The 230,686-nt window shown below is 35.5% G+C and carries 233 protein-coding genes, 3 other RNA genes, 3 pseudogenes, 7 riboswitches and 2 other annotated features (1 of these 248 cut by a window edge); of the genes and pseudogenes, 188 read left to right on the top strand and 51 right to left on the bottom strand.

Annotated elements, in window-relative coordinates; all coding sequences use genetic code 11:
* From ilvC to ACUN0F_RS26460, 17 genes are all read left to right on the top strand, one after another.
* A protein-coding gene (gene ilvC, locus ACUN0F_RS26540; RefSeq protein ID WP_095205719.1) for a ketol-acid reductoisomerase crosses the window boundary here: on the top strand, positions 1–124 show its 3' portion. It extends 893 nt beyond the left edge of the window; 124 of the gene's 1,017 nt are visible here — the last part of the coding sequence; the start codon falls outside the window, past its left edge; its stop codon occupies positions 122–124.
* Position 125: 1 nt separating this feature from the next.
* A complete protein-coding gene (leuA, locus tag ACUN0F_RS26535) occupies positions 126–1,646 on the top strand; it encodes a 2-isopropylmalate synthase (RefSeq protein ID WP_046955264.1) in 1,521 nt (506 codons plus the stop codon).
* A gap of 77 nt (positions 1,647–1,723) precedes the next feature.
* Complete coding sequence (gene leuB, locus ACUN0F_RS26530) at positions 1,724–2,788, top strand: 3-isopropylmalate dehydrogenase (protein WP_445540440.1); 1,065 nt, start codon at positions 1,724–1,726, stop codon at positions 2,786–2,788.
* The gene (gene leuC / locus ACUN0F_RS26525; protein ID WP_088608737.1) at positions 2,788–4,182 is read left to right on the top strand and encodes a 3-isopropylmalate dehydratase large subunit; all 1,395 of its coding nucleotides are present in this window, start codon (positions 2,788–2,790) and stop codon (positions 4,180–4,182) included. The genes leuB and leuC overlap by 1 nt, the downstream gene beginning before the upstream one ends.
* Positions 4,160–4,741, top strand: coding sequence for a 3-isopropylmalate dehydratase small subunit (gene leuD / locus ACUN0F_RS26520; RefSeq protein ID WP_088121706.1), 582 nt, complete (start codon positions 4,160–4,162; stop codon positions 4,739–4,741). Before leuC ends, leuD begins: the two co-directional genes overlap by 23 nt.
* Positions 4,742–5,049: 308 nt before the next feature.
* Positions 5,050–6,312, top strand: coding sequence for an ATP phosphoribosyltransferase regulatory subunit (locus tag ACUN0F_RS26515; RefSeq protein ID WP_445540439.1), 1,263 nt, complete (start codon positions 5,050–5,052; stop codon positions 6,310–6,312).
* Positions 6,288–6,923, top strand: a complete 636-nt coding sequence (gene hisG, locus ACUN0F_RS26510) for an ATP phosphoribosyltransferase (RefSeq protein ID WP_001244476.1) — start codon at positions 6,288–6,290, stop codon at positions 6,921–6,923. Before ACUN0F_RS26515 ends, hisG begins: the two co-directional genes overlap by 25 nt.
* Before the next feature lie 11 nt (positions 6,924–6,934).
* Positions 6,935–8,224, top strand: a complete 1,290-nt coding sequence (hisD, locus tag ACUN0F_RS26505) for a histidinol dehydrogenase (protein ID WP_445540438.1) — start codon at positions 6,935–6,937, stop codon at positions 8,222–8,224.
* A complete protein-coding gene (gene hisB, locus ACUN0F_RS26500) occupies positions 8,224–8,808 on the top strand; it encodes an imidazoleglycerol-phosphate dehydratase HisB (RefSeq protein WP_001206365.1) in 585 nt (194 codons plus the stop codon). Before hisD ends, hisB begins: the two co-directional genes overlap by 1 nt.
* Positions 8,809–9,438, top strand: a complete 630-nt coding sequence (hisH, locus tag ACUN0F_RS26495) for an imidazole glycerol phosphate synthase subunit HisH (protein ID WP_445540437.1) — start codon at positions 8,809–8,811, stop codon at positions 9,436–9,438.
* Positions 9,411–10,130, top strand: a complete 720-nt coding sequence (gene hisA / locus ACUN0F_RS26490) for a 1-(5-phosphoribosyl)-5-[(5-phosphoribosylamino)methylideneamino]imidazole-4-carboxamide isomerase (RefSeq protein WP_445540436.1) — start codon at positions 9,411–9,413, stop codon at positions 10,128–10,130. The genes hisH and hisA overlap by 28 nt, the downstream gene beginning before the upstream one ends.
* The gene (gene hisF / locus ACUN0F_RS26485; protein WP_445540435.1) at positions 10,124–10,882 is read left to right on the top strand and encodes an imidazoleglycerol phosphate synthase cyclase subunit; all 759 of its coding nucleotides are present in this window, start codon (positions 10,124–10,126) and stop codon (positions 10,880–10,882) included. Before hisA ends, hisF begins: the two co-directional genes overlap by 7 nt.
* Positions 10,879–11,184 carry a phosphoribosyl-AMP cyclohydrolase gene (hisI, locus tag ACUN0F_RS26480; protein WP_445540434.1) on the top strand — a complete coding sequence of 102 codons (306 nt, stop codon included), beginning with the start codon at positions 10,879–10,881 and terminating at the stop codon, positions 11,182–11,184. Before hisF ends, hisI (ACUN0F_RS26480) begins: the two co-directional genes overlap by 4 nt.
* A 10-nt stretch (positions 11,185–11,194) precedes the next feature.
* Positions 11,195–11,518 carry a phosphoribosyl-ATP pyrophosphatase gene (gene hisI / locus ACUN0F_RS26475; protein WP_000426349.1) on the top strand — a complete coding sequence of 108 codons (324 nt, stop codon included), beginning with the start codon at positions 11,195–11,197 and terminating at the stop codon, positions 11,516–11,518.
* A gap of 13 nt (positions 11,519–11,531) precedes the next feature.
* On the top strand, positions 11,532–12,551 hold the full coding sequence (locus tag ACUN0F_RS26470; protein ID WP_445540433.1) for a histidinol phosphate phosphatase domain-containing protein: 1,020 nt from the start codon (positions 11,532–11,534) through the stop codon (positions 12,549–12,551).
* Between the two features lie 67 nt (positions 12,552–12,618).
* Entirely contained in the window at positions 12,619–12,786 is a 168-nt protein-coding gene (locus ACUN0F_RS26465) for a DUF4025 domain-containing protein (RefSeq protein ID WP_060489524.1), read from the top strand.
* 147 nt (positions 12,787–12,933) lie between these two features.
* On the top strand, positions 12,934–13,905 hold the full coding sequence (locus ACUN0F_RS26460) for an NAD(P)-dependent oxidoreductase (RefSeq protein WP_445540432.1): 972 nt from the start codon (positions 12,934–12,936) through the stop codon (positions 13,903–13,905).
* A 29-nt stretch (positions 13,906–13,934) separates the two neighbouring features.
* Here ACUN0F_RS26460 and pssA read toward each other — a convergent pair whose 3' ends face one another.
* The gene (pssA, locus tag ACUN0F_RS26455; protein ID WP_000285422.1) at positions 13,935–14,636 is read right to left on the bottom strand and encodes a CDP-diacylglycerol--serine O-phosphatidyltransferase; all 702 of its coding nucleotides are present in this window, start codon (positions 14,634–14,636) and stop codon (positions 13,935–13,937) included.
* 182 nt (positions 14,637–14,818) lie between these two features.
* On the bottom strand, positions 14,819–16,705 hold the full coding sequence (locus ACUN0F_RS26450; RefSeq protein ID WP_046955254.1) for an LTA synthase family protein: 1,887 nt from the start codon (positions 16,703–16,705) through the stop codon (positions 14,819–14,821).
* Positions 16,706–16,959: 254 nt separating this feature from the next.
* On the opposite strand from ACUN0F_RS26450, the gene ACUN0F_RS26445 reads away from it, so the two are divergent.
* The 12 genes from ACUN0F_RS26445 (at position 16,960) to ACUN0F_RS26390 (ending at position 28,121) form a co-directional block, all read left to right on the top strand.
* Complete coding sequence (locus tag ACUN0F_RS26445; RefSeq protein ID WP_001228833.1) at positions 16,960–17,355, top strand: DUF3888 domain-containing protein; 396 nt, start codon at positions 16,960–16,962, stop codon at positions 17,353–17,355.
* An 89-nt stretch (positions 17,356–17,444) separates the two neighbouring features.
* Positions 17,445–17,626: riboswitch (Lysine riboswitch) on the top strand.
* A 180-nt stretch (positions 17,627–17,806) separates the two neighbouring features.
* Entirely contained in the window at positions 17,807–19,123 is a 1,317-nt protein-coding gene (lysA, locus tag ACUN0F_RS26440; protein WP_000280662.1) for a diaminopimelate decarboxylase, read from the top strand.
* A gap of 117 nt (positions 19,124–19,240) precedes the next feature.
* Positions 19,241–19,349, top strand: a riboswitch (SAM riboswitch).
* Between the two features lie 72 nt (positions 19,350–19,421).
* Positions 19,422–19,565: a YezD family protein gene (locus ACUN0F_RS26435; protein ID WP_000116163.1), complete on the top strand. Its 144-nt coding sequence runs from the start codon at positions 19,422–19,424 to the stop codon at positions 19,563–19,565.
* Positions 19,566–19,651: 86 nt separating this feature from the next.
* Positions 19,652–20,356 carry a phosphoadenylyl-sulfate reductase gene (locus ACUN0F_RS26430; protein ID WP_075308704.1) on the top strand — a complete coding sequence of 235 codons (705 nt, stop codon included), beginning with the start codon at positions 19,652–19,654 and terminating at the stop codon, positions 20,354–20,356.
* Positions 20,357–20,394: 38 nt separating this feature from the next.
* Positions 20,395–21,531 carry a sulfate adenylyltransferase gene (gene sat / locus ACUN0F_RS26425; RefSeq protein WP_264461866.1) on the top strand — a complete coding sequence of 379 codons (1,137 nt, stop codon included), beginning with the start codon at positions 20,395–20,397 and terminating at the stop codon, positions 21,529–21,531.
* A gap of 12 nt (positions 21,532–21,543) precedes the next feature.
* Entirely contained in the window at positions 21,544–22,152 is a 609-nt protein-coding gene (gene cysC / locus ACUN0F_RS26420) for an adenylyl-sulfate kinase (RefSeq protein WP_445540431.1), read from the top strand.
* A gap of 148 nt (positions 22,153–22,300) precedes the next feature.
* Positions 22,301–23,923, top strand: a complete 1,623-nt coding sequence (locus ACUN0F_RS26415) for a nitrite/sulfite reductase (protein ID WP_353836324.1) — start codon at positions 22,301–22,303, stop codon at positions 23,921–23,923.
* Positions 23,924–23,933: 10 nt separating this feature from the next.
* Positions 23,934–24,134, top strand: coding sequence for a DUF3906 family protein (locus tag ACUN0F_RS26410; RefSeq protein ID WP_264461868.1), 201 nt, complete (start codon positions 23,934–23,936; stop codon positions 24,132–24,134).
* A gap of 85 nt (positions 24,135–24,219) precedes the next feature.
* A complete protein-coding gene (gene cobA, locus ACUN0F_RS26405; RefSeq protein ID WP_445540430.1) occupies positions 24,220–24,996 on the top strand; it encodes a uroporphyrinogen-III C-methyltransferase in 777 nt (258 codons plus the stop codon).
* Between the two features lies 1 nt (position 24,997).
* A complete protein-coding gene (locus tag ACUN0F_RS26400) occupies positions 24,998–25,753 on the top strand; it encodes a sirohydrochlorin chelatase (protein WP_445540429.1) in 756 nt (251 codons plus the stop codon).
* Complete coding sequence (locus ACUN0F_RS26395; protein WP_445540428.1) at positions 25,728–26,345, top strand: NAD(P)-binding protein; 618 nt, start codon at positions 25,728–25,730, stop codon at positions 26,343–26,345. The genes ACUN0F_RS26400 and ACUN0F_RS26395 overlap by 26 nt, the downstream gene beginning before the upstream one ends.
* A 61-nt stretch (positions 26,346–26,406) precedes the next feature.
* Positions 26,407–26,654 (top strand) — a binding site (T-box leader).
* A 111-nt stretch (positions 26,655–26,765) separates the two neighbouring features.
* Entirely contained in the window at positions 26,766–28,121 is a 1,356-nt protein-coding gene (locus ACUN0F_RS26390) for a sodium-dependent transporter (protein WP_445540427.1), read from the top strand.
* Between the two features lie 30 nt (positions 28,122–28,151).
* Here ACUN0F_RS26390 and ACUN0F_RS26385 read toward each other — a convergent pair whose 3' ends face one another.
* Together ACUN0F_RS26385 and ACUN0F_RS26380 are read right to left on the bottom strand one after the other, a co-directional pair.
* Positions 28,152–28,313, bottom strand: coding sequence for a hypothetical protein (locus tag ACUN0F_RS26385; RefSeq protein ID WP_001096004.1), 162 nt, complete (start codon positions 28,311–28,313; stop codon positions 28,152–28,154).
* A gap of 102 nt (positions 28,314–28,415) precedes the next feature.
* Positions 28,416–29,687 carry a murein hydrolase activator EnvC family protein gene (locus tag ACUN0F_RS26380; protein ID WP_060489543.1) on the bottom strand — a complete coding sequence of 424 codons (1,272 nt, stop codon included), beginning with the start codon at positions 29,685–29,687 and terminating at the stop codon, positions 28,416–28,418.
* Positions 29,688–30,180: 493 nt separating this feature from the next.
* Here ACUN0F_RS26380 and gltP point away from each other — a divergent pair, with 493 nt between their 5' ends.
* The 9 genes from gltP to ACUN0F_RS26335 all read left to right on the top strand — a co-directional run bounded on the left by gltP (position 30,181) and on the right by ACUN0F_RS26335 (position 37,906).
* Positions 30,181–31,452 carry a glutamate/aspartate:proton symporter GltP gene (gltP, locus tag ACUN0F_RS26375; RefSeq protein ID WP_264461871.1) on the top strand — a complete coding sequence of 424 codons (1,272 nt, stop codon included), beginning with the start codon at positions 30,181–30,183 and terminating at the stop codon, positions 31,450–31,452.
* A 66-nt stretch (positions 31,453–31,518) separates the two neighbouring features.
* A complete protein-coding gene (locus tag ACUN0F_RS26370) occupies positions 31,519–32,037 on the top strand; it encodes a DUF402 domain-containing protein (protein ID WP_264461872.1) in 519 nt (172 codons plus the stop codon).
* Positions 32,038–32,157: 120 nt separating this feature from the next.
* A riboswitch (SAM riboswitch) is annotated at positions 32,158–32,263 on the top strand.
* Between the two features lie 94 nt (positions 32,264–32,357).
* The gene (locus tag ACUN0F_RS26365) at positions 32,358–33,674 is read left to right on the top strand and encodes a Na+/H+ antiporter NhaC family protein (RefSeq protein ID WP_000665481.1); all 1,317 of its coding nucleotides are present in this window, start codon (positions 32,358–32,360) and stop codon (positions 33,672–33,674) included.
* Between the two features lie 230 nt (positions 33,675–33,904).
* The gene (locus ACUN0F_RS26360; RefSeq protein WP_000808634.1) at positions 33,905–34,261 is read left to right on the top strand and encodes a lmo0954 family membrane protein; all 357 of its coding nucleotides are present in this window, start codon (positions 33,905–33,907) and stop codon (positions 34,259–34,261) included.
* Positions 34,262–34,317: 56 nt separating this feature from the next.
* Positions 34,318–34,980: a PspA/IM30 family protein gene (locus ACUN0F_RS26355; RefSeq protein ID WP_046958185.1), complete on the top strand. Its 663-nt coding sequence runs from the start codon at positions 34,318–34,320 to the stop codon at positions 34,978–34,980.
* Between the two features lie 106 nt (positions 34,981–35,086).
* On the top strand, positions 35,087–35,827 hold the full coding sequence (liaF, locus tag ACUN0F_RS26350; protein WP_000743885.1) for a cell wall-active antibiotics response protein LiaF: 741 nt from the start codon (positions 35,087–35,089) through the stop codon (positions 35,825–35,827).
* Positions 35,827–36,882, top strand: coding sequence for a sensor histidine kinase (locus ACUN0F_RS26345; protein WP_000744323.1), 1,056 nt, complete (start codon positions 35,827–35,829; stop codon positions 36,880–36,882). The genes liaF and ACUN0F_RS26345 overlap by 1 nt, the downstream gene beginning before the upstream one ends.
* A complete protein-coding gene (locus ACUN0F_RS26340) occupies positions 36,879–37,511 on the top strand; it encodes a response regulator (protein WP_000598709.1) in 633 nt (210 codons plus the stop codon). The genes ACUN0F_RS26345 and ACUN0F_RS26340 overlap by 4 nt, the downstream gene beginning before the upstream one ends.
* 98 nt (positions 37,512–37,609) lie before the next feature.
* The gene (locus tag ACUN0F_RS26335; RefSeq protein ID WP_117584447.1) at positions 37,610–37,906 is read left to right on the top strand and encodes a DUF3922 domain-containing protein; all 297 of its coding nucleotides are present in this window, start codon (positions 37,610–37,612) and stop codon (positions 37,904–37,906) included.
* A 22-nt stretch (positions 37,907–37,928) separates the two neighbouring features.
* Here ACUN0F_RS26335 and brnQ3 read toward each other — a convergent pair whose 3' ends face one another.
* Positions 37,929–39,284, bottom strand: coding sequence for a branched-chain amino acid transport system II carrier protein BrnQ3 (brnQ3, locus tag ACUN0F_RS26330; protein WP_264461873.1), 1,356 nt, complete (start codon positions 39,282–39,284; stop codon positions 37,929–37,931).
* Positions 39,285–39,339: 55 nt separating this feature from the next.
* Positions 39,340–39,598: a binding site (T-box leader), on the bottom strand.
* Positions 39,599–39,869: 271 nt separating this feature from the next.
* On the opposite strand from brnQ3, the gene ACUN0F_RS26325 reads away from it, so the two are divergent.
* Entirely contained in the window at positions 39,870–40,079 is a 210-nt protein-coding gene (locus tag ACUN0F_RS26325; protein WP_000880630.1) for a hypothetical protein, read from the top strand.
* A gap of 39 nt (positions 40,080–40,118) precedes the next feature.
* On the opposite strand, the gene ACUN0F_RS26320 is transcribed toward ACUN0F_RS26325, so the two are convergent.
* Positions 40,119–40,895, bottom strand: a complete 777-nt coding sequence (locus ACUN0F_RS26320; protein WP_088121724.1) for a class I SAM-dependent methyltransferase — start codon at positions 40,893–40,895, stop codon at positions 40,119–40,121.
* A 108-nt stretch (positions 40,896–41,003) separates the two neighbouring features.
* Between ACUN0F_RS26320 and ACUN0F_RS26315 the strand changes: the two genes are divergently transcribed.
* The gene (locus ACUN0F_RS26315; RefSeq protein ID WP_445540426.1) at positions 41,004–41,855 is read left to right on the top strand and encodes a hypothetical protein; all 852 of its coding nucleotides are present in this window, start codon (positions 41,004–41,006) and stop codon (positions 41,853–41,855) included.
* Positions 41,856–41,962: 107 nt separating this feature from the next.
* Here ACUN0F_RS26315 and ACUN0F_RS26310 read toward each other — a convergent pair whose 3' ends face one another.
* Positions 41,963–42,160 carry a hypothetical protein gene (locus tag ACUN0F_RS26310; RefSeq protein ID WP_001053356.1) on the bottom strand — a complete coding sequence of 66 codons (198 nt, stop codon included), beginning with the start codon at positions 42,158–42,160 and terminating at the stop codon, positions 41,963–41,965.
* A gap of 156 nt (positions 42,161–42,316) precedes the next feature.
* Between ACUN0F_RS26310 and ACUN0F_RS26305 the strand changes: the two genes are divergently transcribed.
* The 3 genes from ACUN0F_RS26305 to hmpA all read left to right on the top strand — a co-directional run bounded on the left by ACUN0F_RS26305 (position 42,317) and on the right by hmpA (position 45,415).
* Positions 42,317–43,414 (top strand): site-2 protease family protein, encoded by a 1,098-nt coding sequence (locus ACUN0F_RS26305; RefSeq protein WP_046958183.1) that lies wholly within the window; start codon positions 42,317–42,319, stop codon positions 43,412–43,414.
* 114 nt (positions 43,415–43,528) lie between these two features.
* Positions 43,529–44,047 (top strand): hypothetical protein, encoded by a 519-nt coding sequence (locus ACUN0F_RS26300; RefSeq protein WP_264461875.1) that lies wholly within the window; start codon positions 43,529–43,531, stop codon positions 44,045–44,047.
* Positions 44,048–44,206: 159 nt separating this feature from the next.
* Positions 44,207–45,415, top strand: a complete 1,209-nt coding sequence (gene hmpA / locus ACUN0F_RS26295) for an NO-inducible flavohemoprotein (RefSeq protein ID WP_445540425.1) — start codon at positions 44,207–44,209, stop codon at positions 45,413–45,415.
* Positions 45,416–45,446: 31 nt separating this feature from the next.
* Here hmpA and ACUN0F_RS26290 read toward each other — a convergent pair whose 3' ends face one another.
* The gene (locus ACUN0F_RS26290; protein WP_000600574.1) at positions 45,447–45,959 is read right to left on the bottom strand and encodes a Crp/Fnr family transcriptional regulator; all 513 of its coding nucleotides are present in this window, start codon (positions 45,957–45,959) and stop codon (positions 45,447–45,449) included.
* A 169-nt stretch (positions 45,960–46,128) separates the two neighbouring features.
* On the opposite strand from ACUN0F_RS26290, the gene ACUN0F_RS26285 reads away from it, so the two are divergent.
* Complete coding sequence (locus tag ACUN0F_RS26285) at positions 46,129–46,356, top strand: hypothetical protein (protein ID WP_000882907.1); 228 nt, start codon at positions 46,129–46,131, stop codon at positions 46,354–46,356.
* 293 nt (positions 46,357–46,649) lie between these two features.
* Here ACUN0F_RS26285 and ACUN0F_RS26280 read toward each other — a convergent pair whose 3' ends face one another.
* The 3 genes from ACUN0F_RS26280 to ACUN0F_RS26270 all read right to left on the bottom strand — a co-directional run bounded on the left by ACUN0F_RS26280 (position 46,650) and on the right by ACUN0F_RS26270 (position 49,198).
* Entirely contained in the window at positions 46,650–47,450 is an 801-nt protein-coding gene (locus tag ACUN0F_RS26280) for a sulfite exporter TauE/SafE family protein (RefSeq protein WP_000455764.1), read from the bottom strand.
* A gap of 117 nt (positions 47,451–47,567) precedes the next feature.
* The gene (locus ACUN0F_RS26275) at positions 47,568–48,566 is read right to left on the bottom strand and encodes an inorganic phosphate transporter (protein ID WP_000380278.1); all 999 of its coding nucleotides are present in this window, start codon (positions 48,564–48,566) and stop codon (positions 47,568–47,570) included.
* A gap of 11 nt (positions 48,567–48,577) precedes the next feature.
* The gene (locus tag ACUN0F_RS26270) at positions 48,578–49,198 is read right to left on the bottom strand and encodes a DUF47 domain-containing protein (RefSeq protein WP_264461876.1); all 621 of its coding nucleotides are present in this window, start codon (positions 49,196–49,198) and stop codon (positions 48,578–48,580) included.
* Positions 49,199–49,510: 312 nt separating this feature from the next.
* Between ACUN0F_RS26270 and ACUN0F_RS26265 the strand changes: the two genes are divergently transcribed.
* Positions 49,511–51,553, top strand: a complete 2,043-nt coding sequence (locus ACUN0F_RS26265; RefSeq protein ID WP_000769264.1) for a transglycosylase domain-containing protein — start codon at positions 49,511–49,513, stop codon at positions 51,551–51,553.
* Between the two features lie 126 nt (positions 51,554–51,679).
* Here the strand turns inward: ACUN0F_RS26265 and ACUN0F_RS26260 are convergent, their stop codons facing one another.
* The 3 genes from ACUN0F_RS26260 to ACUN0F_RS26250 all read right to left on the bottom strand — a co-directional run bounded on the left by ACUN0F_RS26260 (position 51,680) and on the right by ACUN0F_RS26250 (position 54,848).
* Complete coding sequence (locus ACUN0F_RS26260) at positions 51,680–52,108, bottom strand: hypothetical protein (protein WP_001265573.1); 429 nt, start codon at positions 52,106–52,108, stop codon at positions 51,680–51,682.
* Between the two features lie 203 nt (positions 52,109–52,311).
* A complete protein-coding gene (locus tag ACUN0F_RS26255) occupies positions 52,312–53,334 on the bottom strand; it encodes a Gly-Xaa-Xaa repeat protein (protein WP_445540424.1) in 1,023 nt (340 codons plus the stop codon).
* A gap of 242 nt (positions 53,335–53,576) precedes the next feature.
* Positions 53,577–54,848 (bottom strand): ATP-binding protein, encoded by a 1,272-nt coding sequence (locus ACUN0F_RS26250; RefSeq protein WP_445540423.1) that lies wholly within the window; start codon positions 54,846–54,848, stop codon positions 53,577–53,579.
* A gap of 160 nt (positions 54,849–55,008) precedes the next feature.
* On the opposite strand from ACUN0F_RS26250, the gene ACUN0F_RS26245 reads away from it, so the two are divergent.
* Positions 55,009–55,854: a DUF72 domain-containing protein gene (locus ACUN0F_RS26245; RefSeq protein ID WP_000897337.1), complete on the top strand. Its 846-nt coding sequence runs from the start codon at positions 55,009–55,011 to the stop codon at positions 55,852–55,854.
* A 334-nt stretch (positions 55,855–56,188) separates the two neighbouring features.
* Here ACUN0F_RS26245 and ACUN0F_RS26240 read toward each other — a convergent pair.
* From ACUN0F_RS26240 to deoD, 5 genes are all read right to left on the bottom strand, one after another.
* Positions 56,189–57,543, bottom strand: a protein-coding gene (locus ACUN0F_RS26240; RefSeq protein WP_445540422.1) for an IS3 family transposase whose coding sequence is annotated in 2 segments (ribosomal slippage) — positions 56,189–57,090 and positions 57,090–57,543 — 1,356 coding nt in all. Because the reading frame shifts where the segments join, the coding sequence is not laid out codon by codon here.
* 58 nt (positions 57,544–57,601) lie between these two features.
* Positions 57,602–57,796 (bottom strand): DUF3924 domain-containing protein, encoded by a 195-nt coding sequence (locus ACUN0F_RS26235; RefSeq protein WP_001094854.1) that lies wholly within the window; start codon positions 57,794–57,796, stop codon positions 57,602–57,604.
* A gap of 119 nt (positions 57,797–57,915) precedes the next feature.
* Positions 57,916–58,446, bottom strand: coding sequence for a tyrosine-type recombinase/integrase (locus ACUN0F_RS26230; RefSeq protein WP_000806236.1), 531 nt, complete (start codon positions 58,444–58,446; stop codon positions 57,916–57,918).
* 107 nt (positions 58,447–58,553) lie between these two features.
* On the bottom strand, positions 58,554–60,365 hold the full coding sequence (locus tag ACUN0F_RS26225; RefSeq protein WP_264462439.1) for a sensor histidine kinase: 1,812 nt from the start codon (positions 60,363–60,365) through the stop codon (positions 58,554–58,556).
* Positions 60,366–60,521: 156 nt separating this feature from the next.
* Positions 60,522–61,229: a purine-nucleoside phosphorylase gene (gene deoD / locus ACUN0F_RS26220; RefSeq protein WP_000110707.1), complete on the bottom strand. Its 708-nt coding sequence runs from the start codon at positions 61,227–61,229 to the stop codon at positions 60,522–60,524.
* Between the two features lie 175 nt (positions 61,230–61,404).
* Here deoD and ACUN0F_RS26215 point away from each other — a divergent pair, with 175 nt between their 5' ends.
* Positions 61,405–62,193: a hypothetical protein gene (locus ACUN0F_RS26215; protein ID WP_046955234.1), complete on the top strand. Its 789-nt coding sequence runs from the start codon at positions 61,405–61,407 to the stop codon at positions 62,191–62,193.
* A 4-nt stretch (positions 62,194–62,197) separates the two neighbouring features.
* Here ACUN0F_RS26215 and mprF read toward each other — a convergent pair whose 3' ends face one another.
* Entirely contained in the window at positions 62,198–64,786 is a 2,589-nt protein-coding gene (gene mprF / locus ACUN0F_RS26210; RefSeq protein WP_445540421.1) for a bifunctional lysylphosphatidylglycerol flippase/synthetase MprF, read from the bottom strand.
* 186 nt (positions 64,787–64,972) lie between these two features.
* On the opposite strand from mprF, the gene ACUN0F_RS26205 reads away from it, so the two are divergent.
* The 14 genes from ACUN0F_RS26205 to ACUN0F_RS26140 all read left to right on the top strand — a co-directional run bounded on the left by ACUN0F_RS26205 (position 64,973) and on the right by ACUN0F_RS26140 (position 78,018).
* Positions 64,973–65,362 (top strand): hypothetical protein, encoded by a 390-nt coding sequence (locus ACUN0F_RS26205; RefSeq protein WP_000583790.1) that lies wholly within the window; start codon positions 64,973–64,975, stop codon positions 65,360–65,362.
* A gap of 22 nt (positions 65,363–65,384) precedes the next feature.
* A complete protein-coding gene (locus ACUN0F_RS26200; RefSeq protein ID WP_000067570.1) occupies positions 65,385–65,876 on the top strand; it encodes a YpuI family protein in 492 nt (163 codons plus the stop codon).
* 105 nt (positions 65,877–65,981) lie between these two features.
* Complete coding sequence (locus ACUN0F_RS26195) at positions 65,982–66,896, top strand: superoxide dismutase (protein ID WP_264462441.1); 915 nt, start codon at positions 65,982–65,984, stop codon at positions 66,894–66,896.
* 111 nt (positions 66,897–67,007) lie between these two features.
* A complete protein-coding gene (dacB, locus tag ACUN0F_RS26190) occupies positions 67,008–68,132 on the top strand; it encodes a D-alanyl-D-alanine carboxypeptidase DacB (RefSeq protein ID WP_445540420.1) in 1,125 nt (374 codons plus the stop codon).
* Positions 68,125–68,721: a spore maturation protein SpmA gene (gene spmA, locus ACUN0F_RS26185; RefSeq protein ID WP_000247806.1), complete on the top strand. Its 597-nt coding sequence runs from the start codon at positions 68,125–68,127 to the stop codon at positions 68,719–68,721. Before dacB ends, spmA begins: the two co-directional genes overlap by 8 nt.
* On the top strand, positions 68,718–69,248 hold the full coding sequence (gene spmB, locus ACUN0F_RS26180) for a spore maturation protein SpmB (RefSeq protein ID WP_000029511.1): 531 nt from the start codon (positions 68,718–68,720) through the stop codon (positions 69,246–69,248). The genes spmA and spmB overlap by 4 nt, the downstream gene beginning before the upstream one ends.
* Positions 69,249–69,540: 292 nt before the next feature.
* Entirely contained in the window at positions 69,541–70,269 is a 729-nt protein-coding gene (gene rluB / locus ACUN0F_RS26175) for a 23S rRNA pseudouridine(2605) synthase RluB (RefSeq protein ID WP_000440552.1), read from the top strand.
* Positions 70,270–70,363: 94 nt separating this feature from the next.
* Entirely contained in the window at positions 70,364–70,885 is a 522-nt protein-coding gene (resA, locus tag ACUN0F_RS26170) for a thiol-disulfide oxidoreductase ResA (RefSeq protein WP_000742211.1), read from the top strand.
* A 121-nt stretch (positions 70,886–71,006) separates the two neighbouring features.
* Positions 71,007–72,632: a cytochrome c biogenesis protein ResB gene (resB, locus tag ACUN0F_RS26165; protein ID WP_445540419.1), complete on the top strand. Its 1,626-nt coding sequence runs from the start codon at positions 71,007–71,009 to the stop codon at positions 72,630–72,632.
* Between the two features lie 14 nt (positions 72,633–72,646).
* Positions 72,647–73,804, top strand: coding sequence for a cytochrome c biogenesis protein ResC (gene resC, locus ACUN0F_RS26160; protein WP_264462443.1), 1,158 nt, complete (start codon positions 72,647–72,649; stop codon positions 73,802–73,804).
* A 302-nt stretch (positions 73,805–74,106) separates the two neighbouring features.
* A complete protein-coding gene (gene resD, locus ACUN0F_RS26155) occupies positions 74,107–74,823 on the top strand; it encodes a DNA-binding response regulator ResD (protein ID WP_000426862.1) in 717 nt (238 codons plus the stop codon).
* Positions 74,823–76,598, top strand: a complete 1,776-nt coding sequence (gene resE, locus ACUN0F_RS26150; protein ID WP_088083022.1) for a sensor histidine kinase ResE — start codon at positions 74,823–74,825, stop codon at positions 76,596–76,598. The genes resD and resE overlap by 1 nt, the downstream gene beginning before the upstream one ends.
* Before the next feature lie 137 nt (positions 76,599–76,735).
* Positions 76,736–77,317: a cob(I)yrinic acid a,c-diamide adenosyltransferase gene (locus ACUN0F_RS26145; RefSeq protein ID WP_445540418.1), complete on the top strand. Its 582-nt coding sequence runs from the start codon at positions 76,736–76,738 to the stop codon at positions 77,315–77,317.
* A gap of 86 nt (positions 77,318–77,403) precedes the next feature.
* Positions 77,404–78,018 carry a peptidoglycan DD-metalloendopeptidase family protein gene (locus tag ACUN0F_RS26140; RefSeq protein WP_445540417.1) on the top strand — a complete coding sequence of 205 codons (615 nt, stop codon included), beginning with the start codon at positions 77,404–77,406 and terminating at the stop codon, positions 78,016–78,018.
* Between the two features lie 30 nt (positions 78,019–78,048).
* On the opposite strand, the gene ACUN0F_RS26135 is transcribed toward ACUN0F_RS26140, so the two are convergent.
* The gene (locus ACUN0F_RS26135) at positions 78,049–78,735 is read right to left on the bottom strand and encodes a hypothetical protein (protein ID WP_000711800.1); all 687 of its coding nucleotides are present in this window, start codon (positions 78,733–78,735) and stop codon (positions 78,049–78,051) included.
* Between the two features lie 245 nt (positions 78,736–78,980).
* A riboswitch (FMN riboswitch) is annotated at positions 78,981–79,120 on the top strand.
* A 162-nt stretch (positions 79,121–79,282) separates the two neighbouring features.
* Between ACUN0F_RS26135 and ACUN0F_RS26130 the strand changes: the two genes are divergently transcribed.
* Positions 79,283–79,861, top strand: a complete 579-nt coding sequence (locus ACUN0F_RS26130) for an ECF transporter S component (RefSeq protein ID WP_000810851.1) — start codon at positions 79,283–79,285, stop codon at positions 79,859–79,861.
* A 123-nt stretch (positions 79,862–79,984) separates the two neighbouring features.
* Here ACUN0F_RS26130 and ACUN0F_RS26125 read toward each other — a convergent pair whose 3' ends face one another.
* Entirely contained in the window at positions 79,985–80,233 is a 249-nt protein-coding gene (locus tag ACUN0F_RS26125) for a ferredoxin (protein ID WP_001151994.1), read from the bottom strand.
* 298 nt (positions 80,234–80,531) lie between these two features.
* Here ACUN0F_RS26125 and ACUN0F_RS26120 point away from each other — a divergent pair, with 298 nt between their 5' ends.
* The 12 genes from ACUN0F_RS26120 (at position 80,532) to ACUN0F_RS26065 (ending at position 90,528) form a co-directional block, all read left to right on the top strand.
* On the top strand, positions 80,532–81,593 hold the full coding sequence (locus tag ACUN0F_RS26120) for a helix-turn-helix domain-containing protein (protein ID WP_088083019.1): 1,062 nt from the start codon (positions 80,532–80,534) through the stop codon (positions 81,591–81,593).
* On the top strand, positions 81,583–83,112 hold the full coding sequence (locus tag ACUN0F_RS26115) for a RecQ family ATP-dependent DNA helicase (protein ID WP_046958919.1): 1,530 nt from the start codon (positions 81,583–81,585) through the stop codon (positions 83,110–83,112). Before ACUN0F_RS26120 ends, ACUN0F_RS26115 begins: the two co-directional genes overlap by 11 nt.
* Positions 83,112–83,675: a CPBP family intramembrane glutamic endopeptidase gene (locus ACUN0F_RS26110; protein ID WP_001025770.1), complete on the top strand. Its 564-nt coding sequence runs from the start codon at positions 83,112–83,114 to the stop codon at positions 83,673–83,675. The genes ACUN0F_RS26115 and ACUN0F_RS26110 overlap by 1 nt, the downstream gene beginning before the upstream one ends.
* A gap of 22 nt (positions 83,676–83,697) precedes the next feature.
* Positions 83,698–84,177 carry a LysM peptidoglycan-binding domain-containing protein gene (locus ACUN0F_RS26105; RefSeq protein ID WP_001231547.1) on the top strand — a complete coding sequence of 160 codons (480 nt, stop codon included), beginning with the start codon at positions 83,698–83,700 and terminating at the stop codon, positions 84,175–84,177.
* Between the two features lie 58 nt (positions 84,178–84,235).
* Positions 84,236–85,012 (top strand): metallophosphoesterase, encoded by a 777-nt coding sequence (locus ACUN0F_RS26100; RefSeq protein ID WP_000637808.1) that lies wholly within the window; start codon positions 84,236–84,238, stop codon positions 85,010–85,012.
* Complete coding sequence (locus tag ACUN0F_RS26095; protein ID WP_445540416.1) at positions 85,012–85,887, top strand: MerR family transcriptional regulator; 876 nt, start codon at positions 85,012–85,014, stop codon at positions 85,885–85,887. Before ACUN0F_RS26100 ends, ACUN0F_RS26095 begins: the two co-directional genes overlap by 1 nt.
* 77 nt (positions 85,888–85,964) lie before the next feature.
* Positions 85,965–86,573 carry a genetic competence negative regulator gene (locus ACUN0F_RS26090; RefSeq protein ID WP_001235391.1) on the top strand — a complete coding sequence of 203 codons (609 nt, stop codon included), beginning with the start codon at positions 85,965–85,967 and terminating at the stop codon, positions 86,571–86,573.
* A 351-nt stretch (positions 86,574–86,924) separates the two neighbouring features.
* Entirely contained in the window at positions 86,925–88,211 is a 1,287-nt protein-coding gene (gene gudB, locus ACUN0F_RS26085) for an NAD-specific glutamate dehydrogenase (protein ID WP_000225171.1), read from the top strand.
* A 78-nt stretch (positions 88,212–88,289) separates the two neighbouring features.
* Entirely contained in the window at positions 88,290–88,499 is a 210-nt protein-coding gene (locus ACUN0F_RS26080; protein WP_000426773.1) for a hypothetical protein, read from the top strand.
* A gap of 92 nt (positions 88,500–88,591) precedes the next feature.
* Entirely contained in the window at positions 88,592–88,828 is a 237-nt protein-coding gene (locus ACUN0F_RS26075; protein ID WP_001983018.1) for a DUF3961 domain-containing protein, read from the top strand.
* A 79-nt stretch (positions 88,829–88,907) separates the two neighbouring features.
* Positions 88,908–89,438, top strand: a complete 531-nt coding sequence (locus ACUN0F_RS26070) for a peptidoglycan recognition protein family protein (protein WP_001240648.1) — start codon at positions 88,908–88,910, stop codon at positions 89,436–89,438.
* A 109-nt stretch (positions 89,439–89,547) separates the two neighbouring features.
* Positions 89,548–90,528 (top strand): YpdA family putative bacillithiol disulfide reductase, encoded by a 981-nt coding sequence (locus tag ACUN0F_RS26065; RefSeq protein WP_001168484.1) that lies wholly within the window; start codon positions 89,548–89,550, stop codon positions 90,526–90,528.
* 36 nt (positions 90,529–90,564) lie between these two features.
* Here ACUN0F_RS26065 and ansA read toward each other — a convergent pair whose 3' ends face one another.
* Positions 90,565–91,539 carry an asparaginase gene (ansA, locus tag ACUN0F_RS26060; RefSeq protein WP_000822014.1) on the bottom strand — a complete coding sequence of 325 codons (975 nt, stop codon included), beginning with the start codon at positions 91,537–91,539 and terminating at the stop codon, positions 90,565–90,567.
* A 180-nt stretch (positions 91,540–91,719) separates the two neighbouring features.
* On the opposite strand from ansA, the gene ACUN0F_RS26055 reads away from it, so the two are divergent.
* From ACUN0F_RS26055 to ACUN0F_RS26040, 4 genes are all read left to right on the top strand, one after another.
* The gene (locus ACUN0F_RS26055; protein WP_000738047.1) at positions 91,720–91,893 is read left to right on the top strand and encodes a YpfB family protein; all 174 of its coding nucleotides are present in this window, start codon (positions 91,720–91,722) and stop codon (positions 91,891–91,893) included.
* A 128-nt stretch (positions 91,894–92,021) separates the two neighbouring features.
* Positions 92,022–92,699: a (d)CMP kinase gene (gene cmk, locus ACUN0F_RS26050; protein WP_000361262.1), complete on the top strand. Its 678-nt coding sequence runs from the start codon at positions 92,022–92,024 to the stop codon at positions 92,697–92,699.
* Between the two features lie 334 nt (positions 92,700–93,033).
* A complete protein-coding gene (rpsA, locus tag ACUN0F_RS26045) occupies positions 93,034–94,182 on the top strand; it encodes a 30S ribosomal protein S1 (protein WP_000229549.1) in 1,149 nt (382 codons plus the stop codon).
* A gap of 12 nt (positions 94,183–94,194) precedes the next feature.
* Positions 94,195–95,244, top strand: coding sequence for a type 2 isopentenyl-diphosphate Delta-isomerase (locus tag ACUN0F_RS26040; RefSeq protein ID WP_000251026.1), 1,050 nt, complete (start codon positions 94,195–94,197; stop codon positions 95,242–95,244).
* A gap of 330 nt (positions 95,245–95,574) precedes the next feature.
* On the opposite strand, the gene ACUN0F_RS26035 is transcribed toward ACUN0F_RS26040, so the two are convergent.
* Complete coding sequence (locus ACUN0F_RS26035) at positions 95,575–95,709, bottom strand: YpzI family protein (protein WP_000513900.1); 135 nt, start codon at positions 95,707–95,709, stop codon at positions 95,575–95,577.
* Positions 95,710–95,825: 116 nt separating this feature from the next.
* Between ACUN0F_RS26035 and ACUN0F_RS26030 the strand changes: the two genes are divergently transcribed.
* From ACUN0F_RS26030 to qcrC, 24 genes are all read left to right on the top strand, one after another.
* Complete coding sequence (locus tag ACUN0F_RS26030) at positions 95,826–96,437, top strand: YphA family membrane protein (protein WP_046955225.1); 612 nt, start codon at positions 95,826–95,828, stop codon at positions 96,435–96,437.
* A complete protein-coding gene (locus ACUN0F_RS26025) occupies positions 96,430–97,323 on the top strand; it encodes a YIEGIA family protein (protein WP_000141603.1) in 894 nt (297 codons plus the stop codon). The genes ACUN0F_RS26030 and ACUN0F_RS26025 overlap by 8 nt, the downstream gene beginning before the upstream one ends.
* Positions 97,320–97,505 carry a capping complex subunit for YIEGIA gene (locus ACUN0F_RS26020; RefSeq protein WP_000979052.1) on the top strand — a complete coding sequence of 62 codons (186 nt, stop codon included), beginning with the start codon at positions 97,320–97,322 and terminating at the stop codon, positions 97,503–97,505. Before ACUN0F_RS26025 ends, ACUN0F_RS26020 begins: the two co-directional genes overlap by 4 nt.
* Before the next feature lie 124 nt (positions 97,506–97,629).
* On the top strand, positions 97,630–98,940 hold the full coding sequence (gene der / locus ACUN0F_RS26015) for a ribosome biogenesis GTPase Der (protein ID WP_001125888.1): 1,311 nt from the start codon (positions 97,630–97,632) through the stop codon (positions 98,938–98,940).
* Between the two features lie 18 nt (positions 98,941–98,958).
* Complete coding sequence (locus tag ACUN0F_RS26010) at positions 98,959–99,981, top strand: NAD(P)H-dependent glycerol-3-phosphate dehydrogenase (protein WP_149294105.1); 1,023 nt, start codon at positions 98,959–98,961, stop codon at positions 99,979–99,981.
* A 115-nt stretch (positions 99,982–100,096) separates the two neighbouring features.
* A complete protein-coding gene (locus ACUN0F_RS26005; RefSeq protein ID WP_000369753.1) occupies positions 100,097–100,348 on the top strand; it encodes a stage VI sporulation protein F in 252 nt (83 codons plus the stop codon).
* A gap of 267 nt (positions 100,349–100,615) precedes the next feature.
* Complete coding sequence (locus tag ACUN0F_RS26000; protein ID WP_001288995.1) at positions 100,616–100,819, top strand: DUF2768 domain-containing protein; 204 nt, start codon at positions 100,616–100,618, stop codon at positions 100,817–100,819.
* Between the two features lie 64 nt (positions 100,820–100,883).
* Entirely contained in the window at positions 100,884–101,597 is a 714-nt protein-coding gene (locus ACUN0F_RS25995) for a hypothetical protein (RefSeq protein ID WP_445540415.1), read from the top strand.
* Between the two features lie 242 nt (positions 101,598–101,839).
* Entirely contained in the window at positions 101,840–103,318 is a 1,479-nt protein-coding gene (gene spoIVA, locus ACUN0F_RS25990) for a stage IV sporulation protein A (RefSeq protein ID WP_000416519.1), read from the top strand.
* Between the two features lie 299 nt (positions 103,319–103,617).
* Positions 103,618–103,890 (top strand): HU family DNA-binding protein, encoded by a 273-nt coding sequence (locus ACUN0F_RS25985; RefSeq protein ID WP_001043860.1) that lies wholly within the window; start codon positions 103,618–103,620, stop codon positions 103,888–103,890.
* Positions 103,891–104,010: 120 nt separating this feature from the next.
* The gene (gene folE / locus ACUN0F_RS25980) at positions 104,011–104,580 is read left to right on the top strand and encodes a GTP cyclohydrolase I FolE (protein ID WP_001151478.1); all 570 of its coding nucleotides are present in this window, start codon (positions 104,011–104,013) and stop codon (positions 104,578–104,580) included.
* Positions 104,581–104,792: 212 nt separating this feature from the next.
* Positions 104,793–105,542 (top strand): heptaprenyl diphosphate synthase component 1, encoded by a 750-nt coding sequence (locus ACUN0F_RS25975; RefSeq protein WP_002007280.1) that lies wholly within the window; start codon positions 104,793–104,795, stop codon positions 105,540–105,542.
* A gap of 29 nt (positions 105,543–105,571) precedes the next feature.
* Entirely contained in the window at positions 105,572–106,285 is a 714-nt protein-coding gene (gene menG, locus ACUN0F_RS25970; RefSeq protein WP_001187660.1) for a 2-heptaprenyl-1,4-naphthoquinone methyltransferase, read from the top strand.
* 59 nt (positions 106,286–106,344) lie between these two features.
* The gene (gene hepT, locus ACUN0F_RS25965; RefSeq protein ID WP_000776074.1) at positions 106,345–107,307 is read left to right on the top strand and encodes a heptaprenyl diphosphate synthase component II; all 963 of its coding nucleotides are present in this window, start codon (positions 106,345–106,347) and stop codon (positions 107,305–107,307) included.
* A 124-nt stretch (positions 107,308–107,431) separates the two neighbouring features.
* Positions 107,432–107,878, top strand: coding sequence for a nucleoside-diphosphate kinase (gene ndk, locus ACUN0F_RS25960; RefSeq protein ID WP_000415885.1), 447 nt, complete (start codon positions 107,432–107,434; stop codon positions 107,876–107,878).
* Between the two features lie 273 nt (positions 107,879–108,151).
* On the top strand, positions 108,152–109,324 hold the full coding sequence (aroC, locus tag ACUN0F_RS25955; RefSeq protein WP_001269357.1) for a chorismate synthase: 1,173 nt from the start codon (positions 108,152–108,154) through the stop codon (positions 109,322–109,324).
* On the top strand, positions 109,324–110,409 hold the full coding sequence (aroB, locus tag ACUN0F_RS25950; RefSeq protein WP_064473268.1) for a 3-dehydroquinate synthase: 1,086 nt from the start codon (positions 109,324–109,326) through the stop codon (positions 110,407–110,409). Before aroC ends, aroB begins: the two co-directional genes overlap by 1 nt.
* A 120-nt stretch (positions 110,410–110,529) precedes the next feature.
* Complete coding sequence (gene hisC / locus ACUN0F_RS25945; RefSeq protein ID WP_046958925.1) at positions 110,530–111,642, top strand: histidinol-phosphate transaminase; 1,113 nt, start codon at positions 110,530–110,532, stop codon at positions 111,640–111,642.
* Positions 111,643–111,992: 350 nt separating this feature from the next.
* Positions 111,993–113,255 carry a tetratricopeptide repeat protein gene (locus tag ACUN0F_RS25940; RefSeq protein ID WP_001168667.1) on the top strand — a complete coding sequence of 421 codons (1,263 nt, stop codon included), beginning with the start codon at positions 111,993–111,995 and terminating at the stop codon, positions 113,253–113,255.
* Between the two features lie 73 nt (positions 113,256–113,328).
* Positions 113,329–113,865: a ReoY family proteolytic degradation factor gene (locus ACUN0F_RS25935; protein WP_001095922.1), complete on the top strand. Its 537-nt coding sequence runs from the start codon at positions 113,329–113,331 to the stop codon at positions 113,863–113,865.
* Between the two features lie 154 nt (positions 113,866–114,019).
* Entirely contained in the window at positions 114,020–114,475 is a 456-nt protein-coding gene (locus ACUN0F_RS25930) for a YpiF family protein (protein ID WP_046955220.1), read from the top strand.
* A gap of 143 nt (positions 114,476–114,618) precedes the next feature.
* Positions 114,619–115,131 carry a menaquinol-cytochrome c reductase iron-sulfur subunit gene (qcrA, locus tag ACUN0F_RS25925; protein WP_001290419.1) on the top strand — a complete coding sequence of 171 codons (513 nt, stop codon included), beginning with the start codon at positions 114,619–114,621 and terminating at the stop codon, positions 115,129–115,131.
* Positions 115,132–115,806, top strand: coding sequence for a menaquinol-cytochrome c reductase cytochrome b subunit (qcrB, locus tag ACUN0F_RS25920; RefSeq protein ID WP_000932700.1), 675 nt, complete (start codon positions 115,132–115,134; stop codon positions 115,804–115,806).
* A gap of 43 nt (positions 115,807–115,849) precedes the next feature.
* Positions 115,850–116,617 (top strand): menaquinol-cytochrome c reductase cytochrome b/c subunit, encoded by a 768-nt coding sequence (gene qcrC / locus ACUN0F_RS25915; protein ID WP_000554601.1) that lies wholly within the window; start codon positions 115,850–115,852, stop codon positions 116,615–116,617.
* 60 nt (positions 116,618–116,677) lie between these two features.
* Here the strand turns inward: qcrC and ACUN0F_RS25910 are convergent.
* Together ACUN0F_RS25910 and ACUN0F_RS25905 are read right to left on the bottom strand one after the other, a co-directional pair.
* A pseudogene (locus ACUN0F_RS25910) lies at positions 116,678–116,848 on the bottom strand (IS3 family transposase); the annotation flags it as partial.
* Complete coding sequence (locus ACUN0F_RS25905) at positions 116,826–117,005, bottom strand: hypothetical protein (RefSeq protein WP_445540414.1); 180 nt, start codon at positions 117,003–117,005, stop codon at positions 116,826–116,828. The gene ACUN0F_RS25905 and the pseudogene ACUN0F_RS25910, both read right to left, overlap by 23 nt.
* A gap of 424 nt (positions 117,006–117,429) precedes the next feature.
* Between ACUN0F_RS25905 and ACUN0F_RS25900 the strand changes: the two genes are divergently transcribed.
* Both ACUN0F_RS25900 and ACUN0F_RS25895 read left to right on the top strand, forming a co-directional pair.
* Positions 117,430–118,524, top strand: coding sequence for a response regulator aspartate phosphatase (locus ACUN0F_RS25900; protein ID WP_445540413.1), 1,095 nt, complete (start codon positions 117,430–117,432; stop codon positions 118,522–118,524).
* Positions 118,521–118,664 (top strand): Phr family secreted Rap phosphatase inhibitor, encoded by a 144-nt coding sequence (locus ACUN0F_RS25895; RefSeq protein WP_138322241.1) that lies wholly within the window; start codon positions 118,521–118,523, stop codon positions 118,662–118,664. The genes ACUN0F_RS25900 and ACUN0F_RS25895 overlap by 4 nt, the downstream gene beginning before the upstream one ends.
* A 105-nt stretch (positions 118,665–118,769) precedes the next feature.
* On the opposite strand, the pseudogene ACUN0F_RS25890 reads toward ACUN0F_RS25895, so the two are convergent.
* Positions 118,770–119,147: pseudogene (locus ACUN0F_RS25890) on the bottom strand (IS3 family transposase); the annotation flags it as partial.
* 140 nt (positions 119,148–119,287) lie between these two features.
* On the opposite strand from ACUN0F_RS25890, the gene ACUN0F_RS25885 reads away from it, so the two are divergent.
* The 5 genes from ACUN0F_RS25885 to ACUN0F_RS25865 all read left to right on the top strand — a co-directional run bounded on the left by ACUN0F_RS25885 (position 119,288) and on the right by ACUN0F_RS25865 (position 123,021).
* Positions 119,288–119,878, top strand: a complete 591-nt coding sequence (locus ACUN0F_RS25885) for a DUF1405 domain-containing protein (protein ID WP_445540412.1) — start codon at positions 119,288–119,290, stop codon at positions 119,876–119,878.
* A gap of 25 nt (positions 119,879–119,903) precedes the next feature.
* A complete protein-coding gene (gene lit, locus ACUN0F_RS25880; RefSeq protein WP_264462454.1) occupies positions 119,904–120,590 on the top strand; it encodes a lipoprotein intramolecular transacylase Lit in 687 nt (228 codons plus the stop codon).
* Between the two features lie 107 nt (positions 120,591–120,697).
* Positions 120,698–121,486 (top strand): sporulation protein YpjB, encoded by a 789-nt coding sequence (ypjB, locus tag ACUN0F_RS25875; RefSeq protein WP_000831596.1) that lies wholly within the window; start codon positions 120,698–120,700, stop codon positions 121,484–121,486.
* Positions 121,487–121,595: 109 nt separating this feature from the next.
* Positions 121,596–122,279: a zinc metallopeptidase gene (locus ACUN0F_RS25870; RefSeq protein ID WP_445540411.1), complete on the top strand. Its 684-nt coding sequence runs from the start codon at positions 121,596–121,598 to the stop codon at positions 122,277–122,279.
* A 100-nt stretch (positions 122,280–122,379) separates the two neighbouring features.
* Positions 122,380–123,021 (top strand): uracil-DNA glycosylase, encoded by a 642-nt coding sequence (locus ACUN0F_RS25865; protein ID WP_046955218.1) that lies wholly within the window; start codon positions 122,380–122,382, stop codon positions 123,019–123,021.
* A gap of 28 nt (positions 123,022–123,049) precedes the next feature.
* On the opposite strand, the gene ACUN0F_RS25860 is transcribed toward ACUN0F_RS25865, so the two are convergent.
* A complete protein-coding gene (locus ACUN0F_RS25860) occupies positions 123,050–123,931 on the bottom strand; it encodes a YitT family protein (RefSeq protein ID WP_264462456.1) in 882 nt (293 codons plus the stop codon).
* A 467-nt stretch (positions 123,932–124,398) separates the two neighbouring features.
* On the opposite strand from ACUN0F_RS25860, the gene ACUN0F_RS25855 reads away from it, so the two are divergent.
* The 7 genes from ACUN0F_RS25855 to ACUN0F_RS25825 are packed head-to-tail and all read left to right on the top strand — an operon-like array spanning position 124,399 to position 129,953.
* Entirely contained in the window at positions 124,399–124,740 is a 342-nt protein-coding gene (locus ACUN0F_RS25855) for a nucleotide pyrophosphohydrolase (protein ID WP_001992677.1), read from the top strand.
* Positions 124,740–125,540: a dihydrodipicolinate reductase gene (gene dapB, locus ACUN0F_RS25850; protein WP_000658799.1), complete on the top strand. Its 801-nt coding sequence runs from the start codon at positions 124,740–124,742 to the stop codon at positions 125,538–125,540. The genes ACUN0F_RS25855 and dapB overlap by 1 nt, the downstream gene beginning before the upstream one ends.
* A 14-nt stretch (positions 125,541–125,554) precedes the next feature.
* The gene (mgsA, locus tag ACUN0F_RS25845) at positions 125,555–125,950 is read left to right on the top strand and encodes a methylglyoxal synthase (RefSeq protein WP_046955216.1); all 396 of its coding nucleotides are present in this window, start codon (positions 125,555–125,557) and stop codon (positions 125,948–125,950) included.
* Between the two features lie 11 nt (positions 125,951–125,961).
* Positions 125,962–126,666: a bacillithiol biosynthesis deacetylase BshB1 gene (gene bshB1 / locus ACUN0F_RS25840; RefSeq protein WP_000015668.1), complete on the top strand. Its 705-nt coding sequence runs from the start codon at positions 125,962–125,964 to the stop codon at positions 126,664–126,666.
* Positions 126,663–127,808, top strand: coding sequence for an N-acetyl-alpha-D-glucosaminyl L-malate synthase BshA (gene bshA / locus ACUN0F_RS25835; RefSeq protein WP_046955215.1), 1,146 nt, complete (start codon positions 126,663–126,665; stop codon positions 127,806–127,808). Before bshB1 ends, bshA begins: the two co-directional genes overlap by 4 nt.
* Entirely contained in the window at positions 127,795–128,988 is a 1,194-nt protein-coding gene (locus ACUN0F_RS25830) for a CCA tRNA nucleotidyltransferase (RefSeq protein WP_264462457.1), read from the top strand. The genes bshA and ACUN0F_RS25830 overlap by 14 nt, the downstream gene beginning before the upstream one ends.
* A complete protein-coding gene (locus ACUN0F_RS25825) occupies positions 128,973–129,953 on the top strand; it encodes a biotin--[acetyl-CoA-carboxylase] ligase (protein WP_060489622.1) in 981 nt (326 codons plus the stop codon). The genes ACUN0F_RS25830 and ACUN0F_RS25825 overlap by 16 nt, the downstream gene beginning before the upstream one ends.
* Before the next feature lie 117 nt (positions 129,954–130,070).
* Here the strand turns inward: ACUN0F_RS25825 and ACUN0F_RS25820 are convergent, their stop codons facing one another.
* Positions 130,071–130,460 carry a cupredoxin domain-containing protein gene (locus ACUN0F_RS25820; RefSeq protein ID WP_141475007.1) on the bottom strand — a complete coding sequence of 130 codons (390 nt, stop codon included), beginning with the start codon at positions 130,458–130,460 and terminating at the stop codon, positions 130,071–130,073.
* Between the two features lie 410 nt (positions 130,461–130,870).
* Here ACUN0F_RS25820 and panB point away from each other — a divergent pair, with 410 nt between their 5' ends.
* The 12 genes from panB (at position 130,871) to ACUN0F_RS25760 (ending at position 141,341) form a co-directional block, all read left to right on the top strand.
* Positions 130,871–131,707, top strand: coding sequence for a 3-methyl-2-oxobutanoate hydroxymethyltransferase (gene panB / locus ACUN0F_RS25815; protein WP_445540410.1), 837 nt, complete (start codon positions 130,871–130,873; stop codon positions 131,705–131,707).
* Complete coding sequence (gene panC / locus ACUN0F_RS25810; RefSeq protein ID WP_445540409.1) at positions 131,707–132,555, top strand: pantoate--beta-alanine ligase; 849 nt, start codon at positions 131,707–131,709, stop codon at positions 132,553–132,555. The genes panB and panC overlap by 1 nt, the downstream gene beginning before the upstream one ends.
* A gap of 12 nt (positions 132,556–132,567) precedes the next feature.
* The gene (gene panD, locus ACUN0F_RS25805; protein WP_000490178.1) at positions 132,568–132,951 is read left to right on the top strand and encodes an aspartate 1-decarboxylase; all 384 of its coding nucleotides are present in this window, start codon (positions 132,568–132,570) and stop codon (positions 132,949–132,951) included.
* 93 nt (positions 132,952–133,044) lie between these two features.
* Positions 133,045–133,341: a transposase gene (locus ACUN0F_RS25800; RefSeq protein WP_445539080.1), complete on the top strand. Its 297-nt coding sequence runs from the start codon at positions 133,045–133,047 to the stop codon at positions 133,339–133,341.
* Positions 133,342–133,349: 8 nt separating this feature from the next.
* Positions 133,350–134,231: an IS3 family transposase gene (locus ACUN0F_RS25795; RefSeq protein ID WP_445539081.1), complete on the top strand. Its 882-nt coding sequence runs from the start codon at positions 133,350–133,352 to the stop codon at positions 134,229–134,231.
* Positions 134,232–134,383: 152 nt separating this feature from the next.
* Positions 134,384–137,188 (top strand): ATP-dependent DNA helicase DinG, encoded by a 2,805-nt coding sequence (gene dinG, locus ACUN0F_RS25790; protein ID WP_445540408.1) that lies wholly within the window; start codon positions 134,384–134,386, stop codon positions 137,186–137,188.
* Positions 137,189–137,438: 250 nt separating this feature from the next.
* Positions 137,439–137,609 carry a YpmA family protein gene (locus ACUN0F_RS25785; protein WP_000358351.1) on the top strand — a complete coding sequence of 57 codons (171 nt, stop codon included), beginning with the start codon at positions 137,439–137,441 and terminating at the stop codon, positions 137,607–137,609.
* Between the two features lie 7 nt (positions 137,610–137,616).
* Positions 137,617–138,120, top strand: coding sequence for a cell wall elongation regulator TseB-like domain-containing protein (locus ACUN0F_RS25780; protein WP_046955209.1), 504 nt, complete (start codon positions 137,617–137,619; stop codon positions 138,118–138,120).
* Positions 138,121–138,138: 18 nt separating this feature from the next.
* The gene (gene aspB / locus ACUN0F_RS25775) at positions 138,139–139,326 is read left to right on the top strand and encodes an aspartate transaminase AspB (RefSeq protein ID WP_000761545.1); all 1,188 of its coding nucleotides are present in this window, start codon (positions 138,139–138,141) and stop codon (positions 139,324–139,326) included.
* Between the two features lie 122 nt (positions 139,327–139,448).
* Positions 139,449–140,156: a DNA replication protein DnaD gene (gene dnaD, locus ACUN0F_RS25770; protein WP_000728535.1), complete on the top strand. Its 708-nt coding sequence runs from the start codon at positions 139,449–139,451 to the stop codon at positions 140,154–140,156.
* A gap of 15 nt (positions 140,157–140,171) precedes the next feature.
* Positions 140,172–140,819, top strand: a complete 648-nt coding sequence (gene nth, locus ACUN0F_RS25765) for an endonuclease III (protein ID WP_000933018.1) — start codon at positions 140,172–140,174, stop codon at positions 140,817–140,819.
* Positions 140,820–140,822: 3 nt separating this feature from the next.
* Positions 140,823–141,341, top strand: a complete 519-nt coding sequence (locus ACUN0F_RS25760; protein WP_264462462.1) for a YpoC family protein — start codon at positions 140,823–140,825, stop codon at positions 141,339–141,341.
* A gap of 23 nt (positions 141,342–141,364) precedes the next feature.
* Here ACUN0F_RS25760 and ACUN0F_RS25755 read toward each other — a convergent pair whose 3' ends face one another.
* Positions 141,365–144,058, bottom strand: a complete 2,694-nt coding sequence (locus tag ACUN0F_RS25755) for a PBP1A family penicillin-binding protein (protein WP_264462463.1) — start codon at positions 144,056–144,058, stop codon at positions 141,365–141,367.
* 65 nt (positions 144,059–144,123) lie between these two features.
* Positions 144,124–144,726, bottom strand: coding sequence for a Holliday junction resolvase RecU (recU, locus tag ACUN0F_RS25750; RefSeq protein WP_046958934.1), 603 nt, complete (start codon positions 144,724–144,726; stop codon positions 144,124–144,126).
* 103 nt (positions 144,727–144,829) lie between these two features.
* Here recU and ACUN0F_RS25745 point away from each other — a divergent pair, with 103 nt between their 5' ends.
* Positions 144,830–145,855 (top strand): DUF2515 domain-containing protein, encoded by a 1,026-nt coding sequence (locus tag ACUN0F_RS25745; RefSeq protein ID WP_264462464.1) that lies wholly within the window; start codon positions 144,830–144,832, stop codon positions 145,853–145,855.
* Positions 145,856–146,164: 309 nt separating this feature from the next.
* Here ACUN0F_RS25745 and ACUN0F_RS25740 read toward each other — a convergent pair whose 3' ends face one another.
* Positions 146,165–146,341, bottom strand: coding sequence for a phage portal protein (locus ACUN0F_RS25740; protein ID WP_080345072.1), 177 nt, complete (start codon positions 146,339–146,341; stop codon positions 146,165–146,167).
* 85 nt (positions 146,342–146,426) lie between these two features.
* Here ACUN0F_RS25740 and ACUN0F_RS25735 point away from each other — a divergent pair, with 85 nt between their 5' ends.
* Complete coding sequence (locus tag ACUN0F_RS25735) at positions 146,427–146,669, top strand: hypothetical protein (protein WP_046955206.1); 243 nt, start codon at positions 146,427–146,429, stop codon at positions 146,667–146,669.
* Between the two features lie 15 nt (positions 146,670–146,684).
* Positions 146,685–147,029, top strand: coding sequence for a YppE family protein (locus tag ACUN0F_RS25730; protein WP_445540407.1), 345 nt, complete (start codon positions 146,685–146,687; stop codon positions 147,027–147,029).
* A gap of 26 nt (positions 147,030–147,055) precedes the next feature.
* On the opposite strand, the gene ACUN0F_RS25725 is transcribed toward ACUN0F_RS25730, so the two are convergent.
* The gene (locus ACUN0F_RS25725; RefSeq protein ID WP_000242661.1) at positions 147,056–147,247 is read right to left on the bottom strand and encodes a YppF family protein; all 192 of its coding nucleotides are present in this window, start codon (positions 147,245–147,247) and stop codon (positions 147,056–147,058) included.
* A 177-nt stretch (positions 147,248–147,424) separates the two neighbouring features.
* On the opposite strand from ACUN0F_RS25725, the gene ACUN0F_RS25720 reads away from it, so the two are divergent.
* The 13 genes and pseudogenes from ACUN0F_RS25720 to pbuX all read left to right on the top strand — a co-directional run bounded on the left by ACUN0F_RS25720 (position 147,425) and on the right by pbuX (position 159,027).
* Positions 147,425–148,000, top strand: a complete 576-nt coding sequence (locus ACUN0F_RS25720; RefSeq protein ID WP_088082998.1) for a YppG family protein — start codon at positions 147,425–147,427, stop codon at positions 147,998–148,000.
* 155 nt (positions 148,001–148,155) lie between these two features.
* Positions 148,156–148,584, top strand: coding sequence for a spore coat protein (locus tag ACUN0F_RS25715; RefSeq protein WP_445540406.1), 429 nt, complete (start codon positions 148,156–148,158; stop codon positions 148,582–148,584).
* A 56-nt stretch (positions 148,585–148,640) separates the two neighbouring features.
* Entirely contained in the window at positions 148,641–149,195 is a 555-nt protein-coding gene (locus tag ACUN0F_RS25710) for a DUF1273 domain-containing protein (RefSeq protein WP_000862919.1), read from the top strand.
* Positions 149,196–149,292: 97 nt separating this feature from the next.
* Positions 149,293–149,631 carry a cell division regulator GpsB gene (gene gpsB, locus ACUN0F_RS25705; RefSeq protein WP_000622425.1) on the top strand — a complete coding sequence of 113 codons (339 nt, stop codon included), beginning with the start codon at positions 149,293–149,295 and terminating at the stop codon, positions 149,629–149,631.
* 87 nt (positions 149,632–149,718) lie between these two features.
* An RNA gene (gene rnpB, locus ACUN0F_RS25700) (RNase P RNA component class B) lies at positions 149,719–150,109 on the top strand.
* Between the two features lie 180 nt (positions 150,110–150,289).
* Complete coding sequence (locus tag ACUN0F_RS25695; protein WP_000521230.1) at positions 150,290–151,429, top strand: THUMP domain-containing class I SAM-dependent RNA methyltransferase; 1,140 nt, start codon at positions 150,290–150,292, stop codon at positions 151,427–151,429.
* 61 nt (positions 151,430–151,490) lie between these two features.
* Complete coding sequence (locus ACUN0F_RS25690) at positions 151,491–151,673, top strand: DUF3921 family protein (protein WP_000376888.1); 183 nt, start codon at positions 151,491–151,493, stop codon at positions 151,671–151,673.
* A gap of 138 nt (positions 151,674–151,811) precedes the next feature.
* A complete protein-coding gene (locus tag ACUN0F_RS25685; RefSeq protein ID WP_445540405.1) occupies positions 151,812–153,749 on the top strand; it encodes an ATP-dependent DNA helicase in 1,938 nt (645 codons plus the stop codon).
* A gap of 100 nt (positions 153,750–153,849) precedes the next feature.
* Positions 153,850–155,367 carry a carboxypeptidase gene (ypwA, locus tag ACUN0F_RS25680; RefSeq protein WP_000215108.1) on the top strand — a complete coding sequence of 506 codons (1,518 nt, stop codon included), beginning with the start codon at positions 153,850–153,852 and terminating at the stop codon, positions 155,365–155,367.
* A gap of 47 nt (positions 155,368–155,414) precedes the next feature.
* Positions 155,415–155,887, top strand: a pseudogene (locus ACUN0F_RS25675) (GNAT family N-acetyltransferase).
* A 155-nt stretch (positions 155,888–156,042) separates the two neighbouring features.
* A complete protein-coding gene (locus ACUN0F_RS25670) occupies positions 156,043–156,789 on the top strand; it encodes a type I methionyl aminopeptidase (protein WP_000628434.1) in 747 nt (248 codons plus the stop codon).
* A 116-nt stretch (positions 156,790–156,905) separates the two neighbouring features.
* Positions 156,906–157,007: riboswitch (purine riboswitch) on the top strand.
* Between the two features lie 106 nt (positions 157,008–157,113).
* Complete coding sequence (locus ACUN0F_RS25665; protein ID WP_000866483.1) at positions 157,114–157,707, top strand: xanthine phosphoribosyltransferase; 594 nt, start codon at positions 157,114–157,116, stop codon at positions 157,705–157,707.
* A gap of 3 nt (positions 157,708–157,710) precedes the next feature.
* On the top strand, positions 157,711–159,027 hold the full coding sequence (gene pbuX / locus ACUN0F_RS25660) for a xanthine permease PbuX (RefSeq protein ID WP_264462466.1): 1,317 nt from the start codon (positions 157,711–157,713) through the stop codon (positions 159,025–159,027).
* 15 nt (positions 159,028–159,042) lie between these two features.
* Here the strand turns inward: pbuX and ACUN0F_RS25655 are convergent, their stop codons facing one another.
* Entirely contained in the window at positions 159,043–160,206 is a 1,164-nt protein-coding gene (locus tag ACUN0F_RS25655; protein ID WP_445540404.1) for a DUF418 domain-containing protein, read from the bottom strand.
* 549 nt (positions 160,207–160,755) lie between these two features.
* Between ACUN0F_RS25655 and ACUN0F_RS25650 the strand changes: the two genes are divergently transcribed.
* On the top strand, positions 160,756–164,415 hold the full coding sequence (locus ACUN0F_RS25650; RefSeq protein WP_445540403.1) for a dynamin family protein: 3,660 nt from the start codon (positions 160,756–160,758) through the stop codon (positions 164,413–164,415).
* A 3-nt stretch (positions 164,416–164,418) separates the two neighbouring features.
* Here ACUN0F_RS25650 and ACUN0F_RS25645 read toward each other — a convergent pair whose 3' ends face one another.
* Complete coding sequence (locus ACUN0F_RS25645) at positions 164,419–164,673, bottom strand: DUF3931 domain-containing protein (RefSeq protein ID WP_000369740.1); 255 nt, start codon at positions 164,671–164,673, stop codon at positions 164,419–164,421.
* Between the two features lie 72 nt (positions 164,674–164,745).
* Between ACUN0F_RS25645 and ACUN0F_RS25640 the strand changes: the two genes are divergently transcribed.
* From ACUN0F_RS25640 to ssrS (ACUN0F_RS25620), 5 genes are all read left to right on the top strand, one after another.
* On the top strand, positions 164,746–165,213 hold the full coding sequence (locus ACUN0F_RS25640) for a GNAT family N-acetyltransferase (RefSeq protein ID WP_264462469.1): 468 nt from the start codon (positions 164,746–164,748) through the stop codon (positions 165,211–165,213).
* Between the two features lie 21 nt (positions 165,214–165,234).
* The gene (locus tag ACUN0F_RS25635) at positions 165,235–165,507 is read left to right on the top strand and encodes a YpbS family protein (RefSeq protein ID WP_000451816.1); all 273 of its coding nucleotides are present in this window, start codon (positions 165,235–165,237) and stop codon (positions 165,505–165,507) included.
* Between the two features lie 2 nt (positions 165,508–165,509).
* Positions 165,510–166,343 carry a sulfurtransferase gene (locus ACUN0F_RS25630; protein WP_000637539.1) on the top strand — a complete coding sequence of 278 codons (834 nt, stop codon included), beginning with the start codon at positions 165,510–165,512 and terminating at the stop codon, positions 166,341–166,343.
* A gap of 116 nt (positions 166,344–166,459) precedes the next feature.
* A non-coding RNA gene (ssrS, locus tag ACUN0F_RS25625) (6S RNA) lies at positions 166,460–166,642 on the top strand.
* Positions 166,643–166,663: 21 nt separating this feature from the next.
* Positions 166,664–166,847, top strand: a non-coding RNA gene (gene ssrS / locus ACUN0F_RS25620) — 6S RNA.
* 54 nt (positions 166,848–166,901) lie between these two features.
* Here ssrS (ACUN0F_RS25620) and ACUN0F_RS25615 read toward each other — a convergent pair.
* Entirely contained in the window at positions 166,902–167,351 is a 450-nt protein-coding gene (locus ACUN0F_RS25615) for a hypothetical protein (protein WP_001235541.1), read from the bottom strand.
* A gap of 148 nt (positions 167,352–167,499) precedes the next feature.
* Entirely contained in the window at positions 167,500–168,630 is a 1,131-nt protein-coding gene (locus ACUN0F_RS25610; protein WP_445540402.1) for an RNA-guided endonuclease InsQ/TnpB family protein, read from the bottom strand.
* Between the two features lie 719 nt (positions 168,631–169,349).
* On the opposite strand from ACUN0F_RS25610, the gene ACUN0F_RS25605 reads away from it, so the two are divergent.
* From ACUN0F_RS25605 to ACUN0F_RS25535, 15 genes are all read left to right on the top strand, one after another.
* Positions 169,350–169,661 carry a hypothetical protein gene (locus tag ACUN0F_RS25605; RefSeq protein WP_000169026.1) on the top strand — a complete coding sequence of 104 codons (312 nt, stop codon included), beginning with the start codon at positions 169,350–169,352 and terminating at the stop codon, positions 169,659–169,661.
* A 3-nt stretch (positions 169,662–169,664) separates the two neighbouring features.
* Positions 169,665–170,900, top strand: coding sequence for a glutathionylspermidine synthase family protein (locus tag ACUN0F_RS25600; protein ID WP_445540401.1), 1,236 nt, complete (start codon positions 169,665–169,667; stop codon positions 170,898–170,900).
* Complete coding sequence (locus ACUN0F_RS25595; protein ID WP_000606860.1) at positions 170,897–171,283, top strand: DUF350 domain-containing protein; 387 nt, start codon at positions 170,897–170,899, stop codon at positions 171,281–171,283. Before ACUN0F_RS25600 ends, ACUN0F_RS25595 begins: the two co-directional genes overlap by 4 nt.
* Before the next feature lie 125 nt (positions 171,284–171,408).
* A riboswitch (M-box (ykoK) riboswitch) is annotated at positions 171,409–171,574 on the top strand.
* A 342-nt stretch (positions 171,575–171,916) separates the two neighbouring features.
* Positions 171,917–172,642 carry a P-type ATPase gene (locus ACUN0F_RS25590; RefSeq protein WP_000964966.1) on the top strand — a complete coding sequence of 242 codons (726 nt, stop codon included), beginning with the start codon at positions 171,917–171,919 and terminating at the stop codon, positions 172,640–172,642.
* A 130-nt stretch (positions 172,643–172,772) separates the two neighbouring features.
* Entirely contained in the window at positions 172,773–173,639 is an 867-nt protein-coding gene (locus tag ACUN0F_RS25585; RefSeq protein ID WP_087980021.1) for a 5'-3' exonuclease, read from the top strand.
* 360 nt (positions 173,640–173,999) lie between these two features.
* The gene (locus ACUN0F_RS25580) at positions 174,000–174,140 is read left to right on the top strand and encodes an FbpB family small basic protein (RefSeq protein ID WP_046955196.1); all 141 of its coding nucleotides are present in this window, start codon (positions 174,000–174,002) and stop codon (positions 174,138–174,140) included.
* A gap of 328 nt (positions 174,141–174,468) precedes the next feature.
* Positions 174,469–175,662: an acyltransferase family protein gene (locus ACUN0F_RS25575; RefSeq protein ID WP_264463150.1), complete on the top strand. Its 1,194-nt coding sequence runs from the start codon at positions 174,469–174,471 to the stop codon at positions 175,660–175,662.
* A complete protein-coding gene (locus ACUN0F_RS25570) occupies positions 175,663–176,406 on the top strand; it encodes a YveK family protein (protein ID WP_098146514.1) in 744 nt (247 codons plus the stop codon).
* Positions 176,393–177,013, top strand: a complete 621-nt coding sequence (locus ACUN0F_RS25565) for a CpsD/CapB family tyrosine-protein kinase (protein ID WP_264463152.1) — start codon at positions 176,393–176,395, stop codon at positions 177,011–177,013. Before ACUN0F_RS25570 ends, ACUN0F_RS25565 begins: the two co-directional genes overlap by 14 nt.
* A gap of 18 nt (positions 177,014–177,031) precedes the next feature.
* Positions 177,032–177,670, top strand: coding sequence for a sugar transferase (locus ACUN0F_RS25560; protein ID WP_264463153.1), 639 nt, complete (start codon positions 177,032–177,034; stop codon positions 177,668–177,670).
* A gap of 37 nt (positions 177,671–177,707) precedes the next feature.
* Positions 177,708–179,144, top strand: a complete 1,437-nt coding sequence (locus ACUN0F_RS25555; RefSeq protein WP_445540400.1) for an oligosaccharide flippase family protein — start codon at positions 177,708–177,710, stop codon at positions 179,142–179,144.
* A 3-nt stretch (positions 179,145–179,147) separates the two neighbouring features.
* Positions 179,148–180,362: an O-antigen ligase family protein gene (locus ACUN0F_RS25550; protein ID WP_264463155.1), complete on the top strand. Its 1,215-nt coding sequence runs from the start codon at positions 179,148–179,150 to the stop codon at positions 180,360–180,362.
* Positions 180,337–181,137 (top strand): glycosyltransferase family 2 protein, encoded by an 801-nt coding sequence (locus ACUN0F_RS25545; protein WP_445540399.1) that lies wholly within the window; start codon positions 180,337–180,339, stop codon positions 181,135–181,137. Before ACUN0F_RS25550 ends, ACUN0F_RS25545 begins: the two co-directional genes overlap by 26 nt.
* Positions 181,134–182,186, top strand: coding sequence for a glycosyltransferase family 4 protein (locus ACUN0F_RS25540; protein ID WP_445540398.1), 1,053 nt, complete (start codon positions 181,134–181,136; stop codon positions 182,184–182,186). The genes ACUN0F_RS25545 and ACUN0F_RS25540 overlap by 4 nt, the downstream gene beginning before the upstream one ends.
* Before the next feature lie 92 nt (positions 182,187–182,278).
* Positions 182,279–183,826, top strand: coding sequence for a hypothetical protein (locus ACUN0F_RS25535; protein ID WP_445540397.1), 1,548 nt, complete (start codon positions 182,279–182,281; stop codon positions 183,824–183,826).
* A gap of 111 nt (positions 183,827–183,937) precedes the next feature.
* Here ACUN0F_RS25535 and ACUN0F_RS25530 read toward each other — a convergent pair whose 3' ends face one another.
* Positions 183,938–198,970 carry a DUF7507 domain-containing protein gene (locus tag ACUN0F_RS25530; RefSeq protein ID WP_445540396.1) on the bottom strand — a complete coding sequence of 5,011 codons (15,033 nt, stop codon included), beginning with the start codon at positions 198,968–198,970 and terminating at the stop codon, positions 183,938–183,940.
* Positions 198,971–199,092: 122 nt separating this feature from the next.
* On the opposite strand from ACUN0F_RS25530, the gene ACUN0F_RS25525 reads away from it, so the two are divergent.
* Both ACUN0F_RS25525 and ACUN0F_RS25520 read left to right on the top strand, forming a co-directional pair.
* On the top strand, positions 199,093–199,953 hold the full coding sequence (locus ACUN0F_RS25525) for a GNAT family N-acetyltransferase (RefSeq protein ID WP_000579672.1): 861 nt from the start codon (positions 199,093–199,095) through the stop codon (positions 199,951–199,953).
* A 255-nt stretch (positions 199,954–200,208) separates the two neighbouring features.
* A complete protein-coding gene (locus tag ACUN0F_RS25520) occupies positions 200,209–201,564 on the top strand; it encodes an RNA-guided endonuclease TnpB family protein (protein WP_445540395.1) in 1,356 nt (451 codons plus the stop codon).
* 286 nt (positions 201,565–201,850) lie between these two features.
* On the opposite strand, the gene ACUN0F_RS25515 is transcribed toward ACUN0F_RS25520, so the two are convergent.
* The gene (locus tag ACUN0F_RS25515) at positions 201,851–202,411 is read right to left on the bottom strand and encodes a cysteine hydrolase family protein (RefSeq protein ID WP_046955188.1); all 561 of its coding nucleotides are present in this window, start codon (positions 202,409–202,411) and stop codon (positions 201,851–201,853) included.
* A gap of 182 nt (positions 202,412–202,593) precedes the next feature.
* On the opposite strand from ACUN0F_RS25515, the gene ACUN0F_RS25510 reads away from it, so the two are divergent.
* Positions 202,594–202,854, top strand: a complete 261-nt coding sequence (locus ACUN0F_RS25510) for a DUF6123 family protein (RefSeq protein ID WP_098667215.1) — start codon at positions 202,594–202,596, stop codon at positions 202,852–202,854.
* A gap of 2 nt (positions 202,855–202,856) precedes the next feature.
* Here ACUN0F_RS25510 and ACUN0F_RS25505 read toward each other — a convergent pair whose 3' ends face one another.
* From ACUN0F_RS25505 to ACUN0F_RS25495, 3 genes are all read right to left on the bottom strand, one after another.
* Entirely contained in the window at positions 202,857–203,762 is a 906-nt protein-coding gene (locus ACUN0F_RS25505; RefSeq protein ID WP_142343508.1) for a DMT family transporter, read from the bottom strand.
* A gap of 13 nt (positions 203,763–203,775) precedes the next feature.
* Complete coding sequence (locus tag ACUN0F_RS25500; RefSeq protein WP_000573873.1) at positions 203,776–204,162, bottom strand: reverse transcriptase-like protein; 387 nt, start codon at positions 204,160–204,162, stop codon at positions 203,776–203,778.
* 70 nt (positions 204,163–204,232) lie between these two features.
* Positions 204,233–205,105, bottom strand: a complete 873-nt coding sequence (locus ACUN0F_RS25495) for an aldose 1-epimerase family protein (RefSeq protein WP_264463171.1) — start codon at positions 205,103–205,105, stop codon at positions 204,233–204,235.
* A gap of 132 nt (positions 205,106–205,237) precedes the next feature.
* A riboswitch (PreQ1 riboswitch) is annotated at positions 205,238–205,282 on the top strand.
* A 6-nt stretch (positions 205,283–205,288) separates the two neighbouring features.
* Between ACUN0F_RS25495 and ACUN0F_RS25490 the strand changes: the two genes are divergently transcribed.
* The 3 genes from ACUN0F_RS25490 to ACUN0F_RS25480 all read left to right on the top strand — a co-directional run bounded on the left by ACUN0F_RS25490 (position 205,289) and on the right by ACUN0F_RS25480 (position 206,774).
* Complete coding sequence (locus ACUN0F_RS25490) at positions 205,289–205,777, top strand: QueT transporter family protein (protein WP_001026468.1); 489 nt, start codon at positions 205,289–205,291, stop codon at positions 205,775–205,777.
* A gap of 148 nt (positions 205,778–205,925) precedes the next feature.
* Positions 205,926–206,585, top strand: a complete 660-nt coding sequence (locus tag ACUN0F_RS25485) for a ribonuclease H family protein (protein WP_264463173.1) — start codon at positions 205,926–205,928, stop codon at positions 206,583–206,585.
* A gap of 12 nt (positions 206,586–206,597) precedes the next feature.
* On the top strand, positions 206,598–206,774 hold the full coding sequence (locus tag ACUN0F_RS25480; protein WP_000358801.1) for a zinc-finger domain-containing protein: 177 nt from the start codon (positions 206,598–206,600) through the stop codon (positions 206,772–206,774).
* A gap of 35 nt (positions 206,775–206,809) precedes the next feature.
* Here ACUN0F_RS25480 and ACUN0F_RS25475 read toward each other — a convergent pair whose 3' ends face one another.
* Together ACUN0F_RS25475 and cspB are read right to left on the bottom strand one after the other, a co-directional pair.
* Positions 206,810–207,058, bottom strand: a complete 249-nt coding sequence (locus ACUN0F_RS25475) for a DUF2564 family protein (RefSeq protein ID WP_000534400.1) — start codon at positions 207,056–207,058, stop codon at positions 206,810–206,812.
* Between the two features lie 119 nt (positions 207,059–207,177).
* Complete coding sequence (gene cspB / locus ACUN0F_RS25470; protein ID WP_001161731.1) at positions 207,178–207,375, bottom strand: cold shock-like protein CspB; 198 nt, start codon at positions 207,373–207,375, stop codon at positions 207,178–207,180.
* A 267-nt stretch (positions 207,376–207,642) separates the two neighbouring features.
* Here cspB and ACUN0F_RS25465 point away from each other — a divergent pair, with 267 nt between their 5' ends.
* The 8 genes from ACUN0F_RS25465 to ACUN0F_RS25430 all read left to right on the top strand — a co-directional run bounded on the left by ACUN0F_RS25465 (position 207,643) and on the right by ACUN0F_RS25430 (position 214,227).
* The gene (locus ACUN0F_RS25465) at positions 207,643–208,371 is read left to right on the top strand and encodes a YqcI/YcgG family protein (protein ID WP_264463174.1); all 729 of its coding nucleotides are present in this window, start codon (positions 207,643–207,645) and stop codon (positions 208,369–208,371) included.
* 130 nt (positions 208,372–208,501) lie between these two features.
* Positions 208,502–209,134 (top strand): LysE family transporter, encoded by a 633-nt coding sequence (locus ACUN0F_RS25460; protein WP_078418419.1) that lies wholly within the window; start codon positions 208,502–208,504, stop codon positions 209,132–209,134.
* A gap of 19 nt (positions 209,135–209,153) precedes the next feature.
* Positions 209,154–209,447 (top strand): hypothetical protein, encoded by a 294-nt coding sequence (locus ACUN0F_RS25455; protein WP_000286363.1) that lies wholly within the window; start codon positions 209,154–209,156, stop codon positions 209,445–209,447.
* Between the two features lie 82 nt (positions 209,448–209,529).
* Entirely contained in the window at positions 209,530–210,159 is a 630-nt protein-coding gene (locus ACUN0F_RS25450) for a sterol desaturase family protein (RefSeq protein ID WP_060489687.1), read from the top strand.
* Positions 210,160–210,468: 309 nt separating this feature from the next.
* On the top strand, positions 210,469–210,810 hold the full coding sequence (locus tag ACUN0F_RS25445) for a DUF485 domain-containing protein (protein WP_264463175.1): 342 nt from the start codon (positions 210,469–210,471) through the stop codon (positions 210,808–210,810).
* A gap of 2 nt (positions 210,811–210,812) precedes the next feature.
* Entirely contained in the window at positions 210,813–212,363 is a 1,551-nt protein-coding gene (locus ACUN0F_RS25440; protein ID WP_001103252.1) for a solute symporter family protein, read from the top strand.
* Positions 212,364–212,543: 180 nt separating this feature from the next.
* Positions 212,544–213,893, top strand: a complete 1,350-nt coding sequence (locus ACUN0F_RS25435; protein ID WP_000850952.1) for an aspartate aminotransferase family protein — start codon at positions 212,544–212,546, stop codon at positions 213,891–213,893.
* Between the two features lie 55 nt (positions 213,894–213,948).
* Positions 213,949–214,227: a DUF3986 family protein gene (locus ACUN0F_RS25430; protein ID WP_000759748.1), complete on the top strand. Its 279-nt coding sequence runs from the start codon at positions 213,949–213,951 to the stop codon at positions 214,225–214,227.
* A gap of 63 nt (positions 214,228–214,290) precedes the next feature.
* On the opposite strand, the gene ACUN0F_RS25425 is transcribed toward ACUN0F_RS25430, so the two are convergent.
* On the bottom strand, positions 214,291–215,454 hold the full coding sequence (locus ACUN0F_RS25425) for a cation:proton antiporter (protein ID WP_000393879.1): 1,164 nt from the start codon (positions 215,452–215,454) through the stop codon (positions 214,291–214,293).
* Positions 215,455–215,785: 331 nt separating this feature from the next.
* Here ACUN0F_RS25425 and ACUN0F_RS25420 point away from each other — a divergent pair, with 331 nt between their 5' ends.
* The 3 genes from ACUN0F_RS25420 to ACUN0F_RS25410 all read left to right on the top strand — a co-directional run bounded on the left by ACUN0F_RS25420 (position 215,786) and on the right by ACUN0F_RS25410 (position 219,886).
* Entirely contained in the window at positions 215,786–217,459 is a 1,674-nt protein-coding gene (locus tag ACUN0F_RS25420; protein WP_445540394.1) for a ribonuclease J, read from the top strand.
* Between the two features lie 96 nt (positions 217,460–217,555).
* Positions 217,556–218,401 (top strand): MerR family transcriptional regulator, encoded by an 846-nt coding sequence (locus ACUN0F_RS25415; RefSeq protein WP_000925937.1) that lies wholly within the window; start codon positions 217,556–217,558, stop codon positions 218,399–218,401.
* Between the two features lie 129 nt (positions 218,402–218,530).
* Entirely contained in the window at positions 218,531–219,886 is a 1,356-nt protein-coding gene (locus tag ACUN0F_RS25410) for an MATE family efflux transporter (RefSeq protein ID WP_445540393.1), read from the top strand.
* Positions 219,887–219,922: 36 nt separating this feature from the next.
* On the opposite strand, the gene ACUN0F_RS25405 is transcribed toward ACUN0F_RS25410, so the two are convergent.
* Positions 219,923–220,588, bottom strand: coding sequence for a DUF421 domain-containing protein (locus tag ACUN0F_RS25405; protein ID WP_445540392.1), 666 nt, complete (start codon positions 220,586–220,588; stop codon positions 219,923–219,925).
* A gap of 160 nt (positions 220,589–220,748) precedes the next feature.
* Between ACUN0F_RS25405 and ACUN0F_RS25400 the strand changes: the two genes are divergently transcribed.
* A complete protein-coding gene (locus tag ACUN0F_RS25400) occupies positions 220,749–221,327 on the top strand; it encodes a YdcF family protein (RefSeq protein ID WP_000727383.1) in 579 nt (192 codons plus the stop codon).
* A 148-nt stretch (positions 221,328–221,475) separates the two neighbouring features.
* A complete protein-coding gene (locus tag ACUN0F_RS25395) occupies positions 221,476–221,793 on the top strand; it encodes a DUF4870 domain-containing protein (protein ID WP_000678049.1) in 318 nt (105 codons plus the stop codon).
* 222 nt (positions 221,794–222,015) lie between these two features.
* Here ACUN0F_RS25395 and ACUN0F_RS25390 read toward each other — a convergent pair.
* Positions 222,016–223,370, bottom strand: a protein-coding gene (locus ACUN0F_RS25390; RefSeq protein WP_445539060.1) for an IS3 family transposase whose coding sequence is annotated in 2 segments (ribosomal slippage) — positions 222,016–222,917 and positions 222,917–223,370 — 1,356 coding nt in all. Because the reading frame shifts where the segments join, the coding sequence is not laid out codon by codon here.
* Between the two features lie 146 nt (positions 223,371–223,516).
* Here ACUN0F_RS25390 and nfsA point away from each other — a divergent pair.
* Positions 223,517–224,251: an oxygen-insensitive NADPH nitroreductase gene (nfsA, locus tag ACUN0F_RS25385; RefSeq protein ID WP_001002402.1), complete on the top strand. Its 735-nt coding sequence runs from the start codon at positions 223,517–223,519 to the stop codon at positions 224,249–224,251.
* 133 nt (positions 224,252–224,384) lie between these two features.
* On the opposite strand, the gene ACUN0F_RS25380 is transcribed toward nfsA, so the two are convergent.
* Entirely contained in the window at positions 224,385–225,845 is a 1,461-nt protein-coding gene (locus tag ACUN0F_RS25380) for an IS1182-like element ISBcy1 family transposase (protein ID WP_445539017.1), read from the bottom strand.
* A gap of 186 nt (positions 225,846–226,031) precedes the next feature.
* Between ACUN0F_RS25380 and ACUN0F_RS25375 the strand changes: the two genes are divergently transcribed.
* From ACUN0F_RS25375 to ACUN0F_RS25365, 3 genes are all read left to right on the top strand, one after another.
* Positions 226,032–226,616 carry a type 1 glutamine amidotransferase family protein gene (locus ACUN0F_RS25375; protein ID WP_046955177.1) on the top strand — a complete coding sequence of 195 codons (585 nt, stop codon included), beginning with the start codon at positions 226,032–226,034 and terminating at the stop codon, positions 226,614–226,616.
* A gap of 186 nt (positions 226,617–226,802) precedes the next feature.
* Positions 226,803–227,348, top strand: a complete 546-nt coding sequence (locus ACUN0F_RS25370) for a sigma-70 family RNA polymerase sigma factor (RefSeq protein ID WP_445540391.1) — start codon at positions 226,803–226,805, stop codon at positions 227,346–227,348.
* Position 227,349: 1 nt separating this feature from the next.
* On the top strand, positions 227,350–227,961 hold the full coding sequence (locus tag ACUN0F_RS25365) for a hypothetical protein (protein ID WP_000361344.1): 612 nt from the start codon (positions 227,350–227,352) through the stop codon (positions 227,959–227,961).
* A gap of 150 nt (positions 227,962–228,111) precedes the next feature.
* Here the strand turns inward: ACUN0F_RS25365 and ACUN0F_RS25360 are convergent, their stop codons facing one another.
* The 3 genes from ACUN0F_RS25360 to ACUN0F_RS25350 all read right to left on the bottom strand — a co-directional run bounded on the left by ACUN0F_RS25360 (position 228,112) and on the right by ACUN0F_RS25350 (position 230,654).
* A complete protein-coding gene (locus tag ACUN0F_RS25360) occupies positions 228,112–228,837 on the bottom strand; it encodes a sulfite exporter TauE/SafE family protein (RefSeq protein ID WP_445540390.1) in 726 nt (241 codons plus the stop codon).
* A gap of 127 nt (positions 228,838–228,964) precedes the next feature.
* Complete coding sequence (locus ACUN0F_RS25355) at positions 228,965–230,185, bottom strand: MFS transporter (protein WP_445540389.1); 1,221 nt, start codon at positions 230,183–230,185, stop codon at positions 228,965–228,967.
* Between the two features lie 19 nt (positions 230,186–230,204).
* Positions 230,205–230,654, bottom strand: coding sequence for an ArsR/SmtB family transcription factor (locus tag ACUN0F_RS25350; protein WP_000459087.1), 450 nt, complete (start codon positions 230,652–230,654; stop codon positions 230,205–230,207).
* Between the last annotated feature and the right edge of the window lie 32 nt (positions 230,655–230,686).

Genomic DNA, 230,686 nt, shown 5'->3' with positions numbered 1-230,686 from the left:
AGGAAAACCAAATTTCCATGCGACAAATGAGAAAGAGAATGAACACGAAATTGAAGTAGTTGGACGTAAATTACGTGAAATGATGCCGTTTGTACAGCCGCGAGTAAAGGCAGGGGTCAAATAATATGAAGCAGATTTTGTTCATGGATACAACGCTACGTGATGGCGAACAATCACCAGGAGTAAATTTAAATGAACAAGAGAAATTGCAAATTGCAAGGCAATTAGAGAGACTAGGTATTAATGTCATGGAAGCTGGTTTTGCAGCAGCTTCCGAAGGGGATTTTCAATCGGTAAAACGCATCGCAAATACCATTCAAAATGCTACAGTTATGAGTTTAGCTAGAGCGAAAGAAAGTGATATTCGAAGAGCATATGAAGCGGTGAAAGGTGCTGTATCTCCTCGTCTACACGTATTTTTAGCTACAAGTGATATTCATATGAAATATAAACTTTGTATGTCAAAAGAAGATGTATTAGATAGTATTCACCGCTCGGTTACACTCGGGAAATCATTATTTCCGACAGTACAATTTTCTGCAGAAGATGCGACAAGAACAGCAAGAGATTTTTTAGCTGAAGCAGTTGAAGTTGCGATTCGTGCAGGAGCGAATGTAATTAATATTCCAGATACAGTTGGATATACGAATCCAGAAGAATATTATTCTCTTTTTAAATACTTACAAGAATCCGTTCCTTCATATGAAAAAGCAATTTTCTCTTGTCATTGTCACGATGATCTTGGGATGGCAGTAGCAAATTCATTAGCTGCGGTTGAAGGCGGAGCGTTGCAAGTAGAAGGAACAATTAATGGAATTGGAGAAAGAGCAGGTAATGCGGCGCTAGAAGAGGTCGCAGTTGCTCTTCATATTAGAAAAGATTTCTATAAGGCGGAGTCTTCTATGACGCTAAAAGAAATTAAAGCGACGAGTACATTAGTAAGCAGATTAACAGGTATGGTTGTACCGAAAAATAAAGCGATCGTTGGAGCGAATGCATTTGCTCATGAATCCGGAATTCATCAAGATGGTGTTTTAAAAGAAGTGACAACATATGAAATTATTGAACCAGCGCTAATAGGCGAATCTCAAAATCTATTCGTACTTGGAAAACATTCTGGACGTCACGCGTTTACAGAAAAAATGAAAGAGCTTGGCTATGAATTTACAAAGGAAGAACGAGATGCGGTGTTTGAAGCGTTCAAAAAATTAGCTGATCGTAAGAAGGAAATTACTGAGGAAGATTTACGTGCACTTATGCTTGGTGAAGCAGCATTTGCAGCTCAGCAATATAACATTACGCAACTACAAGTTCATTTCGTATCAAATAGTACACAATGCGCGACAGTTGTACTAAAAGACGAAGAAGGAAATGCATACGAAGATGCAGCCACTGGTTCTGGTAGTATTGAGGCGATCTATAATGCAATCCAAAGAATTTTAGGATTAGAATGTGAATTGGCGGATTATCGCATACAATCTATTACACAAGGTCAAGATGCACTGGCTCATGTTCATGTTGAATTAAAAGAAGGAACGCATCAAGTATCAGGTTTTGGTGTTGCACAAGACGTATTGGAAGCTTCGGCGAGAGCATATGTCCATGCAGCAGGGAAATTGAAATCTTTTATCCAGCTTGTGAAATAAGTGTTTGATAGGTGAGAGAAGCTTTCCTCACCTATCAAAATAAAGTTCTGAAAATTCAGTTAAAAGGAGTGTTGAAATTGGAAAAACGTATCGTTTGTTTAGCTGGTGATGGTGTTGGCCCGGAAGTTATGGAAAGTGCGAAGGAAGTATTGCATATGGTAGAGAGGTTATATGGGCATCATTTTCATTTGCAAGATGAGTATTTTGGCGGGAGTGCTATCGATTTAAATGGGCAACCATTACCACAACGAACGCTTGCCGCTTGTTTAGCAAGTGATGCGGTTTTACTTGGAGCGGTTGGTGGACCAAGGTGGGATAGCGCGAAAGAAAGACCGGAGAAAGGATTATTAGCTCTAAGAAAAGGACTTGGAGTATTTGCAAATGTTCGCCCTGTAACGATAGAAAGCGCAACGGCACATTTATCGCCATTAAAAAAAGCTGATGAAATTGATTTCGTTGTCGTTCGTGAATTAACAGGCGGAATTTATTTTTCTTATCCGAAAGAACGAACGGACGAAGTAGCAACAGATACACTTACGTATCATCGTCATGAAATTGAACGGATCGTTTCTTATGCCTTTCAATTAGCGAGTAAGCGGAAGAAGAAAGTAACATCTATTGATAAGGCGAATGTTTTAGAATCTAGTAAACTATGGAGAACTGTTACGGACGAAGTAGCACTTCGTTATCCAGACGTTGAACTAGAACATATTTTAGTAGATGCAGCTGCGATGGAGTTAATTCGGAATCCAGGACGGTTTGATGTAATTGTAACGGAAAATTTATTTGGGGATATTTTGAGTGACGAGGCTTCAGTATTAGCGGGATCATTAGGAATGCTTCCATCAGCAAGTCACGCGGAAAAGGGGCCTTCATTATACGAGCCTATTCACGGATCAGCACCGGATATTGCCGGGAAAAATAAGGCGAATCCAATTGCAATGATGCGCTCTGTTGCAATGATGCTTGGGCAATCGTTCGGATTAACGAGAGAAGGGTGTGCAATTGAAGAAGCAATTTCAGCAGTTCTTAAATTAGGAAAATGTACAGCAGATATCGGAGGAGATGAGACGACAACTTCATTTACGAAGGCAGTTATACAAGAGATGGAAGAGCAAGCGTTAGTAGGGAGAGGGAGATAATGGGAAAAAGGTTGCTAGATAAACTTTGGGAAAGACACGTAGTTACGACAAACGAAAATGGATTAGATTTATTATATATTGATCTTCATCTTGTTCATGAAGTAACGTCACCGCAAGCCTTTGAAGGCTTGCGGCTTACAAATCGAACGGTTCGCAGATCTGATTTAACATTCGCAACGATGGATCATAATATTCCAACGAAAGATGTTTGGAATATTACCGATCGCATTGCGAAGCAGCAACTGGATACACTCCGGGAAAATTGTAAACAATTTCAGGTGCCGTTAGCGGATATCGGGGATGAAGAGCAAGGGATTGTTCATGTTATTGGACCAGAACTTGGACTTACACAACCAGGAAAAACAATTGTTTGTGGTGATAGTCATACAGCAACGCATGGTGCGTTTGGCGCACTAGCATTTGGCATTGGTACGAGTGAAGTGGAGCATGTATTGGCAACGCAAACGTTATGGCAACGAAAGCCGAAAGCGATGGGTATTGAGTTAAAAGGAAAATTACAGAAAGGTGTTTACGCAAAAGATATTATTTTGCATTTCCTTTCAAAGTACGGTGTAGCAGTTGGAACTGGATATGTAATGGAATTTTACGGAGATACGATTGAGGCTATGGAGATGGAAGAGAGAATGACGCTTTGTAATATGGCAATTGAAGGAGGAGCAAAGGCTGGTATTATAGCACCAGATGAAAAAACATTTGCTTATGTAAAAGGACGTAAATATGCACCGAAAGACTTTGAAACATTCGAGAAGAAATGGTCTGAACTTTATACAGATTCAGATGCAATTTATGATTTGCATATTTCGATAGATGTGACGGATTTAGCACCGTACGTTACATGGGGAACAAACCCGAGTATGGGTGTTCGTATTGATGAAAAATTGCCAGAAAAGCAGGATGCAAATGACGAAAGAGCATTTTCTTATATGGGATTAAGCCCTGGACAAAGCACGTATGACATTCCTGTTCAGCATGTTTTCATTGGATCTTGTACAAATTCCAGGCTTTCTGATTTAGAAATTGCTGCATCTGTTGTGAAAGGGAGAAAGGTAAAAGAAGGTGTGCGAGCGCTCGTTGTGCCTGGATCGAAAAGAGTAAGAGAAGCTGCGATGCAAAAAGGGCTACATCACATATTTGAAGAAGCTGGATTTGAATGGAGAGAACCTGGATGTTCAATGTGTCTTGGAATGAATCCAGATCAAGTACCTGAAGGAGAACATTGTGCTTCGACTTCAAATCGTAATTTTGAAGGAAGACAAGGAAAAGGGGCACGAACACATTTAGTTAGCCCAGCAATGGCGGCAGCAGCTGCGTTATACGGTCATTTTGTTGATACTAGAAAGGAGAGTTATGATGGAGCCATTTCGTATTCATAAAGGTACTGCTGCAGTACTGATGAATAATAACATTGATACAGATCAAATTATTCCGAAGCAATACTTAAAGAGAATTGAAAGGACGGGATTTGGAAAATATTTATTCGATGAATGGCGTTATGATAATAACCGCCATGAAAACCCTAATTTTCCGCTTAATGCACAAAATAGAAAAGGAGCAAGTATATTAATTACAGGTGATAATTTTGGTTGTGGTTCTTCAAGAGAACATGCTCCGTGGGCGCTTGCTGATTATGGTTTTCGCGTTATTATCGCCGGCGGGTTTGCAGATATTTTTTATATGAATTGTATGAAAAATGGTATGTTACCAATTGTAATGGATAAAGAAATGCGAGAACAACTTGCCAAAACGGATGCGAGAGAACAAATAGAAGTAGATTTAGAGAATGAGGTAATTACAACAAGTACGCACAGATTTTATTTTACAATCGAGAAAATGTGGAAAGAGAAATTATTAAATGGTCTAGACGAAATTAGTATTACGATGAAATATGAACAAGAAATTGTAGAGTATGAAAGGAAAGTAGCTTTATATTAAGAAATAACGGAATGTTCAAAAAGTATTTACATTCAGAATTAAGTATTATATACTATGTAAAAATCAGAGGAGAAAGGGAGTAAGTATTATGAATATCATGCAATCTATTAAAATGCTTACACAACTACATCATCATACATAAAGCCCTTGAACCTAGCGTGAAAACGTGTAGGCACAAGGGTTATTCCCGTTGTACCTACACTCTACTAAAGAGCCTTGTAGGTATTTTGTCTACAAGGCTCTTTTTATTTTCGGTTTAGGTGAATGAAATGGGCATACATTAGAAAGGGAAAGGTGTGAGAATTTAGATGACAAAATGGAAACGGGCAAACCCAAATGGAACGAGAGACTATTTATTCGAAGAATGTACGTTAATTGAAGAGGTGGAGCAAAAATTAAGACGTACTTTTTTAGGGCGAGGTTATGAGGAAATAAGGACACCTACAATTGAATTTTATGATGTTTTTGCCTTTCAAAATAGACCGATAGATGAAGAAAAGATGTATAAATTTTTTGATGAAAAGGGACGGATTATCGTGTTACGTCCAGATATGACAATTCCTTTAGCGAGAGTGATGGGAACGCAGAGGTGGGATACGCCGCTTAAACTGACGTATGGCGGGAATGTATTTCGGGCGAATGAGTCCCTTACTGGAAAATATAATGAAATTGTACAAAGTGGTATTGAAATTATAGGTATTGATAATGTAAGAGCTGAAATTGAATGCGTCATAAGCGTCATTCAATCACTTCAAAAGGTGAAGGTACAATCTTTTACAATAGAGATTGGGCAAGTGCAATTATATAAATGTATTGTAAAAAAACTCTCCATTCATGAGGAAGAAGAGAGAGTACTTAGGACATACATTGAAAGTAAAAATTATGCGGCTCTATCAAATTTTATTAGAGAAAAGAAATTAGATCGATGTGATGAAACAGTAAGATTACTTGAGAAGTTACCAAGGCTATTTGGGAACTTAGAAGTGATTGAGGAAGCAGAAAAACTCGCCTCAAGTAATGAAATGAAAATGGCGATTGCAAGAGTGAAAGAAATATATGAAGCAATTGAAAAACTAGGCTATGGATCTTACATATCAATTGATTTAGGTATGATCCAACATTTAGATTACTATACGGGAGTTATTTTCAAAGGGTATATATATGAAATAGGAGAAGAAATTGTTAGTGGCGGAAGATATGATGAGTTAATTGGAAATTTTGGAGAGATGCTGCCAGCTGTTGGACTCGCGGTGCAAGTCAATCAAATTGTGAAGGCGCTGCAAGAGCAACAAGAACCATATGAACGAAAGGGAATAGATATTATTATTCATTATGAGTTAAATAGATTAGCAGAAGCGGAAAGATTACGAAATTCACTTCAAAAGGACGGGAAAAAAGTAGAGCTATCCTTATTCTCTAATGTAAAAGACACCTTTCAATTTGCAAGAAAAAATCAAATAGTAACGGTCGTTGAGGCGAAGAACGAATCATTAGTGGAATATGTATGGAAAGAGAAATGGGTAGTCAAGAAAGAAGGAGAAAATTCATGCGTAACATTCAAATTGCGTTAACGAAAGGAAGATTAGAAAAACATGTGATTCCGCTCTTTGAGCAGATTGGAATTGATTGTTCGGAGCTCAAAAATAAAGGACGAAAGCTTGTCTTTCAAAGTAAAAATACAGATATCTCATTTATTTTAGTGAAAGCAGTAGATGTTGCTACTTATGTAGAACATGGAGTAGCTGATATTGGGGTCGTTGGAAAAGATATTTTAATGGAAAACGAGAAAGATATTTATGAAATGTTAGATTTAGGAGTAGGTGTGTGTAAGTTTTGTGTTGCTTCTATTCCTACTTATAATCCGAAGAGCTACCGGAAGAAACGCATTGCGACGAAATATCCACATATTACTTCTAACTATTTTCATGATAAAGGGGAGGATGTAGAAATTATAAAAATAGAAGGTTCTGTAGAAATCGCTCCTATTCTTGGATTGGCAGATGCGATTGTTGATATTGTGGAAACAGGAAAAACATTACAAGAAAATGGGCTCATTGTATTTGAGGAAATGTGTTCTATATCTGCTCGAATGATTGTAAATAAGGCTGCATTAAAAACTAAAAAAGACGAAATATTCAGTATTGTAAATATGATGGAGCAAGAAATTTTGTCAGGAAAATAGGGGGACTTGTAATGGAGATAGTTTTTGAAGATTTTCAAAAGGCGTTATCGAAAATAAAATTGCTACGAGAAAACGCTAATATAATAGAAGAAACTGTTCAAAGAAGTGTAAGCGAAATCGTTCGAAAGGTAAGGAAGAGTACGGATGAGGCTCTATCTTTTTATACAAAAAAGTTTGATGGTGTGGAGATTAAAGAGTTTCGTGTAAGTGAGGAAGAAATAAAACGAGCGGGTATGTTTGTAGAGAATTCATTTTTAGAAGCGTTACAAGAGGCGAAGAAAAACATTATTTCTTATCACGAAAAGCAAAAAAGGCAATCCATATTCGATTGCACGAGTGAAGGCATTATTAGAGGGCAAATCATTCGGCCGTTAGAAAATATAGGGGTATATGTGCCGGGCGGAACTGCTTCGTATCCTTCGTCAGTATTAATGAATGTATTGCCAGCAAAACTCGCTGGTGTGAAAAAGATTGTAATGGTAACACCACCAAGGCAAGGGGGGATTGATCCACATATTTTAGTTGCTGCAAGCCTTGCAGGGGTAGATGAAATTTATACGATAGGTGGTGCGCAAGCAATTGCTGCTTTAGCATATGGGACGGAATCGATTCCAAAAGTGGATAAAATAGTTGGACCAGGAAATTTGTACGTCGCTCTGGCGAAACGAGAAGTATACGGAATAGTAAATATCGATATGATTGCTGGACCGTCAGAAATTGTAGTTATTGCTGATGAAACCGGTAATGCAAAATATATCGCTGCTGATTTATTATCACAAGCAGAACATGACGAGAGAGCAACAACAATTTGTATTACAACGAATATAGAGTTAGCAAAAGAAGTAGAAAGAGAGATAGAAAGACAGTTAAAAACATTACCAAGAAGCGAAATTGCACGTGAATCGATAAATAGAAATGGAGCTATCTTTATCGTTCCTTCTTTAGATGAGGCGCTACAATTATCGAATGAAATCGCTCCAGAACATTTAGAGTTACATATAAAAGAACCGATGAATGCTCTAGCTTATGTGAAACATGCAGGATCTATCTTTCTTGGTCCATATGCACCGGAGCCGCTCGGTGATTATTTAGCAGGACCGAATCACGTGTTACCGACAAGTGGAACGGCAAGGTTTTTCTCACCGTTATCAGTCGATGATTTCGTGAAAAAATCAAGCTTTCTGTCTTATACGGAGGAAGCGTTAAGAGATGTACAACATCATATTGTAGAACTTGCCAATAAAGAAGGGTTACATGCGCATGCGAGAGCAATTCAAATAAGATTTGAGGAGGAAGAATAATGCGTGAGTGCAGTCAAATACGTGAGACGACAGAAACAAAAATCAAATTAAGTTTGCAGCTTGATGAAGGCAAGAACGTTTCTGTACAAACGGGAGTTGGATTTTTTGATCATATGCTAACTTTATTTGCAAGGCATGGAAGATTCGGTTTACAAGTGGAGGCGGAAGGCGATGTATTCGTTGATGCGCATCATACAGTTGAAGATGTTGGAATTGTACTCGGAAATTGTTTGAAAGAAGCATTGCAAAATAAAGAGGGGATTAACCGTTATGGCTCCGCATATGTACCGATGGATGAATCTTTAGGTTTTGTCGCAATTGATATTAGCGGGCGCTCATATATTGTATTTCAAGGAGAATTAACGAATCCGAAGCTAGGGGATTTTGATACAGAACTAACAGAAGAATTTTTTAGAGCAGTTGCTCATGCTGCCAATATTACATTACACGCTCGCATTTTATACGGAAGCAATACACATCACAAAGTTGAAGCATTATTTAAAGCGTTTGGTAGAGCGCTTAGAGAAGCAGTCGAAAGAAATGCCAGCATTACTGGTGTAAATTCCACGAAAGGGATGTTGTAATTGATTGTTATTATAGATTATGGAATGGGAAATATTCGCAGTGTGGAACAAGCATTACAATATATTGGAGCAGAGTACATCGTAACAGGTGATAAAGAAAAGATTTTTAGAAGTGATGGAGTGATCTTACCAGGAGTAGGTACATTTCCGAAAGCGATGGATGTATTGGAAGAAAAAAATTTAGTGCGTGTGTTAAAAGAAGTCGGGCGTTCAGGAAAACCGCTTCTGGGCATTTGCCTAGGGATGCAGCTTTTATTTGAAAAAAGTGAGGAACTACAAGACTGTAACGGATTAAGTTTATTGCCAGGTGTTATTCGAAAGTTAAAGGTTCCTTATAAAATTCCACATATGGGATGGAATGAGTTAAAGAAAGAGGGAGAAATAGCACTTTGGAATGGAGTAGAGGACGGTTCTTTCGTATATTATGTTCACTCTTATTATGCAGATTGTCCAAATGAAATTGTGTATGGAATAAGTGAATATGGAGTGAAAGTACCTGGTTTTGTAGCAAAAGGAAATATATACGGCGCACAGTTTCATCCTGAAAAAAGTGGTGACATTGGGATGCAAATGTTAAAAAATTTCAAAGGGGTGGTAGAAGCATGGAAATCTTCCCAGCTATCGATGTAAAAGAGGGTCGATGTGTTAGACTTTATCAAGGAGAGTTTAGTAAAGAAACAGTAATGAATGAAGATCCGGTTGCGCAAGCGATTATATTCGAAAAATTGGGAGCGAAAAAGTTGCACATTGTTGATTTAGATGGCGCAATTGCTGGCGAGTCAGTAAATTTGCTCGTTATTGAAAGAATTTGCAAGGCAGTACGTATTCCTGTGCAAGTTGGAGGAGGAATTCGATCACTTGTAGCGGTAGAGAAGTTATTGTCAGTAGGTGTAGATAAAGTGATTTTAGGAACAGCTGCTCTTTATGATAAGGAATTTTTAGAAGAAGCAGTTCTTCTATATAAAGAGAAAATCATTGTTGGAATTGATGCGAAAAATGGTTTCGTAGCAACGAGAGGCTGGCTTGATGTGTCTGAAATTTCTTACATTTATTTAGCAAAGCAAATGGAGAATGTAGGTGTTCAAACGATTGTGTTTACAGACATTTCGAAAGACGGGACACTTGCAGGACCGAATTTAGAGCAATTGGAGTTACTACAAAAAAGTGTGAGCATTCGTCTTATTGCTTCTGGAGGAGTGGCATCTATTCAAGATGTGAAAAAATTAAATGATATGAATATATACGGCGTCATAATTGGTAAGGCTCTTTATGAGAAAACGATTGATTTAGAAGAAGTGTTAGAGGTAACAAAGTTATGTTAGCGAAACGCATTATTCCATGTCTAGATGTGAAAGAGGGCCGAGTCGTAAAGGGTGTAAATTTTATAGGGTTACAAGACGTCGGTGATCCTGTTGAAATAGCCGCTTTATATAATGAAGCGGGAGCAGATGAGATTGTATTTTTAGATATTACAGCAACGCATGAAGGACGAAAAACAATTATAGATGTTGTAGAAAAAACAGCTTCGAAAGTATTTATTCCTCTTACAGTTGGCGGGGGGATTTCAAGTGTTAAAGATATGTACAATTTACTAAGAGCTGGAGCGGATAAAGTTTCAATCAACTCAGCGGCAGTGCGAAATCCAAAGCTAATTGAAGAAGGGGCAGAACACTTTGGCTCACAATGTATTGTCGTAGCAATTGATGCTAGAAAAGTAGCAGAAGAAAAGTGGAATGTTTATGTGAACGGCGGAAGAGTTGATACGGGTATGGATGCAATCGGGTGGGCAAAACGCGTTGCCGAGCTAGGGGCAGGCGAAATTTTGTTAACGAGTATGGATGCAGATGGAACGAAAAACGGGTATGATTTTCGTTTAACAGAAGAAATTTCAAAAAGCGTTTCCGTACCAGTCATCGCGTCAGGCGGATGTGGTCACGTTGATCACATTATAGAAGTTTTTCAAAAGACAACAGTTGATGCAGCACTTGCGGCATCCATCTTTCATTATGGTGAGGCGACAGTGCAGGACGTAAAGAGAAAATTAAGAAATGCAAATGTTGAGGTGCGGTTATGAAACCTAACTTTTCAAAAGGATTATTACCAGCAGTTGTAATTGAAGAAGGGACAAAAGAAGTTTTAATGCTAGCTTATATGAATGAAGGAGCATATGAAAAAACGCTAGAAACGAAAAGAACATGGTTTTATTCTCGTTCAAGACAATCGTTATGGAATAAAGGAGAAACATCAGGAAATGTCCAATATGTGCAATCTCTTTATTTAGATTGTGATCAAGATGCAATTATTGTTGTCGTAAAGCAAGTGGGACCTGCTTGTCATACAGGAGAGAAAACATGTTTTCACTACCAAATTATATAGGGGGATACATATGGAAAATGCCTTTAAATTACTATTTGAAACAATTGAAGAACGAAAGGGAAATCCACTTCCTGAATCGTATACAAATTATTTATTTTCAAAAGGAGAAGATAAAATTTTAAAGAAAATTGGTGAAGAATGCACGGAAGTAATTATCGCATCTAAAAATAATGACAAAGAAGAATTAGTGAAAGAAATGGTTGATGTATTGTATCACTGCTTTGTTTTATTAGCTGAAAAAAATATATCATTAGAAGATGTTATGGAGGAAGTGACAGAAAGAAATGGGAAGCTTTCGCGAGTAGGGGACAGAAGTGAAATAGATACGTTATAAGGGGGAAATGTAGATGAAGGTGGATTATCACATTCATTTAGAAGAAGGGCCATATTCAATAGGATGGCTAGCTAAAATAAATGAAGTGTTACAACATTATGAACCACTTACAGAAGAAAAACATTCTATGGAATGGCTTGTGAAAACACAAGAACGCCTGCAAAGACGTGTGAAAGAAGGGCCATTTACAACGAAATGGATTGATTTATATTTAGAAGAAGCTTTGCGAAAAGGTATAAAAGAAGTTGGTATTGTCGATCATTTATACCGTTTTTATGAAGCGAAAGAATACTATGAAAGATATGTCGATATAAGTGATTCAGGGCTTGGTCGTTTACAGAAGGGATGGTTAGACCAAGTAAGGGTAACGTCACTGCATGATTTTACAAAGGCAATTGAAGAGGCGAAAGAACGATGGAGTAAACGAGGCGTGACGCTAAAACTTGGAATTGAAGCGGATTATTTTATTGGTGGTGAACAAGAATTACAATCTTTACTCGCATTAGGAGATTTTGATTATGTAATTGGTTCTGTTCATTTTTTTAATGGATGGGGATTTGATAATCCAGATACGAAAGAATATTTTAAGGAACATGACTTATATGCTTTATATGATACGTTTTTCAAAACGGTTGAGTGTGCAGTTCGCTCTAATTTATTTGATATTATAGCTCATCTTGATAACATAAAAGTATTTAATTATCGGTTAGATGAAAATGAACAACTTTCTTATTATAAGGAAATTGCGCGTGCGTTAGTAGAAACAAATACGGCAACGGAAATAAATGCGGGATTATACTATCGCTATCCTGTGCGCGAAATGTGTCCGAGTCCGCTATATTTACAAGTACTAGCTAAGCATGGCGTTCCGGTTACTCTCTCCTCAGATGCTCATTATCCGAATGATTTAGGAAAATATGTGGCAGAGAATATAAAGACGTTACGTAATCATGATATTTCTCACGTAGCTACATTTACGAAACGAGTAAGAACGATGAGATTACTGGAAGAAGAAGTAACAATTTCAAAATGATCACGATTTTTTGATGAAAACCACCCTTTTTGTTCAAAATAAGAAAGAATAAAAAGGAGGGTAAGAAATGGCGAAACAGCAAAATAAACAAAATGTACAAGATGCACAGCAACAAGCTTATACTTCTGAAACGAATGCTACATCTCAATCAGTTATTGAGGAACAAATTAGCGATACAGTTGCAGAAGGAACGATCGATGTAAAGCTTGGACAAGAATCGCAAGAGAAAGCGTAAGAAAAGGGGAGAGATGAATCTCCTCTTTTCTTATGGGTAAAAAATGTCGATTTTCAAAACTATGATCAAATTCCTTGGTTTTTATAGGTGGATTTCTTACAATGAAAGATAAGAGATATCTTATTTTTTATAGAAGAGGTGTTAGTAGTGGTAAAAATATTAGTAGCAGGGAAAATTCCAGCAATCGGATTAGAACTATTAAAGGATCATGATGTAGAAATGTACGATAAAGATGCGTTAATTTCTTTAGATGAATTAACAGATCGTGTAAAAGATAAAGATGCATTGTTAAGTCTACTTTCTACAAAGGTGACAAAAGAAGTTATTGATGCGGCACCTAATTTGAAGATTGTTGCAAACTACGGTGCTGGTTACGATAATATTGATTACTCGTATGCCGGAGAAAAAGGGATTGCGGTAACGAATACACCGAAAGTATCAACTGAAGCGACAGCAGAATTAACATTTGCACTTCTTTTAGCAGCTGCACGTAGAATTCCTGAAGGCGATACATTATGTCGTACAACTGGATTTAATGGATGGGCGCCATTATTTTTCTTAGGCCGTGAAGTACATGGTAAAACAATTGGAATTATTGGCCTTGGAGAAATCGGAAAGGCAGTTGCAAAGCGTGCGAAAGCGTTTGGAATGAATGTTTTATATACAGGTCCAAATCGAAAGCCTGAAGCTGAAAGTGAACTGGAAGCAACATATGTAACATTGGAAGAATTATTACAAACAGCAGACTTTATTACAATTAACTGTGCTTATAATCCGAAATTGCATCATATGATTGATGATGAACAGTTTAAAATGATGAAGAAAACAGCGTATATTGTAAATGCTTCACGTGGACCAATTATGAATGAAGCGGCACTTGCTCATGCATTAAAAACGAATGAAATTGAAGGAGCAGCTCTTGACGTGTTTGAATTTGAACCGAAAATTACAGAAGAGCTAAAAGGATTAAAGAATGTAGTACTTGCTCCTCACGTAGGAAATGCAACATTCGAAACTCGTGATGCGATGGCTGAAATGGCAGTAAGAAATATTTTAGCCGTATTAAACGGTGAAGAGCCTGTAACACCTGTAAATCAAAAAGTAGTAGTTACAAAATAAAAAGAAACCTTCCGGAATCGGAAGGTTTCTTATTTTTCTTTATTTGCTCTTTTAGATGGTCTTTGTCTAAGAAATTGAGATAGCATATACAAAATATATAGTGGAATAGCAATGAATAAGAAAACAGAAAAATTACCGAACCCTGTTTGGTACATTGTGATAATGATTCCGACTAGAAATAGTGTAATAATGATGCTATATCGTGGAATTGGTACATCTTTTAAACTTGGGATACGAATGCGGCTCACCATTAAAAATGCGAACGTTACAAATACTGTAATAAGAACGATTTTTGGAATGGTATGTGAAAATAATGTTAAGAAAGCAACAAGCCCTCCCGCTGCTGTAATCGGTACCCCAGTGAAATATTTCATTGAAGTAGAAGATGGTGTTACATTAAATCGTGCTAAACGGTATGCTCCGAAAAGAGGGAATAGTCCCGCTATGTATAGTCCGATGATTCCGTAATTGGAGAAAGATGTGTAATACATGAGAACAGCAGGTGCTGCACCAAATGTTACGACATCCGCCAGCGAGTCAAGCTCTTTTCCCATTTGTGAATCAACACGTAATAAACGAGCAACACGCCCATCAAGACTATCTAACATCATCCCGATAAGTACTAAAATAGCAGCTGATTTATAATATCCTAAAGATGCATAGCCGATTGACAAGAATCCACTATATAAATTTCCGAGCGTAAATAAGTTTGGAATAGCTGCTCTATACAAAATCTGATCCCTTGCTTTCTGTAATAAATTCTTAATTAGTTTATGAAATTTTACTTATTTTATCATACCATAAATTTCTTCCTCATACGAAAAAAATTCCCAATTTGTGAAAGATTTCATAGCGGAATGATTTGAAAAATAAGTAAAAAAAGAAGCAACTTTTATAAAAGTTGCTTCTGGCGCTATTCAAATTTCGTTGTCATTGTTCCGGTTTTATAACGATTGTTAGGGTCGAAACGTAATAAGTCTCCATAAATGAGTTTGTCGGAGAGTTTCAATTCAGTTTTTGCTTTTTCAATATTTGGTTGACATAATGAAATGTCCGCTTCTTCACCTGTATTTCGTTTATAGCACATGTTTTTTGTATAAACATAGTTTTCCGAAACGAAGCTACCATCACGCATTACCATAAGTGGATCTTCTTCTTTAATAAATAGGTCAGTTCCAAATTCAACTGATTGATTTGTTTTAATACCAAGTAAATGAAGTAGCGTTGGTTTAATATCAATTTGACCAGATACTTTAGAAATGACTTTTCCTTCTTGACCAGGTACATGAATAATGAGAGGGACGCGTTGTAATTGCATAGAATCAAACGGTGTAATAGCGTCTTTCCCAAGGAACTGAGCCATAGCTGCATTATGGTTTTCAGAAATACCGTAATGATCTCCATAAATGACAATAACGGAATTATCATACAGTCCTTCCTCTTTTAATTGTTTAATAAATAGTTTAAGAGCTTCATCCGTGTAACGAACGGTTGGGAAGTAGCGGTTTACAACACCACTTTCCGAATTAAACTCATCAACATATTGATCTTCTGGATTTAGAAGAAATGGAAAATGATTTGTTAAAGTAATAAATTTTGTATAGAACGGTTGTGGTAAAGATTTTAGCTTTGGAATTGATTGTTCAAAGAATCCTTTATCTTTTAATCCCCAACCGACAGACATTTGTTCTGTGCCTACGTAATCATTTAAATTAAAGTAACGATCATATCCAAGTGCAGGATACATTACATCACGATTCCAAAACGTTTTATCGTTTGAATGGAAGACAGCAGAAGAATATCCGTATTTTTTTAATTGTTCTGGTGTAGCTGTATATTCATTTGTTGCGTGAGTAAAGAATACAGAACCGCGGTCTAGCGGATAAAGTGAATTTTCAACGATAAATTCAGCATCAGAAGTTTTACCTTGTCCCGTTTGATGATAGAAGTTATCGAAATAAAAACTATCTTTAATAAATTCATTTAAAAATGGAGTGATTTCTTTTCCATTTATTTTTTTATTAATAACAAAACTTTGTGTAGATTCCATTGAAATCAAAATTACATTTTTACCTTTTGCAGCTCCAAATAAGTTTTTATCAACTTGCTTATCTTTTGAGTCTGTATAGTTTTTAATTTCAGAGAACCCGTCACCACTTGCAAATACACGTTCAGCCGAAGATTTAGATTGAAGTGTAATATCAAATAGATGATATGTGTATAAACCTAAATTTTTCACGACAGTTTGACGATCAAATGAGCGTGAGAACATTTGTGGTTTATAAATAACTGAAACGACAATTTGTAATGCTAATAGAGCTGTTACACCGCTAAAGAAAGTTCGCTTCTCAGAGCGAGAAAGTGGCGTCTTGTCGCAAAATGCTGGGAATTTACGTGAAAGAAACATTAAAATAATTGCATCTGCAAATAAAAGTAATGTTTTGTACGTAAAGAGTTCTTTTATACTTGTCCCTAAATCAGCCATATTATTTGTTTGAAATAAAACTGGGAACGTAACGAAATCGTTATAAAACCCATAAAACATTGCATTTCCAAATAAAATAAAGGACAGTATAAAACTGATTCCAACTATAATGCGGTTTCGGTGTTTAGATGCAAGTAAAGCAAAACCGAAAAATAAAAGTAACGCAGCTAGTGGATTAATAAAAAGCATAAATTCTTCAAAGAAGTTATCAATTTTAATATCAAATGCTAGCTTGTACACAATATATGTTTTTATCCATAATAAAACGACTGCAACGAGTGCAAATCGCAGTTTTGGAAACAGACGTTGTAGCATAATATACTCCTCTCCTAAAAAGCATGACAGTTCTTGTGAGCCGGTTTGGTTAGCACCTCATTTTATATATACGAACAGTCCTTTGTTATTATGTTTATTATACTATGAGTATCATTATACGAAAATAAAAGAGAGTTGTGGGCTTTTTTATAATAATTGAGTAGAAAAAGGGCAGTGGGAGACAATAAAACGGAGTTTCTATGTATGATAATTATCGTGCGCAGAAAGAATCGTGTAATAATACGGAGGTTATAATGCGAAAATTATTATATTTTATAGTATGCAGTAGTGTTATACTTTTTGCTTCACCGAGTGTGTCGGTAGCCCAATATGATGCACCTCTTATGGAAGATGCCCTTTATTCTGTTTTATTTCCGAAAATAAATAAAGCAATTGAAAAACAATATGGGAGCTTGAAGCCTTATCAATGTCCTAAAATTATTAGTTTAAAAAAAGTGTATAGCGGTACATATTTATTTCAAGCAAGTATTGAAGTAACGAAGTATGAACGAGTTGCTGGGAAAATTGCTCCACCATTTGAGAAGGTAACGATTACATTTAATAATGAAGAAGGGGAATGGGAAGTGTCAAAGATTTCAGTAAAGCGCTTACCAAATGATACGAAATTAAACTGTAAAAAAACAATATAAAAAATTGTTTGACAAATAAAATGGTCCTTTGGTATTGTTAATAGCAACAATTAGATGTTTGAAAATTAAATAGACTTACCTCATCTACTCTCAAAGGTAGAGGCCGCGATAGGAAAGAGTAAGCTATGGGAGATTTAATGGAATCTGTGATCATAGGTTGAAAGGGACTATTGCCGAAATATAAGAATAACCATCTTATTCATATATTGGGACTACATTGAATAAATGTAGTACTGTCATAATATTTCTTTTATGGAGAGCTATTTGGAGATGTTGATGCGGTTTCTTATTTTGAGGAGATAACAACTCGTTTATTTTTTCAATATATATTTTTCCTAATAAGAAACGCGTGTGAACATTGTTCCGCGCGTTTTTTGTCTATCTAAAAGCGTGCTGCAATGAATAGAAGATTGGGGTTATGAGTTTTAGAGGAAATAAGGGAGGAATTCAAATGTATTTACACGGCACAAGCCGAATCAATGGGCAAGGACACTTAGAAATTGGAGGGTGCGATACGACGCAGCTAGCAAAACAATACGGAACACCACTTTATGTATACGATGAAGAGTCAATTCGAGGAAAGTGCCGCGCGTTTCATCGTGCGTTTAAAGAAAGTGGTTTCTCTTATCAAGTAGCATATGCAAGCAAGGCGTTCTTGTGCATGGAGATGTGCCGAGTGGCTCGTGAAGAGAATATGTCATTAGATGTTGTTTCTGGAGGAGAATTATATACTGCGCTGCAAGCAGGATTTCCGGCATCACGCATTCATTTTCACGGAAATAATAAAACAGAAGAAGAAATTGTGATGGCTCTTCAGGCAAATATTGGTTGTTTTGTCGTAGATAATTTCTTGGAATTAGAAATTTTGCATGATTTAGCAGTGCAACATGGGAAATTTGTGAACATATTAATTCGTGTAACGCCCGGAGTAGAGGCGCACACACATGAATATATTACAACAGGCCAAGATGATTCGAAATTTGGATTTGGCGTGTCAAATGGTCAAGCGATGCAAGTGATTGAGATTGCTTTACAAAAATCAAATTATAACGTGTTAGGGATTCATTCACATATCGGATCACAAATATTTGAAACGGCCGGCTTTGTGCGAGCGATTGAAGTTCTTCGTCAATTTTTAGAACAAGTGAGAGAGCGAACAAACTATGTAGTAAAAGTGCTAAATGTAGGCGGAGGATTCGGAATACGCTACACAGAGTCAGATACACCATTAACTCTTGAGACATATGTGCGAGCTGTAACAAGTGCGGTGAGGGAACAATTTACGGTATGTAATTATCCCTTGCCAGAAATATGGGTTGAACCAGGCCGTAGTATTGTAGGGGATGCTGGAACGACAATTTATACAGTCGGATCTGTGAAAGACATTCCTGGTATTCGGAAATATGTATCAGTGGATGGTGGGATGACTGATAATTTAAGACCTGCTTTATATAACGCTCGTTATGAAGCGATGTTAGCGAATCGAGGGAATGATGAGAATGAGGAACTTGTTTCGATTGCTGGGAAGTGCTGTGAGAGTGGAGATATGTTAATTTGGGATATCACTCTACCGAAAGTTGCTTCAGCCGATTTACTAGCAATTTCTTGTACAGGGGCATACGGGTACTCGATGGCGAATAATTATAATCGGATTCGTAGACCAGCTGTCGTCTTCGCGAAGGGCGGCACATCACAAATTGTTGTAGAGCGTGAAACATATGAAAATATTATTGGGAACGATCGCATACGTATTAAAGAACTTGTTTAAATGAGGAAAAAGGAGTTGTTCGGATGGGCAATTCCTTTTTTATAAAATAAAATAATTAAAATATATCGGAAAACTAGGATTGAAAAAAATCAGAATTGTGATAAAATACAAATACAAAGCTTATCAAGAGAAGCTGAGGGAACTGGCCCGACGAAGCTCGGCAACCTGCTTATAGAAAGCAAGGTGCTAAATCCAGCAAAATGGAATCCATTTTGAAAGATAAGGTAAAATATATTACCGAACAGTCTTTTCGAAATGGGAAAGATTTTTTTTATGAATAAAAAGGGGGGCTGTTCGCGTGAGTGTACGGGAACATTTTGAGGAAGTATCTGAGAAAATTCAAGCGATGCTTGCTGATATGAAATATGGTTCAATTACAATTGTTGTGCAAGATGGGAAAGTCATTCAATTAGAGAAAAGTGAAAAGGTACGTTTAAAGTAAAAAGCGCTGACTAGAAAAACTAGAGGCGGTTTTAACCTATTATATTAGGTTAAAACCGCCTTTTTGCTTTTACAGGGGGAAAGAACATGTTGACGTATGAAACGTGGGAAGAAAATAATGTTTCATTTTCAGAAGAAGATGAAACGAAAGGCGCGCTATCAGTATTAAGTTGGGCTTATAAAGAATATAAAAGTGAAATTGTATACGCATGTAGCTTCGGAGTGGAAGGGATGGTATTGCTGCATCTTATAAACCAAGTAAATCCATCTGCTAAAGTTGTATTTTTAGATACGAATGTTCATTTTCAAGAAACGTATGAATTAATTCAAAAAGTGCGGAAACGATTTCCTTCATTAAATATTATAGAAAAACAGCCGGAACTTACGCTTGATGAACAAGCGAAGTTGCATGGTGAGAAATTATGGGAAAGTAATCCGAACCTTTGTTGTAAAATTAGAAAAATTTTACCGTTAGAAAAATCATTAGCAGCGGAAAAAGCGTGGATATCGGGTTTAAGGAGGGAACAATCAGAAACGCGTAAGCATACAAAGTTTATAAATCAAGATCATCGCTTTCAATCTATTAAAGTTTGTCCACTCATTCATTGGACGTGGAAAGAAGTGTGGCGGTATGTATACAAACATAGCTTGCCGTATAACCCGCTACATGATGTTGGATATCCAAGCATTGGGTGTGAGAAGTGTACGTTACCTGTAGGTGAGGGTGGCGATTCGAGAGATGGTAGGTGGTCTGGGAAAGTGAAAACAGAATGTGGTCTTCATTACCAATAAGATGAATTTGAAAATAAAGCTAAGAGAGGAAATAGAAAATGAGTACAAGAAACGAATTAATAAATCGTATAGACGAGACTTACGACTTATCACAAATCGAAAAAGAAATTGAACTAGACAACATTTCGTTAAGTGATTTAGAGCTATTAGCGACAGGGGGATATAGCCCACTTACTGGTTTTTTAGGAAAGAAAGATTATGATTCGGTCGTAGAAACGCTTCGCTTAGCAAACGGGAGCGTATGGAGTATACCGATTACATTACCAGTAACAGAAGAAGTAGCAGAGAGTCTGAAAGCTGGAGAGGAAGTAAAACTTGTTAATGCTGAAAATGTATATGGTGTCATTCAAATAGAAGATATTTTTGTGCCTGATAAGGAAAAAGAAGCGTTACTTGTGTATAAAACGACGGATGAGGCTCATCCAGGAGTGAAAAAATTATATGAACGACCGAACGTTTATGTCGGGGGAGCCATTATTCTTACAAAACGCTTTGAAAGTAATCCGTTTCCTTCTTATCATTTAGATCCAATTGAAACGAGAGAAGAATTTAAAAAACGTGGTTGGAAAACAGTGGTTGGATTTCAAACGAGAAATCCGGTACATCGTGCCCATGAATACATTCAAAAATCTGCCCTTGAAATTGTAGATGGTCTCTTTTTAAATCCACTCGTTGGGGAAACGAAGTCGGACGATATTCCTGCTGATGTAAGGATGGAAAGCTATGAAGTATTACTTCAAAACTATTATCCGAAAGATCGTGTCTTTTTAGGTGTATTTCCTGCAGCAATGCGTTACGCAGGACCGAGGGAAGCGATATTCCATGCATTAGTCAGAAAGAATTTTGGATGCACCCACTTTATCGTAGGGCGCGATCATGCAGGAGTAGGAGATTATTACGGGACTTATGAAGCACAAGAAATTTTTACAAACTTTACAGTGGAAGAGTTAGGAATTACACCGTTATTTTTTGAACATAGTTTTTACTGCACGAAATGTGAAGCGATGGCTTCGACGAAAACATGCCCACACGGAAAAGAGGATCATGTCATTTTATCAGGTACGAAAGTAAGAGAACTATTAAGAAACGGTGAGGTTCCGCCGAGTACATTTAGTCGTAAAGAAGTAGTGGAAGTGCTAATTAAAGGTTTGAAAAAAGAAGTAGTAACAGAATAGGGAGAGAATGACATGGATACGAATATTACTTGGCATACAGCATCTGTTTCAAAAGATGAGAGAAGAGTAAGAAATGGGCATCATAGTTTTGTAGTTTGGTTTACTGGTCTATCAGCTTCAGGTAAATCTACGGTGGCGAACGCGGTTGCTCGTAAACTATTTGAAAAGAATATTGGAAACTATGTACTAGATGGAGATAATGTACGCCACGGTTTAAATAAAGACTTAGGTTTTTCTGAAAGTGATCGTATGGAAAATATAAGACGGATTGGTGAAGTGGCGAAGCTATTTGTAGATCAAGGTACTGTTGTTCTTACAGCGTTTATTTCACCGTTTCGAGTAGACCGAAAACAAGTTAGAGATCTATTAGCAGCAGATGAGTTTATAGAAGTGTTTGTAAAATGTCCAATTGAAGAGTGTGAAAAACGTGATCCAAAAGGGTTATACAAAAAGGCAAGACAGGGTGATATTAAAGAGTTTACTGGTGTTGATTCACCGTATGAGGAGCCAGAGAAAGCAGAGTTAATTGTAGAAACGCACAAGTATTCTATTGAAGAATGTGCAGAACAAATCGTGAAGTACTTACAAGAGCGTGGTTTTACCCCGCTATTTGCCGGGTAGTAGAACTCCCATCTCAAAATTTGGCTAGGGCAAAGAAGTTAGGTGAGAAATGAACTGCCCGTTAATGCCCGATTGGTTCAACTAATAATCAGTGGGGGATGAACACTCCCCACTGATTAAAGTTTCACTTTATATAGGGGGATAAAAAATGAGTTATGAAAAAGTATGGGCTAACAATGAAAAATTAAATCAGACTGAGAAAAATAAATTGAAAAAAGATGGATTGGAAATCTTTAATGATATTCCTTACTATGCAGAAAATGGCTTCGAATCTATTCCGAAAGAAGAGTGGGACGCATTCAAATGGGCAGGGTTGTATTTACAACGTCCCAAAGAAGCTGGTTATTTTATGATGCGTGTAAATATTCCATCAGGGATTATTACGAACGCGCAGGCAGAAGTGCTTGCTTCTATCGCTGAAGATTATGGGCGTGACGTAATAGATATTACGACAAGACAGGCGATTCAGTTTCATTGGTTAGAAATTCATCAAATTCCAGATATTTTTAAAAGATTAGCAAGAGTTGGGTTATCTTCAGCGGGGGCGTGTGGTGATATAACGCGTAATATTACAGGGAATCCACTTGCTGGTATTGATGCAAATGAACTGTTTGATACAACGGGTATTGTGAAAGAGGTATATGATTATTTCCAACATAATGAAGAGTTTTCTAACTTACCGCGTAAATTTAAAATGTCTATTAGTTCTAACATTTATAATTCAGCAAACGCAGAGATTAACTGTGTTGCATTTACACCTGCAACGAAAGAGATAGATGGTGAGAAAAAAGTTGGTTTTCATATAAAAGTAGGCGGTGGATTATCAGCCCGTCCATATTTAGCTGATGAATTAGATGTATTCGTTTTACCAGAAGAAGTGAAGGGGGTAGCAATTGCGATTGCTACGATATTCCGTGATTTTGGATACCGTGAAAAACGTCATTTAGCCCGTTTGAAATTTCTAGTTGCAGACTGGGGAGCAGAGAAATTTAAAGAGAAACTAATAGAGTATATAGGACCATTGCAAAGTAAAGGAGAAAGTGCTCTCAAAGGATGGAATGCGGGATACTTTTATGGTGTTCAAGATCAAAAACAAGATGGACTAAAATATGTAGGTTTTAATGTGCCGGTAGGACGTCTACATGCGGAAGAAATGTTTGAGATTGCAAGAATTGCTAAGCAGTATGGAAATGGACAGATTCGTACATGTAATTCGCAAAACTTCATTATTCCGAATGTTCCGCCAGAAAATGTGACGGGTTTACTAAATGAGCCGTTGTTTGAAGCCATATCAGCAAGTCCAAAATCGTTTATTGGTCATGCAGTTTCCTGCACCGGTATTGAATATTGCAATCTTGCTTTAGTAGAAACGAAAGAAAGATTGCGAAAAATTGCCGAATACTTAGATACACAAATTGCACTCGATGTTCCGGTTCGTATTCATATGGTAGGGTGCCCGAATTCATGTGGTCAACGTCAAATTGCTGACATTGGATTACAAGGGGTGAAAATGAAAACGAAGGAAAAAGGAATTGTTGAAGCATTTGAAATATACGTAGGTGGAACATTGTTAGATGGCGGTGCTTACAATCAAAAGTTAAAAGGGAAAATAGATGGCGAGGATCTACCTGATGTACTTGCATCATTTATAAGCTATTTCAAAGAGAATAAATTACCAGCTGAAACGTTTTATGATTTTGTCGGCCGTGTTGGTATAGAGACATTACAAATAGCGTTAAATACTGTGTTAGAAGAAGTAATAGCGTCTTAGGAGGGACAATATGGATTTATATCGATTTGAAGCTGTGTTAGTAAATAGTATTGTTCCGATTGTTGTTGTTGCTCAAAGTGAAGAACAGGCATTTAAGCTCGCGGAGATAGAGCTTGAAAAACATTTTTTACCGTTACCAGAAGTAAAGGAGATTGCCCTATTTGAAAAAAAGAAGATTCGAAAAGGTGCAGCATTTGTTATTCATGAGTAGGGAAAAGGTAATACGAAATAATGAAAACTTCCATTCGTATATAAGGATGGAAGTTTCACTTTAATAGTAGAAATGAGGAGAGATGATGGGGAAGGTTTATATCGTTGGTGCAGGTCCGGGTGATCCAGAGTTAATTACTGTGAAAGGGGTGAAATGTATTGAGAAGGCAGACGTTATTTTATACGACCGTCTCGTGAATAAAGAGTTACTTTCATACGCAAAGCCTGAAGCAGATTTAATTTATTGCGGAAAACTACCAAATTATCACACGATGAAGCAAGAGACGATTAACACGTTTCTTATTAAATATGCGAAAAAGGGAAAAGTTGTAACGAGACTTAAGGGCGGCGATCCATTTGTATTTGGTAGAGGAGGAGAAGAAGCTGAAGCGTTAGCAAAGCAAGGTGTACCATTTGAAATCGTTCCTGGTATTTCAGCTGGAATAGCTGCTCCTGCTTATGCTGGCATTCCAGTGACACATCGTGATGCAAGTGCAAGTTTTGCTATTGTGACAGGGCATAGGAAAGAAGGTGCTGAAGAGGAAGTGAAGTGGGAAAATTTAGCGAAAGGTGTAGAGACTTTAGCCGTATATATGGGGGTTAGCAATTTACCCTACATATGTGAACAACTGATGAAGCATGGAAAAGACAAAAGTACACCTGCTGCTATTATTGAGCGGGGAACGACATCAATGCAGCGCACAGTTGTTGGGACGTTAGGAACAATTGTGGATGTTGCAAAAAAAGAACAAATTCAAAATCCGAGCATGATTGTAATTGGAGAAGTGGTCCGTTTTAGAGAAAAAATCCATTGGTTTGAGAAACAGACAGAAAGTACCTATCAAGTAAGTGGAGTGTTATAAAATGAAAGCCATCTTATATATATGCCATGGAAGTCGTTTGAAAGCAGCTAAAGAAGAAGCGGTTGCATTTATTACATCATGCATGAACCGTGTAGAGGCAAGTATTCAAGAAATTTGTTTTTTAGAGTTAGCGAGCCCAACGATTAATGAAGGGTTCCGTACATGTGTGAAGCGTGGTGCTACAGAGATTATTGTTATTCCAGTTTTTTTATTAGCGGCAGGTCATGTGAAAAAAGATATACCGTTTGAATTGGAAAAGTTAAATAATCAATTTTCGAATGTTAAAGTGACCTACGGTAACCCGTTTGGTGTATCAGAAACACTTGTGAAATCGGTGTATAGCGGAAGTGGCATTGAACAGGAAGATAAGAATGAAGTGACGCTACTTCTCGTTGCAAGAGGGAGTAGTGATCCTGAAGTATTAAGAGATATAAACTGGATTGCTTCTTTATTTCAACATGAAGAGAAAATTAAAAAAGTAGAGGTTTGTTATTTAGCGGCTGCCGAGCCGAAATTTGAGGAGAAGTTAAAGGAAGTTGTTGAACGAAAAGAAAAGAATATCGTTGTACTGCCTTATTTATTATTTACAGGTTTACTTATGAAACACATTGAAAAAGAAGTGCGCCAATATGAGTTGGATGAGATAAAAATAAGTCCGTATTTAGGAAAGAATGCAGCATTTCAATATATGTTAATTCAGAAAACGAAGAAATTATTGAAGGGAGATCAATATGTATCCACTTACAGTGCGAGTTGAGAAGAAACGTGTTGTTGTCATTGGTGGAGGAAAAGTCGCGGGATTCAAAATTGTTCCTTTACTAAAACAAGGTGCGGATATAGTTGTGATAAGTCCTGAATTGGATGCGAATTTAGTGAAACTAGTGGAAGAAAAGCAAATTCGTTGGTATCAAAGGGAGTATGAAAAAAGTGATATTCAAGGTGCTTTTTTAGTCGTTGCAGCGAGTAGTGATGCCGTATTAAATGAACAAATTGCTGAAGATAGCACAGAGAATCAGTTAGTAAATGTTATTACGAACCCGGAAAGTGGCAATGTTCATTTTCCGGCGGCAATTCATCGTGGATTATTGAATGTGGCTGTTTCTACTGGAGGAGCAAGTCCGAAACTGGCAAAAAAAATTCGTGATGATATCGCAAATAAATATGATGAGGCGTATGGATCGTATCTTGATTTTTTATACGAAGTTAGAATAAAAGTGAAAGAATTACAAATAGAGAAAAGAGAGAGAAATATATTGTTGCAAGAAGTATTAAAGTCGATATATGTTCAAAATGAACAAAAAAGAGAATTGTTTTTACAAGAATTAGAGAGAAGAGTTCATATAGGATAATGAATAAATTGTACTTTACAACTATAAAAATATAATTTATAATCACAAGTAACTTCAATAAATGAAATCGATGAGCAAGAAGAGTATGTATATTTGATACGTTCAGAGAGCTGGGATAAGGTGGGAGCCCGGTACGATAAAATATACAGAATGGGCTTGCGAGAGGTATGTTGAACATTGTAGTAGGCAACCCGGGTTCCGCCGTTAAAAGGATAGAGTATCGGAGTTTTCCTGTACTTGAACAAGTGGGATTTATCAATCCAATTGAGGTGGTACCACGGTATTTACATTACATATATCGTCCTCTACATGCATATTTGCGTGTAGGGGACTTTTTTATTTTCTAAAGGAGGTGTGCGAGTATGAAATGAAAGTGTATAATTAACAAAAGTTTAAATATTCAGAAAAGGAGAATTTATGATGAAAGAAACACAGCAATGGACGTCGAAAATAGGCTTTGTACTCGCAGCAGCCGGAGCCGCAGTAGGTCTTGGTGCCATATGGAAATTTCCGTATGTTGCAGGTAATGGTGGGGGAGGCGCATTCTTCCTTGTATTTTTACTATTAACTGTATTTATAGGTATGCCGCTTCTTTTAGCTGAATTTGTTATTGGACGTAGTACTCAAAAAGAGGCAGTTACAGCGTATAAAGTATTGGTGCCAAATAGCAAGTTATATCCTTGGATTGGTCGCATGGGAGTTGTTACTTGTTTTAGTGTACTCTCTTTTTATAGTGTTGTAGGTGGATGGATTTTACTGTACTTATATTATAGTGTTACAGGGAGCTTCTGGAATGGTGTTGTTGATTATGGAAAATTATTTGGTGAAACGATTTCAAATCCAGTAAGCGCGATTGGAGCGCAATTTATCTTTATGCTTTGTACTATTTTTGTAGTAAGTAAAGGTGTAGAGAAGGGAATAGAAAAGGCAAGTAAGTATATGATGCCGCTATTATTTATTTTGTTTATTGCAATCATTATTCGTGCGTTAACACTCGATGGTGCTTTTGCTGGGGTAGAGTTCTTCTTGAAACCAGATTTTTCAAAGCTGACAGCAAATACGATTTTATACGCGATGGGACAATCGTTCTTCTCGCTAACAGTAGGTGCCTCAGTAATGGTCACGTATAGTTCGTACTTGAAGAAAGAAGAACATTTAGCTAAATCAGCAACATCTATTGTAAGTTTAACTGTTTTTATTACAGTACTTGCAGGATTAGCAATTTTCCCGGCAATTTTCGCATTAGGCGTTAAGCCGACTGAAGGACCAGGACTACTGTTTATCGTCCTTCCAGCAGTATTTGCGAAAATACCATTTGGACAATTTTTCTTCATTATGTTTTTAGTTTTATTTTTCTTTGCAACTTTAACATCTGCGATTTCCATGCTTGAAATTGTAGTAGCATCTGTTGCGAAAGATAATGAGAAAAAGCGTCCGTCAGCATCATTATTAATTGGTATTCTTATTTTTGCAGTTGGAATCCCGTCAGCATTATCGTTTGGAATTATGAGTGATGTGAAAATATTTGGTAAGACATTCTTTGATTTCGTCGATTTTTCGGTAAGTAATGTATTACTGCCGCTCGGAGTACTAGCCATTTCACTATTCGTACCAAATAAAATGAGTAAAGAAATGTTAATGAAAGAATTAGAAGTTACGGAAACGAAAGGGAAAACATTATTTAATATTTGGTTCTTCTTGCTTCGTTATGTTATTCCAGTAACTGTAATTATTGTATTTTTAAATGCGATAGGCGTATTTAAAATGTTTGCATAATAAAAAGACGGAGATTTCTCCGTCTTTTTATTATGTTGTAGGTGTATTCACTAAACGATTATACGCTTTATAGGCTGTGACGACAGCAATGAATGATCCGATTAAAAATAATGCTGAGCCGCCAAATGTAAATAACCGGCCAATGTAAGTTTCTCTAGCTTCTTCTATTTTCTGTTGTAATTGTGTATTCATATGATTCACCTCGTAAAATATGGGCATTTAGTTGTAGTCTATGTGGAATGCCTATAGTGTGTGAAGTGGAAATAAAAAAAACTCGGTATGAACCGAGTTTTTTTATAATCCGATATAAGAAGATGGATCCACTGCGTTTGTCTTACCGACATTCCATTCGCCAAGGTGAAGTTCGAAGTGTAAATGCTGCCCGTATGATTGGCCAGTATTTCCCATGAATCCAAGTTGAGTGCCTTGTTTTACAGTTTGTCCATTTGATACAGAACGGCTACTCATATGAGCATATACTGTCGTATATGTTTTTCCGTTTATACGGTGAGATAAGTACACAACGTTTCCGTAACTAGATGATAATTCCGAGCGGATAACAACGCCATCAGCAGCGGCAATAATTGGAACGGTTCCTGAAGCTGCGATATCGATTCCTTTATGGTTATCTATAGAGCGCACGCCAAACCCAGAAGTTTTTGATCCAGCTGCTGGCTTAATAAACCCGCCAATATTTGTATCGTGTGGTGTTGGAGCTGCTTGAGCTGTTTGAGCAGATGTAGTAGCTTGTTTACGAGCTTCTTCCGCCTTGCGAGCTTCTTCAGCTTTACGAGCCTCTTCGGCACGTTTTTCTTCTTCAATTGCTTTTTGAACAGCTTGACGCTGATTTTCTAAAATGCCTTTAGATTCTTCTAATCCTTCAATCTCTGAATCTACTTTTGCTACTTTCGTATGTAGATCGCTAATAAAGGTTTGCTGCTGTTGTTGGTTATTTTGTAATTCTTGCTGTTTTTGTTCTAATTTTTGCTCGGATTCTTTCAGTTGTTGTTCTTTTTTCTCAACAGCCTCTTTTTCTTTCGCCACAGCATTTTGGTCAGTTGTTTGTTTTTTCACAATATCTGTATCATTGTTTAAAATTAAACTTACAGAGTACATATTATCAACAAGATCAGCAATGTTTGTAGAATTTGTTAATACCTCTGTAATGATGTTTGTACGAGGTTTTTCTTGCATAGATTGTAAACGTTGTTTAATAACTTCCTGACGCGTATCTATGTTTGTTTGTAATTGCTCTATATGTTTCTTTTTTTCAGTAATTATTTGTTGTGTTTTACTAATTTCTTTTTTTGTATCGTTTAATTCAGCTTCGTTTTTATTAATAGAAGTAGTTAAGTCATCAATTTTCTTTTGTAATTCTTGAATTTCTTTTTCTATTTGTTCTTTCTCAGCTGATTTATTTTGTAAGTCATTTTGTTTTCCTTCTAATTCAGATTGAATATTAGATAATTTATCTTGATTCGTTTCAGCGTATACGGGTGAAAGTAACGGAGAAACAAAAAGTGTTCCTGCTGCTAAAACACTAAACGCTGCAAATTTCTTTTTCATGGTTGTCTGGCTCCTTTCCCTATGAATGTTATATATCATAAGAAGAAGAGTGTCTATCGTTGTAACCATAATGTAAAGAAAATTTTATAAAGTTGCTAAGTTTTGTCGGAATTTATCATTTTTCAACAGTATTTGTAATGGTAATTTTATTTTTTTAGTTTGTGCAACAAAGTTGTATTCTAGATTTTATCTGTAAAATAAAGGGAAAAAATCGTGATTTTATATAGCGAAATTCAAGTTGAAAACCCACTAAAATACTAGTGAGGAATCGTTCTCATGTTAGGTTTTCTGACATGGGTTTTATTTTTGTCAAGAAAATTATTTGTGTTCAGGAAAAGTTATTTTGTTGTCAGATTTAATTTTTTGATTTATGATTTTTAACAGGGACAAAATGTAGTGAATTGTCGAATAATATGTAATACTCTTAATTTCAAGTTTTATAAATATAGAATGAGAGGTAGAGTGACACATCGAAGAGGGGGTTACAACAAATATGAAAAGAATAGGACTTGCATGGCAAATTTTAATTGGACTTGCTCTAGGTATCGCGGTGGGGGCAATTTTTTATGGCGATAGCACAGTTGTAGGGTACCTAAAACCAATTGGTGATATTTTTATCCGATTAATTAAAATGATCGTTGTGCCGATTGTTGTAGCAAGTATTGTTGTTGGAGTTGCTGGTGTTGGCGATGTTAAAAAACTAGGCCGATTAGGCGGGAAAACAATTCTTTATTTTGAAATTATTACAACAATTGCAATTGTTGTTGGTCTACTGGTAGCGAATATTTTCCAACCAGGAAAAGGCGTGAATATGGATCAATTAACAAAGACTGATATTTCTAAATATGCAGAAACAACAGCTCAAGTACAAAGTCATTCGTTTGCAGATACATTTGTGAATATCGTTCCAACGAATATTATGAAATCATTGGTTGAGGGCGATATGCTTGCGATTATCTTCTTCTCTGTACTATTTGGTTTAGGAGTTGCGGCGATTGGTGAAAGAGGAAGACCGGTTCTTCAATTTTTCCAAGGTGTAGCAGATGCGATGTTTTACGTGACTAACCAAGTTATGAAATTTGCACCGTTTGGTGTATTCGCATTAATTGGTGTAACAGTTTCGACGTTTGGTTTATCTTCATTAATTCCATTAGGGAAATTAGTCATAGTTGTATATGGTGCGATGATTTTCTTCGTTGTAGTCATACTAGGACTTACAGCGAAAATATTTGGAATTAACATTTTCCAATTCTTTAAAATTTTAAAAGACGAACTGATCTTAGCATACTCTACAGCAAGTTCAGAAACAGTTTTACCGAAAATCATGGAGAAAATGGAGAAGTTCGGTTGTCCGAAGGCAATTACATCTTTCGTTATTCCGACAGGTTATTCATTTAACTTAGATGGATCAACTTTATATCAAGCAATTGCAGCTATTTTCTTAGCGCAAATGTACGGTATTGATTTATCCATTACACAACAAATTACATTATTACTAGTATTAATGGTTACATCAAAAGGTATTGCGGGTGTACCGGGCGTATCATTCGTTGTATTATTAGCGACACTTGGTACAGTAGGTATTCCAGCTGAAGGTTTAGCCTTTATCGCTGGTATTGACCGTATTTTAGATATGGCTCGTACAGCAGTTAACGTTGTAGGTAACTCTTTAGCAGCTGTAGTTATGTCTAAGTGGGAAGGTCAGTATGACGCTGAAAAAGGACAAGCCTACTTGAAAGAAATTTCTAATAAGCAAGCAGCTTAATTATAATTTGAACAAGCTCTCACATAATATGTGGGGGCTTTTCTATATAGAAGGGAAGCGGACGTAATGAAACGTAAATATGGTGACGGTTCTTCGTGGAAGCGACTAATAGAGAAGGATTATACGGTTAAGCAAGTAGAAGAAGGAATGCTAGGAATATTAGAAATAAAAAAGGTAAGAGAACCTAGTTGTAAAGAATATGATGGTAAACAACTTTGTATTGCAGGGAATCAATATACGTGGATTCAATATTTCATAGACGGGAAAAACTTTGCGATTACAGCTATGTTAGATGATCAGAAAAAATTAGTGCAATATTATATCGATGTGGCGAAAGAATATAAAATTGACGACCGTGGTTTACCGTATTTTGATGATTTATATTTAGATGTAGTGTTATTACCGAACGGTAAAATGTATATATTGGATGAAGATGAGCTAGAGGATGCTTATAAAAGTGGCGATGTTACAAAAGAAGAGTATAAGTTAGCTTGGTACACTACGAAATGGATAATAGATGCAATGAAAAATAGCGAATTTTATTGGATTTCAATATTGGAAGAAGAAATCAAAAAGTTAAAATGATTGTTGTATTCAAATTTTTGTATAATTACCAAAAAAATCTATACAAAAAATAATTGACTTTTGTTTTGTAAGCGAGTAAAGTTAGGGAAGAAATTATTATTAAAAAATAAATATGAAACCTTCTTATAAAGAGAGGCGGAGGGACTGGCCCTACGATGCCTCGGCAGCGGACTCGATTTCAGAGTGCTGTGCCAAATCCAGCAAGCATGTGCTTGAAAGATGAGAAGAGCGTTCCTTATAGATGTATAAGACCTCTTCTCATTGGAAGAGGTCTTTTGTTATTCATTAGAAAAAGGTTGAAACTAGGGAGAGATGGTACTTTGAAAGAAACGAGAGGAAATGGTTTGGCTTTATTACCACTTGGGATATTTTTGGCGCTATTTATTGGTTCTGGAATTATTACAGGTGATTTCTATAAATTGCCGATACTTGTAGCAATTTCAATTGCTGTAGGAGTCGCTTTAGCAATGAATCGTAAAGAAAGTTTTAATGTAAAAGTAGAACGATTCGCTAAAGGTGCAGGGAACCCGGATATTATGATTATGGTTTTAATTTTTGTACTGGCAGGAGCGTTTTCTGAAACGGCAAAAGGGATGGGCGGCGTTGATTCTACAGTTAACTTAGCGTTATCCATTTTACCGCAAGGATTTATCGTAGCTGGAATTTTTGTTATAGGGGCATTTATTTCATTAGCAATGGGAACTTCAATGGGAACAATTGCTGCATTAGCACCAATTGCTGTAGGTATTAGTGGGCAAACTGATATCTCCATTGCACTTACGATGGCTACCGTTGTTGGCGGAGCGATGTTTGGTGATAATTTATCATTTATTTCAGATACAACAATCGCAGCTGTACGCTCACAAGGAACAGAAATGAAAGATAAGTTTAAAACGAACTTTTTAATTGTATTACCAGCGGCTATTATTACAATTGTACTATTAGTAATCATTACTTTAGGGAGCGATACGCAGATTAAAGCGCATAGCTTTGACTGGATAAAGATTTTACCGTATGCAGGAGTACTTATTACAGCATTGCTTGGCTGGAATGTACTTATTGTGTTAACTGGTGGAACTGTACTATCCGGCGTTATAGGTCTTTTAGATGGAAGTTACACGTTAGAGAGTTTCTTTAAAAGTGTAACGACTGGAATGGGCGGTATGATGGAGTTAGTATTACTTGCTATTTTAATTGGTGGTATGGTCGAACTGATTCAATATAATGGTGGTATTCAATATTTAATGAATATTTTAACTCGTAACATTCGTTCGAAAAAAGGAGCAGAGTTCGGTATCGCTGGTTTAGTAGGTATGACGAATATGTGTACAGCGAATAATACGATTTCTATTATTTTTACAGGTCCACTTGCGAAAAACATTGCAGATCAATATGAAATTGATCCTCGTAAATCAGCGAGTGTATTAGATCTTTTCTCATGTTGTGTGCAAGGGTTAATTCCATACGGTGCGCAAATGTTAACGGCAGCAGGATTTGCGGCGTTATCTCCGATTGAATTGTTACCATATGCGTTTTATCCGATCTTAGTTGGAGTATGTGGAATTATTTCTATATTAATTGGTTTCCCGAGGTTTTCTAAAGTAGCGGGAAAGAAAGAGTATCATAAAACAGCATAATTTAAAATGAAGTTTATGAATAGTAACCAAAGCCGTATAGAGAATGTTCTCTGTACGGCTTTTTATGTGCGATAAAAGAGTGAATCATCCTATCCCTACCGCATATTTTTACAAAAGGCTGAATGCAACTCAGTCTTAAGTCTGAGTCGAAAACGGTTCTTAAGCTCGTTATGGAAAAGTGAAAAAATAGTTAAGATAAGAGTATCAAATCGAAGGGAGGCAAGCACAAGATGAAACAATTTCTAGCGTTTATCGCGGCTGGTATTTTAGCTTTAATTGCTCTTGGCAGTCTTGCTGGTATTATAGGATTCGCAATTGGAGCAGGAGTTGTGTACTGGAGCTATAAATCATTTGTGCGAGCACAATCATTTTTTGGAAAGTTAGCTTGGGGTATTGTTGGTTTGATCGGCTTGTCCATCGCCCTTTCTCATTCCCCAGCATTAATCGGTATCGCAGCATTAGTAGTTTTATACTACGGATACCGTGAGTGGAAAAAAGAAAAAAATGTAGTTGTTGATTCTGCACCAGAAAGTTCTAAACCATATAGCAACTTTGAAGATGAGTGGAACAAGTTAATGAAAAACTAATAAAAAATTAATAAAAACCAAATTAAATTGATAAAGTAGAAGAGAGGAAGATTATAATGAAACAATCTTTATTCGGACGTGTACGCGAGGCAATTTTAGCAGATTTTCATAATGTGTTAGATGAGAAAGAAAGAAAAAATCCAATCGCGATGTTAAACCAATATTTACGCGATAGTGAGCGTGAAATAACAAAAATTGAGAAGTTAATTGAGCGCCACAAAACATTAAAATCTAATTTCGCTCGTGAGCTTGAGCAAGCACGTTATTTCGTTAATAAAAGATCAAAGCAAGCGATCGTCGCTCAAGAAGCAGGCGAATTACAACTACATGAGCGTGCGTTAGAAGAAGTAGCGTATTATGAAGGGCAAGTAACTCGATTAGAAGAAATGTATGCAGGTGTTGTAGATCAAATTGATGAGTTAGAGCGTCGTCTTGCTGAGATGAAAAATAAATTAAAAGAAATGCACGCAAAACGTATGGAATTAATGGCACGTGAAAATATGGCACATGCAAATCGTCGTATGAATACAGCGATGCATAAAATGGATGAAAATAATCCGTTCTTACGCTTTGAAGAAATTGAAGATCATATTCGCGACTTAGAATCTCGTATAAATGAGGAGCATGAACGTGACACATTTGATATGAAGATTGCAAAGCTTGAGCGTGAAATGAAAGAGAAGAATGATGTATCGTTAACGAAAGAGTTAACAAAATAATAGTAGTATATTATAAAACAGGCTTATGATATAGTGATAGGAGAAAAGGTGTTGGAAAGCAATGCCTTTTCTTCTATGTATATGTAACAAGAAGGGGGGAGCTGAAATGAAGAAACAATTTTCAAAAACACAATTAATGGGGATGCTCCTCATCATATTTGGATTCGGTCTTTTTCTTGATATGATACTTGGACATTTTGAACCAGGTGGTCTCATTTTTGCATTTATTATGCTTATGTTTGGAAGGCATTATCGTAAGAAGAATCGTTATGTAAGGGGAAATGTCTTTTTATTTGTTGGTGGTATCGTATTTTTATTCTTCTTATTTTCATCAGCAGCATTTGTTCTTGTCGTCTTTGCTTGTTTAGCTTTAATTGGTTATCAATTGATTCAACAAGGACATCAGAAAAAAGCAATGAAGGTTGAAATTAAAGAAAAGGGATATATAGATGAAGAGAAGCAAATTTATCGTACAGAACCATATTTAAAAAACATGTTTGTAGGTAATGTGCGAATGATGGATCATATTTATGAACTTGAGGATATTAATGTTCAATATGGCGCTTGTGATGTGGAAATAGATTTAACAACTGCTATGATTCCAGAAGGAGAAACGGTAATTGTTATCCGAGGTATCGTTGGTAATATTCGTTTATACGTGCCATATGATATTGAGTTGTCTTTAAATCATTCTGTTATTGTCGGACGTGTGCTCCTGCCAGGACATGAAGAGACAGGATTTAATCGTAATGTTACATTTAGAACAGAGCAGTATAAAGAAGCTCCTCGTCGTATTAAAATTATTTCTTCGCTTGTCGTAGGCGATACGGAAGTGAGGAAAGTATAATGAAGAAACAAAAAAATATTTCGTGGATGTATATTCGTTATTCTATGTTGTCTTCCGTTAGTATTGCACTCATTTGTACAATTGTATATGTATGGAAAAGCGAGCAACAAGTGTATGATTTATTATGGAAGGAATCCATCGCTTCTGTTCCAATTGGCTTGTTTATTATGACTACAAGTTTACTTATCGGGGGAATTGTAGGATATGCAATCGGTTACTATATAGAGCAGCGTATACAAGGATTAAATACTTTTCTATTTGAAGTAGAGCGAGGGAATTTTCCGAGCGATGTTTCGTTTACTGCAGATGATGAATTTCATGAAGTAGAACGAAAAGTAATCGGTCTTGCTCGTCGATTAGAGGAGCAAGCTGGACTCTTTCAAAAAGTAACGAATGAACGAGCTCATTGGAATGAAGAGATGAGACAAGAAGCGATATCCCAAGAAAGGCATCGATTGGCGAGGGAGCTGCATGATTCTGTAAGTCAGCAGCTTTTTGCAATGTCGATGATGATGTCGGCTATTAATGAACAAGTAGCTGAAATTCCAGAAACGACAAACAAGCAGTTGCAGCTCGTTGAAAATATGGTTGTAAATGCACAATCAGAAATGAGAGCATTGCTTCTTCATTTACGGCCTGTACAATTAGAAGGTAAGAAACTGACACAAGGTATAGAGGAATTATTGACGGAATTATCGCGAAAGCAACATATGAAAATTGAATGGCTAATCGAGCCAATAGAATTGAAAAAAGGTGTAGAAGATCATTTATTTCGTATTGTGCAAGAAGCTTTATCCAATACTTTACGACATGCGAAAGCGAAGAAAACGGAAGTACGTCTTCGGAAAATTGATCAATATGCAATTCTAAAAATTATTGATGATGGCGTTGGATTTGAAGTCGGAGTGAATAAGGCTGGTTCATATGGTTTAAGATCAATGCAAGAGCGTGTTCATGAAATTGGTGGGACATTAAAAGTACTTAGTTTCCCCGCTAAAGGGACGCAAATAGAAGTAAAAGTACCGATTATGATTGAGAGAGGGGGAGAATCATGATAAAAGTGTTACTTGTCGATGATCATGAAATGGTTCGAATGGGTGTATCAGCATATTTATCAACGCAGCCAGATATCGAAGTAGTTGGAGAAGCTGAAAATGGAAGAAAAGGTTCAGAGTTAGCACTGCAATTAAGACCAGATATTATTTTGATGGACCTTGTCATGGATGAGATGGATGGGGTTGAAGCAACACGTGCTATTATTCAGGAATGGCCAGAAGCGAAAATTGTAGTTGTAACGAGCTTTTTAGATGATGAGAAATTGTACCCTGTTATTGAGGCTGGAGCGACAAGTTATTTATTAAAAACATCAAGAGCAAGTGATATAGCAGACGCTGTACGAGCTACTTATGATGGAGAAACGGTATTAGAGCCAAAAGTTACTGGTAAAATGATGTCTCGTATGCGTCAGAAGAAAGAACAACCTTTGCATGAGGAGTTAACAGAAAGAGAGTCTGAAATTTTGTTATTAATTGCAGAGGGGAAAAGTAATCAAGAGATTGCAGATGAATTGTTTATTGCCCTCAAAACAGTAAAGACACATGTGAGTAATATTTTAAATAAGCTAAATGTAAGTGACCGGACACAGGCAGTTATTTATGCGTTTAGACATCAATTGACGAAATGATAAAGTGAAACTTTAATCAGTGGGGGGCTATTCCACTGATTATTAGTTTACGCCAAATCTTTTTATTGACGTTAATAAATGTAAGCGTTATCATTGAGTTGTTAACAATACATACAAAGGGGAGAGAGTGTATGTTAGTTCAAACGATATTTGGCATGGATAAGTCTAAAAAATTAGGGGATTATGTGAACGCATTACAAGCGCTTTGTGAACAATATAATGTTGAAACAGATAAAATTGCAATTGTTGAGGCGACAGAAGAGTACTATTTATTTTTAGTAAAGCAAGAAGATTGCTACGATGTTGTCAAAGTAGAAACAGTGGATACAAATATCGAATATTATACGAAAGCATATAAAATAAGCAGTTTTAATCATACTGCTTATCAAAAGTAAAAAACTCCCTTTCGGGAGTTTTTTAGGATGCTTTTACTTCGCGGGAATCGGTTATTAAGGGAACTTTTTTCGCACCGCTTAACTTAGCGATTGTAAGGCCGATAATAGCCCCGGCTAATGCTGGTATTAGCCAACCAATTCCTTCCTTATATAAAGGGATAAATTCAAAATATGGTGTGATAAATGAAACTGAAATGCCACCTTGTTTTAATCCGTCAAATACGCTTACGATTGCTGCTCCAATTAAAGCACCTACATAAACAGAGCGATATCCACCGAAATATTTATGAAGTAACGATAGTAGAACGAGCACAATTGCAACTGGATATACAACAAGTAGAATTGGAACAGAGATGGCAATAATTTTCGTTAAACCTAAGTTGGCAACTAATAATCCTAATGCACAAATGATACTCGCGAACATTTTGTATGAAAATGTAGTCAATAATGTTGAGAAATATTGACTACACGCAGATACAAGTCCAACACAAGTTGTTAGACAAGCGAGTGTAACGATTAGAGATAATAGAAGTAAACCGTATGGACCGAATAATTGCTGTACGATAACAGTAAGTAATTGTCCGCCATTTTGTGCGTATCCGAGCGAGACGCTAGTTGCACCGAGCCAGCCAAGTGCACCATATACAAGTACGAGACCAGTAGCGGCAATAAGTCCTGCTTTCGCTGTTGCGATGGCAATGGATTTACGATCTTTCACACCTTTAGAGCGAATGGCATTTACAACGATAATTCCAAATGCAAGCGCAGAAATGGTATCCATCGTTAAGTATCCTTCCATAAAGCCTTTGAAGATTGGAGAAGTTTGATACTCTTGCATTGCTGGTCCTGATTGCCCGAGTGGTGTAAATACACTTTTAACAAATAGTAAGAGAATAGAGAGTAATAAAATAGGTGTTAAAATATTTCCGATGCGATCGACAAGTTTAGATGGATTTAAACTAAGCCAAAATACGATAGCGAAGAAGACGACTGTGTATAAAAATAGTGCTAGGTTACTAGAACGAATTGTTTCTGGTAAGAAAGAACTAACACCCATTTCATAAGCGACATTTGCAACGCGTGGAATTCCCATAGAAGGACCGATTGCGATGTATACAACTACAGTAAAGAAAATTCCGAATAATGGGTGAACATGACTTGCGAGTTGTTGCATGCCGTTTCCTGATAAAGAAATTGCAATAACAGTTAATAATGGTAAACCGACTCCTGTTAGTAAAAATCCAATCATTGCCGGCCAAAAGTTTTCACCTGCATTTTGTCCAAGCATGGGAGGGAAAATTAAATTACCTGCCCCAAAAAATAAAGAAAATAGCATAAGACCCGTGAAAAAAATATGTTTTTTTGATACAGTGTTCATTGTTTTCCTCCTTTTTTAAATTCATTTGTAAGAACACAAAAAACTCGTCCCTAAAGAAAGGGACGAGTTATATTTACCCGCGATACCACCCTAATTTATACATGTAGAAATGAGTCTATATGTATACGGCTTTACAACGTACAACATGATACGTGTTCCTTGTAACGGGGGACAGCCGGTAAGAACTTACTGTAACATTCGGTTCTACTTCTCAGAGATGATTTTCGGTTACGCACTGAACGTTGGCTTTCAGCAAATCGCCAACTCTCTGGGGGACAGTCCTATAACGTACTCGTTCTCGTCAATGAATTTTTATTCAAGTATTCTGACAGTATTGTCACATGTTTTTTTTTGAAAGTCAACATTTTTTTGAAAGATATATTTATATATGGAAATATCGAATGTGATATTCGTTATTGTAAAGGGAATGGTGAATTGTAAAACGGGAGTAAAAATTTGTAGAGAATTGTAAAACTTATAGAGAAAGTTGATATTTATAGGAGTAAAGAAGGTATTGTTTGAATTTACAGAGAATAATAAAACAATCCACTTGCTGGAAAGAACAAACCAAAAGAGGTGACTGGAATGCTTGCGATGGGAGTATTATTTGGCATTATTGCTATAATTGGTTTTATGTGGTTATATTATTCGCGTTCGTTTAAACAAGCAGAAGTTTTACTCTTTCAAAAAGGTAGTTTGTTGACAAATCAGTCTAGATATTTAGTATGTCCGAAGTGTGGAAGTGCACAGGCCAGAAGTGGAGGATATCAAGAGTGTTGCAAAATTAGATTATGAAAGAAGGAAGCCTCACATTATGTTGTGAGGCTTCCTTCCTTACAATTTCATGGCGCTCCAAATTGTCCACCGATCTCTTTCGATAATAGGAGAGATGCTTTGTAATGCGGTCTGGACCTGTTGTAGAAGTTGAGAAAGTTCATGATCTGTTAATTCATATAGAATGGATCGACCTGTTCGAGGTGATAAATCTTGTAGCAATGCTTCTACAGAATCATGTATTTTTCGTACTTCCCATTGTGTTTGAGAGGGGAACACGTGAAGAAAATGTTTTTGTAATTCTTGCTGTATCGTGGTGGTTTTTGGCCGCCTTTTTGATTCTATTTCAATGAGTTTTGGAAAGGTAGAGAAAAAATATCCACGAATGTGTTCGGGGCTTCCAGGAATTGTACAATCTTCAATGGTTCGGTCTTGTACAATAAGTACACCGTTTTTCTTTAATATACGAGAAGCTTCACGTAGAAATGTAGGAATGTCTTGTAAATGATGAATCAATGCGCGCGAAATAACAATGTCGAATGTATCATTAGGATATGGGACGCTATGTGCATCACCGTGAATGAATGAAATATTTGGAAAGCCGCTACAATTTTCTTTTGCAGCTTGTAATATTTCTTTTGAAAAATCAAGTCCAATGACATTTTTGGCCCCCATAAGAGCAAGTTCTTTCGTATAAATCCCGCCACCACAGCCGATATCAATTATTTGCTTGTTTTGTACATTTGTAATACTTTTTATCATTTCTCCCCAAGAAATATGGGCGTTTCGCTGTGCGTATGTGTATTTATTATTTGCATCGTGAAAATTAATGGACATGAAAAAGACCTCCTTTCAATACTTAGTATAGCGTATTTTATAGTGTGTCACGTTTTTGTTTTTTATATGAAGAGTATAAGAATTTCTTATTGTAAAAGGAGGATTAAGTTGAAAAGGAAATATGTATTATTGTTATTTGCTATGTTACTAGCGTCTTGTGGTCAAGTAGAGCAAAAAAAAGAAACAAAAAAAGTGGAAGAGACGGTGAATGAAGTGAAAGAAACGATAGGGGTAACCGTTATACAAAAAAAACATAAAGAGAAAAAGTTACAGGAATCAGAAGCTAAGTTAGTAATAGACATTATAGATAAAACGGAAAAACAAGAAGTAACAGGTAGTTTTGGTGAACCGGAATATGAAATACAAATTAATAGGGGTGGAAAAAAAGAAACATATTATGCATGGCTAAGAGGAGAAGACAGAAGAGGATGGATACAATATAAAAAAGCTATGTATATGCTGAATAAAAAAGATACAGAAAAGCTTTTGGCTATATTTCCAAATGTTTTAGAACAAAAAGAAGATGAGATGCAGGTAGGTCCTTTAACGGAAGTAACAAAAAAAGATTTGCAGATTACTGCGTTTCATATTAAAGCAGGCGATCAAAAAGTGAATTATACGGTGCGGTATACGATTTCACAATCACTATACAACAAGTTAGAGAAGGAACAAGAGTATTATTTACAAGTCGTTTTCCCAGAAAAAGTTCAAAAATTAATTGGAGCAAAAGAGAGTGAAAAAATTTCAGGTAAAAAGGTAAAGGAAGGGTATAAACAATATGAATTGCATGCTACTGTTCCGGTAAAAGATGCTTCAGAATCACAATTAAAGTCATTAGAAACATATTATGAAAATTATGATTTGAAAATATTAAATAGCAAAAAAGAAAAAATAGGTGTTTTTCAAAATATCATTCAAATTGTTAAAGAGTATGGTGAAAAAATGGATTTACAAAGATAAAATGAAACTTTAATTAGCCCTTACGGATCGGGATGAAGGTAATTAGTAAAGTTTATATGGCCTTTCCTAGGAAATGATAATAGAGAGGGGGAAAAACCCCCTCTCTATTACTTTGCTTTTGCAGATGGCTCATTCATTGATTTTCGTGTAATAAGAAAAGAAATCATAAGAGCGGAAAGGATGACAAGGGCAATAAATACGTGATTGGGCAACAAATCTAATAATAATACGTAACTAACGGTATAAAAAATAAGAGTTGAAGCTAAAAACGATAGAGCGCCTATTATGAGAGATTGTAAATTCATTTGCAAACACCTCCTTATATTTATATTTATATTTTTGGCTAAAAATGGATTAAATAAACATTATTTCTAACGATAGAAAAAAATATGTCATAATAGAGAAAAGAATAGTTTTGATGAATAAATATGATTCATTAATGAGAGATAAAGGAGAGGAATATGAAAAATAATAAAAAAGGATTATGGGGAATTATTGTTGCAATAGGGCTATTTTTACTTTCTAAGTTAAAGTGGGTATTTGCAATTTTTAAACTAGCAAAGTTTTCAACGGTATTTAGTATGTTTCTATCACTTGGTGCATACGCGGTTATATATGGTTGGAAATTTGGGGTAGCGCTCATTTATTTGTTGTTTATTCATGAAATGGGCCATTTATGGGCTGCGAAAAAAAAAGGTATACCAACATCGCCAGCAATATTTATTCCATTTATGGGCGCTCTTATTGGGATGAAAGAGATGCCGAAAAATGCAAAAGATGAAGCTTACATCGCCTTCATGGGACCTCTTTTCGGATTGTTGTCATTTTTACCTGCGATTCCACTTTATATAATAACGAAAGAGCCATTTTGGGCATTAATTATTTTACTTGGAAGTATGATTAACTTCTTTAACTTGATTCCGGTTTCTCCATTAGATGGTGGACGAATTATCTCAGTTGTAAGTACAAAGATTTGGGGAGCGGGTCTTATTGTATTGCTCGGTTATGCCATTTACTTTAAAAGTATTTTGGGAGGATTTATTTTTATTATCGGCTGTATGGAATTATATAGAGTAATAAAGAGAGATGAGCCAATTAAGGAATTAGGATATAGAATTGATGGAATGAAAGAATATGTTGCAAGACTTGAAGAGGAGTTAAAAGAAACAGGTGCGGTGCATCGAAATATATATATGATGCAACATGAAATAAATATATTAAGGCAAAAAGAAAGAGAGAAAGAATTAAAAGTAGGAGAACTTCAAAAGATTGAAGTGTTAGAGCATCTTTTACCAAAGTTTGAGCCGCTTGATTACGTTCCATATGAAGATGAAAAAGAAACGCATACAATTCATATAAGAGAAGCATTTGAAATGTCAGAAAGAAAATTACAGGAATGGGAGACAGAAAAGAGACAACAGGAAAACTATTATAAAGTTGATATGAAAACAAAATGGACAGTCTTTGCTTGTTATATCGGATTAATGGCTATACTCGGTTACACAGCTTATGAAGGGTACATTGTTTTACAAGAACATTTACCAACGAGAAATGTATAGAAAAATATTGTCGAAATGATAGGAAGAATTTATACAGGAATTATATTTCGACGAGAGAATGTTACAAGTATAGTCATACATTGTAATATCTTTAGTAGAGAAGGAGTTCTGTATATGAAGAAATTGTTAATTGTATTCGGGATTATTATCGTAATGATCATTGCGAGCTATAGTCTTATGAAATTGCTATTACATTATGCGAATAAGCCTGCTGAGGTAAGTACAATAGCTCAAATAGAAGATGTGCAAGAAGAGACAAAAGTGCTAGATTTTATTCGTATGACGCATGAAAGTTATAATAATTTCTTAAATTACGGTAAAGCAGAGGATTATACAGAAGGGGACTGGAACCAATTTAAACAATGGTTTCAACAACAAGAATCATCTTTAAACAATATACATACAGAAATAAAGAATGAAAAAATAAAACGTGATGTAAATAGAAGCTATGAAATTGTAAAAAAAGGTGTGGAACTTCAAAATATTGAGTATGTAGTTTATGCACATCGTGTATACCATGACTTAGATATTATAGTAAATAAATATAGAGGTGAAACGAACATCTGGGGGTATACAGAGTTTGGAGATGGAAAAGATATAAGGGTAATTGAACAAGCTATACAGTCCAAATAATAAGCTAGCTAGAATTCTAGTTGGCTTATTTTCTTTTGTAAGTGCAATGTTCATATATTATTCACAAAAACACCGTGTTAATAGTGATTAAAATCACAATATGTACTATACAATTCAGTTAAACTAAAAACAGTTAAGGAAATAGAGGAGTGGGATACAATGTTAAGTGCAAAAACAATTGAAATCGTAAAGTCAACAGTACCATTATTACAAGAAAAAGGCGTTGAAATTACAACGAGATTTTATCAAATTTTATTTTCGGAACATCCGGAGTTATTAAATATTTTCAACCATACAAATCAGAAAAAGGGAAGACAACAACAAGCGCTAGCGAATGCTGTTTATGCAGCTGCAACGTATATTGATAATTTAGAAGCTATTATTCCGGTTGTAAAACAAATTGGTCATAAGCATAGAAGTTTAGGTATTAAAGCAGAGCATTACCCGATTGTAGGTACATGTTTACTACGTGCAATTAAAGAGGTTGCAGGAGCACCTGATGAAGTTTTAAATGCATGGGGAGAAGCTTATGGTGTCATTGCTGATGCATTCATTAGCATTGAAGCAGAGATGTATGAAGAAGCGGCACATAAAGAAGGTGGATGGAAAGATTTCCGTAACTTTGTGGTTGTTAAAAAAGTGAAGGAAAGCGACGTTATTACATCATTTTATTTAAAACCTGAAGATGGAGGGCAAGTTTCTTCATTCATCCCAGGACAATATGTAACGATTCAAATAAATATAGAAGGTGAAACGTATACACATAATCGTCAATATAGTTTATCAGATGCTCCTGGAAAAGAATATTATCGTATTAGTGTAAAGAAAGAAAAAGGTGTAGATACACCGGACGGTAAAGTATCTAACTACTTACACGATCATGTAGAAGAAGGGGATATGTTACCAGTAAGTGCACCAGCAGGAGATTTCGTATTAAATATGGATTCAACATTACCAGTTGTGCTAATTAGTGGTGGAGTAGGTATTACACCAATGATGAGTATGCTAAATACGTTAATTGAACAAAACTCAAAACGTAATGTATGTTTTGTTCATGCAGCGATAAATAGTAATACACATGCAATGAAAGAACACGTTGAGGCAGTAGATAATGAATACGAACAAGTTAAAGCATACACTTGCTATTCTGGACCAACTGAAAAAGATTTGGAAATGAAGAACTTTGATAAAGAAGGTTTCATTGAAGCTGAATGGTTACAAACTATTATTCCGACAACTGAAGCAGAATTTTATTTCTGTGGTCCTGTACCATTTATGAAGCATATAAATGCTGCACTAACTAATTTAGGTGTGGAACAAGAGCATATTCATTATGAATTTTTCGGTCCAGCAGCAAGCTTACAATAGATGAAGTTTGAAGTAAGTAAAAAACGAGGTATTATTTTACCTCGTTTTTTATTTGTTCTCGTAACAGCCGATTTACCGTTTCACGGCGTATACCTATGAGTTGACCGATTTCAGTTTGTGTTAATATTTCATATATAGGAATGTCACCTAAATATAGTGTGAACCATTCTTGTAAACGATGTAGACGTTCTTTCGGAGAGACGGTTGTCAATTGATCGATACGCTGTTGCATCATTCTTAATTTTGATTGTAGTTGCATAGCAATATTTGCATATGATGCAGGATTTGCCTGAAGTTGATCGTACCATTCATTACTAATGATAGGTTCAACTTCTGTTTTCATTAAAGCGATTGCTGTACCGTGATATTCCTTCGGTGAAATTAAAGAATGGTGAGGTATCGTTTCACCTGGAACGATAATGTTGAATAGAAATGGTGTTCCATCTTCTTCTATCCGTACTACTTTTAATAAACCTGTTTTTATAAAATATAAAGGACCGTCCTCGCCTTGACGGAATAGTACATCTCCTTTGTGTAGAATCAATGTTAGCCCCCCATTTAAACATTTCTATTTCTTCTATTTTAGCGTATATGTATAAAGACAATATGCTTTTAAATAGCAATTTCATTGACGAAATATATGCTATTACAGTAGTATACTATTTAGTGTGTAATAGTACTAGCAATGAATACGCTGTAGGGGGTTTAGTATATTGTTAGATGCGATAAAAATGACGGATATGAGAATTCCGGCGAATGCTATCATTCATGTAGAAGAGATGAAAGGTGGAGTCGTGTTATCCGTTGAAGTAGACGGCCAAATTATTTATACGATGGCTTATGATGAAGAAACAGATAGTTATGCTGAATTATATGATCGAAACGATAAGAGGGCGTGCCAAGTACATGAGGATTTTATGGGATGGTCACTTCTTCACTAAAAAAGATGTCAATATGACATCTTTTTTTATTAAAACGATAGAATATACAAAGAAATGAAATATAAGGATAAAATTTGTAATAAATGATTTTGCATTGTTAGCACTTTGTAACTGCAAGTGAATTATTTTTTCGCTATCATAAAGATAACAGTCGCAGTTATAGGAGTGGTCAACTTGAAGAAAGTACATATTTCCAATTATATGTTATTATGTGTTTGTTTAATTTTATTTGTTCTCTTAGGAGGATTTTTATATTCATGTGTATAAGAAAAACGCATTCTAAAAAGAACGCGTTATAAAAAAGAAGTAATGATTAATCTAGTTCCGAGAATAATTAATGTGATACGTAATAAATTAATTACGGCATTACCACTTAATTTTGTATTAATATAAGCCCCGATTTTCCCGCCAATCCATGCACCAGGAATAAGAATTAATGCGTAAACCCAGCTGACATTTCCAAGGGAGATGTGAGTTGCAGAACTTACAATTGCTGATAAAAATACGATAAACATCGAAGTTGCTACAGCAATATGTGCTGGGAATGCAAAAAGTAGCATCATTGCTGGAACAAGTAAGGCACCGCCGCCAATTCCAAATAATCCAGATATAAAACCAACTATAAAGGCGATAAAGATTGCGAGAAGCGGTGGAAATTGATAGTGTACAGTGTTTCCTTCGTTATCTGTAAAAGAACGCTTAATTACCGTCATATTTGATAAAGAAAGGGGGTTTAATTTGTCTCGTAACATAAGAAGAATGGAGACAAAAATAAGGAAAATCCCAAAATATAAAGAAAATGTATCTTGGTTTAAAAATTTGTTTGCCCACGAGCCGATGATACCACCAGGGCCACTCCCGATAAATAAAATAAGTCCACTTTTGTAATCTACTCGTTTATGCTTCATATAAGTAAGGGTGGAAGATAGTCCTGTAAAAACGACTGTTACCATTGAAGTTCCTACTGCAAGTTGTGGTGATAGACTGTGTAATCCGATTAATAACGGAACAATAATAATTCCGCCACCAAGCCCGACTAGACTCCCGACTGTCCCGGCGATTAACCCGATGAAAAGTAACATGATGTATTCCAAAATTGCCAACTCCTCTATATAACTTATCCACCAATTATTATACACGCTTTTTAATAAGAAAAAGGTTTGTTCACAAAAAAGTCGTCTTCCTAGAAAAATAAGGAAGACGACTTTTAATTAAAAGATTAAGTGTAATAAAGCGAAAAATAATGCAGCTAACGAAGCTGAAATAGGAAGTGTAATAACCCATGTAATTAACATGCGTTTTGCAGTTCCCCATTTTACACCTTTCACACGATGTGAAGCACCAACCCCTAAAATAGAAGAAGAGATAACGTGCGTTGTACTAACCGGTAAGTGAATGAATGTTGCGCCGAAAATAACAAGTGATGATGATAAATCAGCAGCTACACCATTTACAGGACGAATTTTCATAATTTGTCCACCGACAGTTTTAATAATTTTCCATCCGCCAACAGAAGTACCAAGACCCATTGCGATTGCACAACATAATTGTACCCAGAACGGGATGTCGTCAGAAGTATGATAGTTATTGGCCATAAGAGCCATCGTAATGATTCCCATTGCTTTTTGTGCATCATTCGTACCATGTGTATAAGCTTGTAATGCTGCAGTGAAAATTTGGAATAAACGGAAGTTTTTGTTTGTTTTCGTTAAATTAAAGTTTTTAAAAACCACTTTAAAAATACTGTATACGATATAACCAATAACAAAAGCGATAATCGGTGAAATGATTAAAGCTTCAAGAATTTTTATGAACCCTTTAAGATTTAACGAGCTAATACCGGCAGCAGCGATAGCTGCACCTGCGATAGAGCCGATAATTGCATGCGAAGAACTACTTGGAATACCGTAGTACCAAGTAATTAAATTCCAAGCTATTGCCGCAAGCAAAGCAGCTAAAATTACAAGAGAACCATTTTGCAAGGCAAATGGATCAACGATATCTTTTGTAATCGTTTTTGCTACACCTGTAAATGTCATCGCACCTAAAAAGTTCATAATAGCTGCCATAATAATTGCATGTCTAGGCTTTAGAGCTTTCGTTGAAACAGCCGTTGCAATAGCGTTTGCTGTATCGTGAAATCCATTGATAAAGTCAAAAGCTAAAGCGCAAATGACTACTAAAACGGTCAGTATCAAGAGTGTATCCATGATCAAACTCCTTACGCGTTCTTCATAATAATTGTTTCTAATACGTTTGCAACGCTTTGGCAGCTATCCGCTACTTCTTCAAGCTCTTCGTAAATCTCTTTGTATTGAATAATCTTAATCGGATCTTTCTCACGAGAGAATAAGTGCTTAATTGCATGACGGCGAATATCATCACATTGTGATTCGTAATCCTTAATCTTAATCGCGTTCGTACGAATGTCGACTAACTTCTTTTTAGACAGTAGTTCAACAGAATTTGCAATCTCAATCGCACATTGATTAATTGCTTCAACGAATTTAATCATGTATTCATCAGCTTCTGTAATAGAATACATTTCGAATAGACTAGCACTATGATCTAATCCGTCTAATACATCATCCATACTCATTGCAAGTTGTAGGATGTCCTCACGTTCAATTGGAGTAATAAACGCTTTGTTTAGCTCCATAATGATTTCGTGAATAAATGAGTCACCTTTTGACTCATACTCTTTCATGCGCATAGAAAACTCTTTTAAATCGCTAGCATTTTTAATTTTATACTCCACGAAAAACTGCGCGCCTTCTTTTAAATTTTCTGAAACATTCATTAACATTTCAGAAAATTTATCTTTTTTTGATTTAAATACCATTATTAGTTACCCCCACAAAAGTAATATATGTAAAATATATTGGCTAATCAATTCTAACAAAAAACTGTCGTTTTTTAAAACATTTTATCGAAAAGTTTACAAAAACTTAACATAACTCTCATTGTTGTATTAATAATATTAATAATCAATAATGAATATCTTACTTGTAGAATGTCCTTTTCTTGCAAAAAGTATGAATGTGAAAGAAAAGCTTTACACTATAGGAACGACTACGTTATTATAATAAATTTAAAAGGAGGTATATTCTTCCTTTTGAAAAGAAGAGTGTAAACAAACGAAGGAAGTGAACGAATGAAATTGAAGAACACTCACTTAAAAAAAATGCAGGAGTGGTTCAACAAGAGGAAGAAATTTCGTAATTCATTAATTGTATTAGGGAGTTTACTCGCTACTCTATTTGTTGCTATAAATATAATAATTTCCATTCAAGACATATCTGAATTAAAACAAGCTGTTCCGCAACCGACCTTAATTTATGATGCAAATAATGAAGTTGCGACTAAATTAGCTTCTTCTAAAACAGAAGGTGTTAAAAGGAAAGATATTCCTGACATTATGGTTCAGGCAATTGTTGCAGTAGAAGATAAGGAGTTTTTTAACCATCACGGTATTTACTATAGTGGAATTATAAGTGCAGTTTTTAAAAATATTACAGCAGGAGAAGTTGTAGCAGGAGGAAGTACAATTACACAACAACTTGCGAAAAATGTATTTCTGACACAAGACCGCACATACTCTCGAAAAATAAAGGAATATTTTTTAACAAAAAAAATAGAGCGTACGTATACGAAAGATGAAATTATTGAAATGTATATGAACCAAATTTATTTTGGTGAAGGTGCTTGGGGTATAAAAAGGGCAGCTAAATCTTATTTTGATAAAGATGTAAAAGATTTAACGGTTTCAGAGGCTGCAACGATTGCTGGCTTGATTAAAGCACCGTCTGCGTATTCACCATATAAAAACTTTAATAAGTCAATCGAACGACGTAATGTTGTATTAAGTTTAATGAAAGAGCAAGGATATATTTCTGACGAACAGTATAATAAAGAAAAAGAGAGCGGTCTTGTGTTAAAACGTGGTGTGGATGATAAATACAAGGGGAAATACTCTCAATATGTAGATTATATTGTTAGGGAAGCTATGGACAAGTACGAATTAACACAAAATGAAATTTTAGCAGGTGGTTATCGTATTTACACAGAGCTTGATCCGAAAAAACAACAGGCTGTAGAAGACGTTGTGAATAATGAGAGTTATTTCAAAGATAATGGCTCAGACCAGCTTATGCAAACGGGTGTAGTTCTTATGAATCCAAAAACAGGTGGTGTACCAGCTTTAGTTGGAGGTAGAGGACCGTATCAGTTTTTACAGTTTAACCATGCAACCCAATTAAAAAGACAACCTGGCTCAACGTTAAAGCCTCTAGCTGTATATGTACCAGCTTTAGAGCAAGGGTATGAAGTATACGATATATTAAAAGATGAACCATTTAATATTAAAGAATATAAACCGCAAAATAGTGATCACACTTTTCACGGTGATGTGACAATGTATGAAGCCGTGGCAAAGTCGTACAATGTTTCGGCTGTTTGGCTATTGGAACAAATTGGATTGGATAAAGGATTGAAATCTTTAGAGCGATTTAGTATTCCATTAGTGCCAGAAGATCGTACGTATCCAATTGCTTTAGGCGGGATGCATGTTGGGACCTCTCCATTTGTAATGGCTCAAGCATACAGTACATTTGCAAATGATGGTGTCCAAGTGGAAGCTCATGCGATTAGAGAGATACAAAATGCTGAAGGTGAAACAATTGGAAAGTGGTATAAGAAAGAGACACGAGTGACGAGCGAGAAAATTGCTCAAAAGATGACATATTTATTAAAAGGTGTTGTCGAAAAGGGAACGGGCGAAAAGGCGAAAGTTAATAATGTTGATACGGCTGGTAAGACAGGAACTACTCAAATTGTAAATGGACCAAGCACCGGTGCAAAGGATTCATGGTTTGTTGGATACACACCAGATTTAGTAGGTGCGATTTGGGTAGGGTTTGATAAAACAGATAGCGATCATTATGTTCCAGGGGGGAGTCAAATTACGACGACAATGTTCCGGGATATTATGAAAAAAGCGAATGCCAATCCAGCTCAAAAAGCATTCCAGTTATCGCTCATATCTGAGGCTGATTATAAAAAACAATTGAATACAATAGAAGAGGAAAAACGAAGAAAAGAAGAAGAGAAGAGAAGAAAAGAAGAGGAACAGCAAAGAAAAGAAGAGCAACAAGAGTGGATTGATAAAGTGAAAGAATGGATTCCTTCATTTTGGTAAAAGAAAGAGGCGAATAACGAAATTCGCCTCTTTTTCGTATGAGAAATTAAGTGAACTTTTAATCGGTGGGAGGAGCTGTATCTATCTCTACGAGTTGTTATCCCATATCAATTGGGATAAATAGTATTACTCGTTAAGTGTAACATTTGTACTGCCAAAGGATTGAGAATCGTATGTGACGATTATTTTTCCTTTACTAATAGGCTCGTAAAGTAATTCTTCTTCGTAATTACCATTGTTTTCATTGTGGATAGAAAGTGTGATTTCATCGATTTTTTTATTTGTATACTGATCTTTAATCGTTTCAGCAATTTGAAGTAACGCTTCGGAACTAGAAGCTTTCGTAATAAGCATTCCTTTTATAACCTTTTTTTCATTCTTTGTGGTATTGGAATAAGGGATGTTGCTTTGTTTTGTATACAAAAGTTTGTATGGAACAGTTTTTCTCTCTGCTTTTGATATAGTGGAATATTTTAGAGTTAAAAAAAATCCTACACATAAAATAATGCATACCATAAGAGAAAACCAAATGCGTATTAGTGACATAACTCTCATTTTCATCCCTCTTTCATATCTTTGACTTCACTATTTATCATACAAAATGAGGATTAAGATAGAGTAAATTTGAGGTAAAGAAACGTAAAGAAGGAGCACTTATCCTCCCAAATAAGTGCTCCTTTCTATATAAAGAGAGATTTAATGCACGGTTAAACGATACATATTATTATAAATATACTTATTGATTGAAAATTAGTAAATTAGTAAATTCGGAATACGGATAGTGTTGCAGTTGTATCGCCTGTGTTAGGAATAGAAATAGTGTTTGCTGTAGGCTGTACAGCAATCGTTGTACCAGCTTGTAAAGTAACGATTGTAGAGAAAGAAACAGCACTACCGATAACGTTAGTTGAGAAGTTACGATTAGGTGGTTGGCCATTGAATGAAATACCGAATCCGAATGGTGAAGATCCTGGGAAAGTTGTAGACGCTGAGAAACTAATATCATATACGCCTGTTTCTAAAATTGTTAAAGTATCTGAAGTATCGTTGAAAGAGATATTAGTTAATTCAAAAACTTGATTGAATTGGATGTTTGTTCCAGGGGATATAGTTTGTGGATTTGAGTTTCCGATAGCTGCGATAGTTACAGGAATTGGAGTACCCGCTGCACCTGTTGCGCCAGTAGCACCAGTAGCACCAGCCGGACCTTGAGCACCAGTAGCGCCAGCTGGACCTTGAGCACCAGTAGCACCTTGAGCGCCAGCTGGACCTTGAGCACCAGTAGCACCTTGAGCGCCAGTAGCGCCTGTTGCTCCTCCGCCTCCAAGGCAACCTGATCCGTATTGAACTAGAATAGTTTGGATCTCTGTTATAAGTCTAACTAGTTTGTCGATCGTACAACAATCTACTTTGAATAACTTAGCGATATACAATAAATAATTAAGCAGGCTTTGTAGCTCAACGTACAATGCTCCGCATGAGAAAGGTGTTGTTCTTAAAATAGTTAATAGATTAGCAATAATAGAATTTCCAATTTGTTTTTGTGCTGGAGACAAATCTAAGCAATTGAGGAATTTTTGTAGGTTATTTAGGGCAGCAATCAAGTTATCGATATTATTTTGAGAAGGGTTTTGAAAGACAGCTTGAATAGCTTGGCCAAGAGATTGAAGAAGTCTAACGAATTCTGTAAGTTCGGACTTAGAGATGTTAATATAACTACAAGCTCTGACTTCGCAACAATCATTACCATAAAATACTTTTCCTTTATTTTTATTGTTCATCTTTTCATTCCTTTCTTTCATAGAATCAATAGTCGTTACTATATATTAAAATGAAATTTATACTAAATTCGTGATGGACAAACTACCATTTCTAAAAAAATAAGAAATTGGCCCTCTTAGCAAAAATAAGTAAGATAAAGAGAAAGTTTATATAATGTAAAGACGAAAAATTCGACATAAAAAACTGCATGCTAATTGTTGTAGGTATTTAACAATTGGCATGCAGTTTGTGGGGGAGTACCTCATTTGTAGTCATTTAATCTTTCAAGGGTTGTTTTAGGTAAAATTGGAATTGAAATAGTGAAAGTTGTACCATCTTGATTACTGGTCATTTTTAATGTACCGTTATGATTTTGAATAATTTTCTTCGTTACTGACAAGCCCAGTCCTGTGCCCGAATCTTTTGTTGAGAAGAATGGATCAAAGATATACTCTTGAATGGCTGTTGGAATACCAATTCCATTATCAGTGAAAGTAATACGAACAAAATTATCTAGGCGATAACTAGTAATTTGGATAGAAAGTTTTTTTTCACCTTGAGCATCGACAGCATTCTGAAATAGGTTTAAAAAAACTTGTACAAGTTCATGACGATCAATATGGACTAATACATCATCTAATTCGGTAGAAAAATTATAATCAATTGAAATATTATGTAAAAAGACTTCACTAGCTAGTAACTGTTGAATATACTCACGTAAAAATGTATTAATAGGAAACGGTTCTCTTGTAAATTCGCGTGTTTTTGAAATAGCTAAAAATTTTGTAATAATACTATTTGCGCGGTCTAATTCAGGAATAAGTAAGTTTTCAAATAATTCTTTATTAGATGGAGAAACAGTTTCTTGTAAAAATTGTAAATAACCTCGTACGGTTGTAAGAGGATTACGTACTTCATGTGCAATCCCAGCTGCAATTCGCCCTGCTAAAGAAAATTTCTCTGCATCACGTTCTGTGTTTAAATAATGAAAGACACTAATAACTCTAAAAATCTCTCCGTTATAATCACGAATAATTCGGTTATTTAAAATGCCATAGTTTTTGTCTAAAACTTCTTCATTATATATTTCTGTTCCCGTTCTTAATGTTTCAAGAGCTTTAATTTTTTCTTCTGGCAATTGTAGTAATTGTTGAATTGGCTTTCCGATTATATCATTTCGTACTACACCAAAATCATCTGCTGCAGCTTGGTTACATAAAGTGATATTTCCTTTAGCATCAACAAAGGTTACATGATGTGAAAAAGCATCAAAAATATGAATGAAGTATGTTTCAAGTTGCTCAAATAAAAATAATGAATCGCAAGTAAGTTGAAAATCAGCCTCTTTATTCTCTTTTTTTATGTTTTGAATGGAATGAGTCGTTCTCGTTTTCTTTATTTGTAAACCAATATGTGGATTTTTGTATGTGAAATGATGTGGTAATTGATTCACAAGTTCTTCATAAAAACGTACTTTATTTTCTAATTCTTCTATTCGTTTTTCATGAGATACAATATCATCGTGTGGAAGCATAAATAAATAACCCCTCAATTTAAAAATTCTTCCATCTAGTATATCATATTTTTATACGGATACTCTTAAAGAAGGGGCTACTTAATAAAATTGATTAGCTGAAGTGTTCGGGAAGTGAGTAGAATGAATAGAAGGTGAAGTTAAAAAGGGAGGGATATATTTGCTTTTCATTGGAGTGACAGGGTGGGGAGATCATGATTCTTTATATATAGATCCCTATGAAAATAGAAATAAATTACGAACATATAGTGAGTATTTTCCTATAGTGGAAGTGGATAGTTCATTTTATGCGATGCAACCTGCACGAAACTATACAAAATGGGCAATGGAAACACCGAAAGATTTTGCTTTTATAGTAAAAGCATATCAAGGAATGACAGGACATATGAAAGGTGAAATCCCTTTTTCTACGTTTGATGAGATGTTTGATGTGTACAAACAATCTATTCTGCCTTTAATAGAAGCTGATAAATTAAAAATGATTTTATTTCAATATCCACCATGGTTTGATTGTAAAAAGAAAAATGTGGATTTTCTTCGATATACGAAAGAAAAAATGGAAGGTTTACCGTGTGCCATAGAATTTCGAAATCAAACATGGTTTTATCCCGAAATGAAAGATAAGACGATACAGTTTCTAGAACATGAGAAATGGATTCATACCATTTGTGATGAGCCGCAGGCCGGGATAGGTTCGGTACCGCTCGTATTAGAAGTAACGAATGCAGAGATGGTGTTAATACGTTTTCATGGTAGGAATGTTCATGGGTGGCTTGATAAAGGGGAAAATTGGAGAGCGGTTCGTTGCTTATATCGCTACAACAATAAAGAATTAGAAGAATGGGTAGAAAGACTAGAGCAATTAAAAAAGAAGACAAAGGACATATATGTACTATTTAACAATAATTCGGGCGGAGATGCAGCGGATAATGCGAAACAGCTTATGAAAATGATGAACATTACATATGGTGAGCCGAAGCCTGAGCAATTAAATTTGTTTGAATGATAATAAACAAGAAAGGCACTGTACAAACAGGGGGAATGTACAGTGCCTTTCTATATGAAAAAGAGGGGTAACAATGTTACTGAGCGTTTGGTTGATTCATCAATTGTTGGCTTCGTAATAAATGATAATGGTTATCATTATCATTGTCAATAGTTTTCCGAAAAATAAATAAAAAACTTTTTATGAGACATTAACGGGTAGGAAGATTCCTGATAAAAGGTTTGGCTGAAGCAAAGAAGTTTTTCGGGGGAGAATGCTAGTAAACTCCTAATAAAATATCAAAAAAAAAGAACAGCAATGAAGTGACCCCTAAAAATTAGACACGGTTATTTCATTAGGCAGCTTGATCAAAATGAGTCCGGTATTGTACCGGGCTCATTTTTAATTTTGCCTTAATCCGTTTCGTATTATAATAATCTATATATTTTTCTAATTCTATTTTAAAATGCTCAATACATTCAAATTCTTTTATATAGAGGAACTCCGACTTCATAATCCCAAAGAAATTCTCTATTACTGCGTTGTCGTAACAGTTTCCTTTTCGAGACATACTCTGTACGATAGCTCTTGATTCAAGTGTACGGACGTACTGTCTCATTTGATAATGCCATCCTTGATCCGAATGCATCAATAGCTGGTGGTTTTCAGGTAAACGTTCTAATGCTTTCTCTAACATCTCTGAAACAAGCGAATACGTCGGTCTAGAACTAATTGTATAGGTAATAATTTCACCATTATACAAATCTAATACAGGTGATACATACAGTTTTTCTCCAAACAATTTAAACTCTGTGATGTCTGTTACCCATTTTTGATTCGGTGCATCTGCATAAAAATTACGCTCTAAAATATTGGGTGCAATTTTACCGACTTTCCCCTTATAAGATTTATATTTCTTCATGCGCACAACGCACTTTAAGCCAAGCTCTTTCATAATGCGTTGCACCTTCTTGTGATTCACTTTCTGACCACGATTCGTTAATTCATCACGAATGCGACGGTAACCATAACGACCTTCATTCTCCTCATAAATCGCTTTAATCTCAGCTTTCAAATCGGCGTCTACATCTGGGCGATTCATTTTTTTTACTAAATCATAATACGTGCTTCGTGGAATACCAGCTAGCTCCACGAGTGCCTTCACCAAATATTTATGCCTTAATTCATAGACTACTTGCGCTTTATCTTGTTTTGTGATTTTTCCTTGTTTTGAACTAAGGCATTCAACTTTTTTAAGTACTCATTTTCCATTTCAAGCTGTTTAATACGTGCTTCAAGTGCTTCGGCTGACCCTTCAGCTAAAGCTTGTTTTAATTGTTTATTTGAATCTTTTTTCATGGATAAACGCCCCTTTTTCTTAGATTGAAGGGCATCAATTCCTTGTGTTTCCAGTTGTTTTTTCCAAACAGAAATCGTTGAAGGGGCAGGAATGTTAAAGATAGCTGCCGTCTCAAATAAGGACATACCGTTTCCAATCATAAAGTTTAGTACGTCTAGTTTAAATTGTTGTGTGTAATTTGTACATCGTTTTAGAAAAGCTTCCACACCATTTTGCTTATATTGGTTTACCCAATTCAAAATGATTGTGCCACTTATACCGATCGCTCTACCCATTTCTCGATAACTTTCATTTCCGTTCAAATAACGTAGAACGATTTGTATTTTTTCATCAGCTGTAAATTTAGCCATAGAAAAACTGCACCTCCAATTGTTAGACTGTGTCTAACAATTGGGGTGCAGTTCACAATTAATGCTGTTCTTTTCCAGTGACGAATTGTTGTAAATCAAAAGGAGTTATCGCTTGGATAAACTCTTTTGAGATAAGTGTTTGAACAAGAGTACTTTCAGAAATGGAAGCACCTGTTTTCTTTTCATAAGCTTGTTTTAATAAATCAAGTTTTTCAGCCGTATCTTTCGGTAATTCAATTGTTAATGTGTTCATAATTTCTCCCCCTTACTATTAGAGTACCACTACAATATAGGAGAGACAAGAAAAGAGAATGTGAAACATAAAAAAGGTTACCATTTATAAATGGTAACTTTTTTTATGTATAAGAGTTATTAAGCAATACCGATATACTTTAAAGTTTTTGATGGAGTACTATGATCAAAGAAGTGTTGTAAAAATGCGATATCAACACCTGATTTGTATGCACAATATCCCCAAGTTTTTCGAAGTGTATGTGAGCTAATCCCTTCTAATCCAACTTCTTTTGCAGCTTTGTTTAAAATGTACCATGCATGTTGTCTCGTAATAGATTTCGTTCCTTTTTGAGACTTTAATAATGGTTCATTACGTTTCCAAGTTTTACGTTCTTTCATGTAGTCTTCGATCGCGTGCTGCAAGTCTTCATTTACAGCAAACCATTTATGTTTCTTTACTTTTTCATTGTAAAATAAAATGGAATGGCGAACATTTTCATTTTCATCGATTACATCACTAACTTTTAATTGTAAGATTTCACTTACTTTTAAGCCAGAATTTACAGCTAATACGAATAATAAGCCATCACGTTTCGAAGATTGTAAAAGTATATTTTTGATAGTTTCTAATTGTTTTTCATTTTGAATAGGTTGTCCTGCTTGTTTCATTTCACGCACTCTCCTCATTTATGTGTGTAAAGGAAAGGATTAACTTGTTTCCTACTATAAAGGGAGAGTGTGAATTTCATGTGAACTCCTAGTGAAATTAAGACAAATTATTTGACTTCTTTTACTTTTTGTAAATTAAAGTAGAATACAACACTATTAGTCGTGTTATATACACCGTACTCGGCATGGTGGAGGTCTAAAATGTTTTTTACAATTGATAACCCGAGACCGGTACCTCCAGTATGACGGCTACGAGATGCATCTAAACGGTAGAAACGATCCCAAATTTTTTCAAGACTTTCTTCAGGGATAGGGTTTCCTGTGTTTTCGATTTCGACTTTTACTATATCTTCCAGTTCTATAACGGAGACGTGTATTTTTTCTCCATCTGGCGTATAGCGAATTGCATTGCTAAGTAAGTTCACAACGACTTGCTCAATACGACTACGATTCGCGTTAACGAATATAGAAGAGTCTACATCTACGTTCACTTGTAAATGCTTTTCCTCCATGCTAAATAATAACTTTGTATAGACTTGTTGAATTAATTCACCGATTGAGAATGTCGTCATATCTAGTTTGTACGTACCAGATTCTAGTTTTGCTAATTCTAACATTTCAACAATAAGTCTGTTCATGTTTTCTGTTTCTTCTAAAATAACATCTGTGTAATACGTCGTATCTTTACTAACGCCATCTTTAATTCCTTCTGCGAAACTTCTAATTACACTAAGTGGTGTTTTTAATTCGTGTGATACACCAGAAATGAATTCTTTTCGCGTTTTCTCTAATTGACGTTCACGTTCAATATCTTGTTGTAATTTTGTATTGGCAACATTTAATCGATCGATTCGGTCTTTTAAGTTTACAGATAACGTATTAATACTACCGGAAAGCCCGCCAATTTCATCGTCTGCTGTCACAGGTAATTTTTCACTAAAATCAAAATTGGCCATTTTTTTTGTAACGCGATTCATTTTAATTAATGGTTTCACAATGATTTTTGAGTAGTAGAAGGATAATAAAATAATTACGAGAAATACGATGATTAAGGCATAGACATAATAATCCTTTAAAACGAGCATCGCTTCATTAACAGGTTGTAAAGATGCTATCGCAAAAGCGTATTCTGTAATTTTTCCATTTTCCACAATAGGTTTTACAAAGATACTATTTTTTATATTCTCTCCACCATCTATTATATAAGTGTTTAATTGGTGTGAATTAGCAGTGCCATTTCTAATAATCTCTGCAAAATATTGAACGGCTTGTAATGTTTCAAAATCATTTGCAAGACGAACATCTGCTTTGGATGGAAGCTGTAACTTAGATACGATACCAGTAAACTCAATTTGAGACACAGTTTTGGATCGGCTTGTAAGTCTATTTTTAGCAGGGTTTCCATTAATGGATTGAAAATCTGAGTTGACATTTTCGTTTTGCCATCGATTATAGTTTGTTGTCAATTCTAGTGGTGTTATGGTGGAATCTTGTACAAAACCGACGACGTTTATCATCCCATCTTTTTTCAATCCTAAGTTTTCGAATTTATTATATTCTTCTGGCGTTAAAACATTATTGAGTGGAATGGAATATGCTTTATTATTTTTAGGATTAATTACATCAATGTAGAAATTATTGTCACTTTTAATAATGCCGTTCGTATTTAAAAACTGCATTTCAGCATTTGTTTTATCATGAAATTCTTGTTTTAGTTTTCGAATTTCCTCATAAGTTTTACCACTTTCTTCGTAAGTATTTACGAACTTCTCAAAAGCAGTTTGAACTGTTTTTACTTTTTTATTAATGTAAAATTTCTCTAAAAATAGCGATTGTCCTAAGAAAAAAAGGAGGAATATGATTGTAAATAATGTTGATGTTAATAAAAATAGTTTAAAGACGATACTTCTGTTTTTCACTGCGTCACCTCTTGTGAGAAATACTGTAAATGATTTCTTTATTATAACAAACGTTACAAAAAAGTAGAGGAGAAAATCTGTCTCTTCCGAAAGTAGTTTTTAGTAAAAAGTCACATAAAAAGAACTCGACAGACGTATGACGAGTTCTTTAATGTATTATTGTTGAATTGCTGCATCTAAAGCGATTTCAATCATTTCGTTAAATGTAGTTTGACGCTCTTCAGATGTTGTTTCTTCACCAGTGAAAATGTGATCGCTTACTGTTAATACAGATAACGCGTTTACACCGTATTTCGCTGCTAATGTGTAAAGAGCAGTTGTTTCCATTTCTACTGCTAGTACACCATAATCTCCAAGTTTTTTAACCATGTCCATGCTTTCACGGTAAAATACATCTGCTGTTAAAACATTACCAACACGAACGTGTAAGCCTTTTTCAGTTCCAGCATCGTAAGCTTTCTTTAAAAGGTCAAAGTTTGCAGCTGGTGCAAAATCAAAACCTGGGAATGTTAAACGGTTCATATTAGAATCTGTACAAGCTGTCATTGCAATAATAACGTCACGTACTTTTACGTCTTTTTGAATCGCACCACAAGTTCCAACGCGAATTAAATTTTTAACTCCGTAGCTTTGGATTAATTCGTTTACATAAATAGAAATAGAAGGTACACCCATACCTGTACCTTGAACAGATACGCGTTTTCCTTTATAAGTTCCAGTGAAACCTAACATACCACGCACGTTATTATAGCAAGTAACGTCCTCTAGAAATGTTTCAGCAATATATTTTGCACGTAATGGATCACCAGGTAATAGAATAGATTCAGCAATTTCGCCTTGTTTTGCTTCAATATGTACACTCATGAAAAGTCCTCCTTATAATGTATTGATAGAAATCAATATCATTTGCATTATACACTATCAATCCTTTCAATTAAAATCTTTTAATTATTTGTAATATGTGCAAAGTAGGAGGATTTCATAAATCATAATCTAGAATATATATGTAAGAAGTTTTGTATGAACAGAGACAATAAAAATGGTAGGTGATGTTTTGAAAAATCTTGTCATTGGACTTGTTGCTTTGCTATTTATTGTAGTAGGCGGATTTTACATAAAAAAGTATCAGGAAACTACAGAGACTGTAGGTGATGTTCAGGAAGTAAAATGGGATGTGTCAAATGGAAAAGGAAATGAGAAAGTAGATATTTTGTTTCAATTGCTAAATAATAAAAATAACGAAGTTCGTGGTGTGAATGATCAAATTCGGGCAGTTATTGTAGACGGACAATTAAAACATGTACAACAAATGAAACCTACATTTGCAGGGAATGGATCATATAAGGTATCTTCCAAAATAGCGAAAGATGAAAGATATACAATATTTTTATATGAAGACAAAAACAAGTCTGTGAAATCATTTGCGAAGAATGATTTTGGGAGAGAAATAGAGGAGAAAAATAAGGAAAAAGTAAAATTTCCAATTGATAGTGTGCTTACAAAAAAAATAGGGGAGTATGAAGTTTCTCTATTATTTGGTGCATTGCATCCGAATGAACCAGCGACGTTAACATTTCAATTCCAAGCGAAAAAGGGAGAGAAATTGAAATTACATTCAGAGAGAGGAGAAGTGGAAGCGCTCTATATCGTGGACGAAACGAGAGAAAACTTTTTATACGCAATACCTGTTGATACAGATGAGCAATTACAATACCGTATTACATTTCCTATAGAAGGAACGTATAAAATATGGGGAGATTTCTATATAAATGGTAAGAAATATGAAAAAGAATTTATTGTACAAGTTCAAAAAAGAAAAAACAGCTAAATGTTTAGCTGTTTTTTCTTTTTCCTATTAATTTTGTTACAGAGAGCATTGTAATTGGTAAAGAATGATTCTTTCTAAATGCTAAATATTTACCGCTCCATGCTGGTTTATATTTTTCTTTAAAATGACGTAGCCCGCTGAAGCTATACGTATAACGAACATTATTAAAGATGGCAGCAGCAACTCGTTCGGACCAAAAAGATTGTGTCGATAAACCTACATTTGAAAGTGGTGCCATACCAATATTAAAGGAGTGGTATTCATTTTCTTTTGCCCACTGGAATAGGTGGATGAAAATTGCATCCATAATGCCGCTAGGTGCATCTGGATAATAGCGCATTAAATCAACAGACAATGATCCGTCTTGATATACGGGCATAAAGGTTGTAAATGCAATGATTTTTCCATCAGCATCACATAATGTAGCGATAGGTGCTCGGCTAATATATTCACGATCAAAGTATCCGAGTGAAAAACCTTTCTCTTTTTTTCCGCCGAGCCACGCATCTGAAACTTTTCTTAACTCTTCAAATAATTCGTTTGAGAATGGTGGCTGATGAATAGAGAATGTATAGCCTTCTCGTTCGAAACGGTTGAAAGTCGCTCGCATACCGGCTCGTTTTTTTCCTGTTATTGTAAATGTGTTCAAATCAACGACAGCTTCTTCACCAAGTTTAAAGAAGTTGTAACCAAAATCATGATATAAACTCATCCATTTACTTTCTATTTGGTAGAATACACAAATGTATCCAAATCGATCAGCTTCAGCTAAAAACTCTTGTAACACAGTACGGTAGGAGGAAGGATCCCCAATTGGATCACCTAGCACAACGAGACGTTTTCCAGTTATAGAGAAGAGAAGGAGCGCTTTCCCATCACTACTGAAGAAAAATTGCTTATCTCCTAAAAATCCTAAATGACTAAGTACATTACCATCATGTTCATCTAAAAAGTTTTGCAACCTTTTATCATTAGCTGGTTGCCCAGGAAATTCATTTCGATAACGATTGGCAATGAGTGAGCCAATCAGTAAAAATGTAGGAACGAAAAAGGCAGCTGCTAATGCACTTCGTTTCACTTGCGTAATATTACGAACGACAAAATCAGGTTTAAAAGCTTCTTTTGCACCTGCAAATAAAATACCTAAGTTTTTATATAAATATAAAGTTATGAGTAAGAATATAAAAACTTTTACGATATCAGAAAGTGAGACTTCCATTTTCTCGCGTACAAATCTTTTACGAAGCATATATAATACAGCGAGTACGATTAATAAAATAAACGTCTCTTCAATATCAATCCCTTTTAGCGTATTAAAGATGGCTGCTCCGATTAAAGAAATAATCGTCATATAGTAAGAACGCTTTGTTCCATAATATATCCCTCGCGAAAGGATCAGGAGGAGAATACCAAATGTTAGTGATAAGCTAAAAGAAAATTGAATAAGATGTTTTGGAGCTAGAATATGTAAGGCGTGTGCTCTGTTTATACTTGTCGGTAGAATGGTTGATAAAATAACCATTAATCCAGCAAATACTGTTAAAGCAGCAGAGGCCCATGAACCTAGTTTTCCTAGAAAATCACGCTGCAAAGTCCATATAACACCAGTTGTTTCTAATGCAGGCGCAATAAAAGGTTTATCTTCAAACTTTTTAATGGCCACGCCTGTCATTTCAAAAGCTGCAAAAATAAGACCAAGGCAGAAAGGTAAAATGTAATAGACGAGGCGATATAATAACATAGCAGGTAGTAATACGCCTGTATCAATGCCGTATTGTCCGAGCCCAGTTAAAAAGACAAGATCAAATGAACCAAGTCCACCAGGAACAAGACTAACAACACCAGCTAAAGCAGCAATTACATACACACCTAAAAACTTTTGAAATTCGATATCGATACCAAATAATATTAGTATGACGTACATAACAATACCGGCAGATACCCACTCAACTAATGAAACTAATGAGTATAAAACAGTTGGATTTTTTTCTTCTTCTTCCCCTTCCTCTTGCCCTTCGGTTTGCTTTGGTTTTCTATTTTTTAGTTTAGAAAAGCCAATGTATATAGGGACGAAAAGGGCGAAGAAAATAAGAACAGGCCATAGCCACGGTTTTTCATGCAAAATAAAACTTGTGTCTAATATTCCAATAAGACCGAGGAAAGAAAGAATTGCGAGTCCGTTAATAAAAGCAGTTGTCATCCAGGCGATACTTTTAATAAGTTTGCCATTTTCTTTTATGTATGGACGATAAAGCATTGTGCGTACACCAGCTCCAACGAGACCACCAAACCCAATAAATCCATTTAAAGTATTAGCAATCCATGAGATACGAAAAATCTTTTGGACTGGTATATCAGCTTTTAAATAACGAAGCATAACATAGTCATAAAAGAACATTGTTGATACGGCAAATGCACCAAGTGTAATTGCTAAAAATACTCCTCCGGTTGGAATGTTTTTAATTGTATTGATTGCTTCTAAAAAAGAAATGCCTGCTAATTCTTTTTTTGCTTGAAAGAATACAATTGTTAATACAACAAATGGGAAGATAATTTTCCCGATTTGTAAGAAACGTTTCCATGAAAACGACATAAATACAACTCTCCTTGTATAAGAAAACTGAGACAATAATATTATTATGACAAACTTCAAGAAAAATAAAAAGGTAAATTCCTGTATAGGGAAGCTATTTTTTATATGGGTTATATTTAAAAGAGTATTTCGTTTATCAGAAAGTTAAGTTAAAATGAATTGAAAGAAGGAAGAGAGGGGAAGTAGATGATTATAATAGGTTATGCGGGATATGAGTTAGAGAAAGCGAAACCTAATACATCAGAAGATTTCTTTAATAGATCTGAAGTGACATATATATTAAATAATAAAGAGAGAACTTTTTCCGTTTTATACGTTCGATATTTTGAAGAAGTTTTACAAGAAATTACTCCTTTTGAAGGAAATCCAGTATGTAAAGTAGAAGAACAAGACATATATTTACGGGATATTGTAGCGATATGTTGTTTACTGAAAGAGAATGAGCATCGCATGCAAAAACGTTTATATTTAAATAATATAGAAGCATTCCAACAATATTTTGATGAGGAAACATTGGTGAAAGTACAAGAAATATTAGCTGAATTACATAAAAATAAAAGAGTAGAAATAGCGTGAAATGGCAAAGGAGAGGGAAAAAATGTCTAATCTAATGGTTGAAAATCAAACAGAACAAGTTTCTATGTTTTTAGAAGACGTTATTACTTTGATAACCAATTATGTAAATTATCATACGTTGCCTTCTTTATTAGAAGAAAAACCAGCAGGGAACGAGCAATATTATAAAGGGTTATTAGCATCAATAAGACGTCTTCTCGTTTTTTGTGAAGAAGGACATGATGCATGTTTTGTTTTGTTAAATAGCCAGCCATTTCGAAAAACAGCAGCTGAGAAAATTTTATATAAAATTTATCATCAAGTAATTGCAGAGTTTTTCTCACCAAAGAGTGATCATTGGTATGAAAATAGTCGGTCTGCCTATACAGGGAAAAACTCCATCGTTTTTCAACAAACGCCACCAGCATCTATAGAGCAAGTGATGAAGAGTTTAGAAGGAAAATTTCAATTGATGCGTGAAGAACTAGAATATTATGAGACGGATTACCAAACAAAGATGTTACACAAATATTAATTGCGAAAAAGAAGCTAAGGGGACTTAGCTTCTTTTCCTTTTGTAAAGTTATATAAGGGATTTCCTTTGAATATATTTATGGGGATAGCATTAAGGAGGTGTAACATGAGTCAGCAAGGTGTATTTACAGATTACTTTCATGAAGTAGAAAGCTGGTGTGAAAGTGTTCTTCACGTATTAGATAGCCGTGCAATGGAAGTGTATGATGTCCATATGCTTGCCTATAAAATTCAAACGTTATTAGATCGTATGAAAGAGCATGAGTATGATACAGATGCAGAGTTTATGTATGAAATAAGTGATGATGTAGAACATATTCAGCATCATTTGCAGGAAGTATTCGTGCAAGGAGAAGAGGAATATGAACTATATGAAAGAGTGGATAGTGAACGAGCTGTTCCAATTGGAGGGCATACACTTCCACCATTACCTTATCCGTATAATGCGTTAGAACCGTATATTTCTAGAGAAATTATGATGTTACACCATGATAAACATCATCGCAGTTACGTGGAAGGATTAAATAAGGCAGAGAAAATGATGGAAGAAGCGAGAAAAACAAATCAATTTGATTTAATTAAGCATTGGGAAAGAGAAGCGGCTTTTCATGGATCAGGTCATTACTTACACACGATATTTTGGAATAACATGAAAAAAGATGGTGGCGGAAGTCCAAGAGGGGCTCTTTCACAACAGATTGAACAAGATTTTGGGAGTTTTTTACGTTTTCAAAAACATTTCACAGAAGCAGCTTCTAAAGTGGAAGGATCAGGCTGGGCGCTTCTCGTTTGGGTACCACGATCTGGAAGATTAGAAATTTTGCAGAGTACACTTCATCAATTATTTACACAATGGGATACGATACCGCTCCTCGTGCTAGACGTGTGGGAACATGCGTATTATTTACAATACCAAAATCGAAAAGATGAATATATTAAAAACTGGTGGAATGTTGTAAATTGGCCTGATGTAGAAAAAAGATTTGAAAGTGCGAAACAAATTGAATGGACACCGTATTAGACGCAGGTTCTCTGCGTCTTTTTTATTAGAAGGAGAAAGAGATTTCGTTCATATTTTAAAAGGCCAAGCATACACTTGTACAAAAAGTGCCAAAAGGACGTGGGGGGAAATATGAGACGAATTTGTGTAATAATCACGCTTCTTATTATGTACGCAAGCGTTATACCAATTCCTACATATGCAAAGATGAACAGTAATGTCAGTGCTCGAAATGCTGTATTAATGGAGCAACAGTCCGGTCGTGTATTATACGGAAAAGCAGAACATGAGCCACAAAAAATTGCTAGTATAACAAAAATTATGACAGCCCTGTTAGCTGCTGAATCAGGAAAAATGAAAGAAATGGTATCGGTTAGTAATGAAGCGGTGAGAGTAGAAGGATCAGCAATTTATTTAAAGCCTGGACAGAAAGTGAAGTTAGAGGATTTAGTATACGGACTCATGCTTAGATCTGGTAATGATGCAGCACAAGTAATTGCTGAAAATGTAGGAGGAAGTATAGAAGGGTTCGTATATTTAATGAATGAAAAGGCGAAACAAATTGGAATGAAAGATACTCACTTTTCAAACCCACATGGTTTGGATGGAGATGGATCCCATTATTCATCAGCCTATGATATGGCACTTTTAACAAAGTATGCAATGGGGAACGAAACCTTTAAGAAGATTTTTGGGACAAAAACGTATAAATCAAATTCGTGGGATTATCCGTGGAAAAACAAACATAAACTCGTGACATCTTATTATGAATTTGCGACAGGAGGAAAAACGGGTTTTACGAAGAAAGCAGGACGGACACTTGTTACAACAGCATCAAAAGATGGACTAGATCTAATTGTCGTAACTTTGAGCGCTTCTAGCGATTGGGATGATCATATGAATTTATTTGATAAAGGTTTTGAACGTTTCAAGCAAACGAACGTTGTAGGACAAGGAGCTCTTGCTGAAATAACTGAAAAGAAATATGCCAATCATGTATATACAAAAAATAGTTTTGCGGTGCCATTAACTGAGCAGGAAAGAAAGAATGTCGTATTAAAAGTTGAACTTGATAAAAGTGCAAAACTTAAAGATGGAGTAAAGGTTGGGAAGACGGAAATTTATGTTGGCAATGAGAAAGTTGGAGAACGGAATTTATTTTATAGTAAACGAAAGTTAGTAGCTACAACGGGAATGTATTGGAATAATGTGAAAGAAATTTTTTCTCATATGATAGGTGTTGGGAGCGATGGTTAATCTCGTATGGGTAGCGATGGCAGTCATAGGGATTGTATATGCCATGATAAATGGAACGATGGAAGCAATAAATAAAGCCGTATTTGACGGAGCAAAAGATGCAGTAACAATTTGTATAGGACTTATTAGTGTATTAGTATTTTGGCTCGGTTTAATGAAAATTGCAGAGGAAGCAGGGTTGTTAAAAAAGTTAGTGTCACTTTTTATGCCGATAGTAAAAAGGTTGTTTCCAGAAATACCGAAAGATCATCCGTCAATGGGATTTATTTTATCGAATATGATGGCAAACTTTTTTGGGTTAGGTAATGCAGCAACCCCTCTTGGTATTAAAGCGATGGAACAATTGAAAGAGTTAAATGGAGGGAAGGATTCGGCGAGCCGTTCTATGGTGACGTTTCTCGCATTAAATACATCAGCGATTACTTTAATTCCTACTACTGTCATTTCGATTCGAATGACGTATGAATCAGCGAATCCTACTGAAATTGTTGGGGTAACATTCATTGCACAAGTACTCTCTATGATCGGAGCGATTTGGATTGACCGCTATTTTTACCGAAGAAGGAGTAGGAAGGGGCGGAAAAAATGAGTATTGTCAATACGATATCATTATGGGTAATCCCTTGTGTAATCGGTTTTATCCTTTTATATGGCACGATAAAGAAAGTGCCGACGTATGAATCGTTCGTTGAGGGGGGAAAAGAAGGGATTCAAATTGCGATCTCTATTTTACCGTTTATGGTTGGAATGCTTGTATCTATTTCGATTTTTCGGGCGTCTGGAGCGTTAGATGCAATGATATCAGTAATGAAGCCGATGTTAGATTTAATTCATGTCCCAGCAGAAATTGTTCCACTAGCACTTATACGCCCTATTTCAGGCTCTGCTGGTTTAAGTATTACGACCGATTTAATTGCCACATATGGGCCAGACTCGTTTATTGGAAGATTGGCTTCTACGATGCAAGGGAGTACAGATACGACTTTTTATATTTTAACAGTATACTTCGGAGCTGTTGGAATTAGAAAAATGGGAGATGCATTAAAAGTAGGACTTTTTGCCGATTTAATCGGGATTATTTGTTCAATTGTGTTTGTTTCTTTAATGTTTAAGTAAGGCGGCTATTCATTTTTTATGCTATTTCGCTTATAATACGTATACGACCACTATTAAGGTGTTGCTTAATAGTGGTTTTTTTATGCGGTATTTTTGACAAAATGATGAACTTTTATTGTGAGCAATATGAAGAATATGGACAATAATAAAAGGTAAAAACATGATTTGCCCTTTATATGTTTATTATCATCGCTATGTTGTTTAAGTAAGATGAAGCGAATAGCCGTCAAGCGTATGCGGTTGCCAAGTCTTTCTAATGTAAGGTAAGATAAATTCGAGGTGAAAAAAAGAAATGGAACGATTACAAAAAGTGATTGCGCAAGCAGGTATTGCATCGAGAAGAAAGGCTGAGGAATTAATTCAGCAAGGAAAAGTAAAAGTGAATGGAAAAATAGTGAAGGAGTTAGGAACGAAAGTAACTCCTCAAGATAAAGTAGAAGTAAATAACATCCCTCTTGAAAAAGAAGAACCTGTTTATTTTTTACTATATAAACCAACTGGCGTAATTTCAAGTGTATCAGATGATAAAGGAAGAAGTGTTGTAACAGACTTTTTCCCTGAAATTAGACAACGTTTATTCCCAATCGGACGCTTAGATTATGATACGTCTGGCGTATTATTGATGACAAATGATGGGGAATTTGCAAATGTATTAATGCATCCAAGATATAAAGTTGAAAAAACGTATGTTGCAAAAATTAAAGGGCCATTAACAGGTGAGAAAATTCGCATGTTAGAACGAGGTGTTGCATTAGAAGATGGGAAAACAGCACCAGCACAAGTGAAAATTATTTCTTGGGACAAGCGTAAAGAGACTGCGATTGTACAATTAACGATTCATGAAGGACGTAATCGTCAAGTACGCCGCATGTTTGAAGCGCTAGATTGTAAAGTAGTGAAACTAAAGCGTGAACGCTACGCCTTTTTAGAAGTGGGTAGCTTGCGCCCTGGTGATGCGAGAGAATTGTCACCACATGAGGTGAAACAATTACGTGCATTGGCTTCTACAAAGCCGCGCTAATCGATAGTGTGAAACTTTCACCAGTGGAATGCTCCGCTGGTGATTTATTAAAAAATACATATATTTATCACTCGTCGAAGAGAGGGGAGACAATATGAAAAAAAATCGCTTATTATTTCGCGTTATGATTCTACTCATTTTATGCGGTGCTGTAGGATTTACACTTTATCAAGGATATTTCACTAAAGAAGAGAAAATGCAAATCGGAAAAGAAGCACCTAATTTTGTTGTAACAGATTTAGAAGGAAAGAAAATTGAATTAAAAGATTTAAAGGGAAAAGGTGTATTTTTAAACTTTTGGGGCACTTGGTGTAAACCGTGTGAAAAAGAAATGCCTTATATGAACGAATTATATCCAAAGTATAAAGAAAAAGGCGTTGAAATTATTGCGTTAGATGCAGATGAAACGGATATTGCTGTTAAGAATTTTGTGAAACAATACGATCTTAAGTTCCCAGTCGCAATTGATAAAGGTGGAGAAATTATAAAAACGTATGGAGTAATACCGTTACCAACAAGCTTCTTGATTGATAAGGATGGTAAGGTGATTCAAGAGATTAAAGGTGAACAAACGATAGAACAATTGGAAGAGTATTTAAAGAAAATTACTCCGTAATAAAGAAAGCCTTTACATACGAGGCGCTTACCTATAGCGTCTTCGATTTAAAAATTCTGAGTATTGCGGTAACTCGAGGGTAGAATATACAATAGTACATATAGATATAGGGGCGGTGAGAGTGTTGAAAGAAATTAAGTGTGAATGTGGACACGTTAATCCGATAGGAACTGTTTTTTGTGAAGCATGTGGGAAACCATTTGAAAGCAATGAAAATATAAAACTATTGGATATGCGCTATGAGGGGAGTGCTCGGAGATCTCTCACGCAAACAAAAACGATAGTCGATAAAATTTGGAGCTTTTTCTCTTCTGTAAAAGTGGGTGTATGGCTCATTGTAATCACTTTAGCTGCATCAGCGATAGGAACTATTTTTCCACAAGAAATGTACATAACTCCAGGAATTGCACCAGCTGAATATTATAAGCAAGAATACGGATTTTTAGGGCAATTATACTATCAATTAGGATTTAATAATTTATACGGTTCATGGTGGTATATGATTTTAATTGCTTCAATTGGTATTTCACTTGTGATATGTAGCTTAGACCGTGTCATTCCACTTTATAAAGCTTTAAAGAAGCAAGGGGTGAAAAGACACCCTAGCTTTTTAAAGAGACAAAGATTATACGGCACTGGTACACCGCAAGATGGTGATTTGGAAAGAGTCCAAATAAATTTAAAGAAAACGAACTATAATGTGAAAGTGGAAGACGGTAACATTTTAGCTGAAAAGGGACGGTTTTCACGCTGGGGTCCATATGTGAATCATATCGGTCTCATTATCTTTTTATTCGGTGCAATGCTCCGTTTTTTACCGAGTATGTACGTAGACGAAGCCCTTTGGTTACGTGATGGTGAAACGAAAGAAATACCAGGAACGGATGGGCAATACTACTTAAAAAATGAGAAGTTTATAAAGGAAGTTTATGATAAAAGTAAGGACAAGGAAGTTTTTGATGAAGCAATTGACCGTGTAGGTGATAAAATGATTGCGAAAAACTTCCAAACGAATGCCGTATTATATAAAGCGGTAGGTGAAAAGATAGCTGGACAAAAACCAAAATTGGAAAAAGTAAAAGAAGTTGAAATTCGAGTAAATGAACCGCTGAAATTTGATCAATTTGCTGTTTATCAATTGAGTTATAGAGAAAATGAATTTAAAAGTATGTCCTTCCGTTTGCAAAATAAAGAAAATAATCAAAAGTGGGGACCGATTAAAGTTGATTTAACAAACCCTGCAGAAAAATATGATTTAGGAAATGGTTATTCTTTAGAACTATTAAGCTATTTCCCTGATTTTTATTTTGATGAGAATGGAAGACCAAATACAAAAACAAAATTACCAAACAACCCTGCATTTGTATTTAAAATGTTTACGCCTGAAACACCAGATGGTGAAGTGAGTTTTGTTGGTATTCAGCAAAATATAGAACCTGATGGAAATAATAAATATAAAATGTCGTTTGCAGGCGTGGAAATGCAAAATGCAACAGCACTTACTGTAAGGAAAGATTTAACGCTTTGGATTCTCGGTATTGGAGGATTTATATTTATGGTTGGTGTCATTCAAGGAATGTATTGGAATCATCGCCGTATTTGGATACAACGCGTTAATGATGAATGGTGGATTGCAGGACATACGAATAAAAACTGGTTCGGTTTAAAGAAAGATATTGAAAGAGTACTAGAAGGTACAGCAATTCCGCAACCAAATGATAAAGTAGTCGATAAAAAAATTAGTTAAGGTGGGGAAACGATATGGTGCAAATAAGTAGTAACTTTCTCTTTACCGCATTTATTTTATATTTAATTGCCACTCTATTTTTTGGGGGAGCAATTAAAGAAAAGGGTCATAAATGGGCAAATGTAGGAATAACGATTACAATTTTAGGGTTTATTGCACAAACAGTTTATTTTGTAACAAGGTGGATCGCATCAGGTCATGCGCCAGTTAGTAACTTTTTTGAATTTGGTACGTTTTTCGGCATGATGCTTGTCGGAGCATTTATTGTCATGTACTTTATGTACCGCGTAAGTATAATCGGACTATTTGCATTACCGGTTGCGCTTTTATTAATTGCTTATGCAAGTATGTTTCCGAGGGAAATATCTCCGCTTATTCCTTCTTTAAAAAGTAATTGGTTGCATATTCACGTGACGACTGCAGCAGCAGGACAAGCAATTTTAGCAATTAGTTTTATTACGGGCGTTATGTATTTATTGAAGAATGTAGATCAATCAACGAGAAGCAAACGTACATTTTGGTTAGAAACGGTAGTGTTCACACTTGTTTGTACAGTTGGGTTTATTGGAGTGACAACGGTATTTTCTAGTATGAAATATGAAGCGAAGTTTCAATGGGTTGATAAAAATGAACAACAAGTGGAAATGAAGTACAATCTTCCGGCTTTAGTGGGACCGCACGAAGGAAAGTTATTGACAGAAAATAAATTAGAGCCGACAGTTGAAGTTCCGGCGATTGTAAATGCGAAAAAATTAAATACAGTAATTTGGTCTGTGTTAGTTGGGACATTACTTTATATTGTATTAAGACTTGTTTTACGCAAACGAGTATCGGCAGCACTTCAGCCGTTAGTAAAGAATACAAATAGTGATTTACTGGATGAAATGGGATATCGTTCTATTGCAATTGGATTCCCGGTTTTCACATTAGGTGCATTAATTTTTGCCATGATTTGGGCTCAAATAGCGTGGACACGTTTTTGGGGTTGGGATCCAAAAGAGGTTTGGGCGCTTATTACTTGGCTCTTTTATGCGGCGGTATTACATTTACGCTTATCAAAAGGGTGGCACGGAGAGAAGTCAGCGTGGTTAGCGGTAATTGGTTTTGCAATCATTATGTTTAACTTTATTGTAGTAAACTTAATTATCGCGGGTTTACATTCATACGCATAGAGAAATAAAATAGGAGAGTGAATGTCACTTTCCTATTTTATTTTTGTCAATTTTTCTTCTTTTTTGAGAAAAACATGACAAAGTAGCGGTTGATTTTGTAAAATGATGTCGAGGACATTATATCCTGTTCAAAAAAAATACATAGTTTTGGAAAAAAATTGAACAAACTTTATTATTCTTGTGAAGCATAATATGGGAAGTGAAACATTTAGAAGATTGCTTAAATAAACGAGAATAGCGCAACATACTAGTGTAGAAGGGTAGGTGTAAACCGTTGTGGTAAAAGTACGCAACGGGTAGAAATGGAAAATGAATCAAGAATTTTAATTGTAGACGATGAGGATCGTATTCGTCGTTTGTTGAAAATGTATTTAGAAAGAGAACAATACACAATTGAAGAAGCGGACAATGGTGATACAGCTTTAGAAATGGCACTGCAAAATGATTACGATTTAATCCTATTAGATCTTATGATGCCAGGTAAAGATGGTATTGAAGTGTGTAAAGGGGTTCGTGAGAAAAAAGCGACGCCAATTATTATGTTGACAGCGAAGGGTGAAGAAGTAAACCGAGTACAAGGGTTTGAGGTAGGAACTGATGATTATATTGTGAAACCATTTAGCCCACGTGAAGTAGTGCTTCGTGTGAAAGCGGTCTTACGCCGTTCTGTACCAACAACGTTCTTTACACAAGATACAACGACAAAAGATGTTACTGTGTTCCCTCATTTAACAATTGATAATGATGCACACCGTGTTACAGCAGATGGTAATGAAGTAAACTTAACACCGAAAGAGTACGAATTACTATTATTCTTAGCGAAAGCGCCTGATAAGGTATTTGATCGTGAGCAATTGTTAAAAGAAGTATGGCAATATGAATTCTTCGGAGATTTACGTACAGTTGATACGCATGTAAAGCGTTTACGTGAGAAGTTAAGCAAAAAATCACCAGATGCTGCGAAGATGATTGTTACCGTTTGGGGCGTAGGTTACAAATTTGAGGTTGTGAACGACTGATGCTTTGGAGAAGTGTAGTAGGGAAGTTATGGATGACTATATTACTTCTCGTTTCGTTTGTTCTTGGATTTGTTGCGATTTTACTTTCACAGTTTTTTAGAACATATTATGTTGATATGAGTGAAGCTAGGCTTCAAAAAGTTGCAACAAGTGTTTCAGAGTTAATTGAAGAAGGTGCCGATGTAAAAACGATTGAGAATATCGCGTACAAATTCTCTGATCCCCTTTCAAGGATTATTATTGTAGAAGATGGTAAAGAAATATCTTCTTCGCCGAAACAAGAAGGGTTAGTCACTCTTACAATGGATGATTTGAAAGAAGATAAAGAATTAGCGGCTGTGTTTACAGACAAAAAAGAAATTAAGAATAACATTAGAAAAGCCTCTAATAGTAGAAAGAATAAAAACACTGAAAATGATATTATGATTGTCGGAAAACCAGTGCATTCAAAAAATCAAAGTGCAGTGTTCGTATACGAATCTTTACAAGTACCGATACAAGGTATGGAGAGAACGACTGATTTTATATTCTTATCAGCAGGGATTGCGATTATATTAACAACGTTCTTTGCATTCTTCTTATCTACTCGAATTACAGCACCACTCCGTAAAATGCGTGAGGTTGCTTTTGAGGTCGCGCGTGGGAAGTTTGATGCGAAAGCACCTATGGTATCTCAGGATGAGATTGGTGAGCTTGCAACGGCCTTAAATCAAATGGGGAAACAGTTGAAGTTTAATATGAATGCCTTGCAGCAAGAAAAAGAACAGTTAGCAAGTATTTTAAGTAGTATGGCAGATGGGGTTATTACGTTAAATCAAGAAGGTGAAGTCGTTGTAATTAATCCGCCGGCTGAACATTTCTTACAAGTTTGGCAAGAGGAAAAGGAAGTAGAGCTCAGTAAAAAACTACCTTCTGAACTTGTTGAACTATTCCATCTCGTTGTAGAAAGTGAACAACAACAAGTGGTTGAAATTAATTTACAAAAAGGGAACTATGTAGTTCTTATGACGCCGCTTTACAACCAAACGAAAATTCGTGGCGCTGTAGCTGTATTACGTGATATGACGGAAGAACGCCGTCTTGAGAAGATGCGTCAAGACTTTATTGCAAACGTATCACATGAACTTCGTACACCGATGGTAATGCTTCAAGGGTATAGTGAAGCGATTTTAGATGATATTGTGCAAACGAAAGAAGAAATTAATGAGTTTGTTCAAATCATTTATGATGAATCTGTTCGTTTAGGTAAACTTGTAAATGAACTATTAGATTTAGCGCGTATGGAAAGTGGTAATGTAGAGTTACATATAGGTGAAGTTGATATTCATCCTTTCGTTGAAAAAATAGGTCGTAAATTCCAAGGAATTGCAAAGGATAAAGAAGTCACATTAACAGTTGATTTCCAAAATCCAATTGAGCAATACCCATTTGATGCAGATCGTATGGAACAAGTATTGACGAATTTAATTGATAACGCAATTCGTCATACGAATGCAGGCGGACATGTAACGCTTGTAATTAATACGATAAATAATGGTCTTACTTTTGAAGTACAAGATTCGGGCGCTGGCATTCCAGAAGAAGATATTCCATTTTTATTTGATCGTTTCTACAAAGCTGATAAAGCAAGAACACGTGGGAAAAAAGGTGGAACAGGACTCGGGCTTGCGATTGCAAAAAACATTGTGCAAGGCCATGATGGTAAAATTGCTGTTTCAAGTGTTGTTGGAGAGGGAACTACATTCTCTGTATATTTACCAAATCGTATAATTTAGATATACGTTTTTAAAGTTGATAATGAATAAAGTTCTACTGTTATTTATTTTTTTGTAAAATCAATTAAATAAATAACAGTAGAACTTTTTTTCTATCTTAGTCGAATGAAGAATAGCAAGAGGGGTGTCGTGAAGCGATGAAATTATACACGAAAACAGGAGATAAAGGGACAACAAGTGTAATAGGCGGCAGAGTGGATAAAGATAATATCCGAGTTGAAGCATATGGCACGATAGACGAGGCGAATTCTCATATTGGATATGCAATGACTAAGCTACAAGGCGGATCTTTTGGAGATATTTACAATGAACTTGAAAATATTCAACATGAACTATTTGATTGCGGGGGAGACTTGGCGATAGTAGAGGGGAAAATTCCTTATAAAGTAACGGTTGAAATGGTTGAAAGCTTAGAAAGAAGGATTGATTCGTATATAAAAGAAGCACCGCCGTTAGAGCGTTTTATTTTACCGGGTGGAAGCGAAGCGGCAGCTGCTATTCATATTGCACGTACAGTTGTAAGGCGAGCAGAACGATGTGTAGTGTCCTTGCAAAAAGAAGGGGAAATAAATGAAGTTGTTCTAAAGTATGTAAATAGATTATCTGATTATTTGTTTGCGGTAGCTAGAGTAATAAACGCTCGATTACAAGTAAAAGATGTGGAGTATAATCGCAGTGCAATCGTTTTTCGTGATAAAAACGAAAAGGAAGTGGAGTGATTCACTTTCTTTTTTTTGTATACTTTTTTCTGTAATATACCAAAATAAGAGAAGGTATGGTGTTAATTAGAAAACGGAGGATGTATATGAAAGTGTTAAAATGTGGCGTCATGTTATTGACGGTATTGTTTTTATCTCAATTACATGTGTACGCAGAGGGAAATCAATGGACATGGCCTGTTGAAGGGCAGATAAGTGATTATTTTGGGACAAGGCATGGAAAACACTACGGTATAGATATAGCAGCACCGATTGGCACGCCTGTGGCAGCTATTCAAGAAGGTAAGGTAACAAAGTCTTATTATTCAAGTAGTTATGGAAACGTTGTATTTATTAAACATGGAGAATATGAGGCCGTGTATGCACATTTAAATAAGAGATATGTAGTTCAAGGGGATTATATTTCAAAAGGAGACATAATTGGAGAAGTAGGAAATACAGGAGAATCGAGAGGTGCACACTTACATTTAGAAGTTCATCAAGGAAGATGGACGATGGCGAAAAAGAATGCGATGAATCCATCGCTTGTTCTAAATGAACAGAGAAATGAAGTTGTTTCCTCATCCTTATATGTCGTCCAAAAAGGGGACACTTTAGTTAGTATTGCCCGGAAATTTAGTATGTCAGTTAAGGAAGTTAAAGAAAAAAATGGACTGCAGCAAGATCGGATTTATCCAAATCAACAATTATACGTAAAGTAAAAAAAGAGCTAGTTAAACTAGCTCTTTTTTTTACCAAAAAATAAAGACACATATAAATCCAGAAATAGCTAAGTAGCTATATAAGTAAAATACTTTCGTTCTTGTTTTTTCGTTCGTTCGAAATAGTACAATAGTCGGTTCGATTAAACCGATTGTCAAACAAAGTAAACCAAGAAGCATACAACCGATTGAAATGGAGTACAGGGCGATTTGTGGTGCTTGAAATGGAATCATCCATTTTAATAAAAATGCAATAAGTGCAGTGTAGCAAATGCTGCCGATGTATTTATTCAACGGTGCATTAGAACGGAACCCTGGAAGTTTTTTTAAGAAAGAGCGGGAAACAACTTCAGTTTGTAAAGATGTGTGCTCTTCAATTATTTTTTGAGCTTCTTTTCCTTTTTGGAAAAGGGATAATATCCAGTTTCGCTCACCTTGAAAAATAAATTGAGAAGTTGTCAAATAATGATCCACCTTCACTTTATTCCAACTCTTCCATGGGTGACGCTCACACAGTTTTAATTTACTCTCTGTTTTTTTATCATACTGATAAATACTGATGCCATCTTCATCGAAAGCAGCATAGTATGTCTCGCTTGAGAATGTGCCTAAATCAATTGGACAGTAGAAAAGTAATTCTTTTTTTAAGTAAAAGTATTCTTTTCTTAAGTTTTTTTTCATTGCTTCTCGAATAGAGTGTCTCTTTTCTTTTTTCATGACATTTCCTCCATAATCCAGAAAATGTTCTTATCTTAACAATTCAACATCTTATCACTTTTCATTATATATGACTAGGGGATTCATAGGGGAAATGCCGAATACTAAAAAATCTGGGGTGTATTGTAAAATATAGTGATTGGTTTTGGTTATATAAAATTAATAACTTATTTTTAATAAGTTACGCTTTTTTTGTTCACAATACGATTATGTTGTTGTATAATAAAGTGGAAAATAGAATATCGGTCTATCTTCGGGGCAGGGTGAAAATCCCGACCGGCGGTGATGAACTATATGTGATTTTGTTCTAAGCCCGCGAGCCGTTAAGGCAGGATTTGGTGTGATTCCAAAGCCGACAGTATAGTCTGGATGGGAGAAGATGGAGGTTCAAGCGTTCAAAAAAGATATGGATTTGAACGTCTGTTTGATGTGCCTTAAATTCTCCCTTTGTGTAAAACACAAAGGGTTTTTTCGTTCTATGAAAAAGTAGGCATAGCAGAACCTTTCCACTTTCCATGAGATGATCGATGGAAAAGGAGAGAGAAAGATGAAACAAAAAAACAGTGTAGTGCAGATGGTGAGTGTAGCGATGCTAAGTAGTATTGCATATTTACTGATGATGTTGGATTTCCCGTTTCCAGGGCTTCCGCCATTTTTAAAAATTGATTTTAGTGATGTACCAGCTCTAATTGCAGCAATTATTTTCGGGCCAGTTGCAGGGATAATTGTAGAGGCGATAAAGAATATTTTACATTACGGGATTCAAGGGAGTTTAACGGGAGTGCCAGTTGGAGAAATTGCTAACTTTATTGCAGGATGTTTATTTATTGGACCGGCAGCTTTCTTATTTAGAAAGTATCGTACTGTTAAGAGTTTAACGACAGGATTAATGCTAGGGACAATTACAATGGCGCTCATTATGAGTGTATTAAATTACATCATTATATTCCCAGCTTACACTTGGTTTTTAAATTCACCAGCTATGTCTAGCGAGGCTATAAGAACAACGGTTGTAACGGCAATCTTACCATTTAATTTGATTAAAGGAATTGTTGTGACAATTGTATTTGTAGCGTTATTCTCACGCCTGAAAGTATGGGTGTTTGCAAAAATGAAAAATGCATAAAATATAAAATAAAACCATTAGTAGTATGGAACTACTAGTGGTTTTTTATTAAGTAGAATGAAAATAGAAAACAAAAAATATCCCTCATATGAATGAGGGATATTTTTTGAAGTTAATAAAAGACTATTCGAATTTTAAAGAGTCGCCATCAAATGATTCATCAGCAACTTTAATTGAGTCAGTTGGACAACCTTCGAATGCATCCATCATATCTTCAATTAATACATCTGGAATTTCAACGATACCTTGGTTATCGTCTAACGTTACAAATGCAATACCTTCATCATCATAATCATAAATGTCTGGTGCAGCAGCGCCGCAAGCACCACATGCGATACAAGTATCTTTATCAACGATTGTATATTTTGCCATCTTTTTTCCCTCCTGATAATATGTATGTGAAAAGCTCGCCATAAAAATTATAACCTTATTGTAAAACGGTTTTTAAAACTTTTCAACATAAAATTATAATGATAATCCTTATCAATTAGAGTGTCAACTAATTTTTGCATTATGTCATAAGATTTTCAAAATACGTAAATGTTATTTCGTTTGGTACAATATACTATATACAAGTACATAGTGCCGATATGATAAGTTTAATGAGTAACATAGAATAGTGCAATCATACTAAAAAGTAATTAAGCTAGATTGAAAGGTGGAAGCGGTAATGCAACTACAATATACTTTATTGTATTGTTTAAAACAATTGAATGGTGAAAGGACCGTTTCTTCTATTTATTATTTATTAAAAGGAAAACGATCTTCGCAAACGTTACAAGATGGAAATATGTTCCGAATTTCATTTTTGTTTGGAATATATAAATCGTTAAATAGAACAGACTATGATCGGGAAGTTGCAAAGTTGTTGCAAGTAGATTTGATTCGAGAAATACATGAAAATACATATTTGTTAACATCTAAAGGTAAAATGCAGTTACATACATGGGAGGAAGTGTATGCTTTTCCCACGTATTTACATGGTTTACACTATGGTGAATTAGGTGAAACATTTTGGAAACGATTATCATTAATTATTCAAACTATATCTAATTTACAACAGAATAATACGAAGTTTATTCCCATTCAACAAGATACAGAAATAATGATGTGGGTAAAACGTTTTTTAACAGGTATACCATATAGGCGAAGTGAATTGGCTAAAAGATTATGGAAAGAAATACATAATCTTTTAGGAAAAGGTGATGTGGTAGAAGCGACGATTGTAACATATAGATTAACAGGATATGAACGTATCGGTTGTACATTGCAGCAATTAGCGGAAATTACGAAACAAGATATATTCCGGGTGTATTTTTTATTTTGGGGTACAATTCACTTCTTTATACAAGAAGTTCACGATAAAGAAAATGAATTTCCGCTATTGGCTGAGATTATCTCTTATCCAAATGAGAGAGCTGAATTATTTAGTTTATCAACGAAAAAAACATATAATTTTTGGAGACAAGGACGCTCCTTAGATGAAATAGCGACAATTAGAAATTTAAAGGTTGCAACGATAGAAGATCATTTTGTTGAAATTGCTTTGCGGGAAAAAGAGTTTTCAATCGAGATGTTTATGGAAAAAGACAAAATAGATAAAGTAACAAAAGTAATTGAGACATTACAAACACGTAAGTTGCGTGAGTTGAAACAAGCGGTTGGAGAGGGTATCTCTTATTTTGAAGTTCGTCTTGTATTGGCGCGGATGGAGGGTATAAATGAAGCTTGAGGAATATTTATATAGATGGTTTGGATATTCTGAATTTCGTACAGGGCAAAAAGGGGTAATTACAGATTTATTAGAAGGAAAAGATGTTATAGCAATGCTCCCGACTGGAAGGGGGAAGTCTATGTGCTATCAACTTCCAGGGCTAATGCAAGAAGGAACCGTGCTTGTTGTATCACCATTATTATCTTTGATGGAAGATCAAGTTACACAATTAAAGTATGTTGTGAAAAACCGAGTAATAGCATTTAATAGTTTTCGGACATTACATGAAAAAAGAGAAGCGATGAAAAAATTAGCTTCATATAAATTTATTTTTGTTTCACCAGAGATGTTGCAGTCGGAAGTGTTAATAAGAGAATTGAAGAAAGTTCATATTTCATTATTTGTTGTGGATGAGGCTCATTGTATTTCACAATGGGGTTATGATTTTAGGCCAGACTATAAAAAACTAAATGTAGTCATTGAAAATATCGGGTCTCCTACGGTGCTAGCATTAACGGCAACAGCGACAAAAGATGTACTCCGAGATATAGCAGAGAGCTTAGATTTGAAGAAAGTGACGCAGCATGTATACTCTATTGATCGTCCAAATATTGCGATGGAAGTACAATTTGTGGAGACGATAGAAGAGAAGAAAGAAGCGCTTTTGAACCAGGTGATGTATTTACAAGGGCCAGGGATTGTATATTGTTCAAGCAGAGCGTGGACAGAACGTTTAACGGAGTATTTAAGAGGAAAAGGCGTGACTGGTGTTGCTTTTTATCATGGTGGTATGGAACATGAAGAGCGTATGTTAATTCAACAGCAGTTTATGAATGACCAGTTGCAGCTTGTAATATGTACAAGTGCTTTTGGTATGGGAGTAAATAAGTCGAATACGAGCTATATTATTCATTTTCATTATCCGACTAATATAGCTTCCTATTTACAAGAAATCGGAAGAGCTGGAAGAGATGGTGAACCGAGTATAGCTATCTTACTATGTAGTCCGTTAGATCACGATTTACCAATTTCAATAATTGAAGATGAATTGCCAAGTCAGTCGCAAATACAATTTTTATTCTCTTTACTACAAGAAAGAATGTTTCAAACGAAAGAATTACCAATAGAAGAGGTAGAAGAAATTTGTTATAATGCAGCAAGATTTAATGAACAATATTGGCGCTTCATCCGCTATCATCTTGAACAGCTTGGAATCATACAACAGCGAAAATTAAAATTAGAGGGCTTGTCAGATGAAATTATGAACAGATTAATAGCTGAAGTAGAAATAAGGCTACGTAATAAATATAGTGAGCTAGAAAACATGAAATCGTGGATACAAGTGAAAGAATGTAGGCGTGAATATTTGTTACAACAGTTCGGTTATAGAAAAGAGAACGAGTTGAAAAATTGCTGTGACTATTGTGGTATTACAAAAACAGATTATAAAAAAAGACAAGCGCAACAATCGGATTTCGACTATAATTGGGAAACAGAGTTACAAAAGCTTTTCGGTCTAGAAAAGATGGGGGAATGATGAACATTCAAAGGCATAATATTGAAGATATGAGTCCGAAAGAAATAAGGCTGAATCTGTATATCACACAGTTCATTATTATCGGTATCGGTTGTTTACTAGCATATGTATTATTCCGAGATATAAAATCGGTGTATAGTCTGTGGAAGTGGGAACCGGTGTCTATACTTATAATAGGTGGCTTGTTGGCGATTGGTATTGTGTTATTAGATTATGTTGCAATGCGAGTATTTCCAGAGTCTTGGTTTGATGATGGTGGTATTAACGATAAGATGTTTCAAGGAATGTCAGTTATGCACCTACTCGTTATTACGTTCATTATCGGCTTTGCAGAAGAATTTTTATTTAGAGGTGTAGTGCAGACGCACTTTGGAATTGTAATAGCTAGTTTAGTATTTGCAGTGTTACATATTCGGTATATAACAAAGCCATTTTTGTTTTGTTTCGTCTGTTTCATTAGTTTTGTCTTTGGTTATGTATTTGAATGGACAGGAAATTTATTTATAACAATCTTTGCACACTTTCTTGTTGATTTTATAATGGGACTCCAATTAAGAAAATAAATGGAAGGTGGTGGTGAACAACATGAGAAAACGAATTCCTGATTTCGAAGAGGAATTAGAAGTTGAGCGAGTGGAAGAAAAAGAAAGTTTACCGCCGCGTAGTGAAATTCATAGAAATAAAGAGAAAAAAGAAAAGTTTAAAATGAATCATATTTTCGTCCGAGTTTTAACATTTCTATTCATATTACTACCAATTAGTATCTTATGGTATACAGATAAATATATTCAGGTGAAAAGTGATGGTAATAACGCTGGGAAAAGTGCGTTTGAGGTCATTTTCTTTGATTCAGCTAAATCTGAGTCTGAGGCAACAACTGAGAAAGTAGTAACGCATACGGTAAAAGAAGGAGAAACTTTAGAAAGTATAGCGAAGCAATATTTTTCAGATGAAACTGGGATTGAAGTGATTAAAAAGTATAATGATTTACAAGAAGATGAAGTGAATGTAGGTCAAGAAATAAAAATTCCCATAAAAGATAAGTCCGCAAAACAGGATAGCTAGTAACATACCTACTATAAAAACTGAGGATTATCTTTCTGCGGAAGGGAGTGAAAAATATATGATATGGATTATCTTATTAAGTGCTCTCATATGTATTGGTATTATATTTCTTCTTGTAATGTATACAGAAGCGATGCGTAATACTGTGTTAGAACATACTTTACTTTTTGAAGAATTTCCGAAAAGTTTTCAAAAAGTAAAGGTGTTTTTTATTTCTGATATTCATAGAAGGGTCATTTCAAGTTCATTAATTGAACAAGTAAAAGGAAAAGTAGACCTTGTAATTATTGGTGGTGATTTAGCGGAAAGAGGCGTCCCTTTATCGAAAATTTCTGCGAATATACAAAAGTTAAGAGCGATAGCTCCTGTATATTTTGTGTGGGGAAATAATGATTATGAGATTGAATATCATGAATTAGATGCTTTGTTATTAGAAAATAATGTGAAAGTTTTAGATAATACAAGAGTTGTATTTGAATCTGAACTAGGAGAAAAAATTTGTTTACTCGGTGTAGATGATGTTGGTTTGAAGCGTGATCGTTTAGATTTAGCTTTGGCTGATTGCAAAGAAGATGGTTTTCGCATATTAATTAGCCATAACCCTGATATAATAAATAAAATGTCTGGAAAAGAACAAATTTCACTTGTGTTAAGTGGACATACACATGGAGGACAGATTCGATTATTCCCATCTAAAAAATATTTAAAAGGTGGCGTATATAAGCATTCAAATATGACTCTTTTTGTTAGTAATGGGTATGGAACAACGTTGATTCCACTTCGCTTCCGAGCACCTGCTCAAACACATATTATTACGTTATGCGGAGGGAAATGATGCCAACTCTAAACGGGAAATATAACATAAAAGCTGTTTCGAATATAATTGGAATTCAGCCGAGTACGCTTCGTGCATGGGAAAGACGATATCAAATTATTGCCCCAAAGCGGAATCATGCGGGGCATCGATTATATACAGAAGAGCATATTCAAATTTTGAAATGGTTAATGGACAAGGTTTCTTCTGGCATGATGATTGGACAAGCAGTTCAATTATTAGAAGGGAATCGTTTGCAGAGGAATGTTCAAAAAGAAATACATTACGATAGAGAAGTTGTTTTAGTGGACGATTTACTGCAAGCTTTGTTAAAATTTGATGAAATTACAACTTCTGCATTGTTAAACGAGGCTTTCAGTATTTATGCAACAGAAAAAGTCATAGCAAGTATTGTTCTTCAAGTGTCAAATAAATTGTTAACGTTAAAAAATAATAATGAAGTTACAATGGTGCAATTCCAATATGTCGTATCATTTTTACAAACTCGTCTAGGAATGGTGTATCATAATGCATCATCATTTTCTTCTATACACAAAGTTGTCGTGTTAGAAAATAATATGTTGAAAGGGTTTGTTTTCTCAACGTATTTACGCTTAAAAGGATATGAGGTGATATATATTAGGTCAAGCTTAGCGGAAGATGGTATTTTGTTAGCTGTTGAGCAAATACAACCTACATATGTAGTAGTCTCTTTTGATGAGGAACGAGAACTTAAGAACGCGATGAAGGACATGAATTTGTTGCAAGAAACAAGTGAGAAACTTTCTGTTGGGTTTATAGGAGAAATAGGTGCTCGAGATCAGTTGAACATTCAAACATGCCTAATTGGTGATACGAAAGAAGAATGGGATGATTGGTTAAAAATGTTAGAATAGTTGTTCGAAAAGAACCATCTATTTTCTATTTCATATAATAAAAATTATATTCATTGGTTACGTAGGGAGGGTATGAGATGAGGCTGGAACGATTAAATTACAATAAGATAAAAATTTTCTTAACATTTGATGATTTATCTGAACGAGGATTAACGAAAGAAGATTTGTGGAGAAATGCACCGAAAGTACAGCAATTATTTCGTGATATGATGCAAGAAGCAAATAAGGAACTAGGGTTTGAAGCGGATGGTCCGATTGCAGTTGAAGTATTTTCTCTACAAGCGCAAGGAATGGTCGTAATTGTAACGAAAGAACATCAAGATGTGGATACAGATGATGAGTTCCGTGACGAGTTTATTGAAATGCAAGTGACTCTAGATGAAAGCGAGCATATACTTTATGAGTTTGCTACACTAGATGACGTAATTAACCTGTCGAATCGTTTATATAACCTTGATGTAACTGGCGGAAAACTATATACGTGGGATGGGCGTTTCTATCTTTGGATGGAAGAAGAGGAGCAAGTTCAATTACTGAAGGCAGATTTTATAGCTATTTTAGCGGAATATGGTAATCCGTCTACAGCAACTATTTATCGTCTAATGGAGTATGGTAAAGAATTAATGGCTTCTCAAGCAATTGAACAAATACACAATTACTTTGTGAAAAAACAAAACCTTAGCTAATATAACAAAGCTAAGGTTTTGTTTTTTATTTGGAGAAACATAAAATATTGGTTTGAAAATGTCAAAACGATTAATGGTATAGCGGGAATCATAAATATTTGGGCGCTCTTTACTATACTTAAAAATATCTTCTTAAGTTGTTATATATAAGTAAAATAAAAAATATTTAAATATTTAAGTATTTTACTTTTCTAAAAGCAATAAAAGGACTATAATGATAGTGAAAACGCTTGCAACAGGAAATAGTTTGTATATATTTGTTAGCGTTTTCTATTGCATTCCAAATTTAACGGTGTATACTAGGCAATGAAGGTTTACTAAACAAGTGAAATTACAGGGGGTTTACTTACTATGGTAGCCGAAAAGGGAACTCAAACAAAAACACAACAACAAAGGGAACAACATTTTGAACTATTGAATTCGACACAAATTGTTATTAGTGAAGCATTAGAAAAATTGGGTTATCCAAACGAAGTATATGAATTATTAAAAGAACCAATTCGTATGATGACAGTGAAAATACCAGTTCGTATGGATGACGGGACTGTTAAAATATTTACAGGATATCGTGCACAACATAATGATGCTGTTGGTCCAACGAAAGGTGGAATTCGCTTCCATCCGAATGTAACAGAAAATGAAGTGAAAGCACTTTCAATCTGGATGAGTTTAAAATGTGGTATTGTTGATTTACCATACGGTGGAGGTAAAGGTGGAATTATCTGTGACCCACGTGAAATGTCATTCCGTGAGTTAGAAAGATTAAGTCGCGGTTATGTACGAGCAATTAGCCAAATCGTAGGACCGACGAAAGATATTCCAGCTCCAGATGTATTCACAAACTCTCAAATCATGGCATGGATGATGGATGAATATAGCCGTATTGATGAATTTAATTCACCAGGATTTATTACAGGTAAGCCACTTGTATTAGGTGGATCACATGGACGTGAAACAGCAACGGCGAAAGGTGTAACAATTTGTATTCGCGAAGCTGCAAAAAAACGCGACATTGATATTAAAGGTGCACGCGTTGTTGTTCAAGGATTCGGTAATGCTGGTAGCTTCTTAGCTAAATTTATGCATGATGCAGGCGCGAAAGTTATTGCAATCTCGGATGCTTACGGTGCATTGCATGATCCAAACGGATTAGATATTGATTATTTATTAGACCGTCGTGATAGCTTCGGTACAGTAACAAAACTATTTAATAATACAATTTCAAACAAAGAATTGTTAGAACTTGATTGCGACATTTTAGTTCCAGCTGCAATTGAGAACCAAATTACAGAAGAAAATGCTAATAATATTAAAGCGAAAATCGTTGTTGAAGCTGCAAATGGTCCAACAACATTAGAAGCAACTAAAATTTTAACAGATCGCGGAATTTTACTTGTTCCAGACGTATTAGCAAGTGCTGGCGGTGTAACAGTATCTTACTTTGAGTGGGTACAAAATAACCAAGGTTACTACTGGACGGAAGAAGAAGTAGAACAACGTTTAGAAAAAGTAATGGTAAGATCATTTGATTCTATTTATGAAACAGCACAAGTTCGTAAAGTGAACATGCGCTTAGCTGCGTATATGGTCGGTGTTCGTAAAATGGCTGAAGCAAGTCGCTTCAGAGGTTGGGTATAATATTATATCGTGAGAAAACGTGATTCCTTTCGAGGGAATCACGTTTTTTTGTTGAAGTATTAGTGTGAGGTGTTGTATATGGAAAATGAAATGATGGAACGAGTAGAACAATTAGAAGAAAAGGTTAAGAGGTTAGAGGGAGAACTCTCAAGAACGATGAAAGCCCGAAAAACAAGTAACGTTCGGATGTTCGGAGAAGGACTACTGTTTTTAATATTTGGTGCAGTTGTAGTAGGGCCGATTATCGCTTTTGTAATCTCAATTCTTACTTGGATTGTTGAAAAATAAAATAAAAACAAAAAGAACGCTTGTTCTATACGAACAAACGTGCTATACTTTCCTTAGATAAACAAAACGGAAATGATTTTAAGGAGAGATAAATGATGAAAATGACAGTAGACCAAAGATTTATGATGCCAGCAGATGTTGTAGAACGAGTGGAAGTATTAAGAAACAAACAAAGTAAGCGCGGCACATTATTACAATCTGTAAATAAATTTTTCGGTTTAGATACGAAAGAAGATTGTGTTTGGTTTTACGGTTTTTATGGAGTTGCTGTAAGTATTTTATTATTTATGGTGTTCACATCAAATATTTTCGATTTTCTCTTCGCGTAAGAAATATGCGATAAGGACATTGCTACCGAATACATATATAAAGAAGTAAGGTAATCTTCTGAAGCGGGAGTTGGTAGTAATGGCGATGTTTCCTATAGAGCGTAACTATATTGGGTATGGAAGTTCACGACCGGGAATTCCTCTTTCTAAAGTAAGGTTTATTGTAAGTCATGATACGGGGAACCCTGGTAGCAATGCGATAGGGAATCGGGATTATTTTAATGAAATACAACCGAAAGCTTCGGCACATACATTTATAGATGATAAAACAATATTGGAAATTGTTCCTATAAATGAAGTTGCCTATCACGTTCGATATGGTGTGCCGACAGATAATGACTTATATGGTTATGATGCTAATAAGGCTGCCATTGGAGTGGAACTTTGTTATGGCGGTGATGTTAACTTTTGGGAAGCATATACCCGTTTTACGTGGTATCATGCGTATTTATGTCAAAACTTCGGCTTGAATCCGAAGAAAGATATCGTATCACATAAAACACTTGACCCAGCTAGAAAGATTGATCCTGAAAATGTATTAGGGAAACAAGGTATTAAATTTCAGCAGTTTTTAGCAGATGTCTATCGGATGTACGTTTCGTTTAGATGACAAATATATGAAAAATGAATACAATAAAGATAGGTGCCTACTGCTGTAAGTAGGTTTTTTCTTGTTTTTATAAATAGCGTATTGGTAGAAGACTAGGAGTGAGCTGAGTATGCAGAAAGAAACAGCTATCATAATTGGAGGCGGTCCGTGCGGATTAGCAGCAGCAATTTCGTTGCAAAAGGTAGGGATAAATCCGTTAGTAATTGAAAAAGGAAACATTGTAAATGCGATTTATAATTATCCAACTCATCAAACATTTTTCTCTTCTAGTGAAAAATTAGAAATTGGTGATGTAGCTTTTATTACAGAAAATCGTAAGCCAGTTCGAAATCAAGCGCTTGCGTATTATCGTGAAGTAGTAAAGCGTAAATCTGTACGTGTAAATGCTTTTGAGCGAGTGGAGAAAGTACAAAAAGATGGAGAAGTTTTTCATGTTGAGACAACAAAGCGTGACGGAAGTACAGAAATATATATAGCGAAATATGTTGTTGTAGCAACTGGATATTATGACAATCCAAATTATATGAATGTTCCCGGCGAGGAACTGAAGAAAGTAGCTCACTATTTTAAAGAGGGACATCCTTATTTTGATCGAGATGTAGTAGTTATAGGTGGGAAAAACTCGAGTATAGATGCCGCGTTAGAACTTGTTAAAACCGGTGCGCGTGTAACGGTTTTATATCGCGGAAGTGAGTATTCACCAAGCATTAAGCCGTGGATTTTGCCGGAGTTTGAGGCGTTAGTACGAAGCGGCACAATTCAAATGCATTTCAGGGCTCACGTGAAAGAAATTACTGAACATACAGTAACGTTTACAGTCGATGATGAGGCATATACAATCCAAAATGATTTTGTATTTGCGATGACTGGTTACCATCCTGATCATAGTTTCTTAACGAAGATGGGTGTTCGGATTGATGAAGAAACAGGACGTCCGATTTATGCAGAGGATACAATGGAAACGAACGCTGAAAATATTTTCATTGCAGGTGTAATTGCTGCTGGAAATAATGCAAATGAAATATTTATTGAGAACGGTCGATTTCATGGGGATGCGATTGCGCAAACCATTGCGTCAAGGGAAATATAAAAAGAAGCTGTCGAAATAAACTTCGACAGCTTCTTTTTAATTGTGCATAAACATATTTTGGATTGTTTCATGAGAATTTGTATTCTCTAATGCAACTAATAATTTAATACGTGCTTTTTGAGCATTTAAACCGTATGTGAATACAATACCCATATCTTTTAATTGTTTGCCGCCACCTTCATATGAATATACATCTTGCACGATGCCATTGAAACAGCGAGAAACTAATACGACAGGAATTCCTTTGTCGATTAATCGTTCTAGACTAGGAAGTGTTCTTGGAGGTAAATTACCTTGTCCAAGTGCTTCAATAACAATCCCATCTACTGGAAGGTTTTCAATTGCTGCTAACAATGTATCGTCCATACCAGCGTATGCTTTTAGAACAACTACGTTTTTAGAAACCTTATTTACTGAATATGTTTCATGGTGTACTAAAGCGTGATGGAATACAACGCCGCGCTTTGTTACCATACCAATTGGGCCATACTGTGGACTCTGGAATGTTGCCACGTTACTTGTATGTGTTTTCGTTACATTTGTAGCGCAATGGATTTCGTCGTTTAATACGACTAAAACACCTTTTTCAGCAGCTTCACTACAGCTAGCTACTTTTACAGCCGATAAGAAGTTATATAGACCATCAGCACCTAATTCATTACTAGAACGCATTGCACCTGTTACAACGATCGGAATAGTTGCTTGCACTGTTAAATCTAAGAAATAGGCTGTTTCTTCTAATGTATCCGTACCATGCGTAATGACTACGCCATGAATGTTGTCTTGTTTTACTCTTTCATCAATGATGACTTGTAATTGTAACATTTCGCTCGGTGTCATATGAGGAGATGGTAGATGGAACACGTCTTCAACGATTAAATCAACATCGCCTTCTAAATCAGGAATAAATTTTAAAAGAGGATTTTTTTCACCTGGCTGTACGACCCCAGTTTCTTTATCTTCCTCCATTGCAATTGTTCCACCTGTGTGTAAAACTAGGATTCTTTTCAATGCTTATACCCCTTTCAAGTTGAAAAATACATTTAGAACATAACATGTTTTGAGTAAATTCGACAATGGAAATGTATAAAAGTATGCCTCGAAAATGACAATAAAGTTAGCTGCTATATATACGATGTATAAAATCACGAAACGAAATGTGTAAATGTAGGATAGGAGGGAGCAATTACATTGAAAAAGATGGAGAAAATTTTTATTCGTATATTAGTAATACAATTCATTTGTCTTTCTGTTGTGCAATTGTTATTTATACATAAGTCATCAGTGAAATATTTATCTAAAATTGTTTATTATGAAGGTGTCATGGTAAAAAACAAAGCAGAAATCTTACAGGTGAATAGGTAGTTTTCATTTTCTTCTATGGAGGATTATGCTACAATAATTGAGGATTTAATGACGTGAAGCAAATGAGAAGAAGCAGGAGAATACCTGCTTTTCGTTTTGTTTTATAAGTGAAAAAATGAGGTGTTACAATGGATAAACGAATTTCAATTGCTATAGATGGTCCAGCAGCTGCTGGAAAAAGTACGGTTGCAAAAGTTGTGGCAAAGAAACTTTCTTACGTTTATATTGATACAGGCGCAATGTACCGCACGATTACATATGCAGCCCTTGAACAAAAAGTGGACATTGAAAATGAAGAGAAGTTAATGGAAGTTGTAAAGAATGTAAATATTGAGTTTCAGCAAGGAGAAAATACACAACTTGTATTTTTAAATGGACAAGATGTTTCTGAAGTAATTCGTACACCTGAGGTGACGAATCGAGTATCTATTGTGGCGAAACATCGCCTTGTTCGTGAAGAAATGGTACGTCGTCAACAAGAGTTAGCGGAAAAAGGCGGCGTTGTAATGGATGGCCGTGATATTGGTACACATGTGTTACCAGATGCTGAAGTGAAGATCTTTATGCTTGCTTCTGTTGAAGAAAGAGCAGAAAGAAGACATTTAGAAAATATAAATAAAGGTTTCGATTCTAATTTAGAGCAGTTAAAAAAAGAAATTGCTCAGCGTGATAAATTAGATTCAGAACGCGAGGTTTCTCCTCTAAAGAAAGCTGATGATGCATTGGAATTAGATACAACTTCTTTATCAATTGAAGAAGTTGTCCAAAAAATTATGAGTATTGTTTCAGGAGTGTTTGCGAAATAAAGAAAGGGGATAACCTCTTTCTTTTTTTGTTTATATAGAAATGTAAAGGATGCGTGAATTGTGAGTCTCTTTCCTTGACAAATGATCGGATTTGTAAGAAGTTAGTAAAAGAAGGATAAAACTTTCAGAATATATTCGCTATTATATTTCAAAACATACTTTCTTCAAGATGATTTTGCTGTATACTATTTATATAGGTTTAATATATTTTCTAGTGAAATGTATGAAAACTGAGTATGTGATGATAAATTCTTAAACATGCAAATGAAAACATATGTTTTCATTTCGTATATACATAAAAAATGCTTTGTCAATTCTGTAGGGAGGTATTTCCATGGTAGAGAAAATGAATGAAGAAGTTATGGATTCAAAAGAATTACAAGTTGGTGACGTTGTTACAGGTTCTGTAACGAAAGTTGAAGAGAAACAAGTGCTTGTAAATGTTGGATACAAAACAGATGGCGTAATTCCAATTAGTGAATTAGCTAACGTTCATATTGAAAAAGCAAGCGATGTTGTAGAATTAGATCAAATACTAGAATTAAAAATTATTAAATTAGAAGAAGATGATCTTGTCTTATCTAAACGTGCTGTTGATGCAGAAAAAGCATGGGTAGAATTACAAGAGAAATTTACTTCTGGTCATGTGTTTGATGTTACTGTAAAAGATATCGTGAATGGTGGATTAGTTGTGGACCTTGGTGTTCGTGGTTTTATCCCAGCTTCACTTGTAGAAGTACATTATGTAGAAGATTTTACTGACTATAAAGGCAAAACATTAGCCGTGAAAATTGTTGAATTAGACCGCGAAAAAAATCGTGTAATCCTTTCGCATAAAGCAGTAGTAGAATTAGAACTAGATTCTAAGAAAAAAGAAGCGATTTCTTCATTAAAAGAAGGAGACGTTGTTGAAGGAACAGTGCAACGATTAACGGATTTTGGTGCTTTCGTTAACGTTGGTGGTGTGGACGGTTTAGTTCATATTTCACAAATTTCACACGAACGTGTAGAGCAACCTTCTGAAGTATTAGAGCAAGGTCAAAAGGTAAAGGTAAAGGTATTATCTGTTGATGCTGATACACAACGTATTTCTTTATCAATTAAAGCAGCACAGCCAGGACCTTGGGAGAATGTTGCTGGCGAAATAAAAGCTGGAGATATTCGTGAGGGAGTAGTAAAACGTCTTGTTACATTCGGTGCATTCGTTGAAATTTTACCTGGCGTTGAAGGTCTTGTGCATGTATCTCAAATTGCAAATCGTCACGTGAAAAATCCAAATGAAGTATTGGAAATGGGACAAGAAGTAAAAGTGAAAGTGCTTGAAGTCCATGTTGCAGAGAAACGTATTTCTTTAAGTATAAAAGAAACGCTTGAGGAAAATAATGTAATTGAGGATTACAGTCAGTATGAACCAAATGCTGATTCTGCTACTTTCCAATTAAGTGATATTATTGGTGAACAACTGAAAAAATTAAAGAAATAAAGAGGGGTACAAGTGGTAAGGGCAAAACGTAAATTAGATCATATTGAATACGCTCTTTCTACTGGTCAGTCTCGTACGCATGGCTTTCATGATATTGATTTTGTGCATCAAGGATTGCCAAATTCAAGTTATGACACAATAACATGTGAAACAAAAATCGGCGAACTTTCACTAAGTTCGCCGATTTTTATCAATGCGATGACTGGTGGTGGGGGAGAGAAAACGTTACATATTAATGAGCAATTAGCATATGTAGCGAAACATCATAATCTTGCTATGGCTGTAGGGTCGCAAATGGCGGCGTTAAAAGATGAAAGTGAGGCTGCTTCTTATACGATTATTAGAAAGGTAAACCCAAATGGTGTTTTCTTTGCTAATTTAGGTAGTGAGGCAACTATCGAACAAGCAGAGCGTGCCGTTGATATGATTGAAGCGAATGCATTGCAAATTCATTTAAATGTCATACAAGAGTTAACGATGCCAGAAGGAGACCGTGACTTTACTGGTGTACTTCAGCGCATTGAGAAAATTGTATTAAATAGTAAGGTTCCTGTCATTGTGAAAGAAGTTGGATTTGGGATGAGTAAGGAAACCGTACAACAGTTAGCGAGCATAGGTGTAACGGCAATTGATATTGGTGGACAAGGTGGTACAAATTTTGCTGCTGTTGAAAATGAAAGAAGACAGCGAATGCTTTCTTATTTTAATAACTGGGGCATACGAACAGCAACCTCGATTATTGAAGCAACCTCTACAAATAATAACCTCTCTTTTATTGCATCTGGGGGTATACAAACAGCGCTTGACGTAGCGAAAGCAATCGCATTAGGGGCGAATACAACTGCGTTTGCTGGATACTTTTTACGTATTTTAATGCAAGATGGTATCGAGAAGTTAGTGGATGAAATTGATCTTTTACATACAGATTTGAAATTTATTATGACAGCTCTTGGTGCAAAGACGATAGAAGAGTTACAGGCTGTACCTCTTGTTGTAAAGGGCGAAACGTATCATTGGTTAACACAGCGTGGTATTGATACGACGCATTATAGTAGAAGATAAAAAAATCAACCGTTTGGTTGATTTTTTTGTTTTTGTTCGTTTTAGTAATATAAGGTGAGGAATGGAATTAATATTCTATCAAAATAAAATTATTCCTATATAAACACTATCTTGTGCAAGTTGCGACTGAAAAAGAGGCTGGAAAATGTAGATAGTTTTCTACTGAATTATTGGGGAGGGTTTAATTTTGTAAAGGAAAAATAGGTAGAGATAAAAATAAACCATAGAAAAATTCGGATGTTAAATATTATTTTGATATAAGTAAAAATCATTAAAATAATTATGTAAAAGACGGTTTCGTACAATATCGAAACCGTCTTTTTGTGTTCATTAGTGCTGATTTTGTTTTCGGGCTTGCTCTGGTGTATCCAGCCCAGTTGCACCCGGATATTGTAGTGATTGGTCACGATCAGATTCAACGCGTCGTGATTCTCTTAGTTTTCGTTCTTGACGATCTTTACCCATAATGAATAGCACCTCCTTATTAAAAGTGTTGCTGTTATATGAAAAAACTATGCGCGAAGAAAGTGGATTAACTTTCATAAAAAGTTCCCATAATGGAAAACATAGGAGGTGAAATGATGGAAGGGAGTACTTTTTATTTTTTAGCTTGGATAGGGTGGATTGTTGTAACTTTTTTTATGAAAAAGGACTCTATGCGGTGGAAGATAAGCGCTTGTATATTGATTTTTATTATTTGCTCTCCGTTACATGTAACGATTGCTTCATTCACGGTATCAGTAAATGCACTTTTGCTTTGTATTGTTGCTTTTATAGGAATCGCACTATATTCTATTTGGAAAAAATTATATAGCTTACTTTCGGCACTTATTATTGCAATGTTATATACAAGTTTTCATTTGTTAGAAGTATATGATCCGATTTGGATTGTGGTGGACAGGTTGTTTTTGGTAAGTGGTGCTCTTGTGTATGCATCGGTTTTATTGCATGAGGATCGCATATTACGATTATGTTCTCTTTATATAGGAATGTTACAGGGGGAATTGTTAGTGACACTTATTTTTCGAAAACTACATTTCCCTTATGATTACGGAAGTTTAGCGTTTTTTGATATCGTCGCCGTTGCTACATTTTTCATGGCAATTTTGTTTTGGATTGCAAAAGCATCAGTATACATGGAACAGTTCAAGAGGAAATCACGTAAAAGAAAGGCGAGGGTAATACATGACTGAATATACACCGGCCATTTTATGCGGAGTAATAGCGGGGACAGTAACGAGAGTGCTAATGCTCCGGACAGATACGCGTCAATATCCGACGAGGCTCCACGGGAAAATTATTCACGTTGCGATGGGGTTAATTGCAGCGGCTTTAGGAGCGATTGCAATTCCGTCAATTTTGAAAAAAGATTTTTCTGCTATTACATTTCTTACATTAGCAGCAACACAGTTTCGTGATGTGCGTAATATGGAAAGAAATACCCTTCAACAATTAGATGGATATGAGCTCGTACCGCGTGGAAATACATATATTGAAGGGATTGCATTAGTTTTTGAAAGTCGAAACTATTTGGCGATGTTAACGTCGTTTGCAACGACGTTTGCGTATATAGGATTCCATTCATGGATTGCTGGAGTAATTATGGCTATAATCGCATTTATTATTGCGAAAAAATTAATGTCTGGCAGAAGGTTACATGATCTTGTTGATATCGAGCATGTTCCACTTCGTTTTGAAGGAGCGGGGCTGTATATTGATAATATTTACATTATGAATATTGGATTACCAGCAAGGCAAGAGGAAATTATGAAATATGGAATGGGCTTTATTTTAAGGCCGAAAACAATTGATGCGATGGTGACAATCTCTAACTTAGGACAACGACAAGCTATTTTACATGATGTTTCTGTTGCTTTAGGGATTTATAGAGATTCTGGTACGCCAGCGCTTGTGCCGCTAGCAAAGCGTGATTTAGAAGATGGTAGGGTTGGGATTTTTGTCTTGCCACAAGATCAAGATGCAGAGAAAGCGATAGGTGTCATAGGGAATGTGCCGACGTTAGAAAGTGCTGTTCATATGTCATCGGAAGCCCCGAAAGGAAGGGGAGATAAAAGATGATGTTAGAAAGTGTAATTCTCGCGGTTATTACAACAACGCCGGAGAAATTTGCTGGTGGTGCCCCTTTGTTTACTTGTGAATCGACAGATGAGTTAGAATTTGTTGCAAATAATTTAGAGGCAATTTTAGATGGTATTGCGCATCGCTTACAAGAGAATGTATATATTATTGTGAAACATTAGTAACGTGTGGTATAATGTGAGGTGTTTTGATACGCTGAGAAATATTCTGGAATGCAAATCCCTTCTTGCACAAAGAAGGGTTTTTTACATAATAAACAGAAGCAAGTTGAAAGGATGAAAGTATATGCCGAAACCAGTAATAGCAATAGTAGGCCGCCCGAACGTAGGAAAATCTACTATTTTCAATAGAATTGTTGGAGAAAGAGTTTCAATCGTAGAAGATATACCAGGTATAACGCGAGACCGTATTTATAGTGCGGGAGAATGGTTAAATCACGAATTTAACATTATTGATACAGGTGGAATTGATATTGGAGACGAGCCGTTCTTGACACAAATTCGTCAACAAGCGGAAGTAGCGATTGATGAAGCAGATGTTATCATTTTTATGACGAATGGTCGCGATGGTGTAACTGCAGCAGATGAAGAAGTTGCTAAAATTTTATATCGTTCTAAAAAACCAATTGTACTTGCGGTAAATAAGGTTGATAATCCAGAAATGCGTAGTGATATTTATGATTTTTATGCATTAGGATTTGGCGAGCCATTCCCGATTTCAGGTACACACGGCTTAGGACTTGGTGATTTGTTAGATGAAGCTGCAAATCATTTTCCAAAGATTGAAGAAGAAGCGTATGATGATGAAACAATTCGTTTCTCTTTAATTGGACGTCCAAATGTAGGGAAATCATCACTTGTAAATGCACTTCTTGGTCAAGAACGTGTAATTGTAAGTAATATAGCGGGAACGACACGTGATGCTGTTGATACACCATATAGTAAAGATGGTCAAGATTATGTAATCATCGATACAGCTGGTATGCGTAAAAAAGGGAAAGTATACGAAAGTACAGAAAAGTATAGTGTACTTCGTGCGCTTAGAGCGATTGAACGTTCTGACGTTGTTTTAGTCGTTTTAGACGGAGAAGAAGGAATTATTGAACAGGATAAAAAAATTGCTGGATATGCTCATGATTCAGGACGTGCTGTTATTATCGTCGTAAACAAATGGGATGCAGTGAAAAAAGATGAAAAAACAATGAAAGCATTTGAAGAAAACATCCGTGCTCATTTCCAATTTTTAGAGTACGCACCGATTGTATTCTTATCTGCGAAAACGAAAAAACGTACACAAACATTATTACCAGTTATTAATGAAGTAAATGAAAGCCATAGTATCCGTATTCAAACGAACGTATTAAATGATGTAATTATGGATGCGGTAGCGATGAATCCAACACCAACTCATAATGGTAGCCGTCTGAAAATCTTCTATGCGACACAGGTTGCGGTAAAACCACCAACATTTGTTATATTTGTAAACGATACAGAATTAATGCACTTTTCATATGAGCGCTTCTTAAAGAATCGTTTACGTGAAGCGTTCGGTTTTGTAGGAACGCCGATTCACATTATCGCTAGAGCAAGAGACTAATGGAGAGGATGTGATTTTATGACAAAAATCACAGTAGTTGGAGCAGGTAGCTGGGGAACAGCGTTAGCGATGGTATTAGCTGACAATGGACATGATGTACGTATTTGGGGAAATCGTTCTGAACTTATGGATGAGATTAATACAAAACATGAGAATAGTCGATATCTTCCAGGAATTACATTGCCAAGCACAATCGCAGCCTACTCTTCTTTAGAAGAAGCATTAGTAGATGTAAATGTAGTACTTCTTGTAGTACCAACGAAAGCGTATAGAGAGGTATTACAAGATATGAAGAAATATGTAGCAGGTCCGACTACTTGGATTCATGCAAGTAAAGGGATTGAACCTGGTACATCAAAACGTATTTCGGAAGTGATTGAGGAAGAAATTCCAGAGGACTTGATTAAAGATGTTGTTGTACTATCTGGACCGAGTCATGCTGAAGAAGTTGGTTTACGTCAAGCGACAACTGTTACGTCTGCAGCAAAGCGTATGGAAGCGGCTGAGGAAGTACAAGATTTGTTTATGAATAGTTACTTCCGTGTATACACAAATCCAGATATCGTTGGAGTTGAGCTTGGTGGTGCGTTAAAAAATATTATCGCATTAGCTGCTGGGATAACTGATGGACTTGGATTAGGTGATAATGCGAAAGCGGCATTAATGACACGTGGTTTAACGGAGATTGCTCGTTTAGGAAGAAAAATGGGTGGAAATCCATTAACGTTTGCTGGTCTAACTGGTATGGGAGACTTAATTGTAACTTGTACAAGTGTTCATAGCCGAAATTGGCGCGCTGGAAATATGCTTGGAAAAGGATACTCTTTAGAAGAGGTGTTAGAAAGCATGGGTATGGTTGTAGAAGGTGTAAGAACAACGAAAGCTGCTCACGAATTAGCAGAGAAAATGGAAGTTGAAATGCCGATTACAGCTGCCTTATATGACGTGCTATTCAATGGGAATAATGTGAAAGATGCAGTAGGCTCATTAATGGGACGTGTTCGAAAACATGAAGTGGAAGCTATACCTGACTTACTTTAAAGAAAAGCGACAGAAGTACATTTGTACTTCTGTCGCTTTTTATTTTTATGGGTCTTTTCACCATTTTTTTAATTTTGCATAGGATGAAGAGTAACTTGAGGAGAGGGTGAAAAGAATGGATAATAACATTTTTAATAACATTGAAAAAGAAGCGAAAGTGAATAAAGAAGATATTTTTAAATTAGCATCATCTGTACAGAATGCGAATTTACGTGATGAGACTGTGCTTCGTCAATTGATTCATCAAGTGGCTCTTATGGCAGGACGTGAAGTGCCGAAAGAACAAGAGGATCAAATTGTAAAAGCGATTATTAACAATAATATGCCCGCTGATTTTGGTTCGTTAAGCAAAATGTTTAAAAAATAAGATATAAGAAACAAAGAGTTTGTAGATTGCATATGATAGCCATGAAAGTATGGGAATAGAGCTGTTTTGGGCATATTTGGTCAACCGAAGCGAGAGATACACTCGCTTCGGTTTTATTTTTATTTAGATTAGTGGAAGATGCGAAAAAACCTGTTGATTAAAGTTATATATTCGTAATTTTTAGTAAAATGTTTCTTTTTGTATTTGTTTAAAGATTTTAATTTGTTAAAATAGTATAAAAATAGATTAATAAAAAGGGGTGTGTATATGTCAGAAGGGCTCATAAAAATGTGGTTTGCTTTAGGAGCAATTGGATTTATGTTTTTTGCAGTAAGTTTTATTTTACTAAGTAGATACAAAATAAAGAATAAATTTTTGAAAGGGATTACAGCGTTAGTAGCGTACACCCTTATGATTGTGTCAGGAATTGTTATTTTTCTTGTTGTATTTAGTGGACCTGTACAGCAGTAAAGGGAATGGTCTCGAAAATGCTACATACGGAGCAAGTTATATTAGTATGAAAAGGTGATTTCTAGTGAAAAAAGTCCATATTATTTTAATATTTTGTTGTATGAGCCTTTTAACAGGATGTCTGTATCCGAAAGAAAATATGAAACAAAATGCCGTTCCTTATGAAGATCAGATACAGGTTGTTCAAAAAGCTGTAGTGACATTTAAGGAGCAAAATGAGGGGATATTGCCAATTAAGACGCGGGATATGAGTACGCCTATTTATCAAAAGTATCCAATCGATTTTCAAAAGATTGCTCCGCGTTACATACAAGAAGCGCCAGGAAATGCGTATGAAAGCGGAGGAGTATACCAATACGTATTAATAGACGTTGAAACAGACCCGACAGTAAAGTTAATTGATGTTAGGATGGCTGAACAAATCCAGGAATTATCATTAAAGCTTAAGATGTATCGGGATGAACATCAATATCCGCCTTTTAAAAAGGTAATTTCAGATGGTGTGTATGAATTAGATTTCAAAAAACTAGGATATAAAGATGTGCCGCAAGTGACAAGTCCGTATTCTGGTAAAGGGCTTCCTTTTGTAATCAATGAAAAGGGAGAAATTTATGTTGATTATCGAATCGATTTATATGAAGCGTTGAAAAAAAATGAAGGGCAATTTAAGGAAGGGGAAGATATTCGGAATATACTTTCGAAAGATTCTCCATTTGTACCTGCGTATTCTTTACCGTATACGGTAAAGAATGGAGAACCAATTTTTTTAAAATCATAAGTCATGAACCTTTCTTTTAGTGAATAAGTTCTAGAAGAAAGGTTTTTTATGTTACACAACTTGCGATGCAAACAAAAGGTATTTTTTAATAGTCATATGAAATTGGACAAAATTATATGATATATTGTCCGAACTTCTAGAATACCATTATATTATATCAGATATTATAGGCAACGTTAGAGAAGGTATTAGTTGACTATAAATGTGGAATTATTCCCAAAAATATTGAGGGAGGGAATCACTTGGAAAAGGTAGATATTTTTAAAGATATTGCGGAACGCACAGGCGGTGATATTTATTTTGGAGTTGTAGGAGCTGTTCGAACAGGGAAATCAACATTTATTAAAAAATTTATGGAACTTGTAGTTATTCCTAATATTGAGAATGAGTCTGACCGTCAAAGGGCGCAGGATGAACTGCCTCAAAGTGCTGCTGGTCGTACAATCATGACGACGGAACCGAAGTTTGTTCCAAACCAAGCGGTTTCTATCGAAGTAGATGAAGGTCTTGAAGTGAATATTCGATTGGTAGATTGCGTTGGATATACGGTTCCAGGAGCAAAAGGCTATGAAGATGAGAATGGCCCGCGCATGATTAATACTCCTTGGTATGAAGAACCTATTCCATTCCATGAAGCTGCAGAAATCGGAACACGTAAAGTAATTCAAGAACATTCCACAATTGGTGTTGTAATTACAACAGATGGAACGATTGGGGAAATTCCAAGAAGAGATTATATAGAGGCAGAAGAACGCGTAGTAAATGAGTTAAAAGAAGTCGGAAAACCTTTCATTATGATCATTAACACTGTACAGCCGTATCATCCAGATACAGAGCAATTGCGCCAAAGTTTATCTGAAGAATATGATATCCCAGTCATTGCGATGAGTGTAGAAAGTTTAAGGGAAACAGATGTGTACAATGTGCTTCGAGAGGCTTTATTTGAGTTCCCGGTTTTAGAAGTGAATGTTAACCTTCCGAGCTGGGTGATGGTGTTAAATGAAGGGCATTGGTTACGCCAAAGTTATCAAGAAGCTGTTCAAGAGACTGTGAAGGATATAAAACGTCTTCGTGATGTGGACCGTGTCGTTTGGCAGTTTAGTCAGTATGAATTTATTGATCGAGCGAGCTTAGCTGGCATTGATATGGGGCAAGGTGTAGCAGAGATTGATTTATATGCACCAGATGAATTATATGATCAAATTTTAAAAGAAGTAGTAGGAGTAGAAATTCGAGGGAAAGATCATTTATTAAAGCTTATGCTCGATTTATCTCATGCGAAAATAGAATATGATCAAGTGGCGGATGCCCTGCGTATGGTAAAGCAAACAGGATATGGTGTAGCAGCGCCTGCGTTAGCTGACATGAGCTTAGATGAGCCAGAAATTATTCGTCACGGTTCAAGGTTTGGTGTGAAACTAAAAGCTGTAGCTCCGTCTATTCATATGATTAAAGTAGATGTGGAGTCAACGTTTGAGCCAATCATTGGTACTGAAAAGCAAAGTGAAGAATTAGTTCGTTATTTAATGCAGGATTTTGAAGATGACCCATTATCAATTTGGAATTCTGATATATTCGGACGTTCACTTAGCTCTATTGTTCGAGAAGGTATTCAAGCGAAACTATCTTTAATGCCAGAAAATGCGAGATATAAATTAAAAGAAACGCTAGAAAGAATTATTAATGAAGGATCTGGCGGATTAATTGCGATTATATTATAAGAAAAAATCCCTCTCATCGTAGAGGGATTTTTTTTGATTTTCGCGTATAGAATAGCAAAATAAACAGTCATTATCTAATATATTGTTGTAAATTGTCAAGTTTCATCAGATTTTCACATTTTAAGAGTAACAATTTCCTTAAAAATATTGAATTATAAAGGAGAATCGTATAATATAGGCGTTGATAATGATTTATCTACATCTTTGTAGTATAGAATTTGTAAAAATTGCCTACAAATGAAAGTAAGACTCATTTTATGATCATTATACAGTCTTATCTTTGGGAGGAGGTGAATGGCATGAACAAGACAGATTTAATCAATGCTGTTGCAGAAGCAAGTTCCCTTTCTAAAAAGGACGCAACAAAAGCAGTAGACGCTGTTTTTGATTCTATCTTAGAAGCTTTAAAACAAGGTGATAAAGTACAACTGATCGGATTCGGTAACTTCGAAGTTCGTGAGCGTGCGGCTCGTAAAGGTCGTAACCCACAAACAGGTGAGGAGATTGAAATCGCTGCAAGTAAAGTACCTGCATTCAAACCTGGTAAAGCGTTAAAAGATGCGGTTAAATAATCCTTACATATTAACAGGGAAGAAGAGTTTCCTTTTTGGGAACTCTTCTTTTTGCTTTTAAAAACATAAATATGCTAGAATGTGTTCGTATCACTTTTAGGTTTTCGGGAGGGCTAGCGGATGGCAAAAGTTAATTTAGAACAAATTGAACATGCAGTACGCCTTATTTTAGAGGCAATCGGAGATGACCCAAATCGTGAGGGAGTACTTGATACACCAAAGCGTGTGGCAAAAATGTACGCAGAAGTGTTCGCGGGTATGCATGAAGATCCGAAAGAACATTTGCATAAAGTGTTCGGAGAAGATCACGAGGAGCTTGTACTAGTAAAAGATATACCGTTTTATTCGATGTGTGAGCATCATTTAGTTCCATTCTATGGAGTTGCTCACGTTGCATATATTCCGCAAGGCGGAAAAGTGACAGGGTTAAGTAAATTAGCTCGAACTGTAGATACAATTGCACGTCGTCCACAACTGCAAGAACGTATTACATCAACAGTAGCGAACTCTATTATGGAAGTACTAGAACCGCATGGTGTAATGGTAGTAGTAGAAGCGGAACATATGTGCATGACGATGCGTGGTGTGAAAAAGCCGGGCGCGAAAACTGTAACAACAGCAGTACGTGGTGTGTTAGAAAATGATGCAGCGGCACGTAGTGAAATTTTATCTTTTATTAAAACAAAGTAAAGAAAAGTAGGAAACTGCTTTTCTTTTTTTTTTATGTAAATAAATGATATAGTTTTAGCAAGGCAGAGTGAGAATAGAAAGACTACTAAAAAGAATGGAAGATGTTATTTAGTTCGGTGGAAGTTTGGAAAGAGTAGCCAAGTTTTGGTTATAGAAAATAGAATGTATGTGTTATAATAAGTTTTATGAATTAGAAAACAAGGGTGATTTTTGTGTGTGACATCTACGGAGGGTATGCGGGTATAAGAGAGAAATTGATGGAGAAATTACGCCATCCTTATTTTATAAACTATATTGAAGAACCATTTATTGATGAAGAAAAAATAGCATTGTTATATGGTGCTTTAAAAAGTGAAAATTTACATATAGAACAAATTGAGCATTATGTAGTAACGATTATGCTTGTGCAAATTGCGCTTGATACACATGAAAGAGTATCAAATAAAGCAGGGGAAGAAGCAAATGAATCGCATAAACGTCGCCAGTTAACAGTGCTTGCTGGTGATTACTATAGCGGGTTATATTATTACTTACTGTCTATGAATCGTGATATTGTTTTAATTCGTGCGCTTGCTGAAGGAATTAAAGAAATTAATGAACACAAAATAATGTTATATCAAAAAGCGCATGAAACGATGGATGACATAATGGAAAGTGTAGTAACGATTGAGTCTGCACTCTTGCAAAAAACATGTGATCATTTTCATTTATCGCATTGGAAGCCATTTATAACGTATGTACTAGGAAAAAACCGTCTTCAAAAAGAATGTGAACTGCATGCTGAAAAACAACATTCACCTGTTTTTCAAGCAGTTCAAGGGATTGCGAAGGATCAAGCGGAGGCAGAAACAGTTATTCATGGATGGATGATGGAACTCAGAAAGAAAGAAAATCAATATTTGAAAAACCACACAGATATAAGCGAAATAAACTCTGTGTTAAGAGATAAATCGAAGACATAAGCAATTTTACATTGGAAGAAGGTACGAGCATGCAACAATCAAAAGAAGAAAGAGTACATGATGTATTTGAGAAAATCTCTGATAAATACGATGTGATGAATTCTGTCATTAGTTTTCAAAGACATAAAGCGTGGCGTAAAGAGACGATGCGCATTATGGATGTAAAACCAGGTAACAAGGCTCTCGATGTATGCTGCGGGACAGCGGACTGGACAATTGCGCTAGCTGGAGCGGTAGGTGAACAGGGCAAGGTTGTTGGTTTAGACTTCAGTGAAAATATGTTATCTGTCGGTAAGCAAAAGGTAGAGGCGTTACAATTAAAACAAGTAGAACTTTTACACGGGAATGCAATGGAACTTCCATTTGAAGATAACACATTTGATTATGTAACGATTGGATTTGGTTTACGTAACGTACCGGATTATATGCACGTATTAAAAGAAATGACGCGTGTAGTAAAACCAGGTGGAAAAGTAATTTGTTTAGAAACATCTCAACCAACAATGATTGGTTTTCGACAAGGATATATTTTATACTTTAAATATATCATGCCGTTATTTGGAAAGTTATTTGCGAAAAGTTTTAAAGAATATTCATGGCTGCAAGAATCTGCTAGTACATTCCCGGGTATGAAAGAATTGGCTCATATGTTTGAAGAAGCTGGACTTGAACGTGTACAAGTGAAGCCGTTTACTTTTGGAGTAGCAGCGATGCATTTAGGTATGAAACCAGAATCAAAATAGAAAAAAGAAAAAAGAAAAAAGAAAAAAGAAAAAAGAAGTTTTAGGTTAAGGTGAACAATATGAAGTTACAACTTATGTACTCTTTTTTACGATCGGATATTAATGTGATAGAAAAAGAATTAAAAAAGACAGTTGCTTCTGAACAGCCATTGGTAGAAGAGGCGGCATTACAACTTATTGAAGCTGGTGGGAAGCGAATTCGTCCTGTATTTGTGTTGCTTGCGGGAAAATTTGGAGATTATAAGTTAGATGCAATTAAGCATGTAGCTGTTGCGTTAGAACTTATTCATATGGCTTCTCTTGTTCACGATGATGTTATTGATGCTGCATTTTTACGACGTGGTAGTGCAACTGTGAATGCGAAATGGGGAGATCGTATTGCAATGTATACAGGGGACTATTTGTTCGCTAAGTCTCTTGAATGTATAACAAATATCGAAATTCCAGAGGCGCATCAGGCGCTATCGCATACCATTTTAGAAGTGTGTAAAGGTGAAATTGAACAAATTAAAGATAAGTACAATTATGACCAAAATTTACGAACGTATTTAAGAAGAATAAAGCGAAAAACAGCATTATTAATTGCTGCGAGTTGTCAACTAGGAGCAATTGCTGCTGGCGCTAATCGTGATACGGTAAATCGACTATTTTGGTATGGGTATTTTGTAGGAATGTCGTATCAAATTATTGATGATATTTTAGACTTCGTTTCCACAGAAGAGAAGCTTGGAAAACCTGCTGGTGGTGATTTGTTACAAGGGAATATTACGCTTCCTGCCCTATACGCTATGGAAGATCCCGTGCTTCGTAAGAAAATCACATCTGTACATGAAAATACAACAGCGGACGAAATGAAAGAAATTATTGAGGCTGTAAAAAATAGTGACGCTATTGATCAAGCATTTGCGTTTAGTGAACGTTATTTACATAAAGCATTAGAAATCATAAAACCACTTCCGCGTGGACAAGCGAAGTATGCATTACAAAATGTAGCAAAGTATATTGGGAAACGAAAATTTTAGTGTTTTTTCTAAAAAATAAAATAATCTCTCTATTTCAAAACTATTGCGCAATTGTGATAAGGGTGTTAATATGTGTGTGGGGATATACAATTACATACATAATTCAGAAGTGGAGAGATTTTTTATGGAAAAAACATTTCTAATGGTAAAACCAGACGGTGTACAACGTGCCTTCATTGGGGAAATCGTAGCTCGTTTTGAGAAAAAAGGCTTTCAATTAGTTGGTGCAAAATTAATGCAAGTCACTCCGGAAATTGCTGGACAACACTATGCTGAGCACACAGAGAAACCTTTCTTTGGTGAATTAGTAGACTTTATTACATCTGGACCTGTATTCGCAATGGTATGGCAAGGTGAAGGTGTAGTAGATACAGCTCGTAACATGATGGGTAAAACAAGACCACATGAAGCAGCTCCTGGAACAATTCGTGGAGATTTCGGTGTAACTGTTGCGAAAAACATTATCCATGGTTCTGATTCGTTAGAAAGTGCAGAGCGCGAGATTGCTATTTTCTTTAAGGAAGAAGAATTAGTTGATTACTCAAAATTAATGAATGAATGGATTTACTAATTATTTTGAAATAATTTGTAAACGCTTTAATCACTGTGATAATAGTAGAAAGTGCAAGGAGAATAGGGGTATTCTTCTTGCACTTTTTTTGTTGCAATTAGTTACGAAGTTAGAGCTGTTATGATATATTGATATGTAAAGTAAAAGGCCTATTGGAGAATAAGCGAATGGCTGATCAAATATATAATTACTTTCATATTTTTAGAGTAAGGAAAGATAATATCATTGCTTAATATAGCGGGATAAATACATATACGAAAAGAGGAATAACGTATGCGATATATTACAGCTGGTGAATCTCATGGTCCACAACTTACAACGATTATAGAAGGTGTTCCGGCAGGACTGCCTTTAGTAGCGGATGATATAAATGAAGAGTTAGCTAGAAGGCAAAAGGGGCATGGGCGTGGTAGACGCATGCAAATTGAAACAGATCAAGTGCAAATTGTAAGTGGTGTTAGACATGGAGAGACATTAGGTTCTCCAATTGCACTTGTTGTTGAAAATCGTGATTTTGCACATTGGACAAAAATTATGGGCGCAGAGCCTTTAACGGAACAAGAAGAAAAAGAAATGAAAAGGAAAGTAACAAAACCAAGACCTGGGCATGCTGATTTAAATGGTGCAATTAAATATGGTCATAGAGATATGAGAAATGTACTGGAGCGTTCTTCAGCACGCGAAACGACAGTGCGTGTTGCTGCTGGTGCGGTTGCTAAAAAAGTGTTAGCAGAACTTGGTATTACAGTGGCGGGCCATGTAATTGAAATTGGCGGTGTTGAGGCTCAGGAAATTACGTATAGTTCAATTGAAGAATTAAAAAGTATTACAGAAGCATCACCTGTACGTTGCTTAGATGAAGAAGCAGGTAACCAAATGATGAAAGCAATTGATGATGCGAAAGCAAATGGTGATTCAATAGGTGGAATCGTTGAAGTGATTGTGGAAGGAATGCCAATTGGGGTCGGTAGCTATGTACATTATGATCGAAAACTGGATGCAAAATTAGCAGCTGCAATTATGAGCATTAATGCTTTTAAAGGCGTCGAGATTGGAATTGGTTTTGAAGCAGCGCATAGACCGGGAAGTGAAGTTCATGATGAAATTCTGTGGAATGAGGAACATGGATATACACGAAGAACAAATAATGCAGGTGGATTAGAAGGCGGTATGACGACTGGAATGCCAATTGTTGTGCGCGGTGTGATGAAACCGATCCCTACACTATATAAACCTCTTCAAAGTGTAGATATTGAAACGAAAGAGCCTTTTACAGCGAGCATTGAACGTTCAGATAGTTGTGCTGTGCCAGCAGCTAGTGTCGTTGCAGAAGCGGTTGTGGCTTGGGAATTAGCGACAGCTTTAATAGAACAATTCGGATTAGATCGTATGGACCTTATTCGTGAAAATATTGAGAAACATAATGAATATGCGAGGGGATTTTAATGGGAAACATACATATTCAAACGAAATCAAAAGAATATGATGTACATGTAGGAAAAGAATCGTTGTCACATTTGACAACAATCATTCAAAACATGCAGCCATCTGTATCAAACATCATGATCATTTCAGATGAAGTTGTTGCAACTTTACATTTACAGACAGTTGTAGATGCATTGCAAATAAAGCAAAAAGTATTTTCATTTGTCGTACCGAGTGGCGAAAAAGAGAAGTCTTTTGAAAATTTTTATGCGGCTCATACGTCAGCTCTTGAAAATAAATTAGATAGAAATTCTTTAATTATTGCACTTGGAGGCGGGATGATTGGAGATTTAGCTGGTTTTGTTGCTGCGTCGTTTATGCGTGGAATTCGCTTCGTTCAAGTTCCAACGACTTTATTAGCTCACGATAGCGCAGTAGGTGGGAAAGTAGCAATTAATCACCCGTTAGGTAAAAATATGATAGGGGCATTCCATCAACCAGAAGCAGTTGTATATCATACGCCTTTTTTACAGTCTCTTCCTGAAAAAGAGTGGCGTTCAGGTTATGCAGAAGTGATAAAACATGCTCTTATTGGTGATGTAAAGCTGTATCATTGGTTAAAAGAAGAAGTGCAAACATTAGCGGATCTTCGTGATGAGAAGTTAATCCATATATTAACGAAGGCAATTCCTGTAAAGGCAAACATTGTATCGCAAGATGAAACAGAAAAAGGTGTACGTGCTCATTTGAACTTTGGACATACGTTAGGCCATGCTCTTGAAAAAGAACTAGGATATGGAAATATTACTCACGGTGACGGAGTAGCGGTTGGAATGTTATTTGCCTTATTTTTAAGTGAGCAAGTGTACAAGGTTAATCTTTCTTATGAAGAGATGAAGCAGTGGTTCTTAAAGTACGGATATCCAAAAATGCCAAGTGATTTGAATGTAGAGCGTCTCGTTCAATTAATGAAACAAGATAAGAAAGCGAACGCTGGAGCAATTCATATGGTGTTAATGCAGGAATATGGGGTAGTGAATGTCGTATCTATTCCAGATGAGACTGTTCATATTGCGTTAGAGGCATTTCAAAAGGATATGGTTTAAGAGCTAAGAAGTGCTTGTTTAAAGGTATCCTCGTAATAGTGACGGTTAAGATAAACGATTGCAGTGAGAGATTACAACCTTATTGTAATTGAATTGAATAAAACGACTGGGGGAAGAAAAATGAGAGTGAAAGAGCAATTGTTAACTTTGAGAGCATATGTACCTGGGAAAAATATTGAAGAAGTAAAAAGGGAATATGGATTATCAAAAATTGTGAAATTAGCATCGAACGAAAATCCATTCGGTTGCTCAGCACGCGTAACAGAAGCATTAACTTCTTTAGCGAGTCAATACGCTCTTTATCCAGATGGATATGCATTTGAACTTCGGACAAAAGTAGCAGAGCAGTTAGGTGTCAAAGCAGAACAACTGTTATTTGGTAGTGGATTAGATGAAGTCATTCAAATGATTAGCCGTGCATTACTACATGAAGGAACAAATGTTGTAATGGCGAATCCAACATTCTCGCAATACCATCACCATGCTGTTATTGAAGGAGCAGAAGTTCGTGAAGTATCACTTAAAGATGGCATTCACGATTTAGATGCGATGTTACAGCAAGTAGATGATAAAACGAAGATTGTATGGATTTGTAACCCGAATAATCCGACAGGTACATATGTAGAGAAACAAAACTTACTTTCATTTTTAGAATCAGTTCCTAAGTCAGCGCTCGTTATTATGGACGAAGCATATTATGAATATGTGGGGGCAGAAGACTATCCGCAAACATTACCACTTCTTGAAAAGTATGAAAATCTTATGGTTTTACGCACGTTTTCAAAAGCATATGGTTTAGCTGCTTTCCGTATCGGATATGCGGTTGGTAATGCGAATTTAATCGGGCAGCTAGAAGTAGCAAGGTTACCATTTAATACATCGACTGTAGCGCAGGCTGTAGCACTCGCTGCATTAGAAGATCAAGTATTTTTACAAGAATGTGTGAAAAAAAATGAAGAAGGATTAAATCAATATTACGCATTTTGTAAGGAATATAACGTATTCTATTATCCATCTCAAACAAATTTCATTTTCTTAAAACTCGGTATTCCTGGTAATGAGGCTTTCGAACGATTAATGAAGAAAGGATATATTGTTCGTTCTGGTGCTGCATTTGGTATACATGATGGTATTCGTATTACTGTCGGTTTGAAAGAAGAAAATGATGAAATTATAGAATTATTGAAAGAGCTTGTAAATGAGCAAGTAAAGAAAGAAGAAACATACTCTTAAGAGTTTGTGAAGGCTCCTAATATAGGAGTCTTTTTTATTTAAATGAAGGCCTGTAAAGCTTGATCCGTGCGTGTTAATAATTAATAAGGGAAGTTATTTGCACGGTAATGAAAGAAAACGGTACAATAGAAAGTAGTAATGCGGTATCGGTGTCATATTCGAATCGTTATGAGTGAAAGTACAAGAAGAAGTATGCTTATTCTAAAGGTTGCGTTCGTACACCTAGTTGCTTATGATAAAGTGAAACTTTAATCAGTGAGGGGATGCTTATCCCCTCACTGATTATTAGCCCGCACCAATCGGGGTAAATGAACAGAAAATAATATTTGTTAGAATTAAAGGAGACGTTTATGCAAAAGTTTGAACAAGCTGTTTCATATATTGAAAATGGTGAAGCGGAAAAAGGATTACAATTATTAAAAGAACAATTAAAAATTGCGAATGATGAAGAGAAGTATGATATCGCTCGCTATTATCATACACTTGGATTTACGGATGAAGCGTTAGCTATTACAGAAGACTTGCGTTTATTGTATCCGGAAGAAAGTGAATTCACTGTATTTTTAGCAGAATTATATATTGATCTAGACAAAGAAGATGAAGCGATTGAAGTGCTTCATGATATTCCAGAAAATGATGACTTATATGTTCAATCGTTATTACTTGTTGCAGATTTATTCCAAATGCAAGGTTTCGATGATGTAGCAGAACAAAAACTATTAAAGGCGAAAGAAATGATGCCTGACGAACCTGTTATTACGTTTGGATTAGCAGAGTTATATAGTAGTAAAGGTGAAGAACAAAAGGCAATCACTCATTATGAGTCGCTATTAGCAGAACATAAAGTCATGGGTGGTGTTGTCATTGCACTTCGCCTCGCAGAGACGTTAAGTGCGATTGGAAATTGGGAAGAAGCGATCTCTTACTATGAAGCAGGTTTAGAGGAACAAAAAGATATCCACTCATTATTTGGATATGCCTTCACATTATACCAAGGTGAAGAATACCAAAGAGCAATTGGTGCTTGGCAAGAACTAAAAGAATTAGATCCGGAGTATGCATCGCTTTACATGTATTTGGCGAAAAGCTATGAAAAAGAAGGAATGCTTCAAGAAAGCTATGAAACACTTCAAGAAGGAATTAAAGTAGATGAGCTTTCTGTACCATTTTACGTAGAATTAGCGAACATTGCGGCAAAATTAGGAAAAATAGCGGAAGCAGAGGAAGTGCTTCAAAAAGCGCTTGAGTTAGATCCAGGACATTTAGGTGCGATATTAAAATATGCGTATATCTTAAAAGAACAGGAAAAATATGAAGAGTTAATTGCAGTTGTAGAGCGTGCGATTGATAGCGGAGAACCAGATACACAACTACTTTGGGATCTTGCGTTTGCAAAAAAACAATTAGAAATGTATTCGGATGCATTAAAACACTATGAAAGTGCATATACTTCTTTTAAGAATCATCCAGACTTCTTGGAAGAGTACGGTTATTTCTTATTGGAAGAAGGTATGCGAAAAGAGGCGAAAGAAGTATTTACTCAGTTAATACAACTAGACCCGACACAAATTCATATTGAAGAATTGTTATATAATTTAGAGGATTTTTCATAAGTTGGAAGGAAACTGAATACCGCTTCTTGAATCTAAAAAGAAAAGAGAAAGACAGAGGAGGGACTTAATTGCTATGAATACCCCTGTTTCTGTAAACGAGAAGAAGGATTTTGTAAAATGGTTTTTGAATAATTACCAACTGAAACAGCGTGAATGCGTATGGATTTTGAATTATTTAATGAGTCATGACCAATTGATGCATAAAGTCCACTTCGTAGAGCATGCAAAATATTGTCCGCGTGGTTTAGTGATGTCCGCGAATTGTGTGAAAGACACACCGTTTCACTTTTTTAAACAAAATGTTATGACAACAGATGCTGAAAAATCGTTTCATGATATTCGTTTAAATCGAGATGAAGATATTTATATTCAACTCAATTTTAAATCATCGTTTCAAAATGCCAATTATGTAGCTGTATTAGAAGAAAACCCGTATTTACCAAAGCATATTGAAGTAAATGAAAAAGATCGTTTACTTGCAGAAAGATTTTTAGAAGAAAGTGTATTTTCTTTTAGAAGAGAACGTCTTTTGAAACAAATTGATGAAGCGCTGGATAAGCAAGATAAGGAAGCGTTTCATAAGTTAACAGCTGAGTTAAAGATGTTATAGAATTCATTTGGATTCATAAAATTTTACAAATTTCAGACTTTTTAAGAAAAACTACCTTAATATAGGTAGTTTTTCTTTTTTTACCTCTTTTAGTATGGTTTAATATATATAAAGTGAAAGTTCTGTCATTTACAAATGAAGGGAGGGAAGACATTTGAAATGGAGTGTAAAAGATGTGGAGCAGTTTGAGCAAGCAAGAGAGTATGTAGATACTGGTGTTATACCACTTTTATCAATTTCGGCAGCAAAAGAAATGAAAATGGTAGTAGAACAAGGTGAATTTATCGAATTGTTGAGTATGGAGTTGGAAAGAGAATATAAAGGAAGAGTACTTTTACTACCTGCATTTACGTATTTAGTAGAAAGTCAAAAAAATGAAAAAGGTCGTTTGCAAGAATGGACAAATCATTTGCAAAAGCAAGGTTTTAAGCATATTGCTTATGTTACAAGTGATTTTTCATGGAAAGAAGATATGCAAGAGTTACAAGGAGATTTATTTTGGTTTCCTTCATTAGCGTTAGAACAATTTAGTGATCAAGCGAAAAGAGAAGTTATTCATGCACATATAAAAAATATAATGGTGATGTTAGAAAAAAAATGGGGAAAGTAGTAATAAACAGAAAGTTCTTATTATTATGAGTAGTATGATATTGACCTGTACCTAAGCGTATTATATCATGATAGTGTCCTAGTTTTTATTTTTTATATAATTTATCACGAGGGGACAATTTCTGATAGAGGGGGGAAATTTTCGTGAGCGAGAAAGAACATCGTGTATCAAGAAGACAGTTTTTAAATTACACCCTTACAGGGGTAGGAGGCTTTATGGCAGCGGGTATTTTAATGCCGATGACGCGATTTGCGCTTGATCCGGTGTTAAGAAAAGAAGCGGGAACGGATATGGTTGCTGTTGCACAAGTAAAGGATATTACAACAGAGCCGAAACGTTTCGACTTTAAGGTGAAGCAGGTTGATGGTTGGTACAAGTCCGAAGAGCCAAAATCAGCTTGGGTTCATAAAGATGAAAGCGGAGACATTGTTGCGTTCTCTCCAGTATGTAAACATTTGGGATGTACAGTTAACTGGAATTCGGACAAAGCACATCCGAATCAATTCTTTTGTCCATGTCACGGGGGCCGTTACACAAAAGACGGGATGAACATTAAAGGTACGCCGCCCCTTGCTCCGCTTGATGTATACGAGTCCAAAGTAAAAGATGGAACGCTGTATTTAGGCAAAGCGAAGCCAAAAGGGGGTGCAAAGTAGATGCTAAATAAAATTTATGATTGGGTAGATGAAAGGTTAGATATTACACCAATATGGCGTGATATCGCTGATCATGAAGTACCTGAACATGTAAACCCGGCACATCACTTTTCTGCATTCGTTTATTGCTTTGGAGGACTTACCTTTTTCGTTACTGTAATTCAAATTTTATCAGGAATGTTTTTGACGATGTATTATGTGCCTGATATTAAAAATGCTTGGGAATCGGTTTATTATTTACAAAATGAAGTTGCATATGGGCAAATTGTTCGTGGTATGCACCACTGGGGCGCTAGTCTCGTCATTGTAATGATGTTTTTACATACACTTAGAGTTTTCTTCCAGGGTGCGTATAAAAAGCCTCGTGAGTTAAACTGGATTGTTGGTGTTCTTATTTTCTTTGTTATGTTAGGTCTTGGTTTTACCGGATATTTATTACCGTGGGATATGAAAGCATTATTTGCTACGAAAGTAGGGATTCAAATTGCAGAGCAAACGCCGCTCATTGGTCCTTATATTAAAACATTACTCGCTGGTCATTCCGAAATTGTTGGCGCTCAAACATTAACTCGCTTCTTTGCTATTCACGTATTCTTCTTACCAGCAGCACTTCTAGGTTTAATGGCCTTCCACTTCATCATGATTCGCAAACAAGGTATTTCCGGTCCGCTATAAGAGATTGCTAAATTAAAGGGGAAAGAACTAAAGGAGGGAGATTATGCATCGAGGCAAAGGGATGAAGTTTGTAGGAGATTCTCGGGTACCAGTAGCTCGGAAACCAAATATTCCAAAAGACTATTCTGAATACCCAGGAAAAACAGAAGCGTTTTGGCCGAACTTCTTGTTAAAAGAATGGATGGTTGGTGCAGTTTTTTTAATCGGTTATTTATGTTTAACAGTGGCGCATCCGTCACCACTTGAGAGAATGGCGGATCCAACTGATGCCGGATATATACCACTTCCAGATTGGTATTTCTTATTCTTGTATCAGTTATTAAAGTATTCTTATGCTTCTGGTTCATTTACTGTAATTGGAGCGTTTATTATGCCAGGGATTGCGTTTGGCGCATTACTGTTAGCTCCATTTCTTGATCGAGGCCCAGAAAGACGCCCATTGAAGCGTCCTGTAGCAACTGGATTTATGCTTTTAGCAATTGCATCGATTATCTTTTTAACTTGGGAATCTGTAGCACACCACGACTGGGAAGCTGCAAAAAAACAAGGAGCAATTGTAAAAACAGCACCAGTTGATAAAAATGATGACGGCTATAAATTAATGCAAAAAAATACTTGTTTAACATGTCACGGTGACAATTTACAAGGCGGGGCAGCAGCACCAGCACTGCAAAACTTAACTTTAAAGCCAGAAGAAATTGCTAAAATTGCGAAAGACGGAAAAGGTTCCATGCCTAAAGGGGTATTTAAAGGTACAGATGAGGAACTGAAAAAGCTTTCGGAATTCGTTGCAAAGTATAATAAAAAATAATGAAAAGCTGACTACAAAAAAATGAAGTGCCCCCCGAAAACGGGACACCTATCAAAACACCTAAACCACTTGTTCCCTAAATTCTTTAGGGGATAGGTGGTTTAATTTTTCTTGAATTCGCACACAATTGTAGTAATGAATGTATTCTAGCACAATCTTTCGCACAGTTGTGTTGGATACTTTTGTTATCTTTTGTGAGTAGAAATCTTCACTTTTTAAATGACCAAAGATACGTTTGATCTGTACGATACCATTGCATGCATGTCTTAATTTGGGAAACATTTTTAATTCCGAGTTTCTCCATAATTGTACGATTTGAATAACCGTCTTTCTTCATTTCAATGACTTTCCACTTTGTTTCTTCTGGGTAATGAACTCTTGTCTTCAAACGACAAACACCTCCATTGAATTTGAATACTTAGTATGCGAATTCAATGGAGGTGTTTTTTTCATGTACCACTATTCGGGTTCGCTTCAGTAGTAAAGGGGTTTTTGTGTTTTGTAATCATAACTTGTTAGCCATTCTTTCTTGAAAACATAGTAAATCTTTTTAACAGCTTCACTATGGGGTTCCTTATTTTTGTGTATTTTTGGTGATATATCCATGAGGACACTCCAATCTTTATATAATTCCACGTACCGTATCGCTAGTAATTTTATAAATTGATACTTATATTATAGGTTTTTTATATATGTAAAATAAGGTTTGACCCTAAAAAATTTTCTCAACATTAAAAATCGCTTGTGGTTAAAGGAATTGTGTTAATATTTAAATAATATGTAGGTAGTATATAAAGAGAGGGTGACGGGCGATGGAAACAAGGGATTTCACAAATACAGGATATGCATTATTACAAGAATGGTATCTTGAAATGGTTTCGCAGCATACAGAAAAAACGATTGCCTTGAAACAAGTTATAGATGAAAAATTTAATAGTATGAAAGAATATGACGATCTTTTAGATTATTACACCTTATTTAATTGTCGTTTCCAAATGTTAATCGGTAACTTTGAACATGATCTAGGAAGTCTTTCACATCTTCAGGAGCAACCTGATTCAAGATTGCAATACTATTATCACTTTTTTAAATTCATCTATACAACAGAAATGGGACAGTATCCAAAAGCAGAACATCATTTGAGACTTGCAGAAGAATTACTACCAGTCCTTAATGACGAATTAGAAAATGCAGAGTTTCAATATAGAGTAGGCTTGTACCATTATTATTTATCACAACCCACTTTAGCGGTGAAACATACATCGAATGCCCTAGCATACTTCGAAAAAGATAAAGAGTTACATTCGTTTCATGCGAAGGTTGGAGCCTGTAAAAATACAATAGGGATGTCCCTTATTACACTTGATCAGCATGGTATGGCAGAAGAATATCTAATATCTGCCTTAAGTATACTAGAGGAGGAAAAGGAATCGAAAGCAGCCCTAACGGTTCGTTATAATTTAGGTGTTTTCTATTCGAATCAAAAGCTGTGGGAGATATCTCTACGACATTTAGAAGATGTATATGAAAAATTCAGTTCTCCTCGATTACCGTATCAGAAAAAAGGTATACATACCTTAGCGGAAGTTCACTATAATTTAGGGAATTATGAAAAGGCAAGAAACTTTATTGCTGAAGGGTTAGAAGACTGTACGGAAGAATATCACCACCGTTATAAAATATTGAATGCTTTAGTTGATAAGGCTGCTATCGAAGAATTAGAGGCTATTGTTTTGGAAGCTATTGTTTATTTTAAAGATCAAAATATTTCGAAAGAAATTCAAAGCTATTCTGAATTTTTAGCTAATGAGTGTTATAATATAGGAATGAAAGATAAGGCTTCAGATTACTATCGTATGAGTTATGAAGCTAAAATTTCAATAAAGGAAAAGGGGTATTTAAGATGAAAAAGATCAAGATTTTCGTTCTAAGTCTAGTAACTGTCGCTGTATTATCTGTTGGATTAAATAACCCTGAAATTCATCAAAATGCAACACAAAAATCACCTGTTGTACAATATATGACTGAACCAGGTGGAGGAATCTAGTATAAGGTTCATTACCCCATTTAAAAACCGAATAATTATGATTTATAACAAAAAGCCCATTTCGTAATGAAGTGCCCCCCGAAAACGGGACACCTATCAAAACACCTAAACCACTTGTTCCCTAAATTCTTTAGGGGATAGGTGGTTTAATTTTTCTTGAATTCGCACACAATTGTAGTAATGAATGTATTCTAGCACAATCTTTCGCACAGTTGTGTTGGATACTTTTGTTATCTTTTGTGAATAGAAAGCTTCACTTTTTAAATGACCAAAGAAGCTTTCCATGACGGCATTATCATGGCAATTTCCTCTCCGGGACATGCTGGTGATAATGCCGTTTTCTTTTGCTGTATAAATACTTCCTTGATCTGAGTGAAGAAGGACATCTTTTACTTTTCGCCCTCTCATTGCTTGTAATTTAATGATGACACAACTAATAATTTCACGATTAAAGGCATCCATAATCGTTGATAAATACATGGAAGTGTTTTTTTCATGCACCAATATTCGGGTTCACTTCCAAGTGTAGTGAGTTTTTTATTTTGATGAAAGAAAGTTTACTATATAATAGAGTAGAGTTTGAGGAAAGAATGACTTTGTTTGAAAGGTGTTGGACATACAGCTTGATTTACTTGTATGCAATGTTAAGACAACGCTCTATATTATTATTTTTATTAGTTGTTAACATATTAGGTACAATATACGGATTTATATGGTACGGAAATCAATTAAAAGAAACCTCACCTATATTTTGGCCGTTTGTACCCGATAGCCCGATGGCGAGTCTCTTTTTTGTCTTTGTTTTAATTGCTTTTTTAAGAAAGAGAAATTGGGGATTAATAGAGGCGCTAGCGATTGTTACTTTAATGAAATATGGTATATGGGCTGTTGTTGTAAATGCAATTATGATCTATGTAAAAGGTCCTATTGGTCTTATGGGGTATATGTTAATGCTTTCGCACTTTGCGATGGCAGTACAAGGATTGTTATATGCACCGTTTTACCGTATAAAAAAATGGCATTTTGCGGTAGCAGCTATATGGACAGTACATAATGATGCAATTGATTATTTATTTTGGCAAATGCCGAGATATGGAATTATGCATTTGTTTGTAGAAGAAATTGGTTACTTTACGTTTTGGCTAAGCATCGTCACACTATGTCTTACGTATTATTATTGCTTGCGTGAGAACCGAAAACAGTTTTCTTTATGATAGTTAGAACATGTAGGGGGAGAAAATGAAGAAAAATAAGAGTGGTACAAAAATATTGGATCGATTGATTACTATAGTTGTTTCATATAGTATAGCATTTTCTATATTTGCACTCGCAACAACGGTGGTTGTATACGGAAAATGGCTATATTATTTTGAAATTGATTTTTTAAACATTCCAGATTTAGCGGATATGACGAAGGATGATATTAAAAGAAATTATGATGTGCTTATTACATATTTATCGCCGTTTTATGATGGAGCATTGCAGTTGCCAACATTAGATATGTCTACAAATGGCCGTATTCATTTTGTAGATGTTAAAAATATTTTAGTAAAGATTCAATATGTAATGTATGCGACAATTATGATTGCAATAATAGGCGGGATTTATTTATTAAAAAAGAAAAATGAAAAGTTTTTACTGCACGGATCAATTTTAACAATTATTTTACCGATCGCGCTCATGTTACCGATCGCTATTAATTTTGAAAAGAGTTTTGTATTATTCCATAAGCTGTTATTCAGTAATGATTATTGGATGTTTGATATTGAAACGGATCCAATTATATTAATGTTACCAGAAGAATTCTTTATGCATGCTGCGTGTGCAATTTTATTATTTATTTTATGTGGCAGCATACTTTGTTACAGCTTGTATAGATATTTCGTAAAAAAGAAAAGGATTTCAAAGGAAAAATTCTCTGTTTAAAGAGAATTTTTTTGTTTGTAAAACGATAATATATTTTTCGGTCCAGTTCTGTTCTATTCTTGTCCCAATTAACATATTTTGTACTAGTAGTTATAGGGGGGACCGTGATGAAGAGAACATTAATTGGATTGATAGCATTTCTAATTATAATGTTTCCGTTACGTATATATGCTGAAGAGTGGAGTGAACTAACAGGGTTGTTAGACGACTCATTACAATTAGTGAAGCGTAATGAAGATGAAAAAGCAGTGCAAGTATTACAACATTTCTCGGAGCAGTTTGTCATAAAGGGGAATGAAAAGAAGCAAGAAGTAACGCCAGATCAAGTTAGAGTTATTTCTTTAGCTTACGACAAGGCGAAACAATCACTCGCGGAAACAGATTTAGGTAAACAAGTTAAAATTGATAATGTGTTAGCCCTACAGCTCGCTGTTGATGCGAAAGTGTCGAAATATCAACCACTTTGGATGGAAAGAGAAAAAAAAGTAATGGGTGCCTTTTCTCAAATGGAAAAAGCGATGAAAAAAGAAGATACGGGACAGTTTCAACAAACGTTAAACACATTTTTACATGAATTTAATATTATTTATCCAAGTTTAATGATTGCTTTGCCAGAAAACGAAGTGCAGCGTGTAAATGCCCATTTATCTTATTTGGATGAATTTCGTAACGTTATGTTAAAAACGAAAGGTGGGCAAATGCAATTAGGAATCATTAAAGGGGATTTGCAAAAAATATTTCACACAGTAAAAAAAGATGAAATTGCACCCTCTCTCATTTGGTTTATGACAATTACTGGAGGTCTTATTTTATTCACATTAACTTATGTTGGATGGAGAAAGTATAAAGGAGAGAGAGAAAAAAGAAAAAGTAATGTACACTCTAAAAATAGATAATGCAATAAATAAAGATATGGATTGTAAGGTTTATTCATTGACAATGATGTCAGAAGAAAATAGAATGAGAAGTACTATAATTAAAACTTCAATGGAGGTTCAAAGGTTCATGATGTTTTATTTAATTTACTTCGCGATCATAATGATCATACCGTTGTATGCACAGTCAAAAGTACGTAGTGCCTATAGCAAGTATTCACAAGTTTATTCAACATCAGGTATGACAGGAGCGGAAGTGGCTCGAAAGATTTTAGATGAAAATGGATTATACAACGTAGCTGTAGAAGAAACATCAGGTCATTTATCAGACCATTATGATCCAACTGCCAAAACAGTTCGATTATCAACAGATAACTATTACGGTCATTCAGTTGCTGGTACAGCAGTAGCAGCACACGAAGTAGGACACGCAATTCAAGATGCAAAAGATTATAACTTTATGCGTATTCGTCATTCGTTAGTGCCTGTGGCGAATTTTGGATCGAATATATCATGGGTATTTATTATGATTGGTATATTTGCGACAATGTCAAAACTATTGTTATTAGGAATTATTTTAATGGCAGCAGGTGTTGTGTTCCAACTCGTTACATTACCAGTTGAGTTTGATGCATCAAAGCGTGCAATGCAACAAATTGAAGCGTTAGGTATCGTATCAACAGATGAATATGGGCAAGCTCGTAAAGTATTAAATGCGGCAGCATTAACATATGTAGCGGCTGCAGCTGTAGCAGTATTTGAATTATTACGTCTCGTATTAATGTATACTGGTATGCAGCGTAGCGACGACTAAAGACTATCAATTTTGATAGTCTTTTTTGTTTTGTGGATTGAATTATATAATGTATTGCAAATAGAAATAATAGAAGTAATACGGAAAGGCGGTGGGGAAAATGAAATATCCAAGCCATTTAGTAAAACAAGTGAAAGAACAAAGTGCTCCTTATCAGCTAGAAGGTTTCTTAAGTGGACAAGGTCCTGAAAATCCGAAATTTATGTTGTTAGGAGAAGCGCCTGGTGAAACAGAAATTCATAATGGGATTCCGTTTAGCGGGAGGGCGGGAAAACAACTAATGGATTTTTTAGAGCGTATTCAAGTTAAAAGGGAAGAAGTATATATCACGAGCGCCGTTCGAAGTAGACCATATAAGTGGCGAGAGAAAAAAGAACGAAATGGTGAAATCATACAGAAAAAGTATAATAGAACGCCAAATCAAGGAGAAATACTTGCCCATGCCCCTTTGTTAGATTATGAATTAGAGAAAATAAACCCGAAGCTTATCGTCACGCTTGGAAATATCGGCCTTCAACGTTTAACGGGGAAAAATAAAAAAATTACAGATGTGCACGGACAATTATTAATACAGCCCATTCAAAAATTAAAGGATATGCAAAGTGCAGAGTTTACATGGTCAGAGAAAGAATATCATATTTTCCCGACTTTTCATCCTGCTTCCATTTTTTATAATAGGAGTTTATTGGAGTTTATTTATGAGGATTTAGAGAAACTTAAAAAATATGTAATAAAAAACTAGAAAAGCTCTCTAGCTTTTCTAGTTGCGTTTATGTATGTAAAGGATTTTTATTTTCATCTAACGTAAAACCTTCACCAACTACATCATGTACATCACTTACAGCAACAAAGGCATGAGGATCTACAGAAGTAATAATATTTTTTAATTTCACGATTTCATTTTTAGCAACAACGCAATATAATACGTTCCGTTCCACTTTTGTATACGATCCAACAGCTTTTAAAAAAGTAGCTCCGCGTTCCATCTCAGATAAAATTTTGGCAGCAATTTCATCGTTTTTATCTGAGATAATAGTTGCTCCTTTTGCCGCATAGGCTCCTTCTTGCATAAAATCAATGACTTTCGCCCCGATAAAAACAGCAACTAACGTATACATGCCCTCGCGGTATGATAAATAGGTAAGAATAGAGACGATAATGACGATAGCATCAAACATAAACATCGTTTTCCCCATACTCCAGCCAACATATTTATGAGCGAGTCTTGCGATAATATCTACACCGCCAGTAGTCCCGCCATATTTAAATATGATTCCAAGACCGACACCGATAAATGCCCCGGCGAATAAAGCCGCGAGTGTCATATCATTTTGTAAGTTTAAATGTAAGTTGAGAACGTCGTAACGTTGAAAAATCCATAGAAATAAAGATACGCTGAAGGTGCCGATTAGTGTATAGATAAATGTCGTTCTTCCAAGTAACTTCCAACCAATAAAAAATATAGGGATATTTAAAATTAAGTTTGAATAAGAAGGATCAAACTTAAATAGAAAATACAATAATAGTGTAATACCGGTAAATCCACCTTCCGCAAGGTGATTTTCAATATTGATATTCACAATACCGAAAGAAAAAATAGCGGAACCGATTAAAATGAAAATGATATTTCGAAACTTCAAATTTGATGTCATATAGAAATCCCCCTAATTATGTAGATTGCATTGCTCCGCTGAAACGGTAAAACATAATGATAAGTAATTTCTAGTTGTTAGTAAAAATAGTGAAGGCTACAAAACCGCAAAAGAAAGTTTCACTTTACCCCGTTCCAACGGCTGGTAGGAGATGAAGCTCTGAAGAAGGGCAAACCAGTCGTAGGAACCCGATTGGTTCTGGCTGATCTTTTGCAAAAATCGCAAAAGAAAGTTTCACTTTACCCCGCTCTAACGGCTGGTAGAGGATAAAGCAGTGAAGTGAGATCAAACCAGCCGTAAGAGCCCGATTGGTTCAACTAATCTTTTGCAAAAAACGCAAAAGAAAGTTTCACTTTATTATAGTCTATCCAAAAAAGGGGCGCAAATAGGTGTTTGGCGGGGAATAATATTTGTCAAATCGCGATGAATTGGCTAACATGAAAGAGGAAGGATTAGAGGTGAATTGTATGGAAGCAAAAACGATGAAGGATATGCAGAAAGAAGTAGATGCATATATTGGTCAGTTTAAAGAAGGTTATTTCAGTCCACTTGCAATGATGGCTCGTTTAACGGAAGAAATGGGGGAGCTTGCAAGAGAGGTAAATCATTATTATGGAGAGAAACCGAAGAAAACAACTGAAACAGAACGTAGTATTGAAGAAGAGCTTGGAGATGTATTATTTGTTATGATTTGTATGGCAAATAGTTTAAATATTGATTTAGAAACAGCACATAACATTGTAATGAATAAATTTAATACACGTGATAAAGATCGCTGGACACGTATTGATGAGGGAGAGAAAGAATAATGAAAGAAATTAAAGTAATTATCGCTGGACCAAGAGGGCGAATGGGGCATGAAGCAGTCCTTCTTATGGAAAGAACGGAACATTTTAATTTAGTAGCGGCAGTGGATTATAAGCATGGAGGAGAGAAAATCTCTGATTTACCGGGCATGCCTGCGCTAGATGCACCTATTTACGCCGATTTACATACTTGTTTAGAGGAAGTAGAAGCAGATGTGTTGTTAGATTTAACAACACCAGAAGTTGGGAAACAACACGTTACACTAGCAGTTGAGCGTGGACTTCGTTCTGTTATTGGTACAACTGGATTTACAGAAGAAGAACTAAAACAATTAACAGAGAATGCGAAAGAAAAAGCAGTAGGAACAATTATCGCTCCAAACTTTGCAATTGGTGCAGTTCTTATGATGAAATTCTCACAAATGGCAGCGAAGTATTTCCAAGATGTTGAAGTAATTGAATTGCATCATGATCAAAAGTTAGATGCACCATCTGGTACAGCAGTAAAAACAGTAGAATTAATTCGTCAAAACCGTGAATCAAAGCAGCAAGGTCATCCGAATGAAGTAGAACAACTAGAAGGTGCTCGTGGTGCAAATGTAGACGGCATTCACATTCATAGTGTACGTTTACCAGGACTTATTGCACACCAAGAAGTAATGTTTGGTGGAGATGGACAAATGTTAACGGTTCGTCATGATTCATTCAATCGTGCATCATTTATGTCGGGTGTAAAACTATCAATTGATACAGTAATGAATCTAGATCATCTTGTGTACGGTTTAGAAAATATTATCGACTAAAGGGGAGACAACGGATGAAAATTGCCTTAATCGCACATGACAAAAAGAAAGATGACATGGTTTCGTTTGCATACGCATATAAACCAATTTTTGAACAACATGAATTATTTGCAACAGGGACGACAGGACTTCGTATTATGGAGGCAACTGGTTTAGTTGTAACAAGATTTCAGTCGGGTCCTCTTGGTGGCGATCAAGAAATTGGTGCCATGATTGCAAAAAACGATATGGATATGGTGATTTTTTTCCGAGATCCACTAACTGCTCAGCCGCATGAACCAGATGTAAATGCATTGCTTCGTTTATGTGATGTATATGCGATTCCACTTGCAACGAATATGGCAAGTGCTGAAATGTTAATGCACGCATTAGAGCGAGGAGATTTAGATTACCGCAAGTTTAGAAAATGAGGGGAACAATTATGAGTGGATTACATATATTAGCGTTTGGTGCTCATGCCGATGATGTTGAAATCGGCATGGCTGGTACCATTGCTAAATATACGAAGCAAGGGTATGAAGTAGGTATTTGTGATTTAACAGAAGCTGACCTTTCTTCTAATGGAACGATAGAATTGAGAAAAGAAGAAGCAAAGGCGGCAGCTCGTATAATGGGAGTAAAAACGAGACTGAATTTAGCGATGCCAGACCGTGGTTTGTATATGAAAGAAGAGTATATACGTGAAATTGTAAAGGTGATTCGTACATATAAACCAAAACTAGTTTTTGCGCCGTATTATGAAGATCGTCATCCAGATCATGCAAATTGTGCAAAACTTGTGGAAGAAGCTATTTTTTCAGCGGGAATTCGTAAATATATGCCAGAGGTTTCGCCACATCGCGTGGAGTCTTTTTATTATTATATGATTAATGGTTTTCATAAACCGAATTTTTGTATAGATATAAGTGAGTACCTTTCTATAAAAGTGGAAGCATTAGAAGCGTATGAAAGTCAGTTTTTAACAGGTAGTGATGGTGTGAAAACGCCGTTAACAGAAGGTTACGTTGAAACTGTGGTCGCTCGAGAGAAAATGTTTGGAAAAGAAGTTGGAGTCTTATATGCCGAGGGATTTAAGAGTAAGAAACCGGTTTTATTACATGCTGATTTAGTAGGGGGATGTAAATGAAATTAAAAATAGGTATTACATGTTATCCTTCTGTAGGTGGTTCTGGAGTTGTTGGAACAGAATTAGGAAAGCAATTAGCGGAACGCGGGCATGAAATTCACTTTATTACATCGGGTTTACCATTCCGATTAAATAAAGTGTATCCAAACATTTATTTTCATGAAGTGACGGTAAGTCAATACTCTGTATTTCAATATCCACCATACGATTTAGCGTTAGCGAGTAAAATGGCAGAGGTTGCACAAAGAGAGAACCTAGATATTTTACATGTGCATTACGCAATACCACATGCCATTTGTGCTTATTTAGCAAAACAAATGATTGGGGAGCGTATTAAAATTGTTACAACCTTGCATGGAACAGATATTACTGTGTTAGGTTCCGACCCTTCGCTAAATAATTTAATTCGTTTCGGTATTGAGCAATCTGATGTTGTGACGGCTGTCTCGCATTCATTGATTAGCGAAACGCATGAGCTTGTAAAACCAAATAAAAACATTCAAACGGTATATAACTTTATAGACGAGCGTGTATATTTCAAGCGTGATATGTCTCAATTAAAGAAAGAATACGGTATAAGTGAGAGTGAAAAGATACTCATTCACATTTCAAATTTCCGTAAAGTGAAACGCGTGCAAGATGTTGTTCAGGCATTTGCTAAAGTTGTTACAGAAGTAGATGCGAAGTTGCTTCTTGTTGGAGATGGACCAGAATTTTGCACGATTTTACAGCTAGTGAAAAATTTACATATTGAAGATCGCGTCTTATTCTTAGGGAAGCAAGATAATGTTGCAGAGCTACTTGCAATGAGTGATTTAATGTTGCTTCTATCAGAGAAGGAGAGTTTTGGTCTTGTTTTATTAGAAGCGATGGCGTGTGGTGTGCCTTGTATCGGAACAAGGGTTGGAGGTATTCCAGAAGTCATTCAACATGGTGAAACAGGATATTTATGTGAAGTTGGCAATCCAGCAGGAGTGGCAAATCAAGCCATTCAGCTATTAAAGGATGAAGAACTTCACCGTAATATGGGAGAGCGAGCAAGAGCAAGTGTTTACGAGCAGTTCCGCTCTGAAAAAATCGTCTCACAATATGAAACGATTTACTATGATGTACTAAGGGATGACAAAAATGGAAAGATTTAAAAAAGCTAGTTCTATTATTGAGACTTTAAAGCAAAAAGGACATGAGGCCTACTTTGTCGGCGGAAGCGTACGAGATCTTATTATCGATAGGCCGATTGGAGATATTGATATTGCGACATCTGCTTTACCAGAAGAAGTGATGGCTATATTTCCAAGACATGTTCCTGTTGGTCTTGAGCATGGAACTGTAATTGTGGTAGAAAATGGTGAACCTTATGAGGTAACCACTTTTCGAACAGAGAGCGAATATGAAGATTTTCGAAGACCTAGTAGTGTTCAATTTGTTCGTTCATTAGAAGAGGATTTAAAACGTCGTGATTTCACAATGAATGCAATTGCGATGACAGAAGAAGGCGAAATGGTTGATTTATTTGCTGGACAACAAGCGATTCAAAAGAGAGAAATTGTGACAGTTGGCAATGCTGCGGATCGTTTTCAAGAAGACGCCCTGCGAATGATGCGTGGTATTCGTTTCGTAAGTACGTTAGGTTTTTCTTTAGAAATGAAAACGAAACAAGCAATTGAAACATATGGACATTTGCTAGAACATATTGCAATTGAGCGAATTACAGTCGAGTTTGAGAAACTGTTAACTGGTACATATTGCGTGAAGGGCTTGCAAGAATTAGTAGAAACGAAGCTATTTTCTCATCTACCGTATTTACAAATGTCAGAAGAGAGATTGTTAAAAGCTACGCAGTATAACTGGGATTCTTTTGAAACGGACATTGAGGCATGGGCATTTTTCTTATATTGTATTGGAGAAGAGCATCCATCTGTCTTTTTACGTCAATGGAAGTTTTCGAATAAAAAAATAAAAGATATCGTTGCAGTTTTATTAACAATCCGTACGAGAAAGGAGAAGGATTGGGATACAGTTCTTCTTTATAAAACGGGAATTCATATCGCTGAAATGGCAGAAAGAGTATATGAAGCGATGATTGAAAGCTATGATCATACATCTGTTAAACGAATACAAACGTTGTTTGAAGCATTGCCAATCAAGAGTCGCCAAGAAATGAATGTGACTGGGAATGATTTATTAAACTGGGCAAATAAAAAGCCCGGTCCGTGGGTGGCTAAAATGATTCAAAAAATTGAGGAAGCAATCGTACAAGGAAACGTAGTTAATGAGAAAGAGTGTATAAGGGAGTGGCTGCAAGAATGCAATCTACTATAAGAAAGCAGTTATTGCAAGTTTTTTCGGAAGCGGATGGCGCGTTTGTATCTGGCCAAACGATTAGTGATAAACTTGGTTGTTCAAGAACCGCTGTGTGGAAACATATGGAGGACCTTCGGAATGAGGGATATGAACTTGAAGCTGTGCGTCGATTAGGTTATCGCATTGCGGGGAAGCCAGACAAAGTGACTGCTAATGAAATTCAGTTAGGGTTACAAACGAAACATATTGGTAGAACGGTATATTTTGAAGAAACTGTTGAATCCACGCAGCATATTGCAGCAAAACTTGCTTATGAAGGTGCAGAAGAAGGAACGATTGTTGTTGCAGAAGAACAAACATCAGGCAGAGGTCGTTTAAGCAGGAAATGGTATTCACCAAAAGGAACAGGAATTTGGATGAGTATTATTTTACGTCCATCAATCCCGGTTCATCATGCACCACAACTTACTTTGTTAGCGGCTGTTAGCGTTGCACAAGCAATTGAAAAGTGCATGGGTGTAAATGTAGGAATAAAATGGCCAAATGATATTTTAATTCAAGGTAAAAAGGCTGTAGGTATATTAACAGAAATGCAGGCGGATCCTGATAAAATTAATGCTGTCATTATGGGTATTGGTATTAATGCGAATCAAAAGCAAGAACATTTTGATGAGGAAATTCAGCATATTGCTACTTCTTTAGCGATTGAATCTGGTAAGCCAATTGTTCGTGCAGAGCTTATGCAACAAATCTTTTTACAACTAGAAAAATTATATGAAGAGTATTTACAAAATGGTTTCTCTGTTATTAAAATTCTTTGGGAAAGTTACGCTGTGAGCATCGGGAAAGAAATTACCGCTCGAACGATGAGAGAGACAATTATAGGGGTAGCAAAAGGAATTACAGAGGATGGTGTATTACTTCTAGAGGATCATGAAGGGAAAGTACATCACATTCATTCCGCGGATATCGAAATTAAGTAAAAGAAGTTCCTATTTGGAACTTCTTTTTTATTTACATACTTTTGAGCTTACAATACGGTAATAAATTTTTTAGTATCTAATTTTCATTTTAAACTATCGTCTGTTTGCCCTTACTTGTTATTTGACGATTACTTTTCCCTCCATTCCTTTAAGGAGATGGTACCGACATATTAGCTCATATGTACCAGTATTTTTAGGGGTTACAGTAATATTTTTTTCTTTTCCTGACTCGACTACGACGTCAATGCCAAGTTTTTTTACTGTAAAGGTGTGTTCATTCTTACCTTTGTTTTTTAATAACAATGTTGTTGACTCTTCAATTGGAATCGTGATGACGTTTGGATGAAAGTAATCATCATTCAGTTCGACCTCAATTACTTTCGTTGAATCGATAGGTTGTGTTACGACGTTAACTGAGGCAAATGCATGGAAGGAGCTAAAAGTTATCATCCCTACAATCATCAGAAGCAGACCGGTAAATGGAAATAACCATTTGTTCATAAACATTCGCAATTCTCCTTTTGTAAGTACTTTTCTCAATTAACCTGCATCATTAGTTCACGAGTTATACAATGCATGTAAACAAAGCTATTTATCCTTTCTATGGGTGCGTTAGTTATGAAAATTTCACATACCGTAATAGGAATAAAAAATTATTTTTTCAAAAAAATATAGTAATTCCTTTTTGGAGTTTGCTATAATTAGTTCGAATGTGGGCAGTATCAGAGCGAACTGCACCATGATTCGAAGCAATACGAAAAATAATAACTTGGATTCTGCCTTGATCCAATAACGGACTGGGACAGAGGGATGAATAATGCCGACTAACACACAACCCTTCTGCCCTTTTATGGCCAGAGGGGTTTTTTATATGATTTCGGCCATCTCCTCTCTCCTGTATAAAGGAGGAGTAGTTTTTGAAAACAAAAACAGATTTTTTGAAGATGAAAGAGCAAGGTGAGCCGATTACGATGCTAACGGCGTATGATTATCCATCTGCTAAGTTAGCAGAAGAAGCTGAAGTTGATATGATTCTAGTTGGAGATTCCCTTGGGATGGTTGTGCTCGGCTACGATTCAACAGTACCTGTAACAGTAGAGGATATGATTCATCATACGAAAGCTGTACGCCGAGGAGCGAAAGAGACGTTTATTGTAACTGATATGCCATTTATGTCGTATCATGTGTCGCCTCAAGATACGATGGTGAATGCACGCCGCATTGTTCAAGAGAGTGGTGCTCATGCACTGAAGGTAGAAGGTGCAGGGGAAGTGGTCTCAACTATTCATTACTTGACGAATGCGGGAATTCCTGTCGTGGCACACTTAGGCTTAACTCCTCAATCTGTAGGAGTACTAGGTGGGTATAAAGTACAAGGAAAAGATGCTGAAAGTGCAAAAAAATTAATAGAAGATGCGAAGAGATGTGAGGAAGCTGGTGCGATAGCGCTTGTGTTAGAATGTGTGCCAATGCAGTTAGCGGAATTAATTTCGAAGCAACTAACAATTCCGACGATTGGAATTGGAGCAGGGAAAAAAGTAGATGGGCAAGTACTTGTCTATCATGATCTTATCTCATACGGCGTAAATCGTGTTCCGAAATTTGTGAAGCAATATACGTCTGTTCAAGAGGAGATTGTGCGAGGGATTTCACAATACGTTACTGAAGTAAAGACAGGACAATTTCCAGAAGAAAAACATTCGTTCACAATGAAAGAGGAAGAATGCTTATCGTTATACGGAGGAAAACAATAATGAAAATCGTAACTACAGTGCAAGAGATGCAGCAAATTACAAACGAACTTCGTATAAGTGGAAAAAGTGTTGGTTTTGTTCCAACGATGGGTTATTTACATGAAGGTCATGCGACTTTATTACGTAAGGCAAGAGCAGAAAATGAAATTGTAGTTTTAAGCGTGTTTGTCAATCCACTACAGTTTGGGCCGAATGAAGATTTAGATCGATACCCTCGTGATATTGATAGAGATGAAAATGTAGCAAAAGAAAACGGTGTAGATTATTTATTTTATCCGAGCGTAGAAGAAATGTATCCAGCAGAACAAACGACAACAGTAGCAGTTGTGAAGCGTACCGATGTATTATGTGGCAAACAAAGACCTGGTCATTTCGCTGGAGTTGCGACTGTACTAATGAAACTATTTAATATTACATTGCCAACGCGTGCTTATTTTGGTATGAAAGATGCACAGCAAGTTGCTGTCATTGAAGGATTTGTCGCTGATTTTAATATTCCGGTTACGATCGTACCAGTGGATATTGTAAGGGAAGTAGATGGATTAGCGAAAAGTTCTCGTAACGTGTATTTATCACAAGAAGAGCGTGAAGAGGCTCCTCATTTATACCGCAGTCTATGTAAAGCGAAAGAAAGAATTGAAGCAGGCGAACGTAATGCAGAAATCATTACAACTCTTGTGAAAGAGTATATTGAGACGTATACGAAAGGCACTGTAGATTATGCTGATTTATATGCCTATCCTTCACTACAAGTAATAGATAAAATTGAAGGACGAATGATTTTAGCAATTGCAGTTAAATTTGAGAATGTACGATTAATTGACAATATAACATTAACGGTTAAATAAGGGGGAGCATCTATGTTTCGCACAATGATGAGAGCGAAGTTACATCGCGCTACGGTAACAGAAGCAAATTTAAATTATGTAGGTAGTATTACAATTGATGAAGATTTAATGGATGCAGTAAATATTGTAGAAAATGAAAAAGTACAAATTGTAAATAACAATAATGGTGCGCGCTTAGAGACATATGTTATTAAAGGAGAACGCGGTAGCGGTGTTGTTTGTTTAAATGGTGCAGCTGCAAGGCTTGTACAGCCAGGGGATAAAGTTATTATTATTTGCTACGGTTTAGTGGCAGAAGAAAATATTCATAACCAAGAGCCGAAAATTGCAGTATTAGACGATGATAATCAAATTATCCAAATGTTAGGCGCTGAAAAAGCGGGTACGATATTATAAGTAAGAAGGCTATCTCTATTATGATATGATCCCCTTATAGTAGACAGAAAAAAGAAAGCACATTAATCTGTTTACTATGGAGGGGATTTTTCTATGGGTAAAATTCGAGTAACTTATGATATGGAATTCAAGAAGAAAGCAGTAGATTTATATATAAAAGAAGGAATGGGCTATAAAACTGTTGCCAAGGAATTAGGAATTGATCACTCGGTCGTAAGGCGTTGGGTGAAATACTTTGAAGCCGAAGGAATCAAAGGGCTAGAAGAAAAACGTGGTAAAGCGAAAGGATCCGGTTTAGGCAGACCAAGAACGAAGCCAGAAGATCCAGAAGCAAAGATAAAACGATTAGAAGCGGAAAATGAAATGCTAAAAAAGCTCTTAAAGATGTAAAAGGAGGAATGGAAGCTGTATCCAAAACGAAAAAATTTGAAATTATCCATGAGATGATAAACACAGGGCACACGGTTATCATGTTATGCGAGATTGCTGGTGTAACCAGAGGTGGATATTACAAATGGGTAAAGCGGTATTCAGCACCTTCTGAAAAACAATTGGAGGATGCTGAAATCAAGAAAAAGATTGTAACGTGCTATAAAAAACTGAAAGGAATTTATGGCTACAGAAGAATACAAGTTTGGTTGAAAATCACCTATAATCTTCATATTAATCATAAACGAGTACAGAGACTTATGAAGGAATTAGGTATCAGATCCGTTATTAGGAGAAAACGTCCTTATTACGGAAAGAAAGAAGCCTATGTGATTTCAGATAACCATCTAAACAGAGATTTTCAAGCTTCCAAACCGAATGAGAAATGGGTAACAGACATTACTTACTTAATTTTCAATGGACAGAGACTATATTTATCCGCGATTAAAGATCTATACAATCATGAAATTGTCGCCTATGAAATCAGCCGTAGAAACGACTTGAAGCTTGTGTTAGATACCCTGAAAAAGGCAAGAAAAAAACGAAATGCAAAAGGAATTCTTTTACACAGTGATCAAGGGTTTCAATATACATCTCGACAATATAACCAATTACTAAAAAAATATCAAATGAAGGCAAGCATGTCACGAAAGGGAAATTGTTGGGACAATGCTTGTATAGAAAACTTCTTTAGTCATTTCAAGTCAGAGTGTTTCCATTTATACTCTTTCCGTAAGGCTGATGAGGTGAAAGTTGCCGTGCGCAAATATATGTACTTTTATAATTATCAAAGATTTCAAAAGAAATTAAATAACCTGAGTCCATATAAATATAGAACTCAGGTTGCTTAATTGTGCTTTTTAAAGACTGTCTACTTGACAGGGGTCACTTCATTACGGAGATAGCTTTTTTGTGCATCTTTTCATTAAGATGAGATAAAACGTGGTATAGTAACATTATATAATTTTGTGTTTGATAGGTAAGAAATTGAGGTGTTACATATATGAGTAAACGTTATGTCGTTGTGGATTTAGAGACGACAGGGAACTCCTGGAAGGACGGGAAGGATAAAATTACCCAAATCGCAGCTGTTGTAGTGGAAGATGGAGAGATACTAGAGATTTTTTCATCTTTTATTAATCCGAAGAGAGAGATTCCGCCATTTATTACAGAATTAACAGGGATTGATGAGAGTATGGTTAAGCAAGCCCCGTTATTTCAAGATGTAGCCCCGATGGTTGTTGAGCTATTGCAAGGTGCAGCTTTCGTTGCACATAACGTTCACTTTGATTGGAATTTTTTAACGGAAGAATTAAGGTGGGCTGGATATACAGAAGTACATTGTCCGAAAGTTGATACAGTTGAGTTGGCGCAAATTCTTTTGCCGACGGCTGATAGTTATAAATTACGTGATTTAGCTAAACAACATGAATTAGAGCACGATCAACCGCATCGTGCGGATAGTGATGCTCTTGCAACAGCGGAATTATTTTTACAATTTTTAAATGAAATTGAAAAGTTACCACTTGTCACCTTGCAATCGCTCTATGAATTGAGCGATGTTTTTCAAAGTGATATAGCGGATGTACTTTCTGAAAATATTTTAAAGAAAATGATGCATGGTAGAAAAGCGGCAGAGGGGTATGAAGTGTATCGAAATATTGCGCTTCGAAAACGGAATTATGCTTTAAATCTCAGTGAAACATGTTCATCTAAATTTGATGCTTTCTTGCATAAGGCAATCGATAACCTGGAATTGAATATGCCAAAGTTTGAAAAAAGAGAAAGCCAACAGATTATGATGAAGGAAATATATACAGCACTAAGAGATTCTAGGTTTTCACTAATTGAAGCAGGAACAGGAACAGGGAAGACTCTTGCATATTTACTTCCAAGTATTTATTTTGCAACGAAAAAAGAAGAACCTGTCATCATAAGTACCCAAACAGTACAACTGCAACAACAAATATTAGAAAAAGAAATTCCATTACTACAGAAAATAATGCCATTTTCATTTGAAGTAGCTCTTTTGAAAGGAAGAAAGCATTATCTTTGTCTACATAAATTTGAATATGCTTTGCAAGAGGAAGAGAAAAATTATGATATGGCGCTCACAAAGGCAAAAATTTTAGTGTGGTTATTGCAAACAGAAACTGGCGATCGTGATGAATTAAATATTCCTGAGGGCGGAAAGTTACTTTGGAACCGCATTTGTAGTGATGTACATAGTCCAGGCGGGATGCAAAGCAACTGGTATAGCCGTTGTTTTTATCAACGAGCAAAGAATAAAGCATTATTTGCAGATATCGTTATTACAAATCATGCGTTATTATTTCAAGATTTTTCAAGTGAAGAACCACTATTTGCTTCATGTGAACATATTATTTTTGATGAAGCTCATCATATCGAGGAAGCGGCGAGTAGAACATTAGGTGAACAGTTCTCCTGTATGTATTTTCAATTAGTTTTATCTCGTCTTGGTACGCTAGAAACAGATGATGTACTTTCTAAAGTATATAAAATGATGAAAAAATCAGAGCAAGCCTCTCGTTCGACTTTCCGTATGGTGAGTCATAGTTTGAAGGAATTGAAATTTGATGCGGATGAGCTATTCCAAATGTTACGTGCTTTCATCTTTAAACAAACAAAGCAGGAACAAGGGATAAGCAATATGCCACTCATTTATCGATATAACACGGAAGTAGAGAAAGGTAAGTTATGGGATAGCATTACCGAGTTAACAAATCGTTTTGTATACGATGTAAGAAAATTATTGACTACACTTGAGAAGCAAGTTGATATATTGCAAAGTAAATTAGAATGGGAGATGCATGTTGTTACAGGTGAATTTATGCATTTAATTGAGTTGTTGAGAAAGATGGAACAATCTTTACAATTACTCATTTTAGAAAAAAATTCATACGTGACATGGATGGAGACTGAAACGAAGGGAACAATTCATTCAACCGTTTTATATGCACAGCCTGTTCATATTGGTGAAAGGCTTGCGGATGAATTTTTAACACAGAAAAAGAGTGTTATTTTCACATCAGCAACGTTAACAGTAAACGATTCATTTGACTATATAAAAGAGGAGCTAGGTTTACATGATTTTGCTCCCAGTACATTACAGGTTCCATCACCATTCCGTTTTGAAGAACAGATGAAATTAATGGTTTCAACAGATGTGCCTTTTATTAAGCAAGCAAGTAATGAAGAATATATTGAATCTGTGTCGGCACATATTGCAAAAATAGCGAAAGCTACAAAAGGTAGAATGCTTGTTTTATTCACTTCGTATGAAATGTTGAAAGAAGCGTATACGAATTTGAAAAATGATGAAGAATTAGAGGGGTATTTATTATTAACGCAAAGTGTAAATAATAAGAGCCGAAGTCGTCTCATTCGTAAATTTCAAGAGTTCGACAAATCGATTTTGTTAGGAACAAGTAGTTTTTGGGAAGGGATAGATATACCTGGAGATGCCCTTAGTTGTCTTGTTATTGTACGGCTTCCCTTTACGCCTCCTCATCAACCGATGATGGAAGCAAAAGGAGAGTGTTTAAAAAATCAAGGAGAGGACGTATTCGCTAAGTTAGCACTCCCGCAAGCAATCTTGCGTTTCAAACAAGGATTTGGTCGTCTGATTAGAACAAGTACAGATACCGGAACAGTATTTGTATTAGACCGTCGTTTGATAAGCACTTCTTATGGAAAACGTTTTTTACAATCAATCCCAACTGTTCCGCTTTATGAAGGCCCTCTAGAAGAATTATTAGAACAATTAAAGGCATGGCCAAATAAATAAAATTGGAAGAAAAATACGCCTGAAGTACATTTAAGCTTCAGGCGTAAAAAATGTGGGTAGGAGGAATTTTATTTTTCTTACTTCTTGTATACAAAATGTATTGGTTTTCGACTTGAAACCTTTTTTTGCAGTACATGTCCTGCTATAATAGATGGGTGATGAAGCAGGGGTTGTAAAGAATGTACTCTTATTGTAACCGTATTGCGTTCTTCTATAATTAGAAATTTTTGTGTAACGGAGGAGTTTTTTCATGGATAAGAAAATCGAAGTCCTATCAACGACGCGTATTAAATATTCGTCTGACTTGTATAAAATTGTTGATAGTTTGAATCGTACGTTAAAAGAACAGGACCTCATGTTCGGATTAGCATTAGACGAAAAAGATAAAGAAATAGCTGTATTTACGATTTACAGAACGTAGTGATACAATGAAAAAGTGGATCTTTGCAATCGTTATCGTAATCGTTGCTAGCGGAATATATGGGGCGTATGTTTACAATAAAGCAATGGAAAAGAAAATCCATAAAGAGGCAAAATCTGTAGAAATTGCAAAAGAAAAGGCAAAGCTTACAAAAGTAAAATCTGTTGATTATTATAATGGAAATTCTTCATATACAGTCGTACAAGGTGTAGACGAAAAAGGAGAACAAATTATTGTTTGGGTGCCTAATAAAAAAGGGAATGTCCTTGTGAAGAAAAAGAGTGAAGGTATTCCTGAAAAAGAAGCTTTGCAAAAGTTGGCTGAACAAGCTACAGGAAAAGGTGATGAGCCAAAGCCAAAGCCAAAAGAAATTATAAAAGTAAAATTAGGTGCTCAAAACGATATTCCGTTGTGGGAAATTACATATATTGATCAGGAAGATCGTTATACGTATTATTATTTAGAGTTTCAAAATGGGGCTTATGCTGGTCACTACAGCATTGAAAAATAGATGTAGGGGGAACTACAAATGAAATTAGCAAAGCGAGTAGCTGCTTTAACACCATCTGCAACTTTAGAAATTACAGCAAAGGCACAAGCATTAAAAGCAGAAGGTCATGATGTAATTGGATTAGGGGCAGGAGAACCTGACTTTAATACGCCAGAACATATTATGGATGCTGCACATAAAGCGATGTTAGAAGGACATACGAAGTATACACCAACAGGTGGATTACAAGCGTTAAAACAAGAAATTGTGAAGAAGTTTACACGTGATCAAGGAATTGCGTATGATCCATCTGAAATTATTGTATGTAACGGTGCAAAGCATGCATTATATACATTATTCCAAGTGTTACTTGATGAAGGAGATGAAGTTATCATCCCAACTCCTTATTGGGTAAGTTATCCTGAGCAAGTAAAGCTTGCTGGAGGTAAGCCAGTTTACGTAGAAGGCCTGGAAGACAATGAGTACAAAATTACAGCGAAGCAGCTGCGTGAGGCAATTACAGAGAAAACGAAAGCAGTTATTATTAATTCACCGAGCAATCCAACAGGAATGATTTATAGCAAAGAGGAATTACAACAGCTTGGAGAAGTATGTTTAGAACACGATATTTTAATCGTTTCAGATGAAATTTATGAAAAATTAATTTATGGTGGAGCAGAATATACTTCGATTGCCCAGCTTTCTAATGCATTAAAAGAACAAACACTTATTATTAATGGTGTATCTAAATCTCATTCTATGACAGGATGGCGTATTGGATATGCAGCAGGAAATAAGCAGCTTATTAAAGCGATGACGAACTTAGCGAGTCATAGTACGTCAAACCCTACTTCAATCGCTCAATACGGCGCAATTGCAGCATATGCAGGCTCACAAGAACCTGTAGAAACAATGCGTCAAGCATTTGAAGAAAGATTAAACATTATTTATGATAAATTAATTCAAATCCCTGGCTTTACTTGCATTAAACCACAAGGTGCATTTTACTTATTCCCTAATGTAAAAGAAGCTGTAGCTTTATCAGGATACGAAACTGTGGATGATTGGGCAAAAGCTCTATTAGAAGAGGAAAAAGTGGCTCTTGTACCAGGTACAGGATTTGGTGCTCCAAATAACGTTCGTTTATCATATGCGACATCTCTTGAACAAGTAGAGAAAGCATTAGAACGCATTCATACGTTTATGAAAAGTAAAGTGCAAGCTTAATTGTATATTTTATTAACGCAATACAAAAAAACCTTCCTACATAATAGGAAGGTTTTTTTGACGAATTGTGGCAAAAAGAAATAGCGAAAGGTGTGTTATACTAGAGAGCGAGGTGTTTGGTGATGAAAAAGAAAATGATGTTACAGTGGTTTGAGCAGGGAAGCATTGCAATTCCAAAATTACTTATGATGCATTATAAAAAATTAGGGTTAAATGAAATGGAATTTATGGTTGTACTTCATGTACACACATTTTTAGAATCGGGCAATTCGTTTCCGACTCCGTCAGAGATTTCAGAACGGATGACGATTACTGAAATGAAATGTATGGAAGTAATTCAGACATTGATTCAAAAAGGTTTTTTATCACTAGAAGGTGGACAAAAATCAGAAGCGATGATGTGTGAAAGTTATTCTTTACAACCGCTATGGGAAAAAATATTGCATTTCTTAATGAATGAATCAATAGAGGAAGAACAAAAAGAAATAAAACAACTGCAAGTAAATTTATATACAGTATTTGAAAAAGAATTTGGAAGACCACTTTCTCCGTTTGAATGTGAAACGTTGAGTATGTGGGAAGATCAAGATCAACATCATCCGAATTTAATTCAAGCGGCCCTCAGGGAAGCTGTAATGAGCGGTAAGCTTAATTTCCGATATATTGATCGTATTTTATTTGAGTGGAAAAAGAATGGTATTAAAACAGTAGATCAAGCCCAAAATCAAGGACGGAAATTTAGAGCAAATCAACAAAGAACGCAGCAAACGACAAAACAAGAGACGAAATTTACTGGGAAAGTGCCTTTTTATAATTGGTTGGAGCAGTAATGTAGGAGGAAGTATATGTTAAATAAAACGCAAATTCGCTATTGTTTAGACACAATGGCGGATATGTATCCAGAAGCACATTGTGAATTAATTCATGATAATCCATTTGAATTAGTAATCGCGGTGGCGTTATCTGCACAATGTACAGATGCACTTGTAAATAAAGTGACGAAAAATTTATTTCAAAAATATAAAACACCAGAAGATTATTTAAGCGTGTCTTTAGAAGAATTACAACAAGATATACGTTCCATTGGATTGTTTAGAAATAAGGCGAAAAATATTCAAAAATTGTGCCAGATGTTGCTAGATGATTATAACGGGAAAGTTCCAGAAGACCGTGACGAGCTGACGAAATTACCAGGAGTAGGAAGAAAGACAGCGAATGTAGTTGTTTCGGTTGCATTTGGAATTCCAGCGATTGCTGTTGATACGCATGTAGAGAGAGTGAGTAAACGGTTAGCGATTTGTAGGTGGAAAGATTCGGTGTTAGAAGTAGAAAAGGCATTAATGAAGAAAGTTCCGATGGATGAATGGGGCGTTACACATCATCGTATGATTTTCTTTGGGCGTTACCACTGTAAAGCACAGCGACCACAATGTGAAGAGTGCCGATTACTAGAAGTGTGTCGTGAAGGAAAGAAGCGAATGAAGGGGAAATAAAGGATGGAGCGAGTTATAGAAATACCGAAAGAATTTCGGTGCTTACCATTTTTTACAGAAAGCGTAACTTCGATTACGTATCATACAGATCAGTCTTTTGAAGAAATAATACAAAATACTTACTTTATATTTGATATTGAAAGACAATATGAGCCGTGGAATGAAATTGAAAATAGTATTCCTGTACTGTTGAATGTATGGAAAAGTAAGCATGAAGACATTGCTACACTATTTCGAAACAGAAATAAGCAAGAAGCTGAAGGTCCAATAATTCTTTTTGCGGCACATTTGTTATCGATTGTATATTGGCTAAATGAGCAACCTGTTCATAGTTTGAATGAAATGGAAGCTTATACGAGTAAATTGGAAGTACAACCAGTTAATTTTATGGAGCGATATTCGTTCATTATAAAGAAACCGAATAATTATCATTCCTATATTCAGTTAGCGCAGTTGTATATTGAAATAGAAAAGCTATATGTTAAGAAAATGATAACAAAAAAGAAGTCCTTTTCTCGTTAAGAGAAAGGACTTCTTTTTTTGTATTAAGACTCTGTTGTAACAGCATTTCCATCTGCGTGAGGTGTATCTCCTCCGGTATTTTGTTGTTGTTCTTGTTGTTTGTGTTGTTCTTCTTCAGCTTTTTTTCTAGCAGCCTCTTCTTCGGCTTTCTTTCTAGCAGCTTCTTCTTCGGCTTTCTTTCTAGCGGCTTCTTCTTCAGCAGCCTTTTTCTGAGCTTCTTCTTGTTGTTTACGTTGTTGTTCTTGTTGTTGCTGTTGCTCTTGTTGTTTACGCTGCTCTTCAGCAGCTTTTTTCTGAGCTTCTTCTAGTTTTTGTTTATCTTCATTAGCTTTTTTCTGTACTTCCTCATCAGCTTTTTTCTTAGTTTCTTCGTCAGCCTTCTTCTTAGCCTCTTCTTCAGTTTTCTTAGGGTCTGGAGTTCCGCCAGGTGCAGTGAAGGATGCACCAACTGCAGGGCTTGTTCCAGTACCCTTTTTCGCTACTACAGAGAAGCTGTAAGTAACGCCTGGTTTAATGCCACCAAGAGTAGCTTTCGTACCACTTATTGATAGGCTACCACTTGAACCGTCAGTCGCTTTATAGCTTGCTGCATACGCATCAACTTCTGTTGGTCCAGACCAGTTTAGTGTAACAGTACTAGCGCCATCGAAAGTGACATTAAGACCACTAGGTGCATCTACTTTAATTTGTTTAATTGCATCTTTTTTCGCACCTTTTACGTATAACTCTCCGTTTATTTCTTGTACAGAAGAAGGACGTTCGAAACGGGATTTATCTGTAGCGAATTTGCTCATCATTACTTGGAACATTTGTTGTGCAATTCTAGTATAACGATCACTAATGTAGTTTTCTGGGCCATTTTTTTCGTAACCAGTCCATACTGCCATTGTATATTGCGGTGTATATCCAGCGAACCAGCTATCTCTGTTTGCATCAGCTGGAATACCATATTTTTTAAGAACGTCTTCATCAAAGTTTTGTGTTCCTGTTTTACCGGCAACATCAACACCTGAAACGTATGCTGTTGGACCAGTACCGCCAGCACCAGGTTTTACTACGTCACGAAGAACGTCAGTCACCATGTAAGCTGTGTAGTCTTGCATCGCACGTTGTTCTTTCGGTTTAAAACTTTTCTTTTTCCCATCTGGGAAGATAACTTCTTTTACGAAGTGCGGTTTATTGTAGTTCCCACCGTTACCAAAGGCTGCATATGACCCCGCTAATTGTAATGGAGAACTATCGTTACTACCAATTGCTGTTGATTCATATGTTTTGCCGTCTTTAAATGTCATACCTAAACCTTCAGCAAACGCTTGTGACTTAGGAAGACCAACCGCTTGAGCTGTCTTTAAAGCTGGAATGTTTAATGACTTTTTCAAAGCTTCACGTAGTGAAACGTCACCTTTGTAACTATTTGTTGCATTTCGTATTTTTTTACCAGTGGAATACGTATACTCTGAGTCATTTAATTGATGATATGTAGACCATTGTAAATTCTCAATTGCTGGACCGTAGTCGAAAATTGGTTTCATTGTTGAACCAACTTGGCGTTTTAAATCAGTGGCCATATTATGACCTTTGAAAGTAGACTTACTTTCTTTACGCCCAGCTCCAATTGCTCGAACTTCTCCAGATTGTGTATCCATAAATACGAATGATCCTTGGAATTGATCGTTCGGATACTTAATAAGATTGCCATCCATAATTTTTTCAGCGTAATCTTGAGCATCTTGATCAAGTGTTGTATGAATCGTTAAACCATCTGAACCGATATTTATATCGGGATATTCTTTTTCAACTTCTTTTACAACAGCATCTAAAAATGCTTGATACTTCATCTCAGTTACTTCTGAAGCCGGTTGAAGACCCTCAGTTACAGAGATTTTCATTGCGTTATCCATTTCATCTTTTGTTATATAACCATGTCGATTCATTAATGACAATACGACATTACGACGATTTGTTGCTCGTTCAACATTTTCCTTTTTGGTTGGATCATAAATGTTTGGACCTTGGGGTAAACCAGCGAGCATAGCAGCTTCATGTAACTGTAAGTCTTTTAAATCTTTGTTATAATATTTTTGGGCTGCTGTTGCAATACCGTACGAACGGTTACCTAAGTTAATCTTATTTAAGTACATTTCTAAGATCTCATGTTTAGAGTATTGTTGCTCTAATTTGTAAGATAGGTACCATTCTTGTACTTTTCTCTTCGCAGTTTTGTCCATCGTTAGAAAATAGTTTTTGACTACTTGTTGTGTAATCGTACTACCACCTTGAGATCCGAACCCTCCAGTGACATTTTCCATAACTGCTTTTGTAGTTCGTTTAAAATCAATTCCATTATGATCATAGAAACGTGAATCCTCAGTTGCAAGGAATGCACTTTCAACTACCTTTGGAATTTGATCATACGTAACGTGGGTTCGTTTTTCAGCACCGTATTCATAGAAAAAGTTCCCATTCTTATCAAGAAACTTTGTTGATAAAGGATTGACAAGTTTTGATTTGTCTAATTTTGGAGCGTCCTTCACCATAACAAAGAAAGCGGAAACGCTAGCTATAAGACCAACGATACCAAGAAGTAGACAACCTATAAGGAATTTTTTAAAAAAGGAGCCCTTTTTCTTTGGTTTTTTTTCTTTATTTGTTTCTTGCTTTTGATTTTGATTTTTTACATGATTTCGTTCTGTACGAGAACGATAATTATCTGACATTATACTTTCTCCTACCTTTCATTCTCTCCCCAAAAGTCGAAAAAAGAGCCTTAGTGATGACTCTATCACGAAAAATAAACCGTGTCTAGTACACGGATATAATCAATCCGAGGGTGATAACCGCATGATAATAAAGATCCATGCTCTTCTATTTCTTCTTTCGTAATCGATTTCCGTCCACCAGTATTTTGACGATTCCAGAATGCAATAATATGTTTTGCATCTAGTAAATAAAGTTCATCAAAAAGTGTAAATTTAATAATAACAAATGCAATTCCATCATGAACGATTACTTGCTTCATATGTTCAATTTGATGAAGGTGGAAGTTTTGAAGTGGAAAGCTGGTTTTATTTTTTGTTTCTTTCGCTTCAAAATCGATGTATTTCCCTTTGTATACACCGTTGTAATCTGTTGTAGAAGGTTGTTTAAAATACGCTTCTTTTACCACTGCAGCACTTCGAGCGGGGTAATCTACTTTTACAATTTGAAGAGGTGTAGGTTTTTTATGTACACATGCAATATTATGGGTTAAGTAATATTCATTTGTTTCATTCAATTCCTCTTCAAGGGACATACCTCTATTACTATAAGTATGTTTTTTAATTGGTGTTTTATGAGGTTGTGAAGCTTGATTGTACCGTTTTCCGTTTGGGTAACGAATGGTCATAGTGTGTCCACTCCCAACTTGCTAAGAATTACTTACAAAGGTGATTATAACAAAAAATGAAAAAAGATGTGACCTTTTTGAAGAAAGGTATGATGACTTATTTATGTTTACATGGAATGATTATGAGAAAATTAAACAATATCGTAAAAATATGGTTTGTACAGACGAAGAAAAAACAATCGTTTATAACATTAAGAGGAAAATAGAAATGGCTAATATGGACAACATTTCTCGAACACAGTCTTATCAAGAATATTATGTAAGGAACAGTGAAATTAGGTGGGCCTTTTTAGCAAGTATGGTCTCGAGAAATGCGGGATGGAATATGACTGATTTAAAAGGGAGATATTATGCTACTGTTTTACCTCAAACAGTAAAAAAACATTTGTTTCTGACTTATGAAGAAGCGAATTGGATTATTTTTTTAGATGCATTTCCTCAGCTATTGTTATACGAAGAAAGTAAGAGGAGGCAGGTACCACTATTCCATTTGTTACAATATTTTAACGTATCAATTTTCATGGAAAAAGAATGGATTTATTTTTGGGAAAAAAAAGATATAAATAGGCTCATGACAGCGCTTATTATAAATGAGCAAAATAAAATTCAAAAACCAGTTATTGAGAATGCATATTTTAAAAAACATGTATTCCATACTGCACTTTTTAAATTGCAAGAAATGCTTCATATTAGTGCTGTTATTTTTCCGACTGTTGAAGGGAGGATGTATGGTTTTTCAGTTTATCAATTTGAAACGTTACAAAAGCGTATAGAACTAGGGCAGAAATTAGCGGAGTTACTGTTTCATCCGAATTATAAAAGTTTATTCCATAGGTTTGCATTGCAAACTATACACACAGGATCAAGAGCAGATTATGAATATTATGTAAGAGAAGCTAGAAAATCTTGTACGCCAGCCCTTAGAGAGGTTTATCCTGTCGTTGCACATAAGGAAATAAGTATGAGAGATTGGTTTTGTAGAGATAAGGAAATAAATGAGTTGTTTCTACTGGAAGAGTATAAGGGTGAAGTTGATATAACAGAATGGTATAAAAGAAAGAGGGAGCAAATCTATGTTGCTTCTATCGTAAATCGTTTTGTTAAAAGGATGGATGAGTTCGTGATATAATAAAAAAGAAGTCCCGTCTTCATAAATGAAGACGGGACTTCTTAATGTGAAGTAATCCTGCCGTGTATGCTAAGAATTTAATCTCAAAACGTAATGAATATAAGAGATTAAGGATGCTTCAGAAATTAGCTTTTTGTAAAAGCGCTAAAGTCTCACTTTATCCCGCTACTTGCCGGGCAGTAAGACCCACGTCTCAAAATTCAGTGAAAGCAAAGAATTTAGGTGTGGATCAACTGCCCGTAAAAGCCCGATTGAGAAGGCTAATAATCAGTGGGGATGAACAAAAACCCCGCTGACTAAAGTTTCACTTTATGTAGCAGGGAAGTTTGGACCATCTAACTTAGGGTTGCCAGTCTCGGGTTTATTTTGTTTGTTTTGTTTTTTCTTTTTTTCGTTTTTGTTCTTTGGCATTTTCATACACCTCCTTTTTGTATTGTTACCATTTCTATAAATGACATACAAAATGATTTCTTTGACGAATAACAACTAGTTTTGTCATGTGAGCAGGAGTGAGGAGTCATTCGGCGAAATTACATGACAAAGGAAAAGCAAAGAAGGGGGCGTTTTGTATATGGCGATGGTTCAGAAGGAAGATGTAATGAAAACAATGGATCAAATGTTAAGTTCTCTCGATTTGCTGGAAATGAATATAGGGATTAGAACGAATCATGCATTGAAGGATACGAGTGAAAAAATATGCAATAAAATAGAAATAACAGAAATGCATATTGAGCATATGGAAAATAAATTAGTGCACCACGAAGAAAAAGGGAATTGGGTGAAGGCATTTCAAAACGTCGTAGTGAGTGCATAATAAGGTGGGAATAAAATGAAGTATGAAGCATTAATACAATCTTCAGAAAAACTCATGCAGTATAATAATGAAGCGAATGTGAAAAAAAGAGAAATGATTGAGTACGATTTTTATAAGGATATGAAACCATTTGTAGATATAGTAGATGAGGAATTAAAAGTGTGGAAAGAATTAGCTTATAAATGGATTAAGGAAGAAAAACCGAAGTATATACATGTACAGCAAATTGATCAAGTGTACGATAATTTACAGACAAATGTTTTGCAATGTTTTGTAAATAAAGGCAAAGGTAAGCGATTCTTTGAAACACATCAAGCCATTTCGTATACTTTGCAAAATATAATTGAGCAATGTAAGTAACAAGAGGGGAAACCCTCTTGTTTTTTTTATGCTTCTGTCATTGTTGTAGGCTTTGTTGCACCGTTTATTTCTAATTCTTTTATTAATGTTCGGTAATCTGAAATGCATATTTTTCCTTCGAGATACCAATGTCTCGCAAAGTCTAACAATTCATTTACATTCTCTGTGTAATACCCCTTTTTTTGAGAAAACGCTTGTTTTAAATCCCCTAATACCATGTTGATTCCTCCCCCATGAGAATCTTCTTCTTCACTATCATAGCATGGAAGGGTTTTCTTTTTTAATTTTTTAAAAATTTAAACTTCCGACAAAAATAGACAGAGACTCCGCCACACAAATTATTTTACAAGTACATATTATATATGTAGAAACTTATGTGAAGGAGGAGAGAATGCATGTTTCAACAATCTAACGTATATCAGCAATCTAATCCATATGCACAGCAAAATATGTACCAATATAATACGGATACATATTTACGGTATAATATGTATCCTTTCGAGCCTAATTATGGAAATCAAAATTATTACCAGCCATTTGAAGTGTCGTTTATGAATCAACCACAACAACAGCAGCAACCCCATACGAATCAACAACAGCAGCCCTATATGGATCAACAGCAGCAACCCTATACGAATCAACAACAGCAGCCTTATATGGATCAACAGCAGCAACCCTATATGGATCAACAACAGCAACCTTATATGAATTCACAATACTATATGCCACCACCATCTCCCTATGGAAATCAACAAGCGATGTTTTATCCACCAAAACAACCGTACCCGACGCAGAATAAACAAAAACAACAACAGCAACCGAGTCAATTTTCTAGTTTTGTTTCCCAATTTAAAAACTCAGATGGTAACTATGATGTAAATAAAATGATGAATACAGCTGGACAAATGATGAATGCGATGAACCAAGTGACAGGTATTGTAAAGCAAGTTGGAGGTTTTTTTGGTAAGTAATCTTGGGGGTTGTCTATAAAAAGCATTACGTATAAAGCAGATGGCTAGACAAATTTCCTTGTAATAAATGGGTATATATAACAAACGGCTTTCTCTCTTTTCTCATATTGTAAAGTGTAGTCAGATTTTTTTAACGAGAGAGGAGAGAAAAAACTATGCATCATTGTCATCCTTGTTTTGGAGGGCATAAGCCTGTAGGACCTATCTGTACAACTGCTCCTGTCATTCATCCGACGAAACAGTGTGTAACACATTCTTTTTCAACAACGGTGGTGCCACACATTTTCCCAACGCATACAACACATGTTCATCATCAACAAATTAAAAACCAAAACTTCTTCCCACAAACAAACTCGAATGTAAATGTTGTAGACCCGATCGACCCAGGGTTCGGCGGCGGATGTGGACCATGTGGTCATGGACATCATGGACATCACGTATCACCATTTGGACCAGGACCAAATGTATCTCCATTCGGACCAAACGTATCACCATTCGGACCAGGACCAAACGTATCACCATTCGGACCAGGACCAAATGTATCACCATTCGGACCAAACGTTGGTGGAATATTTAAAAAGTAAATGATATGTTAGAACTAGCGAAATGCTAGTTCTTTTTTTGTAATTGGAGTGTTGATATGAAAGTTATTGCTGTAACGGGATATAAGCCATTTGAACTTGGTATATTTAAAAATGATCATCCAGGGGTGGAATGTATAAAAAAAGCATTGCATCGAAAATTAACTACTTTTGTAGAAGAAGGTTTGGAATGGGTGATAATAAGTGGGCAGTTAGGAGTCGAATTATGGGCTGCTGAAGTTGTTTTTGAAATTCAAGTAGAATATCCAGATCTAAAATTAGCGGTATTTACTCCGTTTTTAGAACAAGAAGAAAGCTGGAAGGAAGATAACCGTGAATATTACGAATGTATTCTCTCTCAAGCAGACCATATTGATAGTATTACGAAACGGAAGTACGAAAGCCCGGAACAATTTAAATTAAAAAATCAATTTTTTATTGAAAAAAGTGATGCACTTTTAGCTGTATATGATGAAGAAAAACCAGGGAGTCCCAAATATATTGTAGAAGCAGCAAAGAAAAAAGGAGAAATAGAAAATTATCACAGTTATTTTATTCTTTTTTCTGATTTACAAGATATAATAGAAGAGGAACAGTGGAATAATGCTGAGTAATATGTAATATAGTACTCGTATATATGATTGACAAAAGGCATTGTTTCTGAAAAAATTTAGGTAATGAAAGTTTTGGCAAAAATTTGAGGTGAAGAAAATGATTTCGGATAAAATTAAATTAACGGCGAAAGATATTTTAGAAAAAGAATTTAAAACAGGCATGAGAGGCTATCAACAAGAAGAAGTAGACAAGTTTCTTGATATGATCATTAAAGACTATGAAGCTTTCCACAAGGAGTTTGATCAATTAAAGCAACAAAATGCTCGTTTAAAGCGTGAATTAGAGGAACAAAAATTAGTAGCAACGCAAGTGCCACAACAACCAGTTGTACAAACACCAGTTGCACAACCTGTATATAACAACACGAATACGGACATTTTAAAACGTCTATCTAATTTAGAAAAAGCTGTATTTGGAAGTAAGTTATACGAATAATTTTTAGTGGTAAAAAGATTAAAGCATTTTACATAGAAAAAAACATTGCAAAATCTTTTTGTTTCCACTATACTAATGGATGTCATAACGTTTGGGTAATCGCTGCAACGCCAACGTTGTAGAGGAAAGTCCATGCTCGCACGGCCTGAGATGGCTGTAGTGTTCGTGCCTAGCCAATTCATAAGCTAGGGTATTCTGGCTGTAAGGCTGGTTTAACGGCAGGGAAAAAACCTAAGTCCTTTCGGATATGGTTTGACTACCTTTAAAGTGCCACAGTGACGAAGTCCTTGAAGAAATGATAGGAGTGGAACGAGGTAAACCCCACGAGCGAGAAACCCAAATAATGGTAGGGGAATCTTTTCCAAGGAAATGAACGATGGGAAAGGACAGGTTATATAACCTGTAGATAGATGATTGCCACCGGAGTACGAGGCGTGGGCCGTTTGCAGTACAAAGGAACAGAACATGGCTTACAGAACGTTATGAACCAACTATGAAATAACTCAGCTCTCCTTTGTTAGAGGAGGGCTTTTTATTTGTATGAAGTTATAAATTATGAGTTAAAATGGTTAATGAGAAAATTCTTCGTAAAATGTAATGATTAATAGGACAAATTGCTATTAATTATTGTTTAACTATACATAAGAGGTGAATGCAAATGGGAAAAGTTACTTTAATTGCAACAGCGGCAATGGGTATTGAAGCGTTAGTTGCCCGAGAAGTTCGTGATCTTGGTTATGAATGCCAAGTGGAAAACAGCAAAGTAACATTTGAAGCAGATGAAAAGGCGATTTGCCGCACGAACTTATGGTTACGTACTGCGGACCGTGTGAAAATTAAAGTTGGCGAATTCAAAGCGACAACATTTGATGAGCTGTTTGAAAAAACGAAAGCATTAAACTGGGGAGATTATATTCCAGAGAATGGAGAATTCCCTGTAATTGGTAAATCGTTAAAATCTGAGTTGTTCAGTGTTTCAGATTGCCAACGTATCGTTAAAAAAGCTGTCGTTGAAAAATTAAAAACAACATATAAACGTACAACTTGGTTTGAAGAAGATGGTCCGTTATTCCGTATCGAGATCGCAATGCTCAAGGATATTGCAACATTAACAATTGATGCAAGTGGTGTTGGACTTCATAAACGTGGATACCGTATGGATCAAGGGGAAGCCCCATTAAAAGAAACATTGGCTGCGTCTTTAATTAAGTTAACAAACTGGAAGCCGGATCGTCCTTTCGTAGATCCTTTCTGTGGATCAGGTACAATTCCGATTGAAGCAGCATTAATTGGACAAAATATTGCACCAGGATTTAACCGTGGCTTCGCATCAGATGAGTGGGGCTGGGTTGGTAAACAAAACTGGCGTGAAGCTCGTCAAGAAGCTGAAGATTTAGCGAATTATAATCAACCACTACAAATCATTGGATCAGATATTGATCATCGTATGATCCGAGTTGCTCAAGATAATGCAGAAGAAGTGGGCTTAAGTGATTTAATTACATTTAAACAAATGCAAGTAAAAGATTTCACGACAAAAGAGGATTATGGCTATGTTGTAACGAATCCTCCATACGGAGAACGTTTAAGTGAAAAAGCACTCGTTGAACAATTGTACAAAGAAATGGGACAAGTATTCCGCCCATTAGATACATGGTCAGCGTACGTATTAACAAGCTACGAAGCATTTGAAAAGTGTTATGGAAAAGATGCATCGAAGAAACGTAAACTGTTTAATGGATTTATCCGTACAGATTACTACCAATACTTCGGAAAACGTCCACCGCGTAATTCATAGTATAAAACTCCTCCAGCGCGCATATACTGGCTATTATGTAATGCGTAAAGGAGGACGTGATATGGATAGTTTCCAATTATCTATGATTCAAAAAGCTATTCATCGTACGTATGATGAGATCGGGAAAGAAGTGGATAGCCAAGGTGCGATTGTAGAGGAAATACAAAAAGCACAAGAAGAATATTTGTCAGCTCTTTCACACGAAACAGCGATTGATAAACGGTATTTAAAGTCATTAATATAGAAAAAAATTTTCCTTTTTCGAAAGGAAAATTTTTTTTCGTGTATTTCTATGTATGGCAACAGGGGAAAGTGGCTGCACACATATGAGTAGTAGTTGCTATATCTTTTTATAGAAAAACTTTTTGGTTGGAGGCTAAGGATGTTTACTGAGAAGAGATTACCATTTGAAGTAGGAAAACAAGATAATTTTTATGATAAGTTGAATGAATGGATTGGAGATGTGTTTTACGATATCCTTCCGGAAAAAGGCTTTGAAGAGCGTGATGAACAAATTTTTATGGCGTTTCAATTAGAGCGTGCTTTCCAAGAAAAGAAAGTAATGTTCGCAGAAGCGGGTGTAGGAACAGGGAAAACAATTGTATATCTTCTATATGCAATTTGCTATGCGCGTTATACTGGAAAACCAGCTATTATCGCTTGTGCTGATGAAACGTTAATTGAGCAGCTTGTGAAAGAAGAAGGAGACATTGCTAAGTTATCTGAAGCATTAGGACTATCTGTTGATGTTAGACTTGCGAAATCAATGGATAATTATTTATGTTTACGTAAACTTGAAGATGTTATGAGTGGACGAGCTCCAGAAGTAATTGAAGATGTATACTACGAATTACCACAGTTTGTATTCGATCATGGTACGATGCAAAACTTTACTCACTACGGCGACAGAAAAGAATTTCCACTTTTAAATGATGAGGAATGGTCAAAAGTAAATTGGGATTACTTCCAAGATTGCTTCACTTGTGATTCTCGTCATCGTTGTGGTCAAACTCTTTCTCGTGAACATTATCGTAAAGCGGCAGATTTAATTATTTGTTCTCAAGATTTCTACATGGATCATATTTGGACGTACGATGCTCGTAAGCGTGAAGGGCAAATTCCGTTATTACCTGAAAGTAGCTGCGTTGTATTCGATGAAGGACATCTTGTAGAATATGCAGCTCAAAAAGCTTTAACATATCGTTTAAAGCAAACGATGATGGAGCAACTTTTAACAAGATTGTTGCAAAATGATATTCGTGAAGAGTTTGCACATTTAGTAGAAGAAACAATTTGGCAAACAGAGCGATTCTTTGATGTGTTACAAGAAAATAAAAAGGACATCGCCGGTTCTGATCGTTTAGAAATTACTGTGACAGAAAAAGTAACAGCTGAAGCGAATAGACTTTATGCGAAAATTGGTGAAGTCGGTGATGCATTAGTATTTGAAAGTGAAATGCATACAGTAAACACGTATGATTTAAATATCGTTGATGAACATTTAGATGTATTAGAACATTCACTTCGTCTGTTCATGCACGAGAAAAATGTAATTACATGGGGTGAAGAAGGTGATGGAGCCTTCACGTTAGTGATTATGCCACGTGCAGTTGAAGAAGTATTACAAGAGAAAGTATTCTCGAAGAAAATCCCGTATATTTTCTCTTCTGCTACATTATCTAACAACGATTCATTCGCATTTACAGCAAATAGCCTAGGGGTAAAAGATTACTTATCATTCTCAGTTGCCTCACCGTTTGATTATGCAGAGCAAATGGCAGTAAACTTACTATCGCATACGAAAGAAAATGAATGGGAAAGAAAGTGTCAATATACACTTGAAAATATACAGAAAACAAATGGACGTACACTTGTATTATTCCGTACAACACAAGAACTTGCAGCGTTTAAAGAATATGTAAGTAAAGAACAAATGTCCGTTCCGTTCCTATATGAAGGGGATCAAGAAATTAGTCAGCTCGTTTCTCGTTTCCAAAATGAAGAAGAGACTGTACTTTGTGCTGTTCATTTATGGGAAGGTTTAGATATTCCTGGTTCATCATTATCGCATGTTATTATTTGGTCATTACCATTCCCTCCAAACGATCCTGTGTTTGAAGCGAAGCGTAAACATGTAAATAATCCATTCTGGGATGTAGATGTACCGTATATGATTTTACGTCTTCGTCAAGGGATTGGACGTTTAATTCGTACGAGCGACGATAAAGGGGCTATATCAATCTTCTTATCTGATACAGAAGATGAGAAAGTGATAGAAGCGGTGAAAAACGTACTACCAGTAGAAGGTAAAGAATTATAAGGAGAAAGCTTGGCGCTTGCCAAGCTTTTTTTCTATTATAAAAGGAATTTAGGTTTCCATGTCGAATTAAGTTTGAGGTAGAAAAGGGAGGTTTTATACGATGACAGTAGCTACATATGAAGTAGAAAAACAATTTTTAACATATGTGAAGAAGATACAAAATTACGGTGAAGCATTAAGCTTAATGTTTTGGGACTTAAGAACAGGTGCACCTAAAAAAGGTGTAGACCAGCGTTCAGAAGTAATTGGTATGCTTTCATCAGAAGTGTTTGTCATGTCGACTTCAGATGAGATGGGAAATTATTTAACAGAGCTTGAAGCTTTAATAAGTGAAAATAAACTTTCTGAAACGACGAAGAAAATGGTTGAAGAGTGTCGTAAAGAATATGATAGAAATAAGAAAATTCCACAAGCGGAATACGAGGCGTATGTGAAATTAGAAGCGAAAGCGGAAAGTGTGTGGGAAGAAGCTCGGGAAAAATCTGATTTCGAAATGTTCCGTCCGTATTTAGAACAAATAGTTGAATTTAAAAAGAAATTCATTACATATTGGGGTTACGAAACATATAAATATAATACATTATTAGATATGTATGAGCCAGGTATTACAGTAGAAGTGTTAGATCACGTATTTGGTCAACTTCGTGAGCGTATCGTTCCGCTCGTAAAAGAAATATCGGAGTCACAAAAGAGATTAAAGACAAGTGCTTTATCAGAACATTTTTCAAAAGAAAAACAAAAGAACTTTACATTAGAGTTATTAAAGCAATTGAATTATGACTTTGAAGCAGGTCGTCTTGATGAAACGGTACATCCATTTGAGATTACATTAAATAGAGGGGACGTTCGCATTACAACACGCTATGATGAAAAAGATTTCCGTATGGCAGTGTTTGGAACAATTCATGAATGTGGCCATGCTGTATATGAACAAAATATTGCAGAGAAATTCGAAGGTACACCGCTATGTAGTGGAACTTCTATGGGTATTCATGAGTCACAATCATTATTCTTTGAGAACTTTATCGGTCGTAATAAATCATTCTGGAAGAAAAATTATGATTTATTAAAAGAGTATAGCGATGGTCAATTCAATGATATATCAGTAGATGAGTTTTATGATGCGATTAACGAATCGAAGCCATCGTTCATTCGTATAGAAGCAGATGAGCTTACATATCCGCTTCACGTCATGGTTCGTTATGAACTTGAGAAAGAATTATTTGATGGTACATTACAAGTGAAGGATTTGCCAGCGGCTTGGAATGATAAGATGGAAGCATATTTAGGAATTCGTCCGGAAAGCGATGCACAAGGTGTATTGCAAGATGTTCACTGGGCTGGTGGTTCATTTGGATACTTCCCATCTTATGCGCTTGGTTATATGTATGCAGCGCAATTTAAGCAAAGAATGTTAAAAGACATTCCGAACTTTGATGCATTATTAGAAGAAGGAAACGTAACACCAATTCGTGAATGGTTAACAGAAAATATTCACCAATACGGTAAAACGAAAAAGCCACTTGAAATTTTAGAAGATGTGACAGGTGAAGGATTAAATGCAAACTACTTAGCAGATTATTTAGAAGCGAAGTATAAAGAAATCTATGAGTTATAAAAAAGAGCTGCTTACTTGCAGCTCTTTTTTTCAAGGGGGATAGAAGAATGGATTATACATATACAGTAATGACGCAAGAAGAAGCAGAAGAAATTGCATATAACTGGCATTATGAAGGGAGGTATTCCTTTTACGATATAGGTGCAGATGAAGAAGATTTAGCTGAGTTTTTACATGATGAGAGTAGAGGAGATCATACATTTTCTGTGAAGGAAAACGGCACTCTCATTGGTTTTTTTACTGTTTGTAAAATAAATGATGGAACGGTTGATATAGGTCTTGGAATGAGACCTGATATAACTGGAAATGGATTTGGTTTACAGTTCGTAAACGCTGGACTAGCTTTTAGTAAAGAAAATATGGTTGTAATTATATAACGCTATCAGTAGCGACATGTAATGAGAGAGCGATTAAAGTGTATAAAAGAGCAGGATTTGAAGCTGTTGGAACGTTTATACAGAAAACAAATGGTAGTTGTTTTGAGTTTTTGAAAATGAATTATATATGTAAAAATGATTAAGAAACAGAGGGGGATCTTCTGTTTCTTTATTTTGATTTAGAAGTATAGGATACATATTTTTGTACTTGTTGTAATTGGGAGTTTTGAAATTTTGACAGAGGATGTGTATGATTGAACTTTAGTAGCAAATAGCAGGTTTAGCAAGGAGAGGTAGAATGATTACAATTAAAACGAAAAATGAAATAGATTTGATGCATGAATCTGGGAAATTACTTGCTTCATGTCATAGGGAAATTGCCAAAATGATGAAACCAGGTATTACGACAAAAGAAATTGATACGTTTGTTGAAGCATATTTAGAAAAGCATGGTGCAATATCTGAACAGAAAGGGTACAACGGGTATCCATATGCGATATGTGCATCTGTAAATGCTGAAATGTGCCACGGGTTTCCCGCCGATGTTCCTTTAACTGAGGGTGATCTTGTAACAATTGACATGGTAGTAAACTTAAATGGTGGTCTTTCAGATTCTGCTTGGACGTATAGAATTGGAAATGTTTCTGATGAAGCAGAAAGGTTATTGTTAGTAGCTGAGAATGCTTTATATAAAGGGATTCATCAGGCGCTGATCGGTAATCATGTAGGAGACATTGGCTATGCAATTGAAAGTTATGTAGCTACTGAAGGTTTTTCGGTTGCAAGAGACTTTACGGGGCACGGGATTGGTAAAGAGATTCATGAAGAACCAGCAATTTTTCATTTTGGAAAGTCAGGACAAGGGCCTGAGTTACAAGAAGGGATGGTTATTACAATTGAACCGATTGTAAATATAGGTATGCGATATTCTAAAGTAGATTTAAATGGATGGACTGCGAGAACGATGGACGGGAAATTATCAGCTCAATATGAGCATACAATTGCGATTACAAAAGATGGGCCGATTATTTTAACGACACTTTGAAATATTATGTAAGAGTTTACAAAACTCGAACGAAAACAGTTCTTTTTAAAATTTTGTACGTGTTTTTTCGATAAATGCTTTTCAAAGTATAAAAAGTGCGTTATAATCCATCTATAAAATAAATAGTTAGCTACACTCATATAATCGCGGGGATATGGCCTGCAAGTTTCTACCGAAGTACCGTAAATACTTTGACTATGAGTGAGGACGAATATATTTGCTTGTTTAGCATTCTTTTTTGCGAAACTCCAAAAGCGCGTCTCTCACTTGTAACGAGTGGTGGCGGCTTTTGGAGTTTTTTATTGCATAAGAGGGGGAACAAACATGAAAGTATTACAAGAAAAGATTTTGAACGAAGGAAAGGTTTTATCTGGTGACGTATTAAAGGTAGATGCATTTTTAAATCATCAAATTGACCCAGTACTTATGCAAGAGATCGGAAAAGAATTTGCTAAACGTTTTAAAGAAGAGAACATTACAAAAATCGTGACGATTGAATCTTCAGGCATTGCACCAGCAGTTATGGCTGCATTAGAGCTTGGTGTAAAAGTAATCTTTGCAAGAAAACGTAAATCGTTAACGTTACAAGATAATATGTACGTTGCAAACGTATATTCATTTACGAAACAAGAAACGAATGAAATTTCATTATCTCGAAATCATATCGATGAAAATGATCGTGTTTTAATTATCGATGACTTTTTAGCAAATGGTCAGGCTGCTTTAGGTTTAATGAGTTTAGTAGAGCAAGCAGGAGCAAGTATTGCAGGAATTGGTATTGTTATTGAAAAAGCATTTCAAGATGGAGGAAAGAAGCTTCGTGAACAAGGAGTTCGTGTTGAGTCACTAGCAGAAATTGCATCACTTGATAACGGCACAGTTACATTTGTACAGCAAGAAACTGCGGAGGTGAAATAAACGATGAAGCAACATCCATTTAAAATCGCATCGCTTGGTATGCAGCATATGCTTGCGATGTATGCTGGCGCAATTATCGTTCCGCTTATTGTGGGCGGCGGACTAGGCTTAAATCAAAAAGAGTTAACGTATTTAGTCTCAATTGATTTATTAATGTGCGGCGTTGCGACGATTTTACAAGCATTATCAAATCGCTTTTTCGGTATTGGGCTCCCAGTTGTACTAGGTTGTACATTTACAGCCGTTGGGCCGATGATTGCAATCGGAAAACAATACGGCGTGTCTTCTATTTATGGAGCGATTATTGCTGCCGGGTTATTCGTTGTTATTTTTGCGAAATTATTTGGAAAGCTTGTAAAACTGTTTCCACCTGTTGTAACAGGATCTGTCGTTACCGTAATTGGAGTTACACTTGTTCCAGCAGCGATTAATGATATGGCTGGAGGAGTAGGAAGTAAGGATTTCGGTAGTCTTGAAAATTTAGCATTAGCATTTGGTGTGTTACTATTTATCATCATTATGTATCGTTTCTTTGACGGATTTATTCGTTCAATCTCTATTTTACTAGGTCTATTGTTCGGTACAATCGTTGCAGCGTTTATGGGGAAAGTAAGCTTGCAAGCGGTTGGAGAAGCGGATTGGTTCCATGGTATTCAGCCATTTTACTTCGGTACACCAACATTTGAATTAACGCCAATTATTACGATGATTCTCGTTGCTTGCGTAGGGATTGTAGAAGCAACAGGTGTTTACTTTGCATTATCTGATATTTGCAATAAAAAGATCGGTGAAAAAGAATTAACAAAAGGTTATCGTGCAGAAGGATTAGCGATGGTGTTAGGTGGTATTTTCAACGCCTTCCCATATACAACATACTCTCAAAACGTAGGGCTTGTTCAATTAACTGGAGTAAGAAATCGAGTTATTATTTATACTTGTGGTGGTATGTTAATCGTTCTTGGGTTCATTCCAAAAATCGCAGCTATTACAACTATTATCCCGAAATCAGTACTTGGCGGTGCAATGTTAGCGATGTTCGGTATGGTAATGGCATATGGTATTAAAATGTTAAGTAGTGTTGATTTCGGAAGACAAGAAAACTTATTAATCGTTGCATGCTCTGTCGGCATCGGACTTGGAGTTACAGTCGTTCCTACATTATTCTCGCAACTTCCAGAAAGCATTCGTATTTTAACAGATAACGGAATTGTACTTGGAAGTGCGTCAGCAGTACTTTTAAATATAGTATTTAATATGGTGCCGCAGCGTAAAGTAAAAGAAGAGCCAGTGTCTATGCAAAGTGCAGTAAGGGAAGCATAAAAAAGCAAGGTCTCATTATGAGACCTTGCTTTTCTTTTTAAGTGGCATCATTTTCCCGTAAGTACCAAGACGCCAAATGTACTCAAGTGGCCCGTATTGATAACGTGACAGCCACCAGCGGCTAATAAAGATTTGTAACGTATAGAAACTAATGCAAAACAGAGGACCTACCCATAATGGAGCAAGATAATCATTTTTGAACAATAGTCCGAATACAAGTAATGTAACAATTGTATGCGAAAGGTAGTTTGTTAACGCCATTCGACCAACATACTGGAACGGACGTAATAATGTTTGCCATCTTTCTTTTTGTAATAAACGCATTAACGTGACAATGTAGAAGATGAACAATGTCTTTCCGCTTATCATCGTAATACCCATAAGTGAAAATGGTGTGTATGGTTGATTGTTCATAAAGAAGTAAACCATAATAAACCACATCGGTAATGTTAAAATGAACATAATGATTTGCCATTTTTTAAGTTTTAGATCTAATTCTTTAGCACGGCGGAAAATGTCTTTTTTACCGGCATATAATCCTAGTAAAAACAATCCTAGTGTTTCAGGAAGCATAATAAGACTGTTACTTATTGCTTCAGAATAGAAAGAATGGAATCTGTCTGTAATTTGTAAGCCCCAGTTTTCTAACGGCATAATGGCTATGGAAAGGCCTAGTTCATCTACCGGCACTAATAACATGAGAAGAGAACCTACTAATGTGAACAATTGCATGAAACTTAATAGTACAATTGACCATATTAAAATAGTACGTGGCTTTCTCTTGTAAAATAAAAATAAGAAAAATCCAGCGATTGCATAAGTATGTAAAATGTCCCCGTCCCATAAAAGAACGTAGTGTAAGAAACCAAATAATAATAAAATAAGTAAGCGGCGAACAAACAAAGTTTTTGGACGATCGGTTTTCGCCTCAGCACGATTCATAAAAATATAAAAACCTAATCCGAATAAAAACGAAAAAATTGTATAAAATTTCGTTTGAATAAACATATCGTAAAATAGGCGAATATAGCTGTCTATCCCTTCGTAAATTCCTGTAATATCACGTGAGTCAACCCCGGCGATAATTGGCCAGTTAACAAGAAAAATACCTAGTACAGCTATTCCTCTAATAATATCGATGGAATGTATCCTCTCGCCTTGTGAAATATTTTGTGTCATTATTTTCCTCCTTGTTAAGTAATTCCCTTTTATTATACAAAATGTAAAGAGGAGGGTATATAGGTAATTTCCAATTTTTAAAACTGTTAAGATATGTATTATGAGATATAATAAGAGTGCACAACAAGTTTTAACCTTCTTCAAAACAGGCAGTAAAGCTCCTTTCTATAAGGGGCTTTCTTTATGAAAAGTATTGATAATGATTCTCTTTAATGATAAAATGTATTTAAAAGTGATAATCATTATCAAAAAAGGTTGGTGCATGAGTATGGTATATGCATTAGTAGCAGGTACAGTCGCTGTATATGCAGTTATTGCAAAGTATGTTTTAAATGGAGTAGGAACAGCAAAATGAGTGATGTGACATAAAATCCCTTTCATTTGTAAAAAGAATGAAAGGGATTTTTTATTTTTAATGAGAATATGCTGAAAATTTAGTATGATAGTAAAGTGAAACTGTAATCGATGAGGGGATGTATTTCCTGATGATTATGAGCTCGCAAATGGTGGGAAAAAGTATATACATCTTGGATAAAGGGGAACAAGGGGATGACAAACATAGTACAGACAAACGGTATGAAAAAACTTGTTTGTTTTTATGAAGAGTGGCAAAAACACGGCGATGCAGAGAATAGTGTAAAGTTGTTTGAGGTGATTCAAAAATATAAACAAGAGCAGCTTATGATAGCGTTCTGCGGTCACTTCTCTGCAGGGAAATCAACGATGATGAATCATCTATATAAAGCGCAGTTGTTACCAACAAGTCCAATTCCGACAAGCGCTAACGTTGTCAAAATTGAAAAAGGAATGGATCGTGTTGTTGTAACAGTTAAATCTGGAGAACAGTACGAATATGATGGTGCATATTCAGCTGAAGAATTAAAACAAATTTGTAAAGACGGTGATGAGGTAATTGGTGTTCATATTTATCGGTATGATGCGCCAATTCCTGAGGGTGTTATGTTAGTTGATACACCAGGTATTGATTCAACAGATGATGCCCATCAATTAGCGACAGAATCAACGCTGCATCTAGCAGACGTAATTTTTTATATGATGGATTATAATCACGTCCAATCGGAAGTGAATTTACAATTTGTTAAAGAATTGAAACAACGTAATAAAACGGTTTATCTCGTTGTAAATCAAATAGATAAACATAAAGAAAATGAATTATCGTTTGAGGATTATAAAGATAGTGTAAAACAATCGTTCTCTAACTGGGATATTGAAGTAGATGGAGTGTATTATACTTCATTACGAATGATGAACCATACACATAATGAAATTGGAAGCTTAGAAACATTAATTATTTCTATTATGAAAGAAAAATTGCAGTATGTAAGAGATGGAATGGAGCGAGAAACAGAATATTTAATGGGGGAACATTTCTCGTTTATTCTTTCAGAAAATGAAAAAGCTCTTTTGAAATATGAGGAAGAGCTAGCATCGCCGCTTTCTATTTCAGAGATAGTTGAAAAGAAAGAAGAGCTAACGGAAACTAAACAACGCGAGGTTAGTAAAGAATCTCATGTGAGAAACGAATTTATAAAAGGCTTACAAGCTATATTAGATAACGCATATTTAATGCCATTTGAAACGAGAGAACTGGCAAATGCGTATTTAGAAACGAAATTAACTAAATTTAAGGTCGGTTTGCTGTTTGCGAAAGGAAAGACGGAGCAAGAAAAACAGAGACGTTTAGATGCTTTTTATTCTGCTTTGCAAAAGACTGTTGAAACGCAACTTGATTTTCATGTGAAAGAATTTATTGTTGCCTTCTTAAAAGAAGAAGGATTGTTCACAGAGGAAATTGGGAAAGACATATATGCTTTAGAAATTGCTTTTGGACCAGAAATGTTAGCTGAAGTCATTAAACAAGGTGCAGGTTTCACAGGTGATTACTTACTTCTTTATACAGCGGATGTAGCGAATGAACTGAAGAAACGTTATTTTACAAAAGCGCAGCAAATTTTTGATAAAAGTGCAGTCGTTTTAAAGCAAAAGGTGAAGGAAGCAGTTGCACGCATTGAAGAAGAGATTGAAAAATATATGATGTTGCAAACGGCAAAAGAAACGCAATTGCAATACAGTAACAATTTAGAGACATATGAAAGTTATTTGCAAAATGTTTGGCACGAGCGTGTTGCTACACCAGAAGGATTGCAAATAGAGGAGATATTGCAAAGTAAAACACAAATTGTTAGTGAGAAATTCACACTACAAGAGCAGGAAAGCGTAAACGATAACGTAATGGCTCGTGAAGAAGAGATAAAAGGAACGGCAGCTTTAAATATTCAGCGTATATTAGAGAAAGTGAAGAAAGCTGAAACGATATTAGAGCCATTGCCAGCGCTGAAACATGTACAACAAGAGGTAATAGAAAAAAGGCGTCGTGTGGAAACGAAACAATTTACAGTAGCGTTATTCGGAGCTTTTAGTGCTGGAAAATCATCATTTGCCAATGCATTGCTTGGTGGGAATGTACTTCCTGTATCACCAAATCCGACGACGGCAACGATTAATCAAATTTTGCCGGTTACAGAGGAAAAACCACACGGAACAGTAATGGTTCAATTCAAATCAAAGCAAGCTCTATTAGAAGATATGAAAGCTGTTTATAAGTTGTTTCATTATGAGATTACTACGTTAGATGAAGCGTTAGCACAAATTGATAAAGTTATGAAATATCCTTCACCAACTGGGAAGCAAAAAACAACATTTAGCTTTTTACGAGCGGTACAAAAAGGATATGATACGGTTTCTGCTCATTTAGGGGAGCAAGTACAAGTTACATTAGAAGAGTTTTCTTATTATGTAGCGAATGAAGAAAAATCATGTTTTGTTGAGTACATGGAGCTTTATTATGATTGTGCTTTAACAAGGCAAGGAGTAGCGCTTGTAGACACACCTGGAGCGGATTCTATTAACGCCCGCCATACGGACGTTGCGTTCCAGTATATTAAAAACGCAGATGCTATTTTATTTGTAACGTATTATAATCATGTGTTCTCTCGTGCTGACCGTGAATTCTTAATCCAGCTTGGTCGTGTAAAGGATACTTTTGCACTTGATAAAATGTTCTTCTTAATTAATGCGGCCGATTTAGCAGAGTCTGAAGAAGAACTTGAAATGGTAAAAGGTTATATCGCAGACCAGCTACTGCAATACGGTATTAGAAATCCGCGTTTATTTGCAATTTCAAGTTTATGTGCACTTGAAGAGAAGCAAGGAAAGAATATTGAAAAAGAGAAGTACGGTATTTTACAAAACTCTGGGATTGCTAAGTTCGAGGAATCATTTACATCCTTTATGATGAGAGATTTAATGCTCGTATCTGTTCATGCTTTATATGGTACATTGCAAGGCGCAGATCAGCTTTTAGTAAATATGATAAACGGTGCAAAGCAGGGGAATGAAGAGAAAGAGAAGCAAACGAAAAAATATGAAGCAGAGCGTGATCAGCTACTTCATATTATTTCATCATATAGTGTGCTTGCTGAAGAGCAGGCGATGCAAAATGAAGTGAAAGAATTGCTTTATTACGTGCAACAGCGTCTATTCCTACGCTATAACGATGTGTTTACTGAATTTATTAATCCAGCATCGCTGCGAACGGATGGGAATGTGAAAGTGCAGTTGCAACAGTGCGTTATGGAATTAGTAGCATTTATTCAGCATGATTTACTACAAGAGATGCGTGCGACATCATTACGCCTTGAGAAATGGATAGATGAAGCGATGAAGCGTGCAAAGAATGAAATTGTGGTGAACTGTAAAGTAGAAAATGAATCAATTTCTATGAGTGGGACAGTGGATTATGAATATAAAGATATTGCACATAAAGAACCGTTCCCTTCAGTTGAAATAAAAGATTTCAAAAAAGCACTGGCGCATTTTAAAAATGAAAAAAGCTTTTTTGAAAAAAATGATAAAGCTTTCATGCAAGAAGAGGCTAAAGTTGTATTAGAGCCTTTCGTATCAAACTATGTAGCTGATGAAAAAGATTTATTTGTTCATCATTATAAGCAAGAGTGGGATTTGAAATGGAACTTATTCCAAAAAGTGATGCAGCAAGATGTGATGAATTATTATGAAAGTGTATTATTTGCATTGGCTGAAACAATTGATGTATCACTATATGAACAAAGTAAAGAACAATTGCAAAAGCAGTTAGTAGAGATTGAAAAAGAAATTTATGTGATATAGTCGTTATGAGAAAAAGATTCGTTCAATTTTCTTTTGCAATACTGTATCTAAAGATTTGACAAACCCAGCAAATTCATCGGTAGAAATCATATGAGTAAGAACGAGGCGTCTGCCGTCTGGTGTTTCACCGCATAAGACGAATGAAGAAAATTCATATGTTTTGTTTTCTACTACTAATTTTGGATAGGAATACGTGTCGCTTTTCTTCTTCTTTCCATCAATAGAGATGACGTTGCACTTTTTCTCATTGTTGTCCATGGTGAATCCCTCCTTTCTATTATTTATGGTAGACAAGGAGGGTTTAGAACAATAGAGAAAGGGGAGTTTTTTATGTGTGTAGTAATAGAGTATATTTCGAAAGAAGCTATACCGAAACCTTTATTATTGCTTGCTGATCCAAGTGAGGGGCAAATTGATACATATGTACAAAGAGGGAAAACATATGTAGCTAAGCAAGAGGAGAGAGTTGTCGGTGTATATGTTCTTTTGGAAACAAGGCCGAAGACGATGGAAATTATGAATATTGCGGTTGTAGAGCATTTGCAAGGAAAAGGGATTGGAAAGCAGCTATTAAGTCATGCCATAGAAACCGCTAAAGGATATGGTATGTCAAAACTTGAAGTTGGTACAGGCAATTCTAGTGTTTCACAACTTGCTTTATATCAAAAATGTGGATTTCGTATTTTTTCTATTGATTTTGATTACTTTTCAAAGCATTATGAAGAAGAGATTATTGAAAATGGGATTGTATGCCGTGATATGATTCGGCTTGCAATGGAATTGAATGAGAACGTATAACTTATTTAGGGGGAAGAGAAGATGGAAGTACATAAAGCAATTACAGCACATTCTCGTAAACAAAATGAAAGTGTAAAAGCATGTTTACAATTAGATGCGCAGCGTGAAGCAGCTATTGAAGCAGCCGTATCTCTTGCGTCAAATGGGAAAGAATTTTCGGTTGATGTCATTAATGTTGTAACAAAGCAAATTAATGATCTTGCAAAAAATGGTGTTACACTAGAGCGTAAATATGTTACAGAAGAAATGGTTATGGAGTATGTAAGTCGTTTGCAAGAGAAAGAAGGTCGTTAAAGATGATAGTTACAGTCGAATGGTTACGTGAGCATATAGAAGATGAGAATGTCCGTATAATCGATTGTCGTTTTGATTTAGCGAATCCTAATTGGGGTAGAGAAAAGTATGAGGAAGAACATATTCTTCATGCATTATATTTTGATTTGAATTTAGATTTATCAAGTCCTGTAACAGAACATGGTGGTCGCCATCCATTGCCGAATATTGAGGAGTTTGCAGACAAGCTTTCACAAGCTGGTATTGATGAACATACGACAGTAATTGCATATGACAGTCAAGCGGGTGCAAATGCTTCTCGTCTCTGGTGGTTATTAAACTATGTAGGACATGAGAAAGTATATATATTAGATGGTGGATTTCCAGCTTGGAAAGAGAATGGACTACCGATAACAATGGAAATTCCTGTTGCTATACGAAAAACATTCAAAGCAAATGTACAAGATCATATGCTTGTAACGATGGAAACGGTGAGAGAGAATATTCATGCAGGTGCAGATGTTACGTTAATTGATTCTAGAGAGCCAAAACGTTATGCTGGTGTAGAGGAACTAGTTGATCCAAAAGCAGGACATATTCCGACAGCAGTAAACTATTTTTGGAAGGATGGAATTGTACAATCAGGGCAATTTAAGAATGAAGCTGGGCAACAAGAACGATTCCGAAATCTTTCGAAAGATAAGGAAACAATTGTATATTGTGGTTCTGGTGTTACAGCCTGTCCAAATATCCTTGCATTGAAATTAGCTGGATTCCAAAATGTTAAATTGTATGCAGGTAGCTGGAGTGATTGGATTTCTTATCCAGAAAATCAAATTGCAAAAGAAGAAGATTAATCACTTGCATGCAAAAATAATTTGTATTAAAATAAGGTCACAAGCAAGAAATTGCTCGAAAAACTTTGTATTTTACACATTGGAAACAATGTGATAATATAACGACAGGTAAATAATACATCCTGCGGTGTACGTAACTTATTTATGTCTAAAACCGATGTTAGTTATACGGAAGCTCAATATTTAGCGACCATCATCAAGCCTTCCTTGTGGAGGAAGATGTACGGTAACTGTGAGGGCATCCACCTGCGAGTAGCGGGTTTTTGGACATTTACGAGGAGCGGCACGTGCGGGGGTCTTATTTCAACTAACATTATATAAAATTCCTACGGTGTACGTAGCTTATGCATGTCTTAAACCAATAAGTTTAATATGGAAGTTCAATATTTAAATGTAGCTAACATGCCATCTTTTTAAGAAGGAAGTTACAAACATTTGTGAGAGCATCCACCTGTGAGAGCAGGTTTATGGACATCTAGAGAGAACGGCATATGTGGGGCTATATAAAAACCTTACGTTTTATACGTAAGGTTTTTTTGTTGCATAAATATATCTATTTTATCTGGATTCACCTGTGAAGTTTCCATAATAAATATAGCACTTTCTATCTTCATCAATCTCTCTTGAATCTAAAGCGAACTCCATATGCATGCCGTCGCGCTGAATATATATAAGGTCTGAATGAAGAGATGGCAAAATTTCTTCATAGTTCCATACATCTTTCCGATCTATTATGCTTGAACTCGTTTCACTTAGTTCTCTAACCTCAAAACCGATGTGAGAGTATGTAGGATCTGAAGGGTCATTTGCAAACTCTTCTTTTTGAATATATATAACTGCTGTTCCGTCTGGATCTACTGAAGTAGCAGTAACAACATATGTCTTGTTATCCTTTATAAAATATTCACACGTCATGCGTGCGATGATTTCAGAGTTAGAAATATTTGCGTAGTTCCATAAAGCAGGATACCTTTTCGTTTCATCATTAAGTCGATATTCTAAGCGCATTTTATCCGATACGATAAACTTAACTAAATCTATACAATTCAATCAAATTTACACGAGTTAGTGCTTCATTGTGTTCTCGCAACCCCGAAGGGACGAGGGGTATAACACTCCACACGAGGCAGTATCGTTACCTCCTATTATCAAGCATTTATTTTACCCATCTTGATAAATTTATCGATGCATTTACATCCCTATCGTGATGGCTATTGCATGGAACACAACGCCACTCACGTATTTTTAAACTCCACTGTCCTTCTGGTTGAACTGAATGGTCGTATTTAACGCCGCAACATGAACAAATCTTGCTTGAAGCGAACCATTTATCAGCTTTTACATACGCAATGCCATACTTCTCACACTTGTATGATAAACATTGAAAGAAGAAGTTTAATTTTTGAAATGAAAATGCTTTCGATAGTTTTTTGTTTTTTAACAAGTTTGAGATAGATAAGTCTTCCACAACAATCCTCATTGGTTTGGTTTTCACCAATTTAGCTGTTGCTTGATGGATATGGTTATTTCGGATATTCGTAATTTTCCTAGATAACCGCAGGTGCTCAGCTTTCGCTTTTTCATATCCGGCAGATTGAATTTTCACACCTTTTTTTAATCTCCTAGACATATCTCTTTGAGCTGACCTTTTCCTTTTCAAAAGTTTTTTAACCTTAGCATCTTTGTTTATATTTCGTTCTTTCGTACCATTAGAAGCTACAAACAGCTCTTTTAAACCAACATCCACACCAATCGACTCATTGGTTAATTCTTGTAATTCAAAGTCTTCTTGGAACCCTACACTAATCCACCAGTGACGACCATCAAATGTAACTCTTGGATTGGATGGTTTTTTGTTTCTTGGTAGTTGTTGGCTTGTTTTCACTTCTCCAATGGACTGAATATGAACTACTTTCTTTCCTATAGTCAGTCTTTCATAATTGGCATAAAATCCTTGGATTAAATCTTTTTTGGATTTATAAGAAGTGTGATAACCATTTTTGTACTTTTTGAACGAATTTTTTCTCGCCTTATCAAAATCTTTTGAAGCCTGTTTGGGAACTTGTGCATTAATGTCTTTTAACCACTCATATCTCTTTCGCTTCTTGATCTTTGTAAATCGTTTCTGTAAAGCTAACTGTGAAACAGATTTTCCAAATAGCTTATAATATCTATCACTCATTCTTTTACAATAGTTATAAGCGAATCTTGCAGCACCTGCATGGTTTCTAAGCACTTTTTCTTGTTCAGGCGTTGGAATCAATCTAACTTTCTTCGCCAATATCATCAGAATGTAACTCCTTTAATGAAAGATTTGTTCTTCTGAATCGTAGCGTGTTCCACCAGCATTCTCTTAAGACTACTAGGATACAAACCTGTTAATTCCGATACTTGACTAACTCGTAAAAATTTCATTATTATTCTTACCTCATTAAACCTACCGTAGCACATATGTTCGGCGCATTCAATGAGGTTTGATAGATTTAATTAAATGTATCTCGTTCAACTAAGGGCGCAATTCCTTAGCCAGTTCTCTTATGAACTTCTCATGTTTTCACATGAGCGCAGACTATATGTTTATCTCTTTAGAGATAGAGGATTTTTCCATCACCATAAGCTTGTGATGTACTCTCGTCAGTTATACGAGATAGTCGTTGAACGTTCATCTTATCTATTTTGACTTAGACGATTCGATGCGGAAGACCCATTGTTCTAGTGTTTAGGATTTAACCTTGCACCATCTGATTGATTTTTTCTGCTTTCGCGACATTCACGCTCGCTATTTCTAGCCACGTTGTAGTTCAATCAGCTTTAGGGATTGTCCGCAGTTAACCCTCACTACTAGCCAATCACTTGACTAGCAGGGCTTACTGATATATTTAATTAACTTTCGTTATAATTGTTTAAATAAATCGTAACAGTTAGTTACCCTCTTCTTCCTTTTTCTTCTACTTTATCATGCTATCTTATATAATAGGAATAGAATTTAAAAAGGGGAGTGCGAAGGTGACAAAAACGAAATGGCTAGTAGGTGGTGTCGTAACGTCTTTAATGACTGGCACCTTATTTGGCTGTGCACAAGATCTTCCCCCAAAACCGAATGATAATAGTTGTTCAGATTGGGATTGGGATGATGAACTTGGGGTATGGCAGTGTGATGATAGTAGGTCAGGTTATCGTGGGCATTATTTTTATGGTGGGAGTTACTATCAAAATAAATCCACTTTTAAAAATTCATCGGCGTTTAAATCTTATCAATCGTCTGCGGAATTTAAAGGTGGAATTGGAAGCGGTTCAAAGGGAGGATTTGGGGGCTAACATATGTCGCAATACATAAGGGATCGAAAAGAGTTTTATTCGAAATATCCGAATTTTTGGTCGGATTTATATGAATGTGAGTATAGTTTGTTTCATATTTTCCCTATAACAAATCAGACTATGAAACAATTACAAGTAGCAACTGAACGAATGGGGAAAATATTTTTTAAGACTGCTAAACTTTTGCGGAATTTAAGTGACGAACAGCTTCTTGAACTTGGGTATCCTCCTGCAAGCTTATCTTTCATTAGAATGAAAGGATTATATCCTGAATCTGTTATTTCACGATTTGATTTCGTTTTAACAAGTGATAACCACATTAAAATGCTTGAGTTTAATAGTGATACACCAACTTTTATTATGGAATGTTTTCAAATGAATGGAAAAATTTGTAGGAAACTAGGCTATGATGATCCAAACTTGGGTCAAGAACGATTACTATCTTCTGGTGTTACAAAGGCCGTAATGGAAGCGACAAAGGGAATAGATAACCCAAATGTTGTTTTTACAGCACATCATGAACATATTGAGGATTGGAATACGACTATGTATTTGAGTCAGTTATGCCATGTTGAAAATAAAGTAGTGCCAATGTCAGAACTTAGAATTACAAAAGATGCTTTAGTGGATAGAGATGGAGTACAGGTTGATATTTTATATCGCCAAACATATCCGATAGAAGATTTAATTGAGGATCAAGATCCTGAAACAGGAGACTTCGTAGGTGTGGAACTGTTGCAACTTGTAAAAGCCGGAAAGCTTTTTATAATAAATCCTTTGTCAGCATTTTTACTTCAGCCAAAATCAATTCAGTGTCTGATTTGGGGGTTAGCAGAAGAAAAGGCCTTTTATACAAATGAGGAACAACAGTGGATTAAAGAATATATGTTACCTACATATTTAGAACCAGATTTATTTTTAGGAAAAGGCTCTTTCGTTCAAAAACCTTCATTTGGTAGAGAAGGAGACACAATTACCGTTCGCGATAAGGCCGAAAATATTATGATTCAAAATGCACACCAAACGTATAAAGCGTCACTGCCGATATTTCAAAAGTATACAGAACTTCCAGTCGTATCTTTGGAAACAGAGAAAGGGATGGAGAAACTGTCGTATGTGTTTGGTTCGTTTTTAATTGCTGGAAAAGCGAGTAGTATCGGTATTCGCGCTGGGGAAAAAATTACGGGGAATGAATCGTACTATTTACCGGTAGGTATAAAAAAGGAGGAAAGTATATGATTAATTTTTTATTATATTTAGCAGTAACACTGGGCCTTTTATGCATTGGTCTGTTCCTCATGGAAGTGACAACGAAAGTAAAAGAATTTAAGTTAATGGCCCAAGGGAATAAGGCGGTAAGCTATGTACTTGGAGGACGATTACTTGGGTTAGCTATTGTTTTATATTCGACAGCAGCTAATTCCATTTCACTTCTTGATATGGTTTCGTGGGGAGCCGTTGGGATTTTGGCTCAAATTATCGTCTTTTATTTAGCTGAGTGGCTTACACCACGCTTTAATATAAACAAAAGTCTTGAAGAAGATAATCAAGCAGTCGGTCTTTTTCTTATGTTTTTATCGCTTTCCATTGGGATTGTAATTGCTGGTTGTATAACTTATTAAAACCTTTACGTTTAAACGTAAAGGTTTTTATTTTATATACGTTAGTTCGCCATACCTTTCGAAAAAATTGTAGGCTACTGTTGACATCTATTTTAAATAAGAGTAACATTTTCTATGTAATAAAAATAAGTCTCTGTTAGGTGAGGCTCCTGTATAGAGAAATGCTACTGCCCAAAAATGTCGAGAGACGCCAATGGGTCAACAGGAATGATCGAATTAAGGTTTTTCTTAACGTAGCTGGTAATGTACCTATGCTATACAGTGCTAAAACTCGGCGAGGGAGAGGTCCGTAGATTTCTAATTGTTTAGGAATCGTTTATTTGTGTATGCCATGACCTTTACTCTTTTCGGAGTAAGGGTCTTTTTGTTACAAATCTATGAGTAACTTCATAGTATAAACTATAAAATTAAACGAGGAGGTGAGGAGCATGTCAAATTCTGACTCGGTTCCGTTACCCATATACTTCAAATCAAAAATATATGATGTAGGCAGGAAACGACTTGTTCCTCCCTCTATATTTATCATAATGTAGCGTTTATATGCATGTTCAAGCGCCAAACACTGTTACGGTAAAGTGGATAAATTGAGAAACAAAGCGTTTCTTCCTATGTTGTACAGGAGGAGACGATAATATGTTATATGCAAACAAAACTGTGGGTAACACGTCATATAAATTAAGTAAAAAATCAATGAAAGAACAAACAATGCTTCAAAAAAATAAAGATTTATTAATTGAAATCGCAACGAGAGATGTAAAATCTGTATTTGCGTATTTTAAAACAACAAGAGACGGATTATCTATGAAAGAGGCACAAAAACGCATTCAAGTATACGGCCGAAACGAATTAATTTCAAAAAGAGCGCGTATTGCGGAAGTAATGATGAAGCTAAGTGGAATGATTCCAGGTTTTTCAAAACAACATGTGCGTGATGGATTACAATGTGAGAAAATTACTGTGTCTCGAGTAGAATGTTCTAGTGTAACAGGTTTAAACGGTGAATTAAAAATGATGAATGTGCCAGTACAAGAGCTTGTTCCTGGGGATATGATTTTTCTTTCAGAAGGTGATACAGTACCAGCAGATGTACGTATCATTTACGCGAATGATTTATTAGTAAATGAATCCGTGCTAACAGGAAAAGATGCAAGTATTGAGAAATTTGAAAGTTGCTATCACCTTGAGCGTAAACGATTTATTCCTTTAAAACGAATGAAAGACTATAATCCACTTGAACTTGAAAACGTATGTTTCAAAGGGACTCATATTGTTGGCGGAAATGCAAAGGCTGTAGTTGTTTCGACTGGGAAAAATACGTATACAGGAATTCTTCATACTTGTTGCAGTAGAACGTCTTAATGTGTAAATGATGCTAAATATACAAAAACAATGTATAATAGACAAAGTTGAAAAAACGTAGAATGGTAATCTATTTATATAACCTTACGTGATGACGTGGGGTTATTATTTTTTTGGTAGGAGAGGGATTATGAAAAAAGTATTATTAGTTGATGGTATGGCACTATTATTTCGTGCTTTTTACGCAACAAGTGTCTACGGACAATTTATGAAACGACAAGATGGTACCCCTACAAATGGGATTCATGGTTATATGAAACATTTATTAACAGCTATGCAAGCAATTGAACCGACACATATCGTAACATGCTGGGATATGGGTAGTACGACATTTAGAACAGAATCGTTCTCGAATTATAAAGCGAATCGTGTAGCGCCGCCTGAAGAATTAATTCCGCAATTTGATTTAGTTCAAGAAATGACTGCGAAATTGTCTATTCCAGTTATCGGTATGAAAGGGTATGAAGCGGATGATTGTATCGGTACGCTTGCAAAACAATACTGTAATGAAGCGGAAGTTTATATTTTAACAGGCGATACGGATTTACTTCAGCTTGTTGATAAAAACGTTACAGTTATGCTCTTGCGCAAAGGAATTGGAAATTACGAATATTACACACCAGAGAAAATCATGGAAGAAAAAGGCGTAGAGCCGTGGCAAATCGTGCATGCGAAAGCGTTTATGGGAGATACGAGTGATAATTACCCAGGTGTAAAAGGTATCGGCGAAAAGACAGCGTATAAATTGATTCAAGAGCATGGAACAGTAGCAACCGTACTAGAAAATGTAGCAACATTAACGAAAGCGCAGCGCACAAAGATTGAAAGTGATTTAGAGAACTTAAATATTTCATTACAATTGGCACAAATTCATTGTGAAGTTCCAATTTCATGTTTACTAGAAGAAGGATTACACACAATGGATGAAGAAAAACTTAGATTCGTTTGTGAAGAAATGAATTGGGGAAGACCTGAAATATTAATCAATATGCTATAAATAGTTTTGAAAGAGAGGTGTTATATAAGTCAAACTTTGACTTATATAACACCTCTCTTTTTGTTTTTACGAACGGTATAGTAGTAAATAAAATTATATCGAACTCAATTTTAAATATATAAATGTTTCGACAAAATATATTGATAGAAGTTGATGACAATAGCAACTTTTATAATGAAATGAAGCAATTTCAAAATGGTTTTAGGATGATCACATTTTTGTATGTTCACAAAGTTGTCAGAAAATAAATGAAATTTTAATATGAAGTTCAAATGGAATTCACAACAATCAATTATTATAAGGGCACACAGATAATTCCTTATCTTTTATATAAACCATCCCCCAAGGAGGACAATGAAAATGAGAAAAAAAGTGAGAAAATCTTTTAAACAATTATTAATTGAAAATAAACAATCACTATTAAATAATAAAGAAAATATGAAAGAAATTGAAGAGAGAATTGAGAAACGACATGTAGCATATAGTGGTGCCAATAATTAAATAAAATAAAAAAGATAGCCTTTAAAGGCTATCTTTTTTATTTTATATTGAAAAAACTCTATTCCTCTCTTTAATTTTGTAACTATGCAAGATGTTTTTATAGTGTTTTTCTGTCAATATTATTCATTTTTCGAGGTTGTAATTGGTATATATCAATTTTGGAGATTCACTATTCATAATATTACAAAAAATGTTACAATACATTCAAAATTACGCTATAAAATCATTTTAATATGAAAAATTGGAATGAAAAGAAAGGAGAGGAATATGAATAATGGTGTCGCTTTGAAATGATTATTATCATTTCAGTAGGAGTTGATGTAAAACGATGGATAGGTATGAAGAACTGGATTCTATACGAGGAATTTCTTCATTGATAGTAATGATTGGCCATCATTTAATGATTTTTTCAGTATTTCAAAATTACAGTTATGAAGATAATAAACCATTTGTTATTTATCTATTAAAAGAAACACCTGCTCGTCTAATTTTTAGTAGTGGTAACGAATCTGTTATTATCTTTTTTGTTTTGAGTGGATTTGTTTTGTATAGATCCATTCAAAAAAACTACGATAGCTATGGATCATTCCTTTTAAAGCGTATATGTAGAATCTATATTCCATATATCGTAGCAATAATTATAGCTATTTTATGCCAGACTACAATGAGTAAATATGGTATTTCTAATTTAAGTGAATGGTTTAATCGCTCATGGACGATTGAAAGTTCTTTAAGCTTAATAGCGCAACATATTTTATTAATTGGGAAATATAATACAGATGCATATAACGGCGTAATTTGGTCACTTGTTCATGAAATGCGAATATCGATAATTTTTCCGTTAGTTTTGATGGTTTGTTTACGAAAAACGTTGAGGTATTCATTATTGTCATTGTTTAGTTTTAGTATATGTTCTGTCGTGATTTTATTTTTATTTCACTCAAGTTTAACATTAACTAGTTATGCATTAACGCTGCATTACACAGTGCTGTTTTTACTAGGAGCACTAGTTGCGAAATATAAAAATAATTTAATAGTTTTTTATAGTAATCGTACTAAAAATGAGAAAATTGTATGGTTTTTATTTGCGGTTTTACTTTATATGTATGAAGGGGTTGTTGGAGAAATTAATTTGCTTAATAATTTTATATTTCGGGACTACGTAGTAGCGATAAGTGCATGTTTATTTGTCATATTAAGCTTGTCAGTATCAACTTTGTCATCCTTGCTACGTAATAAATACTTGTTATATTTGGGGAAGATTTCTTACAGTCTTTATTTATACCACATCATATCTTTATTTTCCCTAGTGTATATGCTTCATGAAATATTTCCGTTACCTATTGTTTTAATGTTATCGCTCATTCTTTCGTTTATACTAGCAATAATTTCTTATTTGTTTGTAGAAAAATTTGCATTCAGGATCGGAAAGTATATAACAAAGCAATCGAATTTAGAAAAGAAAAGACTATCTGCAGAAAGTGAGTTGCAGGATGTCATTCAAACAAAGGCGGTGAAATAATTGAAGCAAGAAATTAGTATGAAGGATTTTCAGCAGCTATTGAAAAGAAGAGTAGTAACAATTATTTTGACGATGTGTTGTGTAACAGTTTCTTTAATTCTTATTTCTATGTATATATTAAAGCCTTCGTATCAATATTCAACGCAAATTCTCGTTGGGAATTTAGATGGGTTTAATAAGGAAAATGCAGTGAATAAAACACAGGAAAATAAGCAACTTGTAACGTCGTATGTTGATATATTAAAAAGTCCACTCATTATTTCAACGGTTAAAAAAAATTTGAAATTAGAGCAATCAACTTATGAATTAGCACAAAAAATTTCAGTGGTGAATATGGACAACTCACAAATCGTTACTGTCACAGTAAAAGATTCGGATCCTACAATCGTCAAAGAAATTGTAAAGTCATTGGCAGAACAATCTCAAAAAAGCTTTCAACAGTATACGAATGTACAGGGGATAAAAATATTAACTGACCCTGAGTTACAGGAAAAAGCTGAAAAGTTGTTTCCGAAATTTCAACTTATCATTCCTATCTCTTTAATTGTTAGTTTTTTTGTTGGGATAGGTTTAGCTGTATTTCGAGATTATTTTGATGAGCGTATATACGTGGAACAAGATTTAGAGAAAATAACAACAGTATCTGTTATTGGTCACATAAATATGAAACCGAATAGAAAAAAGAAATCTACAGAAGTTGATGCGCAATCATCTATATATCGAGGTGAACATGTCGATGTTTAAGACAAAGAAAAAGCTGCCATTTAATCCGCATGATGCTTTTATGAAAGAGCAGTTTTATACGGTGTATCACGAGTTGAAAAAATCGGGGAAACAAGTGTTCACAGTTACTTCAACGAAGGATAGAGGTGTTATCGCGTCGCTTATAGTAAATCTAGGGGTAGTGTTTGCAGAGATGAAAAAAAAGGTGTTACTTATCGACGTGAATTTTTCTGATCCTAAACTACATCTACTATTACAAAGCAATTATACGAAAACAGTGAACGATATAATAAAAGATTCCCCTTGTAGTTATGAACCCTTTTCTAGTAATTTATCTAAATACTTATATTGTATTCCTGCCCAAAAAACAGTACACACCGGAACGCCTTTAGTTGCTACGGATGAATTTGATCATGTAATGGCGAAGTGGAAAGAAGATTTTGATTATATTTTCTTGTATTCCTCTGAAGTATTTGAGCTTCCTGCTACGCACATGATTGCAGGGAAATGCGATGGAGTGGTCTTAGCAGTCAAAAAGCGAAACGATTCCCTACGTAAGGTGCAAAAAGTGATAGCAAATATAAAGAGGAAAGAATGTGAATTAATAGGTATAGTTTTATATTCTTGAATGTGGGGGTAACGATCTATGATTCGTGAAACAAATCAACCCAAGTTGTATACGATTCCGGCTCAAGAAAAGACCAGTATTTTGAATCGAAGTATAAAGCGCTTGTTTGATATTATATTTTCACTCATATTGTTACTATTAACGCTACCAATTATGTTGTTCTTTTGTATTATGATTGCTTTCGAAACAGCAGGAGCTCCAATTTATTTTCAAGAACGTTTAGGGATTAATGGAAGGAAATTTAATGTATTTAAATTAAGATCGATGGTAAAAGATGCTGAAATAAATGGACCACAATGGGCAAATGAAAAAGATCCAAGAATTACTAAAGTTGGATCTTTTATAAGGAAAACGAGAATTGATGAGTTACCGCAACTTTTAAATATTTTAAAAGGTGATATGTCTTTTGTCGGACCAAGACCAGAGAGAGAGTATTTTTATAAACAATTTGATACGTATATTCCAGAATTCAAGGACCGTTTAATAGTGAAGCCAGGGTTGACAGGATGGGCACAAATAAATGGAGGATATAATCTTGATCCGAAAGAAAAATTGAAATTGGATATGGAGTATATTGATTTGAAAACGTTTAAGATGGATATTCGGATTTTGTGTAAAACCGTTTTAATAGTATTGAACGGTAATGGTGCAAGATAAATATATGTAAGTAGGTTGCTTGCAAAGGAGAGCAGGTATGGGGAGATCTATTTTAAATAATATTATCCATCTATTTTATAGCACAATTTTAGCTAATCTTCTTCAGGCTGTGAGTTTAATTGTTTTAGCAAATTTTTTTAATGCACAAAATTATGGGATGTTTAGTGTTGCCATAGCAGTGACGTTTGTTATGTTATTTTTTACAGATTTAGGACTTACGAATACGTTTCTTCGAGAAGGGGCAAAAGATGGAGTAGACTTAGAGACAATTTTATCGTCGTATATAAAAGTAAGGATGATTCTACTTATTTTTATTTCTATAATCGGCTATATTGCTATTCATTATATGTATGCGGATAGAAATTTGATTTATATGATGATAAACGTAATGTTTTTCATGTTAATAGGATTAACTTGGCAAAATATAGGGATTGCCTACTTTCAGCTGACCGAGCGTATGAAGTATATAGCGCTTATTAAAATTGTATCAGCGGCAGTTGTCATTATCATTACATGTTTTTGTATTTTCGGAGAGTTACCAGTTTATATAACTGCTCGTTTATATGGATTTGGTTATATGATTGGTGGTGTATTCAGCATATATGTAATGAAAAGAAAGACGAATATGAACATGAAAGTCGTAATTTATAAAGCGTTATTTTGGCAATTGACACCTTTTATTATTAGTGGTTTTTTAATAATGAGTACGCCACAATTAGCACCTATCTTACTTAACTATACATTGCCATTAAGTATGGTAGGTGTTTTCGCAGTGGCGTATCGGATGCCAGCAGCTTTATATCAAGTGCCAGGGGTGATTGCAGGTGCATTTTATCCAGTACTCTTTAAGCATTATAATCAGAATAATTTAGAAGAGCATACGAAATTAAACTTACTTCAAATAAAATCAATGGCGATTGTGGGAATATGTATGACGATAGGTTTATATCATTTAGCGCCATACTTTATTTCTATATTTTTTCAGGAGGAATGGAGAAATGCAGTAGAGCCACTCCAAATATTATCATTTCTCATTGTGCTGCAAAGTTTAAATATTGCTATAGCTGACGGCTTAACAACGAGTGGACGTCAAAATAAAAGAACGGTGGTGCAATGTATAGCATTAGTGATAGGTGGGATTATGCTTTATAGCTTTAGTAGTATTGGTGGAGTGATAGGAGCGGCTTACGCTATGGTTTTATTTGAAATTGTGGCTTTAGTTGGGTATATAGCGGTAAGTGTAGTGAAGAAAAAAATTGTATTCCAAATTGTAATACCGTATACAATTTATTTTGGCGTAACTTTTATTGGAGTGCAATATATATTGGACACATATCATTTCATTGCGCTCGTTCTGAATACGTTAATCGTAGTAGTTGGTATATTCCTATATGATTACGAGCTGAAAAAACTTCTTCTTTCGTTTATAAGAAAAACACGCAAAAAGGATTATATTACGAAACAGGGGATATAGCCTATGGAAAATAATATAAAGATATCGATGAAATGGATTATGCTCTTAATATTATTTGTCATGTTAAGTAAATACAACATATATATTGGATTTTCGCTGAAGATATATATGATTTTTTTAGTTATATATTTTTGTTTAACAATTAAAAACTTTCATATTCAAAAGCTATATTTTCATGAAGTTGTATTTTTACTATTTTATTTCATCTATTGTTTGAGTGGCATTCTTTCTATATATTTAAATGCTAGTATTCGTATGATTCTTGGTGTGCTACTTGTTTTAGGGTGTTATTTTATAATGAGAAATTTATTAGGAAATGTTGAAATAGCAACACTCGAATCATCTATCGTCTATGTAGGATTCGTATTTAATGTTGTAAGCCTAATACTTTATATAGTCGGTTTACAGCACTTTGGATTATACGGTGGAGAAGAGAGAGAAATTTTTGCTGGACTATTAGTTGATAGAGGGTATCCAAGATTAATTGGTTTGCTAGATGATCCTAACATTTTTATTTTTTATAATACAATATTTTTGATGTATTATATGACAAATCTACATAATATGACGAACATTATAGGATTGATTTTATGTGTTACGACAAGTTTATTAACTTTTTCAAGAGGAGGGATATTAGCACTTATGCTTGTCGTTTTTGTATATATATGTACATCTAGTTTTGCAAAAAAAATAAAAATAATGATAAGTTTACTATTATTTGGTGTAGTGATTTTTAGTTTATCAAATAGTGTAATGGGTGGCCAATTGGATGACATATTGAATAAACGAATTTCTGATTTTTCGCACGATAATGGAAGTGGTAGATTTACATTATGGGAAGCTGCTTTTAAATATTATGTATCCAATCCATATATCGGAATCGGTGCATTTAATTTTTCGAATTATTATGAGTTTCAATTTAATGAAAAGTTATATGTACACAATACATTTTTAGAAATTTTATCTGAATCGGGTACAATTGGTTTTCTTTTATATAGCGCTTTTTTATTCATATTAATGTTCAAGTTAACGCAGTATACTTTGTTTCGTGAAAAACCGTACCTTTTATTGACTATGATTGCATTTTTATTTCAGATGATGTCATTGTCACTTATTATTAACGAAGCGTTCTTTTTATTTTTAGCAATGGTTGTGAAGTATATTTCAATATATGAAGGAAGGGGAAAGGTAGATGGTAAAATGTCTATCAGTACATAATAAGGCGCCTCATGTTTCTGTAATAACACCTTCTTATAATAGTATACGATTTATAGGTGAGACGATTTTATCTGTACAGAATCAATCATATGAAGATTGGGAAATGATTATCGTTGATGACGCTTCAACTGACCAATCTCTTGCAAAAATTAAAGAGATAATAGAAGGAGACTCGCGTATTAGATTATTATCATTAAAAGAAAATGTTGGTGCTGCTAAAGCTCGGAATATAGCGATTGAAGAGGCGAGAGGAAGGTATATTGCCTTTTTAGATAGCGATGATATATGGTTGCCTCATAAATTGAAGACGCAATTGTTATTTATGGAAGAAATGAATGCGGCCTTTTCATATGCATCGTATAGTTTAATCGATGAAAACAGTAATGAACTAAATCGTGAAGTGGATGTACCGAAAATTGTTGACTATCATTGTTTGGCAGGAAATACAATTATCGGTTGTTTAACAGTAATGATTGATCGTGAAAAAATTCCGCATATTGAAATGCCTAGTGTACAGCCGGAAGATACAGCGTTATGGCTGAACTTATTACATGAAGGACATGAAGCGAAAGGGATACAGCAAGTGTTAGCAAAGTATAGAATTGTAGCAAATTCTGTTTCGAGAAATAAAATTAGAGCCGCTTTTCGTTATTGGAAATTATTAAGGGAACAAAAACGACTTAATGCTGTGCAAATCCTTTACTATTTTAGTAAGTATGCTTATCATGCCTATAGAAAAAATAAAATCAATGTAGTTGGGAAGACGCAATTATGAATATATTGTTGATGACAGATAAATTGATAACTGGAGGAGCTGAGAGTTATTTCTGTAAATTGGAAAGCAATTTGCGTGATGAGAAATTTACGGTTTATACAGCTGCAGGTGATGGAGAACTATATGAGTCTCTTACTAGAAAAGAAAATTTCATGTTACTTAGTCGATGGAATCATCTGAGAAATATTCAGTACTTACGAAGTGAGATTTGTAAACGAAAGATAGAACTTATTCATGCAAATAGTTTGCGAATGGTATTATATTCCTTTTTAATTCGAAAGTTTATGAAAAAACAGATAAAAGTCGTGTATACGAAACATAATGTAACGATATTAGAAAAGAAAATGCCAACTCTTTTTCGTTATTTTATAAATAAATATGTGAATAATATCATTACAGTAAGTGAGTTTGAAAAAAATAATTTAATTTCAATGCATGTAGCAGAAGAGAAAATAAAGACAATTTATAACGGTGTGGATATTGAAAAGTTTTTATTCCAGCAGAAAAAGACAGAATCTATTTATAAAATAGGGATATTAGCAAGACTATCCAAGGAGAAAAACCATCAATTATTTGTAAAAATTGCAAATGTGTTAAAAAAAAGAGATGACTTTTTGTTTTATATTGCTGGTGATGGACCAGAAAAAGAATCTATTATGAAAGAAATAGAAAAGTATGGATTGCAGCAAAGTGTAAAGATGTTAGGGAATATTTCAGAGCCACATAGGTTTATAGGAAATATGAATGCCCTACTTTTATTATCTTTTCGTGAAGTGTTTCCAATGGTGGTAATTGAAGCAATGGCTACAGGAACACCGATTGTTTCAATAGATGTTGGTGGAATAAATGAAGCGGTAATAGATGGAGAATCAGGTATTTTGTTAACTGAATATTGTGAATATATATTCGCGAGTGCGCTTGAGGAACTACAAGGAAATGAGGAAAAGGTGAATGGTATTAGACTGAAAGCACGAGAGAAAGCAGAGAGATATTTCTCATTAACTAAAATGATAGAAGAAACGAAAAGTATATATGAATTAAACAAATGACCGTGCAAGTCGTTTGTTTTTTTTATTAGAGAAACTTTTAAGAGAAAACTCACATATTATATGAAAAAGGTAATATGAGGAGTGAATTTATTTTGTCAGAATATATTTCTTCCCAAGAAGATTGTGCACCAGAAAATAGTGTCCATATTGATTGTTTTGGTGCAGTTCCGAACTCAGGGAATGATAGCTCATTAGCAATTCAACAAGCTATAAATTATTGTGTAGCGAACCGAATTTCGACGGTTAGAATTACAGGGATTAATACGTACAAAATTGTAAAACCGATTGTTATTAAATCAAATGTAAGATTAGAGCTAGATCCTACTGTTACGTTGCAAATCGATGGAGATTTTAATGCGTTTGAACTGCAACAAAATGCGTCTATTACAGGTGGTACAGTTCAAGTTATAAACCCAGTGTTTCAATCTGCTGTCATTTATGTTTCCGGTTCACAACAAATAGAAGTTCCTAATCACTCTCTTATATCAAATATTAATATAATAAATGCAACGTCGTCATATAAAGGTAAGGCTATACACTTTTATTGTCAAAAAGCATGGGATTATATTAGTTTCTTTCAAGTTAACTTTATTCAAATTAAAAACTTTCAAACTGCAATACATTTGAAGACAGAATATATAGATGATATAAATACACCTTGCTGGATTAACGCAAATGTATTTCAATCTATATTTATTGATGGATGTCAGTATGGGATAGAAGTTGATGGAAACAGTGATTTACCAAATGAAAGTTCAGGAAATACGTTTCAGGATATTCAAGTGCAATGTAGACAGCAAACGAAAAAAGTCATTCGTTGTACGGGTGCCTATAATACATTTGATTGTATGATTTGGGATACGTACAGGATGAGTAGTGAACAGATTGTCATTGAATTTTCTTCTAATTCACATCGTAACTACCTTTTTTCAAATTTACTTTCCACAACTATTGTAGATAAAGGGCAATACAATGTTTGTACGTCTACCTATGAAGAATCTCTTCGAATTCAGTTACCGATTACGTTAAATAAACCACATTTAATAGGGAACCAAGATGATATTTTAGTAAACGCTCAGCAAAAGTATACTGTTAAGCAAGTTAGTGGGAAATTACCTTATGGAGGGAATCTTGCAAATTGCTTCAATTTAATAGATGAACAAAGTGTAAACTATATCGATGTTCCAGATAGCAATCCAGTTGTGATTGAGCTAGATTTTACGAAAAATCCAATCAAAATGTTAAATTGTTTTGGAATGTATTTTGGATGGGGAGAGAGCCCGAAGAAAATTAAAATTGAATATGCATTAAATGCAACTGGAAATTGGGTTGTTGCATCGGATGTTCCATTAAATGTAGGCGATACAATTATATCGAATATGAAGGCGAGTCAACTATATAAAGTAAGAATTACATTGAGTGGTTATTCTCAAGACCATAAACGTTTTCGGATTAATCGTATGTTTGCGAGGTCTTCTATGGAGAATGGGAATGCTTGGTTAGCGACAACTGGTGGAAGAATGTTTGGAGATATTGAAATAGAAGCAAGTAAAGGTATCATTATGAAGACTGCTAGTGGAGCGAAATGGAAAGTAACGATTAATGAGGCTGGTCAGCTTATTACGACTAAAATAACTTGAGATGATGATTGGTTGTAAATGCTTGGACGAGTTATTAGGTCTTACGATAAAGGGAATAAAAAAGAGATTGTAATTTGGTTTCAACCAAACTACAATCTCTTTTTGTTTAAATTAACGCCACCAAATCCAAGCCCAAAAGTAATTTCGTATATTTCGAGGAGTAACGCGTATAAAACGTTCACCGTTAAAGAAGCAATTTAAATTTGGAAGTGTTTCATCTGGATTTTCTGAAATAAAAGAGACGATGTTTTCGTTGCTTGTAACGGTTACTGTAATTGGTGGATCGGTAGGCGACACCTGAAGTTGTAACGAAATATTCGCCGTGTTTTTGAATTCATTATTAACAGGTGAACTTATCACTTGTACTGTGAATAACACGATAATTGTTTCGTTTTGTTCCAAATTAGTAGCGACTAGGAAACCGATATTCGGATTCGCTAGTGGAGAGCGTTCGCCGTTAATAAAGACAGTGCCGTTCATAAATTGTAAACCTAGTGGAATGGTATCTTGTAATGAAACATTTGAAAGTGAAATATCAGAAGTATTTGTAATACGCACCGTATAATCAAAATATTGGTTTAAATAAGCTGAGCTGACGGAAGCGTTTTTTACTACTGTTGCAGTTATAAATTGAACTGGTATGCGTACAATGTTTGAATTAACAATGAAAGTAATAATCGGGTCTTGTGGTGTCAATTGGAAAGCTGCTGTAACTGTTGCGGAATTGACAATTGTATTGTTTGAAGGAATAGAAGTGACGAGAACTTTAAATGTTATCGTTGATACACCATCTGCAGGTAAAGCGCCGATGTTAATACCAGTGTCTGGACGAACATTTGGAACCGGAGTACCGTTAATTGTTACGCTGTTTTCTATAAATGTTGTACCAGATGGAATGATATCTAGGACAGAAGTACTAATTGTAGGAATTGGTGAATGATTTATTACTTCCAATGTGAAAGTTATAGTATCACCTGTTGCTACGATAGATTTATCAGCTGTTTTTTCAATGCTAACTAACGGGTCAACTACTGTTGTTGTAACGGTATTTGTTTGCTTTGTAATTGTAATAGGCGGTTCATTCGGATCAATGGTAACAGTATAGGAAACAGAAGCATCGTTATTGATTGCAGATTGAAGAGTCGAAGGAGATATTGTTACTTGGAAAGTAATGATAGTAGATTCATTAGGAGTAAGGTTTCCTAATGTAATACCATTTTCAGGGTTTGCATTAGGTTGATTGATTCCGTTAATCGTAACGCTGCCCGTAACGAAGGTTGTATCTACTGGTGCCGTGTCTATGACAAGAAGATCTTCAATCGTTACATTACCGCTATTTGTAATTGTGATTGTATACGTTACAGTTTGACCAGGTAAGGCATTCGTTATATCAACAGACTTAATAGCAAAGACATTATCATTTTGGACAGTTGTTGTGACGGTATTTGTTGTAGTGGTATTCGTAACGGGTACGTTATTTGGATTGACTATATAGTTAAAGGTAGTAATTGCTTTGTTGTTGAGTTCATTTGGTGTTGGGATAGAAGTCACAGATACTTGGAATGAAGCGCTAGCGTTTCCGCCTACAATTATAGTGCCAATTGGTATCCCACTTACTGGATTAACTCCCGGAAGGGCATCTCCATTTACAATAACGCTATTTTCTATAAATGTAGTACCTTGAGGAATCATATCTTGAATGATTACATCATTTGCTGCAACATTACCAGTTTGATTGAGTGTAATCGTATACGTTAACGTGTCACCGACTGTTGCAAATGCAAGGTTAACAGTTTTGTTACTATTTAAATTCGCGTGATTAATTGTTGTTACGGAAGCTGATGAAAGAATAGTTTCGGTAATAGGCGGTCGATTAGGTAACGTGTATTGGTATTCAATTGTACTCGTGTTAGAGATTGGATTGGTTTGCGGAATCGAAGTAACCCGTACTTGGAATAGAACAGTTGCTGTCGTATTAGGCGGAATGTTATCAATTTGTATCCCGCTAACTGGTTTGTCATTTGGACGAGAGGTGCCATTCACGATAACACTATTCTCTATAAAGCTCGTATTTGCTGGGATGATATCTGTAACGATAATGTTTTCAACTTGTATATTCCCATTGTTCGTGATGGAAATTGTGTAAGGGATAATCGTTTGTAGGTCAGCGTATTGGATAGGTGTTGTTTTTGTTGCAATTACATTAGCAAAAATAACTTCAGTGAAGGTAATGTTACTAGTCGATATTTGTTCTTCACCATTAATTGTATAACGGGAAGTGGATTGATTTTGAATACGACCGCTAGCTGGAAGAGCTAACACAGTAACGGAAAATGTGACTGGGATAGAAATGTTAGGAGCAATCGTTCCTACAAGTATACCAGTGCTTGGATTCGCGTTAAGCTGAGGAATATTATTTACTAAAACGCTACCGTCTATAAAGGTTGTTCCAACAGGAATATTGTCTGTAAATACAAGGGTAGTAGCATCTGCATTTCCTATATTCGTTAAAGTTGTTGTATAAGTTAAAATGTCACCAATCGTTACAGAAGTTAAATCAACAGTTTTCAGTGAAACGATATCAGCATCATTAATTTGGACGAAAGTAGTATTGGAAGTAGTAGATTTTTGAATTGGTGCAAAGTCAGGATTGAAAATAAAGTCGTAGACGATGTTTGCAGTATTAGGCGTTGGATTTAAAGCTGGTAAATTCGTAACGGAAACTTGTAACGTTATTGTAGTCGCTTGCCCTGACGCAATATTAGGAATGAAAAAGCCGATATTCGGATCTGCTGCAGGAAGTACAGTGTTGTTAACTGTTACACTTCCCGGAATAAATACTGTTCCATCTTCTATAGTATCTGTAAAAAAGATGGAGTTAGTTGTAGTAGATCCGTTATTTTGAATGAATACTGTATATTCAATGGTGTCATCAATATTAGCTAATACTTTATTAGCAGATTTTGTAACGATAAGAATCACATCAATAAATTGTATATGTGTAGTATTGGAAGAGATCGTTTCTGAAATTGGTGGTGCGCTTTGTTCCGGTTTATATTCATAGTGTATAACAGCGATATTATTAATAGTATTTTGTGCAGGTATAGAGACTACATTTACTTGGAACGTAACAATAATCGTATTATTTGGAAGGATAATACCAAGATTGATACCGGTAATTGGATTTTCGTTAGGTCTTGGTATGCCATCTACAAGGATGCTATTTGGAACGAATGTAGTGCCAGCAGCAATTGCGTCAATTAGGATAGTATTTGTAATAGGTACTGTACCAGCGTTTGTAACTGTGACTGTATATGTGATGATTTGACCGATACGTGTAATAGATCTGTTAGCAGATTTAATTGCACTAACATTTGCAGTCCGCACTTCAGTATTTACTGCATTTGATAATGATCTACGCTGAACAATCGGAGAACTAGGGTCAATTTGGTATTCATACGAAGTGTCTGAAACGTTAATGACAGTGTTGCCCTCTGGTATATTTGTAAGTTGTACTTGAAATGAAATAGTGGCTGTTTCATTTTGTTGTATCGTGCCGAGAGTTATTCCATTTTGAGGATTTGCACCAGGCTGAATCACATTATTTATTGATAAGCTATCTTCAATGAATATAGTACCTTCTGGAATGTTGTCAATGAACACCGTATTGTTAGCTGGAACAGTTCCTATATTTTGTAGTGTATTTGTGTAGGTAATATTTTGCCCGATGGCTACGAAAGTAACATCCGCCTGTTTAACAGAAATAATATTTGCATTTTGAAGTGATGTTGTAACGATATTAGAATGTGCAGAGCGATTCACTGGTGGAGCTGTAGGAATACTTACATATTGGTAATTTACAGATGATTGATTTACAATTTCGGTTGCAGTTGGTGGATTATTTGTTTGTACTTGAAATAGTATTGTTTTGGAACTGTTTGGTGTAATCGTTCCAATTGGTATTCCGTTTTCTGGATTTACACCTGGCTGAAGTACACCGTTAATTGTGACACTGTCGGGAACGAATGTAGTCCCAGCTGGAATAGAATCTGTAAAAATAATATTTATTGCGTCAACGTTGCCGATATTTTTCACTTCAGAAATATAAAGTATAGCTCCACCAATATCTACAGTTATTGGATTGGACGTTTTTGTAACTGTCAATTGTGCTTGCACGAAATTTGAAATGACAATATTACTTGTAGATGTTTCAGTAATAGGCGGTTGTCCTGGGTCTGGTTGAATTGTATATGTTGTATTAGATTGATTTGTAATCGATTGTTGCGAGAATGAATCGTTAATAAGAATTTGGAACGAAATAAGGTGAGTAGCGTTTGCTACTAGGTTAGGCAAAGTAACACCTGCATTTGGATTTGCACCAAGTATAGCTGTTCCGTTAAGTGTAAAACTATTTTTTACGAATGTAGTCCCTTCTGGAAGTGTATCTAAAAATATGAGATTAGTAGCTGGAATATTTCCGGTATTTTCTAGCGTTATCGTATAGGTCAAAATGTCACCAGTTGTTGCTTGTTGTGCATTGACAGCTTTTAAAGAAAGAACATTCGCATCCGAAATTTGTGTGAAAGCTGGATTAGACGTAATTGTTCGAGAGATGATAGGAGCAGTTGGATCGGCGATAAAAGTATAGTCAATACGGGCTATATTAGAAATTGGATTCACGCTTGGAATGGATTGAACGATAACTTGGAATGTGACGGTGACGATTTCTGAAGGTGCAATGGCGTTTAAGGAGATTCCTATGTTTGGATCAGCACCCGGAGCTGAAATGCCATTTATGGTTACGCTATTTGGAATAAATGCAGTTCCTTCTGGGACCAAATCTGTTAAAGTAACTGTATTTGCAGTTGTATTTCCGTTATTTTGAACGACTACAGTGTAAGTGATCGTACCGTCAGTAGATTGTACGAGAGAATCTGTATTTTTAATTACAGATAGCGATGCATCAACGACAGCTGTATTTACCGTATTAGATGAAGATGTTGCTGTAACTGGAGGTTGACTTGGGTCGACAATATATGTGTAACTTGTAAGTGCTTGATTTATAATCGCTCCTTGCGGTGGAATAGAACTTGCAAGAAATTGGAACGTAATCGTAGCAGAATCACCTGGTGCGATAATACCAACTGGAATACCGAGAGTTGGACTTGCATCTGGAAGTGAAATCCCGTTAAGCGTGACACTATTTGGAACAAATAATGCCCCTTCAGGAATTCCGTTAATGAGTAATACAGAATTTGCAGGGAAGTTTCCAGTATTCGTTAATGTTGCTGTATACGTAATTATATCTAAGGTAGATACGATTGTACGATTTGCTTCTAAAACAGTTGTAACAGTCGCGTTATTAATTTGTGTGGAAGCACTATTAGAATTTATTGTGCCGGTAACAGGAGGAGCAGTCGGATCAACTATAAATTCGTATTGAATAGATGCAACGTTTGTAATTGGATTCGAAGGTGGAGTAGATGTAACTATGACTTGGAAAGTAGCAGTTAAGGAACTACCCGCGTTAACGGTTCCGATATTCACTCCGTTATTTGGATTTGCACCTGGAATGGTACTTCCATTTACAGTGAAACTATTTTCAACAAAAGTTGTTCCTGCTGGAATCGGATCTGAGAAATTTACATTCGTAGCGTTTGTATTGCCACCATTTTGAATTAAAACTGTATAAGTGATCGTGTCGCCGATGTTTGCAAAGGCTGTATTAGCAGTTTTTACGGCTGAAAGTATTGTTGAATTAATAGAAGTAACGAAGACGTTCGTTTCCACATTGCCAGGCTGAGGTTGTAATGCATTTCCTACGTTATATTGGAAGTTCACAAATCCTAAGTTTTGGAGTTCAGGTGTGAACGTTGTTAGGTTGCTTACAATTTGAACTTGGAATACGATTGTTACAGTTTGATTTGGAATGATCGTATTTATGCCAACACCATCAATGATAGAAGCAGATGGTAATGGAGTGCCATCAACAATAACTGATCCTGCAACAAATTGTGTCCAAGATGGTATCGGGTCTGAGAAAATAACGTTACTGGCCGGAATATTTCCTGTATTCGTAATCGTAGTTGTATACGTAATCGTATCACCAATCGTTGCAAAAGCTTTATCTGCAATTTTAATTGTGTTTAAAATTGCACTTTCGATTTTTGTGGAAACAGTAGTAGAAGTAATATTTTTTGAAACGGGAGGATTAGCTGGATTAACGATATGCTGGAAGCTAATGCTAGCTTGATTGGTAATTGGATTTATAGGTGGAATTTCATTGGCATTAATATGAAATGCTACGATGACAAACTGGTTTGGTGCGATATCTCCAATTGGAACGCCTGTCATTATGTCTGCATTTGGGATGGTAGTTCCGTTAAGTGTAAAACTATTCGGTTCAAAGGAAGTTCCGTCTGGAATTAGGTCGGTAAAAATAACATTCGTCGCACTAACATTTCCGCTATTTGTAATCGTAACTGAATAGACAATATCTTGCCCAATATCTACTGTTTCCACATTTGAATTTTTTTGTACAGTAAGGATAGCGCTATTAACTTGTGTTGTCGTTGTATTAGATTGATTGGAAGTCGAAATGAACGGCTGATCTGAATCAACAATATAACGGTAAGTGGTAAGAGCCGAATTAGAAATAGGATTGTTGATTGGGAGGGTTGAAACGATGGCTTGGAATGTGACAATTGATGTATTTCCACCATTAATTGCACCGATATTTACACCAGTAGATAAATCAGCGTTTGGAATGGTTTGCCCATTAACTGTGAAACTGTTTGGAACGAAACTTAAATTGCTATCAAGTATATCGATAACGGTAACATCAGTTGCAGCCACATTCCCGGTATTAGGAAGGTTAAGTGTAAATGTTATTGTATTACCAACATCCGCAAAAGTAAGATCTGCTGTTTTTGTGCTAATAATATTTGCGTTGTTTATTTGAAGAAGTGTCGTGTTGGAGGTAGCTGCACTCGATACTGGCGGATTCCCTGGATCAACAGTAAACTCATACGTCGTTGATGCTATATTTGGTGCAGGGTTAATAGGTGGGATGCTGTTAACCGTAACTTGAAATACTATACTATATATTTCATTTGGTGGAAGTGTTGCAAGTAATACACCTGTATTTGGATTTGCGTCAGGTTGTAAAACACCATCAACAGTTAATGTGTTAGGAACAAATGTGAGTCCACTTGGTAATGCATCTGTAAATACAATATTAGTGGCATCCGTATTTCCTATATTCGAAATAGACGTAGTATAAAAAGCAGTTTGCCCGATATCTGCAAAGGAGACACTTTCATTTTTCGTCATGGATAATATAGCTTCTTTAATTTGCGTTGAAACGGGATTACTAATTGAAGTTTCTGGATCAGGCGGTGAGACTAATTGATACGATGTTGATGAGAAATTTACAATTTGGTTTTCGGTTGGTAATGACGCCACTTTTACTTGGAATGAAACAGTTACTGTAGACCCAGCTGTTATAGGCCCAATATTTACTCCGTTCGATGGGTCCGCACCACTTTGAGAAACCCCGTTAATAGAAAATGAGTTTGCAATAAATGTAATTCCGCTCGGCATTGTATCTGAGAAAATAACATTTTGTGCGGATGAGTTTCCATTGTTTGTTAAAGTAACAGTATAAGTGAGTGTGTCTCCAATACGACTAAAGGATTTATCGACTTGTTTTAATGAAAGAATGATAGCTGTGTTAATTGTAGTGAACACTGTGTTTGAAGTAACATTCCTTGAAACAATAGGGGCATTAGGGTCAGTGATAAATGTGTAAGAAGCACTAGCCGAATTGGCAATAGGATTTTGAACAGGAGTAGAAGTAGCGGTAACTTGAAATGCTATTGCTATTGAGCTGTTAGGAGCAATCGATCCAATTGTAATACCTGTATTAGGATTAAGACCAATTTGTGTGATGCCATTTATTGTGACACTATCCGAAACGAACGTTGTACCGTCTGGAATAAGGTCAGTGAACGTAATATTCGTAGCATTTGTATTCCCACTATTCGTTAAAAGTGTCGTATAGGTAATAGTATCACCTAGTGTTACAAGTGTTTGATCAACTGATTTAATCATCGTTATCATAGCATCTAGTACAGGATTTGTAACGCTGTTAGTTGAAGTAGAAGTAGTAACAGGAGCTGCGCTTGGATTAACGGTATAAGAGTATAAAATTGTATCGTTATCCATAATTGAACTTGAAGGGGGAACAGAAATAACAGTTACTTGGAAAGTAACGGTTACTGTTTCGCCAGGAGCGATATTGGGTATATTGACTCCAAGTGCTGGCCGTGCACCAAGTTGCTGCATACCATTGATTGTGAACGAATTTGGTATAAATGTAGTGTTGGCTGGAATAGCGCTTGTGAAAGTAATATTCGTTGCTGCAGTATTTCCCGTATTTGTAATAGTAGTTGTATACGTAATCGTATCTCCGACAGAAAGAATGGATTTATCAGCACTTTTTGTAGTAGTTAATATAGCACTATTAATAGTTGTCGAAACAGTATTAGATATATTCGTTTGTGATACGGCAGGTTGGCTAGGATCGACCACATGTGAATACTGTACAGAACTAAAATTTGAAATTGGATTTATACTTGGAATGTTTGTTACAAGTACGTTTATCGTAATAGCAACCGTACTGCCAGGGGTTATATTTCCAATTTGAATCCCGTTAGCGGGGTTTCCAATTTGCTGAGCACTAGAATCATTTACAAGAGTACCAGATATAAATGTCGTTCCATCAGGCAAAATATCCGTGAAAAGTATGTTTTGTGAAGTGACATTTCCAGGGTTGCTTAATGAAATTGTATAGGAAAGTGTATCCCCGATCTTTGCAAAAGTTTTATCTACAGATTTAACTGCCAAAATTTCTCCGGAATTTATTTGTGTTGAAACTGGATTAGATGTTGTACTTCGTGAAACGAGTGGTAAATTAGGTCCTGTCATAAATTGATAATTAATAGAAGCTCCGTTTACAACGGGTGAGTTTGGTCCTCCAGGTCCGATTGTAAAAATAGGATTTGGGATGCTAACTACTTGCACACGGAAGGTGACGTTTATAAAATCTCCTGCAATAATATCCCCAATTGGTATCCCGTTCGCCGGATTTACTCCAGGTAATAAAACCCCACCTACTCGAACGCTATCTTCTATAAATACTGTATTATTTGGAATCGGATCTGTAAAAGTGATATTAGTAGCAGTTGCGTTTCCTATATTTTCTAATAAAACTGTATAAGTTAAAAATGAATTTCCGGGTGCGATGTCAGAAAATAGACGATCGACACTTTTTGTTGCTTGGATAATTGCTTCGTTAATTTGCACTAAAGTTGGATTACTTGTAGCTGTTTCTGTCACTGGCGGCTGGGTAGGATCCACAATGATAGAATATGTCGTACTGGATTGATTCAACGTAGGATTTGTAGCTGGTATTGAGCCAACGATAGCTTGAAAGCTAATTGTTGTTGTTCCTCCAACTGGAATGGGGTCTAAAGAAATCCCGCTATCTGGTCTAAATCCAAGTTGTGGGATGGTATTAATTTGTAAGCTATCAGGAACGAATGAAAGTTCAGGTGGTAATATATCGATAAAAACAGGTGTGTTTGCGGTAGTATTTCCGCTATTAGTGAGAGTAGTTGTATACGTAATTGTATCTCCGACAGCAGCAAATGTACTGCTTGCAGTTTTTGTTGCGATTACGGAGGCTGTATTTACTTGTGTAAAAGTTTTATTGGATTGAACTGTTCGTGAAACAGGCGGTTCATTTATATCAACAATAAAGCTATATTGAAGCGATGATTTGTTAGGAATTGGATTCGGATTTGGGATCGTTGTAATGTTTACTTGAAAGCTGAGTATAACTGATGCATTTGAATTTATGTTCCCGATATTGATACCGTTTTGTGGATTTGTATTAGGAATAGTTATTCCATTTACTGTGAAACTATTTGGGATAAACGTCGTACCATCTGGCAGTAAATCTGTAAAAATAACATTGTTTGCGGTAGTGTTCCCGGAATTAATAATGGTAGAAGTGAAAGTGAGTGTATCTCCAATAGTAGCGAATGTTGAATTGACAGTTTTATTTATAGATAGAGTAGCATCAATAATTGGAGTAACCGTCGTATTCGTAATTGTACTACCAACAGCAGGTGATTGGTTTGGATTCACGTTATATTCATAATTTACAAGAGCATTATTTGTTAATGTGCCACTAGGTGGTATCGCTAAAATTTGTGCTTGAAAAGTAATGAATATAGTATCTCCGGGAGGAATATCTGCTAAGTGAATACCAAGTGATGGATCTAATCCTGGCTGTGGAACATTATTAATAGTTACAGAATTCTGGATAAATGAAGCCCCTGCGCCAAGTCCATCCGTTAAAACAGTTGCACTAGCGGGAATATTTCCTGTGTTCGTAACTGCAATCGTATAGGTAACGATATCTCCAATTGCAGCAGTCGGTGTGTTCACTGATTTCGTAGCGATAATCGTAGCATTGTTAATTTGAGTTGTTATTAAGTTACTTAACACATTGGCGGATGCTGGAGGTAAGTTAGGATTTACGACATATTGGTATGTTGTGTTACTTTGGTTCGGAATTGGATTCGGACTAGGGATAGAGTTTACGATTACTTGAAATGAGATTGTTGTATTTGTATTAGGGTTTATTGGATCGATTGTAATTCCACTGGCTGGATTTGTATTAGGGAGTGTATTCCCATTTATTGTTACACTATTAGGAATAAATGATGTCCCGTTTGGAATTACATCTGTAAATATTACATTTGATGCAAGTGTGTTCCCGTTATTCGCTAAAGTAGTCGTATACGTAATAATATCATTTACGTTCGCAAACTGTTTATCAGCAGATTTTGCAGAGGTAATCGTAGCGTTATTAATAGCTGTTTGTACAGTGTTAGAAGCAACCATCTGCATGATGGCTGGTTTGGATGGATCGTACGTGTATTGGAATGTAGTGCCTGATTGATTCGTAATTGGATTTACAGCAGGAATAGTTGGTACAAAAACTTGGAATGAAACGGTACGTGATGAATTTGCTCCAATCGTACCGATCAAAATGCCGTTAGCAGGATTTGCATTTGCTATAGGGACACCGTTAATCGTTACAGTATTAGGAAGAAAGATGGTACCATCTGGAATGATATCTGTAAACGTTACATTAGTGGCAGGGATATTACCGTTATTCGTTAAAATCGTAGCATACGTAATGACATCACCAACATCAGCAAAGTTTGTACTTTTTAGTTTCGTAGCAACAATATTAGCAGTATTAATTTGTGTAGCTACTATATTGCTAGTAGCGTTCCTAACAACAGCAGGTAAATTTGGATCTGCGATAAAGCTATATTGTAGTGCAGCACTATTTTGAACTGGATTTGGTGAAGGTAAACTATTTGCACTAATTTGAAAAACAATGTTTGTAATTCCACCTGCGGGAATTGTTCCAACTTGAAGACCAACACTTGGATCAGCACCTAGCTGTAAAGCGCCGCCTATAAAAATACTATTTGGTACAAGAGTCGTACCAGGAGGGAGTATGTCGGTAACAACTACATCATTCGCTGGAGTATTCCCAGGGTTCGCTAAGGCAATTGTATATGTGATTGGTTGCCCAACATCAGCAATAGTTAAATCTACCTGTTTGACAATAACTACATTTGCTAAATTAATTTGTGTGCTTACAGTGTTACTTAAAGAGGTTTCTACAGTTGGTGGATCGCCTGGATTTAGAATAAAGCTATACTGTGTACTAGATGAATTTATTGTTGGATTTTGTGTAGGTAAAGCAGTGACAGTTACTTGATAAGAAACAGTAATTTCACCGTTAGCAGGAATGGAAGGTAACGGAACACCAATGTTCGGATCTGCATTATTTTGTAGCACACCATTAATAAGGAAAGTGTTTGGAATAAAGGTAGTACCATCTGGATTCGTATCTACGAAAGTTGGACTATCAGCAGTAACGCTTCCTGCATTCGTTAAAAGAATAGTATAAGTTAATACATCCCCAACAGTAGCAAACGCCCGATCCACTGTTTTTGCTGAAATGACATTTGCATCGTTTACTTGAGTAAATGTAGTGGTTGAAGTAGTGTTCTTACTTACAGGTGAAGCGTTTGGATCCACGATAAAGTTATAGGAAATAGAAGCGCTATTTGAAATAGGATTTGGATTTGGGATGCTAGTTATTAATACTTGGAATGAAGCTGTAATTGTAGTATTTGCATTGATGCTACCAATATTGATGCTAGCTGGTGTAACACCTGGCTGAGCAACATTGTTAATTGTAACACTGTTTGGTACAAAGGCAGTACCATTCGCAATTGAATCGGATAGTACTACATTGTTCGCCGTAACATTTCCATCGTTTGTAAGAGCAAAGGTATAAGTTAATACATCTCCAACTTCCGCAAATGTTTTATCTACAGACTTCGTAGCTTGAAGGTTTGCTAGTCTAATTGTTGATGTAACAGAATTAGAATTTGCTGTTTTTGAAGTTGGTGGCAGACTTGGATTAACAGTATATAGATAAGAAGCGAAAGCATTATTAATGATAGGATTTTGGGCGGTAATATTAATGACTGTTACTTGGAAAGAAAGAGTAAAAGTAGCTCCGCCAGGAATTGTTCCGATAGGTAAAGCGACGAGAGAATTTACATTTTGCAAAACTCCATTTAGTTTTACAGTACCAGGAGTCAATATCGTTCCATTTGGAAGTGGATCTGTTAGTTGCACGTTAGTTGCGGCTGTATTTCCACTGTTTGTAATGAGGATTGTATAACTTATCGTTTCGCCAATTGTAGCAAATTGTTTGTTTGTTGATTTTGTTAATGTTACATTCGCGTTGTTAATTTGAGTGGAAACAAGATTAGAAGAGATATTTTTTGTAACGGGTGATTGGCTAGGATTGACGGTATATTGATAAGAAGCGCTTGATCCATTAGAAACGACATTTGACGCGGGTATTGTGTTTACTACTACTTGAAACGAAACATTTTTTGTTGAACCAGTTGTGATCAATCCAATGTTCACACCGTTAGTGGGATTTGCGCCCACTTGTGTCGTGCCATCTATTGTTAAACTGTTTAGAACAAAAGTTGTGCCAGTGGGAATGACATCTGTAAAAATAACGTTATTCGCATTCGTATTACCTGTACTTGTAAAGGAAACGTTGTACGTTAGTGTATCACCAATATCTGCGAAATTTTTATCTACTGCTTTTGCCATAGTTACAGTAGCGTTATTCACTTGAGTAGAGACAAGATTCGTCGTATCAGTCCCACTTACTGCCGGTTGATTTGGCACAGGAATGTATTGGTATGTTGTTGTTCCACTATTTAATATTGGATTTGTTTGCGGGATAGACGGAACGAATACTTGAAATGAAATAGTAGTAGTGGAATTTGCGGCAATAGATCCAATTGATATACCAGTAGCGGGATTTGCTCCAGCCTGAGTAACTCCGTTAACAGTTACACTCCCTGGAATGAAAGTAGTCCCGCTAGGAATCGGATCCGTATATATAACGTTCGTTGCGGCGATATTTCCTATATTAGCTAAGGCAATACTGTAAGTTAACGTTTCACCAATATCGGTAAAAAGTTTGTTAACTGATTTTGTACCATTAATATCTGCGAGGTTAACTTGCGTTCCAGCAGAGTTGCTTGTTGCAAGACCATTAAAAGTTGTTCCTCCGGCGATTGGTGTATATTGAAATGTAATATTAGCAGTGTTAGAAATTGGATTTTGATTTGGGAGAGAAACGACAGTTGCTTGGAAAGTTACTGTACGAGAAGCACTATTATTAATCGTTCCAAGAGATATACCGGCGGTAGGATTTGCATTTGTTTGTGGTACGTTATCTACTGTTACACTGCCGGGTATAAAAGAAGTACCGTTAGGGAGACTATCTATAAAAATAGCATTATTGGCGGGAAGGAGCCCAGTGTTAGGGATAGTAACTGTATAAGTTAGAATATCTCCAATTGCTGCAACACTTTTATTTACGCTTTTCGTTGCTTGTATATTTGGTGAGTTTATATTAATTTGTAAGCCGACTGTATTTAACATATATGCATCTCCGTTAGTTGTTAAACGGATTGCGGCAGACACTTGGGAGTTTGTTAAATAAGGAGAAATATCAATGGAAGTAATGTCCCAGCCTTGTCTTCCTGCAGATATATTTGTACTTGTAGAAGCGCTTTGGTTTCGTGTGCCAAATGTTCCAGTTGTATCTAAATTTCCAGCAGCATTATTAACTTGAGAACCGAAGAAATTATTTATCGCATTATTTGGCCCAGATAAAGCGTTTAATGAACTGAAATTTGGTCCAAATAAAGCTTGATCCCCAGTTAAATCAGCATCCCCTTCCGTAGAACTTAAAAATAATCTCCCGCTTACAGGTCCCCCTGAAGGTGTTAAAAATCCTGAGACAGATACATCGGCACTACCAGTTTCTGCGGAAACACGGTTACCTGCTACATAAATCGTCAAGTTTCTTGCAGGCAATGTTCCGTTTTGATAAGCGACGATAAGTGTCCATCCAGCCGAATTAATTGTTCCGTTAGAAGCATCTATAGGGTCCACAAGTCCAGGGACAGAGCCGGTTGTATAAGAGCCAGATCCTCCAGCTTGAACGAGAGATGTTACATCTGCAGAACGTGTATAGAATCCAAATGTGACGGATCCGGAAACGAATGTTTGATTAGAAGCTGTAACAGCAGAAGGAGTAATTGAGTATGTTGAAACAGGTGTTGTAAAAGAAACAGGGTTTCCTAAAACGTTCGTAATGTTTTGATCACGAGATAAATAGTTGCCACCCCAAATGAGTTCTGCGTAAAGAATCGTACTACCAGCAGGGATATTTAAAATAGCGGTAGAACTATTTTGTGTATAGTTTAACGTTGTACCAGCAGGAAAAGTAGGTACTTGTAAAGCGGTATTCGTAGTTGCGAATGCACCAATTGCCCCGATTGTACCAGCACGGTTTTGATTACTAATTTTACTTAAGCCTAAAGTATTTCCTGTAATAGCGAGTGCGCCGTTTGTGGTGGTAGAAAATCGATTCGTAATGGGCATGTTGTCACCTCATTTACAATATAGTCTTGGTCAAAATAGGATATGTGTGTGACAAATAAAGGGAAACATGTACAAGTTGATTTAGTAATAATGATTTAAATGTCTAAATAAGGGGTTGGAGAATGATTGGATTGAAAATAAGAGTGGAGCGTCTTAGAAAAGATAATATAAATGATATTGTTGCATTATCTTCTTATATTGGTTGGGATTATAACAGAGAAGAAGTTGAAACGATTTTTAATTCAGGTATTGTATATGGCGTATGGAATGAGAGAAAAGAACTGATTGCAAGCGCTGCAATTATATTATACGGAGAGGCGTTAGCGTCAATAGGAATGGTAATTGTCCATCCGGATTATAAGGAAAGAGGGATTGGAAAGGCGATAACGAGTTCTTGCATGAATAGCGTATCAGCTCGAACTTCAATTATGCTGATTGCTACAGATGAGGGGAAGCCTTTATACGAAAAGTTAGGATTTAGGGCAGTGAGCTATATTTCTAAATACATATGTAACTCGTACAATACGAATTATAACTGTCAAGGAAATGAAGAATATGTGATGAATTATAAAGAGGGGGATTTAGAAGAAATAATAAAAATAGATGAAGGCGCATTTGGAACAAGTCGAAACGAGTTTTTAAAACAAAGAATTATGCAAAGTGATCAGTGTGTCGTTATAAAGGATACAAAAGAAAATGTAGTAGGATACGGTATAAGTATACAAACGCCAGAAAATAAAATAATAGGACCGATCGTTGCTAAAAATGATGCAATGGCAATGAAAATAGTACATGCTTTAGCAAGAGGGCATGATGGGAGATTAAGAATGGATGTACCAAAAGGAAAGGACGATTTTCTGAAAGAGTTAGAGATTGCTGGTTTTCAAAAGGTGAATACACCGCCAATTATGATGAGAAATAGTGATCAATTTTTGAAAAGAAATGGGGAACTATACAGTATTGCAGCGCAAATTTTTGGATAAAAAAGAATCCTTTTCGGCAAGAAGACTCCATCTGATTTGTGTTACGGGTGAAACCCAACAATTCAGGTGGAGATGAATTGCCGTCAGAAGGTAGTCTGAACTCTTTTGTTTTTTTGTCTTACGATACAATCTGCCCTTAGATAAGGAGGGAATATATCTTAAGATAACGAAATTGGATAATAATCATCATTTGGTTACTTGCACCAAAAGTAATGAATAAGTTTAATGAACTCTCTAAGAAAGGTGGTGAAAACAATGGCTAGAAAGAAAGCAGTGAAAGTATTATGTAAACAAAAGAAAAGAGAAACCATGCAACGATTCACGCAGAAACAGAATATTGGGCGAGCTTGCTTGACTGCAAAGGAATTTCGCTTACTGCAACGCATGTCACATAGTTCAAAAGCATTGCGAAATGTCGGGTTGTACACGATAAAACAAAGTTACCTGAATCATAACAAGATTGCTACTGTAAAAGAAGTGGATACCGCCATGCAAGCCGATATGAATTACTGGGGCATGCAATCAAACTCCGTCCAAGCGATTCGTAGAGCCTTATATGCAGAAGTAAAAAGCTTTTTTAAAGCATTGGAACAGTGGAAGAGAAAACCTGAAACATTCACAGGACGTCCTAAGTTTCCAAATTATTCTCGTTCAACTGACAAACGAATTATTGAAATCTATCAAGTTCCAAAAGTAGATGAGAACGGGTATTGGATGATTCCGATGAATGTGGCATTCAGAAAAAAATTCGGTTCCATTAAAATACGTATGCCGAAAAACGTAAGACATAAAAAAATCTCCTACATTGAGATTGTACCGAAACAAAAAGGTCGGTTCTTTGAGGTGCATTACACATATGAGATGCACGTCTCTCAAATGAAGAAACAATCAGCGACCACTAGTAACGCTTTGAGTTGCGATTTAGGTGTAGATAGATTAGTAAGTTGCGCAACAAATACAGGTGATACATTCTTAATTGATGGAAAAAAACTAAAGTCTATTAACCAGTACTTCAATAAAATGATCCGTAATCTGCAACAGAAAAATATGGACAATGGAATTTCAAAACGTATTGTAACGAATAAAATGGCTACACTTTGGCATAAACGAGAACGACAAATAAACGGTTACCTTTCACAAACGGTAGGCTTGTTGTTTAAAAAAGTGAAAGCATTCGGCATAGATACGGTTGTCGTAGGGTATAACGCTGGCTGGAAACAAAAATCAGATATGGGAAAAAAGAATAATCAAAAGTTTGTTCAAATCCCGTTTCATAAACTGATTGCGGCAATTGAGAATAAATGTATAAAAGAAGGCATCCGATTTTTCAAACAAGAAGAAAGCTATACTTCTAAAGCTAGTTTTCTGGATAAAGATCCGGTTCCAGTTTGGTCTAAGGATGATAGGACCCATTATCGCTTTAGTGGCAAACGAATCACTCGTGGTCTGTATCAAAGTAAAGCAGGAACATGTATCCATGCTGATATTAATGGTGCATTAAATACATTGGAAAAATCAAGAGTTGTAGAATTGGATGAAAGTCTTAAAGTGAAAACGCCGATTCTATTAGAAGTGCAAAAACGTAAGGCTGTTGCTTCGCGCATAGCTTAGTGGGTGCGTCAATCATCCATGTGTACTCGACTTGTCGGGGCTTGTAGTACACGCCGGATTCATCTGAGTGGTGGCTTCTTCCATAAGGAAGAACTGCTCTTTTTCGAAAGGGTGGTGCAAGTGGGAAAACAATCGTTCGTTGCCAGTACCAACCAAAAACATACTTGGGGTGTTACCATAAGGTGGCATGAATGCTAGAGCGTCAACTGTCTAGCGATAGACGAAAAGACCTAGCGTTCTAACTCAAGCCCCCACTGAAAGGCTTTATCTCAGTGGGGGTAGTTGACTAATCACGATATTGGTCGTGAGTTGGTTGAAAGAGGTCTTCCTCAATATCTCTCACCATAGAAAAATGATCCACATTATAATGTCCATGTAGAATTTTATTATGATGACCAATAATTTGCTCTGCAGACAACACATTAGAATCAGTTGTGGAATGACCGTTTTTAATTAATGTAACATCAAATCCTTGTACAGTAGCTGTTCTAACTGCGGTGTCGATGCAATGTTCTGTTTTACATCCACCGATAACGATATGATTAATTTTTTCTTCTTTTAAAAGTTCAAGTAGAGAAGTGCCATAGAATGCGTTTGTTGCTGCTTTATTAATAAGGATTGCAGACTGAGGTACTTGAATTTGATTATGTACTTCAAATCCTTCTCCGCTACCAGAAGCAACATCGATATCTCTTACGAAAACAACAAGGGCATTTGCATCTAGTGCTTTCTGTACGGCTGTATTTAGTGTAGATAATAGATCTTTTTTACGAAAAACTTCATTTTCTTTTTCATTTCCATCCATTAATTCTTGCTGAGCATCAATGATTAATAGTGCTTGTTTCATCGTGTCTCCCCTTTAATATGAAATAAGTTCCACTATACATATTCATTCATATTGCAAGGAAATCCTCTATTGTCTATGCAGTAGACGATAGATTTACAAAGTTGTCAAAGAAATTTCATTCTCATAGCGTGTAAAAACATGTATGATAGGAGATGGAGAATTTTTGAGTAGGTGGGAATATCATGCAAACAGTAGAAGATTATCTTTCATTCTTACATACGAAAGGATTTAAACTATCAGAGGAAGCACAAGGGTTTATTATGTTCGGACAAGGATATACTGGTGCATCTGATGGAATTGTGAACGCAGCAATAGAAGCGACAATTAAACATCAATTACAGTTTGATGGGAGTTATTTTGTTGCGTTATTAGAACGTTTGAAAGAAGAAGAAATTACAGATAAAAAAAGCGCTAAGGCTTTTATGCGGAAGTTACAATCGTAACTTCACGCAGCCTGCGCTTCTTTTTTTGTTTTGGAAGGTAATTCAACAAAAACCATGCCTAGGAAAATACATAGGCATCCGATAATAGCAGAAATAGAAAGTTGTTCGTTTGCCACGAGAACGCCTGTTAATGCAGCAAAAACAGGCTCCATTGCGAAAATAATTGCTACTCTCGTTGGAGACGTATGTTTTTGTGCTGATGTTTGAATAAAAAAAGCAATGGATGTCGCAAAAAGGGAAGTTAGAAATAGAGCGAATAAAAAGGAAGAATTCGTCCATAGTGCCACTGAAAATAATTTTTCCCAATCTTCAAACAAAAAGGCGCAAATAGAAGAAAACATACCGACAGCTAATACTTGCGATGTGCTTAACAATAAAGGTGATATTTTCTTAGAGAAGAAGCCGTTAACAAGAATATGGGCGGCGAAAGCAACTGCACAACCGAGAACGAGTATATCTCCAATGTTCAATTGAAAAGAATCACCGGCCGTTAATAAGTATAAACCAGCCGTTGCTACAGCAATGCCCATTACGATAAAAATGGTAGCTTTTTGTTTTAAAAAGATAAAAGACAAAATGGGTACCATAACGATACTAAGCCCTGTTAAGAAACCAGCTTTTGAAGAAGTTGTATAAAGTAAGCCGAATGTTTGTAATACATAGCCAACGCATAAAAAAAATCCAACGATTAATCCAGCGAGACTACTCTGTTGTATATCTTGTTTTGAAGATTTTTTTGAGAAAATCATTTGAACGAATAATAAAATAATTCCAGCGAATAAAAAGCGAATACCATTAAAAGTAAATGGACCAACGAAAGACATAGCATTTTGAACGACAACAAATGTAGCTCCCCAAATAAAAGAGACAAATAATAAAGCAAGAGGAGCAACCCAATCTTTTTTCACACTCATACCCCCGTTAATTTTGTAAGATAGCTTTTCTAGCTAATTCATCAGCAACTTTATTTTGACTACTTGGAATCCACTTAATAAAAAAGAGATCGAAACTTTTTATGTACTGTAATGCTTCTTCTAATAGTGGTGCAAACATTTTATTTTTTGCGTATTCTTTTTCCACAGCTCGCTCGACAAGTTGCGAATCTGTACGAAAAGAGACAATGTTATAATTATGCTCCGTGCAATATTTTAATGCCGCAAGTAAGGCGTGGTATTCTGCTTCATGATTGGACATTGTCCCAAGGGGCAATGATAATTGTACAGCTGGTTGCACCCCTTTAATAAACACTCCAGCACCAGAAGGACCAGGATTTCCTTTTGATGCACCATCAATATATACTTCAATCAAAATGAGAAACCTCCAAATTATAAGATGATCCCCTACTTATATGTTTCTTTGAAGTAGGGGATAGAGTACTTTAGCCGATTGTAATACTATAACGACATGTAAATGTTTCATTCGCTTGTAAAGATTGAATTCCTTTTTTTTCCTTGAAATCTTTTGCCGGATTTACTTCATCAGCAATACCGTACCAAGGTTCAATACATAAGAAAGGTGCGTTTTCGCCTGGTGTCCATACGCCGACAAATGGGAATCCGTCAAATTCTACTTTTACAAATTTATTATGTTTATGAGAACGAATAGAGATTTCATCCGTATTCATATTTTCAAAAATAAGCGCATCATTTTTGAATAAATCGTATGTAAGTGGTAATTCATTCGTATTTTCAGCAATTAATTGTTTTTTACTTGAAAGATAAGGTCCTTCTAATACGCTTGTTTCTAAGCGTTCAGAACCATTAAATGATAAATGATAATCAGTAAATGATTCGCCCTCTAATAAGGGGAAGTTGAAACCAGGATGTGCTCCGATTGAGAAGAACATCTCTTTTGAAGCAGGGTTATTTACTTCATATGTTACATGAACGATATGTCCGTCTAGCTCATAAGAAACGAGTAATTCGAATTCGTATGGGTATTTTTTTAATGTTTCTTCATTACTAGTTACAATATAAGTGATTTTCGTTTCACTTTGTTCTTGTACAGAGAATGTAAGATCACGAGCAAAGCCGTGTTGTGTTAAAGAATATGGTTTACCATCTACGTAGTATGTATTATCTACTAATCGGCCGACAATTGGGAATAAAATTGGTGCGCGGCGCCCCCAATAAGTAGAATCGCCTTGCCATAAGTATTCAGTGTTATCTTCTTTTAAGCGAACGCTTTGTAATTCTGCACCTTTGTCAGAAATGGAAACGACCACTTTTTCATTTTGAATTGTTGCTGTCATGAAGTGAAACCTCCTAAAACTTTCATATGTTTTATTATACGTTGTCTAAAAGAAAAAAGGTAGTTAATGATAGGAATCTATTGACGAGAGAGTGTGTATTGCGTAGAATATATTCTTGTTGCTTAAAAAACGAATAACGTGGTTCGAAACCATCCCACGTAAAAAAACTAAGGAGATTTTGTCATGAATATAAGAACATTAGTCGGTAATGGTATTTTAGCGGCATTATATATTGCTGTTTCTATGCTTATTCAGCCATTTGGCTTTACGAATGTACAGTTTCGTATTTCAGAGATGTTTAATCATCTTGTTGTATTTAATAAGAAAGCAATTTACGGAATTGTATTAGGTGTATTTTTAACAAATCTCTTTTTCTCACCTATGATCGCTTACGATTTAGTATTTGGAGTAGGGCAATCTATTCTTGCATTAGTTGCAACGATTATTTCTATGCGATTTATTAAAGGTGTTTGGGCTCGTATGATTTTTAATACAGTTATTTTTACAATTACAATGTTTATGATTGCAATTGAACTTCATCTTGCATTTGATTTACCATTTATGTTGACTTGGTTAACATGTGCCATCGGTGAATTTGTTGTCATGGCAATTGGTATGCCTGTAATGTACTGGATTAATAAACGAGTACAATTTGAAAGATTTATGCAATAGATGAAAGAGCTATTCCTAAAGGGATAGCTCTTTTTGCATGTGATAATATTGAATATAATTCAGAGACTCTTGATAAAATATAATAAAATAAAGTGAGGCTTTCATTAGCTGGATACATATAAGAAGTCTTACATAAGGGGAATCTAGTATGAAATATAAAATTCATTGGTTATATAAAATGAAGCGCGGTTTGCAGACGGAATTAACGACAGATTATATGAACATAGAAGATGTGCTGCAATTTGCAGAGGATTTCGAGAAAACAGGAAGAGTGAAAGAACTATCATTTTATGATGAAATGGATGCAGAATGGTCATTAAAGGAAATGAAAAAGCTGAGTAAACAAGTGGAGGATGAGCCCCAAGAAATACTCGTTTATTTTGATGGTGGTTATGATGTGCAGACGAAAGAAGCTGGAGTAGGTATATGTGTGTACTATAAAAAAGCAAATAAAAATTACCGAATTCGCCGCAACGGATATATAGAAGGTATATATGATAATAATGAAGCCGAATATGCGTCATTATTATACGGTATGAATATACTCGAGGAATTAGGGATTAAGTATGAAGCAGTTACACTTCGCGGGGATTCTCAAGTGGTATTGCAACAATTGGCTGGAGAATGGCCTTGCTATGATGAGCATTTAAATCATTATTTAGACCAAATTGAACAAAAAGCGAAGCAAATGAAATTAAAACTTGTATGCGAGCCAATATCTAGAAAACAAAATAAAGAAGCACATCAATTAGCAACGCAAGCATTAGAAGGAACAGTCATTGATAGTCATAAAGAAATAACCGAATAGAGAGGTGCAACCGTGGATAAAAAGCAACTCATTACAGAGGTAAATGACTTATTAGAAACGTATTGTGAAGGGTGTTTTTTGCGAGAACATAATCGAAAGACAAATAGTAAATATTATGCTCATTCATTTTGTATTAGGCAATGTACAGTTGGAGAAACATTGAAAAAGTATGGGGAACAGTTGTCATGAAAAAACATCCAGAGAACATTCTCTGGATGTTTTTTTTAGTGCTTTGCTTCGTTTAATTGCTGCTCGCATTTACTTAATTTCTTTTCCTCATTCATTAGAAACGGCTCATCTAAATCTACCGCAACAGATTTCATAATTTCAAGCTGAGAGCGAGCTGCTTCTACAGCAGTTGTGGCATGCTCTAATGTATCTGGATCCATTGAAATTGTCGCTGATCCTACCATTTTTTGTGCTGTTTCTACACGGAATTTCACTTCTTCAAAATCATTTACTTCTGATCCCATTATTACTTCCTCCTTTGTATATTGCGCATTTCACATAGTTTTTGCTCTGTAAAACGGAAATATACAAAGGAATAACAAAGGAGGTTACCAAGTAAGGTAACCTCCTGTTATATGTTGGATTAAAGTTTTACTACGTTAGCAGCTTGAGGTCCGCGGTTTCCTTCAGTGATATCGAAAGATACTTCTTGACCTTCTTCTAAAGCTTTGTAGCCGTCACCTTGAATAGCAGAGAAATGTACGAATACATCGTCAGCGCCTTCCATTTCGATAAATCCAAAACCTTTTTCGTTGTTAAACCATTTTACTTTTCCTTGCATGTTACAATTCCTCCTAAAAACATTTGCTTTTTTCATTTAGTGAAATTCATTTGAAAGATAATATAAACTAAAAATGCTATAATCTTGAATATTCTGCTAAATGATTAATTTAAATATACACGAATTGGTAGAAATTAGTCAAGTAAGCGATTTTATTTTTTTTGTATTTTTAAATAATTTTTCAGCCGAATTTTTAAATAGGTATAGGACAGGCCGAGTATGTAATATTCTTAATTGAATGCTATACATAATGAGGTGAAAGAAAGAATGAATGAGTCTTATTTATTAGATAATGAAGGAATGAGAACGAGAACTGACATACCAAATTGGGTTACAAAAGAATTTCAAAATTTTTCGAGTGTCGTGCTAGAACCAACTTTCCCATGTTATTTCGGCTTAACAGCTTTGAAAAAGAATGAACTTCGTTATTCATTTCTCTCTCATAATGATTGGAGTCATTTGCCACATACAATGTTATCTTTTTTAGAGTTAATGAAAGAGCGCCCAATTGTAAGAAGAGGATTCTTTCTTTTTGTGGAACCGGAATGTGAGGAACAATCACTGGAATATTATCGTGATTACTTTTGGAAAGTACTACAATATTTACATGAAAACGATGACCAAACATGGCCGAAGCAAATTCCTGAAGACCCAGACCATTACTTATGGGAATTTTCATTTGGCGGGGAACCGATATTCGCATTTGGAAATGCGCCAGCTTATAAACAACGAAAAACTAGGCATTTAGGAAATTCTCTCGTTATTGGATTTCAACCGCGTACCATCTTTGATGGATTAGAAGGGGATCGCCCTAAAGGAGCATATTCAAGACAAACGGTCCGAAATCGAGTTGAAAGTTGGGATCAGCTGCCGAAACATCCTAACATTAGTCATTATGGTGATTCAGATCATCGCGAATGGAAACAATACTTCATAGGAGACGATATAGAGCTGATAAAAGGAAAATGTCCTTTTCTTCATAAGTTAGAAAAGTAAGAGCCATCATCGAGATGGCTCTTTTGCATAATTTGGATAAAAAAGGGTATTTTAGTAGTGAATATTTTGATGAAAGCTAGTCTATTTTTAATCATTACTTAATAGTAAAGGAAGTAGAAAGGATAGAGCGATGTTTGGAGCGATTATACAACAAATTGTATTAGGTATTTCATTAGCTGCGCCAGTAGGTCCGATTAATATTGAAATGTTAAAACGAGGAATTGAACGAGGTTTTTGGCATGCATGGGTTGTTGGAATTGGTGGAATGACTGCAGATATTTTGTTTATGCTTCTCATTTATTTCGGTTTATCTTCTCTGTTTATGTATACATATGTACAAGCTTTTATGTATTGCACAGGTTTTTTCTTATTATTTTATTTAGGATTTCAAAGTGTAAAACAAGGAATTTCCCACTCGAATATGGAATATAAAAAGGAAGAGGTAGGTGGTCTTAAACAATCGTTTATGGCAGGTTTTTTAATTGCGATATCCAATCCATTAAATCTTGTTTTTTGGTTTGGTATATACGGAAGTACACTTAGCTCATTGCTTACGAAGGTAACGAAACAAGAAGCCTTTTTGTACAGTCTTTGTATTATCGTTGGCATTATTTTATGGAATTTAAATATTGCTTTTTCTGTCCATTTTGGCAGAACTTTATTAAAGCAAAAAGCACTTGGCTATATAACAGCCGGAGCCGGTATTATTTTAGTAGGATATTCTATCCATTTTGCATACAAAGCTTTACAGTTGTTCACATAAGATTGAAGGGGAGATTTTTATGTATCGAACCACTATTGACGGAAAAGAAATTATTATTACGTTGGCACCCAAAATCCGAAAAGAAATTACTGATAGAAATCCATTATATGAAGCAGTATTTCACAATGCAGCAAGATTACTACAAACAAAGCAACCAACGTTTGCAGTGAATCATGAAATATTTGGGCTCATTATTGGAGAGGTACAAAGAGGAGAAGTGACAGTGTTTGCGGTGGAACATATTATTCCGAAGCAAAATATATTTGGATCGAACAATTTTTTCTCGACAATAGAGCAGCAGGCAAATTTGTAAAGTGAATAGAATAAAATAAAAAATAAAAGAAATAGTCGTAACGAAATGTTGCGGCTGTTTTTTTGGAAAAGGGGGAAGGAAGATGAAGAGAGTGGGGAAAGAGTTCTTTTTACAACATGATATCGTTATTATGTATAGTATTTTATTTATTTTCATCATTATTTTAAAAATGCAATTTTTCACATGGATCGGTATGTTCACGTGTTTGTTTGGGATTGTTTTTTATACGCTTAACGAATATATGACACATCGATTTTTATTCCATTTAAAGCCACCTAAAAACGTATTTTTATTAAAAATGTTAAGAAGATTACATTATGATCATCATGTATATCCAGATGATTTAAAACTATTATTTTTGCCTGTATGGTTTAGTATACCTAGCTTTACTATATATTTACTTATAGCATATGGTATAACAAAAAGTGTTACTATTACACTTTCATTCGGGACTGGAATGATTATCATGCTTCTCGTTTATGAATGGAAACATTATATTGCACATAAGCCGATTCGTCCGTTCACTAAGTTTGGAAGATGGCTAAAAAAACAGCACATATTACATCATTATAAAAATGAAAAGTTTTGGTTTGGTGTTTCAAATCCAGTATTCGATTTCATATTTGGAACGCTTAAAGATGGGAAAGACGTTGAATTAAGCGAAACAGCTCGTAATTTAGAAAAAGAAAAAAAGACAGAAGTAGTGCGATAAGCACTACTTTTTTTTATCTGGAAATTTTGAGGCGGTAAAACTCCCGCCTCAAAATTCGGCAAATATGAGGAAGTTAGATGGAAGATAACTTCCTGTAAAGCTTGACTGGTGAGGAATTGAAGTACGTAATTTTTATGTTGGAAAAGTATATTAAAAACTTAGGAGAAATTGGCGAAAAATGTCTATCGAAAAATCTTTGCAGGAATGTATGGATTGTCTAAAATAGAAATAAGTTTCTGAATATTTATAAAATTTAGCCTTTAGGTATACAAGGGGGAATTGTATTTTCAGTAAGAGAGGGGAATGGGAATGAAAAGAGATGATACGTCAGCACGTAAGTTACAAAGTGAAGTGAATTATACAGAGATTGTTCAGTCAGAAGAATTTCAATTACTATTAAATACGAAAAAGAAGTTTATCGTTCCGATGAGTATTTTCTTTTTAAGCTTTTTTATTGCATTACCTATTTTAACATCGTATTCAAAGGTGCTCAATACACCAGCATTTGGGGATGTTACGTGGGCATGGGTGTTTGCATTTGCGCAATTTATTATGACGTGGTCATTATGTATGATTTATAGCAAAAAAGCAGAATCCTTTGATGAAATCTCGCAAAAAATTCTACAAGATATGCAAAAAGGGAGGAGCTAACTTTGAATGTAACCGCTTTTGCATTATTTTTAATCATCGTTCTTGGTACACTCGTCATAACTTATTTTGCGTCGAAGAAAACGAAAAATGCGAGTGAGTTTTATACAGCTGGAGGGGGATTAACTGGTTGGCAAAATGGTCTGGCCATTGCGGGAGATTATATGTCTGCTGCGTCTTTTCTTGGTATAGCCGGAGCGATTGCATTAACTGGGTTTGATGGGTTCTTTTATAGTATTGGCTTTTTAGTTGCTTATTTAGTTGTTCTATACCTTGTTGCAGAACCGCTTAGAAATTTAGGGAAGTACACGTTAGCGGATATGATTGCGGCACGTTTTGATGCGAAAAAAGTTCGCGGTGTTGCAGCACTTAATACGATGACGATTTCGATTTTTTATATGATTGCACAATTAGTTGGGGCTGGTGCACTTATTAAATTATTATTAGGGATCGAATATACGACATCCGTTTTAATCGTTGGTACATTAATGACAGTGTACGTTATTTTTGGTGGAATGACTGCGACGAGTTGGGTACAAATTGTTAAGGCTGTACTACTTATGGCTGGTACATTTATTATTTCTGTTATCGTTTTCTCCAAATTTAATTTTAGTGTGACTGAAATGTTCGCGCAAATGAAAACAGCTACACCATTAAAAGATTCGTTTTTAAATCCAGGAGTAAAGTATAAGGATGGTCTTGATACACTGTCTTTAAATTTAGGACTAGTTCTCGGTACTGCCGGATTACCACATATTCTTGTTCGCTTTTTTACAGTACGTGATGCAAAAACGGCACGGCAATCTGTTGTGTACGCTACGTGGTTAATTGGTGCATTTTATATTATGACAATCTTCTTAGGATTTGGGGCAGCAGCATTTGTAGGGAATGAGGCAATTATGAAAGCAAACCCTGCTGGTAATATGGCAGCACCTTTGTTAGCTAAAGCGTTAGGTGGAGATTTCTTATTTGCTTTCGTTTCAGCAATTGCCTTTGCAACTATTTTAGCTGTAGTGGCAGGCCTTGTATTAACAGCAGCATCAGCATTTGCACATGATTTTTATAATGAAATTATTCGCAAGGGGAAATCAACGGAAAAAGAGCAAGTGTCAATGGCTCGCTATGCGTCTATTGGGGTAGCGGTATTATCCATTATACTAGCGTTATTTGCTCAAACGTTGAACGTAGCATTTTTAGTTTCATTAGCATTTGCAGTTGCAGCGAGTGCAAATCTACCAGTTATATTATTCACAATATATTGGAAGCGCTTCAATACAACAGGTGCCATTTCGGGTATGGTCGTTGGTCTTGTATCAGCAATTGTTCTCGTAGCCTTAAGCCCAAATGTTTGGAACCCTGTAGCTGGAAAAGCTATATTTGTTGGGGAAGCGATATTCCCATATACGACACCTGGAATTATTTCAATTCCGCTTGGATTCCTTGCAGCATATTTAGGAACCGTGTTATCTAGTAAGAAAGAAGATGCTGCGAAGTTTGATGAGATTCTTGTGAAATCTAATACAGGTCATGGTGTTAGTGATGCATCGTCACATTAAAAAGAGAAGGGCTTTTCGATATATAAGAAAAGCTCTTTTTTTCTTGTAAATATTACTGTATTGTAAGTAGGATTTTGTCTTAATTTTGTGGAATGAAAATAAGCAGGGAGAAATTTAAATCATCATGGCACCAGCGCAGCTTTTGTGAAAAATAAGTTGTTATGGAAGGTGGAAGAAATGATGAAAACGAAACAGACTGATGAATTATTAGCAAAAGATGAGCAATATGTTTGGCACGGAATGCGTCCTTTTAGTCCAAATAGTACAATGGTAGGGGCAAAAGCAGAAGGGTGCTGGGTTGAAGATATAGAAGGGAAAAGATATTTAGATGGTATGAGTGGTCTTTGGTGTGTGAATAGTGGATATGGCAGAAAAGAGCTCGCAGAGGCGGCATATAAGCAATTACAAACATTATCATACTTTCCGATGTCACAATCGCATGAACCAGCTATAAAGCTTGCAGAAAAATTAAATGAGTGGCTTGGAGGAGAGTATGTTATTTTCTTCTCTAATAGTGGCTCGGAAGCGAACGAAACAGCTTTTAAAATAGCAAGACAATACTATGCTCAAAAAGGTGAACCGCATCGTTATAAATTTATGTCGCGTTACCGCGGGTATCATGGAAATACAATGGCAACGATGGCAGCGACGGGACAAGCACAGCGTAGATATCAATATGAGCCATTTGCTTCAGGATTTTTACATGTAACACCGCCAGATTGTTATCGTATGCCTGGAATAGAAAGAGAAAACATTTATGATGTAGAATGTGTAAAAGAAGTAGATCGCGTTATGACATGGGAATTAAGTGAAACGATTGCAGCTTTTATTATGGAACCAATTATTACGGGCGGAGGCATTTTAATGCCGCCACAAGACTATATGAAAGCTGTTCATGAAACGTGTCAAAAACACGGTGCCTTGCTCATTAGTGATGAAGTGATTTGTGGTTTCGGACGTACAGGAAAAGCATTTGGATTTATGAATTATGACGTTCAGCCGGATATTATTACGATGGCAAAAGGGATTACGAGTGCATATTTACCGTTATCAGCGACAGCTGTGAAAAAAGAAATATATGAAGCATTTAAAGGAAAGGGAGAATATGAATTCTTCCGTCATATTAATACATTTGGTGGAAATCCTGCGGCTTGTGCATTAGCGCTTAAAAACTTGGAGATTATGGAAAATGAAAATTTAATTGAGCGATCTGCACAAATGGGATCGCTTCTATTAGAACAATTAAAAGAAGAAATTGGAGAGCATCCACTTGTTGGGAATATTAGAGGGAAAGGTCTACTAGTTGGAATTGAACTAGTAAATGATAAAGAGACGAAAGAGCCAATTGATAACGACAAAATTGCAAGTGTTGTAAATGCTTGTAAAGAAAAAGGTTTAATTATTGGACGAAACGGCATGACAACAGCAGGATATAATAACGTCTTAACATTAGCACCACCGCTTGTTATTTCAAGTGAAGAAATTGCTTTTGTTGTTGGAACGTTGAAGACAGCGATGGAACGCATTTAATGAATGAAGCGAGCTGTATATTACAGCTCGCTTTTGTTTAGTAGGAGGTTTTTTTATGAAGAAATATGAGCCTAGTCAACATTATCACATCGGGTATTATGAAGATGGATACGATTTAGAAGTGACGGCGTACAAAAGAATAAATGAGCCAGTTTGGGATGCTTATATTCCGCACTATGAGGTAGACGATTTTTACAAGAAAGTGGAGAAAATGAAGCTAGGTGAATATATAGATGATTACGGCATTATGGTGTATTCATTTAGTAATGATATTGATGATGAAGAAGCACGAATTATTTTTGAAAAATGGTTAAAAACGAATAAAATTGTTTAAAGATAAAACGAAAAAGGAGATTGCTATCTTATAAGATAGCAATCTCCTTTTATTATATGAAACTTATTTACTTGCTTTCATCGCTTTATCTTTTGCACCAAAAGTGTATTTTAACATTGGTGGTGTAATCATTGTAGTTAAAATAACGACAATAACGATAGCTGTAAAGTAATCTTGTGCCAATAGGCCTGAAGAAAGTCCTGTTCCTGCGATGATAAGTGCAACTTCACCACGAGAAACCATTCCAGCACCGATAATTGCAGAAGACTTAGCGTCAAATCCAGTCATTCGTGCACCAAATCCACAACCGATTAGTTTCGTTAATACAGCGATTATTGTTAATGCTAGGATGAACCAAATTTGATTGCCAATACCGTCAAATGTAATATTCATACCGATACTTACGAAGAACACGGGAACGAACATAGCGTAAGCAATTGGTTCTACTTTCTTTTCTACTTCATGTTTGTAGTTCGTTTGAGAAATAGCGATACCAGCTGCGAAAGCACCGATAATACCAGCAATTCCTAATAGTTCGCCGAAATATGCGAATGAGAAACAGATGATAAGAGCCGCGCTCACGATAGACTCAGATACGCGTAGTGGTGATAACCAGCGCATAATCGCAGGAACACCTTTCCATCCAATTAAAATAATAGAAGCGAAGAATACAACTTTCTTCAAGATAACCATTGTTAAGTTAACATCGTCTGTACCTAAGAAGCTCATTGCAAATGCTAATAAAATAACAACAAGAATGTCATCAAATACAGCAGCGCCAAGCATCGTTGTACTTTCACGTGTTTTCATCTTTCCTAAATCACGAAGTGTTTGTACGGAAATACTAACACTTGTCGCACATAGAAGTAATCCTAAAAATACAGCATTTCCTTGTTCCATTCCCATAACAAGACCAGAAACGTAACCACCTACGAATGGAAGAATGATACCGCCAAGTGCAACTGCTAAAGAAGAATTACGATTTGCGTTTAATTCCTCTAAGTCTGTTTCAAGTCCTGCCATAAACATTAAAAGAATAACACCGACATTACTTAATTGTGTTAGAAGCTCTGAATTTTCAATCCAACCTAATAAAGCTGGACCGATAACGATACCGACAATTAATTTACCTAGTACAGAAGGTTGACCTAATCTAACACTAAGATCACCGGCAAGCTTTGTACTTAATAAAATAAGTGCAATTTGAAAGAAAAATTCGAATTCCATCGGATCCTCTCCTCATCATTTTTATTTTTATCATACGATTTCTCGGAATTTGCCTAATGAAAATATGTAAAACCCATTAAACAAAGGGTCTGATTACAAGTTCTTTTGAACTCGTAATTTGAACCTGTAATTAATATATAATATATTTTACAAAAAATCAATGAAAAAATAGGAGCTTTTTTAGAGAGAGGCTGTGTTATTAGGGATATACATATAAGAGAAGCGTGCGGATTTTATATGTATAAAATAGTATGAAGTCTTTTTTTATTACAAATAATAAAGTCTAAATACTATTTCACGAATTATAACTGTGAAAGGGAGGGCTTATCATTTGAAGTCATTAAAAAACAACTTGTCTATCGTTGCTTTAGGTGGAGTAAATGAAATAGGGAAAAATATGTATGCTATTCAATATGAAAATGATATTGTCGTTATTGATTGTGGATCTAAATTTCCAGATGAAAGTTTATTAGGAATTGATTTAATAATTCCAGACATCACATACTTACAAGAAAATAAAGAAAAAATTCGCGGGTTAGTCGTGACACATGGACATGAGGACCATATTGGTGGAATACCATATTTTTTAAAACAACTAAACGTACCAATCTATGCGACGAAGTTAACGTTAGGTTTAATTGAAATTAAATTAAAGGAGCATAATCTTCAAAATGGTACAGAATTAATCGTTATTCACGCAGAATCAGAAATCGATCTCGGTTCTATTAAGACGACATTTTTTAAAACGAATCATAGTATTCCAGATTGTCTCGGTATTGTGTTTCATACACTAGAAGGTACTGTAGTACATACCGGGGATTTTAAATTTGATTTAACACCAGTAAATAACCAACATCCTGATATTCATAAAATGGCTAAAATAGGTAGTGAAGGTGTACTAGCGTTACTATCTGAAAGTACAAATGCAGAACGACCAGGTTTTACTCCATCAGAGAGATCGGTAGGGGAACGGATAGAAGAATTATTTTTGAAAGCTAGCAGAAAAGTAATTATTTCTACATTTGCTTCTAATGTAAATCGTGTTCAGCAAATAGTTGAAGCTTGCATAAAAACAAATCGAAAACTGGCTTTGCTCGGGAGAAGTATGGTAAATGTAGTAGAAGTTGCTCTAGAGAAAGGGTATTTACATATTCCAGACGGCATGTTAATTGAAGCGAGTGAGGTAAATCGTTTGGATCCAAAGCAGGTCGCAATACTTTGTACAGGAAGCCAAGGAGAACCAATGGCAGCTTTAGCGCGCTTAGCTAGTGGAAACTATAGACAAGTGGACGTTTTACCAGAAGATACGGTTATTATAGCCGCAACTCCTATTCCAGGAAATGAGCGTAATGTTTCACGAATTATAGATAATTTATTTGCATTAGGAGCAAAAGTAATTTATGGATCAGGTAGTTCTACTGGAGTCCATGTATCCGGTCATGCATATCAAGAAGAGTTGAAATTGATGCTCACTTTAATGAAGCCAAAGTATTTTATCCCAATTCATGGAGAGTTTAGAATGCTACATCACCATAGTTTGTTAGCAGAATCAATTGGTGTTGAAAAAGAAAATATCTTTATCGTTCGTAATGGGGATGTTGTAGATATAAGTAATGAAGTGGCCATTCAATCTAGAAAAATACAGGCTGGAAATATATATGTAGATGGATTAGGAATTGGTGATGTTGGAAATGCCTTATTACGTGATCGAAAACAACTTTCAGAAGATGGAATGCTCGTAATAGTTATTACTTTTAATAAAGTGGATGGAGAAATTATTTCAGGTCCTGATATTATATCTCGTGGATTTGTCTATGTTCGTGATTCAGAAGAATTTTTGAAGGAATTAAATAAATTAGCTGTTATTACAATTAATAATTTAAAGAAAGAGAATGTGAATAGCTGGGGTATTTTGAAAAGAGAAGTAAGAGAAGCTTTAGGAAAGTTTATATATACTAGCACGAAAAGAAAACCGATGATCCTTCCTATAATAATAGAGGTTTAAGAGTTAATAAAAAGAATTCTCATAGGGGAATTCTTTTTTGTTTTGAAGACAGAATGAACATATAATGAAATAAATAGAAATGGAAGGAAATAAAAGATGTTATTAAACAAACGCTTTACAATTGGAGAAATGGCAAAAATGCATAATATAGCTGAATCAACTTTACGTTATTATGATGAGAAGGGAATTTTTCATCCGTCCATTGTGGACCCGCAAACAAATTATCGCTATTATACGATCGATCAATTTTCACTATTAGATACGATTAAATTTTTACGCCAATTAAATATTCCATTAAAGGAAATTAAGAAATATATTGATGAAAGAAATCCGTCATACGCACTCAATTTACTGGAAAAACAACAAGAAATGATGTTGAAAAAACAAAGAGAAATTGAATATGCTTTGGCGAAAATGGAGCATAGAATTCATTTAATTAAGGAAGCAACAAAAGCAAAAGCTGAACAAATGGTAATGAAAGAGATCCCGCAGCGAAAAATTACAGCAATTGCGGTTGCCCCGAATACGACGGATGATATGTTTGAGTACTATATTCATTCGTTGCAAAAAAATATGAGACAAATGGATGATAGCTTATTTTCTGGAGATATCGGTGTAACAGTTGCGAAAAAAGGATTAATGCAAAATGAGTTTCAAGCATATAGTAGTGTTTTTATTCTTTTGGATTACATGCCTTTTCAAATACATAGTTCAGATGAAATTAAAGAAGGCATGTTTGCCTGTGTATATCATCATGGACCATATGAAGAAACGGATGAAACATATAAGAAGTTAATGAAATATATTAATCAAGAAGGATACGAAGTAAGTGGAGATGCGATTGAGATAGCATTAATTGATTGGTCTGTAACAGACAATCCAGAGGAGCAAGTAACAGAAATTCAAATTCCTATAATGAAAAAACAAAGCAATAAGTTGTAGGACGCGTATCATTACAAATTGGCTCCAAACATGATAATTAAGTTACCTATTTTTTAATTCTCTATTGACCTTCAAGTAACTTGAAGGTTTAAACTGTGAACAGAGCATTGAAAAAGGAGCATTTATATGATGGAAACAACAGAAAAGTTAAGAGAAAAACCGATAAAAAGTTTATTTATTTCTTATTTAATACCAGCCGTTCTAGGAATGGTGTTAATGTCAGTTAATATTGTGATTGATGCGGTTATGATTAGTAGGGGAGTTGGAGCAAACGGATTAGCAGGAGTAAACGTGGCTATTCCAGCGTTTTCAATTTTCTTCTCTATTTCATTATGGATTGGAATGGGCGGGGCAACGTTATATTCCATTGCACTAGGTGAAAATAAATTAGATAGGGCAAGATCTATTTTTACTCAATCCATGACGGTAGCAGTAATTATCGTAGGTGTGTTAGCAGCGATTTGCTTATGGAGAATAGAAGATTTAGCATACTTATTCGGTGCAAACGAAGTGATTTTACCGTATGCGTTAGACTATTTACACGTGTTATTAACATTTGGAATGATATACGTTTTAGAAAATATTTTAAGTACATTTATACGAAATGATGGAAATCCTAATTTAGCAATGGCAGGGCTAGTTGTAACGGCTGTATTAAATATAGTGTTTGACTATATCTTTATTTTCATCTTTGGATGGGGCGTAACAGGTGCGGCTTCAGCGACTATTCTTTCAGCAGCGATTGGTTTCCTTGTATTATTAACGCACTTCTTTAGAAAAAGTAGTATTTTAAAATGGACGAAATTCCATTTTGAATGGGATACAGTTAAACAAATTATGATCATAGGTTTCCCGAGCTTTACAGCAGAAAGTACAGTAGCGATTGTTACGATTGGTTTTAATATTACATTCGTTCAATATGCAGGAGAAGTAGGAGTCGCTTCTTATGCGATGGTGAATAGTATTCATGCGATGACATTACTATTATTCTTCGGCGTTGGAGCAGCGTTACAGCCAATCGCTAGTTTCCATTACGGTGCAAATTTAGCAGAAAGATTACGTGAAGGATTGCAGTTTGCTGTAAAAATTGCAGTTGTACTTGGGGGCGTAGCAATAATTGTCGGATTATTCTTCGGGAAATATATTATGGGTCTCTTTGATGTCCAATCTCCAGAGTTATTGGAGTTAACATTAACGGGTATTAGCTTGTTCTTTATCCAATATGTATTTTTAGGCTATAACATTGTGTATGGAGAGTACTTCCAATCCGTGCGACAAACGACAAAATCAGTACTTATTATAATGAGCCGAGGGTTACTATTTATTATTCCATTATTATGGATTATGCCAAAGATATTTGGGATAAATGGAATTTGGCTCGTTATGCCAGTAGCTGAAGTATTGACAGCGATTATCGTATTTACGATGAATCGTATGAAACATCCTGTTCCGTTAAATATGACAGGAAAGAAAGAAGCGATATAATGAAGAAAATCCCCTTGAGCAAGTAAGGGGATTTTTTTACTCTTTTAAACTAATCGCAAAAGATCCATCTGTTTCTTGAACAGACGCGAAAGCAACGCTTTTAATATTAGTGATGCCCTTTTCTTTTAATTCTTTATATAACCACTTTTCGTCCTTATGAATTAACTTTAAGTTATCGTATTGAATTTGCGAATCAACGATAAGGGCAATTGGTAATCCAGCATACGTAACATCTATGTTCAAATCTTTTGGAGTTAATGGTACAAGTTCACGCTTTGGTAAAATGCTAATGGCTCCGTTCGCTTCTAAAATAGCATATTCAATTTCGTGAACAATTGGATATCCTGCGACGCGAAGGTTAGACAGTAGTTCAGCGATTGGATATCTACTTTTTTGTAAGTTTTCAAAAATAATATCACCATGTTTAATTAAAATGATAGGGTGCCCGAGAATAAAACGATTTAGTTTGTTTAGTAAGCTTAATTTTGTAAGAAGCAAATGCAAACATGTAATAACGACCATACCGAGAAAAGCTTGCAAAGCACCAGAGACAGGTATGGCCTGAAAAGCTAAATAAGATAAAAAGATAATAGCACCAAAATCATGAGGAGTTAGTTGTGCTAAAGCTGATTTACCGAGCATCTTAAGTGATAGTAAAAACAAGATAAAAAAGAACGATACGTTACATAAAAAGAGAAGCAATAGGGACACTCCTTCGTGCAAAGTTGTACTTACTGTTCCCGAAAGAAATATAAATATTACTTTCCAGAGGATAAATTAGACTGAATTGGAATTTGTCTGTATACAAACAAATAAATGGATATTATCATGAAAGAAGCAAAGAACATAGGAGAATATGGATATGAAAAAGAAGAAAATAATTAAGTATATGATAGGCATTATAATGATTTGCACCGTTTATGCAGGATTTTTACAATATAACATTTATAAGCATGGGCAAATGAATGCGGCCTATGATGCTGATTATATAATTGTATTAGGCTCGAAAGTAAACGGGACGAAACCATCATACTCATTGCAATATCGTATTGATAAAGCAGCTGAGTATTTACAATCACATGAGAAAACAATTGCTATAGTATCTGGAGGGAAAGGAAAAGGAGAAGATATTTCAGAAGCATTAGCAATGAAAAATGGATTAATGAAACTAAAAATTGCAGAAGACCGCATTATAATGGAAGATAAGTCAACGAGTACAGATGAGAATATTACATTCTCAAAACCGTTAATTCCAGACAATATGAAAAAAGGAATGATCGTAACAAACGATTTCCATATGTTTAGAGCGAAAAAAATAGCAGCAAAACAAGGTTTACAATTAGAAGGTCTTCCGGCCGAAACACCGAAGCGAATTGTCATTCCATCGAATATACGAGAGTATTTAGCTATTACGCAATATTGGTTTATGAATCGAATATAGTGAAAGCGATCCCGTCTGAAATTTCAGGCGGGATTTAATTTGAGGAAAATCTTACAAATATGTCACGTTCGTGAAAGGTAAAGCGATAGTTTCTAGAATGGTTTCCTGACATAATGAAGGTAACAAAAACTATTTAGAGGTGAATCGGATGAAAGGAAATAATATTTTATCTTCGTTATGTTACTTTAGTATCTTTTTTGCACCATTTTTACTGCCAATTATCGTGTACTTCGTTGCGGAGGATGAAGTGAAATACCACGCGAAAAAAGCATTTTGGTCACATATTTTCCCGTATGCGGTTTTATTTGGTGGATTAGCAGTATCCGGCATATATGGTTTAAGCTTCAATCAATCCGATGGTGCTGGAATTGGAATGATGATCACATATGCAGTGTTCATTCTTGTAGGAATTTACTACTTCATTTGGAATATCGTAAAAGGTATTAAAGTTTTGAAAACAGCGTAATAAGACAAGAAATAATTCGGAGTGAATTTGTCGTTATTTGTCGGTAAGTCGATATCACTTGTCGAATCGTCGATATATTCGAAAAATCGTTGATATAGTGCAAGGAATCGTCGATATATTTAAATAATCGTCGATATAATTTCATTTGCCGTACTAATAGACGTTTTAAAAAAGAGCAGTTCAAAATGAAGTGACCCCTAAAAATTAGACACGGTTATTTCATTAGGCAGCTTGATCAAAATGAGTCCGGTATTGTACCGGGCTCATTTTTAATTTTGCCTTAATCCGTTTCGTATTATAATAATCTATATATTTTTCTAATTCTATTTTAAAATGCTCAATACATTCAAATTCTTTTATATAGAGGAACTCCGACTTCATAATCCCAAAGAAATTCTCTATTACTGCGTTGTCGTAACAGTTTCCTTTTCGAGACATACTCTGTACGATAGCTCTTGATTCAAGTGTACGGACGTACTGTCTCATTTGATAATGCCATCCTTGATCCGAATGCATCAATAGCTGGTGGTTTTCAGGTAAACGTTCTAATGCTTTCTCTAACATCTCTGAAACAAGCGAATACGTCGGTCTAGAACTAATTGTATAGGTAATAATTTCACCATTATACAAATCTAATACAGGTGATACATACAGTTTTTCTCCAAACAATTTAAACTCTGTGATGTCTGTTACCCATTTTTGATTCGGTGCATCTGCATAAAAATTACGCTCTAAAATATTGGGTGCAATTTTACCGACTTTCCCCTTATAAGATTTATATTTCTTCATGCGCACAACGCACTTTAAGCCAAGCTCTTTCATAATGCGTTGCACCTTCTTGTGATTCACTTTCTGACCACGATTCGTTAATTCATCACGAATGCGACGGTAACCATAACGACCTTCATTCTCCTCATAAATCGCTTTAATCTCCGCTTTCAAATCGGCGTCTACATCTGGGCGATTCATTTTTTTTACTAAATCATAATACGTGCTTCGTGGAATACCAGCTAGCTCCACGAGTGCCTTCACCAAATATTTATGCCTTAATTCATAGACTACTTGCGCTTTATCTTGTTTTGTGATTTTTCCTTGTTTTGAACTAAGGCATTCAACTTTTTTAAGTACTCATTTTCCATTTCAAGCTGTTTAATACGTGCTTCAAGTGCTTCGACTGACCCTTCAGCTAAAGCTTGTTTTAATTGTTTATTTGAATCTTTTTTCATGGATAAACGCCCCTTTTTCTTAGATTGAAGGGCATCAATTCCTTGTGTTTCCAGTTGTTTTTTCCAAACAGAAATCGTTGAAGGGGCAGGAATGTTAAAGATAGCTGCCGTCTCAAATAAGGACATACCGTTTTCAATCATAAAGTTTAGTACGTCTAGTTTAAATTGTTGTGTGTAATTTGTACATCGTTTTAGAAAAGCTTCCACACCATTTTGCTTATATTGGTTTACCCAATTCAAAATGATTGTGCCACTTATACCGATCGCTCTACCCATTTCTCGATAACTTTCATTTCCGTTCAAATAACGTAGAACGATTTGTATTTTTTCATCAGCTGTAAATTTAGCCATAGAAAAACTGCACCTCCAATTGTTAGACTGTGTCTAACAATTGGGGTGCAGTTCAAAAAGAATTGCTCTTTTTGTGCTTATAAGTTGTGAATATTGGAAAAGATATGTTAATTTTTCATTAGGAAGAGAAAAAAGGAGTGTTTTTCATGAATGAGATCATACATAAAATGGAGCAACACGTTTCAGTTCGTAAATATAAAGAAGAATCAATTCCGAAAGATGTAGTAGAAAGAATGGTGCAAGCTGCGCAGCATGCTGCTTCCTCGCATTTTGTACAGGCGTATTCTGTTATATATGTAACAGATCGAGACCTAAAGGTTAAACTAGCAGAGCTATCCGGAAATCGTCACGTGAAAGACTGCGCAGCATTCTTTGTTTGTTGTGCAGATTTAAAACGACTTGAAATGGCGTGTGAACAACATGGTACAGAAATAAAGCATGAAGGAGTAGAAGACTTTATCGTTGCGACAGTAGATGCTTCATTGTTCGCGCAAAACTTAGCGTTAGCAGCAGAATCGTTAGGATACGGTATTTGTTATATTGGTGGTATTCGTAATAATCCGAGGGAAGTAAGTGAATTGCTTCATTTACCAGATAAAGTATATCCTATATTCGGAATGACAGTTGGTGTACCAGATGAAAATCATGGAGTGAAACCGCGTTTACCAGTAGCAGCAATTCTTCATGAAAATGGGTATGATGAAAAGAAATATGATGAATTATTAAACGAATACGATGAAACGATGAGCTCGTATTACAAAGAAAGATCAGCAAACAAGAAAAACGTAACATGGACGGGATCAATGAGTTCGTTTATGGCTAAAGAAAAAAGAATGCATATGAAAGAGTTTTTAAGTGAAAAAGGATTTAATAAGAAATGAGTAAAAAGGCAGACCTGCATGCAGGAGGGCACTGAAAAACTTACGTTTTTCGGTTTATAAACCGGATGCAAAACAAGAAAGGCGACTTTTCATTCAATTTTGAATGAAAAGTCGCCTTTCCCTTTATTCTTTTTTACTTTGTTTCTTTTATCAAGGTTAGGATTCGTTTTAAATTGACAGCGAATATAGCCATTGCACCTTGCATTTGCATACCAATCAGACCCGAGGAAGATGCCACATCATACCCGTGTCTATGCTTAAGTTCACTATTTTTCGCTTCAATTTTATAACGTTCTTTCCCCTTTTCTTTAAAATATGCACTTTCTTGAAATGCTTGTTGTTCCTTATGTTCAGTAGATTTAATTGTCACAGAATATGTTTTACTTTTAGCGCCTTCTTTGTAACACCCACTTTTGAATGGACATACTTTGCATTTTTCAATATCAAAATAGTAGGTATGACTTTGACTATTGTTTGTTCCCTTTTTACCCGTACGTGCTCTACGAACGGCCATATGTCCAGCTTTACAGACATACATACCCGCATCTTTATTAAACTCAAATTCATCTTCTTTTTTACGTGGCCCTTGTGTCACAATAGGGTTTAATTTCGATACTAATTGTAATTGATTTTGGTTGGCATATTGAATATTATTTTTCTCAGAATAAGCAGTATCTCCAATAACTGTATCAATTTCCATCCCTGTTTCACGACTTTTTTCAATCAATGTTTGAAGGTATTTTCCATCGCTTTTTTCACCCGTTGTAATCACCGCAGCTGTAATGATGCGTTCTTCATTCATCGCAATATGTGTTTTATAACCAAAGAAAGAAGAATCCGCTGTTTTATGTCCAATTCGCGCATCAGGATCTTGCGAAAATTGGAGGTGTTCTTGGTGATCTTCTACGATTTCTTTTAAATAATTCAGTTTCTCTTTCACATTTGGATATTCACGAATGATTTCCTCTTTTTCTACTGTTTCAATTACTTTTTGACAATATTCAAGTTCGTCACTTAAGTCATCTGTCATTGTTTTTGGTGGGAACTTTCCCTTCATTCCTTCGTCAACTTGATAAACAGCTTTGCGGAGTAATTTGGATTTCTCCATTACAAATTCTTTCGGCGATTTTTGATTGAAGCGTGCTTTTGTATGTGTGGCATCAACAATAATAGATTTATTTTTAATCAAGTTTTTTTCGAGTGCAATTTCCACTGTTTTTTGAATGAGCATGTCAAGTAACCCTACATCTGTCAGACGAAGCTTGCGGAACTTCGTTAATGAACTAGGGTCAATGACCATATCTTCTGGTGCCATATCTAAGAAATATTTAAAGGACATATCGTATTTTGAGCGTTCCACAACATCTACATCTGATAAATCAAAAATAGATTTTAGTAATAAATATTTAAACATACGAACAGGCGGCACTGCATTGCGACCGTTATCGAGACAATATTTATCTTGTAGTTCTTCTAAAACAAAAGAAAAGTCTACCAGTTCATTAAATTGACGAAGCATATTATCCTTTGGTACAACGATATCGTAAATCGCCATAAATGGACTGAGGTTAAGAGATTGTTGATTAGAAATCATCCGAGACACCACCTAGAATTAGTATAGTTATTATACATGAAAAAAGCGAAAGCTTCCTCGATTTCATCGAGGAAGCTTTCGCTTTTTAAACTATAAGGACTTTTTCAGTGCCCTCGCATGCAGGTCTGCCTTTTTTGGAGGAGAAAGATGATTGTCTTCGAATAAGTATAGGGGGGAGGAGATAATATGAAAAAAGCTTTAATCTTTTTATTCGATGGATTTGCAGAATTTGAAGTGAATATAGCGAGTTTATTTTTAATAAGTAAGGAATTCGAAATAATAACAGCATCGGTAGACGGAAAAACAGTTACAGGAGAAGGCGGTTTTTTATGTCAACCACATGTCTCTATCGAGCATGTTGAAGTAGCAGATTATGAAGTGTTTATTGTACCAGGAGGACATATTTTTGATCATTTAGAAAATGAACAATTGTTATCGATCGTGAATGAATTACATAAGCAGAATAAATGGATAGCGGGTATTTGTGCAGGAACAGCTTTACTACATGCAGCAGGCGTGCTTAATAAGAAGAAATTCTCAACATCATTAACACCAGATGAAAAACAATTAGCGCATTTACATGAATGGGAATATAAACAAAATAAAGATGTAACCGTTGATGGGAAAATCATAACCGCGGTAGGATCTGCGTACGTGGAATTTGCTGCTGAAATAATGAAGCAGCTCAATTTATTTAACGAAGCTGAAGTGAAGGAGAACTTGCAATACTTTAAAAATGTAACAGAGCTTTGTGATGAAACGTTAGTATAAGTGAATAGTTTGATTGTTAATACATAAGTTCAGAATGTAGATTCCACTTTCTGAACTTATGTATTTTATTTGCTATTATATACATAGAAATAAAAATTAATAATTTTTTACAAAAGTGATAGAAAATGAGAATGAACTGCCAATAGTAAGTAAAAGCAGCTGCTAAAGGGGAACTGAGGAAGGAAGATGCTTATGATTTTCAATTCTGAAGAGGATTTAATTATAGCTATGAAAAAACATGATCAAGATGCTTTGAAAGAAGTGATTGATCAATATGGAAAATTAATTTTGTACATTATTCATAAATCATTAAGTACCCCTATTGAAAAACAATATGTGGATGATTGTTATAACGATGTATTTACTGTCATTTGGTTTCATATCGACCAATTTGATACAGAAAAGGGAAACTTAAAATCTTGGATGATTGGTATTACTAAATTAAAGGCATTGGAATATAAAAAGAAAGTATATAAAGAGAATACAATCGATAAAGACGTAGAAATAGATACAAGTGTCCATGATAGGTATGAAATAGAACAAGAAGAAGAGATTATGGAAATAGTTCAAGATTTAAATAAGAAAGATCGATATATCTTTTTAAAGAGGTATATTGATGGATATTCTATTGACGATATTGCGAAAGAATTAAAAGTAACGGCGGATTATATATACAATCGAATTTCTCGTGGGAAGAAAAAAATTCAAAAACTGTGGAAAGGGAGTGTGTAATATGGATAAAAGATTATTATCTATGTTAAATGAACTCCAATATTCAGAGGAAGAAATTGCACGTTTAGAGAAAGAAGCGAATGAGTCTATACATATAGATAAGTATTATGTAAAAAACGGGGAATTATTAAAGAAATTAACGATGCAAATGTTGGAAGAATCAGTTCGGAAAGAGTTGCAAGAAGGAGAAGAAATCGAGTGTGAAATATTAGTGGAAGAAGGAGGAGTTGTTAATTCTAAAGTTATACCGAATATATTCACGGCAGGTGCTACTTTTTATTATTACATTGTTTTAACTAATACAAGGTTACAAATTATAGCGTTAGATTGTTATTTTAAAAAGTTGAATGAATACAATGTACTAATAAACTCAATTCAAGCAGTTTCGCAACATAAAAAAATGAAAAATGTATATGGAATTAAAATAAATAACAATTATATACAATTAGGAAGTAAAGAGTATAATCAAGAATTAACAATTTTAATTGAAAAGCTAAAACAATGTGGAGTGAAAGAAGAGAGATATAAAGAATTTGAAAAACGTTGGATGATTTTTTTCAATGTGTTTGTAATAGCGATAGGTGGGCTTCTAGTTTTAAAATATTTAATGTGAAAATAAAAAGCGGCATAATAGCCGCTTTTTATCGTTTCGTTAGTATTTTATTTATGATTTTGTATCTCTAAAATATGTTTTTTAGTTATGATGTAAAGTACTCCACCGCACGTAATAATATATAAAGTATCTTTATCTTGAAAAACTTATTTACAACAAATTTAAACTTTCAATAAGAAGATACATACCCGTGCAACTCAAAAGGATATACGTAAATATTTTGAAAATCCGTTGATTAAGCCATTTGAAAATAATTTGGCCTATATACAAACCCAGAAATACGATAGGGACAGCATAAAAACTTGATTGCCAAATTGTTTTGTTTGTGCCAGTAAAGAGTATTTGAGTTAGTAGACTAATGAAATATATAAATAGATAAAAAGCTAAAGTAGTTGCTCTTAACTTCTCTTTTTTCGTATCAGTTCCTGTAAAGTAAAGTAACAGGGGTGGTCCTGGCATACCGATACTTGTCGTTAAAAGACCGGATAATCCACCCACTAAGAAATCTCTAGATTTTGTTGATTGAATTTTAAAGTTACATATTAGCATCAACGTTAATAGTAAGAGCAGGATGCTAATTGCTAATTTAAAAGTGTTGATGTTAATGGAAGTGAAAATTAAAATACCAAAAGGAACACCAGCTATACTTCCGAATATTAATCTTTTCAGTAGAATAAAATCAATGTCCATTCTTATTTTCCAAATGAGTGATATGGAAATAATTAATGATAAAATGATATTTATTTGTATAGCTTCTTGTGGTAGAAATAACATGAGTAAGAAAGGTGTTGCCATAATAGAAAAGCCAAAACCTGTACTTGTCTGTAAAATAGAAGCTACTAATATAATACATATGAAAATGAATATAATCTCCAAAATTGCCCTCCTACATAATCAGATCCAATACATATTTTAACATAAAGTGAAACTTTAATCAGTGGGGGGGCATACTGTCCTTTAATACGGGAAAAAAGCGGCTAAATATCCGCTTTTTATGTTGCAGTTAGTATTCTAATGACGATCCTGTAGCTTTAAAATATTTTTCTCGTGAAGGCGTCATTACACGGATTGCTAATAAACAGGAAAGGAAAAGAATGAGTAATGAGCTGCTTATTACAGTGATTTGAACGGAAAGAAATTGAGCAGACGCTCCAATTGCTAAAATGAAAAAGATTTGGATGAAATTTTTTATGGAATCAAACACGCTATCAATACGTCCCATCATATGTACAGGGATGTTATTTTGATAAAATGTGATAAAGCCAGTACCAGCAAATGATGAAGAAATGCCAAGTAAAATGAAACCGCTTGCTGCGATTATAAATGAATTTGAAAAGGCGAAAATTACATAGCCGATTGCTGTGAAAATCATACCTAATCCGATACAATATTGAATTGGTAATCGTTTGGCAAAGAGAGAGACAAGAAATGAACCGAAAACGTACGCAGCACCAGTTATACTAACAAGCATGCTATATTCTATATCGGATAAAAACAGTACTTGTCTTGTGAAAACAACTTCTTGTGAATCGAGTGCCATAGAGACAAGCATAGTAGCTTGAAATAAAACGAATATGAGAATAATGTAAGTTTCAGTTCGAGCGAATGAAAAAACTTGTTTCCAATCACTTCGTAATGTTTGTACGAAAGTATTTGCAACTTCTTCGTTTTGTTTTGTTTGTAATGTAATGTTTGGCAAGAAGTAAATGAGAATAGTAGAAAGTAGAAAGGAAAGAGAATTGCAGTAAATAACAAAGGCTGCTGAGTACGTGGTGAGAAGTATTCCAGCAAGGGCTGGACCGATAATAAAAGCCCCGTTTGTAAATAAGCTATTCCAAGCGTTAAATTGAGCGCGTTCTTCAGCTCGTATGAGCATTGTTTTATAAGTAAATGAAGCTGGATCGAAAAATGATGTAGCGATGCGAGTTAAAAAGATAAAAATATAAATGGCCCAAATAGAATCAAATAGTGGAATACAGCCAATGAGAGCTGCCCGAATTATATCTGTGATGAGCATAATGGACCGTTTGTTTAATCGATCTACTATGCTACCAGACCATATTTTTGTAACAACGGTCGCAATTGGACCAACAATCCATAATCCTGCTACAGCAGCAGGGGAGTTTGTGCTATTTAACACCATTAAGTTTAGGGCGATGAGATACATAAAATCACCTAAACGAGAAATTCCTGTTCCCGACAATAATAATAATTTATTTTTCATAAGCAGTTGGACCTTTCTTTCATTGTTTTTTAATCCTGCAGGAAATAGCGTATTCCTCTTCGGAGTTTGATTGACGAGCGGTTTTGTTTTCCCAGCGTAATAAAACTTGTGTAACTTCCCAAGTAAGCTGTTGTAATTCCTCTGGAGTTAAAAATAAATGAGATACAATATGACTGCCTGTATTCGTTCCTTCTGTGCCGCTTTCTTCAATATAGAAATGAGCAGATTTTGCCTTGTAATATTTTTCAATAATTCCTCGTTTTTCTTTCGTGTCTACTAATTCAAGTAACCCTCCATCATATAAAATTTGAACGTGATAATGAACGCTACCAGCAGATTTATTTAGTTTAGTAGCTACTTGTTTTGCAGTGAGTGCCTCGTCTTTTAAAAGGTGAAGAATTTGAATGCGAGTTGCATTAGAAATGAGCTTCTGCTGCTCAGCTGAAATAGTAAGTCTATCGTCAAACATTATGATATCTCCTTTCTTATGATCTAAATTTA

The sequence above is a fragment of the Bacillus sp. 1A genome, assembly GCF_052682215.1.
Note: the sequence above shows the minus strand (reverse complement) of the source record. Positions and strands in the feature narration are given on the sequence as shown.

Bases quoted from the DNA above. Each gene is read 5' to 3' on its own strand.
- ACUN0F_RS26310 (WP_001053356.1), bottom strand. From the start codon at position 42,160: ATGAATTTACAATCTCTCATAATAGGCGCTCTATCGTTTTTAGCTTCA.
- folE (WP_001151478.1), top strand. From the start codon at position 104,011: ATGGCAAAAGTTAATTTAGAACAAATTGAACATGCAGTACGCCTTATT.
- aroC (WP_001269357.1), top strand. From the start codon at position 108,152: ATGCGATATATTACAGCTGGTGAATCTCATGGTCCACAACTTACAACG.
- hisA (WP_445540436.1), top strand. From the start codon at position 9,411: ATGGAAATCTTCCCAGCTATCGATGTAAAAGAGGGTCGATGTGTTAGA.
- ACUN0F_RS26260 (WP_001265573.1), bottom strand. From the start codon at position 52,108: ATGAGAGTTATGTCACTAATACGCATTTGGTTTTCTCTTATGGTATGC.
- ACUN0F_RS25495 (WP_264463171.1), bottom strand. From the start codon at position 205,105: ATGACAGCAACAATTCAAAATGAAAAAGTGGTCGTTTCCATTTCTGAC.
- ACUN0F_RS25685 (WP_445540405.1), top strand. From the start codon at position 151,812: ATGTTTACTGAGAAGAGATTACCATTTGAAGTAGGAAAACAAGATAAT.
- ACUN0F_RS26370 (WP_264461872.1), top strand. From the start codon at position 31,519: ATGAAACGTAAATATGGTGACGGTTCTTCGTGGAAGCGACTAATAGAG.
- ACUN0F_RS26200 (WP_000067570.1), top strand. From the start codon at position 65,385: ATGTCTAATCTAATGGTTGAAAATCAAACAGAACAAGTTTCTATGTTT.
- ACUN0F_RS25730 (WP_445540407.1), top strand. From the start codon at position 146,685: ATGAAGTATGAAGCATTAATACAATCTTCAGAAAAACTCATGCAGTAT.
- ACUN0F_RS25735 (WP_046955206.1), top strand. From the start codon at position 146,427: ATGGCGATGGTTCAGAAGGAAGATGTAATGAAAACAATGGATCAAATG.
- ypjB (WP_000831596.1), top strand. From the start codon at position 120,698: ATGAAGAGAACATTAATTGGATTGATAGCATTTCTAATTATAATGTTT.
- ACUN0F_RS26415 (WP_353836324.1), top strand. From the start codon at position 22,301: ATGAGTTATGAAAAAGTATGGGCTAACAATGAAAAATTAAATCAGACT.
- ACUN0F_RS25640 (WP_264462469.1), top strand. From the start codon at position 164,746: ATGTGTGTAGTAATAGAGTATATTTCGAAAGAAGCTATACCGAAACCT.
- ACUN0F_RS26275 (WP_000380278.1), bottom strand. From the start codon at position 48,566: ATGGATACACTCTTGATACTGACCGTTTTAGTAGTCATTTGCGCTTTA.
- ACUN0F_RS26035 (WP_000513900.1), bottom strand. From the start codon at position 95,709: ATGGGTAAAGATCGTCAAGAACGAAAACTAAGAGAATCACGACGCGTT.
- ACUN0F_RS25445 (WP_264463175.1), top strand. From the start codon at position 210,469: ATGAAAAGAGATGATACGTCAGCACGTAAGTTACAAAGTGAAGTGAAT.
- ACUN0F_RS25410 (WP_445540393.1), top strand. From the start codon at position 218,531: ATGGAAACAACAGAAAAGTTAAGAGAAAAACCGATAAAAAGTTTATTT.
- ACUN0F_RS26095 (WP_445540416.1), top strand. From the start codon at position 85,012: ATGCCAACTCTAAACGGGAAATATAACATAAAAGCTGTTTCGAATATA.
- aspB (WP_000761545.1), top strand. From the start codon at position 138,139: ATGAAATTAGCAAAGCGAGTAGCTGCTTTAACACCATCTGCAACTTTA.
- ACUN0F_RS25630 (WP_000637539.1), top strand. From the start codon at position 165,510: ATGATAGTTACAGTCGAATGGTTACGTGAGCATATAGAAGATGAGAAT.
- recU (WP_046958934.1), bottom strand. From the start codon at position 144,726: ATGACCATTCGTTACCCAAACGGAAAACGGTACAATCAAGCTTCACAA.
- rluB (WP_000440552.1), top strand. From the start codon at position 69,541: ATGGAACGATTACAAAAAGTGATTGCGCAAGCAGGTATTGCATCGAGA.
- ACUN0F_RS26130 (WP_000810851.1), top strand. From the start codon at position 79,283: ATGAAACAAAAAAACAGTGTAGTGCAGATGGTGAGTGTAGCGATGCTA.
- ACUN0F_RS26120 (WP_088083019.1), top strand. From the start codon at position 80,532: ATGCAACTACAATATACTTTATTGTATTGTTTAAAACAATTGAATGGT.
- ACUN0F_RS26100 (WP_000637808.1), top strand. From the start codon at position 84,236: ATGATATGGATTATCTTATTAAGTGCTCTCATATGTATTGGTATTATA.
- ACUN0F_RS25525 (WP_000579672.1), top strand. From the start codon at position 199,093: ATGATTGGATTGAAAATAAGAGTGGAGCGTCTTAGAAAAGATAATATA.
- ACUN0F_RS26145 (WP_445540418.1), top strand. From the start codon at position 76,736: ATGAAATTATACACGAAAACAGGAGATAAAGGGACAACAAGTGTAATA.
- hisD (WP_445540438.1), top strand. From the start codon at position 6,935: ATGGAGATAGTTTTTGAAGATTTTCAAAAGGCGTTATCGAAAATAAAA.
- ACUN0F_RS26320 (WP_088121724.1), bottom strand. From the start codon at position 40,895: ATGTCCATTAATTTTCACGATGCAAATAATAAATACACATACGCACAG.
- ACUN0F_RS25540 (WP_445540398.1), top strand. From the start codon at position 181,134: ATGAATATATTGTTGATGACAGATAAATTGATAACTGGAGGAGCTGAG.
- ACUN0F_RS25550 (WP_264463155.1), top strand. From the start codon at position 179,148: ATGGAAAATAATATAAAGATATCGATGAAATGGATTATGCTCTTAATA.
- panC (WP_445540409.1), top strand. From the start codon at position 131,707: ATGAAAATCGTAACTACAGTGCAAGAGATGCAGCAAATTACAAACGAA.
- ACUN0F_RS25490 (WP_001026468.1), top strand. From the start codon at position 205,289: ATGAATATAAGAACATTAGTCGGTAATGGTATTTTAGCGGCATTATAT.
- ACUN0F_RS26140 (WP_445540417.1), top strand. From the start codon at position 77,404: ATGAAAGTGTTAAAATGTGGCGTCATGTTATTGACGGTATTGTTTTTA.
- ACUN0F_RS26450 (WP_046955254.1), bottom strand. From the start codon at position 16,705: ATGCTACAACGTCTGTTTCCAAAACTGCGATTTGCACTCGTTGCAGTC.
- ACUN0F_RS26445 (WP_001228833.1), top strand. From the start codon at position 16,960: ATGCGAAAATTATTATATTTTATAGTATGCAGTAGTGTTATACTTTTT.
- ACUN0F_RS26360 (WP_000808634.1), top strand. From the start codon at position 33,905: ATGAAACAATTTCTAGCGTTTATCGCGGCTGGTATTTTAGCTTTAATT.
- ACUN0F_RS26430 (WP_075308704.1), top strand. From the start codon at position 19,652: ATGTTGACGTATGAAACGTGGGAAGAAAATAATGTTTCATTTTCAGAA.
- ACUN0F_RS25745 (WP_264462464.1), top strand. From the start codon at position 144,830: ATGTTTACATGGAATGATTATGAGAAAATTAAACAATATCGTAAAAAT.
- ACUN0F_RS25830 (WP_264462457.1), top strand. From the start codon at position 127,795: ATGGAAAGATTTAAAAAAGCTAGTTCTATTATTGAGACTTTAAAGCAA.
- hisB (WP_001206365.1), top strand. From the start codon at position 8,224: ATGCGTGAGTGCAGTCAAATACGTGAGACGACAGAAACAAAAATCAAA.
- ACUN0F_RS25785 (WP_000358351.1), top strand. From the start codon at position 137,439: ATGGATAAGAAAATCGAAGTCCTATCAACGACGCGTATTAAATATTCG.
- ACUN0F_RS25855 (WP_001992677.1), top strand. From the start codon at position 124,399: ATGGAAGCAAAAACGATGAAGGATATGCAGAAAGAAGTAGATGCATAT.
- ACUN0F_RS25425 (WP_000393879.1), bottom strand. From the start codon at position 215,454: ATGGAATTCGAATTTTTCTTTCAAATTGCACTTATTTTATTAAGTACA.
- hisC (WP_046958925.1), top strand. From the start codon at position 110,530: ATGAGAGTGAAAGAGCAATTGTTAACTTTGAGAGCATATGTACCTGGG.
- bshA (WP_046955215.1), top strand. From the start codon at position 126,663: ATGAAATTAAAAATAGGTATTACATGTTATCCTTCTGTAGGTGGTTCT.
- ACUN0F_RS26070 (WP_001240648.1), top strand. From the start codon at position 88,908: ATGGCGATGTTTCCTATAGAGCGTAACTATATTGGGTATGGAAGTTCA.
- ACUN0F_RS25395 (WP_000678049.1), top strand. From the start codon at position 221,476: ATGAAAGGAAATAATATTTTATCTTCGTTATGTTACTTTAGTATCTTT.
- spmB (WP_000029511.1), top strand. From the start codon at position 68,718: ATGAGTATTGTCAATACGATATCATTATGGGTAATCCCTTGTGTAATC.
- ACUN0F_RS25510 (WP_098667215.1), top strand. From the start codon at position 202,594: ATGCAAACAGTAGAAGATTATCTTTCATTCTTACATACGAAAGGATTT.
- ACUN0F_RS25820 (WP_141475007.1), bottom strand. From the start codon at position 130,460: ATGTTTATGAACAAATGGTTATTTCCATTTACCGGTCTGCTTCTGATG.
- ACUN0F_RS26020 (WP_000979052.1), top strand. From the start codon at position 97,320: ATGATGTTAGAAAGTGTAATTCTCGCGGTTATTACAACAACGCCGGAG.
- ACUN0F_RS26195 (WP_264462441.1), top strand. From the start codon at position 65,982: ATGAGTCAGCAAGGTGTATTTACAGATTACTTTCATGAAGTAGAAAGC.
- leuD (WP_088121706.1), top strand. From the start codon at position 4,160: ATGGAGCCATTTCGTATTCATAAAGGTACTGCTGCAGTACTGATGAAT.
- gudB (WP_000225171.1), top strand. From the start codon at position 86,925: ATGGTAGCCGAAAAGGGAACTCAAACAAAAACACAACAACAAAGGGAA.
- ACUN0F_RS26470 (WP_445540433.1), top strand. From the start codon at position 11,532: ATGAAGGTGGATTATCACATTCATTTAGAAGAAGGGCCATATTCAATA.
- ACUN0F_RS25870 (WP_445540411.1), top strand. From the start codon at position 121,596: ATGATGTTTTATTTAATTTACTTCGCGATCATAATGATCATACCGTTG.
- ACUN0F_RS26270 (WP_264461876.1), bottom strand. From the start codon at position 49,198: ATGGTATTTAAATCAAAAAAAGATAAATTTTCTGAAATGTTAATGAAT.
- leuA (WP_046955264.1), top strand. From the start codon at position 126: ATGAAGCAGATTTTGTTCATGGATACAACGCTACGTGATGGCGAACAA.
- ACUN0F_RS26340 (WP_000598709.1), top strand. From the start codon at position 36,879: ATGATAAAAGTGTTACTTGTCGATGATCATGAAATGGTTCGAATGGGT.
- ACUN0F_RS25545 (WP_445540399.1), top strand. From the start codon at position 180,337: ATGGTAAAATGTCTATCAGTACATAATAAGGCGCCTCATGTTTCTGTA.
- ACUN0F_RS25985 (WP_001043860.1), top strand. From the start codon at position 103,618: ATGAACAAGACAGATTTAATCAATGCTGTTGCAGAAGCAAGTTCCCTT.
- ACUN0F_RS25555 (WP_445540400.1), top strand. From the start codon at position 177,708: ATGGGGAGATCTATTTTAAATAATATTATCCATCTATTTTATAGCACA.
- ACUN0F_RS26385 (WP_001096004.1), bottom strand. From the start codon at position 28,313: ATGAATACACAATTACAACAGAAAATAGAAGAAGCTAGAGAAACTTAC.
- cobA (WP_445540430.1), top strand. From the start codon at position 24,220: ATGGGGAAGGTTTATATCGTTGGTGCAGGTCCGGGTGATCCAGAGTTA.
- resA (WP_000742211.1), top strand. From the start codon at position 70,364: ATGAAAAAAAATCGCTTATTATTTCGCGTTATGATTCTACTCATTTTA.
- dapB (WP_000658799.1), top strand. From the start codon at position 124,740: ATGAAAGAAATTAAAGTAATTATCGCTGGACCAAGAGGGCGAATGGGG.
- ypwA (WP_000215108.1), top strand. From the start codon at position 153,850: ATGACAGTAGCTACATATGAAGTAGAAAAACAATTTTTAACATATGTG.
- ACUN0F_RS26010 (WP_149294105.1), top strand. From the start codon at position 98,959: ATGACAAAAATCACAGTAGTTGGAGCAGGTAGCTGGGGAACAGCGTTA.
- ACUN0F_RS26105 (WP_001231547.1), top strand. From the start codon at position 83,698: ATGAGAAAACGAATTCCTGATTTCGAAGAGGAATTAGAAGTTGAGCGA.
- lit (WP_264462454.1), top strand. From the start codon at position 119,904: ATGAAGAAAAATAAGAGTGGTACAAAAATATTGGATCGATTGATTACT.
- liaF (WP_000743885.1), top strand. From the start codon at position 35,087: ATGAAGAAACAATTTTCAAAAACACAATTAATGGGGATGCTCCTCATC.
- ACUN0F_RS25350 (WP_000459087.1), bottom strand. From the start codon at position 230,654: ATGTTTGACGATAGACTTACTATTTCAGCTGAGCAGCAGAAGCTCATT.
- resD (WP_000426862.1), top strand. From the start codon at position 74,107: ATGGAAAATGAATCAAGAATTTTAATTGTAGACGATGAGGATCGTATT.
- mgsA (WP_046955216.1), top strand. From the start codon at position 125,555: ATGAAAATTGCCTTAATCGCACATGACAAAAAGAAAGATGACATGGTT.
- ACUN0F_RS25355 (WP_445540389.1), bottom strand. From the start codon at position 230,185: ATGAAAAATAAATTATTATTATTGTCGGGAACAGGAATTTCTCGTTTA.
- ACUN0F_RS25565 (WP_264463152.1), top strand. From the start codon at position 176,393: ATGTCGATGTTTAAGACAAAGAAAAAGCTGCCATTTAATCCGCATGAT.
- deoD (WP_000110707.1), bottom strand. From the start codon at position 61,229: ATGAGTGTACATATTGAAGCAAAACAAGGCGAAATTGCTGAATCTATT.
- ACUN0F_RS26395 (WP_445540428.1), top strand. From the start codon at position 25,728: ATGTATCCACTTACAGTGCGAGTTGAGAAGAAACGTGTTGTTGTCATT.
- leuC (WP_088608737.1), top strand. From the start codon at position 2,788: ATGGGAAAAAGGTTGCTAGATAAACTTTGGGAAAGACACGTAGTTACG.
- ACUN0F_RS25585 (WP_087980021.1), top strand. From the start codon at position 172,773: ATGAAAAAAGTATTATTAGTTGATGGTATGGCACTATTATTTCGTGCT.
- ACUN0F_RS26400 (WP_445540429.1), top strand. From the start codon at position 24,998: ATGAAAGCCATCTTATATATATGCCATGGAAGTCGTTTGAAAGCAGCT.
- ACUN0F_RS26005 (WP_000369753.1), top strand. From the start codon at position 100,097: ATGGATAATAACATTTTTAATAACATTGAAAAAGAAGCGAAAGTGAAT.
- ACUN0F_RS26300 (WP_264461875.1), top strand. From the start codon at position 43,529: ATGAAGAAATTGTTAATTGTATTCGGGATTATTATCGTAATGATCATT.
- ACUN0F_RS25370 (WP_445540391.1), top strand. From the start codon at position 226,803: ATGCTTATGATTTTCAATTCTGAAGAGGATTTAATTATAGCTATGAAA.
- ACUN0F_RS25485 (WP_264463173.1), top strand. From the start codon at position 205,926: ATGAAATATAAAATTCATTGGTTATATAAAATGAAGCGCGGTTTGCAG.
- ACUN0F_RS25825 (WP_060489622.1), top strand. From the start codon at position 128,973: ATGCAATCTACTATAAGAAAGCAGTTATTGCAAGTTTTTTCGGAAGCG.
- ACUN0F_RS25415 (WP_000925937.1), top strand. From the start codon at position 217,556: ATGTTATTAAACAAACGCTTTACAATTGGAGAAATGGCAAAAATGCAT.
- ACUN0F_RS26345 (WP_000744323.1), top strand. From the start codon at position 35,827: ATGAAGAAACAAAAAAATATTTCGTGGATGTATATTCGTTATTCTATG.
- panD (WP_000490178.1), top strand. From the start codon at position 132,568: ATGTTTCGCACAATGATGAGAGCGAAGTTACATCGCGCTACGGTAACA.
- ACUN0F_RS26205 (WP_000583790.1), top strand. From the start codon at position 64,973: ATGATTATAATAGGTTATGCGGGATATGAGTTAGAGAAAGCGAAACCT.
- ACUN0F_RS25860 (WP_264462456.1), bottom strand. From the start codon at position 123,931: ATGACATCAAATTTGAAGTTTCGAAATATCATTTTCATTTTAATCGGT.
- ACUN0F_RS25720 (WP_088082998.1), top strand. From the start codon at position 147,425: ATGTTTCAACAATCTAACGTATATCAGCAATCTAATCCATATGCACAG.
- ACUN0F_RS26115 (WP_046958919.1), top strand. From the start codon at position 81,583: ATGAAGCTTGAGGAATATTTATATAGATGGTTTGGATATTCTGAATTT.
- ACUN0F_RS26025 (WP_000141603.1), top strand. From the start codon at position 96,430: ATGACTGAATATACACCGGCCATTTTATGCGGAGTAATAGCGGGGACA.
- ACUN0F_RS25695 (WP_000521230.1), top strand. From the start codon at position 150,290: ATGGGAAAAGTTACTTTAATTGCAACAGCGGCAATGGGTATTGAAGCG.
- ACUN0F_RS25710 (WP_000862919.1), top strand. From the start codon at position 148,641: ATGAAAGTTATTGCTGTAACGGGATATAAGCCATTTGAACTTGGTATA.
- lysA (WP_000280662.1), top strand. From the start codon at position 17,807: ATGTATTTACACGGCACAAGCCGAATCAATGGGCAAGGACACTTAGAA.
- ACUN0F_RS25560 (WP_264463153.1), top strand. From the start codon at position 177,032: ATGATTCGTGAAACAAATCAACCCAAGTTGTATACGATTCCGGCTCAA.
- ACUN0F_RS25760 (WP_264462462.1), top strand. From the start codon at position 140,823: ATGGAGCGAGTTATAGAAATACCGAAAGAATTTCGGTGCTTACCATTT.
- ACUN0F_RS25670 (WP_000628434.1), top strand. From the start codon at position 156,043: ATGATTACAATTAAAACGAAAAATGAAATAGATTTGATGCATGAATCT.
- brnQ3 (WP_264461873.1), bottom strand. From the start codon at position 39,284: ATGAACACTGTATCAAAAAAACATATTTTTTTCACGGGTCTTATGCTA.
- ACUN0F_RS26250 (WP_445540423.1), bottom strand. From the start codon at position 54,848: ATGCTTCCACACGATGATATTGTATCTCATGAAAAACGAATAGAAGAA.
- spmA (WP_000247806.1), top strand. From the start codon at position 68,125: ATGGTTAATCTCGTATGGGTAGCGATGGCAGTCATAGGGATTGTATAT.
- ACUN0F_RS25365 (WP_000361344.1), top strand. From the start codon at position 227,350: ATGGATAAAAGATTATTATCTATGTTAAATGAACTCCAATATTCAGAG.
- ACUN0F_RS26065 (WP_001168484.1), top strand. From the start codon at position 89,548: ATGCAGAAAGAAACAGCTATCATAATTGGAGGCGGTCCGTGCGGATTA.
- ACUN0F_RS25635 (WP_000451816.1), top strand. From the start codon at position 165,235: ATGGAAGTACATAAAGCAATTACAGCACATTCTCGTAAACAAAATGAA.
- ACUN0F_RS25665 (WP_000866483.1), top strand. From the start codon at position 157,114: ATGAAAGTATTACAAGAAAAGATTTTGAACGAAGGAAAGGTTTTATCT.
- ACUN0F_RS25755 (WP_264462463.1), bottom strand. From the start codon at position 144,058: ATGTCAGATAATTATCGTTCTCGTACAGAACGAAATCATGTAAAAAAT.
- ACUN0F_RS25460 (WP_078418419.1), top strand. From the start codon at position 208,502: ATGTTTGGAGCGATTATACAACAAATTGTATTAGGTATTTCATTAGCT.
- ACUN0F_RS26000 (WP_001288995.1), top strand. From the start codon at position 100,616: ATGTCAGAAGGGCTCATAAAAATGTGGTTTGCTTTAGGAGCAATTGGA.
- dnaD (WP_000728535.1), top strand. From the start codon at position 139,449: ATGAAAAAGAAAATGATGTTACAGTGGTTTGAGCAGGGAAGCATTGCA.
- ACUN0F_RS25690 (WP_000376888.1), top strand. From the start codon at position 151,491: ATGGATAGTTTCCAATTATCTATGATTCAAAAAGCTATTCATCGTACG.
- ACUN0F_RS25455 (WP_000286363.1), top strand. From the start codon at position 209,154: ATGTATCGAACCACTATTGACGGAAAAGAAATTATTATTACGTTGGCA.
- ACUN0F_RS26355 (WP_046958185.1), top strand. From the start codon at position 34,318: ATGAAACAATCTTTATTCGGACGTGTACGCGAGGCAATTTTAGCAGAT.
- ACUN0F_RS26515 (WP_445540439.1), top strand. From the start codon at position 5,050: ATGACAAAATGGAAACGGGCAAACCCAAATGGAACGAGAGACTATTTA.
- qcrB (WP_000932700.1), top strand. From the start codon at position 115,132: ATGCTAAATAAAATTTATGATTGGGTAGATGAAAGGTTAGATATTACA.
- ACUN0F_RS26090 (WP_001235391.1), top strand. From the start codon at position 85,965: ATGAGGCTGGAACGATTAAATTACAATAAGATAAAAATTTTCTTAACA.
- ACUN0F_RS25380 (WP_445539017.1), bottom strand. From the start codon at position 225,845: ATGATTTCTAATCAACAATCTCTTAACCTCAGTCCATTTATGGCGATT.
- resC (WP_264462443.1), top strand. From the start codon at position 72,647: ATGGTGCAAATAAGTAGTAACTTTCTCTTTACCGCATTTATTTTATAT.
- ACUN0F_RS25450 (WP_060489687.1), top strand. From the start codon at position 209,530: ATGAAGAGAGTGGGGAAAGAGTTCTTTTTACAACATGATATCGTTATT.
- ACUN0F_RS25375 (WP_046955177.1), top strand. From the start codon at position 226,032: ATGAAAAAAGCTTTAATCTTTTTATTCGATGGATTTGCAGAATTTGAA.
- ACUN0F_RS26410 (WP_264461868.1), top strand. From the start codon at position 23,934: ATGGATTTATATCGATTTGAAGCTGTGTTAGTAAATAGTATTGTTCCG.
- hisF (WP_445540435.1), top strand. From the start codon at position 10,124: ATGTTAGCGAAACGCATTATTCCATGTCTAGATGTGAAAGAGGGCCGA.
- dinG (WP_445540408.1), top strand. From the start codon at position 134,384: ATGAGTAAACGTTATGTCGTTGTGGATTTAGAGACGACAGGGAACTCC.
- menG (WP_001187660.1), top strand. From the start codon at position 105,572: ATGCAACAATCAAAAGAAGAAAGAGTACATGATGTATTTGAGAAAATC.
- ACUN0F_RS26110 (WP_001025770.1), top strand. From the start codon at position 83,112: ATGAACATTCAAAGGCATAATATTGAAGATATGAGTCCGAAAGAAATA.
- cysC (WP_445540431.1), top strand. From the start codon at position 21,544: ATGGATACGAATATTACTTGGCATACAGCATCTGTTTCAAAAGATGAG.
- ACUN0F_RS26255 (WP_445540424.1), bottom strand. From the start codon at position 53,334: ATGAACAATAAAAATAAAGGAAAAGTATTTTATGGTAATGATTGTTGC.
- ACUN0F_RS25655 (WP_445540404.1), bottom strand. From the start codon at position 160,206: ATGACACAAAATATTTCACAAGGCGAGAGGATACATTCCATCGATATT.
- hisI (WP_000426349.1), top strand. From the start codon at position 11,195: ATGGAAAATGCCTTTAAATTACTATTTGAAACAATTGAAGAACGAAAG.
- nth (WP_000933018.1), top strand. From the start codon at position 140,172: ATGTTAAATAAAACGCAAATTCGCTATTGTTTAGACACAATGGCGGAT.
- ACUN0F_RS25865 (WP_046955218.1), top strand. From the start codon at position 122,380: ATGAAATATCCAAGCCATTTAGTAAAACAAGTGAAAGAACAAAGTGCT.
- ACUN0F_RS25900 (WP_445540413.1), top strand. From the start codon at position 117,430: ATGGAAACAAGGGATTTCACAAATACAGGATATGCATTATTACAAGAA.
- mprF (WP_445540421.1), bottom strand. From the start codon at position 64,786: ATGTCGTTTTCATGGAAACGTTTCTTACAAATCGGGAAAATTATCTTC.
- cmk (WP_000361262.1), top strand. From the start codon at position 92,022: ATGGATAAACGAATTTCAATTGCTATAGATGGTCCAGCAGCTGCTGGA.
- ACUN0F_RS25715 (WP_445540406.1), top strand. From the start codon at position 148,156: ATGCATCATTGTCATCCTTGTTTTGGAGGGCATAAGCCTGTAGGACCT.
- gltP (WP_264461871.1), top strand. From the start codon at position 30,181: ATGAAAAGAATAGGACTTGCATGGCAAATTTTAATTGGACTTGCTCTA.
- resE (WP_088083022.1), top strand. From the start codon at position 74,823: ATGCTTTGGAGAAGTGTAGTAGGGAAGTTATGGATGACTATATTACTT.
- ACUN0F_RS25780 (WP_046955209.1), top strand. From the start codon at position 137,617: ATGAAAAAGTGGATCTTTGCAATCGTTATCGTAATCGTTGCTAGCGGA.
- sat (WP_264461866.1), top strand. From the start codon at position 20,395: ATGAGTACAAGAAACGAATTAATAAATCGTATAGACGAGACTTACGAC.
- ACUN0F_RS26235 (WP_001094854.1), bottom strand. From the start codon at position 57,796: ATGAACACATTAACAATTGAATTACCGAAAGATACGGCTGAAAAACTT.
- hisI (WP_445540434.1), top strand. From the start codon at position 10,879: ATGAAACCTAACTTTTCAAAAGGATTATTACCAGCAGTTGTAATTGAA.
- ACUN0F_RS25615 (WP_001235541.1), bottom strand. From the start codon at position 167,351: ATGCGCTTAGAATATCGACTTAATGATGAAACGAAAAGGTATCCTGCT.
- hepT (WP_000776074.1), top strand. From the start codon at position 106,345: ATGAAGTTACAACTTATGTACTCTTTTTTACGATCGGATATTAATGTG.
- ACUN0F_RS25590 (WP_000964966.1), top strand. From the start codon at position 171,917: ATGTTATATGCAAACAAAACTGTGGGTAACACGTCATATAAATTAAGT.
- ACUN0F_RS26030 (WP_046955225.1), top strand. From the start codon at position 95,826: ATGGAAGGGAGTACTTTTTATTTTTTAGCTTGGATAGGGTGGATTGTT.
- ACUN0F_RS25725 (WP_000242661.1), bottom strand. From the start codon at position 147,247: ATGGTATTAGGGGATTTAAAACAAGCGTTTTCTCAAAAAAAGGGGTAT.
- ACUN0F_RS26080 (WP_000426773.1), top strand. From the start codon at position 88,290: ATGGAAAATGAAATGATGGAACGAGTAGAACAATTAGAAGAAAAGGTT.
- ACUN0F_RS26265 (WP_000769264.1), top strand. From the start codon at position 49,511: ATGAAATTGAAGAACACTCACTTAAAAAAAATGCAGGAGTGGTTCAAC.
- ACUN0F_RS25465 (WP_264463174.1), top strand. From the start codon at position 207,643: ATGAATGAGTCTTATTTATTAGATAATGAAGGAATGAGAACGAGAACT.
- ACUN0F_RS25940 (WP_001168667.1), top strand. From the start codon at position 111,993: ATGCAAAAGTTTGAACAAGCTGTTTCATATATTGAAAATGGTGAAGCG.
- ACUN0F_RS26135 (WP_000711800.1), bottom strand. From the start codon at position 78,735: ATGAAAAAAGAAAAGAGACACTCTATTCGAGAAGCAATGAAAAAAAAC.
- ACUN0F_RS26215 (WP_046955234.1), top strand. From the start codon at position 61,405: ATGGTAGGTGATGTTTTGAAAAATCTTGTCATTGGACTTGTTGCTTTG.
- hmpA (WP_445540425.1), top strand. From the start codon at position 44,207: ATGTTAAGTGCAAAAACAATTGAAATCGTAAAGTCAACAGTACCATTA.
- qcrC (WP_000554601.1), top strand. From the start codon at position 115,850: ATGCATCGAGGCAAAGGGATGAAGTTTGTAGGAGATTCTCGGGTACCA.
- ACUN0F_RS25575 (WP_264463150.1), top strand. From the start codon at position 174,469: ATGGATAGGTATGAAGAACTGGATTCTATACGAGGAATTTCTTCATTG.
- der (WP_001125888.1), top strand. From the start codon at position 97,630: ATGCCGAAACCAGTAATAGCAATAGTAGGCCGCCCGAACGTAGGAAAA.
- rpsA (WP_000229549.1), top strand. From the start codon at position 93,034: ATGGTAGAGAAAATGAATGAAGAAGTTATGGATTCAAAAGAATTACAA.
- bshB1 (WP_000015668.1), top strand. From the start codon at position 125,962: ATGAGTGGATTACATATATTAGCGTTTGGTGCTCATGCCGATGATGTT.
- ACUN0F_RS26305 (WP_046958183.1), top strand. From the start codon at position 42,317: ATGAAAAATAATAAAAAAGGATTATGGGGAATTATTGTTGCAATAGGG.
- ACUN0F_RS26380 (WP_060489543.1), bottom strand. From the start codon at position 29,687: ATGAAAAAGAAATTTGCAGCGTTTAGTGTTTTAGCAGCAGGAACACTT.
- ACUN0F_RS25430 (WP_000759748.1), top strand. From the start codon at position 213,949: ATGAAGAAATATGAGCCTAGTCAACATTATCACATCGGGTATTATGAA.
- ACUN0F_RS25530 (WP_445540396.1), bottom strand. From the start codon at position 198,970: ATGCCCATTACGAATCGATTTTCTACCACCACAAACGGCGCACTCGCT.
- ACUN0F_RS25795 (WP_445539081.1), top strand. From the start codon at position 133,350: ATGGAAGCTGTATCCAAAACGAAAAAATTTGAAATTATCCATGAGATG.
- nfsA (WP_001002402.1), top strand. From the start codon at position 223,517: ATGAATGAGATCATACATAAAATGGAGCAACACGTTTCAGTTCGTAAA.
- ACUN0F_RS25520 (WP_445540395.1), top strand. From the start codon at position 200,209: ATGGCTAGAAAGAAAGCAGTGAAAGTATTATGTAAACAAAAGAAAAGA.
- ACUN0F_RS26465 (WP_060489524.1), top strand. From the start codon at position 12,619: ATGGCGAAACAGCAAAATAAACAAAATGTACAAGATGCACAGCAACAA.
- ACUN0F_RS25600 (WP_445540401.1), top strand. From the start codon at position 169,665: ATGTCGCAATACATAAGGGATCGAAAAGAGTTTTATTCGAAATATCCG.
- aroB (WP_064473268.1), top strand. From the start codon at position 109,324: ATGGGAAACATACATATTCAAACGAAATCAAAAGAATATGATGTACAT.
- ACUN0F_RS25580 (WP_046955196.1), top strand. From the start codon at position 174,000: ATGAGAAAAAAAGTGAGAAAATCTTTTAAACAATTATTAATTGAAAAT.
- cspB (WP_001161731.1), bottom strand. From the start codon at position 207,375: ATGCAAGGAAAAGTAAAATGGTTTAACAACGAAAAAGGTTTTGGATTT.
- ACUN0F_RS25515 (WP_046955188.1), bottom strand. From the start codon at position 202,411: ATGAAACAAGCACTATTAATCATTGATGCTCAGCAAGAATTAATGGAT.
- dacB (WP_445540420.1), top strand. From the start codon at position 67,008: ATGAGACGAATTTGTGTAATAATCACGCTTCTTATTATGTACGCAAGC.
- ACUN0F_RS26075 (WP_001983018.1), top strand. From the start codon at position 88,592: ATGATGAAAATGACAGTAGACCAAAGATTTATGATGCCAGCAGATGTT.
- hisG (WP_001244476.1), top strand. From the start codon at position 6,288: ATGCGTAACATTCAAATTGCGTTAACGAAAGGAAGATTAGAAAAACAT.
- ACUN0F_RS26230 (WP_000806236.1), bottom strand. From the start codon at position 58,446: ATGAAACAAGCAGGACAACCTATTCAAAATGAAAAACAATTAGAAACT.
- ACUN0F_RS25475 (WP_000534400.1), bottom strand. From the start codon at position 207,058: ATGGGATCAGAAGTAAATGATTTTGAAGAAGTGAAATTCCGTGTAGAA.
- gpsB (WP_000622425.1), top strand. From the start codon at position 149,293: ATGATTTCGGATAAAATTAAATTAACGGCGAAAGATATTTTAGAAAAA.
- ndk (WP_000415885.1), top strand. From the start codon at position 107,432: ATGGAAAAAACATTTCTAATGGTAAAACCAGACGGTGTACAACGTGCC.
- ACUN0F_RS25400 (WP_000727383.1), top strand. From the start codon at position 220,749: ATGAAAAAGAAGAAAATAATTAAGTATATGATAGGCATTATAATGATT.
- ACUN0F_RS25650 (WP_445540403.1), top strand. From the start codon at position 160,756: ATGACAAACATAGTACAGACAAACGGTATGAAAAAACTTGTTTGTTTT.
- ACUN0F_RS26390 (WP_445540427.1), top strand. From the start codon at position 26,766: ATGAAAGAAACACAGCAATGGACGTCGAAAATAGGCTTTGTACTCGCA.
- ACUN0F_RS25595 (WP_000606860.1), top strand. From the start codon at position 170,897: ATGATTAATTTTTTATTATATTTAGCAGTAACACTGGGCCTTTTATGC.
- ACUN0F_RS25610 (WP_445540402.1), bottom strand. From the start codon at position 168,630: ATGATATTGGCGAAGAAAGTTAGATTGATTCCAACGCCTGAACAAGAA.
- ACUN0F_RS25800 (WP_445539080.1), top strand. From the start codon at position 133,045: ATGGGTAAAATTCGAGTAACTTATGATATGGAATTCAAGAAGAAAGCA.
- ACUN0F_RS25935 (WP_001095922.1), top strand. From the start codon at position 113,329: ATGAATACCCCTGTTTCTGTAAACGAGAAGAAGGATTTTGTAAAATGG.
- pbuX (WP_264462466.1), top strand. From the start codon at position 157,711: ATGAAGCAACATCCATTTAAAATCGCATCGCTTGGTATGCAGCATATG.
- ACUN0F_RS25895 (WP_138322241.1), top strand. From the start codon at position 118,521: ATGAAAAAGATCAAGATTTTCGTTCTAAGTCTAGTAACTGTCGCTGTA.
- ACUN0F_RS25435 (WP_000850952.1), top strand. From the start codon at position 212,544: ATGAAAACGAAACAGACTGATGAATTATTAGCAAAAGATGAGCAATAT.
- ACUN0F_RS25645 (WP_000369740.1), bottom strand. From the start codon at position 164,673: ATGGACAACAATGAGAAAAAGTGCAACGTCATCTCTATTGATGGAAAG.
- ACUN0F_RS26125 (WP_001151994.1), bottom strand. From the start codon at position 80,233: ATGGCAAAATATACAATCGTTGATAAAGATACTTGTATCGCATGTGGT.
- ACUN0F_RS26325 (WP_000880630.1), top strand. From the start codon at position 39,870: ATGCTTGCGATGGGAGTATTATTTGGCATTATTGCTATAATTGGTTTT.